General features: G+C 60.8%; 197 protein-coding genes, 3 pseudogenes and 1 riboswitch (2 of these 201 cut by a window edge). Of the genes and pseudogenes, 125 read left to right on the top strand and 75 right to left on the bottom strand.

Annotated elements, in window-relative coordinates:
- From P0Y58_17250 to P0Y58_17155, 20 genes are all read right to left on the bottom strand, one after another.
- Positions 1–2,756, bottom strand: partial view of a transporter substrate-binding domain-containing protein gene (locus tag P0Y58_17250; protein WEK28655.1) — the 5' portion only. It extends 514 nt beyond the left edge of the window; 2,756 of the gene's 3,270 nt are visible here — the first part of the coding sequence; its start codon is at positions 2,754–2,756; the stop codon falls past the left edge of the window.
- A 13-nt stretch (positions 2,757–2,769) separates the two neighbouring features.
- Positions 2,770–3,384, bottom strand: a complete 615-nt coding sequence (locus P0Y58_17245; GenBank protein WEK28654.1) for a response regulator transcription factor — start codon at positions 3,382–3,384, stop codon at positions 2,770–2,772.
- Positions 3,385–3,602: 218 nt separating this feature from the next.
- Positions 3,603–3,845, bottom strand: a complete 243-nt coding sequence (locus P0Y58_17240) for a DUF1272 domain-containing protein (GenBank protein ID WEK28653.1) — start codon at positions 3,843–3,845, stop codon at positions 3,603–3,605.
- A gap of 66 nt (positions 3,846–3,911) precedes the next feature.
- Entirely contained in the window at positions 3,912–4,664 is a 753-nt protein-coding gene (gene cobM, locus P0Y58_17235; protein ID WEK28652.1) for a precorrin-4 C(11)-methyltransferase, read from the bottom strand.
- A gap of 32 nt (positions 4,665–4,696) precedes the next feature.
- Complete coding sequence (locus P0Y58_17230; GenBank protein WEK28651.1) at positions 4,697–5,083, bottom strand: cobalamin biosynthesis protein; 387 nt, start codon at positions 5,081–5,083, stop codon at positions 4,697–4,699.
- On the bottom strand, positions 5,083–5,769 hold the full coding sequence (locus P0Y58_17225) for a CbtA family protein (GenBank protein WEK28650.1): 687 nt from the start codon (positions 5,767–5,769) through the stop codon (positions 5,083–5,085). Before P0Y58_17225 ends, P0Y58_17230 begins: the two co-directional genes overlap by 1 nt.
- A 9-nt stretch (positions 5,770–5,778) precedes the next feature.
- Positions 5,779–5,967: a CbtB-domain containing protein gene (locus P0Y58_17220; GenBank protein WEK28649.1), complete on the bottom strand. Its 189-nt coding sequence runs from the start codon at positions 5,965–5,967 to the stop codon at positions 5,779–5,781.
- A 95-nt stretch (positions 5,968–6,062) separates the two neighbouring features.
- Positions 6,063–6,285, bottom strand: a riboswitch (cobalamin riboswitch).
- 200 nt (positions 6,286–6,485) lie between these two features.
- Positions 6,486–8,960 carry a TonB-dependent receptor gene (locus tag P0Y58_17215; GenBank protein WEK28648.1) on the bottom strand — a complete coding sequence of 825 codons (2,475 nt, stop codon included), beginning with the start codon at positions 8,958–8,960 and terminating at the stop codon, positions 6,486–6,488.
- A 204-nt stretch (positions 8,961–9,164) separates the two neighbouring features.
- A complete protein-coding gene (locus P0Y58_17210) occupies positions 9,165–10,265 on the bottom strand; it encodes an LLM class flavin-dependent oxidoreductase (GenBank protein WEK28647.1) in 1,101 nt (366 codons plus the stop codon).
- Positions 10,266–10,291: 26 nt separating this feature from the next.
- Complete coding sequence (locus P0Y58_17205; GenBank protein WEK28646.1) at positions 10,292–11,626, bottom strand: LLM class flavin-dependent oxidoreductase; 1,335 nt, start codon at positions 11,624–11,626, stop codon at positions 10,292–10,294.
- A 364-nt stretch (positions 11,627–11,990) separates the two neighbouring features.
- A complete protein-coding gene (locus P0Y58_17200; protein WEK28645.1) occupies positions 11,991–12,752 on the bottom strand; it encodes an RHS repeat-associated core domain-containing protein in 762 nt (253 codons plus the stop codon).
- Between the two features lie 293 nt (positions 12,753–13,045).
- Positions 13,046–14,671 carry an ABC transporter ATP-binding protein gene (locus P0Y58_17195; GenBank protein WEK28644.1) on the bottom strand — a complete coding sequence of 542 codons (1,626 nt, stop codon included), beginning with the start codon at positions 14,669–14,671 and terminating at the stop codon, positions 13,046–13,048.
- Positions 14,668–15,558, bottom strand: a complete 891-nt coding sequence (locus P0Y58_17190) for an ABC transporter permease (protein ID WEK28643.1) — start codon at positions 15,556–15,558, stop codon at positions 14,668–14,670. The genes P0Y58_17195 and P0Y58_17190 overlap by 4 nt, the downstream gene beginning before the upstream one ends.
- Positions 15,559–15,560: 2 nt before the next feature.
- Positions 15,561–16,511: an ABC transporter permease gene (locus P0Y58_17185; protein WEK28642.1), complete on the bottom strand. Its 951-nt coding sequence runs from the start codon at positions 16,509–16,511 to the stop codon at positions 15,561–15,563.
- Positions 16,508–18,136, bottom strand: coding sequence for an ABC transporter substrate-binding protein (locus P0Y58_17180; protein ID WEK28641.1), 1,629 nt, complete (start codon positions 18,134–18,136; stop codon positions 16,508–16,510). Before P0Y58_17180 ends, P0Y58_17185 begins: the two co-directional genes overlap by 4 nt.
- Before the next feature lie 156 nt (positions 18,137–18,292).
- Positions 18,293–19,087 carry a class II aldolase/adducin family protein gene (locus tag P0Y58_17175; protein ID WEK28640.1) on the bottom strand — a complete coding sequence of 265 codons (795 nt, stop codon included), beginning with the start codon at positions 19,085–19,087 and terminating at the stop codon, positions 18,293–18,295.
- 23 nt (positions 19,088–19,110) lie between these two features.
- Entirely contained in the window at positions 19,111–20,055 is a 945-nt protein-coding gene (locus tag P0Y58_17170; protein ID WEK28639.1) for a D-isomer specific 2-hydroxyacid dehydrogenase family protein, read from the bottom strand.
- Positions 20,052–21,188, bottom strand: a complete 1,137-nt coding sequence (locus P0Y58_17165) for an acyl-CoA/acyl-ACP dehydrogenase (GenBank protein ID WEK28638.1) — start codon at positions 21,186–21,188, stop codon at positions 20,052–20,054. The genes P0Y58_17170 and P0Y58_17165 overlap by 4 nt, the downstream gene beginning before the upstream one ends.
- Positions 21,189–21,405: 217 nt before the next feature.
- Positions 21,406–22,296 (bottom strand): LysR family transcriptional regulator, encoded by an 891-nt coding sequence (locus tag P0Y58_17160; protein ID WEK28637.1) that lies wholly within the window; start codon positions 22,294–22,296, stop codon positions 21,406–21,408.
- Positions 22,297–22,380: 84 nt separating this feature from the next.
- Complete coding sequence (locus P0Y58_17155) at positions 22,381–23,427, bottom strand: LacI family DNA-binding transcriptional regulator (protein ID WEK28636.1); 1,047 nt, start codon at positions 23,425–23,427, stop codon at positions 22,381–22,383.
- A 260-nt stretch (positions 23,428–23,687) separates the two neighbouring features.
- Here P0Y58_17155 and P0Y58_17150 point away from each other — a divergent pair, with 260 nt between their 5' ends.
- From P0Y58_17150 to P0Y58_17135, 4 genes are all read left to right on the top strand, one after another.
- Entirely contained in the window at positions 23,688–25,904 is a 2,217-nt protein-coding gene (locus P0Y58_17150; GenBank protein ID WEK28635.1) for a TonB-dependent receptor, read from the top strand.
- A 183-nt stretch (positions 25,905–26,087) separates the two neighbouring features.
- Positions 26,088–27,422 carry an LLM class flavin-dependent oxidoreductase gene (locus P0Y58_17145; GenBank protein ID WEK28634.1) on the top strand — a complete coding sequence of 445 codons (1,335 nt, stop codon included), beginning with the start codon at positions 26,088–26,090 and terminating at the stop codon, positions 27,420–27,422.
- Positions 27,419–28,462 carry an L-glyceraldehyde 3-phosphate reductase gene (gene mgrA / locus P0Y58_17140; protein ID WEK28633.1) on the top strand — a complete coding sequence of 348 codons (1,044 nt, stop codon included), beginning with the start codon at positions 27,419–27,421 and terminating at the stop codon, positions 28,460–28,462. Before P0Y58_17145 ends, mgrA begins: the two co-directional genes overlap by 4 nt.
- Before the next feature lie 3 nt (positions 28,463–28,465).
- Entirely contained in the window at positions 28,466–29,392 is a 927-nt protein-coding gene (locus P0Y58_17135; GenBank protein ID WEK28632.1) for an aliphatic sulfonate ABC transporter substrate-binding protein, read from the top strand.
- Positions 29,393–29,557: 165 nt separating this feature from the next.
- On the opposite strand, the gene P0Y58_17130 is transcribed toward P0Y58_17135, so the two are convergent.
- Positions 29,558–30,037, bottom strand: a complete 480-nt coding sequence (locus P0Y58_17130; GenBank protein ID WEK28631.1) for a GNAT family N-acetyltransferase — start codon at positions 30,035–30,037, stop codon at positions 29,558–29,560.
- Between the two features lie 124 nt (positions 30,038–30,161).
- Here P0Y58_17130 and P0Y58_17125 point away from each other — a divergent pair, with 124 nt between their 5' ends.
- From P0Y58_17125 to P0Y58_17105, 5 genes are all read left to right on the top strand, one after another.
- Positions 30,162–30,791, top strand: a complete 630-nt coding sequence (locus tag P0Y58_17125; protein WEK28630.1) for a LysE family translocator — start codon at positions 30,162–30,164, stop codon at positions 30,789–30,791.
- A gap of 21 nt (positions 30,792–30,812) precedes the next feature.
- Positions 30,813–31,685 carry an alpha/beta hydrolase gene (locus P0Y58_17120; GenBank protein ID WEK28629.1) on the top strand — a complete coding sequence of 291 codons (873 nt, stop codon included), beginning with the start codon at positions 30,813–30,815 and terminating at the stop codon, positions 31,683–31,685.
- Positions 31,686–31,781: 96 nt separating this feature from the next.
- Positions 31,782–32,669, top strand: a complete 888-nt coding sequence (locus tag P0Y58_17115) for a pirin family protein (protein ID WEK28628.1) — start codon at positions 31,782–31,784, stop codon at positions 32,667–32,669.
- A gap of 73 nt (positions 32,670–32,742) precedes the next feature.
- Positions 32,743–33,672 (top strand): AlkA N-terminal domain-containing protein, encoded by a 930-nt coding sequence (locus P0Y58_17110; protein WEK28627.1) that lies wholly within the window; start codon positions 32,743–32,745, stop codon positions 33,670–33,672.
- Between the two features lie 186 nt (positions 33,673–33,858).
- Complete coding sequence (locus P0Y58_17105; GenBank protein ID WEK28626.1) at positions 33,859–34,119, top strand: DUF1652 domain-containing protein; 261 nt, start codon at positions 33,859–33,861, stop codon at positions 34,117–34,119.
- A gap of 72 nt (positions 34,120–34,191) precedes the next feature.
- On the opposite strand, the gene P0Y58_17100 is transcribed toward P0Y58_17105, so the two are convergent.
- The 6 genes from P0Y58_17100 to P0Y58_17075 all read right to left on the bottom strand — a co-directional run bounded on the left by P0Y58_17100 (position 34,192) and on the right by P0Y58_17075 (position 41,037).
- On the bottom strand, positions 34,192–34,479 hold the full coding sequence (locus tag P0Y58_17100) for a hypothetical protein (protein ID WEK28625.1): 288 nt from the start codon (positions 34,477–34,479) through the stop codon (positions 34,192–34,194).
- A 143-nt stretch (positions 34,480–34,622) separates the two neighbouring features.
- Positions 34,623–35,270 carry a DNA oxidative demethylase AlkB gene (gene alkB / locus P0Y58_17095; GenBank protein ID WEK28624.1) on the bottom strand — a complete coding sequence of 216 codons (648 nt, stop codon included), beginning with the start codon at positions 35,268–35,270 and terminating at the stop codon, positions 34,623–34,625.
- 223 nt (positions 35,271–35,493) lie between these two features.
- On the bottom strand, positions 35,494–36,939 hold the full coding sequence (locus tag P0Y58_17090; protein WEK28623.1) for a curlin: 1,446 nt from the start codon (positions 36,937–36,939) through the stop codon (positions 35,494–35,496).
- A gap of 16 nt (positions 36,940–36,955) precedes the next feature.
- Positions 36,956–37,429: a curlin gene (locus P0Y58_17085; GenBank protein ID WEK28622.1), complete on the bottom strand. Its 474-nt coding sequence runs from the start codon at positions 37,427–37,429 to the stop codon at positions 36,956–36,958.
- Between the two features lie 15 nt (positions 37,430–37,444).
- The gene (locus tag P0Y58_17080; protein WEK28621.1) at positions 37,445–39,676 is read right to left on the bottom strand and encodes an Ig-like domain-containing protein; all 2,232 of its coding nucleotides are present in this window, start codon (positions 39,674–39,676) and stop codon (positions 37,445–37,447) included.
- A 32-nt stretch (positions 39,677–39,708) separates the two neighbouring features.
- Positions 39,709–41,037 carry a hypothetical protein gene (locus P0Y58_17075; protein ID WEK28620.1) on the bottom strand — a complete coding sequence of 443 codons (1,329 nt, stop codon included), beginning with the start codon at positions 41,035–41,037 and terminating at the stop codon, positions 39,709–39,711.
- Between the two features lie 354 nt (positions 41,038–41,391).
- Between P0Y58_17075 and P0Y58_17070 the strand changes: the two genes are divergently transcribed.
- From P0Y58_17070 to P0Y58_17030, 9 genes are all read left to right on the top strand, one after another.
- Positions 41,392–41,919, top strand: coding sequence for a sigma-70 family RNA polymerase sigma factor (locus P0Y58_17070; protein ID WEK28619.1), 528 nt, complete (start codon positions 41,392–41,394; stop codon positions 41,917–41,919).
- Entirely contained in the window at positions 41,916–42,884 is a 969-nt protein-coding gene (locus P0Y58_17065) for a FecR domain-containing protein (protein ID WEK28618.1), read from the top strand. The genes P0Y58_17070 and P0Y58_17065 overlap by 4 nt, the downstream gene beginning before the upstream one ends.
- A gap of 95 nt (positions 42,885–42,979) precedes the next feature.
- Positions 42,980–45,391 carry a TonB-dependent siderophore receptor gene (locus P0Y58_17060; protein ID WEK28617.1) on the top strand — a complete coding sequence of 804 codons (2,412 nt, stop codon included), beginning with the start codon at positions 42,980–42,982 and terminating at the stop codon, positions 45,389–45,391.
- Positions 45,392–45,458: 67 nt separating this feature from the next.
- Positions 45,459–46,370: a LysR family transcriptional regulator gene (locus P0Y58_17055; protein WEK28616.1), complete on the top strand. Its 912-nt coding sequence runs from the start codon at positions 45,459–45,461 to the stop codon at positions 46,368–46,370.
- 98 nt (positions 46,371–46,468) lie between these two features.
- Entirely contained in the window at positions 46,469–47,398 is a 930-nt protein-coding gene (locus tag P0Y58_17050) for a hydroxymethylglutaryl-CoA lyase (protein ID WEK28615.1), read from the top strand.
- Between the two features lie 24 nt (positions 47,399–47,422).
- On the top strand, positions 47,423–48,613 hold the full coding sequence (locus tag P0Y58_17045; protein ID WEK28614.1) for a CaiB/BaiF CoA-transferase family protein: 1,191 nt from the start codon (positions 47,423–47,425) through the stop codon (positions 48,611–48,613).
- A gap of 11 nt (positions 48,614–48,624) precedes the next feature.
- Positions 48,625–49,101 carry a gamma carbonic anhydrase family protein gene (locus P0Y58_17040; GenBank protein ID WEK28613.1) on the top strand — a complete coding sequence of 159 codons (477 nt, stop codon included), beginning with the start codon at positions 48,625–48,627 and terminating at the stop codon, positions 49,099–49,101.
- Between the two features lie 114 nt (positions 49,102–49,215).
- The gene (locus P0Y58_17035; protein ID WEK28612.1) at positions 49,216–50,532 is read left to right on the top strand and encodes an MFS transporter; all 1,317 of its coding nucleotides are present in this window, start codon (positions 49,216–49,218) and stop codon (positions 50,530–50,532) included.
- A gap of 43 nt (positions 50,533–50,575) precedes the next feature.
- Entirely contained in the window at positions 50,576–51,856 is a 1,281-nt protein-coding gene (locus P0Y58_17030; protein WEK28611.1) for an OprD family porin, read from the top strand.
- Between the two features lie 24 nt (positions 51,857–51,880).
- On the opposite strand, the gene P0Y58_17025 is transcribed toward P0Y58_17030, so the two are convergent.
- Together P0Y58_17025 and P0Y58_17020 are read right to left on the bottom strand one after the other, a co-directional pair.
- Positions 51,881–52,699 carry a phosphatase PAP2 family protein gene (locus P0Y58_17025; protein ID WEK28610.1) on the bottom strand — a complete coding sequence of 273 codons (819 nt, stop codon included), beginning with the start codon at positions 52,697–52,699 and terminating at the stop codon, positions 51,881–51,883.
- A 2-nt stretch (positions 52,700–52,701) separates the two neighbouring features.
- Positions 52,702–53,391 (bottom strand): histidine phosphatase family protein, encoded by a 690-nt coding sequence (locus P0Y58_17020; protein ID WEK28609.1) that lies wholly within the window; start codon positions 53,389–53,391, stop codon positions 52,702–52,704.
- A 274-nt stretch (positions 53,392–53,665) separates the two neighbouring features.
- On the opposite strand from P0Y58_17020, the gene P0Y58_17015 reads away from it, so the two are divergent.
- From P0Y58_17015 to P0Y58_16980, 8 genes are all read left to right on the top strand, one after another.
- Complete coding sequence (locus P0Y58_17015; protein WEK28608.1) at positions 53,666–54,412, top strand: gluconate 2-dehydrogenase subunit 3 family protein; 747 nt, start codon at positions 53,666–53,668, stop codon at positions 54,410–54,412.
- A gap of 3 nt (positions 54,413–54,415) precedes the next feature.
- Positions 54,416–56,200 (top strand): GMC family oxidoreductase, encoded by a 1,785-nt coding sequence (locus P0Y58_17010; protein WEK28607.1) that lies wholly within the window; start codon positions 54,416–54,418, stop codon positions 56,198–56,200.
- Between the two features lie 12 nt (positions 56,201–56,212).
- Positions 56,213–57,460, top strand: a complete 1,248-nt coding sequence (locus tag P0Y58_17005) for a cytochrome c (protein ID WEK28606.1) — start codon at positions 56,213–56,215, stop codon at positions 57,458–57,460.
- A gap of 294 nt (positions 57,461–57,754) precedes the next feature.
- On the top strand, positions 57,755–58,774 hold the full coding sequence (gene ptxS / locus P0Y58_17000; protein WEK28605.1) for a transcriptional regulator PtxS: 1,020 nt from the start codon (positions 57,755–57,757) through the stop codon (positions 58,772–58,774).
- Positions 58,775–58,840: 66 nt separating this feature from the next.
- Positions 58,841–59,620 (top strand): AP endonuclease, encoded by a 780-nt coding sequence (locus tag P0Y58_16995; protein ID WEK28604.1) that lies wholly within the window; start codon positions 58,841–58,843, stop codon positions 59,618–59,620.
- Entirely contained in the window at positions 59,613–60,563 is a 951-nt protein-coding gene (locus P0Y58_16990; GenBank protein ID WEK28603.1) for a sugar kinase, read from the top strand. Before P0Y58_16995 ends, P0Y58_16990 begins: the two co-directional genes overlap by 8 nt.
- Positions 60,564–60,622: 59 nt before the next feature.
- On the top strand, positions 60,623–61,915 hold the full coding sequence (locus P0Y58_16985) for an MFS transporter (protein ID WEK28602.1): 1,293 nt from the start codon (positions 60,623–60,625) through the stop codon (positions 61,913–61,915).
- Between the two features lie 10 nt (positions 61,916–61,925).
- Positions 61,926–62,900: a D-glycerate dehydrogenase gene (locus P0Y58_16980; GenBank protein WEK28601.1), complete on the top strand. Its 975-nt coding sequence runs from the start codon at positions 61,926–61,928 to the stop codon at positions 62,898–62,900.
- A gap of 136 nt (positions 62,901–63,036) precedes the next feature.
- Here the strand turns inward: P0Y58_16980 and P0Y58_16975 are convergent, their stop codons facing one another.
- The 3 genes from P0Y58_16975 to bamA form a co-directional block, all read right to left on the bottom strand.
- Complete coding sequence (locus P0Y58_16975; protein ID WEK28600.1) at positions 63,037–64,002, bottom strand: endonuclease; 966 nt, start codon at positions 64,000–64,002, stop codon at positions 63,037–63,039.
- Positions 64,003–64,016: 14 nt separating this feature from the next.
- Positions 64,017–64,400 carry a hypothetical protein gene (locus tag P0Y58_16970; protein WEK28599.1) on the bottom strand — a complete coding sequence of 128 codons (384 nt, stop codon included), beginning with the start codon at positions 64,398–64,400 and terminating at the stop codon, positions 64,017–64,019.
- 124 nt (positions 64,401–64,524) lie between these two features.
- Complete coding sequence (gene bamA, locus P0Y58_16965) at positions 64,525–66,888, bottom strand: outer membrane protein assembly factor BamA (protein ID WEK28598.1); 2,364 nt, start codon at positions 66,886–66,888, stop codon at positions 64,525–64,527.
- Between the two features lie 199 nt (positions 66,889–67,087).
- Here bamA and P0Y58_16960 point away from each other — a divergent pair, with 199 nt between their 5' ends.
- Complete coding sequence (locus P0Y58_16960) at positions 67,088–67,780, top strand: response regulator transcription factor (protein WEK28597.1); 693 nt, start codon at positions 67,088–67,090, stop codon at positions 67,778–67,780.
- Positions 67,777–69,042 carry a HAMP domain-containing sensor histidine kinase gene (locus tag P0Y58_16955; protein WEK28596.1) on the top strand — a complete coding sequence of 422 codons (1,266 nt, stop codon included), beginning with the start codon at positions 67,777–67,779 and terminating at the stop codon, positions 69,040–69,042. Before P0Y58_16960 ends, P0Y58_16955 begins: the two co-directional genes overlap by 4 nt.
- Here the strand turns inward: P0Y58_16955 and P0Y58_16950 are convergent.
- The 3 genes from P0Y58_16950 to P0Y58_16940 all read right to left on the bottom strand — a co-directional run bounded on the left by P0Y58_16950 (position 69,035) and on the right by P0Y58_16940 (position 71,519).
- Positions 69,035–70,030 (bottom strand): aldo/keto reductase, encoded by a 996-nt coding sequence (locus tag P0Y58_16950; protein ID WEK28595.1) that lies wholly within the window; start codon positions 70,028–70,030, stop codon positions 69,035–69,037. The two genes, P0Y58_16955 and P0Y58_16950, sit on opposite strands and share 8 nt — an antisense overlap.
- Before the next feature lie 96 nt (positions 70,031–70,126).
- On the bottom strand, positions 70,127–70,978 hold the full coding sequence (locus tag P0Y58_16945; protein WEK28594.1) for a LysR family transcriptional regulator: 852 nt from the start codon (positions 70,976–70,978) through the stop codon (positions 70,127–70,129).
- Positions 70,979–71,051: 73 nt separating this feature from the next.
- The gene (locus tag P0Y58_16940) at positions 71,052–71,519 is read right to left on the bottom strand and encodes an Lrp/AsnC family transcriptional regulator (GenBank protein WEK28593.1); all 468 of its coding nucleotides are present in this window, start codon (positions 71,517–71,519) and stop codon (positions 71,052–71,054) included.
- A 166-nt stretch (positions 71,520–71,685) separates the two neighbouring features.
- Here P0Y58_16940 and P0Y58_16935 point away from each other — a divergent pair, with 166 nt between their 5' ends.
- The 4 genes from P0Y58_16935 (at position 71,686) to P0Y58_16920 (ending at position 77,101) form a co-directional block, all read left to right on the top strand.
- On the top strand, positions 71,686–72,936 hold the full coding sequence (locus tag P0Y58_16935; protein WEK28592.1) for a Zn-dependent hydrolase: 1,251 nt from the start codon (positions 71,686–71,688) through the stop codon (positions 72,934–72,936).
- Between the two features lie 78 nt (positions 72,937–73,014).
- The gene (locus tag P0Y58_16930; GenBank protein ID WEK28591.1) at positions 73,015–74,226 is read left to right on the top strand and encodes a diaminopropionate ammonia-lyase; all 1,212 of its coding nucleotides are present in this window, start codon (positions 73,015–73,017) and stop codon (positions 74,224–74,226) included.
- A gap of 77 nt (positions 74,227–74,303) precedes the next feature.
- Positions 74,304–75,938 (top strand): APC family permease, encoded by a 1,635-nt coding sequence (locus P0Y58_16925; GenBank protein ID WEK28590.1) that lies wholly within the window; start codon positions 74,304–74,306, stop codon positions 75,936–75,938.
- On the top strand, positions 75,935–77,101 hold the full coding sequence (locus P0Y58_16920; GenBank protein WEK28589.1) for a M20 family metallopeptidase: 1,167 nt from the start codon (positions 75,935–75,937) through the stop codon (positions 77,099–77,101). The genes P0Y58_16925 and P0Y58_16920 overlap by 4 nt, the downstream gene beginning before the upstream one ends.
- Before the next feature lie 168 nt (positions 77,102–77,269).
- On the opposite strand, the gene P0Y58_16915 is transcribed toward P0Y58_16920, so the two are convergent.
- A complete protein-coding gene (locus tag P0Y58_16915; GenBank protein WEK28588.1) occupies positions 77,270–78,454 on the bottom strand; it encodes an MFS transporter in 1,185 nt (394 codons plus the stop codon).
- Positions 78,455–78,559: 105 nt separating this feature from the next.
- The gene (locus P0Y58_16910; protein WEK28587.1) at positions 78,560–78,733 is read right to left on the bottom strand and encodes a hypothetical protein; all 174 of its coding nucleotides are present in this window, start codon (positions 78,731–78,733) and stop codon (positions 78,560–78,562) included.
- Positions 78,734–78,941: 208 nt separating this feature from the next.
- Here P0Y58_16910 and P0Y58_16905 point away from each other — a divergent pair, with 208 nt between their 5' ends.
- Positions 78,942–79,592 carry an alpha/beta hydrolase gene (locus P0Y58_16905; protein WEK28586.1) on the top strand — a complete coding sequence of 217 codons (651 nt, stop codon included), beginning with the start codon at positions 78,942–78,944 and terminating at the stop codon, positions 79,590–79,592.
- Between the two features lie 138 nt (positions 79,593–79,730).
- Here P0Y58_16905 and P0Y58_16900 read toward each other — a convergent pair whose 3' ends face one another.
- Positions 79,731–80,612, bottom strand: coding sequence for a LysR family transcriptional regulator (locus tag P0Y58_16900; protein ID WEK28585.1), 882 nt, complete (start codon positions 80,610–80,612; stop codon positions 79,731–79,733).
- A gap of 170 nt (positions 80,613–80,782) precedes the next feature.
- Here P0Y58_16900 and P0Y58_16895 point away from each other — a divergent pair, with 170 nt between their 5' ends.
- Positions 80,783–82,426 (top strand): acetolactate synthase large subunit, encoded by a 1,644-nt coding sequence (locus P0Y58_16895; GenBank protein WEK28584.1) that lies wholly within the window; start codon positions 80,783–80,785, stop codon positions 82,424–82,426.
- Positions 82,427–82,545: 119 nt separating this feature from the next.
- Here P0Y58_16895 and P0Y58_16890 read toward each other — a convergent pair whose 3' ends face one another.
- Complete coding sequence (locus tag P0Y58_16890) at positions 82,546–85,086, bottom strand: HWE histidine kinase domain-containing protein (protein WEK28583.1); 2,541 nt, start codon at positions 85,084–85,086, stop codon at positions 82,546–82,548.
- A gap of 95 nt (positions 85,087–85,181) precedes the next feature.
- The gene (locus P0Y58_16885; GenBank protein ID WEK28582.1) at positions 85,182–85,973 is read right to left on the bottom strand and encodes a helix-turn-helix transcriptional regulator; all 792 of its coding nucleotides are present in this window, start codon (positions 85,971–85,973) and stop codon (positions 85,182–85,184) included.
- Between the two features lie 193 nt (positions 85,974–86,166).
- Between P0Y58_16885 and P0Y58_16880 the strand changes: the two genes are divergently transcribed.
- From P0Y58_16880 to P0Y58_16865, 4 genes are all read left to right on the top strand, one after another.
- Positions 86,167–87,531 carry an APC family permease gene (locus P0Y58_16880; GenBank protein ID WEK28581.1) on the top strand — a complete coding sequence of 455 codons (1,365 nt, stop codon included), beginning with the start codon at positions 86,167–86,169 and terminating at the stop codon, positions 87,529–87,531.
- Between the two features lie 12 nt (positions 87,532–87,543).
- A complete protein-coding gene (locus tag P0Y58_16875) occupies positions 87,544–88,647 on the top strand; it encodes a P1 family peptidase (protein WEK28580.1) in 1,104 nt (367 codons plus the stop codon).
- 183 nt (positions 88,648–88,830) lie between these two features.
- Entirely contained in the window at positions 88,831–89,448 is a 618-nt protein-coding gene (locus tag P0Y58_16870; GenBank protein ID WEK28579.1) for a dTMP kinase, read from the top strand.
- 190 nt (positions 89,449–89,638) lie between these two features.
- Positions 89,639–90,016, top strand: coding sequence for a DUF4440 domain-containing protein (locus P0Y58_16865; GenBank protein ID WEK28578.1), 378 nt, complete (start codon positions 89,639–89,641; stop codon positions 90,014–90,016).
- Between the two features lie 55 nt (positions 90,017–90,071).
- On the opposite strand, the gene P0Y58_16860 is transcribed toward P0Y58_16865, so the two are convergent.
- Positions 90,072–90,326 (bottom strand): type B 50S ribosomal protein L31, encoded by a 255-nt coding sequence (locus P0Y58_16860; protein ID WEK28577.1) that lies wholly within the window; start codon positions 90,324–90,326, stop codon positions 90,072–90,074.
- Positions 90,327–90,439: 113 nt separating this feature from the next.
- Positions 90,440–90,880 (bottom strand): Lrp/AsnC family transcriptional regulator, encoded by a 441-nt coding sequence (locus P0Y58_16855; protein WEK28576.1) that lies wholly within the window; start codon positions 90,878–90,880, stop codon positions 90,440–90,442.
- A gap of 142 nt (positions 90,881–91,022) precedes the next feature.
- On the opposite strand from P0Y58_16855, the gene P0Y58_16850 reads away from it, so the two are divergent.
- A complete protein-coding gene (locus tag P0Y58_16850; protein WEK28575.1) occupies positions 91,023–94,070 on the top strand; it encodes an aminotransferase class III-fold pyridoxal phosphate-dependent enzyme in 3,048 nt (1,015 codons plus the stop codon).
- A 147-nt stretch (positions 94,071–94,217) separates the two neighbouring features.
- On the opposite strand, the gene P0Y58_16845 is transcribed toward P0Y58_16850, so the two are convergent.
- A complete protein-coding gene (locus P0Y58_16845) occupies positions 94,218–94,658 on the bottom strand; it encodes an Lrp/AsnC family transcriptional regulator (GenBank protein ID WEK28574.1) in 441 nt (146 codons plus the stop codon).
- Positions 94,659–94,945: 287 nt separating this feature from the next.
- On the opposite strand from P0Y58_16845, the gene P0Y58_16840 reads away from it, so the two are divergent.
- The 4 genes from P0Y58_16840 to P0Y58_16825 all read left to right on the top strand — a co-directional run bounded on the left by P0Y58_16840 (position 94,946) and on the right by P0Y58_16825 (position 97,877).
- Entirely contained in the window at positions 94,946–95,734 is a 789-nt protein-coding gene (locus tag P0Y58_16840) for an ABC transporter substrate-binding protein (protein WEK28573.1), read from the top strand.
- Between the two features lie 77 nt (positions 95,735–95,811).
- Positions 95,812–96,447: an amino acid ABC transporter permease gene (locus tag P0Y58_16835; protein WEK28572.1), complete on the top strand. Its 636-nt coding sequence runs from the start codon at positions 95,812–95,814 to the stop codon at positions 96,445–96,447.
- Between the two features lie 3 nt (positions 96,448–96,450).
- A complete protein-coding gene (locus P0Y58_16830) occupies positions 96,451–97,116 on the top strand; it encodes an amino acid ABC transporter permease (protein ID WEK28571.1) in 666 nt (221 codons plus the stop codon).
- Positions 97,113–97,877, top strand: a complete 765-nt coding sequence (locus tag P0Y58_16825; protein WEK28570.1) for an amino acid ABC transporter ATP-binding protein — start codon at positions 97,113–97,115, stop codon at positions 97,875–97,877. Before P0Y58_16830 ends, P0Y58_16825 begins: the two co-directional genes overlap by 4 nt.
- Before the next feature lie 72 nt (positions 97,878–97,949).
- Here the strand turns inward: P0Y58_16825 and P0Y58_16820 are convergent, their stop codons facing one another.
- The 8 genes from P0Y58_16820 to P0Y58_16785 all read right to left on the bottom strand — a co-directional run bounded on the left by P0Y58_16820 (position 97,950) and on the right by P0Y58_16785 (position 105,848).
- Positions 97,950–98,906, bottom strand: a complete 957-nt coding sequence (locus P0Y58_16820; protein ID WEK28569.1) for an FAD-binding protein — start codon at positions 98,904–98,906, stop codon at positions 97,950–97,952.
- Positions 98,907–99,656 (bottom strand): electron transfer flavoprotein subunit beta/FixA family protein, encoded by a 750-nt coding sequence (locus P0Y58_16815; GenBank protein ID WEK28568.1) that lies wholly within the window; start codon positions 99,654–99,656, stop codon positions 98,907–98,909.
- Positions 99,657–99,788: 132 nt separating this feature from the next.
- On the bottom strand, positions 99,789–101,114 hold the full coding sequence (locus tag P0Y58_16810; GenBank protein WEK28567.1) for an MFS transporter: 1,326 nt from the start codon (positions 101,112–101,114) through the stop codon (positions 99,789–99,791).
- Between the two features lie 67 nt (positions 101,115–101,181).
- Positions 101,182–102,213 carry a 4-hydroxy-2-oxovalerate aldolase gene (gene dmpG, locus P0Y58_16805; protein ID WEK28566.1) on the bottom strand — a complete coding sequence of 344 codons (1,032 nt, stop codon included), beginning with the start codon at positions 102,211–102,213 and terminating at the stop codon, positions 101,182–101,184.
- A 10-nt stretch (positions 102,214–102,223) separates the two neighbouring features.
- The gene (locus tag P0Y58_16800) at positions 102,224–103,153 is read right to left on the bottom strand and encodes an acetaldehyde dehydrogenase (acetylating) (GenBank protein WEK28565.1); all 930 of its coding nucleotides are present in this window, start codon (positions 103,151–103,153) and stop codon (positions 102,224–102,226) included.
- A gap of 38 nt (positions 103,154–103,191) precedes the next feature.
- The gene (locus tag P0Y58_16795) at positions 103,192–103,983 is read right to left on the bottom strand and encodes a fumarylacetoacetate hydrolase family protein (protein ID WEK28564.1); all 792 of its coding nucleotides are present in this window, start codon (positions 103,981–103,983) and stop codon (positions 103,192–103,194) included.
- Positions 103,984–104,051: 68 nt separating this feature from the next.
- Positions 104,052–104,825, bottom strand: coding sequence for a glucose 1-dehydrogenase (locus P0Y58_16790; protein ID WEK28563.1), 774 nt, complete (start codon positions 104,823–104,825; stop codon positions 104,052–104,054).
- Positions 104,826–104,867: 42 nt separating this feature from the next.
- Complete coding sequence (locus P0Y58_16785; protein ID WEK28562.1) at positions 104,868–105,848, bottom strand: flavin reductase; 981 nt, start codon at positions 105,846–105,848, stop codon at positions 104,868–104,870.
- 217 nt (positions 105,849–106,065) lie between these two features.
- Here P0Y58_16785 and P0Y58_16780 point away from each other — a divergent pair, with 217 nt between their 5' ends.
- The 7 genes from P0Y58_16780 (at position 106,066) to P0Y58_16750 (ending at position 116,654) form a co-directional block, all read left to right on the top strand.
- Complete coding sequence (locus P0Y58_16780) at positions 106,066–107,502, top strand: aldehyde dehydrogenase family protein (protein ID WEK28561.1); 1,437 nt, start codon at positions 106,066–106,068, stop codon at positions 107,500–107,502.
- Positions 107,503–107,564: 62 nt separating this feature from the next.
- Positions 107,565–109,160 (top strand): amidase family protein, encoded by a 1,596-nt coding sequence (locus P0Y58_16775; GenBank protein WEK28560.1) that lies wholly within the window; start codon positions 107,565–107,567, stop codon positions 109,158–109,160.
- A 132-nt stretch (positions 109,161–109,292) separates the two neighbouring features.
- Positions 109,293–110,480, top strand: coding sequence for an acyl-CoA dehydrogenase family protein (locus P0Y58_16770; GenBank protein WEK28559.1), 1,188 nt, complete (start codon positions 109,293–109,295; stop codon positions 110,478–110,480).
- A gap of 90 nt (positions 110,481–110,570) precedes the next feature.
- A complete protein-coding gene (locus P0Y58_16765) occupies positions 110,571–112,280 on the top strand; it encodes an FAD-dependent oxidoreductase (GenBank protein WEK28558.1) in 1,710 nt (569 codons plus the stop codon).
- A gap of 9 nt (positions 112,281–112,289) precedes the next feature.
- A complete protein-coding gene (locus P0Y58_16760) occupies positions 112,290–113,984 on the top strand; it encodes an FAD-binding protein (protein WEK28557.1) in 1,695 nt (564 codons plus the stop codon).
- A complete protein-coding gene (locus P0Y58_16755; protein WEK28556.1) occupies positions 113,981–115,009 on the top strand; it encodes a ferredoxin--NADP reductase in 1,029 nt (342 codons plus the stop codon). Before P0Y58_16760 ends, P0Y58_16755 begins: the two co-directional genes overlap by 4 nt.
- Positions 115,010–115,031: 22 nt before the next feature.
- Entirely contained in the window at positions 115,032–116,654 is a 1,623-nt protein-coding gene (locus P0Y58_16750) for a FadD3 family acyl-CoA ligase (GenBank protein WEK28555.1), read from the top strand.
- A gap of 234 nt (positions 116,655–116,888) precedes the next feature.
- Here the strand turns inward: P0Y58_16750 and P0Y58_16745 are convergent, their stop codons facing one another.
- Complete coding sequence (locus tag P0Y58_16745) at positions 116,889–117,674, bottom strand: enoyl-CoA hydratase (protein WEK28554.1); 786 nt, start codon at positions 117,672–117,674, stop codon at positions 116,889–116,891.
- Positions 117,675–117,823: 149 nt separating this feature from the next.
- On the opposite strand from P0Y58_16745, the gene P0Y58_16740 reads away from it, so the two are divergent.
- The 10 genes from P0Y58_16740 (at position 117,824) to P0Y58_16695 (ending at position 129,129) form a co-directional block, all read left to right on the top strand.
- Positions 117,824–118,609, top strand: a complete 786-nt coding sequence (locus P0Y58_16740; GenBank protein WEK28553.1) for an SDR family oxidoreductase — start codon at positions 117,824–117,826, stop codon at positions 118,607–118,609.
- Positions 118,610–118,665: 56 nt separating this feature from the next.
- The gene (locus P0Y58_16735) at positions 118,666–119,643 is read left to right on the top strand and encodes a bifunctional MaoC family dehydratase N-terminal/OB-fold nucleic acid binding domain-containing protein (GenBank protein ID WEK28552.1); all 978 of its coding nucleotides are present in this window, start codon (positions 118,666–118,668) and stop codon (positions 119,641–119,643) included.
- Between the two features lie 9 nt (positions 119,644–119,652).
- The gene (locus tag P0Y58_16730) at positions 119,653–120,786 is read left to right on the top strand and encodes an acyl-CoA/acyl-ACP dehydrogenase (protein WEK28551.1); all 1,134 of its coding nucleotides are present in this window, start codon (positions 119,653–119,655) and stop codon (positions 120,784–120,786) included.
- The gene (locus P0Y58_16725) at positions 120,758–121,177 is read left to right on the top strand and encodes a MaoC family dehydratase (GenBank protein ID WEK28550.1); all 420 of its coding nucleotides are present in this window, start codon (positions 120,758–120,760) and stop codon (positions 121,175–121,177) included. Before P0Y58_16730 ends, P0Y58_16725 begins: the two co-directional genes overlap by 29 nt.
- Before the next feature lie 19 nt (positions 121,178–121,196).
- The gene (locus P0Y58_16720; GenBank protein ID WEK28549.1) at positions 121,197–122,375 is read left to right on the top strand and encodes a lipid-transfer protein; all 1,179 of its coding nucleotides are present in this window, start codon (positions 121,197–121,199) and stop codon (positions 122,373–122,375) included.
- 10 nt (positions 122,376–122,385) lie between these two features.
- Positions 122,386–123,555, top strand: a complete 1,170-nt coding sequence (locus P0Y58_16715; protein WEK28548.1) for an acyl-CoA dehydrogenase family protein — start codon at positions 122,386–122,388, stop codon at positions 123,553–123,555.
- Positions 123,556–123,609: 54 nt separating this feature from the next.
- On the top strand, positions 123,610–124,797 hold the full coding sequence (locus P0Y58_16710) for an acyl-CoA dehydrogenase family protein (protein ID WEK28547.1): 1,188 nt from the start codon (positions 123,610–123,612) through the stop codon (positions 124,795–124,797).
- Positions 124,798–124,810: 13 nt separating this feature from the next.
- Positions 124,811–125,965, top strand: a complete 1,155-nt coding sequence (locus P0Y58_16705; GenBank protein WEK28546.1) for an acyl-CoA dehydrogenase family protein — start codon at positions 124,811–124,813, stop codon at positions 125,963–125,965.
- Positions 125,966–125,968: 3 nt separating this feature from the next.
- Entirely contained in the window at positions 125,969–127,657 is a 1,689-nt protein-coding gene (locus P0Y58_16700) for a class I adenylate-forming enzyme family protein (protein WEK28545.1), read from the top strand.
- 89 nt (positions 127,658–127,746) lie between these two features.
- Entirely contained in the window at positions 127,747–129,129 is a 1,383-nt protein-coding gene (locus P0Y58_16695) for a DUF1329 domain-containing protein (GenBank protein ID WEK28544.1), read from the top strand.
- A 47-nt stretch (positions 129,130–129,176) separates the two neighbouring features.
- On the opposite strand, the gene P0Y58_16690 is transcribed toward P0Y58_16695, so the two are convergent.
- From P0Y58_16690 to P0Y58_16680, 3 genes are all read right to left on the bottom strand, one after another.
- Complete coding sequence (locus P0Y58_16690; GenBank protein WEK28543.1) at positions 129,177–131,306, bottom strand: FAD-dependent oxidoreductase; 2,130 nt, start codon at positions 131,304–131,306, stop codon at positions 129,177–129,179.
- Positions 131,307–131,388: 82 nt separating this feature from the next.
- Positions 131,389–132,219, bottom strand: coding sequence for an alpha/beta hydrolase (locus tag P0Y58_16685; GenBank protein ID WEK28542.1), 831 nt, complete (start codon positions 132,217–132,219; stop codon positions 131,389–131,391).
- Positions 132,220–132,236: 17 nt separating this feature from the next.
- Complete coding sequence (locus P0Y58_16680) at positions 132,237–133,571, bottom strand: MFS transporter (protein WEK28541.1); 1,335 nt, start codon at positions 133,569–133,571, stop codon at positions 132,237–132,239.
- A gap of 226 nt (positions 133,572–133,797) precedes the next feature.
- On the opposite strand from P0Y58_16680, the gene P0Y58_16675 reads away from it, so the two are divergent.
- From P0Y58_16675 to P0Y58_16535, 29 genes are all read left to right on the top strand, one after another.
- The gene (locus P0Y58_16675) at positions 133,798–134,532 is read left to right on the top strand and encodes an SDR family oxidoreductase (GenBank protein ID WEK28540.1); all 735 of its coding nucleotides are present in this window, start codon (positions 133,798–133,800) and stop codon (positions 134,530–134,532) included.
- A 14-nt stretch (positions 134,533–134,546) separates the two neighbouring features.
- Positions 134,547–135,320: an SDR family NAD(P)-dependent oxidoreductase gene (locus P0Y58_16670; GenBank protein ID WEK28539.1), complete on the top strand. Its 774-nt coding sequence runs from the start codon at positions 134,547–134,549 to the stop codon at positions 135,318–135,320.
- 5 nt (positions 135,321–135,325) lie between these two features.
- Positions 135,326–135,955 (top strand): nuclear transport factor 2 family protein, encoded by a 630-nt coding sequence (locus P0Y58_16665; GenBank protein ID WEK28538.1) that lies wholly within the window; start codon positions 135,326–135,328, stop codon positions 135,953–135,955.
- Positions 135,956–135,964: 9 nt separating this feature from the next.
- A complete protein-coding gene (locus P0Y58_16660; GenBank protein ID WEK28537.1) occupies positions 135,965–137,038 on the top strand; it encodes an alkene reductase in 1,074 nt (357 codons plus the stop codon).
- 25 nt (positions 137,039–137,063) lie between these two features.
- Positions 137,064–138,929 carry a long-chain-acyl-CoA synthetase gene (locus P0Y58_16655; protein WEK28536.1) on the top strand — a complete coding sequence of 622 codons (1,866 nt, stop codon included), beginning with the start codon at positions 137,064–137,066 and terminating at the stop codon, positions 138,927–138,929.
- The gene (locus P0Y58_16650) at positions 138,922–140,010 is read left to right on the top strand and encodes an MBL fold metallo-hydrolase (protein ID WEK28535.1); all 1,089 of its coding nucleotides are present in this window, start codon (positions 138,922–138,924) and stop codon (positions 140,008–140,010) included. Before P0Y58_16655 ends, P0Y58_16650 begins: the two co-directional genes overlap by 8 nt.
- A gap of 71 nt (positions 140,011–140,081) precedes the next feature.
- On the top strand, positions 140,082–141,758 hold the full coding sequence (locus tag P0Y58_16645) for a DUF1302 family protein (protein WEK28534.1): 1,677 nt from the start codon (positions 140,082–140,084) through the stop codon (positions 141,756–141,758).
- Positions 141,759–141,897: 139 nt separating this feature from the next.
- Positions 141,898–143,109, top strand: coding sequence for a thiolase family protein (locus P0Y58_16640; GenBank protein WEK28533.1), 1,212 nt, complete (start codon positions 141,898–141,900; stop codon positions 143,107–143,109).
- Positions 143,110–143,114: 5 nt separating this feature from the next.
- Positions 143,115–144,062: an OB-fold domain-containing protein gene (locus P0Y58_16635; GenBank protein WEK28532.1), complete on the top strand. Its 948-nt coding sequence runs from the start codon at positions 143,115–143,117 to the stop codon at positions 144,060–144,062.
- A gap of 212 nt (positions 144,063–144,274) precedes the next feature.
- Positions 144,275–145,180, top strand: a complete 906-nt coding sequence (locus P0Y58_16630; protein ID WEK28531.1) for a VOC family protein — start codon at positions 144,275–144,277, stop codon at positions 145,178–145,180.
- Complete coding sequence (locus P0Y58_16625; GenBank protein ID WEK28530.1) at positions 145,177–146,052, top strand: acyl CoA--acetate/3-ketoacid CoA transferase subunit alpha; 876 nt, start codon at positions 145,177–145,179, stop codon at positions 146,050–146,052. The genes P0Y58_16630 and P0Y58_16625 overlap by 4 nt, the downstream gene beginning before the upstream one ends.
- 11 nt (positions 146,053–146,063) lie before the next feature.
- On the top strand, positions 146,064–146,861 hold the full coding sequence (locus tag P0Y58_16620) for a ketoacid CoA transferase (protein WEK28529.1): 798 nt from the start codon (positions 146,064–146,066) through the stop codon (positions 146,859–146,861).
- Between the two features lie 16 nt (positions 146,862–146,877).
- Complete coding sequence (locus tag P0Y58_16615) at positions 146,878–147,789, top strand: enoyl-CoA hydratase (GenBank protein WEK28528.1); 912 nt, start codon at positions 146,878–146,880, stop codon at positions 147,787–147,789.
- Positions 147,786–148,892: a nitronate monooxygenase gene (locus P0Y58_16610; protein WEK28527.1), complete on the top strand. Its 1,107-nt coding sequence runs from the start codon at positions 147,786–147,788 to the stop codon at positions 148,890–148,892. Before P0Y58_16615 ends, P0Y58_16610 begins: the two co-directional genes overlap by 4 nt.
- Positions 148,889–149,641, top strand: a complete 753-nt coding sequence (locus tag P0Y58_16605) for an enoyl-CoA hydratase family protein (protein WEK28526.1) — start codon at positions 148,889–148,891, stop codon at positions 149,639–149,641. Before P0Y58_16610 ends, P0Y58_16605 begins: the two co-directional genes overlap by 4 nt.
- Before the next feature lie 9 nt (positions 149,642–149,650).
- The gene (locus tag P0Y58_16600) at positions 149,651–150,811 is read left to right on the top strand and encodes an acyl-CoA dehydrogenase family protein (GenBank protein WEK28525.1); all 1,161 of its coding nucleotides are present in this window, start codon (positions 149,651–149,653) and stop codon (positions 150,809–150,811) included.
- A 9-nt stretch (positions 150,812–150,820) separates the two neighbouring features.
- Positions 150,821–151,879 carry an acyl-CoA/acyl-ACP dehydrogenase gene (locus tag P0Y58_16595; GenBank protein WEK28524.1) on the top strand — a complete coding sequence of 353 codons (1,059 nt, stop codon included), beginning with the start codon at positions 150,821–150,823 and terminating at the stop codon, positions 151,877–151,879.
- Between the two features lie 3 nt (positions 151,880–151,882).
- Positions 151,883–153,034 carry an acetyl-CoA C-acetyltransferase gene (locus P0Y58_16590; GenBank protein ID WEK28523.1) on the top strand — a complete coding sequence of 384 codons (1,152 nt, stop codon included), beginning with the start codon at positions 151,883–151,885 and terminating at the stop codon, positions 153,032–153,034.
- Positions 153,035–153,067: 33 nt separating this feature from the next.
- Complete coding sequence (locus tag P0Y58_16585; GenBank protein WEK28522.1) at positions 153,068–153,946, top strand: SDR family oxidoreductase; 879 nt, start codon at positions 153,068–153,070, stop codon at positions 153,944–153,946.
- 146 nt (positions 153,947–154,092) lie between these two features.
- Entirely contained in the window at positions 154,093–154,878 is a 786-nt protein-coding gene (locus P0Y58_16580; GenBank protein WEK28521.1) for an SDR family oxidoreductase, read from the top strand.
- 9 nt (positions 154,879–154,887) lie between these two features.
- Positions 154,888–155,358: a MaoC family dehydratase gene (locus tag P0Y58_16575; GenBank protein WEK28520.1), complete on the top strand. Its 471-nt coding sequence runs from the start codon at positions 154,888–154,890 to the stop codon at positions 155,356–155,358.
- Positions 155,359–155,366: 8 nt separating this feature from the next.
- The gene (locus P0Y58_16570) at positions 155,367–156,575 is read left to right on the top strand and encodes an acetyl-CoA C-acyltransferase (protein ID WEK28519.1); all 1,209 of its coding nucleotides are present in this window, start codon (positions 155,367–155,369) and stop codon (positions 156,573–156,575) included.
- A 158-nt stretch (positions 156,576–156,733) separates the two neighbouring features.
- Positions 156,734–157,777: a YCF48-related protein gene (locus P0Y58_16565; GenBank protein ID WEK28518.1), complete on the top strand. Its 1,044-nt coding sequence runs from the start codon at positions 156,734–156,736 to the stop codon at positions 157,775–157,777.
- Positions 157,764–160,154, top strand: a complete 2,391-nt coding sequence (locus P0Y58_16560) for an MMPL family transporter (protein ID WEK28517.1) — start codon at positions 157,764–157,766, stop codon at positions 160,152–160,154. The genes P0Y58_16565 and P0Y58_16560 overlap by 14 nt, the downstream gene beginning before the upstream one ends.
- Before the next feature lie 48 nt (positions 160,155–160,202).
- Positions 160,203–161,453 (top strand): helix-turn-helix transcriptional regulator, encoded by a 1,251-nt coding sequence (locus tag P0Y58_16555; GenBank protein WEK28516.1) that lies wholly within the window; start codon positions 160,203–160,205, stop codon positions 161,451–161,453.
- Between the two features lie 132 nt (positions 161,454–161,585).
- On the top strand, positions 161,586–162,350 hold the full coding sequence (locus P0Y58_16550; protein ID WEK28515.1) for an SDR family oxidoreductase: 765 nt from the start codon (positions 161,586–161,588) through the stop codon (positions 162,348–162,350).
- 23 nt (positions 162,351–162,373) lie between these two features.
- The gene (locus P0Y58_16545; GenBank protein WEK28514.1) at positions 162,374–163,207 is read left to right on the top strand and encodes an SDR family NAD(P)-dependent oxidoreductase; all 834 of its coding nucleotides are present in this window, start codon (positions 162,374–162,376) and stop codon (positions 163,205–163,207) included.
- Between the two features lie 122 nt (positions 163,208–163,329).
- Positions 163,330–164,367: a Rieske 2Fe-2S domain-containing protein gene (locus tag P0Y58_16540; GenBank protein ID WEK28513.1), complete on the top strand. Its 1,038-nt coding sequence runs from the start codon at positions 163,330–163,332 to the stop codon at positions 164,365–164,367.
- Between the two features lie 25 nt (positions 164,368–164,392).
- Positions 164,393–165,580, top strand: a complete 1,188-nt coding sequence (locus tag P0Y58_16535) for an MFS transporter (GenBank protein ID WEK28512.1) — start codon at positions 164,393–164,395, stop codon at positions 165,578–165,580.
- A gap of 110 nt (positions 165,581–165,690) precedes the next feature.
- Here P0Y58_16535 and P0Y58_16530 read toward each other — a convergent pair whose 3' ends face one another.
- Positions 165,691–166,089 carry a hypothetical protein gene (locus P0Y58_16530; GenBank protein WEK28511.1) on the bottom strand — a complete coding sequence of 133 codons (399 nt, stop codon included), beginning with the start codon at positions 166,087–166,089 and terminating at the stop codon, positions 165,691–165,693.
- A gap of 513 nt (positions 166,090–166,602) precedes the next feature.
- Between P0Y58_16530 and P0Y58_16525 the strand changes: the two genes are divergently transcribed.
- The 10 genes and pseudogenes from P0Y58_16525 (at position 166,603) to P0Y58_16480 (ending at position 179,353) form a co-directional block, all read left to right on the top strand.
- Positions 166,603–168,339, top strand: a complete 1,737-nt coding sequence (locus tag P0Y58_16525; GenBank protein WEK28510.1) for an FAD-dependent oxidoreductase — start codon at positions 166,603–166,605, stop codon at positions 168,337–168,339.
- A 68-nt stretch (positions 168,340–168,407) separates the two neighbouring features.
- The gene (locus tag P0Y58_16520; protein WEK28509.1) at positions 168,408–169,181 is read left to right on the top strand and encodes an SDR family oxidoreductase; all 774 of its coding nucleotides are present in this window, start codon (positions 168,408–168,410) and stop codon (positions 169,179–169,181) included.
- A 176-nt stretch (positions 169,182–169,357) separates the two neighbouring features.
- Positions 169,358–170,128, top strand: a complete 771-nt coding sequence (locus P0Y58_16515; protein ID WEK28508.1) for an IclR family transcriptional regulator — start codon at positions 169,358–169,360, stop codon at positions 170,126–170,128.
- Complete coding sequence (locus P0Y58_16510) at positions 170,125–170,916, top strand: IclR family transcriptional regulator C-terminal domain-containing protein (protein WEK28507.1); 792 nt, start codon at positions 170,125–170,127, stop codon at positions 170,914–170,916. Before P0Y58_16515 ends, P0Y58_16510 begins: the two co-directional genes overlap by 4 nt.
- Before the next feature lie 565 nt (positions 170,917–171,481).
- Positions 171,482–172,834 (top strand): MFS transporter, encoded by a 1,353-nt coding sequence (locus tag P0Y58_16505; GenBank protein WEK28506.1) that lies wholly within the window; start codon positions 171,482–171,484, stop codon positions 172,832–172,834.
- 75 nt (positions 172,835–172,909) lie between these two features.
- Positions 172,910–174,265, top strand: coding sequence for an OprD family porin (locus P0Y58_16500; protein WEK28505.1), 1,356 nt, complete (start codon positions 172,910–172,912; stop codon positions 174,263–174,265).
- Between the two features lie 443 nt (positions 174,266–174,708).
- Positions 174,709–176,007, top strand: a complete 1,299-nt coding sequence (gene hmgA / locus P0Y58_16495) for a homogentisate 1,2-dioxygenase (protein ID WEK28504.1) — start codon at positions 174,709–174,711, stop codon at positions 176,005–176,007.
- Positions 176,008–176,021: 14 nt separating this feature from the next.
- A complete protein-coding gene (gene fahA, locus P0Y58_16490) occupies positions 176,022–177,317 on the top strand; it encodes a fumarylacetoacetase (protein WEK28503.1) in 1,296 nt (431 codons plus the stop codon).
- Positions 177,317–177,798 (top strand): annotated as a pseudogene (locus P0Y58_16485) (glutathione S-transferase N-terminal domain-containing protein). The gene fahA and the pseudogene P0Y58_16485 overlap by 1 nt, the downstream one beginning before the upstream one ends.
- 598 nt (positions 177,799–178,396) lie before the next feature.
- Positions 178,397–179,353 (top strand): MBL fold metallo-hydrolase, encoded by a 957-nt coding sequence (locus tag P0Y58_16480; GenBank protein ID WEK28502.1) that lies wholly within the window; start codon positions 178,397–178,399, stop codon positions 179,351–179,353.
- Positions 179,354–179,611: 258 nt separating this feature from the next.
- Here P0Y58_16480 and P0Y58_16475 read toward each other — a convergent pair.
- The 3 genes and pseudogenes from P0Y58_16475 to P0Y58_16465 all read right to left on the bottom strand — a co-directional run bounded on the left by P0Y58_16475 (position 179,612) and on the right by P0Y58_16465 (position 182,706).
- A pseudogene (locus P0Y58_16475) lies at positions 179,612–179,704 on the bottom strand (IS5/IS1182 family transposase).
- Positions 179,705–180,467: 763 nt separating this feature from the next.
- Entirely contained in the window at positions 180,468–181,517 is a 1,050-nt protein-coding gene (locus P0Y58_16470; protein WEK28501.1) for an EthD domain-containing protein, read from the bottom strand.
- Positions 181,510–182,706, bottom strand: coding sequence for an MFS transporter (locus tag P0Y58_16465; protein WEK28500.1), 1,197 nt, complete (start codon positions 182,704–182,706; stop codon positions 181,510–181,512). The genes P0Y58_16470 and P0Y58_16465 overlap by 8 nt, the downstream gene beginning before the upstream one ends.
- 142 nt (positions 182,707–182,848) lie before the next feature.
- Here P0Y58_16465 and P0Y58_16460 point away from each other — a divergent pair, with 142 nt between their 5' ends.
- Positions 182,849–183,778: a LysR family transcriptional regulator gene (locus tag P0Y58_16460; GenBank protein WEK28499.1), complete on the top strand. Its 930-nt coding sequence runs from the start codon at positions 182,849–182,851 to the stop codon at positions 183,776–183,778.
- Here the strand turns inward: P0Y58_16460 and P0Y58_16455 are convergent, their stop codons facing one another.
- Positions 183,779–184,702 (bottom strand): LysR family transcriptional regulator, encoded by a 924-nt coding sequence (locus P0Y58_16455; protein WEK28498.1) that lies wholly within the window; start codon positions 184,700–184,702, stop codon positions 183,779–183,781.
- Between the two features lie 147 nt (positions 184,703–184,849).
- Between P0Y58_16455 and P0Y58_16450 the strand changes: the two genes are divergently transcribed.
- From P0Y58_16450 to P0Y58_16440, 3 genes are all read left to right on the top strand, one after another.
- The gene (locus P0Y58_16450) at positions 184,850–185,977 is read left to right on the top strand and encodes an alkene reductase (protein ID WEK28497.1); all 1,128 of its coding nucleotides are present in this window, start codon (positions 184,850–184,852) and stop codon (positions 185,975–185,977) included.
- 753 nt (positions 185,978–186,730) lie between these two features.
- Positions 186,731–188,098 carry an aromatic acid/H+ symport family MFS transporter gene (locus tag P0Y58_16445; GenBank protein WEK28496.1) on the top strand — a complete coding sequence of 456 codons (1,368 nt, stop codon included), beginning with the start codon at positions 186,731–186,733 and terminating at the stop codon, positions 188,096–188,098.
- A 233-nt stretch (positions 188,099–188,331) separates the two neighbouring features.
- Positions 188,332–189,678, top strand: coding sequence for an OprD family porin (locus P0Y58_16440; GenBank protein WEK28495.1), 1,347 nt, complete (start codon positions 188,332–188,334; stop codon positions 189,676–189,678).
- Positions 189,679–190,297: 619 nt separating this feature from the next.
- On the opposite strand, the gene P0Y58_16435 is transcribed toward P0Y58_16440, so the two are convergent.
- The 3 genes from P0Y58_16435 to P0Y58_16425 are packed head-to-tail and all read right to left on the bottom strand — an operon-like array spanning position 190,298 to position 194,801.
- Complete coding sequence (locus tag P0Y58_16435; protein ID WEK28494.1) at positions 190,298–192,670, bottom strand: AAA family ATPase; 2,373 nt, start codon at positions 192,668–192,670, stop codon at positions 190,298–190,300.
- Positions 192,667–193,371, bottom strand: coding sequence for a hypothetical protein (locus tag P0Y58_16430; protein WEK28493.1), 705 nt, complete (start codon positions 193,369–193,371; stop codon positions 192,667–192,669). Before P0Y58_16430 ends, P0Y58_16435 begins: the two co-directional genes overlap by 4 nt.
- The gene (locus P0Y58_16425) at positions 193,368–194,801 is read right to left on the bottom strand and encodes a hypothetical protein (protein ID WEK28492.1); all 1,434 of its coding nucleotides are present in this window, start codon (positions 194,799–194,801) and stop codon (positions 193,368–193,370) included. The genes P0Y58_16430 and P0Y58_16425 overlap by 4 nt, the downstream gene beginning before the upstream one ends.
- A gap of 330 nt (positions 194,802–195,131) precedes the next feature.
- On the opposite strand from P0Y58_16425, the pseudogene P0Y58_16420 reads away from it, so the two are divergent.
- Positions 195,132–195,287 (top strand): annotated as a pseudogene (locus tag P0Y58_16420) (transposase).
- A gap of 229 nt (positions 195,288–195,516) precedes the next feature.
- Here the strand turns inward: P0Y58_16420 and P0Y58_16415 are convergent.
- Together P0Y58_16415 and P0Y58_16410 are read right to left on the bottom strand one after the other, a co-directional pair.
- Entirely contained in the window at positions 195,517–195,798 is a 282-nt protein-coding gene (locus P0Y58_16415) for a HigA family addiction module antitoxin (protein WEK28491.1), read from the bottom strand.
- 359 nt (positions 195,799–196,157) lie between these two features.
- Positions 196,158–196,511 (bottom strand): hypothetical protein, encoded by a 354-nt coding sequence (locus P0Y58_16410; protein WEK28490.1) that lies wholly within the window; start codon positions 196,509–196,511, stop codon positions 196,158–196,160.
- Positions 196,512–196,633: 122 nt separating this feature from the next.
- On the opposite strand from P0Y58_16410, the gene P0Y58_16405 reads away from it, so the two are divergent.
- The 4 genes from P0Y58_16405 to P0Y58_16390 all read left to right on the top strand — a co-directional run bounded on the left by P0Y58_16405 (position 196,634) and on the right by P0Y58_16390 (position 205,159).
- Positions 196,634–198,187, top strand: a complete 1,554-nt coding sequence (locus tag P0Y58_16405) for a recombinase family protein (protein ID WEK28489.1) — start codon at positions 196,634–196,636, stop codon at positions 198,185–198,187.
- A complete protein-coding gene (locus P0Y58_16400; protein WEK28488.1) occupies positions 198,187–199,080 on the top strand; it encodes a plasmid partitioning protein RepB C-terminal domain-containing protein in 894 nt (297 codons plus the stop codon). The genes P0Y58_16405 and P0Y58_16400 overlap by 1 nt, the downstream gene beginning before the upstream one ends.
- On the top strand, positions 199,077–199,982 hold the full coding sequence (locus P0Y58_16395) for a plasmid partitioning protein RepB C-terminal domain-containing protein (GenBank protein WEK28487.1): 906 nt from the start codon (positions 199,077–199,079) through the stop codon (positions 199,980–199,982). The genes P0Y58_16400 and P0Y58_16395 overlap by 4 nt, the downstream gene beginning before the upstream one ends.
- 620 nt (positions 199,983–200,602) lie before the next feature.
- Positions 200,603–205,159 (top strand): ATP-binding protein, encoded by a 4,557-nt coding sequence (locus P0Y58_16390; GenBank protein WEK28486.1) that lies wholly within the window; start codon positions 200,603–200,605, stop codon positions 205,157–205,159.
- 365 nt (positions 205,160–205,524) lie between these two features.
- Here the strand turns inward: P0Y58_16390 and P0Y58_16385 are convergent, their stop codons facing one another.
- Positions 205,525–205,731, bottom strand: a complete 207-nt coding sequence (locus tag P0Y58_16385; GenBank protein WEK28485.1) for a hypothetical protein — start codon at positions 205,729–205,731, stop codon at positions 205,525–205,527.
- A gap of 87 nt (positions 205,732–205,818) precedes the next feature.
- Entirely contained in the window at positions 205,819–206,130 is a 312-nt protein-coding gene (locus P0Y58_16380; protein WEK28484.1) for a helix-turn-helix transcriptional regulator, read from the bottom strand.
- Positions 206,131–206,215: 85 nt separating this feature from the next.
- Here P0Y58_16380 and P0Y58_16375 point away from each other — a divergent pair, with 85 nt between their 5' ends.
- A complete protein-coding gene (locus P0Y58_16375; GenBank protein WEK28483.1) occupies positions 206,216–206,659 on the top strand; it encodes a hypothetical protein in 444 nt (147 codons plus the stop codon).
- Between the two features lie 103 nt (positions 206,660–206,762).
- On the opposite strand, the gene P0Y58_16370 is transcribed toward P0Y58_16375, so the two are convergent.
- From P0Y58_16370 to P0Y58_16355, 4 genes are all read right to left on the bottom strand, one after another.
- Positions 206,763–207,158, bottom strand: coding sequence for a hypothetical protein (locus P0Y58_16370; protein WEK28482.1), 396 nt, complete (start codon positions 207,156–207,158; stop codon positions 206,763–206,765).
- 2 nt (positions 207,159–207,160) lie between these two features.
- Positions 207,161–208,993 carry a hypothetical protein gene (locus P0Y58_16365; protein ID WEK28481.1) on the bottom strand — a complete coding sequence of 611 codons (1,833 nt, stop codon included), beginning with the start codon at positions 208,991–208,993 and terminating at the stop codon, positions 207,161–207,163.
- A 274-nt stretch (positions 208,994–209,267) separates the two neighbouring features.
- Positions 209,268–210,788, bottom strand: a complete 1,521-nt coding sequence (locus tag P0Y58_16360) for a tyrosine-type recombinase/integrase (GenBank protein WEK28480.1) — start codon at positions 210,786–210,788, stop codon at positions 209,268–209,270.
- A gap of 11 nt (positions 210,789–210,799) precedes the next feature.
- Positions 210,800–212,053 carry a site-specific integrase gene (locus tag P0Y58_16355; GenBank protein WEK28479.1) on the bottom strand — a complete coding sequence of 418 codons (1,254 nt, stop codon included), beginning with the start codon at positions 212,051–212,053 and terminating at the stop codon, positions 210,800–210,802.
- A 309-nt stretch (positions 212,054–212,362) separates the two neighbouring features.
- Here P0Y58_16355 and rfaD point away from each other — a divergent pair, with 309 nt between their 5' ends.
- A complete protein-coding gene (gene rfaD, locus P0Y58_16350) occupies positions 212,363–213,394 on the top strand; it encodes an ADP-glyceromanno-heptose 6-epimerase (GenBank protein WEK28478.1) in 1,032 nt (343 codons plus the stop codon).
- A 56-nt stretch (positions 213,395–213,450) separates the two neighbouring features.
- Here rfaD and P0Y58_16345 read toward each other — a convergent pair whose 3' ends face one another.
- The 4 genes from P0Y58_16345 to paaY all read right to left on the bottom strand — a co-directional run bounded on the left by P0Y58_16345 (position 213,451) and on the right by paaY (position 216,743).
- Positions 213,451–214,665: a type II toxin-antitoxin system HipA family toxin gene (locus P0Y58_16345; GenBank protein WEK28477.1), complete on the bottom strand. Its 1,215-nt coding sequence runs from the start codon at positions 214,663–214,665 to the stop codon at positions 213,451–213,453.
- Positions 214,665–215,009, bottom strand: coding sequence for a transcriptional regulator (locus P0Y58_16340; protein ID WEK28476.1), 345 nt, complete (start codon positions 215,007–215,009; stop codon positions 214,665–214,667). The genes P0Y58_16345 and P0Y58_16340 overlap by 1 nt, the downstream gene beginning before the upstream one ends.
- Positions 215,010–215,142: 133 nt before the next feature.
- The gene (paaX, locus tag P0Y58_16335; protein ID WEK28475.1) at positions 215,143–216,066 is read right to left on the bottom strand and encodes a phenylacetic acid degradation operon negative regulatory protein PaaX; all 924 of its coding nucleotides are present in this window, start codon (positions 216,064–216,066) and stop codon (positions 215,143–215,145) included.
- Between the two features lie 77 nt (positions 216,067–216,143).
- On the bottom strand, positions 216,144–216,743 hold the full coding sequence (paaY, locus tag P0Y58_16330) for a phenylacetic acid degradation protein PaaY (protein WEK28474.1): 600 nt from the start codon (positions 216,741–216,743) through the stop codon (positions 216,144–216,146).
- A 352-nt stretch (positions 216,744–217,095) separates the two neighbouring features.
- On the opposite strand from paaY, the gene P0Y58_16325 reads away from it, so the two are divergent.
- The 15 genes from P0Y58_16325 to paaZ form a co-directional block, all read left to right on the top strand.
- Positions 217,096–217,869, top strand: coding sequence for a 2,3-dehydroadipyl-CoA hydratase (locus tag P0Y58_16325; GenBank protein WEK28473.1), 774 nt, complete (start codon positions 217,096–217,098; stop codon positions 217,867–217,869).
- Between the two features lie 34 nt (positions 217,870–217,903).
- Entirely contained in the window at positions 217,904–218,695 is a 792-nt protein-coding gene (gene paaG, locus P0Y58_16320; GenBank protein WEK28472.1) for a 2-(1,2-epoxy-1,2-dihydrophenyl)acetyl-CoA isomerase PaaG, read from the top strand.
- A 2-nt stretch (positions 218,696–218,697) separates the two neighbouring features.
- A complete protein-coding gene (gene paaC, locus P0Y58_16315; GenBank protein ID WEK28471.1) occupies positions 218,698–220,215 on the top strand; it encodes a 3-hydroxyacyl-CoA dehydrogenase PaaC in 1,518 nt (505 codons plus the stop codon).
- On the top strand, positions 220,208–220,648 hold the full coding sequence (gene paaI, locus P0Y58_16310) for a hydroxyphenylacetyl-CoA thioesterase PaaI (protein ID WEK28470.1): 441 nt from the start codon (positions 220,208–220,210) through the stop codon (positions 220,646–220,648). Before paaC (P0Y58_16315) ends, paaI begins: the two co-directional genes overlap by 8 nt.
- Positions 220,641–221,861 (top strand): 3-oxoadipyl-CoA thiolase, encoded by a 1,221-nt coding sequence (gene pcaF / locus P0Y58_16305; GenBank protein WEK28469.1) that lies wholly within the window; start codon positions 220,641–220,643, stop codon positions 221,859–221,861. Before paaI ends, pcaF begins: the two co-directional genes overlap by 8 nt.
- A 121-nt stretch (positions 221,862–221,982) precedes the next feature.
- Complete coding sequence (paaF, locus tag P0Y58_16300) at positions 221,983–223,302, top strand: phenylacetate--CoA ligase (protein ID WEK28468.1); 1,320 nt, start codon at positions 221,983–221,985, stop codon at positions 223,300–223,302.
- A 216-nt stretch (positions 223,303–223,518) separates the two neighbouring features.
- Entirely contained in the window at positions 223,519–224,508 is a 990-nt protein-coding gene (gene paaA / locus P0Y58_16295; protein WEK28467.1) for a 1,2-phenylacetyl-CoA epoxidase subunit A, read from the top strand.
- 25 nt (positions 224,509–224,533) lie between these two features.
- Complete coding sequence (gene paaB / locus P0Y58_16290) at positions 224,534–224,815, top strand: 1,2-phenylacetyl-CoA epoxidase subunit B (protein ID WEK28466.1); 282 nt, start codon at positions 224,534–224,536, stop codon at positions 224,813–224,815.
- A gap of 8 nt (positions 224,816–224,823) precedes the next feature.
- Positions 224,824–225,582, top strand: coding sequence for a phenylacetate-CoA oxygenase subunit PaaC (gene paaC / locus P0Y58_16285; GenBank protein WEK28465.1), 759 nt, complete (start codon positions 224,824–224,826; stop codon positions 225,580–225,582).
- The gene (paaJ, locus tag P0Y58_16280; GenBank protein ID WEK28464.1) at positions 225,569–226,102 is read left to right on the top strand and encodes a phenylacetate-CoA oxygenase subunit PaaJ; all 534 of its coding nucleotides are present in this window, start codon (positions 225,569–225,571) and stop codon (positions 226,100–226,102) included. The genes paaC (P0Y58_16285) and paaJ overlap by 14 nt, the downstream gene beginning before the upstream one ends.
- A 15-nt stretch (positions 226,103–226,117) precedes the next feature.
- A complete protein-coding gene (paaK, locus tag P0Y58_16275) occupies positions 226,118–227,194 on the top strand; it encodes a phenylacetate-CoA oxygenase/reductase subunit PaaK (protein WEK28463.1) in 1,077 nt (358 codons plus the stop codon).
- A 171-nt stretch (positions 227,195–227,365) separates the two neighbouring features.
- Entirely contained in the window at positions 227,366–227,674 is a 309-nt protein-coding gene (locus P0Y58_16270; GenBank protein WEK28462.1) for a DUF485 domain-containing protein, read from the top strand.
- Positions 227,671–229,233, top strand: a complete 1,563-nt coding sequence (locus P0Y58_16265) for a cation acetate symporter (protein ID WEK28461.1) — start codon at positions 227,671–227,673, stop codon at positions 229,231–229,233. The genes P0Y58_16270 and P0Y58_16265 overlap by 4 nt, the downstream gene beginning before the upstream one ends.
- 39 nt (positions 229,234–229,272) lie before the next feature.
- Positions 229,273–230,505, top strand: a complete 1,233-nt coding sequence (locus tag P0Y58_16260; GenBank protein WEK33344.1) for an OprD family porin — start codon at positions 229,273–229,275, stop codon at positions 230,503–230,505.
- Between the two features lie 36 nt (positions 230,506–230,541).
- Positions 230,542–230,686 carry the 5' portion of a phenylacetic acid degradation bifunctional protein PaaZ gene (gene paaZ, locus P0Y58_16255; GenBank protein WEK28460.1) on the top strand. Its footprint extends 1,910 nt past the window's final position, so only the first 145 of its 2,055 coding nucleotides appear in the window; it begins with the start codon at positions 230,542–230,544; the stop codon falls past the right edge of the window.

Genomic DNA, 230,686 nt, shown 5'->3' with positions numbered 1-230,686 from the left:
CTGCGTTCGGTTTCAAGGCTGCGAATGCGACGGGTAAGTTCATGGCCATCCATGACGGGCATGCTGCAGTCGGTGATCACCAGGTCGAAACGCGCTGCCTGCCAGCGCTCCAGCGCAACCTGGCCGTTGTCTGCCAGGGTCACGTGATGACCCAGCGTGTGAAGTTGCCGCTCCAGCAACAGCAGGTTGGCAGGGTAGTCGTCGACCACAAGGATTTTCAACGGGCCACTGCTGCTTTCGGCTACCGGGGTGTGTTGCCGGGCAGGCTCCGGTGCCGGGCAGGCTGGCAGATGCAGGCTGACCAGCACTTTGGTGCCGACGCCCTCGACGCTTTGCAGGCTCAGGCTGCCGCCCATCAGCTCGGCAAAGGTGCGGCTGATGACCAACCCCAAGCCAGCTCCTTGACGTGTTCGCGGGCCGTCAGCCTGAACGAAGGCGTTGAACAGCCGCGCCTGGTCAGCGGGGCTGATGCCGATACCCGTGTCACGCACAGACAGTTCGATCGGCAGGCTACTGTGTTCATCGGCTGAAGGCATCAGCAGGCTGGCCTGCACCTCACCTCGGTCGGTGAACTTGATGGCGTTGCTGATCAGGTTGGACAGGATCTGCTTGAGCCTTAGCGGGTCTGCCAGCACCCAGACTGGCTCGTCTGGGAGGTCTGCGTGCAGGTGCAAGCCTTTGGCCCGAGCGTTGCCTTCAAACACCCGTACCGTAGCGCGTACCAGCTCGACAAGATTCGTGGGTACCGGTTGCAGGGTGATATGCCCGGATTCGATGCGGGAAATGTCGAGAATATCGCCAATCAGTTCAAGCAGGCCAATGGCCGAGTCATGGGCAGTCTGCAGGGTCTGGGCATCGCAACGGCCCTCGCGGCTGTCTTCCAGGGCCAGCTCCAGTAGGCCGATCACGGCATTCATCGGGGTGCGGATCTCATGGCTCATGGTCGCCAGGAAAGTGCTTTTGGTCTGGCTGGCCTGTTCGGCGTCGTCCTTGGCCTGGCGCAACTGTTCGAGCAGGCCGCGGCTCAAGGCCAGTTGCGCCTGTAGCGCGTGCTGGGCCTCGGTGCGCTGGTTGATCAGCTTGCGCAGGTAGCTGTTCCAGAACACCACGCCCGCCAGCAGCAGTGCCGACAAAATCAGTACCTGCAAGGCCAGGGTGCGGTAATCGCGCCAGGGGCTGTCGCTCACCAAAGTGCTGGTGCGCCAGCGATTGATCAGCTGGTCCAGCTCTTCGGGTGGAATGCTCAACAGCGCCTTGTCAAGGATGGCTTGCAGCTGCGGCTGGTCCGCAGCTACGGCGAAGGCGGCAATGGCCGGGTCGTCATCCAGCACGCTGGCGATGCGCAAGCGGCCTTTGAATACATGGCTGATGTAGTAGGCGGCATTGATGTGGCTGCCAAGGGCCACATCGGCAGCCCCACCCGCCACGGCTTCCATCAGCCCGAGCGGGTTGTCCACCTCGACCAGCCGTGCCTGCGGATAGCGTTGTTGCAGCAGCGCCCGCAGCGGCGAGCCGCGTACCAGGGCGATGCGCTGGCCGTCCAGTGCCTTGGTTTGTGCGGGATAGGTGCTGTCGCTGCGGGTAATCAATACACGTGGGCTGACCAGATAGGGGCGGGTATAACGCAATTGTTTCGAGCGATCGGCGCCGTAGCCCAAGGCGCCGATCATTTGTGCGTCACCGCGTGCCAGGCGCTCGACCATCGTCTGAGCCGAATCGCTTTCGACCGGCCGGAAGTGCAGCCCGGTGCGCAGCGAAATCTGTTTCAGCAGGTCAAGTGTGATGCCGGTTGGGCGGTGTTCGGCGTCGTTGAACGTCAATGGCGCGAGCGAGGTGTTGACCAATACGTCGATGCTGGGGTGGGCCGCGATCCAGGCTTCTTCTTCCTGGCTCAAGGCGGTGAGGTGGCGCTGCAGCAGCAGGCTGGTGTTGCCACTGCTCCAGCGGCGCAGGATATTCAGGCGTTCGCTTTCGCTGATGCGGGCCAGCGCCTGGTCGACCAGGCGATGCAAGCGTGGGTTGTCGCTGGCCAGGGCAAAGGCAAACGCGCCAGCAGGCACCTGGCAGAAGTGGTCGATTTTGAGGGTGCCCTGGTAACTCTTGCCAATCGTGAAATCGGTGCTGATGGCATCGCCCAGATAGGCATCGGCCTCGCCCAGATCGACCGCAGCCAGCCCGGCCAGGGTCGAGCGGTACAGGCTCAACTGCGCTTTGGGGTACAAGGTGCGTACGGCGCTCGCTGGCAGGTAGTGATCGACCATCGCCAGGCGCAGGCCGGCGAGGTCGGGTGTGTGCTTCAGGCTGTTACCCTCGCGGGTGACGATGACTGGCAGGTCGTCGGCATACGGGGTGGTCAGTTCAAGCTGGGCGTCTGCCGCTTCGAAGGCATTGGAGCTGCCCAGCAGGTCGATACTGCCCTCACGCAACGCGGCGATGGCCTCATGCCGGCTGTCGAACCGCCGCACCTCGACGCTTATGCCCAGCTGCTCGGCGATGATGCCTGCATAGTCTGCGCTAAGGCCTTCGTAGTCCTGTTGGCTGACGTTGATTTCGAACGGCGGATAGTCGGGGCGCGAAGCGCCCAGCACCAGGTGTTGGCGTCGCTGCAGCCATTGCCGGTCTTCGCTGGACAGGTGCAACGGGGCCGCGGCGCTGACCGAGCGGGCCAGCAGCTGGCGAGGTTCGCTGCTGGCCAGCAGTGTGGTTGGGCCGGCCAGGCCGATGACCAGAAACATGCACGCCAACAGGCGCTTCATGGCGGCCGACCGCTCAGTAGACGCTGTTGCGTTTGGCCAGGTCGACCATTTCGACCAGCGACTCGGTCTTGAGCTTTTCCATGATACGGCCGCGGTAGGTGCTGATGGTCTTGGCACTCAGGTTCATGCAGGTACCGATATTCTTGTTGTTTTCGCCGCGTGCCAGGCGGCGCAACACTTCCATTTCACGGTTCGACAGGCTGCTCAGGCGCACCGGTTCGCTCTCCAGCGAGTTGCTGTTGACCGACATTTGCGGAAAGGTCGAATAGCCCTTGACCAAGGCCTTGAGGGCAAAGAGCAGTGCCTCATGGTCTTCTTCCTTGGTGACGAAAGCGCCAATGCCGGCATCCAGGCAACGCCGCACATACAGGTCGGTGGCTTGGCCGGTCAGCACCATGATCTTGGGCACCTGCTCCAGGCATTGCAGGCGTTTGATCACCTCCATGCCGTCCAGGCCGGGCAGGCCGATGTCGAGCACTACCACGTCCGGGCGCAGTTCGCGGGCTACCTGCGCCACTTCGCTGCCGTTGCCAACCTCACCCACGACATGAAAGCGTTCGCGCTCGAGCAGTAGACGCAAAGACAGTCGGACAATGGGGTGGTCGTCGACGATCAGCACGGTTGTCATGTGGAAAACTCCTGTCGAGGTGTGGTCCGCTTCCTGGAACACTCAGGAATACGTCTGCAAGTGGGTTAATCGGAAGCGCTGCAAGATACGACCAATCCCGAGGTTTGGTAATGCCGAGTATAGAAGTGTTGATAATCCGCGCGCTTGTTGTCGAAAAATCCTACAAGCATGGGTAAAGGCATCACCCGGACAAGGGGGCGATGCCTGTTTGGGAAGCGTCAGGCGCAGGCAGCGTGCGCTTTGTTCACGCGTTGGCTGGAGGCGGGGTTATTGATCAATGCCTGGCCGACCCGCGTCGGCCGGGCCACCAGCTGGCCTGCGCAGTTCGGGCAGCGGCCCAGGAGGCGCGTGTCGGCACAGGGCCGGCAGAAGGTGCATTCGAAGGAGCAGATCAGCGCATCAGGGCTGTCGCCCGGCAGGTCGGTATCGCAGCACTCGCAGTTGGGGCGTAGTTCCAGCATGGGCGTGACTCCTGTTCGCAGGCGGGAACCCGGAGTCTGCTACGGGTGCAGCACTGCTGGCAATGCTCAGTCGCCAGGGCGGTACAGGTGGGCATGCCCGGCCCGGTACAAGGCCGACTCGGCGAATGGCGTATCCCCGAGCACATGGCCTACCAGGATCAGCGCCGTGCGGCGAAAGTCCTTTGCGGCAACGCGTTCGACAATATCGCCAAGGGTGCCGCGCACCCAGTCCTGGTCTGGCCAGGTGGCACGGTGGACCACCGCCACCGGGCAGTGCGCGCCATAGTGCGGCAGCAATTCTTCGACGATTCGCGAGAGGTGCTTGACCCCCAGGTGAATCGCCAGGGTGCTGCCATGGCGCGCCAGGTCGCTCAGTTGCTCGCCGGGCGGCATCGGCGAACTGTCGCCATAGCGGGTGAGGATTACCGTCTGCGCGACCTGCGGCAGGGTCAGCTCGCAGCCGAGCAGGGCAGCGCTGGCCGCCGTAGCGGTGACGCCAGGGATGATCTGGTAATCGATGCCAAGCGCCTGCAGGTGGCGGATCTGCTCACCGATGGCGCCGTACAGGCTGGGGTCTCCGCTGTGTACACGGGCCACGTCCTGGCCTTGTGCGTGCGCGCTGCGCATGGCAGCGATGATCTGTTCCAGGTGCAACTCGGCACTGTTGATCACGGTTTCGGCCTGGTGGCCTTCGAGCACGGCGGCCGGTACCAGTGAGCCGGCATAGATGATCACCGGGCACTGGCGGATCAGCCGTTGGCCCTTGACCGTGATCAGTTCCGGGTCGCCGGGGCCGGCACCGATGAAATACACCGTCATGGAAAGTCCTTGCAGGAGGGGGAGCGAAATGTTCAGCAGGCCAGGGCGAGGGTCGCCGGGCCCAATACCTGGCGCGCCAGCAGCAACCTTGCCGTGCCCAGTTGCTGGCTGGCCAGGGCCAGTGCTGTGCTCTCGGCCACACCCCAACAGCCGCTGCGGGCATGAGCTATGGCAGAGCGGTGGCTGAGCAGGGGCTCAAAGGCTTGCAGTTGGACGCTATGGTACAGCACCAGGGGCAACCCAAGGCGTTCAGCCAGTTGCAGCAAGCCGGCTTCGTCGGCTTTGAGGCTGATACTGGCAATGCCGCGCAGGTCGGCAAGCGCCAAGCCCTGGCGAGCCAGGGCTTGGTGCAGCAGGGTTTGCAGGGTATCCGCCGGGCAACCCCGGCGGCAGCCAAAGCCGGCGTAGAAAGCCGGCATCAGGCCTTGCTGGAGCGGCGGAACAGCCACGCACTGAGCAGACCCAAGGCTACCCAGAAGGCAGCGTTGGTCAGCCAGGAGGCCACTTTGAACTGGGTCTCCAGTGCTTCGGGGGCCAGGCTTTCATGTACTTCGGGCTGCGGAGCGCCGATCACATGGGGGATTACCAGCAGTACGGCGCCCAGTGCTTTCAGCACCCAGTGGCGGCCGAACACCAGCAAGGCAAGGCCAAGGGCAGTGGCGCTGGCCGTGCCGATCCACCATGCCTGGCGTTGCCCCAGGTCGGCGGCGGCAGTGCCGGGCAGCTCCGGCGGCAGCCCCAGCGTTGGCGCCAGGCAGAACACGGCGAAACCGGCCAGGCCCCACAGCACGCCGGTGCCGGCACCCTGCGGTGCGCGCAGGCTGTACAGGGCGGCGAGGATGAGGGCGAAGCCGACTGCGACTACCAGGTTGCCGCCGGTGGTGGACAGCACCCGCTGCCAGCCGTCTTCCGGCGACCAGGCTTCGGCGCTGTGTTCATGGGGGGCCACTTCGCCCCCATGTTCGTGCTGTGCGGCGGGGGCCGAGGATTCGTAGGTTTCCGCCTCAAGAATCAGAGGGGCGACCCAAAAACTTTGCAGCAGGGTCAGCAACAGGGCGGCAAGCAGCCCGCTGAAGCCCGCGGTACGGGCAATGCGCGTGATCATCAGGCGTACTCAGTGGCAGGGGAAGGCGGCGCTGTGGCGGGTGTCGTGGGCGGCGTTGTGCACGGCCTCGATGTGCGAGAAACCGGCGAAGTACACCAGGCACAGGCCCAGCAGGCTGGCGCCGACGGCGATGACGACGCGCTGGCTGAGGGTGACAGGTGTATCAAGGCTATGTTGCTTGGCGCTGGTGACGGGCATGACGCGTTCCTCTGCTTTTTGTGGCAACGGGCAAGCGCGGCAGCCCCGGACGTGATTGCCCAGGGGAATGCAACAGCGCCCGCCCACCGCGGGGTGTTTGTTCGTGAACGTCAGGCCGGTCTCCGGGCTTGCGAGGAAGAGCAGGGCTCCTTGAAAGCGTCACCTTCCCATGCCGGATACAAGGCACAGTGGTACAGACGCTTCACTCGCTTACCGTTGCGGGGGCAGCACCGGCATTGTCCGGCCCTGCTGGAGGGCCTGGATGCACCGGTTTCCCGTTTCACCCCCTGTGGGGGCACCTGAACGTGAGGCATAAGGAGAGCATGGGGCGGGCTTTGCGTCAATTGCCAAGTACCGAAGGCGCAACGCACACCTGTGGCTGCAACTGTCTTGTTCAAATTCTAAGAGTTTGCGCGATCCCTGTGGGAGCGGGCGTGCCCGCGAACACGGGCGAAGCCCGTGCCATGCACCCCACAGCCCGCTCCCAAAGAGGTCCCCGCTAAACCCAAAGGATGTTTTCAGAAGTCATAGGCCAGCTTGGTGTACCAATAGCCCCCGCCTGGGTGGAACGGCGGGTTACCGTACGCCGCCTGGTTGCCGTTGGCGTTGTACACGCCGTTTTTGTCAGGCCGCACATTGAAGATATTGGTGCCGCCCAGGCTCACGGTCAGGCTGTCGAACAGCAGGTACGACAGGTCCAGGTCGGTGATCCACTTGGCGCCGAAGGTGCGGTCCTGGGCCCGGTTTTGCTGCCAGGTCTCGACCTTGCCGTAGCGGGTGGTCTGCAAGGTGCCGGTGAAGTTGCCCAGCAACCATTGGCTGCCCAGTACCCATTTGGTTTTCGGCGAGGCTGCCACCAGGTCGCCTTCGCGGCCATGGCCCACCACGTCAATGCCGGCAGCCGCCAATGCTGCGGGCGTGCCACGGGTGCCGCGTACGGTGGTCTTGTTCCAGTTGAAGCCCAAGGTCCAGCGCACATCCCCCCAGGCTCCGAACTCGCTGGTGTGATCACCCACCAGGTCGAGGCCGCGGGTGCGGGTATCGAAGGCATTGGTGTAGTAGTTGATCCAGGTGGTGCGTGCCAGGCCCAGCGATTCGAGAATGTCGCCAATGGCACCGGCACCGTTCTGCCGGTCGTAGAGGTTTTCGGTCAACAGGATGCGGTCGTCGATGTCGATCAGGTAGGTGTCCAGAGTGACGCTGGTGCGGCGCGCCGGTTGCCAGGTCAGGCCAAGGCCGGCGTTGCGCGATTTCTCCGGGTCGAGCTTGTCGCCGCCGAATGCCAGCGCAGCGGCACTGCCGGGCGCCACCGTGCGGCGCAAGGCCGGCACCACATTGCCGTCGGCGTCCAGCGCGGTGCGGTTGTCGCTGACGGTGTAGCCGCTCTGGGTCAGAGACGGTGCGCGGAAACCGCTGCCCAAAGTGCCACGTACTGCCACGGTTTCGCTCAGTTCATAGCGTGAATTGAGCTTGAAGCTGGCGGTGTTGCCCGAGTCGTCGTCGTAGTGCTCGACGCGCGCGGCGGCGCCCAGGTACCAGCGCGGGGTCAGGTCCAGGCCGAGGTCGATGTAGGCGGCATAGTTGTTGCGCTTCACATCGGCCTCATCTTCCGGGCGGATGGTCAGCGCAGCCTGGGCGCCCACGGCGGTCTGGCCGTTGGCCAGGGCATAGAGCGGGTTGGGGCGCCCGTCGGCCAGGGTGGCCGGGTAGGTGTAGGGCCCGACGCTGTAGGCGATGGGGTCGCCGGCGAAGGTCTGGAAGCGCTCCCAGCGGTGCTCCAGGCCGGCCGAGACGCGGGTGGGTACCGCCACGCCGAACATGCCGTCGAAGGCGCGGGTGATGTCCAGGTTGTTTACCCACTGGTCGAACTGCAAGGTTGCCAGGTCATCGAACGAGGTTGGCGAGGCTGGGCCGTAGGTGGGGTTGATGGTCAGGTCGCTGGACTGCTGGTTCTTGTTGCGCCCGTAGGTGGTGGACAGGTCCCAGTCCCAGGCACCGGCGGCGCCTCGGGCACCGAGTAGCCACTGATAGTCGGTGTCCTTGATGTTGTTGAGCGGGAAGTATCCGTCGGGGAACAACTCCGGGATCGAGGCGTTACTGTTGGGCAGGCGGTAGTTGTTGAAGGCCTCGAGCTTGCGCTCGGCATAGGTGGCGAACGAATACAGCTTCAGGTCGTCGCTGATGGGTAGCTCGGCGTTGTAACCGAGGTTGAAGGCACGCAGGTCGGGGTCGCCGTTCTTCACCGCCCGGTGGTCCCAGGCGGCTTGGCGGTCGTCTTCGAAGTAGGCGCGGTAATCGGGAGCAGCCTTGTCGATCCAGTTGGCGGTGCCGCGCTTGCGTGCCTCGCCCGACAGGTGCAGGAAACCGCCGTCACCCAGGCTGAAACCTTGGTCGCCAGCCAGCTTGATGGTTTCGCCCTGGCCGCTGTACAACTGGCCGTAGCTGCTTTCGTAATGGCCGCCGCTGCTGGCGCTCTTGAGGATGATATTAATCACCCCGGCCACCGCATCCGAGCCGTACTGGGCGGCGGCGCTGTCTTTCAGGATTTCGATGTGTGATACCGCGCTGACCGGGATCATGTCGATATCAACGGCGTTGGCACCGCTGTTGTCGGTCGAGCCGCTGGCCGGCACGGCGCTGTTGTGGCGGCGCTTGCCATTGACCAGCACCAGGGTGTAGGCCGGGCCCAGGCTGCGGTTGCTCAGTGGCCGCACGCCAGACTGAAAGCCGGCGATGTTGGTGCCGAAGTTGAACGAGGGCAGCAGTTTGGAAATGGCCTCGGACAGCTCGGCGCGACCGGTGCGCAGCAGTTGCTCGCTGCTGATCACGTCGATTGGTGCCGGGCTGTCGGCGACGGTGCGCTGGTTGCCACGCAGGCCGGTGGAGATCACCGTGACGGTGTCCAGGCGTTGGTCTTCGGTGGTTGAAGCAGCATCGGCGAACGGGGTGAGCAGGCAGGCCAGGGGCAGGGCGAAAAGCGGTGTTCTAGACATCATGTCCTCGGAATACGGTGGAGCACGCAGGCGAATAGGCGCCAGGCCCCGATTGGGCTGGCGTGAGGGGTATGGGAAAGTGTTTTGCTGTGCCGGCCTCTTCGCGGGCTTGCCCGCTCCCACAGGTACGTCACAGGGCTTGATTGCAGTGATATCCCTGTGGGCGCTGGCGAGCCCGCGAAAAGACCCGTTCAGGCGACGGATTCAGGCCGTGCGCGCGGTGCGCCCAGCTTCTTGCTGTTGAACCAGCGCACGAATCCGCGGAATCAGGTCCTGCCCGTACTCCACAGCATCGCGCAGCTGGTCAAAGCCGCGGAACAGGAAGGTGGTCACCCCCAGTTCGTAATAGGCCAATGCGGCCTCGGCCACTTGGTCCGCAGTACCCACCAGCGAGGTGGAGTTACCTGCACCGCCACCTAGCGCCGCAATCTCGGTCCACAGCCGGGTGTCATGCACCTTGCGCTGGCTGGCCAGTTGCACCAGGCGTTCGGAGCCGGCGTTGCTCTTGCCGAAGTTTTTCTCGCGGCGGTTGCCCTGGCGGATGCCGATGCGTTCCTGGGCATCGGCCAGAATACGCTCGGCGCGGGCCCAGGCTTCGGCCTCGGTGCCGCCCAGGATCGGTCGCAACGACAGGCTGAAGCGGATGTGCTTCTCGCGCCCGTAGCGGGCGGCGGCCTTACGGACTTTGGCAATGCGCTCGCGTACCTGCTCCAGCGGTTCGCCCCACATCATGTAGACGTCAGCGTGCTTGGCGGCCACTTCGACTGCGGCGTCTGACGCGCCGGAAAAGTAGATTGGCAAATGCTGCACCGGTTTGACCAGTGTCAGGTTGTCTTCGATGCGGTAGTGAGTACCCTGGTGATCGAAGGGCTCCTGGCGGGTCCAGGTGTCACGCAGCACCTGCAGGTATTCGTCGGTGCGGGCATAGCGGGCATCCTTGTCGAGGAAGTCGCCATCGCGCTGCAGGTCGCCGCTGTCGCCGCCGGTGATGACGTTGATCGAGGCCCGGCCCCGGCTCAACTGGTCGAGGGTGGCGAACTGGCGGGCAGCGAAGGTTGGCGCCTGGAAGCCTGGGCGGTGTGCGACCAGCAGGCCGATCCGCTCGGTAAGCGCTGCCACGTAGCTGGCCAGGATCATCGAGTCTGGCGCACTGGTGTTGACCGCCAGCAAAGCCTTGTCGAAGCCGCCATATTCCTGGGCCTGGGAGAAGGCCTTGATAAAGTCGAGGTCGACCAGCGGGCCGCGCGGTGCCTGGGATTCGCTGCTTTCCTGCGGGCCGATGAGGCCGATGAATTCGAGGCTCATGAAACAAACTCCTTGTCTGGATGGGCTCAGGCAACCGCTGTCCGGTTGCGGCGCAGGGTGTTGCGGTTTTCTGGCACGCTGAGGCCGAAATTCTCGCGCAGGGTCGTACCGGTGTACTCACTGCGCACCAGGCCACGGCCTTGCAGCAGCGGCACCACGTGCTCGGTGAAGTACTGCAGGCCGTCCGGTAGCAACGAGTTGATGATGAAACCGTCGGCAGCACCGTTTTCGAACCAGTGCTGCAATGCATCGGCAACCTGCTCCGGGGTGCCGACGAAGTCTCTGCGCGGGCGCGAGAAGCGCAGTGCCAGTTCACGCAGGCTCAGCCCTTCATCACGGGCCAGTTGCTTGAGCTGGTCCGAGGTGCCCTTGTGGCTGTCGTTGCCCAGGGTGCCGAGATCGGGGAAGGGCGCATCCAGGTCATGCTGGCTGAAGTCGTAGTCGTTGAAAGGCCGGCCCAGGGCTACCAGGGCATCCTCGATGCTGACCAGGTCTACGGCCTGCTGGTAGCGTTGCTCGACCTCCTCGGAGTTGCGACCGACGATGGGGCGGATGCCGGGCAGGATGAACAGAGCGTTCGGCTCGCGACCATGGCGCACGGCACGCTGTTTGAGGTCCTGGTAATAGGCGTGGGCGTCGTCGAACGTTTCTGGGCTGACAAAGATGGCGTCAGCGTTCTGCGCAGCGAAGTTGCGACCGTCTTCGGACACCCCAGCCTGGAAGATCAGCGGCTGGCCCTGGGGCGAACGCTGGATGTTAAGGGGCCCCTTTACCTTGAAGTACTCACCCTGGTGGCCGAGGGTGTGCAGTTTGGCCGGGTCGAAGAATTGCCCGCTTTGCTTGTCGCGGGTAAATGCGTTGTCTTCCCACGAGTCCCACAGCCCCTTGACCACATTCACGTGCTCACGGGCAATGCGATAACGCACGGCATGCGGCGGGTGTTCAGCCTTGCCGAAGTTATCGGCAGTGCCGGAAAGCCAGGATGTCACCACGTTCCAGCCTGCGCGCCCGCCGCTGATCAGGTCCAGCGAGGCGAATTGGCGTGCTACCTGGAACGGCTCGGTGTAGCTGACCGTGACCGTGGCCACCAGCCCGATGTGGTCGGTTACCGCCGCCAGCGCCGAAAGAATGGTCAGCGGCTCGAAACGGTTGAGGTAGTGAGGGCTTGAGCGGGCGTGAATGTGCAGGCTGTCGGCGATGAAGGCGAAGTCGAACTTTGCCGCCTCGGCCAGCTTCGCCTGCTGTTTGTAGAAGCCGAAATTGACACTGGCATCGGCCAGCGCTTCAGGGTGGCGCCATTCGCCCCAGCCGTGACCGACGCCATGGATCATGGCGCCCAGGCGGATCTGTCGTTTGCTCATCGGAATACCTGTGGGTTGTGTTGCAAAAGGAATCGGGAAAGCCATGCCTCACCTGGCCCTGGGGGGTCGATGAAGCAGGGTTGTGGGAGAGAGAGGTGCATGCGCGCAAGGCTCCTGGCGTGGTCGAGGTGGACGGCCTCCGCCAGGAAATGGGGTCGGTCTGGAGTGACCTTAGCGGGTGTGGGGTGGGGTTGTGAAAGGCTTTGTGGTTCTATGCTAATTATGTTTTAAATGAATTTAGTGATGCATGCAGAATGCATAAAAATCATTTTATGTAATTTCCTGCGGTCTCGGGAGTGCCCGCGAAGCAGCCGCCACAGCCGCTTCACCTGACTTTGACCGCCAAGCCTACTGGTATGAGAGGTCAGCCATCCTCACGGACACGCCTGGCACTCTGGGGTGTAACGCGTGTGAAGTCATACGCCCGCGGAAAGAGTTCCAGGCCTCGAGAGCCCTCATGTAAAGGCTCTGGAAAAATCCCGGCGTAAGGCTCGGATAACAAGCCAAGCTGAGATTTCTTGGGGTTAAAGTCTTGGGTGATAAAAGCCCAGCCCAGGCCTTTCAGCGCCGAGACTTTAACGTTGTTGAGGTTTGAAAACTGCTGAGCAAAAGATGTTGCGCCTGGTTCAGGGTACTCACTCAAACAGGCAGCGAAGACGACTTCCTTATAATGTTTTACTTTGACGTTCTTCGCCTTTAGCCATTCATTGAATTCATTGGGGCTCAACGCTTTTCCGTCAATCTTGAGTGCGTTTTGTCTGCCGTGGGTGTATACGAATAATTTGGGTTTTGTGAAAAGTCTACTCGTTGACTTATAGATGCCGTAATCGCCTTCGAATGGAATTATTTTCTTAAGGCCAGTATGGAAATTGAACATCCTGCCTTGGACAGCGGTCGGGCCGGCCGGGGAGTGGCCATCAGGGTCAAACAGGTTAACCGGATCATTTCTCACGTAAGCGTAGGCATTGGTACCTCCGGCCCCGAAAGGACTCACGCTATCAGCGCTGTTGAATCTCATCAGTGTCGTTGAATACCAGCGGTAGCCGTGGCCCAGTGCGTACATGCCGCTTTGCCTTTCGAGGCGCTCTCCATTGAACCCGACCGGCTGTCCAGCAGGCAACTTCATGAGCCCGAATGCGTTGTGTATCAAGGGATGTCGAACTTGGGGGCTAATCATCGCAAGGGGTGTGAACATACTATTTGTCGCGAGTATCTGTACGCTGCCAAGAGGATGGAGCTTAACGGCTTGAGTATGCCCGCCTCGCCCGAAAAGCCGAGTTGTATTGTCTTCACATGCTAGTGTGTTCAGTGAGTTGGCTTGGTAAAAAAGTCTCATGCTCTACACCTCCTTCGTACTGTCCTGAAACCTTGAAGGGGAGCGAGCAAACCGGCAACTGGCAAAATTGCCAGTTGCCGCAGTTAGACGACGGCTACCGCCTCACGCCGACCTGGTATTGATTCAATTAACTCGCGTGTGTAACTGCTGTCGGGTCGCTCGAACACCTGCGCCACTGTCCCGCGCTCTACCACCTGCCCCTGGCGCAGCACCAGCACGTGGTCAGCCATGCTCGCTACCACCGCGAGATCATGCGACACCAGCACATAAGCCATGCCCAGCTCCCGTTGCAGTTCATCCAGCAGTGCCAGAATCTGGGCCTGCACCGACACATCCAGTGCACTGACCGGCTCGTCGAGCAGCAACAGTTCTGGCTGCAGCGCCAGCGCCCGGGCGATGGCCACTCGCTGGCGTTGGCCGCCAGACAGTTCGCGAGGCAGGCGGTCCAGATAGCTGAGCGGCAGGTGCACGCGCTCGATCAGTTCGCGTGCGCGCTGCTCCAACGCTGCACCTTTGAGAAGGCCAAACGACACCAGCGGCTCGACGATGCTGTCGAATACCGTGAAACGCGGGTCGAGGGCGGCAAACGGGTTTTGCTGCACCAGCTGCATGCGGCGGCGCAAGGGGCGGAACTGGCGCCAGCTGTGGCCAGTGACATCCTCTTGGTCGAAAAGCACACGGCCTTGGCTGGGCGCTTCCAGGCCCAGGGCAATGCGCAGTGCGGTGCTTTTGCCCGAACCGGATTCACCGACGATGGCCAGCGTTTGCCCCGGGTGAACCTGTAGGTCCAGGCCCTGTAACGCGACAAAGCGGTTGTCCTGGCCCTTCACTTTGGGCAACTCGAACGTTTTGCCAACACCCTGCAGGCTGAGGATCGGCTTTGCGTCCGGCGCCAGTTGCCGGGGCTGGCGACGGGCGCTGAATGCCGGCGCGGCATTGAGCAGGGCGCGGGTGTAGGGGTGCTGCGGTGCCTGCACGATCTGCGCAGGTGCGCCTTGTTCCACCAGTTCGCCCTGTTTCATCACCAGCAGGCGGTCGGCGCGGTCGGTCGCCATGCCCAGGTCGTGGGTAATGATCAGCAACGAGATGCCGCGCTCGGCCACCAGCCGCTGCAAGTGATCGAGGATCTTGCGTTGCACGGTCACATCCAGCGCGCTGGTGGGTTCGTCGGCGATGATCAGGCGCGGGTTGCCGGCCAGCGCGATGGCGATCAGCACCCGCTGGCGCATGCCGCCAGACAGTTCGTGCGGGTACTGGCGGGCGCGCAGGGCTGGGTTGTCCAGCCCAACCTGGGCAAGCAATTCCAGCACATCGGCATCGACGCTGCGTGAACGGCCGCTTTGGGCCAACACCAGTGCCTCACCGATCTGCTGGCCGATGCGCAGGGTGGGGTTGAGGCTGACCATGGGGTCTTGCGGCACCAGGCCGACGGTACGCCCACGCAGCTGGCGCATCTGGCGTTCGCTGGCGCGCGCCACATCCAACCCGTCTACCCACAGCTGGCCGCTGTCGACGCGTGCCGTGCCCGGTAGCAGGCCAAGCAGGGCATTGGCCAAGGTCGACTTGCCCGAGCCTGATTCGCCGACAATGGCCACGGTTTCGCCTTGGGCCAGGCTGAAGGCAAGGTGTTTGACGGCTTGCGTGGTATGGCCGGAGGTGTGATAGCTGATGCTGAGGTCGCGTACCACAAGCAATGGTTGATTGGTCATCGTGCGTGCTCCTCGAAGGTGCGGGCAAGGTGGTTGAGGCTGAACACCACGGCGACCACGAACAGGCCGGGCAGCAGCGACACCCAAGGTGCCGTGATCAGAAAGTGCCTGCCGTTGGCAATCAAGGTGCCCCATTCCGCCGCTGGTGGTGCTGCGCCAAAACCGAGAAAACTCAGGCCGGCAGTGGCCAGGATGGCGGCGCCGAAGTCCAGCGTGGCCAGCACGGCCACCGGCCCCCAGGCATTGGGCAACACATGCCGCAGCAAGGTGCGCCGCCAGCTGGCGCCACCCAGGCGTGCGGCTTCGACATAGGGCAGGGTCTTGACCCGCAGCACTTCGCCACGGGTGGTACGGGCGAAGCCTGGGATGATGCCGATGCCGACGGCGATCGCCACTGGCACCGTGCCAAAACCGATGGCGGTGACAATGGCCAGAGCCAGCAGCAGGCCGGGGAGGGCCAGCAGCACATCGACCAGGCGCATGAGGGTGGCATCCACACGCCCGCCGGCAAACCCGGCGAGTACCCCCAGGCTCAAGCCGCCTGTCAGGGCAATGCCAACTGCCAGCAATGCGGCTTGCACCGACAGGCTGGCGCCATATACCACGCGGGTATACAGGTCGCGGCCGAGTTCGTCGGTGCCGAACCAGTGGGCGGCGCCCGGTGCCCGTAGCTTGTCGGCGGGCGCGGTAGCGTAAGGGTCGAAGCTGGTCAGCCAGTGCGGCGCCAGTGCCGCCAGCAGGGCGAACAGCACCACCAGCAGCGCCAGGCTGAAGCCCGGGCGCGCCAACAAAGGCGCGAGTGCCTGGCCCAGGCGCTGCAGGTGTGAGCGGCGCTTCCAGGTGGCTGGCGGGACGGCGGCGCGCAGGGGATGAGTCTCGGCGGTCATGGTCAGGTCACCTTAGTGGCGTGGGTGATACGGGGGTCAAGGTACGGGTAGAGCAGGTCGACGATCAGGTTCACCAACACGAAAGCTGCCGCCGACACCGCGACAATCGCCAGCACCACCGGGATGTCCTGACGCAGCACCGCTTCCTGGGCCAACCGGCCGACGCCATTACGCGAGAAGATGGTCTCGACCAGTACCGCCCCGGACACCGTGTTGCCCACCTGTAAACCGATCAGCGTAAGAATCGGCAGGGCCGCATTGCGCAGGCCGTGCCGCGCCTGCACCTGTGCACGGCTCAGGCCCTTGGCGAACGCGGTGGCGATATAGGGCTCCTGCCATACGCTCTGGAAGCCACGCTGTAACACCTGTGCGTACACCGCAGCACTGGGGATGGCCAATGTCACCGCCGGCAGAACCAGGCTCGCAAAACCCTGGCTGCCGGTGGCCGGAAACCAGCCCAGGCCGAAGGCGAACACCTGGATCAGCAGCAGCCCCATCCAGAACACCGGTACCGAAAAGCCCAGTGACGGCAAGCGCGACAGGGCAACTTTCAGCGGTTGCCATTGCAGGTAGGCGGTGAGGTAGGCCAGGCCGATGCCGCCAAGCAACGACAGCACGATGGCCAGGCCGGCCAAGGCCAGGGTTTGTGGCAGGCGCTCGGCCAGCAGTGCAGTCACCGGCCGGTTCAGTGACAACGACTGGCCCAGGTCGCCGTGCACGGCCCGCCACAGCAGGTCGAAGTACTGCTCGAAAATGCCCTTGTCCAGCCCGTAGTAAGCGCGTGCCTTGGCCAGGTCTTCGGGTGACAGGCCATCGGCTTCCATGCCCGATGCACTGAGCATGATCGCCAGCGTGTCACCGGGTAGCAGGTAGAGGATGAAGTAGGTGATGGTATAGGCGCCCCATAGCACCAGCAGCGCCTGACCGATGCGGCCAATCAGGTAGCGGTTCATGGCTGCGCGACCTGGATGTCACTGAGGAAGGCAAAGCCTTCGGCTGTCCAGCGGAAGTCCTTGACCCGAGGTGCGGTGGCAGCTTGCCACACGCGCTCATATAGCGGGAACACCGAGGCTTCGTCTACCAGCAGGTCTTGCAGCTGGCCATAGGCCTGGGCGCGTTGTTCGTCGTGGGTGGCGGTAATGCCGTTGTCGAACAAGGTCTGCGCCTTGGCCAGGGTGTGCGGCTCGTACGTATTGGTGGCCAAGGTGGCACTGCTGGCGGCGCGCGGGTCGAGGATGGTTTGCAGGATGATCGGATCGGCGCGAGTCATGTAGGTAGAGGTGAGGTCGTAGTTGCCCGAGGCGTTGCCGGCCACCCATTCGGCACGGGTCAGCACGTTCAGCTTCAGGTCGATGCCGACCTTGCGCAGTTGGTCCTGCACCAGCACATCACCGGCGCTTTCGGCAGGGGTGAGGTTGTAGCGCAGTGTCAGGCGTTTGCCGTCCTTGTGCCGGTAGCCGTCATCGCCCTTGCTCCAGCCTGCACCGTCCAGCAGGCGCTCTGCGGCCTGTGGGTCGTAGGCCAGCTTGTCGGCCTGGGGCTTGAAGTACGGTGTGGTCACGTCATACACCCCGGTTACCACCGGGAAGTCGGCGCTGTAGACGGTGTGCGCATAGCTGGTGCGGTCGATGGCTTTCTGCAGGGCCAGGCGCACCTGGCGGTCGCCAAGCAGCCGGTCGTTGCGGGTGTTGGGGTAGAGGTTGAGCGCAGGGCCTGGCAACGAACGGCTCTGGATGCTCGCGCCCTTTGCCTGGAACAGCTTCAGGTCGACTTCGGAGAACGGGTTGCGCGGCCAGAGAATGTCGGCCTTGCCCTGCAGGAACAGACCGTTGCGCACGCTTTCTTCGGGAATGTAGCTGATTTCCACGCTGTCCAGGTGGGCGGCCCCGGGGTTCTTGACGTTGGCCGAGGCCCAGGCATAGTCCGCGCGCTTGACCAGGCGTGCGCCGACTTCCGGGGTGTAGTGTTCGAGGATGAACGGGCCGGTGCCGATGATTTTGCCAAGCGAGCGCTCCTGGGCACTAAGCGCATAAGAGGCCGGGGCGAGGATGGCCAGGTTGGTGGTGGACGTGGCCTGCAGGAAGCCTGCGTTGGGCTTCGACAACACCAGGCGCACGGTGAACGGGTCGACCACTTCAGCATGGTCGAAGCCGGCCAGGTAGGTTGCGCCGAACGTGGCGGGCAGCTGAGCAGCGAAGGCCTTGTTGCTGTCGAACGCGGTTTTCACGGCCTGGGCGTCGAAGCGCTCGCCGTTGCTGAAGGAGACGTCCTGACGCAGGTGGAAGGTGTAGCTGAGGGCGTCGTCGCTGACCTCCCAGCTGCTTGCCAGCCAAGGGATGATACGGCCGGTGGCCGGGTCCTGGTCGGTGAGCGATTCAGCGACGTTGCGCAGCAATACGCGATGCTCCAGCCAGTAGACCTGGAACGGGTCGACACTGACCAGCGTGGTGTTGTCGCCCCAGAAGGCGATGTTCAGGGTTTTGCTGGCGCTTTCCTCGCCGGAGGGGGAGCAGGCGGCTAGGGCCAGGGCCAGGCTGGCGCCGGCCAGCAGGTTTCTGGCCAGGTGGAATGGGGGCATTGGGTGTTCCTTCCGTAATAGTGATTTTGCCTGTGCTGGCCTCTTCGCGGGCACGCCCGCTCCCACAAGTACTGCGTAGTTTTCAAAACTTGCGGGTTACCTGTGGGAGCGGGCGTGCCCGCGAAGAGGCCAGTGCAGGCAGCGGCTAGTTGCCAGTCAGTTCTGGTAATCCAGCCCCTCCCGGTCCAGCTGACGGATCAGCGCATCCCAGTGCCGCTGAATACCTTCCCCCAATCCATCAGAAAACCGCTTGGACTGCTCATGCACCTTGGCAATTGCCGCCGGCGCAGCATGCAGCAACTGGTCATTGCCCCCGGCCTGCGCCGCCACCTGGATGTTGCAGGCACGCTCAAGCCCGTGAAGCTCACGGAAGGCATGCTCCACACTGACACCCCCGGTCAGCAGGCCATGGTTGCGCAAGATAAGGATATTGCTGTCACCCAGGTTGGCCACAAGCCGCTGCTGCTCGTCCAGGTCCAGGGCGACGCCTTCGTAGTCGTGGTACGCCACCCGGCTGTAGTACGCCAGGGCGTGTTGTGAGATCGGCAGCAGGCCGTCGCGCTGGGCCGACACTGCCGCGCCATCGCGGGTATGGGTGTGCAGCACGGCCTTGAGGTCGTGCCTGGCGCGGTGGATTGCGCTGTGAATCACATAGCCCGCCTGGTTGATGCCCAGGCCCAGCGGGTCGTCGATGATGGTGCCGTCCACGTCCACCTTGACCAGGTTGGACGCGGTGATTTCGTCGAACAGCAGGCCGAAGGCATTGATCAGGAAGTGCTCGTCAGGCCCCGGTACGCGCGCCGAAAAATGCGTGTAGATGTGGTCGGTCCAGCGCAACAGTGCGGCCAGGCGGTAGGCTGCGGCCAGTTTGACCCGCACCTCCCACTCTTCGGCGCTGACCCGTTGGCGCACGGTGTTTTCCTGGGCGGTGACGACAGACAGTGCAGTCATGGTGTTCTCCAATAGGTGTGGGTTCAGTAGCCGCGCTGGGTGTCGACCAGGTTGAGCAGCGGTGCCTGTTCGCGATAACGGGAAAAGTTGTCGAGGAATGCCTCCAGCAGCGCGGGGTAGCCGTCCTCGGAAATAGCCGAAGTGTGCGGCGACAGGAATACCCGTGGGTGGTGGTACAGCGGGTGGCCTGCCGGCAACGGTTCGGGCTCGGTGACATCGAGGCTGGCGCGGCCGATCAGCCCGTTGTTCAGGGCTTCGAGCAGTGCGCCCTGGTCCAGCAGCCCGCCACGGGCGATGTTGATCAGGTGCAACCCAGGCTTTGCCTGGGCCAGTATCTGGCGGTCGATCAGGCCACGGGTGGCGGGGGTGAGCGGGGCGGCGATGACCAGGTGATCGCTGCCGGCAAACAGCTGTTGCAAGTTGTCGACGCGCTTCACGCCCGGCACCTCGGCAATGGGCTGGCCTGGGCGGTTCAGCGCCAGTACCGGCATGCCCAGGGCGGTTGCCTTGCGTGCCAGGCTCTGGCCGATGCTGCCGAAACCGAAGATGCCCAAGGTGCGGCCACGCACCGGGGCCAGCGGGGTCAGGCGCCAGTCGGCGTCCTTGACCCACAGGCCCGGCAGTTGTTTGGCCGCAGCAAACACCAGGGCCAGGGCGAATTCGGCCACCTGCTCGGCATTGGCGCCGCGGCCACTGGTGACCGGCGGGCCCTGAAACACCCAGTCGGGGTAGAAGTCGATGCCCGAAGAAACCACCTGCACCCAGCGCAACGTCCACGGCCAGCCGGCTGGAGGGTTGTCTACACGGTTACCGCGCACATTGATCGGGCGCACGATGAACACATCAGCGGGTACGTCCAGCTGCAACTGGCCCGGGGCGATATCGATCACCTCGTGGTCGGGCAATTGATCGCGCAGGTATTGGTTGGCAGGTGCGTCCAGCTGGCTGGCGATGATCGAATGGCTCATGCCGCCACCTCCGCCAGTGCAGTGCGGCCGACATGGCCGAGCACCACGTCGTCCTGAGGGGTGTGGATGCGGCTGCACAGCACATCACGGTAGTGCCGCTCCAGCGGGTTGCGCCGCGACAGGCCAGGGTTGCCGGCAGCCTCGATGGCCAGTTCTACGGCCTGGATGGCGTTGCGGCTTACCAGGTGCTTGAGCTGCCCGGCATGGCGGGGATCGACCTGCCCGGTCACGGCCGCGTTCAGCAGGCTCTGGTTGGCGAACAGCAACGTGTCGATGCGGCCGACCACGTCCTGAAAACGCGGCAGGCTGGCCAGCGGTGCACCCAGGTTGGATGGCGCCCGCTGGTTCAGAAACTGCACCAGCCAGTCGCGCGCGGCCTGGGCCACACCGTCGTAAAGCGCTGGCAGCAACACAGCCATCCACAGCAGGCCGGTGCTGTCGAGCTCGGGGCGCGGTGCGCTGGCCGGGCTGACGCTGACGGCATGATCGAGCGGGATCAGCACCTCGTCGAATTGCACCTCATGGCTGCAGGTGGCGCGCATGCCGAGGTGATCCCAGTCTTCGACGATGTGGATGCCCGGGGTGTCCTTGTGCACCAGGAAGCCGCCCACCAGTGGGTCCTGGTCGTCGCTGCGGGCCCATACCAGGTACCAGGTCAGGCCATGGCTGCCGGTGGAGTAGATCTTGCGCCCGGACAACCGCCAACCTTCGGCAGTGCGCCGGGCGAGGGTGGCCGGCAGGCCGCCACGGGCGGGGGTGCCCAGTTCCGGTTCGACGCGAAACGCGTTGATCAGCGCGCCGTCGGCCACTGCGGTGCGGGCCACCTGCAGGCGCAGGTGCTCGGGCCAGCGGTCTTCGTCCTGCAGGCGGAAGTGCTGCAGGTATTGCATCACCAGGATCAGGGCGGTAGACGGGCAGCCTTTGCCGACAGCGGCGATTACCTGGCGCGCACTGGCCAGGTCGGCACCGCCGCCGCCCAAGGTGCGAGGCACGGTGAAACCTAGCAGGCCGTGGCGGTGCAACAGGCTGAAATTGTCGGCGGGGAACTGGCCGCTGCGGTCGTAGCGTTCGGCGTTGGCGGCCAAGGCCTGGGTAAGCTCGGCAAGCGCGCTGGCGGAAGGGGGGTGACTCATGGGTATTCATCCCTGGAACACGGTGGGTTTCTAAGACCGTATTCGTATGGATGATTGCTGTAAAAGTCTTTTTGGTTATATGCTAATTATTAATTGTGAGTATTACATTTATATTTATTTATGCGTACCAGTTATTTTGTCGCGATCGAATTACTAGGGCTGCTACGCAGCCCGATCGCGACGCAAGGCCGCTCCCACAGGGGATTGCGATTTCAGCTCACCCGCAGAGTTGCTGCCCGGCCACCCGGCCGAACAGCTCAACCGGATCCTGCAGGTTGCCCAGGTAGCGTGGGTGGAACAGCCACAAATCCACCTGCGGCTTGAAGTCCGTCACATTGACCACGTCCAGCGCATCGCGGTGACGGCTGTTCTGCAACAAGGGCTCGGGCACCAGCCCAAGCCCCTGCCCACTGGCCACCAGCCCCAGCTGCAGCTCGGTGCCAAAGGTCTCCAGGTTGATCGACAGCCTTAGCCCCTGTTCGCTCAACGCGCGCTGCAGCCCGGCGCGAAAGCCGCAACCATCGGGGTTGAGCACCCAGCCACGGGTGTAGCAGTCCTTGAGCTTGAGGCTGCGCTTGCCGGTACTGCCCTTGGCCGCCACCACCCGCAGCGGCATGCGCGCGATAGACTGGCTGGCGATGCCCTCGGGGAAGATCTTGCCGGGCGGGAACAGCGCCGCAGCGGCATCCAGCTCGCCGTTTTCCATGCGTGCGATCAGGCTGCTGCCCCAGCCACTGGTAACCTGGGTGCGCAGGTCGGGGTAGGTTTCACGAATTTGTGCCAAGGCATCGAGCAGCACCACATCGCCAAGGGTTTGCGGCACGCCCAGGCGCAGGGTGCCGGACGGTGCGCCGTCGTTGGCCACCAGTTCACGCAGCGAGTCGATCTCCCGCAAGATCGCCTTGCACTGCTCGTACACCCGCAGGCCCATGGGGGTCGGCTTCAGGGGCTTGGTGTTGCGGTCGAGCAGGGTGGCGCCCAGGTCTTCCTCGAAGTTCTGCACCCGGCGGGTGATGGCCGGCTGGGTCAGTTGCAAAGCCTCGGCGGCGAGGTTGGTCGACTGGCAACGGATGACGGCCACGAAGGCGTCCATGTCATCGATTTTCATATACGGCGCTCACATAGTGGGGCGGTGGGACATACCAGGGGAGAATAATCCCCAATGGCCGGATTGTCACAGCACCTGTGCACCTTAAGCGCTCTCGCGGTTAACCAACTCACACGCCAACAGGTTCAGCCGCTGCACCTCACCCTCACAGGCCACCACACCCAGGTGCTGTAGCACACGCAATGCAGCCAGTTCACCGATTTCCCGCGAGGGCGGGCGCAGGGTGGTCAGGCTGGGCAGCAGCATGTCGGCAAAGGGGTAGTCGCCAAAGCCGACGATCGCCATGTCTTCGGGCAGGCGCAAACCCGCGCGCTGGCCTGCCAGCAGGGCGCCGGCAGCCAGGTTGTCATTGGCGAAAATGATCGCCTCGGGCCTTGGGTTACGGCGGATCAACGCTTCCATGGCCTGCTTGCCGGCCTCGAACGGTGCGCAGTCAGCCGAGGGCACGAACACCCAAGGCTCCAGCCCGGCTTCATGCAGTGCCTCGACATAGCCATCGCGCCGCTCCAGCGCACTCAGGTCGCCGGCCGCGCTGTTTTGTACAAAAGCGATTCGCCGGTGGCCCTTCTCCAGCAAATAGCGGCAGGCTTGTGCGCCTACCTGGTGATGAAGGAAGCCCACCTGCAGGGGCGCCCGTTCAGGGCGGTAGTCCCAGATTTCCACCACGGGCACGTCTGCGTCTGCCAGCATCTTTTCTGTGGCAGGGCTGTGGAAATGGCTGGTCACCACCAACGCTGCCGGCGACCAGCCGAGAAAGGCCCGCACCGCGCTTTCTTCCTGCGCTTCGCTGAAGTAGCTGGAGGCCAGCAACAACTGGTAGCCATGGCGGCTGAGGGTGTCGCTGAACGCCTGGATAGTCTGGGCGAAAATCGGCCCGGAGATGTTCGGGATCACCATGCCGACTATGCGCCCACGGGCCGAGGCCAGCCCCCCGGCCACCAGGTTGGGCACATAGCCCAACGCCTGCACGGCGGCTTCGATACGCGCGCGCAATGGCGGCGAAACCTGGTCTGGCTGGTTGAAGTAGCGCGAGACGCTGATGGCTGAAACCTCAGCAGCCCGTGCCACTTCGGCGAGGGTGACACGGCCTGCGCCGCGACGCTTGCGGGGGGGATCCTTGGCCTGGCTCACCGGGCTGCCTCCTGGGGAAATGGCGCGATGGTAGCGCTAACGTCAAGGCGCTTGGCAAATAGCTTTATTGCATATAAGACTGACTTTTAAGTATTTGACGTGCTAAGCGAACCCCTCTGATACTTGCTCATGTTAGCGCTAACAAGCGCAGCTGTTGGCAAGCGCCTGCCACTCGCACGAGCGAGACCAGACAACCACAGCAATTCCGTGTTGGCCCCGCCAAAAGGGGCCTGGTCTGGTTTCCCGAGGCAGTGAGCACCATGCAGAAAAGCCGTACACCTTTCCCCGCTACGCAACGTCGGCCGCTGGCCGCAGCCATCCTGCTGGCCGCTTTTGGCCAAGCTGCCCAGGCAGCCGAGCCGGCCGAAGCAGGGGCTGCGCAAGCCACTGCATTGGGCGCGGTTACCGTGACGGCCACGCGCCGCGAAGCCACGCTGCAGGAAGTGCCGGTGGCAGTGTCGGTGATCGATGGCGAACAACTGGAGCGTGACAACCGCAACAACGTTGCCAGCATCGTCCAGCAGGTGCCGACGCTCAATTACCGTGCCGGCGCCTCGAACAAGGACACCTCGCTGTTCATCCGTGGCGTGGGCACCATTTCTACCTCACCCGGCGTCGAGCCAACCGTGGCGACAGTGGTCGATGGCGTGGTGTTCGGCCGCCCGGGCCAATCGACCCTCGACCTGCTCGACCTTGAGCGTATCGAGGTGCTGCGCGGCCCGCAGGGGACCTTGTTCGGCAAGAACGCCTCGGCGGGCGTCCTCAATGTGGTCAGCAAGACCATACCCGAGCAGACCCAAGGCTACGTGGACTATTCGCACTTTGGCGGTGGTGACGAGAACCGCCTGCGCTTTGGTATTGGCGGGCGCCTGAGCGAGCAGTTCAAGGGTTCGCTGAGCACCCTGTGGGGCGACTACGATGGCAACGTCGAAAACGTTGCCAATGGCCACGACGTCAATGGCTACGAACGCAAAGGCGCCCGCGGCAAGCTGGAGTTCGAGCCCGACGAAGACGTGCGCCTGACCCTGATCGCCGACTACATGAAGGGCGAAGACACCTTGCCCAGCGGCGTGATCACCAGCGCCAGTGCTGCATTCGCCAGCCAACTGCGCCCGGTGACGCCAAGCGCGCACAACCGTGATATCAACAGCGACTTCAAGACCCATGTCGAGGACGAGAACCAGGGGCTTTCAGCGCAACTGGACTGGCAGCTGGGCGACTACACCCTGACCTCGATCAGCGCCTGGCGTGGCTGGGACAACACCCAGTACCAAGACGGCGACCGCCGTGCCTTGCTGCCGGTGACGGCGTCCCATGACAAGGGCACGGTGGACTATGACCAGTACAGCCAGGAGTTTCGCCTGACGTCGCCCAAAGGGCAGTTCAACGAATATGTGCTTGGCGCCTTTTACATGCATGGCACGTCCAACGAAACCTACCAGCGGCTTTCGGTCAATGGCGGTGTGGCCAACAGTGGCCGTGCCGACTATTCCACCACCAACGACAGCGTGGCGTTGTTCGGTGAGAACACCTTCAACTTCACGGATGATTTGCGGGCCATTTTCGGCCTGCGCTGGACCCACGACGACCTGGAGTACGATCATCGTCGCACCTCCACCTCGGCCACCGCAGTGACCGGTATCCAGCCTTCGACCGCAAGTTCCGGCTCGGTGGACGAGGACGGCTGGAGCGGGCGCACCGGCATGCAATACGACTTCAATGACAACCTGACCGGCTACGTCACCTACTCGCGCGGCTACAAAGGGCCGGCCTACAACGTGTTCTTCAACATGCAGCCGCGCGACACCGGGGCACTCAAGCCGGAAACTTCGGATGCCTACGAAATTGGTTTGAAAAGCACGGCGCTGGACAACCGCCTGACCGCCAACCTGGCGGTATTCCACACCGACTACGACAACTACCAGGCCAACTTCTTCGACACCGTGGCCAACCAGGTGGTGACCCGCCTGGTCAACGCCGGCAAGGTCAAGACCCAGGGTGTCGAGCTGGATGCCAGCTTCCAGGCCACCTCGCGGCTGAAGCTGTCGACAGCCGTGGCCTACACCAAGGCCCGTGTCGATCACTTCAACTGCCCGGCGGGTGCGGCGGCCAACTGCAATATCGATGGCGGCCGCCTGCCGTTCACGCCGGACTGGAAGACCTACCTGCGGGCGGATTACGTGATCCCGCTGGACAATGGCCTGGATGTGGAACTGAGCAGCGATTACAGCTGGCAGGACGCCGTACAGTTCAGCCTCGACCAGAACCCGGACACCGTGCAGGGCGCATATGGCATCTGGAACGCCAGCATCGCCTTGGCCGACTACAACGACGGCTGGCGCGTCGCCCTGCTGGGCAAGAACCTGGGCGACAAATCGTATGCGCAGATGCTGGCCAGTGGCGGCGACTACATCTACCGCTCGGTACCGCGCGATGACGGGCGTTACTTCGGCGTGCAGTTGCGCAAGGATTTCTGACGCGGCGCCGCTTTTTGGACTGGGAGCGGGCGCGCCCGCGAAACAGGCAACGCAGTGGATGGCACCGGCTTTGCCGGTGTTCGCGGGCTCGCCCGCTCCCACAGAGATTGTGCGAGCTTGAAGATTTTGAATAAGACAGTTGCTCCCACAGGGATCGCGGTCTTTTCAGACAAGGAGAACAACATGCCCCGCCAAATGAACCTGGGCGCCTTCCTCATGGCCACCGGTCACCACGTGGCCGCCTGGCGCCACCCGGACGTACCGGCCGACCCACTGGATTTCGCCACCTACAAGCGCACCGCGCAAATTGCTGAAGCGGCGTGCTTCGATGCCTTGTTCGTCGCCGACAGCGTTGCTGCGCCCAGCGACCCGTTGGCCAGCCACAGTGCCCGCTCGGTGTACTTCGAGCCACTGACCCTGTTGTCGGCGCTGAGCGCGATCACCGAACGCATCGGCCTGATCGCCACCGCCACCACCAGTTACAACGAGCCGTACCATGTGGCACGCAAGTTCGCCTCGCTGGATCACTTGTCTGCAGGGCGCGCCGGCTGGAACCTGGTCACCTCCGACGCTGCCGCTGAGGCTGGCAACTTCGGCCGCGAGGCCCACATCCCGCATGCCGAGCGCTATGCCCGCGCCCGCGAATTCCAGCAGGTGGTAGAGGGGCTGTGGGACAGCTGGGCCGATGACGCGTTCGTGCGCGACAAGGCCAGCGGCCTGTTCCATCACCCGCAGGCTGTGCGTGCGCTCGGTCATGTGGGCGAGCACTTTCGCGTCAAAGGCCCGCTCAACGTCGCCCGGTCCCCACAGGGCCGACCGGTGCTGGTGCAGGCCGGCTCGTCGGAAGCCGGCCGCGAGCTGGCCGCCCAAAGCGCCGAAGTGGTGTTCACCGCTCAGCCGAGTCTGGCCCGCGCACAGGCGTTTTACGCCGACCTCAAGGGCCGCCTGGCCCGCCATGGGCGGGATGACCAATCGCTGAAGATCATGCCCGGTGTGTTCGTGGTGGTGGGGCAGAGCCAGGCACAGGCCGAAGACAAGTACGAACAGTTTCAGGCGCTGGTTGACCCGCGGGTCGGTGTCGGCTTGCTCGGGCGCATGCTCGGCAACTTCGACCTGTCTGGCTACCCGCTGGACGGTCCGCTGCCAGAGCTGCCGCCCACCGAGGATGGCCAGCGCAGCCGCCAGCAACTGCTGACGGAGCTTGCCGGCAACGAACAGCTGACCCTGGCCCAGCTTGGCCGGCGCATCGCCGGTGGGCGAGGGCACTACAGCCTGGTCGGCACCCCAGCGCAGATCGCCGATGAGCTGCAAGCCTGGTTCGAAGGCGGCGCCGCCGATGGTTTCAACGTGCTGGTGCCGCACCTGCCCCTGGGCCTGGAAGACTTCGCACTGCACGTAGTGCCCGAGTTGCAGCGCCGCGGCTTGTTCCGACGTCAGTACACGGGCCACACCCTGCGTGAGCACCTGGGCCTGCAGCGCCCAGCCAATCCTTACTTTGCCGAACGAGGCCAACCATGAGCTACACCGCCAACCCCGAGCGCTATGCGCGCATGCCTTACCGTCGTGTCGGTCGCAGCGGCCTGGTGCTGCCGGCCCTGTCCCTGGGCCTGTGGCACAACTTTGGCGATGCCACACCGATCAGCACCCAGCGGGCTCTGCTGCACACGGCGTTTGATGCCGGTATCAACCATTTCGACCTGGCCAACAACTACGGCCCGCCCTACGGCAGTGCCGAGACCAACTTCGGGCGGCTGCTGCGCGAGGACCTGCGCAGCTACCGCGACGAGCTGATCATTTCCAGCAAGGCCGGCTGGGACATGTGGCCGGGGCCGTACGGGCAGGGCGGCAGTTCGCGCAAATACCTGATCTCCAGCCTTGACCAGAGCCTGGCGCGGCTGGGCCTGGATTACGTCGACATCTTCTATTCGCACCGCTTCGATGCCGACACCCCGCTGGAAGAAACGGCCATCGCACTGGCCGATATCGTGCGCCAGGGCAAGGCGCTGTACATTGGCATCTCGTCGTACTCGGCCGGAAAGACCGCTGAAATTGCGGGGTTGCTTGCAGAGCTGAAGGTACCGCTATTGATCCACCAGCCCTCGTACAACCTGTTCAACCGCTGGATCGAACAGGACCTGCTCGACACCACCGATACCTTGGGTGCCGGGGTCATTGTGTTCACTGCGCTGGCCCAAGGCTTGCTCAGCGACAAGTACCTGAATGGCATCCCGGCCGACGCCCGGGTGAACCGCGCGGGTGGCGGCTCGCTGCTACCCCAGCATTTGTCGGACGCCAACATCGCCCGAGCACGCGCCCTGAATGAAATTGCCCGTCAGCGTGGCCAGAGCCTGGCCCAACTGGCCCTGGCGTGGACACTGCGCGACCCGCGGGTGAGCTCTGCGCTGATCGGGGCCAGCCGGCCCGAGCAGATCACAGAAAACGTGGCCGCGCTCGACAACCTGGCATTCAGCGCCGAAGAACTGGCCGCCATCGACCAGTACGCCGTGGAAGGCGGGATCAACTTGTGGGAAAAACCCTCGACCGACTGGAAGGAGTGACCCATGCGCGTGCTACGCCTTGCCATGCTGCTGTTGCTGGCCCTGGCCGGCGCGGCCCCGGCCGCAGACCCGGCTACCTTGCGTATTGGCTACCAGAAGGGCTCGATCAGCCTGGTGCTGGCCAAGCAGCATCGGCTGCTGGAGCAACGTTTTGCCAACACTCGCGTGCAATGGATCGAGTTCCCCGCTGGTCCGCAGATGCTCGAAGCGTTGAACATCGGCAGCCTCGACATTGGCTCGACCGGTGACATCCCACCGATCTTCGCCCAGGCCGCCGGTGCCGAGCTGCTGTACATCGGTGCCGAGCCTCCCAAGCCCCAGGCCGAAGTGATCCTGGTGCCCAAAGACAGCCCGATCAAAGCCGTGGGTGAACTCAAGGGCAAGCGCATTGCCCTGCAGAAGGGCTCCAGCGCGCACAACCTGCTGTTGCGTGCGTTGGCCAAGGCCGGGCTGAGCATTCGCGATGTTCAGCCGGTGTACCTGGCACCTGCCGATGCCCGGGCGGCGTTCGAGCGGGGCAGCGTGGATGCCTGGGCAATCTGGGACCCGTTCTACTCTGCCATCGACCTGGAGGGCAAGGCTCGTTTGCTGGCGGACGGCCAGGGGCTGGGTCTGATCGGGCCATTCATGCTCGGCGCGCGTCAGTATGTGAAGGCTAATGGTGCATTTGTCGGGCAGTTGCTGGACGAAATCAGCCGGGCCGAGGCGCTGACCCGTAGTGACGAAGCCGGCAGCATTCAACTGCTGGCGCAGTTCATGGGGTTGCCGGAGGAGGTGGTGCGGCGCAGTTTCAGCCATCGGCCTGCGTCACCCGTGATGCCGGTGAGTGACGAGATCGTGGCGGCGCAGCAGCGCACCGCCGAGCTGTTCTTCGAGAACAAGGTACTACCCAAACGGGTCGACATCGCTGGGGCGGTGTGGCGGCGGTAACTTACTTTTCTGCCTGGCATCGGCCCCTGTAGGAGCGGCCTTGTGTCGCGATCGGGCTGCGAAGCAGCCCTGGCAATCTGTGCATCTGCGCTGACATCCGGGGCTGCTTCGCAGCCCGATCGCGACACAAGGCCGCTCCTACAAATGACCGCGTGAACCGAGCGATCACCCGCGGGCGAATGCCGCCAGCTTCTCGCCATCCAGCCGGTAGCGCACCCACTCGTCCTGCGCCTCGGCCCCCAGCTTCTGATAGAAGCCGATCGCCGGCTCGTTCCAGTCCAGTACGCTCCACTCCAGGCGCCCGCAATTGTTCGCTACCGCCTCGCGGGCAATGTGCTGAAGCAGTTGCCGCCCGGCGCCATCGCCGCGTTGTTCGGGCGTCACGTACAAGTCTTCCAGGTAAATGCCATTGCGCCCGAGCCAAGTCGAGTAGCTATAGAAATAAACGGCAAAACCAATCGCCCGACCCTCGCGCTCACAGATCAGGCTGCGCACCGTGCTGCCCTCGTCGAACAGGCTCTTCTCGATATCGCCCAAGGTGGCTACCACCTCGTGGCGGGCGCGCTCGTATTCGGCCAGTTCGGTGATGAAGGCCAGTATCTGCTCGGCATCGGGGCGAACGGCAGGGCGAATGGTGAGGCTCATGGTCACGGCTTCCTTGATCCGGGTTAGCGGTACAGTTATGTGTATCTGAATAATTTAATATAACTGTATCGGTCGCGGGAGAGTGCGACTCCGTTAGTGTGACAGCACCCATAAAGAAAGTGGAATGCCCGCCATGCTTGCCTCTGCCGACCTGCTGACCGCCTTTGTGCTGTTTGCCTTTGTCTCTTCCATCACCCCCGGTCCCAACAACACCATGTTGCTGGCCTCGGGGGTGAACTTTGGCGTGCGCCGCTCAATCCCCCACGCCCTAGGTATCAGCGTCGGCTTCATGGTCATGGTGCTGGCCGTCGGCCTGGGCCTGGGTGAGGTGTTCAAGGCCTGGCCGCCGCTGTACACGGTGCTGCGCTATACCGGCGCCGCCTACCTGCTGTACCTGGCGTGGAAAATCGCCACGTCCGGGCCGGTTGGCACGGCCTCTTCCGGCGCTCGCAAACCGCTGGGTTTCTGGGGCGCAGCGGCGTTCCAGTGGGTCAACCCCAAGGCGTGGGTGATGGCGGTGGGTGCGATTACCACCTACACGCCGGCGCAAGGCTATGTGACCAACGTGATCGTCATCGCCGCCTTGTTCGCCCTGGTCAACTTGCCCAGCGTCGGTGTTTGGGTAATGTTTGGCAGCGCACTGCGCAACCTGTTGCAGAACCCGCGCTGGCTGATGCTGTTCAATGTCCTGATGGCCTTGTTGCTGGTGATTTCACTCTACCCGCTGCTGTTTGTAGAATCGGCGTTTTCCTAGCCCCGCGAGCACATCAAGCCGATGCAGTTGATCCCCTGGTCCCACGAATGCCCCGAAGGTTTCACCCTGCGTGGCTGGCGAACCCCGGCCAGTGGCAAGCCGTTGCTGCATTTTTTGCACGGCAACGGCTTCTGTTGCCTGGCCTACCAGCCGTTGCTGATGCGGCTGGGCGAACAATTCGACCTGTGGCTGTGCGACGTTCAGGGGCATGGTGACAGTGACCATGGCGGGGCCTTTCGGGGCTGGAACCGTACTGCCGAGCTGGCAGTGGAAGCTTTCCAGGCCGGGCGGGGCGCTTACGGCGATGTGCCGCGTTTTGCCGTGGGGCACAGTTTTGGCGGCGTGCTGACGGGCCTGATCCTGTCTGGTGAACCTCAGCTCTTCGAGCGCGCCGTGTTACTTGACCCCGTGTTGTTCAGCCGCCGTATGCTCGGTGTAATGGGTGCCGCAGCACTGGTTGGTCTGCATCAGCGGCATGCGCTGGCCCGCAAGGCCGCCAGCCGCCGCAGCCACTGGCCTGATCGCGAGACGGCGCTGGCCTCGCTACAAGGGCGGGGCATCTTCAGGGGCTGGACCGATGCGGCGCTGCTGGCCTACGTGGAACACGCGATTGGCGATTGCGGTGACGCAGTGGTGCTCAAGTGCCGACCCAGCCGGGAGGTGGAAATCTTCAGTTCATTCCCCAAACGCATGTGGGCGCGCCTTGCTGCCATCAGCACGCCGACACGAATTGTGTATGGCGAGCACACTTATCCCTTCGTGCCACATTCGGTCAAACGGCTCGCCACGCTTAACCGGCATGTGAGCGCCCGGCAAGTTGCCGGTGGCCACTGTTTCATGCAGGAAGACCCCGTCATGGCGGCTGAGCAAGTGCTTGCTTTCTTGCAGGGCTGACTGTTCCATAGGTGGAACGATGTATGCCATATCAGCCGCCTACCGCCAGATTGGTATCATTGATAAGGTTATCCCAGCCAAGAGAGGAGCCTTCTCATGAAAAATATTCTGGGTATCCACCGCAGCCCGCACGCCCATTGGGTAGGTGATGGCTTTCCGGTGCGCAGCCTGTTCACCTACGACAACCTGGCCAGCCGGATCAGCCCGTTCCTGCTGCTGGACTACGCCGGCCCCCACGATTTCGCCCCGACCACTGCGCGGCGCGGCGTTGGCCAGCACCCGCACCGTGGCTTCGAGACCGTGACCATTGTTTACCAGGGTGAACTGGAGCACCGTGACTCTACGGGCGCCGGCGGCTTGATCGGGCCGGGTGATGTGCAGTGGATGACCGCCGCCAACGGCATCATCCATGAAGAGTTCCATTCCCCAGGCTTTGCCCGCAGCGGCGGTACGCTGGAAATGGTCCAGCTGTGGGTCAACCTGCCGGCGCGTGACAAGCGTGCTGCGGCCGGTTACCAGACGCTGGTGGCCAGCGACATTCCGGTGGTAGCGCTGGACAGTGACGCAGGCAGTGTGCGGGTGATTGCCGGTGACTACTCCGGGCACCAAGGGCCTGCGCGGACCTTTACCGCCATGGATGTCTGGGACCTGCGGCTGAATGCTGGCGCTGTTCTGCAACTGCCGGTGGCTGCCGGGCGCAACGCGGCACTGGTGGTGTTGCGCGGTACAGTGCGAATCAACGGCGAACGTGAAACCGGCCCGTCCAGCCTGGTGTTGTTTGACCGGGCGGGTGAGGACGTGGCTGTCGAGGCACTGGAAAGTGCCAGCGTGCTGCTACTCAGTGGCGAGCCAATCGATGAGCCGATTGTCGGCTATGGCCCGTTCGTGATGAACAGCCAGGCGGAGATTGCCGAGTCGTTCGACGATTTCCATGCCGGGCGGTTTGGGCAGATGCAGGATGAGCGGGAAGGCGCGGCGCACTGAGCCGTAGCGGGTATTCCTTGGGGGCTGCTTGGAGCATGGATTGGCCCCCAGGATTTTCTGGCATCATCAAGCTATGCCCAAGCTCACTCTCCAGCACGCCGTGCGCCGATCATTGCCCACTTCCGGGCACAACACCCTGTGGCTTCGCTACCGTGCCCCCTATCACTGGCCCTCGACCCTGGGCTTTCTCGCCGCCCGCTGTATTCCCGGCATTGAAACTTACCGCGACGGCACCTACAGCCGCACCCTGAACATCGCTGGCCACCATGCTGTCCTGCACGCTACTCCGTTACCCAACCAGCATTTGCGGGTCTGCCTTGAAGGCGTACCTGTACCCGCGCTGCCCGGCTTGATCGCCAGGCTGAGGCGGGTCTTCGACCTCGACGCCGACCTTGCACGCATCAGCGCCGAACTGTCTCGCGACCCCTTGATGGCAAAACTGCTCAAAGAACGCCCAGGCCTGCGCGTGCCGCAAGGCTGGGACGCCTGCGAGCAAGCCATGCGTACCGTGCTGGGCCAGCAAATCAGCGTGGCCGGCGCCATGACCCTGGCGGGCCGGCTGGTGCAACGTCACGGTGCAGCGCTGCGTCTGCCGGTAATGGGCCTGAGCCATGTGTTCCCGGCTTTGCCAGCATTGACGGGCGCACGATTCGAAGATATGGGCATGCCGCGAGCGCGTGCCACTACCCTCGGCACCCTGGCCAACGCCTTGCTGGCCGAACCCGGGTTGCTGCGTCGCGGCCAACCGCTGGATGAGCTACTGCGCAATCTGTGCCGGCTAAAAGGTATCGGCCCGTGGAGTGCGCATTACCTGGCGCTACGGCAGGCCGGCGCTTCTGATGCCTTGCCGTTGGGCGACGTAGCCCTGATCAAGGCGTTGCGGTTGCTTGAAGGCGATGATGCGCAACTGCCCGAACGGGCGCTGGCCTGGCGCCCGTGGCGGGCCTATGCGGCACAGCACTTGTGGGCATCGTTGGGGCCGGCGGGGACCACTCGTCGTTAAGTCGGACGTTGCAATCGAACATGTGGCCCACAGACGAAATCTTCCACTAAGGTGCTAAAGGATTCCCCGCATCATCATTGCCCCGGCGCATGGACGCCTGCCCAGGCATGCGCAATATCAATTGGCGCCCCGCCCGATAAAGGCGTACTTCCACATAACAGGCCATCGCACAGAGAGGGTCGTACCATGTCGTTGATAGGAGTTTCGATGCTGGAGATGCGGCAGATGATCGAGCAGGCCTGCTTGCCCGATCGCTGTGAAGTCAGCTGCCTGGATGGCGCCAACCTGACCATCCGCCTGGGTCAGGGTCAGAGTCTCGACGAGGGCGTGACCCTGAGCAGGGTCCCGCTGCAAAGCCTTAACAGCTGCCGTGATCTGGTCCACCTGGTGGGGCAGCTGCACGCGCTGCGTGACAGCCCCCCGGCGCCACTCAAGGCCATTGCCTGAGTCTGCCAACGTGCCCTGGCCAGTTTGAGCTGGCCGGGTGTACGTGTTTTCGGCCAGGCTGCTTTCCTCGGCTTATTGCAGCTCCAGCAACAAGTTCAAGCCACCATCCCCGCACCTTCCTTGGTCACGTACCACACCGCGGTAGCTGCGCCCGTCCCAGACGAACGCCACACTGTGGGCCCGGTCAACCTTGTCGGGCAGTGGCGGGCAGATATGCAAGCGAAGCGCAGGCCGGCCTTGCAGGTTGAGAGCCGCGAGCTGGCACTGGCACTCCACACTTTGTGCTACCGGGCCGAAAAAGGTATCGCGCACGTAATCCAGTTGCAGCGAGGCATTTGGCGCACGACCGGGCATTTTCATGTGTCTGCGGCACTGTTGCGAAGAGGCAGGGGGCACAGGGTATAGGGCATGGCAGGCTCCAGGGCGTGAGGATGCGGCTTATCGTTTGAAGCTTGCCAGAGCAAGATGTTCAACGTGTTTCATGCACGTTCATCTTGTTTGTGTCAGCCACCCGCCTTGCGCAAGGTCAGGTTGATTCGCCGTTCGCCCATGCGCGCATGCATGCCGGGTTTGATGGGCAGTACACCGTGAAAGCGCAAGCGGTCCTCACCACCCCAGACCAACACATCACCGTGGCTCAGCGCAATGCGACGGGCCTTGTCGGCACGTTGCAGGCCGCCAAACAGGAACACCGCTGGCAGGCCCAGCGAAACCGACACAATCGGCTGGCCGAAGTCCTGCTCGTCACGGTCCTGGTGCAGGCTCAGGCGTGTGCCGGGCAGGTAATGGTTGACCAGGCAGGCATCCGGTAAGAACCCCTCGAAACCGGCCAGGGCTGCAGCGCGGGCGGCGAGGGCGAGCAGAACCGGGGGCAGGGCGGGCCAAGGCTTGCCGCTAAGCGGATCGCTGGGGCTGTAACGGTAACCCTGTTCGTCACTTACCCAACCCAGCGTGCCGCAGTTGGTCAGGCCTACTGCCATGCGCAGGCCGCCCGGGGTGTGCATGTGCCGAAAGGGCGCAGCGCGCAGCACCGGGCGCAAGGCATCGAGCAGCGCTTCGGTTTCGGCCAGGGCAAAGCCGGGCAGCAGCACGGTGTGGCTGGCCAGGCGTTGCGGCTGAGGGCCGAACAGGTCGAGGTCCGACTGGATCATGGGGTGAGGATCGGGTTGGGGGAAGGCCATTGTAATGCGCTTGGCAGGTCAGGCCTATTCGCGGGTGAACCCGCTCCCACTCGAATCCTGGAGCTTTCAGACCTGTGGTTATCCTGGTGGAGCGGGTTTACCGCGAAATGGCCGGGAGAAAAACACAAGGGTGCAGGAAAAAAAGGAACCGCGGCACCAGGGAGAGGAGCACCGCGGTTCAAGGGGGAGCTGTTTACTTCTGGGTCACAGTGGCCATGTTCGCGCTGCCCAGCTGGGTGATGGTGGCGGTTTGCGCGATACCGCTCTGGTCGACGAACGCCTTGTTGCCCTGACCCCCCTGGGTCACGTAGGCGACGTTGATGTTGTCAGTCTGTTTGATGGTGGCTTCGTTGCCGCTACCGTATAGCTGGTTGGTGTAGCTCTGGTTGCTGTAGCCCGACTGGTCCAGGGTGATGGAGTTGCCGGTGCCCTGGCTGTTGCCGTAGGCGTAGTTGTCGGTACCGCGCTGGTCGGCGATCAGGATGTTGTCGGTGCCGTTCTGCTCGAAGTACAGCTCGTTGTTGACGTCGTCCTGCTTGGTCTGCATCTGGTTGCCTTTACCCGTCTGGGTCAGCGTGGCCACCTGGTCAGCGCCTTTCTGGGTCAGGTTGACGCCGTTGCCATTACCGGTCTGGTTGATGGTGGCGTTCTGGTTGGTGCCGAACTGGCCGCCCATCTTGGCGCCTTTCCAGTTGCTGGCGGTGATGCTGTTGCCATTGCCCTTGGTGTTGATGGTCAGGTTGAGGTTTTCACCATTCTGATAGGTGAAAAACAGGTTGTTGTTGCCGGTCTGGGTAATGGTGGCGGTTGCGTTGTTGGTCTCGAACTGGTCCGACCAACTGGCGTTGGCGTTGCCTTTCTGGGCCAGGCTGACCTTGTTGCCGGCACCGAAGCTCTGGTCGATATAGCCTTCGTTCGCTTGGCCGGTCTGCATCACTGAGGCCTGGCTGCCGATCTGGGTGTCCTGCCACACCTCGACCGAGTTGCCGCCACCGTACTGGCCAATGCCTATGGTGCCGCCGGTGCCGTCACGCTGATCGCCGTAGGCCCAGTTGTCGTGGCCATCCTGGTAGACCTGGATGTCGCCATCGACCTGGTTCAAGTGCTCGGCGGCGGCGTAGTTGTCCTGGCCGGCCTGGTTGACAGTACTGCGGTTGTTGGTGCCACCGAAGGTCTGCTCGATGAAGGCCTCGTTGCGCTGGCCGGATTGCCAGGTGGTAGCTTTGCTGCCTTCCTGGGTGTCCTGCCATACGGTGGATTTGTTGCCGACACCTTGCTGGGTTTGCAGCGCTTCATTGTTCAGCCCTACCGACTGGCTGGCGAAGGCATCGTTGAAGCTGCCCCCAGCTTGCTGGGTGATCTGGCTGCCGTTCTCGAACAATTGCTCGGCGTAGCCGGCGTTGTACTGGCCGGTGGCGCTCTGCTGGATATCGCTGGTGCTTTCGGTTTGTACCGCCAGGTGGTTATGGCCCTTGCCGGTCTGGTTCTGGGTGGCCGAGGCGAAGGACGCGGCGGTCTGGCTGACTTCGGCGATGTTTTCCTTGCCGTCCTGGGTCTGGGACGAGGTGCTGTCAGCGGCCATGGCTTGACCTGCGAGGGCCAGGACGATAGCGGCACTTAAAGGAGCGAGCTTGTACATGGTGGAACCTCCAGGTCTATCGGTATTGGGTGATCTGAACATGCTGGCCATTGCCGGCTTGGGTTACGGAGCTGCTAAGGCCCGAACCGGACTGCACGATGCTGGCGCTGTTGTCGTTGCCGATCTGTTCGATGGCTGCGCTGTTGCTGCTGCCGCTCTGACGGATCGTCGCGCTGTTGCCATTTCCCTGTTGGCTGATGCTGGCCATCAGGTCACTACCTTCTTGCAGGATGTACGCCTCCTGCGCGCCACCGGCCTGGACTATGCGGCCCAGCAGGGCCTGGCCGTTCTGGTCGAGGGCGGCGCGGTTGCCCGACCCTTGCTGCTCGATCACCGCGGCCTGGCCGGCGCCGACCGGCAGCAGGCGGATGATCACCGGCTCGCCGAGGTCGTTGCCGGGCGCTAGGTCGGCATTGTCCATCAGGTCGTCGGCCCAACTGGCCTGGCCCGCGAGGGCCAGGCAGAGCAGCAGTGGATACAGGCGCTTCATGGTGTTACCCCGCCTTTACTGCACAACCACGTTGACGGTGCGGGTAGTACCCGGGCTGGTGGTAATGGTCGCCGTCGGCGCGGCGGTCGGGATTACCGTGGTGCTGTTGCTGACTGCCAGGCGCCAGCGGCCGTTCACCGGTACCGTGGCGGTGCCCAGGGTCTGCACGCCGGTGGTGGTGGTGACCCGCACGGTGACGACGTTGCCGGTAGTCACCGACGAAGTGCCGCTGATGTCCCAGTTGTAACGGTTGTTGGAGCGTGCCGTGACCGTGGCGGCGGTGACCGCGAAGGTTTCGGCGGCTGGGCGTGGCGACACGTTGACGGTGACGGTGCCGGCATTGGACAGCGCCCCCAGCGAGTCACGTATCTGGTAGGTGAAGGTGGTGGTGAAGGCTGCCGTCACCGTGGCCGGTGGGGTGTAGGTCACCGTGGTACCGTCGGTGCTGACGGTGCCGCGGCCGGCAGTCGGTTGGGTAAGGGCAGCAACGGTCAACGGCAGGTTGCCTTCCGGATCGGTGTCGTTGGCCAGCACGTTGATGGTCAGTGGCACGCCGAGTGTAGCGACGGTTTCCGGGTTGGCGGTCGGTGCCTGGTTAGGCGCGACGTTGATGGTCACCGTGGCCGGTGTCGACTTCAGGCCTTTGGAGTCCACCGCCCGGTAACTGAAGGTGGCCACCAGCGGTTGCGTGGCCCCCGCTGGCGGGGTGTAAGTGACCGAAGTGGTGCCGTTGAGCACCACGCCGCCAAGGCCGGTACCCGGTTGGGTCAGGTCACTGATGGTCAGCGGCACGTTGCCGTCCGGGTCGCTGTCGTTTTGCAGCAGGTTGAGGGTGATCGGCACCCCAACGCTGGTGCTGCCGACATCGGACTGGGCCAGCGGCGGCTGGTTGGCCGCCTCGACGGGAGCGTTGCCCACCACCAGGACCGGTTCCACGTCGCTACCGCCATGGGCAGACTTGATCGTGACGGTGGCCGGTGGTTGCGCCACGTCGTTGACCGTGATGCTTTGCAACGTGCCCGACTTCGACAGGCGGCCGTAACCTTGGGCGAGCATGTCGGGGATAGCCACCTCGTCACTGGACCTGGCCTCGATCAGCAGGCGCTTGTTGGCCCAGTCATAACGTGCGGTGCTGACCTTGACCACGTCGGTCAGCTTGCTCGAAAGCGCGGTCGGCTGAGTGCCGCCGGCCGTGTTGCTGGCCGTTACCACTACCACTGCAGGTGGTGCTGTCTGGCCAAGCTGTTGGTGGAAGAACAGGCCGTTGTTGTCTGCCGTCAGGGTGAACTGGCAGGGCGAAGGGGGCGTTCCGATCAGTGCCAGGCCGTTGCGCATGCACAGGCTGGCCTCTTTCGGCGCCTTGGCGAACACTTCCACACGGGTACCGCTGCCGTTACGCGAGTAGGTGGCGCGCTCCAGGGTGACCGCGGTTTGTGCGCGCTGGTCCAGCACCTTGCCCGAAACGGTGAACAGCGCAGTCTCGATGCGCCCGGGCGGGCCATCGATGCGGATGAAGTTGGTGTTGAACGGGCTGCCGACTACGGCTTCCAGGCGGTTCGGGTCACCAATGAAGGTTTCGCTGGCGCCGGTGTCCGGGTTGACTTCCACATAAGGCCCACCAACTCCACGCAACCATGGCCCGAGCGCGCCGTTGAGCGCCCCCGTGAAGTTACCCGGTGCGCCGATGCCGATGTCGCGGGTGATGTTGATCGCCCTCCGGCCGGGCGTGGTGACGTTGACCGTCTCGACGCCGAAAGGGTGGGTGATGGTGTAGACACCTGCACGCGGGACCGACACACGAAGCCGGATGCGGGCGAAGCTTTGCTGGTCGCCATCCACCGGGTTTTCGGCGGCAAAGGCCGCTTCCAGACCTGCGACGTAGGCATCCAGTTCATAGCCACTGTTGCCGACAGCAGGGATGGTGGCCTCCGCCAGGAACCAGAACATTTCTGGCGGCCAGTTGTCTGGGAACACCAGCGGCAGGGCGTCGTCGTAGATGCCGGGCTCCGGCAGCAGGGTGCACATGTAGGACGGTGCGGCCGGAGTACCGGGCACCCGGGTACTGGTGGCACGTGACTGGCACAGCTCCAGGGACTGGTTGAGGCTGTCCTTGTACCACATCGGGTAGCCACCCGTGGCGAAGGTGTACGGCCCGGGGTCGACGTCAGACAACGCGGCAAAGGCGGCGCTGGTAACGGTGAGGGAAAAACCGGCGGCGAACAGCGCACGGCGCGACCAAGTGTTCATGCGGCCTCCTTGAAGGCTGAGCCTTTGTCTGTTCATGGCACCAGCACCACGTCTTCGGTGTCGCTACCGCCATTGGCACTGGTGACCTGCACCTTGGCCGGCGGTATGGGCGACAAGGTCATGCTCAACGTCTTCACGGCGCCGGTGCCGCCAAGGTTGCCGATCAACGTGCCGTTGCCGGTATGTGCGGTGAGCACGGGCGGGGTGGTTTCGTCACTGGTGCTGGCCACCAGGGTCAGCTCGCCGGTGGACAGGCGGTACTGGGCCTGAGTGATGGTGACCAGGTCAGTCAGTGGCAGGTTGCGCGTGGACAGGCTGCTGGTCGGGATCGCCACGCTGTTGTCGGCGGTCAGTGTCACGATGGTACCGGCCGCGGGGTTGAGCGCAGACTGGGCGTACCAGGCGCCAATGCCGTTGGCCTCGGTCAGGCTCAGGTTGGGCGTCTGGCTGGTCAGGGTGACACTGGCAGGTGGCGGCGGGGCCATGACGAAGATGTCTTGCTGGGCCCGTAGGTTGCCGTTCTCGGTGTGCCGTGAGTAGGTGCTGCGCTGGGGCATCAGCGGAGTAGGCAGGGCGACTGTCGAGAGCTTGCCCGAGATCGAGAACAGCTCGGTGCGCAAATCAATACCGCCAGGGCCTTCGATGCGCACGAAGTTGGTATTGAACGGGCTGCCGGTTACCCGTTCTTCAAGGTTCGGGTCGCCGACAAAGCGCTCGCTGCCTTCGGTGTAGGGGCCGTTGACACTGCGCAGGAACGGCCCGACATCGCCCTTGAGTGCGCCGGTGAAATCGCCCGCTCCGGCGATGCCGATGTCGCGGGTCATGTTGATCGCCCGGCGCCCGGCGGCAGGTACATCGAACACTTCGACGCCGTAGGGGTGGGTGACTACATAGGTGCCGGCGGTGGGCACATCGACCCGGATGCGGACCCGGGCGAAGCTGACCTGGTCGCCCTCGACCGGTTCTTCGGCGGCGAATGCCGCTTCGATCGCCGTACCGTAGCTGAGGTTGATGCCACGGGCGGCGTCGACGATGGCGGCGTCGGCAGTGAACCAGAACGCTTCGTCAGGGAAGTTGGTGGGGAAGACGATGGGTTGGGTGTCGTCGAACACACCGGGAGTGGGCAGCAGCGTGCACATGTAAGACGGTGCGCCGGGCGCGCCGGAAACCCTGGAGCTGACCGCCTTGGTCAGGCACAGGTCGAGGGTACGACCGTGACTGTCCTGATACCAGGCAGGGAAGCCGCCGTTGGCGGGGACGTAGGCGCCTGGATCGACAGCATTCAAGGCAGCCTGCGCCGGGAGTTGGAGCATACCGGCAAAAATCGCCACTGCCAGCGGGTGGGGTATCGGTCGGTGCATGAGTCAATTCCTCCTGCAAACGGGCCCATGGACTTGGGGCGTCTGGGAGGAGATTGGCAATAGCTGTGCCAAAATCTGAAAATGGTCTTGCAGGCCTTGTACGGCAAGGGGTCCAGTAATTCAAAGCGGCAATTCAAGGACGCTTACTGGTGGGCGCCGTTCCCCAGGATTGGGGAATGGGGCAGGGAGCGCCGACCCAATCACGAAGGTCCTTGGGCCGCGAAAGGGGCGCACGGCCCTCTCTCGCTAATCCCGAATTTGGCAGTTGTGCCATTGCCCTGATGCCCCTAACATTGATAACAATTCTTATTTGATGTTGTGTCATAGCTACCCGCAATGGAGTGCACGGCCCCAATGTCCCCACCATCCCCACCATCTGACATCGGCAGCCTCTACCAGCTGCACCACGGTTGGATCCGCAACTTGTTTCGTCACAAATTGGGCAACGCGCACGATGCCGCCGAACTGGCGCACGATGTGTTCCTGCGCTTGCTCAGCAAACCGCGCAGCTTTGCCAGTGATGCGGATGCCAAAGCCTTCCTGGGGGCGATGTCACGCAATATGTGCGTGGATTTTTGGCGCCGACGCCGGGTTGAACAAGCCTGGCTGGAAGTGTTGGCCGAACGCCCCGAGGCGTTCCACCCGAGCGAGGAGCATCGGGCCCTGATGCTGGAAGCTTTGGTGCAGGTGCAGACCATGCTCGAACGGTTGCCGGCAGCGGTGGCCGAGGCGTTCGTGCTGGCCCAGTTGCATGGCTTGGGTTACCGCGCCATTGCCGAACAATTGGGGGTCAGCGAGCGCACCGTGACCAGCTATATGGCCAAAGCCATGTTCCACTGCGCTGTACTTGAGGCCGAACTGGCCGGGCTGCAGTTGCTGTGAGCGCCCAGGCCCTGGACCACGGCCTGCTGCAGCAGGCCGCCGATTGGTATGCGCGTTTGGCGGGGCAGCCCGGTGACCTGGCGTTGCAGCAGGCCTGGGAACACTGGCTGGCTGCCGCCGAGGCGCATCGCCAGGCCTGGGCTTTCGTCGAGCAAGTCAGCGAACGCTTTGCACCTTTGCAGCCACAGGCCGCCAGCGCCAGCCATGCCCTGGGCCAGTTACGCCGTGGTGGTCAATCGCGCCGGGCGGTGCTGCGCGGCCTGTCGACCGTCGCTGGCGTCAGCGTGCTTGGCTGGCTGGGTTGGCAAGGTGGCGCGCATCAGGCCTGGCTGGCCTGGCAGGCTGACTACCGCACTGGGGTTGGCCGGATAGAGGAACGCGAGCTTGCCGATGGCACGCGCCTGTGGCTGAACAGCGCCAGTGCTGTCGACGTACGTTTCGATGCCCGGCACCGTTCGCTGTATCTGTACCGCGGCGAGGTGCTGATCAGCACTGCTGAGGATGCGCGCCCGCTGCAGGTACATACCCGCGACGGCCGCCTGCAGCCGCTGGGCACGCGCTTCAGCGTGTTGCAGGGCGATGACCGCACGCAGTTGACGGTGTTTGCTGGCGAAGTACTGGGACGTTGTGCCGCGTCCGGCTTGCAGCAGCGCGTTGCCGCAGGCCGGGCAGTCAGTTTCGACAGCCAACGCTTCACCTCCCAGCACGAGGCACCGGCGATGCGCGAAAGCTGGCGCGACGGTGTGCTGCTGGCGCGTGATACAGACCTGCGCAGCCTGGTGGCCGAACTGGCCCGCTACCGTACTGGCTACCTGGGCGTGGCGCCAGAGCTGGCCGATCTGCGCATCATGGGGGCTTACCCACTGCAAGACACTGACCAGGCCCTGGAAATGCTGGCGCGCACGCTGCCGGTTCGCATTGAGCGGCGGCTGCCCTGGTGGGTAAGCGTCGAGCCTGCCGACTGATTCCCGAAAAAGTTTCCCAGGCAGCTTCCGGATTTTCGCGGTCATTCGATTACTCCCGGAACCTACTGCCCAGTGATCTTTTCAAGGACCTCTCGATGTCGCCCGTACACCGTCTTCATCCCCTTGCCCTGGCCTTGGCGCTCAGCGTTGCTGTCACGTGCGCAGCCCAAGCCGGCCAGGCGGCCCAGGCCCAGGTTTTCGACCTGGCCGCCGGCCCTCTGGATACACGCCTGACTGAGTTCGCGGCGCAATCCGGGCTGTACCTTAGCACCGAGCCACACCTGCTAAGTGGCAAGCGCAGCCAGCCGCTTCAAGGGCGCTTCTCGGCCGAACAGGCTTTGCAGATAATGATTGCCGGCAGCGGCCTGCAGGCCGTGCCCTTGGGTAATGGCCGCTTTCTGTTGCAGCCTGCGCCCGCAGCGGGCGCTGTAGAGCTGGGTGCAACCACTATCGGCGCCAGCTTGGCAGAACCGACCACCGAGGCCAGCGGCTCCTACACCACGCCAGTGGCGACGATCGGCAAGGGCGTCAAGCGTATCAAGGACATCCCGCAGGCCATCAGCGTGGTTACCCGCCAGCGGATGGACGAGCAGAACATCAGCAGCGTGACTGATGCCCTGGCCAATTCACCCGGTATTACTGTGGTGCCCTCATTCACCGGCAGCCAGTTTTATTCCCGTGGTTTCTTCATCAACAGTTTCCAGTATGACGGCGTGCCGCTGGAGCGTCAGTTGTACGCACGCGGTTCCAGTTTCACAGGGCAGACCGCAATCCTCGACCGCGTCGAGGTCTTGCGCGGCCCGCAAGGCCTGCTGGAAGGCGGTGGCGACCCCTCGGGGGCGGTGAACCTGGTGCGCAAGCGCCCGACCGCCGACGCGCAAACCCACCTGAGCGCCAAAGCCGGCTCCTGGGATCATTACGCCCTGCAGGTCGACACCAGCGCGCCGCTGGATGCGCAAGGGCGCCTGCGTGGCCGGCTGGTCATGGACTACGACACCACCCAGTCATTCGTCGATTACGTGCAAAGCGACAACCAGACGCTGTATGCCGCCCTGGACTACGACCTTTCCGACAGTACACTGCTTGGCCTGGGCTACAGCCATGAGCGGGTCGATGCTACGCCTTACATGATGGGCATTCCCAACTATAGCAACGGCAGCATGCCGCACATGGGGCGCTCCACCTACCTGGGCACGCGCTGGGACAACTGGGACAAGACTCAGGACACCTACTACCTCGACCTGACCCAACGCCTGAACAATGACTGGACGCTGAAGGGCAGCCTGGTGAACATCCGCGAGTTCAATGACTTCAAGTACCTGCAGCGGCGCGGCCGTATGGGGCCAGGCTACACGTTGGCCGGTGATGCGTATGCATTCGACTACTTTTCCGAGCACTGGGGTGGCGACTTGAACGCCAATGGTGATGTGCAGCTGTTTGGCCGACGCCTTGGCCTGACGGTGGGTGGCAACTACTCGCGGCTCAAGAGCAACGACGTCTGGGGCGCTCGCTATAACTACGTTACGCCCATCAACATTTTCGATTACACCCCCAGTGCGGTGGAACCCACCGACGATTCGATCTATGCCGCCAACCAGTGGCTCGATGGCTATACCTCCACCCAGAAGGGCCTGTATGGCGTTGCCGACTACCAGCTGACAGACCGCTTGCAGCTGATTTTGGGCGCGCGGGTTTCCACCTTCCGCACGGTATTCGATTCCGACGGACCGTGGGGCGTCAGCCGCAGCACTGCACAAAAGCATGGCAAGCTCACGCCATATGCGGGGCTGGTGTATGCACTGGATGAACAGTGGAATGCTTATGCCAGCTATACCGAGATCTTCAAACCTCAAACCCAGCGCACGGCTGAGGGCACTTTGCTTGAGGCGCGTACTGGGCACAGCTACGAGATCGGGCTGAAAGGCGAACTGGCCGATGGCCGGGTCAACACCACGCTGGCGGTGTACCGCATGGAGCAGGACAACATCCCGTTGCCGGACGCCAGTGTCAGCTCGGACGTAGCTGCGTTGTGCGGGGGTACCTGCTACCGCCCGGCGGGCACAGTGCGCAGCCAGGGCCTGGAGGCCGAGATCAGCGGAGAGGTGCTAACAGGCTTGCAATTGTCTGCCGCCTACACCCTCAACCTGCTCAAGTACCTGGACGAAGAGCCTGCCGTGGCCGGCAACATCACGGGCAATACCGAAACGCCCAAGCATATATTCCGTGCCTGGGCCAATTACCGGTTGCCTGCCGCCTGGCGCCAGGTCAGCGTGGGTGCAGGGGTGAACGCCCAGAGTCATGCTGCGGGTTACGGGTATTACGGGCGAGAGCAGGGCGGGTATGCGGTTTGGGATGCGCGATTGGGGTATGACGTGGATGAGCATTTGAGCGTGGCGATCAACGTCAACAACCTGTTCGACCGGCGTTATTACAGGGCCATCGACTACGACCACAACTTCTTTGGGGACCCACGTAATGTGTTGCTGAGCGTCGATTACCGTTTGTGATGGTTTTGGGGCAAGTAGAGGCGCGGCCCTGATACAGTCACATCGTTATCCCCAGCCGAGCCAAGCAATGCAGCCACTCGACCACCTGTCCCTGAACCTGTTCATCGTCGTCTGCGAAGAAGGCACCATCGCCCGCGCCGGTGAGCGCGCGTTCATGGCGCCCTCCGCCGTCAGCAAACGCATCTCGGACATCGAGGCGCGCTTTGGCACCGCCTTGCTCAAGCGCAGCAAGCGCGGTGTGGCGCCCACCCCGGCAGGGCTTGCCCTGCTGCGCCATGCGCGGGAAATGACCCGCGCCATGGAACGCCTGGACAGCGAGCTGAGCGAATACGCCGAAGGCGCCCGTGGCCATGTGCGGGTATTGGCCAATGTCTCGTCCATCATGGAGTTCCTGCCTGAGGAACTGTCGGCATTCATGCTGGAAAACCCGCTGATCCGGGCCGACATCGAAGAACGTTTTAGCCCTGATGTCGTGCGTGGCGTGGCAGAGGGCAATGCAGACCTGGGGATTTGCCGCAAATCGATGGCGGTGGGTGACCTGGAGTTCGTACCGTACCGACAGGATCACCTGGCCGTGGTCGTTGGTGCTGATCACCCGTTAGCCGGCCGCAGCCAGATTGCCTTCGAGGAAACCCTGGGTTACGACCACCTTGGCCTCTCGGCCTTCGCCACGTTGAACGCGTTCATGCGTAAAAGCGCCGAACAGGCGGGCAAGGAACTGCGCTTTCGCTCGTATGTGTCGTCGTTCGACGCGGCATATCGCCTGGTGCAGTTTGGCCTGGGCCTGGCAGTGTTCCCGCAAGAGGCCGTGGCCCGTTATGCGGCACTGTTCGACCTGCGGGTGATTCCGCTGACCGATGACTGGGCGTTGGGCGAATTCGTCATCTGCATGCGCGACCGGCACGCGTTGTCGCTGTCGGCGCGGCGCCTGCTCGACCATCTTCTGTTGCGCGCACCGGCCTGGCAAGCTACCGGCTGATCCATCGTGGCTGACGATGGATCAGCCCGTGAAACACGTCTTTTCTGCCCGTCATCCAGCTCATAGTCTGGCGCAACGCTTCAGACAGAGAGACCGTGATGACAACAATAACAATCAACGAAGTCGGTATGCGCGATGGTCTGCAGAGCCTGCAGACGATCATGCCGACGGCCGCCAAGCGCCGTTGGATCGATGTGGCCTACGCCGCCGGCGTGCGCCACATGGAAGTTGCCTCGTTCGTGCCGGCGCGCCTGTTGCCGCAAATGGCCGATGCCCGCGAAGTGGTGGCCCATGCCCTCACATATCCAGGCCTGCACGTGACCGTGCTGGCGCCGAACCTGCGCGGTGCCAGGGACGCACTGGAGTCTGGCGCCCATCGCATCGTCGCGCCGGTATCGGTCAGCATGGCGCACAGCCTGGCCAACGTGCGCCGCACGCCGCTGGAAATGGTCGAGGAAATGGGGCGCATGTGCCAACTGCGCACGGAAATGGGCCTGCATCAGGTGCAGGTCATGGCCGGCATGTCGGTCGCCTTTGGCTGCACCCGCCAGGGTGACGTGCCGCTGGCCGACCTTTGCGCACTCACCCGACAAGTGATCGAAGCCGGCTGCGACCTGGTCTCGCTGGGCGACACTACCGGCTACGCCAACCCCGGCCAGGTGGCAACGGTGCTCCAGGCCGTGCGGGCGATTGCCGGCGAGCGGCTGAAAGCCGCGCACTTCCATGACACCCGCGGCCTGGCACTGGCCAACAGCCTGGTGGCCGTGCAGCAGGGTATCCGCGAACTGGATGCCTCGTTGGCTGGCCTGGGCGGCTGCCCGTTTGCTCCGGGCGCCTCCGGTAATACGGTCAGCGAGGATCTGGTGTTCATGCTGCAAAGCATGGGCTATGACACCGGCATCGACCTGCCTGCCCTGATCGAGTCGCGCGAGGTGCTCAGCGAAGCGCTACCCGGCGAACCACTTTATGGCTGCATTGCCCGCGCCGGATTGCCACTGAACTTTGCCAACGCTGCCCGCCAGGCCTGACTCGCCCGAATGAGGAACACCACGATGTCCAGACTTCCCTTGGACGGCATCCGTGTCGTCGAGATTTCGCACATGGTCATGGGGCCGACCTGCGGCATGATCCTCGGCGACCTTGGCGCTGAAGTGATCAAGATCGAACCCGTGCGCGGCGACGGCACGCGTCGGCTGCTCGGCGCAGGGGCGGGCTTCTTCCGCACCTTCAACCGCAACAAGCAATGCATTGCCGTAGATGTCGAAACACCTGAGGGCCGCGAGGCCGTGCTGCAACTGATCGATACCGCCGACGTGTTCATCGAGAACTTCAAGCCTGGGCGGATGCTCAAGCTGGGCCTGGACTACGCCGCGCTGCGCCAGCGCAACCCACGGCTCATCTACGCCTCGCACAAGGGCTTTCTCAGCGGGCCTTACGACAACCGCCTGGCGCTGGACGAGGTGGTGCAGATGATGGCCGGCCTGGCCTACATGACCGGGCCAGTAGGCCGCCCGTTGCGCGCGGGCAGCTCGGTGAACGACATCATGGGCGGCATGTTCGGCGCCATCGGCGTGCTGGCGGCGCTCAACGAGCGCCACACCACCGGCAATGGCCGCGAAGTGCAAAGCGCTCTGTACGAGAACTGCGTGCTGCTGGCCGCCCAGCACATGCAGCAATACGTGGTCACCGGCGAGGCCGCAGCGCCGATGCCCAACCGCATCAGTGCCTGGTCCATCTACGATGTGTTCACCTTCGCCGGTGGTGAGCTGATGTTCGTTGCCGCCACCGGTGAAGGCCAATGGCGCGCGCTGTGCCAACTGCTGGGGCAGACCGCCTTGCTCGATGACCCGACACTGGCCAGTAACAACGACCGTGTGTTGCAACGGCCACGGCTGCTGGCGCACCTGGCCGATGTGTTCGCGCCGCTGGACGCCGGGCAGCTGGCGCTGCAACTGGAGGCCAACGGCATTCCCTTTGCTCCGATCCGCCGCCCGGAAGAATTGTTTGACGACCCGCACCTGCAGCAGAGTGGCGGCATGGCCGACCTGCAACTTGAAGATGGCAGCCACACACCGATGCCGTTGCTGCCGCTGTCACTGGACGGCCAACGCCTGCAGCCACGCCGGGCAATCGCACGGATTGGCCAGCACACACGGCAGGTCATGCGTGAGCTGGGTTACAGCGATGCACACATTGCCGAGCTGTGCGCGGCGGGTGTACTGAAAACCGATGACGTGGCTTGAGGGGGTCTGGAATGGCGATCTACCAATACGACACCCTTGCACCCAACCTGCACCCCGAAACGTTCGTTGCCGAGGAGGCCACCGTGATCGGCGACGTAACGCTGGAACAAGGCGTCAGCGTATGGCCGCAGGCCGTGCTACGGGGCGACAACGCACCGATCCGCATCGGTCAGCACAGCAACGTGCAGGAAGGCGCAGTGCTGCATGCTGACCCTGGCTTTGCGCTGACCGTGGGACAGGGGGTGACCATCGGCCACCAGGCCATGCTGCACGGCTGCACCATCGGTGATGGCGCGTTGATCGGCATCCAGGCGGTGGTGCTCAATGGCGCGGTCATCGGCAACAACTGCCTGGTCGGGGCTGGCGCCATCGTCACCGAAGGCAAAGTGTTCCCCGACAACTCATTGATCCTGGGTGCGCCCGCCAAGGTGGTGCGCGAGCTCACGGCCGAGGGCATCGCCAGCATGCAGCGCAACACCGCCGAATAGGTCGCAAAAGGCCAGAGCTTCAAGGAAAAACTGATCCGCATTCGCTGAAACCCTGCAAGCTGCGCCCAGCGAGGCGCCGCTGCTCTCCAATAATTACAAGAATGGAGATCCACCATGGTTGCCATGACAGGCGAACTGGCGCGTGAGCGCAACGACAGTCACATCGACGAGCTGCTGCTATACCGGCGCGTGGCCTGGCGCATCATGCCGCTGGCCATCATCTGCTTCCTGTTCTCGTACTTCGACCGCATCAACATCAGCTTCGCCAAGGCGCAAATGCAGCAGGAGCTGGGCCTGAGCGATGCCGCCTACGGCCTGGCCGCGAGCATGTTCTTCGTGGGGTATGTGCTGTTCGAAGTACCCAGTAGCCTGGGCTTGAAGCGCTATGGCGCACCGGCGTGGATTTGCCGGATCATGGTGTCGTGGGGCCTGGCGACGGCGGCGCTGGTGTTTGCCTATACCCAGTACACCCTGTATTTCCTGCGCTTCCTGATCGGCGTGATGGAGGCCGGTTTCGGCCCGGCGATCCTGTTCTACCTGGCATGCTGGTTCCCCCGCAAGCACCTGGCGAAGATGAATGGCCTGTGGTTTCTGGCGGTGCCGCTGGCCGGTGCGGTAGGGGGGCCGGCAGCAGGCGTTTTGCTGGGGACCATGGACGGTGTGCTGGGCCTGGCTGGTTGGCACTGGTTGTTCCTGATGTCCGGCCTGCCTTGCGTAGTGCTGGGCGTGCTGGTGCTGTGGAAGCTGGACCGCGACATCGAGGCTGCGAAGTGGTTGAGCCGTGAGGAGAAGGATCTGCTGGCGGAAAACCTGGCGCAGGACAAACGCACCGCAAAACCGATCCTTGGCTCGATCTGGCGGGTGTTGCTGACCCGCGAAGTGGCAATCATGGCGTTCATCTACTACGTGATAAAGACCGCGTCCTATGGCCTTAACTTCTGGATGCCGCACCTGATCAAGTCATCGGGCGTGCAGGACATGCTTTGGGTCGGTGTGCTGTCGGCACTGCCTTACGCGGTGGCCTGCATTGGCATGGTGCTGCTGACCCGTCGCTCAGACCGTACCGGTGAGCGCAAGCGCTACCTGGTGTACTGTCTGCTTGCGGCGGCTGTCGGCTACCTGCTGGCGTGCCTGTATTCCGATTCGTCGCTGGCGATGATGGCCGCGCTAGTGCTGGCCACTGCAGGCACTTTCATCGCCATCCCGATCTTCTGGACCATTCCGCAGTCGACCTTCTCCGGCCTGGCAATTGCCACAGGCACTGCTGCGATCAACTCGGTCGGGCAGTTAAGCGGCATCGTCGCACCGGTGATGGTGGGCAAGATCAATGACCTCACCGGCAGCAACTCCATGGGCATGCTGTCCATCGCCCCACTGATCCTGGTCGCCTGCCTGGTGGTGATGCGCTACGTGCGCAACCCCAGAAGCTGATTGGCGCTGAGTCTTCGAACAACAACAATAACAAGGCACACCCATGATCATTATTTCCCGGCGAGCATCGCTGATGCTCGGGGCGCTTTGCTGCGCCTGTCAAAACGCGCAGGCCGGCTTTATCGATGATGCCAGCGGCAGCCTGGAACTGCGCAATTTCTACTTCGACCGCGACTTTCACGGTGACAGCGCCACGCAATCGCGGCGCGGTGAATGGGCCCAGGGCTTCATGCTGCGCCTGCAGTCGGGCTACACCGACGGTGTGGTCGGCTTTGGCCTGGACGCAGCCGGCATGCTTGGGCTCAAGCTGGATTCCTCGCCCGACCGCAGCGGCACCGGCCTGCTGCCACGTGGCAGCGACAAACGAGCCGCAGATGACTACTCCAAAGCCGTCGCTACTTTCAAAGTCAGGCTGGCGCAGAGCGAGTTGAAAGCCGGTGGCCTGAGCCCGCAACTGCCGTTGCTGGCGTCCAACAACAGCCGCTTGTTCCCCCAGTGGTTCAACGGTGCGCAGCTGGTGAGCAAGGACCTGGACCATTTCACGCTCACCCTGCTGCAGGTTGATGCCACCAAATTGCGTGACTCCACCGACTATGAGGACCTGACCGCCATGGCGCAGCAAGGGGCCTACTCGGCGACGATAACCAGCGACCGGCTTTATTACGGCGGTGTCGATTACCAGCCGCTGAGCAACCTGACCCTCAGCCTTCACACCAGCACGCTCGAGGACCTGTTCCGGCGTGATTTTGCCGGGTTCAAGTTCAAGACCCCCCTGGGGCCCGGGGATGTGTTTACCGAGTGGCGCTGGTTCAACGCACGCGAGCAGGGCCGGGCATTGCTGGGCAACCTCGATAACCAGGCCCTCAGTACCAACTTCGGGTACAGCGTTCAGGGCCACACGTTCAGTGGTGGCTATCAGAAAGTGCGTGGCGACACTGCATATGCCTACGTGGGTGGCACCGATACCTATCTGTTCAGCGAACAGCAGGTCAGCACCTTTGCCCTGGCCAACGAACGGGCGTGGATGCTGCGTTACGACTACAACTTTGCCGCGGTGGGTATCCCTGGGCTCACGTTCAATGTGCGGTATGTGAAGGGCGATCAGGTGGAACCACATCGCATCGCCAGCTCCAAGGGCAGGGCGCTGGCGGCTGGCGACGGAGAAGGGCGGGAATGGGAGCGGACCACGGATATTACCTACGTGGTGCAGTCGGGGACGCTGAGGAATGTGTCGCTACGCTGGCGCAATGCGAGCATGCGCTCGAATTTTGCCGATGCAGCGGATGAGAACCGGGTGATTGTGGGGTACACATTCGAGTTTTGAAGCTGTCAATCCCCTGCGCAGGAGCTACACAAAGTCTGGAACCCGCGTATTACTTGCTGTCTGGCTGCTCTCAGGCGCCTGCAACGCAGTACGCCCATAGAAGAACAATGCCGTTACCCAGGTTGTAAGCCACACAAAAATACCGGCCCAGAACGTATGGGACATGTAGTGCCAGCCCTGTAGCACGCGGGTAGTACCGTACACGAACCCGATCAGCAGAATGGCCACCAGCAACTTGCGCGCATGCGCCCAGCGGTGGCGCAGGGCTACGAAATAAAGCGCGAGCAAAGTAAACCCGCTGGAGGCATGGCCACCGGGCCAGCAGCGGCCATCGCCGGCCTTGCTCCACAGCGAGAAGTTTTCGAACCATTCGACCCGGGCCTGCGAGCCGCCATACAACGTGGTCTCCACAGGGCAATACACGCTGGTGTGGCTTTTCAGGTAGTGAATTACGGTCGTGCTCAGCGCGAACGCCACCACCACGAACAGCAGGTCCCGGCGGTGTTGGGTGGTAAAGCGCAGCACCGGTGCGATACGGGCCATTTCCAGTACCCGTGTCAGGCCCGCTTGAGGGCGGTTGGCCAGCCGCGGCCAGATGAACGACAGCAGGCTGCCGATGACTGCCAGCTCACCGGTCCAGTCCGGCAGGATGCGAGGCCATTTGTGGGTGGCTTTCTCGAACCACTGGTTGTGCAGCAGCGGGAACTGGCCGGTGGCCGGGTCGAGCAGCAGGTTGCTGATCCAGCGATCGAGTTCTGTGAGGTCGAATGCAATAAACACGATGGCAGCCAGCAACAGCGGCAGCAGCAGGTTGTTGCGGTAGAAGGTGGTGCGAGAGGGCATGTTCAGAGTTCCTTGGCATCAACGAGTTTGCGCCATTCACTGGCCGCTATCTGGCCCAGCAGCTTTGCCTTGCCGTCGCTGCCCTGAGTGATGAACAGGGCGCTGGCGTAGCTGTTCGATGTCGCGCTGGCAGGCACTTCGAGCGCCTGTTCCAGCCGTTCCATGCAGCCGCTGTGGCTGACCAGCACGAGGTTGTGGCCGTTGCGCTTGAGGGCAAGGGCGTGTTCGGCAAAGTGCCTGTCACACTGATTAAGCCAGTCTTGCGTGGCAATGGTTTTGCCAAACATGGCTTGTGCGGTCTGCCGCGTGCGCACCTCCGGGCTCGCCCACACATCGGCTGCGCCCAGGCCCAGATGTTGCAGGCCGTGGCCTACATCGGCGGCAACATGGCTGCCCGCGACCGTGATACCGCTGGGGTCTCCCAGGCAAGCACCGCTGGAGCGGTCACAGCGTTCGGCATGGCGCAGTACCACAACCACCGAGCCTTTGGCCCAGGCGGCCTCAAGGCCACTCTGTTGCAGGTGATGGGGGTTACCCAGGTTGGGAATGGCCATGCGTGTATGCGCCCAGGCTGCCGCTACGCCCAGAGTGAACAGCAGGCACAAGACTGCAATGAGCGCCGAGCCCCAAGGCAGCCGGTCTACTTGTGCAAGCCGTGAGGCGGATGATTTGTCGAAAACGCCTTGCAGCATATTTGCCACTCCAGTCAGCTTGCTCCATCAGCGAGCGTCGGCACTGTAGGTAGCGGGATGTCGCTAGAGAGTGAGGCAGATGTGAAAAAAGCCTTGGCCCGACAGCAGTGCAGAACTGAGCCAGCAGCGGAACGTCGAATATGAAACCGGTTTCAAAACATTTCTGAACGCGCTAGATTATTCGGCTGTCTTCTTGATGGCCTATCAAGATCACCTCCCAAAGAAAATCAGATGGCGCTTATCAAGGCCGCCGTACAGCCGATGAGGATTCGCAATGCCTGAGCATGCCCCAGACAACCCGCGCAGGGATTTTCTGCGCAAGACCTTGACCTTGATCCCCGTGGTTACCGTGGCCAGCACTGGGCTTGGCGTGGGCGCCAGCCAGTTGCTTGCGGCCCCGCAACCGCATCACCAACCGAAGGTACCGGCCACGCCACCTGCGGGCGACTATCAACCGACGTTCTTCAGCGCCGAAGAGTGGGCGTTTGTGCAAGCGGCGGTGTCGCGCATCATTCCGGCCGATGAGCTCGGCCCCGGCGCACTCGAAGCCGGCGCCGCGGAATTCATCGACCGCCAGATGAACACCCCCTACGCGACTGGCGCGCAGTGGTACATGCAAGGCCCGTTCAACGCCGATGCCGCGCCCGAACTGGGCTACCAGCTGCAGCTCAGCCCGCAACAAATCTACCGCCTGGGCATCGCTGCCGTGGACGGCTGGTGCAAAGCCAACGGCGGGCAGGTTTTTGCTGCGCAAGATAGCGCTACCCGAGACCGTATTCTCAGCAAAGTCGAGGCAGGAGAGCTGATTTTCGACACCGTGCCGGCCAAGGTGTTTTTCAGCCTGCTGGTGCAGAACACCCGTGAAGGGTTCTTCTGCGACCCGATTCATGGCGGCAACAAAGGCATGGTCGGCTGGACCCAGATCGGCTTCCCCGGCGCCCGCGCCGATTTCATGGACTGGGTCGAGCGCAACGAGCCTTACCCGTTTCCGGCGGTATCGATCCGCGGCGAGAGGGCCTGAGGCATGGCGACTGTGTTGAACAAAGTGGATGCGGTAATCGTCGGCTTCGGCTGGGCTGGCGCGATCATGGCCAAGGAACTGACCGAGGCCGGGCTGCACGTGGTGGCCCTGGAGCGGGGGCCGATGCAGGACACCTACCCGGAAGGCAGCTACCCGCAAGTGATCGATGAGCTGACCTACAGCGTGCGCAAGAAGCTGTTCGTCGATGTATCGAAAGAAACCGTCACGGTACGCCACAGCGTGAACGACGTGGCACTGCCCAATCGCCAGCTCGGCGCCTTCCTGCCAGGCAAGGGCGTGGGCGGCGCGGGCCTGCACTGGTCGGGCGTGCACTTTCGGGTCGACCCGGTCGAGTTGCGCTTGCGCAGCCACTATGAGGAGCGCTACGGGCGCAAGTTCATCCCTGAAGGCATGACCATCCAGGACTTCGGCGTCAGCTACGAAGAGCTGGAACCGTATTTCGACTTTGCCGAAAAGGTCTTTGGCACCTCAGGCCAGGCCTGGACCGTCAACGGCCAGGTGGTCGGTGAAGGGAAGGGCGGCAACCCCTATGCGCCGGACCGTTCCAATCCGTTCCCACTGCCCGCGCAAAAGAACGTGGTGTCGGCCAGGTTGTTCGAAAAAGCCGCCACCAGCCTGGGCTACAAGCCCTACAACCTGCCATCGGCAAACACCTCCGGGCCTTACACCAACCCCTACGGGGCGCAGATGGGGCCGTGCAACTTCTGTGGTTTTTGCAGCGGTTACGTGTGCTACATGTACTCCAAGGCCTCGCCCAACGTGAACATTCTGCCGGCGCTGCGCCAAGTGCCCAACTTCGAGTTGCGGCCCAATGCGCACGTGCTGCGGGTGAACCTGGACGACACCAAGCGCAAGGCCACCGGGGTGACCTACATCGATGCCCAGGGGCGCGAGGTGGAACAGCCGGCGGAGCTGGTGATCCTGGCGGCGTTCCAGTTCAACAACGTGCGCCTGATGCTGCTTTCCGGCATCGGCAAGCCTTACGACCCGGTGAAGAACGAAGGTGTGGTCGGGCGTAATTTCGCCTACCAGAACATGGGCACGGTCAAGGCGTTCTTCAACAAAGACACCTACACCAACAACTTCATCGGCGCGGGTGGCAACGGCATCGCCATCGACGATTTCAATGCCGACAACTTCGACCATGGCCCGCACGGCTTTGTCGGTGGCTCACCGATGTGGGTGAACCAGGCCGGCAGCCGGCCCATTGCCGGCACCTCCAACCCGCCGGGCACACCGGCCTGGGGCAGTGCCTGGAAGAAGGCCACGGCCGACTACTACACCCACCAGGTGTCGATGGACGCCCACGGCGCCCACCAGTCCTACCGTGCCAATTACCTGGATCTGGACCCCACCTACCGCGACGCCTACGGCCAGCCGCTGTTGCGCATGACCTTCGACTGGCAGGAAAACGACATCAGGATGAACCAGTTCATGGTCGGCAAGCTGAGCAAGATCGCTCAAGCGATGAACCCCAAGGCCATTGCCGTGCTGGGCAAGCAGGTCAAGGATCACTTCAACACCGCCAGTTACCAGACCACCCACCTGAACGGCGGTGCGATCATGGGCACCGACCCGAAAACCAGTGCGCTGAACCGCTACCTGCAAAGCTGGGACGTACATAACGTGTTTGTCCCTGGGGCTTCGGCGTTCCCGCAGGGGCTGGGTTACAACCCGACCGGGCTGCTGGCTGCGCTGACCTACTGGTCGGCCCGCGCCATTCGCGAGCAGTACCTGAAAAACCCCGGCCCGCTGGTCCAGGCCTGAGGAGCGATGAGCATGAAGACAATGTTTATCGCAACCCTGCTGCTGGGTGCCAGCGCTGCCGCACACGCCGTAGCCAATGACGATGCCCTGGTGCGCCAGGGCGAATACCTGGCCCGCGCCGGAGACTGCGTGGCCTGCCATACCGCCAAGGGCGGCAAGCCGTTTGCCGGCGGCCTGCCGATGGAAACGCCAATCGGCACAGTGTACTCCACCAACATCACCCCGGCGGCCAGCGGCATTGGCCAGTACAGCTTCGCAGACTTCGACCAGGCTGTGCGCAAAGGCATTGCCAAGGACGGCAGTACGCTATACCCGGCCATGCCATACCCGTCGTATGCGCGGGTCAGCGAGCCGGATATGCAGGCGCTGTACGCCTACTTCATGAAGGGCGTGGAGCCGGTCGAGCAGCCGAACAAGGCCACCGACATTCCCTGGCCACTGAGCATGCGTTGGCCGTTGGCAATCTGGCGGGGCATGTTTGCGCCAGAGGCCAAGCCCTGGCAGGCATCGGCAGCGGCCGACCCAGTGGTGAACCGCGGTGCGTACCTGGTCGAAGGCCTTGGGCATTGTGGCGCGTGCCATACACCACGTGCCCTGACCATGCAGGAAAAGGCGCTCAGCCCTGCAGATGGCGAGCAGTTCCTGGCCGGCAGCGCCCCGCTGGAAGGCTGGATCGCGAAAAACCTGCGTGGCGATCACAAGGACGGGCTGGGCAGCTGGAGCGAAGCGCAGCTGGTGCAGTTTCTGAAGACTGGCCGAAGCGATCGCAGCGCGGTGTTCGGCGGCATGAGCGATGTGGTCGAGCACAGCATGCAGCACATGACCGATGCCGACCTGACCGCGATCGCCCGTTACCTGAAGACCCTGCCGCCGAGTAACCCGAACGACCAGCCGCACGTCTACGACAAGCAGGTGGCGGATGCGCTGTGGAAGGGCGACGACAGCAAGCCTGGGGCAGCGGTGTATATCGACAATTGCGCAGCTTGCCACCGTACCGACGGCCAGGGCTACACCCGTGTGTTCCCGGCGCTGGCCGGTAACCCGGTGGTGCAGACGACGGATGCTACGTCGCTGATCCATGTGGTACTCGCGGGTGGCACGGTACCGGCCACGCATACGGCACCGTCGAACTTCACCATGCCGGCGTTCGGCTGGCGGCTGAGTGACCAGGAAGTTGCCGAGGTGGTGAACTTTATCCGTACCAGCTGGGGTAACCAGAGCAGCGAAGTCTCTGCCAGTGATGTGAAGTCGCTGCGCTAGGTAATCCCGGTAACTTGCTCTCATCCATCTGCAATAGGCAGTAACTCTGTGGGAGCGGGCGCGCCCGCGAACACCGGCGCAGCCGGTGCCAGCCACCGCGTTGGATTCTTCGCGGGCGCGCCCGCTCCCACAGGTTAAGTTCCAGCTATAAGGATCAGTAATTTAGGAGCTATTATTCGAGTAATACCTGAGAAATACCAATTGGCTCTGACCAACGGCATGTTGACGGGCAAGCATAATTTTGCTGTATTGAAACCGGTTTCATCGCTATCACAATAATCATAAGGACAGCCCATGACCGACGCGCCTGCCCACACCCGCGAACGGGTCACCATCAGCGAAGTAGCGCGTGTCGCTGGCGTTTCCAAAGCCACCGTCTCCCGTTACATCGGTGGCGATCGGCAATTGCTGGCCGAAGCTACGGCCAAGCGCCTGGCAGAGGTCATCGAACACCTCGGTTACCGTCCCAACCAGATGGCCCGCGGCCTCAAGCGCGGCCAGACGCGGCTGATCGGCATGCTGGTGGCCGACATCCTCAACCCCTATTCAGTGGCCGTGATGCATGGCGTGGAAACCGCCTGCCGCCAGCACGGCTACAGCCTGGTGGTGTGCAACACCAACCGCGACGACGAACAGGAGCGTCACCACCTGGAGGCCTTGCAGAGCTACAACGTTGAAGGGTTGATCGTGAACACCCTCGGCCATCACCCCGGCGAACTGCTCAATCTGCAGCGTGACATCCCCATGGTGCTGGTCGACCGCCAATTGCCCGAACTGAATGTCGACCTGGTCGGCCTGGACAATGCCGACGCGGTCGAGCAGGCCCTCGACCACCTGCAGCTACAGGGCTACCGCGATATCCTGGCGGTCAGCGAACCTCTCGATGGCACCAGCTCGCGGCTGGAGCGGGTGCAGGCCTTTGGCGCGTCGGTCAGCCGCCGGCCCGGTATGCGCCAGCAGGTACTGGAAACCAGCGCCGGGCTGCAGGGCCAACTGGCGACATTTCTTGCCAGCCGCGGCCATGGCCCACAAGCCATCTTCACCTTCAACGGCGTTGCCACCCTGGCGGTGACCCGGGCCCTGCACGAGGCAGGGTGCAACCTGTTTACCGATGTCGGGCTGATCGCCCTCGACGACCTCGACTGGTACCCCTTGGTCGGCAAAGGCATCACTGCACTGGCCCAACCCACCGAGCGTATCGGTGTGGCGGCATTCGAAAGCCTGCTCGGTCGCCTGCGCGGTGACAGCGGGGAAGCTCGACGCATCGACTTCAAGGCCAACCTGATCATCCGCGGCTCAACCCAACCCCAGTAAGCAACGGCAGGCGTGTGCCTGCTGCTGTCGACTAAAAATGAAACCGGTTTCATAAGGACAATAACAATGCATCCGAACCCCGTTTCCATCAGCCTCTCAAGCTACGGCGCCGACTTTGTGCGGCAACGTGGCCAGGAGCAGTTCCTGGACATGCTGGCAGCCGCTGGCGTCAGCCGAGTGGAATTGCGCGAAGAATTGTTCGCCAGTGCGCCGGACGCGGCTGCACTCGGTGCGGTTATTGCTGCTCTGCATCTGGAATGCCTGTACTCGACCCCCCTTGAACTGTGGACCACGCAAGGCGTGCCCGACCCGCTACTGGTACAGAAGCTGGAAATCGCCCGGGCGCTTGGCGCGGTGGCGCTGAAGGTTTCCCTGGGGCACTTCGACGAGCACTGCGATGTGGCGGCCTTGGCGGCGCTGCTGCCTGCGCATGGGCCGCTGCTGCTGGTGGAAAACGATCAGACTGCACAAGGTGGCAGGATCGAACCGCTGCTGCAGTTCTTCCAGCGTGCCGACCTGTTTGGCCTGCGCCTGGGCATGACCTTCGACATCGGCAACTGGCAATGGCAAGGCGAGCCTGCGCGGCAAGCTGCACGGCAACTGGGCCGTTGGGTGCGCTATGTGCATTGCAAGGCAGTGCAGCGCCGGGCCGACGGCCGCCTGGTTGCGATACCGCCCCAAGCGGCGGACCTCCAGGATTGGGCAGCGCTGATGACCGAGTTCCCGCCCGGCGTGGTGCGTGCCGTTGAATACCCGTTGGTTGGCCAAGACCTGCTGGCGCTGACCCGTACCCAGGTGCTTAGCCTTGCGGCATTGGGAGCAGGAGAGGAGGTGGCCCATGCATGAGCATGACGTGCTGTGCTTCGGCGAGACCATGGCCATGTTCGTGGCCGAGCAAACCGGCGATCTGGCCAGTGTCGGCCAATTCGGCAAACGCATCGCCGGCGCGGACAGCAACGTAGCCATCGGCCTGGCGCGGCTGGGTTTCAAGGTGCGTTGGCTAAGCCGGGTAGGTGACGATTCGTTGGGCCGTTTCGTGCTCGACACCCTGCGTCGCGAAGGCCTGGATTGCTCCGCTGTCGAAGTGGATTGCAAATCCCCTACCGGCTTTCAGTTAAAGGCCCGCTGCGATGACGGCAGCGACCCCGCTGTAGAGTACTTCCGCCGTGGTTCGGCAGCCAGCCGGATGTCGCCAACGCTGATCCACCCAGGCTTGCTGCAGGCCCGTCACCTGCACGCCACGGGCATACCGCCAGCACTGTCCGACGGCTGCCGGGCGCTGTCGCATGAACTGATCGACGCCATGCGTGCTGCGGGGCGCAGTATCTCGTTCGACCCCAACCTGCGCCCCTCGCTCTGGCCTGACCAAAACAGCATGGTGCGCGAGATCAATGCCTTGGCGGCCAAAGCCGACTGGGTTCTACCTGGCCTGGAGGAGGGGCGGTTGCTGACCGGCCAGCACACCCCGGCAGACATCGCCGCGTTCTATCTCGACCAAGGGGTGGAACTGGTGGTGATCAAACTGGGCGATGCCGGCGCCTACTTCCGCAGCGCCAAAGGCGAAGGGCAGGTAGCACCTGTGCCGGTCAGCCGAGTGGTGGACACCGTCGGTGCGGGTGATGCCTTTGCCGTTGGCGTGCTTAGCGCGTTGCTGGAGGGCCGTGCGGTGGTCGATGCAGTGGCGCGCGGCAACTGGTGCGGCAGCCGCGCCGTGCAGTCGCGTGGCGACATGGAAGGGTTACCAATGCGTCATGAACTGGAGGCCTACGACCTGCGCAGAAGCGCGTAAGCCAGCCAGTACCGAATCACCTGTTGCAACAAAAACAACAAGCTCAGGAGAAACAAACCATGCAAAGCCAAAGCCTTGCACCTCGTCGTTGGTGGTACATCATCCCGATCGTGTTCTTCACCTACAGCCTGGCCTACCTGGACCGCGCCAATTACGGCTTCGCCGCTGCCTCCGGCATGGCCGAAGACCTGCACATCACCCCCGTGCTGTCTTCGCTGTTGGGCGCGTTGTTCTTTCTCGGTTACTTCTTCTTCCAGGTGCCCGGCGCCATCTACGCCGAAAAGCGCAGCGTGAAGAAGCTGATCTTCGTCAGCCTGATCCTCTGGGGTGGCCTTGCCACGCTCACAGGCATGGTCAGCAACGTCTACATGCTGATCGGCATCCGCTTTCTGCTCGGGGTGGTCGAGGCTGCGGTAATGCCGGCCATGCTGGTGTACCTGTGCCATTGGTTCACCCGTGCCGAGCGCTCCCGCGCCAATACCTTCCTGATGCTCGGCAACCCGGTAACGATCCTGTGGATGTCGGTGGTGTCGGGGTACCTGATCAAGCATTACGACTGGCGCTGGATGTTCATCATCGAAGGCCTGCCTGCCGTAATCTGGGCGTTCTTCTGGTGGCGCCTGGTGGATGATCGCCCGGCTCAGGTGAAGTGGCTGAGTGATCAGGAAAAGGCCGCGCTGGCGCAGGCACTGGCGGCAGAGCAACAGGGCATCAAGCCCGTGAAGAACTACCGTGAGGCGTTCCGCTCGCCGCAGGTGATCATCCTGGCACTGCAGTACTTCTGCTGGAGTATTGGCGTATACGGTTTCGTGCTGTGGCTGCCGTCGATTCTCAAGCAGGCAGCGAATGTCGATATCGTGCAGGCCGGCTGGCTGGCCTCGGTGCCCTACCTGGCGGCGGTGCTGGCCATGGTGGGCGTGTCGTGGGCGTCCGACCGCCTGCAAAAACGCAAACGCTTCGTCTGGCCACCGCTGCTGATCGCCGCCGTAGCGTTCTATGGCTCGTATGCCTTGGGCACTGAACACTTCTGGCTTTCGTATGCACTGCTGGTGGTCGCCGGCGCCTGCATGTACGCACCGTATGGCCCGTTCTTCGCGATCGTGCCCGAAATCCTGCCGGCCAACGTTGCCGGTGGTGCCATGGCGCTGATCAACAGCATGGGCGCGCTGGGCTCTTTTGGCGGCTCATGGCTGGTGGGCTACCTCAACGGCGCTACGGGCGGGCCCGGCGCCTCTTACCTGTTCATGTGCGGCGCGCTGCTGACCGCAGTGGCGCTTACCGCCGCGCTCAATCCATCCCAGACGTCTGGCCGGGCAAAGCGTGATAGCTCGCGGCTGGCCATGAACCCTTAGGAAATGTGCAATGAAGAAGCGAATCGTTTTGTACAAACGCTTGTCCGACGACTTGATGGCGCGACTGCAAGATCGTGTTGAGGTGACTTGGGTGGATATCAGCCAGCCCGACGGCCTGGCCCGCTTGCGCGATGCGTTGCCGGGGGCACATGGGTTGCTGGGGGCCAGCCTGCGCCTGGATGCCAGCCTGCTTGACCTGGCGCCACAGCTGGAAGTGGTGTCGAGTGTTTCGGTGGGCGTGGACAACTACGATATTGCCGAACTCAGCCGGCGTGGCGTGATGCTGACCAACACACCCGACGTGCTGACCGAAACCACCGCAGACACCGGCTTTGCCTTGATCCTTGCGACCGCCAGGCGGGTGGTGGAGTTGGCGAACTGGGTGCGTGACGGGCATTGGCAGGCCAACCTGGGACCTGCGCATTTTGGCACTGATGTGCACGGCAAGACGCTGGGCATCGTCGGCATGGGCCGCATCGGCGAGGCCTTGGCCCGGCGCGCGGCAGCCGGCTTTGGCATGCGCGTGCTGTATCACAGCCAGCGTGCCAAGCCCGAGGTGGAGGCGCGCTATGGCGCACGCCAATGCAGCCTGGACGCACTGCTGCAGCAAGCGGACTTCGTCTGCCTGACCGTGCCGCTGAGTGCCCGCACGGAAGGCCTGATCAGTGCACGGGAACTGGCGTTGATGAAGCCTGAGGCGATTCTGGTGAACATCTCACGCGGGCGCGTGGTGGATGAGTGCGCGTTGATCGAGGCGCTGCAGGCCAAGCGTATACGCGGGGCGGGGCTGGATGTGTTCGTGCAGGAGCCGTTGTCGGTAGACTCGCCGTTGTTGCAGCTCGATAACGTAGTCGCAACCCCGCATATCGGTTCCGCTACCGAAGAGACCCGCCAGGCCATGGCGCGTTGCGCGGTAGATAACCTGCTCAGCGCGCTGGCCGGTGAGCGGCCGGCGAATTTGGTGAATGAGGTGTGCAGGACGTGAGAACAAGGGGCCGCTATGCGGCCCATCGCCGGCAAGCCAGCTCCCACAGGGTTTCACAGGCCTGAGCCTTGCGCAGTCCCTGTGGGAGCTGGCTTGCCGGCGATGGGCTGCACAGCAGCCCCCGCACAACGCAGGTTTAGCGGCAGTTACCGGCCTTGCGATAGCCAGCTGCCTGCGCTTCACCTTCGGTAGCAAAGGTCACCTGGTTTTTTGCTGCAACCTGGTTGTAGCCGGGGCACCCAGCAGACAGGTGGTAGACATGGCTGTTGCGGTTACCCAGCACGGCCCCGACCGACTCGGCTCTGGCCAGGCTAGGCTTGGCCTCTGCCTTGGCGGCTTTCACCGGCAGCGCTTGCACGGCGCCACTGCCAACCGGCTTGTAGTCGGCCGTCCATTTGCGCTCCCCGCTCACGAACGGGTTGGCATGCCCCATGATGGCGGCAATGCGCCGGTCGCGCTCTTTCTCCCAGGCCGACACCGGGTGCTGTTTGTCCCAGGCCATCAGCAGCTGTTGCTGCTGGCGCGACATGCTCAGTTGGTAACGGTCGAACATGTAGAACGTGGTGCGGGCCACCAGGCCTTTCACTTCATCACGCGGCTCGGCGGCGCGCTGGACGAAATCCACCTTGGTGGTGCACTGGCCATACTCGCCGGCATTGCCAGCAACCATGCCGTAGTTGAAGTTGCTGCGGTCGCCGTTGACTTCGCCCACGGCCGGGTAGAGGTTGAACAGGTCGGCTTCCATGGCGCGGAACACCGGGTCGTTGTCCACGCAGTGCTCGCGGCCACCGTTCTTCCAGCACTGGCGCTGGTTGCCGAAGGTGTAGGCGGGCACGATGTGCTCCCACTCGGTGCGTTCGGCGCGGTTCTGCTGCTTGCGCGTCTGGTAGCCGCACGAGGCTGCATCGACGCGCCCGCCGGACTTGCCCACCCAGGTCCATTTGCAGCCGCAGTACAGGTCGCCCACTGCACTGTTGGCCTGGTCGAGATATACCTTCTGCTTGGCCACCACCTTGGCCTCGGTGAAGGTTGCCGGCGGGCTGGCCAAGGCAGGTAAGGTAAAGGAAAACACTAAGGTTAGGGCGTAAAGCAGTGATTTCATGGGGAAAACATATTTCAGATTGGGGCGCGCATTGTAATGCTTTCCCCGGGGCTGGCCACCTCGCTGAGCCATACCAGTGGTCGGCCCGGATCGTCGCCGGCCATACGGCTGAAGGTGGCTGAGTCGAGCATGTCCCTGACCTGGGCGCCCATGCGCAGCAGGCGCTCGATGAAGCCGGCGCCGACGTCGCCGTAGTCCTCAAGCGAAACACCGCTCTGGTTGTGCTGGATCGCCAGGTGGTAATGGCTGACTCCAACCCCGCTGCCACTGCCGCCCAGTACCACGGTGAAGCGTGGGCCTAGCAGGTTGGCCAAGCGTTGCTGGACCAGGTCGAGCAGTGCGACCGGTACTTCATCGTGCCGCAGTGTGGTGGGGAAGCAAGGGGTAAAAGGAGGCATGGAAGTGTCCTGCTGGGCGTGTTCTGGTGTTGGCCAGCTTAGGCAAGGTGGCTGTCAACTTGGGTTAAGCGGGGGTAAAAGAGGGTAATGCCCAAAGCAAGCCCTCCTACCCATACGACAGGGCTCAGAACGTCTGCCCCAGCGAGAACTGGAAGATCTGGGTCTCGGCGTTATCCGGTTTTTTCAGCGGCGCCGCCAGGCTGAAACTCAACGGCCCCATCGGGCTGTACCAGGTCACGCCAACCCCCAGCGACACGGCCATCTGCGCCAGGTCGACGCTGCCACAGCCCTGGGTGGTCGACAGGTAACAGGTGTCGGCATATACGTTGCCGGCATCGACGAACACCGAGCTGCGCAGCTGGCTCTGGTCCTTCACGAACGGCAACGGGAAGATGTACTCGGCGCCGCCGGTTACCAGAATGTTGCCCCCCAGCACATCGGTGTCGCGGTCGGAATAGTAAGCCTGGCCCGCACTGGCATAGGTACCTGTGGCGGGAGTGTTGCGGGGGCCGAGGGTACCGTCCTTGAACCCGCGCACCGAGCCCTGGCCACCTGCGGTGTAGCTTTCATAGAACGGGAGGCCGTCGGTGGAGCCATAGCCGTTGCCGTAGCCCAGGCTGGTGTGCAGGCGCAGCGAGGTGTTGGTGGTGACCGGCAGGAAAGTCTGGCCGTTGTAATCCAGCTTGTAGAACGACAGGTCGCTGCCAGGGGTGGTGGCCATCAGCGTCAGGCTCTGGGAGTGGCCACGGGTGGCCAGCACGCCTTTGTTGAGGGTCGACTCCGACCAGCCAACCGACGCCTTGAGGTTGTTGAAGCTCTTGCCTTCGCGGGTAATGAAGTCGTAGATCTCGTCGGCGCTGTAGGTGCCGGGTGAAATGTCGTCGTGCTGCAGGGTCAAACCGTAAGTCAGGCGCGAGGTTTCGTTGATCGGGTAGCCAAAGCTGACCCCGGCACCGTAGCTGTTGATCGCGTAGTACGAAACGCCATCGTCGTAGTAGTCGCTGTAGTCGGTGCTGTTGTAGAACAGGTTGTAGCCCAGGCTAACGCCGTCGGCCGTGAAGTAGGGGTCCACGAAGCCGAAGTTGTACTTGGTCTGGTATTCGCTGCGGGTCAGGCCGACGGACACCTTGTTACCGGTACCGAGGAAGTTGCTCTGGCTGATCGAACCGCCAAGGATCAGGCCGGCGCTCTGGGCGAAACCGACGCTGGCGGTGATCGAGCCGGAGGCTTGCTCTTCGACGCTGTAGTTGACGTCAACCTGGTCGTCAGTGCCTGGCACTGGCGGAGTCTCGACGTTGACTTCCTTGAAGAAGCCCAGGCGCTCCAGACGGGTCTTGGACTGGTCGATCAGGTAGGTCGACGCCCAGCCGCCTTCCATCTGGCGCATTTCGCGGCGCAGCACTTCGTCTTCGGTCTTGGTGTTGCCGCGGTAGTTGATGCGGTTGACGTAGGCACGCTTGCCCGGGTCGACCACAAACATGATGTCGACCGTGTGGTCCTGGTCGTTCGGCTGTGGCACGCCGTTGACGTTGGCGAAGGTGTAGCCTTCGTTACCCAGGCGGCGGGTGATCAGCTCGGACGTGGTGGTCATCACCTTGCGCGAGAACACCTGGCCCGACTGCACCAGCAGCAGCGACTTGACCTGGTCTTCCGGCACTTTCAGGTCACCGGACAGCTTCACGTCGCGAACGGTGTACTTTTCGCCTTCGTTGATGTTGACGGTGATGTAAACGTGTTTCTTGTCTGGCGTGATGGACACCTGAGTGGAAGCGATGTCCATGTTGATGTAGCCGCGGTCCAGGTAGTAGGAGCGCAGGCGTTCCAGGTCACCGGACAGTTTTTCGCGGGCGTACTTGTCGTCGTTCTTGAAGAACGACAGCCAGTTGGTGGTCTTCAGCTCGAACAGCTGGCCCAGGGTGTCATCATCGAACACGTTGTTGCCAACGATGTTGATGTGCTGGATGGCAGCCACGGTGCCTTCGTTGATCTTGATCTTCAGCGCCACACGGTTGCGCGGCTGCGGCACCACTTCGGCGTCGACCTCGGCCGAGTAGCGGCCCTGGGCCACGTACTGGCGCTGCAGCTCGTTACGCACACCTTCGAGGGTGGCACGCTGGAAGATCTCGCCTTCGGCCAGGCCCGATTGTTTCAGGCCTTTCATCAGGTCTTCGGTGCTGATCGCCTTGTTGCCTTCGATCTCGATGCTCGACACCGACGGGCGCTCGACCACGTTGATGATCAGCACATTGCCATCGCGGTTCAACTGGATGTCCTGGAAGAACCCGGTCTTGAACAGGGAACGGGTCGAGTCCACCAGGCGACGGTCATCGGCCTGATCGCCGACGTTCAGCGGCAAGGCACCGAAGACACTGCCGGCGGAAACCCGCTGCAGGCCGTTGACGCGGATGTCGGCGATCCTGAAGGGGGAGGCCTGGGCCAGCGTGGCTTTCAGCAACAGGATGGAGAGCAACAGGCGCGGGTAGTTCATCGGGGGTTCCAGACAAGCGGATTCGGAGGGGAGAGCGAGTGCGGGCAACCCGCTGGCAGCGGGCGATGAGGATACGGGCGGGCTGTGTACGGCGCGGTTAGCCGAGGGTAAAGATGTGTAAAGTCCGACCGGCCGGCGGTGACAGTGCCGGCCAGCGGGGCGATCATTACCACCCCTGCAATTGCGATATCTGGCCCCGATGATTCCTGTGCTGCTGGTCGACGACGACCGCGAACTGACTGAAATGCTCTCTTTGTACCTGGCGCGCGAAGGCTTCAAGGCCACCGCCGTGGATACCGGCGAAGAGGGCGAGACCCAGGCGTTGTCCGGTCACTTCCAGGTGGTGGTGCTGGACGTGATGCTGCCGGGCATCTCTGGCATCGAGGTGTTGCGCCGTGTGCGCGCGCGCAGCCAGGTGCCGGTGCTGCTGCTGACCGCCCGTGGCGACAATATCGACCGTATTGCCGGCCTTGAGCTGGGGGCCGATGACTATGTGCCCAAGCCCAGCTCCCCCGGCGAACTGGTCGCACGCCTGCGGGCGATACTTCGCCGGGTGCAGCCGCAACAGACGGGCGAGGCCGGTGCGCCCGAACACGTGCGCACGGGTGCATTGAAAATGTGGCCGGGCCGGCGTGAGGCGCACTGGGGCGAAGCCACGCTGGAGCTGACCGGCTCGGAGTTCAGCCTGCTCGAAGCATTGGCCCGCCAAGCTGGCCAGTTGGTCAGCAAGCAGGACCTGTCTCTCAATGCCTTGGGCCGGCCGTTAACCCGTTATGACCGGCGCATCGACGTGCACGTCAGCAGCATCCGGCAAAAGCTCGGCCCGCGTGCCGACGGCAGTAGCTGGATCCAGAGCGTGCGTGGCATGGGCTACATGCTGATTGTCGAATGATGCGCCGGCGCCTGTTCTGGAAGCTGTTTCTGGCGTTCTGGCTGGCCAATTGCCTGACCTTTCTGGTAGGTGCCGGCGCCTTCATGCTCAATGACTGGCGCGGCGATACCCCGGCGCTGCGGTCACTGCTGGCCACTGAACTGCAGATACTGCAGCGTTACGGCGAACAGGCAGGCCGGCAGTTGCTGGCCGTTTCACCGCAGCCGCCGGATGTACAAGTGGGCCTTTACAACAGCCAGGGCCAGTTGCTGGCGGGCAGGGCGGTGCCAGAAGCGCGTTTCGAGCAGGCGTTGAGCGACCGCGACGGTCGCCCGCTGGTGCTGCGTGCCTCGGTGGCCACGGTGTTTGGCGAGCCGCCGCGCCCGCGTGGTATGGGCCCGCTGTTTACCGGCACGCTGATGAGTGCATTGTTTGCCTTCCTGTGCAGCCTGTACCTGACTCGCCCGTTGGCCTGGCTGCGCGAAGCCATGGGCCAGGTGGCCCAGGGCCGGTTCGATGTGCGGGTGAAACCCAGGCTGGGCAAGCGCCGCGACGAGATCGTCGAGCTGGCAGAGGACTGCGACCGCATGGCCGGCCAGCTCAAAGCCCTGGTGCAGGCGCAGCAGAACCTGCTGCATGATATTTCCCATGAACTGCGCTCACCGCTGACCCGCATGCATGCTGCCATCGGCTTGATGCGTCAGCAGCCGGACCGGCTCGACATGCTGGAGCGGGTCGAGCGCGAGTCGCGGCGCATGGATGACCTGATCGAGCAGTTGCTGACCCTGGCTCGCGCCCAGGCGCGGCAGGGCGACGGCGACTTTACCAGTGTCGATGTGGTAGAGCTGCTGGCGCAGATCGTTGAAGACGCCCGTTTCGAGGCAGGCATGAAGCAGTGCCAGGTGTCTTTGCAAGCCCATGGCGCGTTTCTCATCCATGGGCATGAAGAACTGCTGTATCGGGCGCTCGAAAACATCATCCGCAATGCCGTGCGTTACACCGCAGCAGGCACTGAAGTGCTGGTGGAGGCCGCGCTGGCACCGGGTGGGCAGTGGTTTCAGGTCAGTGTATGCGACCACGGGCCGGGCGTAGAACCGGCGCGGCTCAAAAGCATCTTCGACCCGTTCGACCGGGGCAGCGACAGCAGCGATGATGGCTTTGGCCTGGGCCTGGCGATCGCCCAGCGGGCCATCGCCCTGCATGGCGGCAGCATCACTGCTCTGACCGCAGCCAGCGGTGGGCTGCGGGTACTTATCGAGCTGCCACAATCCAGGCCTACTTGAAGCCGGTCACCGCGTGCGGAACATAGGGCGCCTGCAAGCGCGCCACTTCATCTGCGCTCAACTGCAATGCCAGCGCGGCAAGTGCATCGTCGAGGTGCGCAGGTTTCGAGGCACCTACGATGGGCGCTGAAACACCAGGTTTGGCCAATACCCAAGCCAACGCCACCTGCGCCATTGGCACGCCCCGTTCGCCGGCGATCTGCTCGACCACATCGATCACCCGGCCGTCTTCCACCTCAGTGTTCTCATAGAACGACTGGCCGGATACATCGCTACGCGTGCGTTCTGTCTGCTGGCCATGCGGCCGGGTCAGGCGCCCGCGGGCCATCGGGCTCCAGGGCATCAGGCCGACGCCCTGGTCCAGGCACAGGGGGATCATCTCGCGCTCTTCCTCGCGGTATATGAGGTTGAGGTAGTTCTGCATCGACACGAAACGGCTCCAACCATTACTGGCCGCCACCTGCTGCGCCTTGGCGAACTGCCAGGCGTACATCGACGAGGCGCCGATGTAGCGCGCCTTTCCGGCCTTGACCACGTCATGCAGGGCTTCCATGGTCTCCTCGATGGGCGTGTGGTAGTCCCAGCGGTGGGTCTGGTAAAGGTCGACGTAGTCGGTACCCAGGCGGCTTAGGCTGGCGTCGATGCTGGCCATGATCGCCTTGCGTGAAAGGCCTTGTTCATTGGGCCGGGTGGTGCCTTGCCACATATTGGCGGGGAAGAACACCTTGGTGGCGATCACGGTTTCTTCGCGACGGGTGTATTCCTTCAGCAGTTTGCCGACGATGATTTCCGAAGTGCCGGCAGAGTAGCTGTTGGCTGTGTCGAAGAAGTTTATGCCTTGCTCGACTGCATGCCGAATGATGGGCCGGCTGGCCGCTTCGCCCAGGGTCCAGGGGTGAGTGCCAGCGTCGGGCTCGCCGAATGTCATGCAGCCCAGACACAACCTGGAAATGTCCAGCCCGGTGCTGCCTAGCTTCACGTATTGCATCGTCGTCTCCTGAAAGGCCGTTAGTGATGGAGTTAGCCTAACGCTGGCGGGCTTGCGCGAAAATTCCGTATTGATGCAAATGCAATCCGCAAAAATTCACAAGCGTAGCAGTGGCCGAACCTGTTGTTGGAGGAAGTCGGTAACCGCTTTGATCCGCGGGGTGGCGCGCACATCCTCATGCATTGCCAGCCAGATTTCGATGCTCATGGTCTGCTCGGCGCTGCCGGCTTCCTTCAGGCCGTGCTCTTGCGCCATGAACGCGGGCAGGCAGGCGATACCAATGCCGCCGGCACAGGCTTGAGCCTGGATGCGCAGGTCATTGCTGTGCAGCGCGAAGGGCTGCTGGCCGGCCTGGCGGTTCAGCCATTGTTGTTGTGGCGAACTGGACTGGGATTCGTCGTAGCCGATGTAGCGCCGGGCCGCCGCGCTGGCCAGGTAGCTGGCCGAGGCGTACAGCCGGTAGTCCAGGTGCCCTAGCAGGCTGACCACCAAGGTCGGCTCTGTGGGCCTGTCCAGGGCGATGCTGATGTCGGCTTCGCGCCGGGCCAAAGAGGCCTTCGACTTGCTGCCGACCAGCTTCAGGCGTAACTGCGGATAGCGCTGGTACAGTTCGCCCAGGCGCCGGGCGACGATGCTGCCCAGCAGTGCCGGTGGTGCCGACAACACCACTTCGCCTTCTACCGACTGCTGGCCGGCGTTGGCGAAATGCTCCAGGGCGAAGGAGGACAAGGCCATTTGCTCGGCCAGTTCGGCGACCCGTCGACCTTCGTCGGTGAGGTCGTAGGCGCGGGGGCGGCGATCTACCAGTTTGAGCTTGAGCGATGATTCGAGCGAAGCAATGCGCCGGGCCACGGTGGCGTGATCGACGCCAAGGGCCTTGGCAGCGGCGGACAGCGAGCCGGCCGAGGTAAAGGCGGAAAAGTGGCGCAGGTCTTCCCAATCGAACATGGATGGCTCGGCAGTGGTGGGTGCAGTAAAGGGGTAGGGTAGCGCTTTCTGCTACTGGGGGCGCAACGGGGCCTTAAGTCGTGAGGGTTGGCACGAACATACCGGTCTTCACATTGCTCATCGACACCAGCGTCTTGAAGCGTTTGACGTTGTTGTTCTCGAAGAACAGCTCGCGGGTCAGTTGGGTGTACTGCTCCATGTGCCGCACCAGCATGATGAGGACGAAATCGCATTCCCCGGCCACGTAGTAGCACTGCTGCACCTGCGGGCAGGCAAGGAAGCTGCGTTTCATTTCGTCCAGCAGGTCCAGCCGCTCGTTCTCCACTTCGACCTCGGTGATCACGGTCAGCGTGTAACCCAGCTGCTCGGCGTTCACCTGCGCCACGGTGCCGCGGATGACGCCGTCGGCAGTCATCTTCTTCAGCCGCCTGTTGACAGCCGCCGAGGACAGGTTGACCTGCGCCCCCAGGTCCAGTTGGGAAGTGCCTGCGTCGCGCTGCACGGCATCGAGCAGGGCCAGGTCGAAGTGATCGAGGGGCATGAACGGGTCTCCGTCGTTGAACAGCACAAAATGCCGTAAATGCGTAATAAAAGTGCATGCAAAGGCCTAAAATCAAGTTTTTAGTACGCTGCAAGCGAATAAAATTCTCCCATGAATGTATACACCGGTGCATCGCGATGACGTTGCACCCAGGGAGAAACGGTTGATGAATGCAAGCACCCCATTGCAACTGAACGGCGCTTTGCTGCTGCAGCAAATTCATGCGCTCGGGCAAACAGGTGCCGACGCCACACACGGCGGGCGCACCCGGATCGCGCTGAGCGACGCCGAGAAGGCCGGGCGCGACCTGCTGGTGGGCTGGATGCGCGCGCTTGATCTTGACGTGCAGGTCGACCGTATCGGCAACATTTTCGGCACTTTGCGTGCACCAGATGACAGCGGTGACCAACGCCCACTGATGATGGGCTCTCACATCGATACCGTGACCAATGCCGGCGCGCTGGATGGTTGCTACGGCGTGCTGGCCGGGCTGGCGGTGGTCCGCGCCTACCGTGATGCCGGGCGCTTGCCCGAGCGTTCGATCACCGTTGGCGCCTTCACCAACGAGGAGGGCGTGCGCTACCAGCCCGACATGATGGGCTCGTTGGTGTACGCCGGTGGCCTGGCGCTGCAGCAGGCCCTGGATACCCTCGGCACTGACGGCACGCGGCTAGGCGACGAACTGGCGCGCATCGGCTATGCCGGCACGCTGGAACCAGGGGCCATCGTGCCACACGAGTACCTTGAGCTGCATATCGAGCAGGGGCCGATCCTTGAAGCCGAGAACACCCTGATTGGCGTGGTCGAGAACCTGCAGGGTATTTCCTGGCAGCAGGTGGAGGTGAAGGGCCATGCCAATCATGCCGGCACCACACCGACGCACCTACGCCATGACGCCGGCTTCGTCGCCAGTGCCATCGTCGCCGAGCTGCGCGCCATGGCCGTGGATTCCGGCACGACCTTGGCCACGGTTGGCTGCATGCAGTTCGAGCCAAATGTGATCAATGTCATCCCGCGCAAAGCGACGTTCACCGTCGACCTGCGCGACCCCGACGAAACCCGCCTGGCCGACGCGGAAAACCGACTGAGTCAATACCTGGCGGCGCTCGCCGAGCGCGAAGGGGTCAGCATCAGCACAGAGCGCCTGGTGCGCTTCGAACCGGTGATCTTCGATGCCGGCCTGGCCGATGCCATCGACGCCTCGGCGCGGCGTTTTGGTTTCAGTCACCGGCGCATGACCTCTGGCGCCGGCCACGATGCGCAAATGATCGCTCGCATTGCCCCGGCTGCAATGATCTTTGTACCCAGCCAGGGTGGCATCAGCCACAACCCGCGTGAGCACACCGACGACGAGCAACTGATCCAGGGCGCGCAGGTGCTGCTGGACGTGGTAAGCCGCCGCCTGGCCCAAGCCTGATTCCCACTGTAATACCCGCCCGCTGCAGCCTGGCTGCAGCGGCGTGGGCTTCCTGTTGCCTGTAGAAAGGAGTACTGCATGTTTGTTTCCAACCCCAAGGCTGGCCGCCAGCCGTATCCGCAAGCGCTGCAAGCGGTGATGAGTATTGCCAAGGCCGAGGAAAGCCGCCAATGGCTGGCCGTATGGCCCCGCCTCAACAAGGGTGCTACGCCGCTTTACACCTTGCCCGACATGGCCGCAGAACTGGGTGTTGCCCGGTTGTCGGTCAAGGACGAATCGGTGCGCTCGGAGCTGGGCAGCTTCAAGGCCTTGGGTGCGCCAATTGCCTTGGTTCGCCTGATCCTGCGCACCTTTCCCCAGCAGCAACTCGACCCGCGTGGCTTGCTGGAAGGCCGTTATGCCGACCTGCTGGCCCACTTCACCGTGGTCAGTGCCACTGACGGTAACCACGGCAAGGGCCTGGCGGCTGCCGCGCAGAGCATTGGCTGCCGCTGCGTGATTGTGCTGCACGCCAACGTCAGCATCGAGCGCGAGCAGGCGATTGCCGCCTATGGCGCCAAGATCGTGCGCATTGCCGGCAACTACGACGAATCGGTGGAGCACGCCGCAGCGCTGGCGGACAGCAATGGCTGGACGGTGGTCTCGGACACTTCCTATGAAGGCTACGAAGTGATCCCGCGTGACGTGATGCAGGGCTACGGCACCATCGCTGCGGAAATCATCGAAGCCACAGCTGGGCAGGCGCCGTTCACCCATGTGTTCCTGCAGGGCGGGGTAGGTGGCCTGGCAGCGGGCATCGTCAGCTACCTGTGGGAGCACTGTGGTGAACAGCGCCCAATGTTCGTCATGGTCGAACCCGAACAGGCAGACTGCCTGTACCAGAGTGCCTTGCTCGGCCGGCCAGCCAGGGCGACCGGCTCGGTAGACTCGGTAATGGCCGGCCTGGCCTGTGGCGAGACCTCGCCACTGGCCTGGCGCTTCCTGGAGCCAAGCGTTGATTACTTCATGACCATCAGTGACGACCAGGCGGTTGCCGCCATGCGCCGCCTGGCGGCCGGCAGCGCTCGCGATATTCCGCTGGTAGCCGGTGAGTCCAGCGTCGCCGGCCTGGCCGGGCTTATCCAGCTGCTCAAGGGCGCGGGTGCAGCCGCTGACCTGGGGCTCGACGGCACTGCGCGCATTCTTTTCATCAGCACTGAAGGTGCCACCGCCCCAGGTGTTTATGCCGACCTGCTGGGCGAGTCCGCAGCCTCGGTGCTGGCCCGACAGCAAGCCTGGGCACTGGCCTGATCCACTCCAAGGGCCGGTAAACCCGGCCCTGCATCAGCTCCCCACAGCTCCCCACAAGAAAAAAAAGCGGAGATTGCATGAACGAACTCAAACGTGACATCAGCCCCTGGTCGCTGATGCTGACCGGCCTCGGCTCCATCATCGGCTCGGGCTGGCTCTTCGGTGCCTGGCATGCATCTGCCATCGCGGGGCCTGCGGCAATTCTGGCCTGGGTCATCGGTGCAGTGGTGGTTCTGGCGATAGCCCTGACCTATGCGGAAATGGGCGCGATGTTCCCTGAATCGGGTGGCATGGTCCGCTATGCCCGCTACTCACACGGCTCGCTGGTGGGCTTTCTGGCGGCCTGGGCCAACTGGATTTCCATTGTTTCGGTGATCCCTATCGAAGCGATCGCCTCGATCCAGTACATGGCCTCCTGGTCATTCCCTTGGGCGCAGGCGCTGGTGCATCAGGGTGAGTTGACCCACAGCGGGCTGCTGGCCAGCGCGGGCCTTGTGCTGGTGTACTTCGGCCTGAACTACTGGGGCGTGAAACTGTTCGTCAAGACCAATACGGCGATCACGGTATTCAAGCTGGTGGTGCCTGCGCTGACCGCTGTGGCGTTGATCTCGACCCAGTTCAACACCGAGAACTTCGGTGATGGAACGCTTGCCAGCTTTGCGCCCTATGGCTGGTCGGCGGTGTTCACGGCGGTGGCTGCCAGCGGCATCGTGTTCAGCTATAACGGCTTCCAGAGCCCAGTCAGCCTCGCGGGTGAGGCACGCAACCCCGGGCGGAGCATTCCATTCGCACTGGTCGGCTCAGTGCTGATTGCGCTGGTGATCTACGTGACATTGCAAGTGGCCTTTATTGGCGCGCTGAGCCCAGCGAGCATCGCCGAAGGCTGGCACAAGCTGAACTTCGATTCACCGTTGGCGCAACTGGCGTTGGCGCTCAACCTGAACTGGCTGGCCATGCTGCTTTACCTGGATGCCTTCGTCAGCCCCTCGGGTACCGGTTCGATCTACACCGCCACCACCGCGCGCATGATCTATGCGATGGAGAAGAACAACACCCTGCCGAAAATGTTCGGCAACCTGCACCCACTGTATGGCGTGCCGCGCCAGGCGATGTGGCTGAACCTGGCGGTGAGCTTTATCTTCCTGTTCTTTTTCCGCGGCTGGGGCGTGCTGGCGGCGGTGATTTCGGTGGCCGTGGTGATCTCGTTCCTGACCGGGCCGATCAGCCTGATGTCGCTGCGCGTCACCGCGCCGGAAATCCAACGCCCACTGCGCCTGAAGGGCATGGGCATCATTGCGCCGTTCGCCTTCATCTGCGCCTCGCTGGTGCTGTACTGGGCGCGTTGGCCGCTGACCGGCCAGGTAATCTTCCTGGTGATCGGTGCCTTGCCTCTCTACTTCTACTACCAGGCCAAAGCCGGCTGGTCAGGCTTTGCCCGCGAGCTGCGCGCTGCGGCCTGGCTGATCGGTTATCTACCCGCGATGGCGTTGGTGTCCTGGCTGGGCAGTGCGGCCTTCGGTGGTATCGGTTTGCTGCCGGAAGGCATCGACATGGCCGTGGTGGCCGTGGTGGCCTTTGCGTTTTACCGCCTGGGGGTGCGTAGCGGCTACCGCACCCCGTACCTGAGCGAACGCGTCAACTGCCCGGGTCAAGCGCCTGCATTTGAGGCGCAGCCTTCTGATCAACGCCCGTCTCAGGAACTGAAAGCATGAACAATGACACTACCTTCGAGCAACGCCTCATGCAGTGGCGGCATGCCTTTCACCGTCACCCGGAAACCGGTTTCGAAGAGTTCGACACCGCCGAGCAGGTCGCGCAGATCTTGACCGGCTTCGGTCTGCAGGTACACCGCGGTATCGGTGGCACCGGGCTGGTCGCCAGCCTTAGCGTCGGCGACGGCCCAGGGGTGATCGGCCTGCGCGCCGACATGGATGCCCTGCACATTACCGAGCAGGCGCAGGGCCGGGCGCATGCGTCGTGCAACCACGGCAAGATGCACGCTTGTGGTCATGACGGGCACATGGCAATGGTGCTGGGCGCTGCGGACCTGCTGTGCCGCGAGCGCAACTTCAACGGCACCGTACGTTTCGTGTTCCAACCGGCCGAAGAGCATGGGTGTGGGGCCAAGGCGATGATGGCCGACGGGCTGTTCGAACGCTTTCCGGTCGATGCTCTGTACGGCGCGCACAACATGCCGGGCATGCCGGCTGGCCATATCGCCACTCGGGTCGGTGGGATCATGGCCAGCGAAGACAACTTCGTCATCCACATCCAGGGCAAGGGCACCCATGCCGCTCGGCCACACATGGGCATTGACCCACTGGTGATCGGCGCTGAGATCGTACTGGCCTTGCAGACCATCGTCGCGCGCAACGTCGACCCGAGCCTGTCGGCGGTGGTTTCCTGCACCGAGTTCATCACGGATGGCATCCGCAACGCGATACCAACCCATGTCACCATCAAGGGCGACACCCGCAGCTACAGCCCCGAGGTGCAACGGTTACTGGAGCGGCGCATGCGTGAGATCAGTGAGGGTATCTGCCAGATGCACGGTGCAAGCTGCCGGTTCGAGTACAGCCACGAGTTTGCGCCGACGGTGAACTGGGCGGCAAATACTGAAATCGCAGTGGCGGCAGCGCGTAACGTGGTGGGGGCGCAGGCGGTGAATGCCGAGGTGATGCCGATGATGATTTCCGAAGATTTTGGCGCCTTCCTGCAGCAGGTGCCGGGCAATTTCGTGTTTATTGGCAACGGTGCGGAGGGGGAGAATGGGGCTACGCCGCTGCATAACGCTGCGTATGATTTCAACGATACGATTTTGGCGACCGGGGCGCGTTATTTTGCCGAGGTGGTGCGGGTCAGCCTGCCGCGTTGAAGTTTGATTAAGGGGCCGCTTTGCGGCCCATCGCAGGCAAGCCAGCTCCCACAGGGAACGTGTAAACCTTGAGCTTCATACAGCACCTGTGGGAGCTGGCTTGCCTGCGATGGGCTGCGCAGCAGCCCCAATGGCTGCCACTTAGGTTTAACTGGCTGGCATTTTCCCTCAATGCCCGCCTTTCATCCTCCGCGCCACCAGATAGATGCCCAAGCCAACCAGCGCCGTCGCCGCACCGATATACCCGGTGCTGGTCCAACCCATGCCGGCAGTAATCGCCATGCCACCCAGCCAAGGCCCTAACGCATTGGCCAGGTTGAACGCCGCATGGTTCGACGCAGCCGCCAGGCTCGGCGCTTCGTGGGCAATGTCCATCAGGCGGATCTGCAGCGGCGCTGCCAGGGCAATCATGGTCCCCACCAGGCCGATGCCCAACAGCAGGCTCCACAGCGCCTGGGCAGCGAAGGTGAAGAACAGCAGTACGGCGATCGACCACACCAGCACCAGTCCCACGGCCCGGAACTGCAGGCGGTCGAACAATTTGCCGCCGGCGATGTTGCCGACGATTCCGCCCACCCCGAACGCCGCCAGGCCAAACGGAATCCACTGGGGCGAAACCTGGGTCACCTGCAGCATGGTCGGCGCCAGGTAGCTGAATACCGTGAACATGCCGGCAAAGCCGATCGAGGCGATGGCCAGTGCCATCCACACCTGCGGGAGGGTGAAGGCTTGCAGTTCCTTACGTGGGTCGCTGCGCACTTCGTCGTGGCGCTGGGGCACGAAACGCCACACAAGGGCGATGGTGCAGACAGCGATCGCGCCCACCAGCACGAACGCCGACCGCCAGCCAAAGTACTGGCCCAGGTAGGTCGCCACCGGGTTGCCGAGCAACATGGCCAAGGTCAGGCCCATCATCACCCGGGCAACCGCACCCGCCCGCTGGTCTTTGGCCACCATGCTTGATGCCACCACTGCGGCAATGCCGAAGTAGGCGCCATGAGGCAGGCCGCTGATGAAACGGAACGCGACCAGGCCGCTGAACGAGGGTGCGAAGGCGGTCGCCAGGTTGCCAAGGGCGTACAGCGCCATCAATAGCAACAGCATGTGCTTGCGCAGCAGCCGGGCACCCAGAATCGCCAGCGTCGGGGCGCCCACCATCACCCCCAGTGCGTAGGCGCTGATGGCATGGCCCACCTGAGGCTCACTCAATTGCAGGTTGCTGGCGATGTCGGGCATCAGGCCCATGATGGCGAACTCGCCGGTGCCGATGGCAAAGCTGCCCAGCGCCATGGCGGCTTCCATCTTCGCGACGGTGCTTTTACTGGGGAGAGGGGGGTGTTCCTGGACTGACATCTGGATCCTTATTGAAACATGCTGAAACGTTCAAGGCGGGATCATAGTCAATCTTTGACTGCAACGTCGAGGAAGCAGGCCGGCTTCCTCGCACGACTGGCGGGGTCAGGCGGTTTCTGCAGCCGGGTTCGCGAAGGCCTCAGGAGCGGCCTGAAGGCGGGCCTGCAACTGGTCCACGTAGGCTTGGGCGTGGTGGATGTCGGTGAACGATACGGGGTGCCCATCGATGATCACCTTACAGCCTGCATCCTGCTCATTGCGCTCGATTACGATCTTCATGCCTGCTCCTTGATGTTGTTCTGGCGCGGGCGAGGTTAGCTTAATTAGCTGCCTAATGAAAATGAAATAACCGCTCTAGATAGCAGTTTTCAGACTTTTTTAAACCCCGGGAATGCCGCCTGAGCGGGCCTTAACGACGGTATTTCATGGCAGCCGGCATGCCTGCTCTTTTAGACTGCCGTGCACATTCGAACCAAGGACAATTGCGATGTCGGATACCTTGCGCAACCCGCTACTCCTGGATGGGCCGGTTGGCCAGATCGAAGTGCTGATCGACTACCCGGTCGGTCCACCCAAGGGGCTGGTGCTGGTCGGCCATCCGCAACCGCTGTTGGGCGGTAGCCCGCGTCATATCGTGCCGCTCACCCTGGCACGGCAGCTGTGTGCAGCGGGTTGGTTGGTGGTACGGCCGAGTTTTCGTGGGGTAGGGCAGACACAAGGTGCGCACGACGAAGGCATCGGCGAAGCGCAAGACTGCATTGCGGTCTTCCGTCACTTCAGCCAGCAATTGCCTGAGCTGCCGCTAGCCCTGGTCGGGTTCTCCTTCGGTGCTTACGTGTTCGCCAGGGTCGCTTGTGCGCTGGAAGGTCAACTGCGGGCGGTGGCGTTGTTGGGGTTGCCGGTAGGTGATGTGCCAGGCGGGCGTTATTACGAGCCATTGCCGGTGCCTGCGGATTGCCTGCTGCTGCATGGCGAACAGGATGAAATGGCGCCGCTTTCCAACCTGTTGCAATGGGCTGGCCCACAGCAACGGGGGGTGTCGGTGTACACAGGTGCCAACCACTTTTTCAAAGGCTGCCTGGGGCGGGCGGCTGAGCAGGTGATCGCCCATCTGGCATTGAAAACCGCGCTCCCATAGGCACTGGCGCGTCGGTCTGGCACCGGCTTTGCCGGTGTTCGCGGCTAAAGCCGCTCCCACAGGGACTGCGGGTGCCCAACGTTTACGCTGTACCTGTGGGAGCGGCTTTAGCCGCGAAAGGGCCGGATCAGGCTGGCATCAACGCTCCAGGTAATGCGTCTGCGCGGCAAAGTCGATAAACCGTTTGCTGGCCAAAGACAGGTACTCCCCCGACCGCCAGCACAGGCGGAAGCTCATCTGCTGCGCAGGCCGGAAGGGCACGCCAACGATGCCCGGTGTACGCTGCTGAACCGAGCGCAGCAGGGTGGCCACACCCATGTTGTCCAGCGCCGCCTGCACCACCAGCGAAACGAAGTTGCTCTGCAGTGCCACTTGGTAGGTGATGCCGTGTTCGGCAAAGAACGCGTCCAGCAGGTGGCGTTGCACGAAGGTTCTATCAAACACCACCATATCCGTGTTGCGCAGGTCTTCTGCGGTGAGGAAGGCTTTGCCGGCATAAGGGTGGTCGGGGTGCATGCACGCCAGCATCTCGTCACTGCCCAGCAGGATTGATTCCTTGTCGGGCGGCACTCGCCTGGACTCCAGCAGTGCGAGGTCGATTTCCCGCTGTTCCAGGCGATGGCCAATGTCTTCGGCACTGCCTTCGAACACGGTCATGGCGATGCCTGGATAGAGTCGGCGGAAGGCATTCATCAACCCTGGCACATAGTGCAGGCCAAACATGGGCGGGATGCCAAGGCGCACTTCGCCGCGTTTCAGATCGGCCATGTCCCGCAGTTCTTGCCGGGCAACATCCATCTCGCGCAGCGCCGAAGCAATACGCGGCAAAAACTGCTCGCCCTCGGCTGTGAGGATGACTTTGCGGGTGGTGCGGTTGAACAGCGTTACGCCAAGTTCTTCTTCCAGCCGGGTTACCGCCATGCTCAGCGCTGGCTGGGCGATGTGCAAATGCTGCGCTGCCTTGGTAAAGCTGCCTTGTCGCACGATCTCGACGCAGCAGCGCAATGCCTTGAGGTTCATTGAGGCGATCTACCACTCATAACAAACTGTGATGCCAAGCATCATAACAATATATTTATTATTATTAACCAGAGGGCCTACGATGCGCGCCACTGAGACATCCTGCAACATCTCAGTCACGCAGCGTAATAAAGCTGCAATCCCACAAAGATTTTGAGGTAGTACCCCAAATGGCCAAGGCCGCCGATGTCGTTGTGCAATGCCTGGAAAACGAAGGTGTCGAGTATGTGTTCGGCATTCCTGGTGAGGAAAACCTCGACCTGCTCGAATCCCTGCGCAAGTCGAAGATCAAGCTGGTACTGACCCGTCACGAGCAGTCTGCAGGTTTCATGGCTGCCACCTACGGCCGCCTGACCGGCAAGACCGGCGTGAGCCTGTCGACCCTCGGCCCTGGCGCCACCAACCTGGTCACCGCCAGCGCCTACGCATACCTGGGCGGCATGCCGATGATGATGATCACCGGGCAGAAGCCGATCAAGAAGTCCAAGCAGGGCCGCTTCCAGATCATCGACGTGTGCGGCATGATGGCCCCCATCACCAAGTACACCCACCAGTTTGCCTCGGCCGACAACATCCCGGCGCGCATGCGCGAAGCCTTCCGCCTGGCAGAAGAAGAAAAGCCGGGCGCTGTGCACCTGGAGCTGCCTGAGGACATCGCGGCCGAGCAAACCGACGCGCTGCCGATTCCACGCAGCCTGCACCGCCGCCCATTGGCCGAGCATGTGGCCATCGAAGCCGCCTTGGAAAAACTGCAGAAGGCCCGCAGCCCGATCCTGGTGATCGGCGCCGGCGCCAACCGCAAGATGACCGCCAAGGTCCTCAAGCAACTGATCGACAAGACCGGTATCCCGTTCATCACCACCCAGATGGGTAAAGGTGTGGTCGACGAGCGCCACCCGCGCTTCCTGGGTAACGCCGCGCTGTCCTCTGGTGACTTCGTACACCGCGCCATCGAAGCCGCCGACCTGATCATCAACATCGGCCACGACGTGATCGAGAAGCCGCCGTTCTTCATGGTCCGTGGCGGTACCGAAGTCATCCACATCAGCTTCCGCTCCGCCGAAGTCGATGCTGTGTACTTCCCGCAGGTGGAAGTGATCGGCGACATCGCCAACGCCGTGTGGCAGATCGGCGAAGCGCTGAACGACACCGCGCACTGGGACTTCACCCGCCTGATGGCGATCCGTGAAGCCAACGAAGCGCAGATCGCCGAAGGCGGCGACGACAACCGCTTCCCGGTCTACCCGCAGCGTCTGGTTGCCGACATCCGTCGCGTACTGCCGTCCGAAGGCATCGTCGCCCTGGACAACGGCATCTACAAGATCTGGTTTGCCCGTAACTACAAGGCGCACAAGCCGAACACCGTGCTGCTGGACAACGCCCTGGCGACCATGGGCGCCGGCCTGCCGTCGGCCATGGCCGCGCACCTGGTGCACCCGGACCGCCCGGTAATTTCGGTATGCGGTGACGGCGGCTTCATGATGAACAGCCAGGAGCTGGAAACGGCAGTGCGTCTGGGTATGCACATCACCGTGGTGATCCTGCGTGATGACGGCTACGGCATGATCCGCTGGAAGCAGGCCAACATGGGCTTCACCGATTTCGGCCTGGACTACGGCAACCCGGACTTCGTCAAGTACGCCGAAGCCTACGGTGCCAACGGTCACCGCGTTGAAAGCGCCGAAGGCCTGCTGCCGCTGCTGGAACACTGCATCAACACCCCGGGCGTGCACGTGATCGACTGCCCGGTCGATTACAGCGAGAACGACCGCATCCTCAACAGCGAGCTGCGTGAGCGCGCGCTGGCGGTGTAAGCCCCAAGTACAGCGCCAGCCCCACGGCTGGCGCTGCCTTCCTGCAAGCGCGGCTCAAGCCGCGAACACCGGCAAGGCCGGTGCCATCCTCCCTGCACTCGCAATCTCCGTCATTTTTCTCAACGACCTAACAGGCCCTGCAGGCTAGCCAGGATGCTATTGGCGTCATACGGCTTGCGTGCCACGGGCACACCCTTCAAGTGCTCGGGAATGCTGATGCCGTCGCCATAGCCGGTGGCGAACAGGAATGGAACCTGACGACGTACCAGTTCATCGGCGACAGAAATGGATGTGCCGGTTCCCAGGTTCACGTCCAGTATCGCGGCATCCGGTGTGCGTCTGGCGAGCAGTTGCATTGCCTCATCTTCGGAATTGGCAGTGATCACGTCCTTGATCTGAGCATCGTTGAGAATTTGCTCCAGGCCGACGGCAATGACCAGTTGGTCTTCAAGGATCAGCACACACAACCCCGTACGTGATGCGAAGGTATCGCCTACCCGGGCCATGGCCGAGGCCGGGATGGCGGGTTCGAACGTTTCAGCGACGGTCAGGTGCTGGGCAGGGATCCTGAACAAGCCTTGCAGGCCTTCGGGGTAATATTCCACCGTGCTGGTGCCGCCCAGGTCGAACGGGATGCTGCGGTCGATCAGTACCGAGCCGAAGCCAGTGCGGCTTGGCGGGCGTACCGTTGGCCCGCCACTTTCACGCCAGCTGATGGCACAAGCGTTGGCGGCGTCGATAACCCAGCTCACTGAAAGCTTGCCGCCGGGTCGCGACAGCGCACCATACTTGGCCGCGTTGGTAGCCAGCTCGTGCAGCACCAGGGCCATGACCGAGTAGGCGCGCGCGTCAAGGATGACGTTCGGCCCCTGCAACTCGATCCCGCCGGTAGCCGTGCGGTACGGTGAAAGTTCGGCCTCCAGCAGCTTCGCCAGGCGCCCGCCACCATCACCGCGCACCACTTGGTCGTGGGCCAGTGACAAGGCCTGGATCCGTCCTTTCAGGGTTGCCACATAGTCGTGAAGGGTCAGGCTCTCAGAGGTCGGATGGGCAACCAGCGCACCAATCAGCGACAGAATGTTCTTGACCCTGTGATTGAGTTCTTCGTTAAGGATGCGCTGGCGCACTTCAGCCTTCGAGCGCTCGCTGGCAAGCAGCTCGCTGTTGTGCAGCACCACTTCGACGATGGCGGTGCGGATCGCATCGCCAAACTGGCGATCCTGTTCGGTCCAGGGCAGCGACTGCTGGTGAACGGTTTCTTTCCAGATGGAAAAACTTTTGCGTGGTGTGAGGCGATCACCCAGCGCGCCGCTGTCGTAGGTTTTGTTCGGGTCCCCGGCCCAGTCGAGCGTCTCGATGACCTCCTTGCGGAAGAAGATCAGGTAATCCCTGGGCTGCTGCGACATCGGGATGATCAGTACGCCAGACACGTCGGTGAAGTACGCCTGGGCCGAAGGGTGCACCGTCGACAGGCGATTGGAGGCCCAGGTACGGCCTTCGGTGACCATGTCCGCCAGCCGCAACAGGTCGGGTACGGCAGCTTTGGGTAGCACCAGTCCGGCTGATGCCCAGCGGCCTTGCAGCGACATGCCGATGCCATCGCACGGGATCAGCGACATAAGCCGCGGCAGGCGTGAGTGAAAGAACCCATCGATGTCTGCTGCCTTGTTGGCATCGCGCACAATGTTGTCCAGTGCTTTGTGAACCCGCACGGCGGCTTCGAGCTTTTGCCGGCTGCGCAGGGTCTCGATATGCAAGGAGAAGAACTCGCCGAACATTTCGGCGGCTACCCGCTGCCCCATGGCCAGTGTTCGTGGCGCGTAGTGGTGGCAGGCGATCAGCCCCCACAGCTCGCCGTTGACGATGACCGATATTGACATCGAAGCGCCCACGCCCATATTGCACAGGTACTCGCAATGGACCGGCGACACGCTGCGCAGGTGCGCGTAGGACAGGTCGAGCGGTTCGCCTGACGGGTCGAGGACGGGGTCGATGGCGACTGTTTTGAACTGGGCGTCGGAAATCACCCGGATCGGGTTGCGCAGATAAAGGGCCCGAGCCTGCTGCGGGATGTCGGAGGCGGGGAAGTACTGGCCCATGAAGCTCTCGAGATCGCCGCGCTTGGCTTCAGCGACCACTTTGCCGGCACCGTCAGCGCCCAACTGGTAAATCATCACCCGGTCGTAGCCCAGTACGGCCCGGACAAAGCGGGCAGCGTCGCGGAACAATTTGCTGGTCTGGTCGATTTCGCGCAGCTGGGCAATCAGGGTGCGGGCCAGCTCGATGGGCTCGGCAATGCTGGCACCGGCCGGTTCGAACTCCAGGATTGACGTGCCTTTGAACAGGTGGGCGGCGACATCGAAGGCCTGGCCACTGGGCAGCACCACGTTGAAGCTGAGTGCAGGGCGCGAGGCGTCGCGGGTACGGGCCAAAGCGTTGCGCAGGGTGTGGGCTACCTCGTCTCCTAGCAACGCGTGCAGCTTCTGGCCGTTGATGTCACCTGCAAGGCCCAGCAAATACGGGGCGTTGACCGAATGGCGCAGGACCACGGTCGCCGATGCATCACAGGCAAGCAGGCAGCCGTGGGGCTGGATGCTGCCAGGGATCTGTATGGGTTCGCGGTCGCAGTTGGTCAGGTTTACTTGTGGGTCGGAGGTCATTGGCCCGTGCCTGTGGGTGAAGGGTAGGCCGCCAGCAAGGCCGCCATGGTCAGCCTAGCAGGCATTCCCCGCCTTGGTCACCAAGGCGCGCAGGCTCAAGTTGATGGGAGCTCCCCCCGTTCATCCGCGAAGCCCAGCTCCCGGATGAACATCGAAAACAGTTCAGGGTGAGACGAGATATTCAGTTTTGCGTACAGGTGGCGCCGGTGCACCTTGACGGTCTCGGGCGAGATTCCCAGCCGTTGCGCCATCGCCTTCGACGAGTAGCCGCGCAGAATCAGCCGGGCGATTTCCAGCTCTCGCTCCGATAACAGGCCTTGGGCAAACCTGGCCAGCGCATCGCCAACCGGTGGCTGTACGGGCACCGAGACGCCGGTATGCGCCCAGTGTTGCTGAAGCAAGGCCAGCACCCAGGCACTGACCAGGTTGAGCTTGCCCAGCTCTGCTGCATCGAAAGCGCGGCGCATGCCCAGCGACAGCGACAACACCCCATCGGGTAACTGCAACAGGAACTGGACTTCGTCCATCAGCACATGGTTCTGGAAGTAGTTCTGGTAATAGTCCGTTTGCCAGAAATGATCCGGGGCTACCTCTTCGAGGTGGTAGCAACCACTGGCCAGGCCTTCGCGCGCCGCCTGGTAGAAGGGGTCAAGCAGATACAACCCGTCGAGATAAAGCTCACCGGCTACGGGGGCTGGCGCCGCGTCGTATTCCTCCAGCACTTGTGGTGCGCCCTGGGGTGGGAAGTGCATCGCCAGCGCGTTATCGAACGGCACCCAATGCCTCAGTACCAGGATCAGCTGGCGCCAGAAGCGCGGGCCGCCGATGTGCTCTATCGCCTTGGCCAGCGCGGCGTGACCGGCAACTTCATGAAAGAGAACGTCCACGGCAGCATCCTTGAGGGCAGTAGGGCATTGGCGCCCGATTTGCTCCAGCTGTCAACGGGGGTAACCCTTAGGGGGAATTGTTCCGCCGGGCTCTGCCGAATAGATTTCATCCCCATCAAGCGGGCCGCCGGGCTCGCCACGTTTCGCTTCCGGGTTCTGCCTCTGACACTAACAACAACGTGAGGATGAACAAATGACGTCCTGTAGTGCACCCGCTTCCAAACTCAAACCGACACTGAGTGTCGCTGACGTCGTGGCCATCACCGTATCCTCGGTGACCCCCGCCAGCTCGGTCTTCGTCATCGCGCCTTTCGCCATCGCCCAGGCAGGTACCGGGGTAATCTGGGCCTTCATGCTGGGGGGCGTGTTGGCGTTGATGTTTGCGCTTTGCTATGCCGAACTGGGCCGCGCGCACAGTGCTGCCGGGGGTGAATATGTGTTTGCCAAACGGGTATTTGGCGGCATGGCCGGTTACGCCACCTTTCTTACCGTGCTGGCGATGTTGGTGTTCATTCCACCGGTGCTGGCAACCGGGGCTGCCACCTACTTGAATGCGGCCTTGCGCACCCAGCTTGATGGGCAGACGGTGGCCTTGCTGATTGTCGCCCTGGGTTATCTGCTGGGTATCCTGAATATCAAGCTGAACGCGTGGGTGACCGGCATCTGCCTGTTGCTTGAAGTGGCGGCGTTGATGGTGATTGTGGTGCTGGGCTTTGGCAATGCCCAGCAACCCCTCGGCAGCCTCGTCAGCCCGCTGGTACTGGATAACGGAATACTGCATGCCGCGCCGTGGGCGCTGGTGATTGGTGCGGTCGGCACTGCGTTGTTTTCCTTCAACGGATTTGGCGGCGCAGTGTTGCTGGCAGAAGACATGAAGTGCGGGGGGCGCGGCGTCCACAGGGCCGTGCTGTGGTCACTGGTGCTGGTGGTGGCCATTGAAGTGATCCCCATGCTGGCACTGCTGATTGGTGCACCGTCGCTGGAAGCGATGCTGGCCAGCCCGGATCCGATTGGCTACCTGCTGGCGGCGCATGGCAACGAAACGCTGTCGCGATTGGTGAGCGGCGGGATCTTCCTGTCGGTGTTCAATGCCATCATCGCCCTGGTGATCCAGAGTGGCCGGGTGATCTACAGCAGCGGGCGGGACGCGTTGTGGATGCCGACCCTGAACCGCGCCTTTACCCGGATTCACCCCAAGTGGGAATCGCCCTGGCTGGCCACGCTGTTCCTCGCCGTGCCGTCTGCGGCCCTGACCTTCAGTTCCAACCTGGGGGAGCTGACCTCGTTCACCGTACTGCTCATCCTCTGCGTGTACCTGGTGGTCGGCTTGTGCGCACTGTTCAGTCGGGTACTGCGCCGTGACCGGGAGCATCCGTACCGCATGCCGCTGTGGCCGCTGCCGGCACTGGCGGCGGTGACCGGTGCGGGGTACCTGTTGACGGCCCTGTTGAGTGAGGCCTCCGCCCGGGACATTTTGATCATTCTTGGCATTCTGCTTACCTCGGTGTTGCTGTACGGCACCTATGGCAAGTTGAGCCCGGCCTTCCAGAAACTTTGAGCGAGAGACAAGATGCGAGCACGCGATTTCGGGATCACGCTGGGCCTTGGTCGGCCTGGCCCCCACAACGCCATTACCGATGTTCCAGGTGTACGCGTTGGCCACGCCACCCTGAACAAGACCCATAACGGCAAACCCGTACGCACCGGGGTGAGCGTCATCGAGCCCCGCGAAGGCCCGGCGCGCTATGAGCCGTGCTTTGCCGGCTGCCATGTGCTCAACGGCAATGGCGACGCCACAGGCCTGGAGTGGATTCGTGAGGCGGGCCTGCTGACTACCGCCATTGCCACGACCAACACGCACAGTGTCGGTGTAGTGCGCGATGCGCTGATCGCCCATGAGCATGCGACCTTGGCAGACCACGCGACCTACTGGTGCATGCCAGTGGTCATGGAGACCTACGACGGTGTGCTGAACGACATCTGGGGCCAGCATGTAAATGCCGACCTGGTTCAGCAAGCGCTGGGGGCTGCCCGCAGCGGGCCCGTAGCAGAGGGGGCGGTTGGCGGTGGTACCGGTATGATCTGCCATGAGTTCAAAGGCGGCGTCGGGACTGCATCGCGGGTGCTGCCGGCCGGGGAGGGCGGCTGGACGGTGGGCGCTTTTGTCCAGGCCAACCATGGGCAGCGCCGTGACCTTCGGGTGGATGGTTACCCGGTGGGCCGGGTGTTGCTTGATCTGCCTTCGCCATTTGACCAGCAGGACACCCCCGGCATGGGTTCCATCGTGGTGGTACTGGCCACCGATGCGCCGTTGCTGCCGCATCAGTGCCAGCGCCTGGCACAACGTGCGGCGCTGGGTATTGCCCGCACGGGGGGCGGTACCGATGACTCCAGTGGCGATATCTTTCTGGCGTTCTCTACGGGCAATACCGGGCTGGCGCCTGCCGATTACAACCGCCGCGACCTGCCGGTGACAGCGCAAGTGGCAATGGTCAACAACGATCATATCTCGCCGCTGTTCGCGGCGGCGGCAGAGGCGGTGGAGGAGGCCATTGTGAATGCAATCCTGGCTGGGCGCACGATGCTGGCGAAAGATGGACGCGAGGTGCCTGGTCTGGAGGGCGAGCGCTTGCTGACAGCACTCAGGCAAACGGGGTGGCAGGGCAATACTTGAATCAAAACGGCCCCTCGCTCAGTGTGGGTCATTGCCTTTGCATCACTACAAAAGAAAAGGCCATCAAGGCGGTAGGTGCCGCCTCTCGCCAAAGGAGTACAGATGTGCTCCTTTCGAGAAGCGCTTGAACGCGGGGTGGGATCAGTGCTCTCATCCTGCGTCTGTGCTTATTGGTATTGAACGATGAACCGCCCGCTGTTTGTTTCCATTGATGGTCCCAAGGGCACCGGCAAGACCACATTGCTGGAGGCTGTGACACAGGCCCTGAGGCTGGACGGGCACAAGGTCGTCCGCCTTTGCGAGAGAAACAACGACCCCTACCGCGGCGAAACCATGGTACTGGTCAACAGGCTCGCCAGAAGCCCGTGCCAGGAACTGGAATATCAGGTTTGCGAGCGCTTTGCAGATAGCCGTGCCTGGATTTCCCAAAAGGTGCTGCCCAGGCAGCCCGCTGACAGCATCATCCTGATTGATCGCTGGTATCCCTCTGACGCGGCGTTTCGCCGTAGCGTGCCGTTTGCGCAGATCCTGCAGCTGAACCTTGAGCGCGGCGTGCAAGTACCAGATTTGCATGTTGGTGTTGTCACCGCCCCTGAAACCTCATGGGCAAGGGCCGCGGCGCGCAATCGTGGGCTGGGCAGTACGGTGATCCACAACCTGGATGAGCAGGTTGCCTGCACCGAAGCGTTCGAGCGGGCGGTTGCCGAGCATGCATGGCTGCTGTGCCGAAATGAAGGCCCACTCGACCAGGCAACCCGGCAGATAGTTGGCGAAATACAGGCGGTACTGCGCCACGCGTAAGTTCAGCCAGCAGTTCGATCGCGCTGTTCGCGCAGGCTTTCCTGGGTGGACCATCGCTCAGTCAACTGGTCTATGAAAACGCGGATTGCAGCAGGTACATACATGCTGTTGCGGTACAACGCATGAATGGGTTGCCGTGCACAATAGGCCTGGCTTTGGATTCGCTCACCCATTCAACGAAAGGAACACCATGAACCGGTATCTGAAAGAAGTCATTGATCTGCATGAGTTGATCGAGGCGCTGTTCGCGAATGGGGAGGGCGCTGTTGCAGCCATGGTGGAGCGGTTTCACAGCGACTTCACGATGGTCACACCTGGCGGCGCCCAAGTAGGCCTTCGCGAAATCTCGTCGCTGTTTACGCAACGCGCTGGCGCTCAACCAGGCTTGAGCATCGAGGTCTTTGGGCTGGAAACCATCGCGCAATGGCCAGAGGGGGCAGTGGTTCAGTATTGCGAGACGCACCACTTGCCCGGTCAACAGGCGAAGACGCGGATCTCGACCGCAGTGTTCAGCGTTGAAGGAGGGCGCCCCTTGTGGCGCCACCTGCAGGAAACCTGGGCCGCCTGAAGCCGCGCGCGGGGCGTTGAAAAGGCCGCTTCCATGTACTGAAAGCGGCCGCTTCCTACTTGGCGGTAAAGCCTGCAAACCGTTTGTTGAAGCCAGCAACCCGGCCTTCGGCCTTGGTTTTACGCTCCTGGCCTGTGTAGACCGGGTGCGAGGCACTGGATACGTCGAGCGTGACATACGGGTAGCTGACACCATCGGTGTGCACGTGGGTCTTGTCGGTATCGATGGTCGAACCGATCAGCCAGGACGCGTTGGCAGCCACATCGTGAAACAGGACGGGGCGGTAGTCGGGGTGGATGCCGGGTTTCATGTGGAACTCCTCAGTAAATGTTATACCATAACAATTTACTCGAAGTTGCGATTGATTTGCAACAAGGGCTAGCGCATGTCCCGGTCTACATTTTTTTTGCGAAGGCTAGAGTGTCAGGCGCCTTGGCGGTCGATGTCACGGCGCAGGACCACCGAGGTGGTGATGTCGTCCACCGACTCATGCCGTGCCACGTTGTCGCGCACCTGGTTGAGGTCGTCGATCGTGCGTGTTTCGACCTCGACGACAAGATCGAGCTGGCCACTCACCGAAGACACCCGCCGCACGCGGGCGTCGGTAGCCAGTTGGTCGAGCAGCCCCATGGCGGGTGTGCGCTGCAACGTCACCAGCAAGATCGCACGTATGACATTGGCGTCTATCTCGCCGATGTCAGCCCGATAACCACGAATGATCCCGCTGCGTTCCAGGTTGACTACGCGCTCGGTCGTGGCACTTCTGGAAAGGCCTATCCGGGCTGCCAATGCTTTCAGGGCAATACGCGCGTCCTTTGAAAGTACCTCAAGAATCTCACGATCTTTTGCGTCCAGCTCACGCATTGCGCCACCTGATTAGCCCACCGTCTTTATGCCGGCCGGAACCGGCATTATGCTTGTCGATCCCGACTGTATGCAGGGTGTCCGTTTCGGCGGTGCATGACAAGCTATTGAAAAACTATTTGCTCGCTCGGAACGTGATGATATGACAGACCTTTCCCACCCAGCACCTCGGTTTTCGGCAAGCGATGCCGAAGGCCTCGCAAAAGAATTTTTCAATGTCACCGGCACCGCAACGCCCCTGGACGGCGAGCGTGATCGCAACTACCGGTTGAACACCGGTGTTGATGCAGGCTGGATTCTGAAAATCGTCAACGCCAGCGAGCCCAGGGTAGAGAGCGAGTTTCAAACCGCGCTGCTTGGGCACCTGGCCGTTCACGGCGCGCACTTGGGCGTGCCTCACCTGCGGGCCAGTGTGGCGGGCGACTTCTTGCCGTGTGTGGCCAGTGCCGCAGGTGAACAGCATGCTGTGCGCCTGGTCAGCTGGTTGCCCGGTACGCCGCTCGCCGAGGCCAAACGCTCATTCCAGCTGATGAGGCACTTTGGCCAGGCACTGGGTGAACTTGACTGCGCCCTGCAAGGGTTCATGCACCCGGGTGCCGTGCGGGACCTGGACTGGGACTTGCGCCATGCAGCGCGTTCCCGCTCGCGGCTGCACTGCATCAAAAGCCCCGGGCGCCGGGCGATTGTCGAGCGTTTCATCGCCCAGTTCGAGGAGACTGTACAACCCAGGCTGGCCTCACTCCGGGCTCAGGTGATTCACAACGACGCCAACGACTGGAACATTCTGGTCGACGTCGACACCACCAGCAAGGTGACCGGTTTCATCGACTTTGGCGATGCAGTGCACACTGTGCTGATTGCCGAGGTGGCCATTGCCAGCGCTTACGCCATTCTCGACATGGACGACCCGATCGGGGCTGCAGCTGCGCTGGTGGCCGGTTTCCATGAGAAGTACCCGTTGCAAGCGCAAGAGCTTGATGTGTTGTTCAACCTGATCGCCATGCGCCTGGTCATCAGCGTCACGTTCTCCGCTTCCCGCCATGATCAGACCGACGACAACCCCTACCTGGCGATCAGTGAAGCGCCTGCCTGGCGCCTGCTGGAGCAGCTTGACTCGATGAACCCACGGCTGGCCACAGGCATCCTGCGCAAGGCCTGTGGTTTTGACGCCATCGAAGGCGCTGGCCAGGTCCGCCGCTGGATCGCGGACAACCACAAATCCTTCGCCGACCTGGTGCGCCCGTCGGCCGCCATTCTGAACAAGGTGATTGCCCCGTTTGGTGACGCCACCCACGAGATGACCATCGCATCCGCTGAGCAGCGCCCTGCGGATGCAACCCGCTGGTGGGATGAATTCTCAGCTGCTCACCAGGTGCCGCTGGCCATCGGGCCATGGGGCGAGTTGCGCACCATCTACACCGACAGCGCTTTCGAGTCCCGCTTCATCAAAGGCCAACGCCGCACACTGCATGTCGGTGTCGACCTGGTAATGCCCGCGGGTACACCGCTGTATGCGCCGGTTGCCGGTACCGTCAGAAGCGTTGAAGTTGAACCCGACCCGCTGGGGTATGGCGGCCTGGTGATGATCGAGCACACACCGCCAGGTTGCCCGCCATTCCTGACCTTGTGGGGGCACATGGCCCATGAGGCGCTCAGCCGCTTGAAAGCTGGTGACAAGCTTGAAGCTGGCGATCTGGTCGGTTACATGGGCGCCGACCATGAAAACGGCGGCTGGATTCCTCACCTGCATCTGCAGATGACCACCGACACCCAGTTGAGCGCGAACGAGGTCATTGGCGTTGGTGAGCCAGAGTACCGCGAGGTGTGGGCTGACCTGTTCCCTGATGCTTCGGCCCTGGCCGGTATCCCACCAGAAACCTACAGCCAGCAGGGGATGACCAAGGCCCGGATCATTGCCAGGCGCAAGGAACTGCTGCTACCAAACCTGTCGATTTCGTACACCGACCCGATCAAGTTCGTGCGCGGTGATGGCGTATGGCTGATCGACAACTTTGGGCGCGCCTACCTGGACTGCTTCAACAACGTTTGCCACCTGGGCCATAGCCACCCCGACGTGATCGAGGCCCTGACGCACCAGGCTGCGCTGCTCAATACCAACACCCGCTACCTGCACGACAACATCGTGGAATACGCCGAGCGCCTGACCGGTACGTTGCCAGAGGGCCTTTGCGTAGCATCCTTTGGCTGTTCGGGCAGTGAAGCCAACAGCCTGATGCTGCGCATGGCGCGCAACTACACAGGCAGTGACCAGGCGATCGTGCTGGACTGGGCCTACCACGGCACCACGCAAGAGCTGATCGACCTCAGCCCTTACAAGTACAAGCGCAAGGCCGGCAAGGGCAGGGCAGCACACGTTTACGAGGCTGTGGTCCCGGACAGCTACCACGCTCCCGAGCACTGGCCAGTGGAGGAGCACGGCAAGCGCTTTGCCGAGTCGGTAGCGGAGCAGCTGGATGCCATGCGCAAGGCCGGCAAAGGCCCCGGGTTCTTCCTCGCCGAGTCGATCCCCAGCGTAGCGGGGCAGGTGTTCCTGCCGGACAACTACCTGAAGGAGGTCTACGCCATGGTCCGTGCCGCAGGCGGGCTTTGCCTGGCCGATGAGGTACAGGTCGGGTTTGGCCGCGTCGGTAGCCACTGGTGGGCATTCGAGACACAAGGCGTGGTGCCGGATGCCGTCAGCATGGGCAAACCGATTGGCAACGGCCACCCCATGTCGGCCGTGGTGACCACGCGCGAGGTTGCCGATGCTTTCAACAACGGTATGGAGTACTTCAACACCTTTGCCGGCAACCCGGTGTCATGCGCGGTGGGCTTGGCGGTACTCAATGCAATCGAACGCGACCAGTTGAAAGAGAACGCCTTGAACGTCGGCAATTACCTGTTGGAAGGTTTCCGTAAGCTTCAGCAGCAGTTCGACGTGATTGGTGATGTGCGCGGGTTGGGGCTTTTCCTCGGCATCGTCCTGGTCACAGACCGCAAGTCGAAGGCGCCGGCCACGGCCCTGGCCAGGAAAGTGGCTGATGGCGCCAGGGAGCGCGGAGTGCTGATCGGTACCGAAGGCCCGCATGACAACGTGCTGAAAATGCGCCCCTCGATGATTTTCAGCCGGGCCAACGCCGACTTCCTCCTCGAGGTGCTGAAAGACAGCTTTACCGCAGCACTGAATTAATACGGCAGAGCGAACAGGGCTGCTGCGCAGCCCATCGCCGGCAAGCCAGCTCCCACAGGAATTGCGCAATCTTCGATATTTGCGCTGTACCTGTGGGAGCTGGCTTGCCGGCGATGGGGCGCAACGCGGCCCTTGATTCCGCCAGCTTCAGGTCTTCTGCCTGTCTATGTCCCGCCGCAAAACAACTGCCGTGGTGATGTCGTCTACAGAGTCATGGCACGCCACGGCGTCTCTTACACGGTTCAAGTCATCAATCGTCCGTGCTTCAACCTCAACCACCAGGTCGAGCTGCCCGCTGACCGATGAAACCCGCTTGACCTGGGCGTTCTGTGCCAGCAGGTCCAACAGCCCAAGCGCTGGCGTACGCTTCAGCGACACCAGGATGATTGCCCGAATTACATTGGCATCGATTTCACCAATGTCTGCGCGATATCCGCGAATGACTCCGCTACGTTCCAGTTGTAATACCCGTTCGCTGGTGGCACTGCGCGACAGGCCTATTCTTGCCGCCAGCGCCTTGAGTGCCACACGTGCTTCCTTGGAAAGTATTTCGAGGATTTCCCGATCTTTGACGTCTAATTCGCGCAACGCTGACACTCCCGCCTGATCACCGGTAAATGACCGGCCGCCCCGTTACAGTGCAGGAGGCAAACCAGCCGCATACTTGCTTGTTTTTAGTGCATTGCCAGACACTACTCCAGTTATTCCAAGGCTCGAAGTAGCGCCGGCATAGTGCCGGTCGGTTCCGGCAATGTGCCAGCCGAACACGCACATTGCAGGGTGATTTCAAGGTGTCCGTGTGCAAAGCTTTCAGTGAAGGTAGGGCCCTCAGCGCCCAGGACAATAAGAAATAGAAACTTCCAAGGAGTGCCTCGATGCTGGCAAGAAAAACCAGAATGCTACTGGCTTCCACCGCGGTGGCGGCGGCTGCGTTGTTTTCTCACGGCATGACGCAGGCCGATGACTTGCAGGCCGTTCAACAGTCAAAAGTGCTGCGTGTGGCAATGAGCGGCCAGTACTCTCCTTTCAGCTTTGCCAATGAGAGGAATGAAATTGTCGGCTTCGACGCCTCTATTGGTGAAGCACTCGCCCAGCGCCTGGGTGTGAATATAAAGATTATTACTACACCCTTTGACGGCATTATCGCCGGGCTGTTGGCCAAAAAGTATGACGCTGTCATCGCCTCGATGACCATTACCCCCGAGCGGCTTAAAGCCGTTGACTTCGTAGGCCCTTATTACCATGCAGGGCGTACCATCGGCGTCAAGGAAGACTCGCCCATCAAGGGGCTTGATGACCTCAAGGATGTAACTGTTGGCGTAACGCTGGGCGATTCGCATGACAAATGGGCGCGTGCGCGCGGCAACCTTAAAGTGCGCACCTACAAAGGCTTGCCAGAAATGTTGGTGGACCTGGAGGCGGGGCGTATTGATGCCGTGGTGATGGACAGCATTCCAGTCATGGTTGCGGTGAAGGAGACCGGGCAGAAAGTGCGGATCATCAGTTTGCCAGACGAGCAGGGTGGTCGCGAAGGCCTGGGCATCGCCATCCGCAGAAACAACCCCGAACTCAAGGCCCAGTTGCAGAAGGCGCTGGACGAAATTCTGGCCGATGGCACCTATAAGGAAATCTCCATGAAATGGGTGGGTAGCGACATTCGCTGATGCACACCTGAAGTGGCCTGGCCGAAAGGTCGGGCCAGGTTGGCTGAAATTTGTGAGTGGTTTTTATGGACCTGTCATTGATCCAACGCACCTACCCGTTTTTCATGGACGCCGCATGGGTAACTGTGCAGATCTCGTTGCTTTCTCTTTTACTGGGTTTATGCCTGGCAATCGTTCTGGTGGCGTTCAGGCTATCGCCATTCATTATCTTGCGGTGGGCAGCCAAAATCTACGTCAGCGTATTTCGCGGCACACCCTGCCTGGTGCAGTTGTTCATCATCTACTTTGGTGGGCCACAAATAGGCATTGAGCTGGAGCCGTTTGCTGCTGCGGTAATCGGTTTGGGCATGAATATCGCGGCGTATATGTCGGAGTCCATTCGAGGCGCTATCAATAACGTTGACCCTGGCCAGGAGGAGGGCGCGCGTTCTATTGGCTTCAGCCGCAGGCAGACGCTGTTATTCATCATCATTCCCCAGGCAATGAAGCTGATGATCAGACCGCTTGGCGTGAATGCCATCGGATTGATCAAAGGTTCAGCCCTGGTATCGGCCATTTCGGTGGTTGAACTGACTTACACCGCGCAGCGCTTCATCAGTTCAACCTACAAACCGTTCGAGATATTCATGGTGTCGGCGTTGCTTTATATCGTCATGGTCTACGCAGTCAAGTACCTGGTGGAAGTACTGGACCGGCGATACGCAACCAAGTGAGGAGTGTCAGTGGAAGGATTAAACCTGAGTGTCATCACCCCCTACTATGAAATGCTGGCAACCGGCCTTTGGTGGACGGTGGTCATGTTTCTCTGTTCCAGTGTCATCAGCCTGGCCGTGGGCGTGCTGTTTGCCCTGATCGACCTGTATGCGCCGAAAATCATGGCACTGCCTGTGCGCTTCGTGACCTGGTTGTTGATGGGCACGCCATTGCTGCTGCAACTGTATTTGATCTATTACGGGCTGGTGCAGGTAGGTATCGATATTCCGGCGCTGGCTGCGGGGATTATCGGGCTAAGCCTGCATTTTGCGGTGTACAACGCCGACGTGATCAAGTCCGGAATCGAGGCGGTCGACCCTGGCCAGATAGAGGGCGCGCGCTCGATCGGCCTGAGTAAGGCCATGACCCAGCGCTACATCATTGTGCCGCAGGCTCTGAGAAAAACCATTGCGCCGCTGGGCAACAACCTCATTGTGTTGCTGAAGGACACTTCACTGGTATCGATCATCGGCATTGCCGAACTCGTCTACAGCGCCCAGTTGGCTGTCAGTGAAACGTATAGCCCATTTGAATTCTATATCGCCGTCGCAGTGATCTACTACGTAGTCAACCTGGTGCTTGAGGCTGGGTTAAACCGTATTGAAGCTAAGGTCGAGATGTCACGATGAATAACAACGCTATGGTAGAAGTGAAGGGCGCTCGCAAGGCCTATGGCACACTTGAGGTGCTCAAGGGCATCGATCTGTCGGTTTCGCGTGGGCAGATCTTCGCCATCATCGGCCCGAGTGGCTCTGGCAAAAGCACATTGCTGCGCTCGATCAATCATCTCGAAGTGCTCAATGGCGGTGAAATCTGGCTGGATGGTGACCAGGTCAACCGCCCCTTGAAAGGCCGCGCTTTCGAGCACCATATCAACCAGGTGCGCCAGCAAATGGGGATGGTGTTTCAACACTTCAATCTGTTCCCGCACCTCACCGTCTGTGAAAACATCGCGATAGGGCCTGTGAAGCTCAAGGGCTATTCAAAAAATGCGGCCAGGGAGCTAGCCCTGGAGTACCTGCAGAAGGTTGGGCTGGAGAACAAGGTCGACGAATATCCGTCGCGCTTGTCTGGCGGGCAGAAGCAGCGCGTTGCCATTGCCCGGGCGTTGGCCATGCAACCCAAGGTCATGTTGTTCGATGAGGCAACCTCGGCGCTTGACCCAGAGCTTGTGGAAGAAGTGAACCTGGTAATGAAGCAGCTAGCGGCCGAGCACATGACCATGTTGATCGTCACCCATGAGATGCGCTTCGCCGGCGAGGTGGCTGACCAGATTGTGTTCATGGATGGCGGGGTTGTTGTGGAGCAAGGGGCACCGGGGGAAATCCTGAAGCACCCGGTGCAGGATCGTACCCGGGCTTTTTTGAAGAAGCATTTGCATGACCGCTAGTGTGCACATGTTCCATAAATAGCCCGGTCCTTTGTAAGAGCACCGGGCTATTTCAACAACGAAGCAGAGGGCTCAGACCAGCTTTTCCAGCTCCGGAACCGCTTCGAGCAGGTCGGCAACCAGGCCGTAGTCGGCCACCTGGAAGATCGGCGCTTCTTCGTCCTTGTTGATCGCAACGATCACTTTGGAGTCTTTCATGCCGGCCAGGTGCTGGATCGCGCCGGAGATACCGACGGCGATGTACAGCTGCGGCGCAACGATCTTGCCGGTCTGGCCGACCTGCATGTCGTTCGGCACAAAGCCTGCGTCGACTGCAGCACGCGAGGCACCGACGGCAGCGCCGAGCTTGTCGGCCAGGCTGTACAGGTGCTTGAAGTTGTCACCGTTGCCCATGCCACGGCCGCCGGAAACGACGATCTTGGCAGCGGTCAGCTCAGGGCGGTCGGACTTGGCCAACTTTTCACCAACAAAGGCCGAAATGCCAGCGTTGTGCGCAACGCCAACCGTTTCAACAACGGCCGAACCACCTTCAGCAGCCACAGGGTCGAAGCCGGTGGTACGCACGGTGATGACCTTGACCGAAGCGCTCGATTGCACGATGGCAATGGCGTTACCGGCATAGATCGGGCGCTTGAAGGTGTCGGCGGACTCGACCGAGATGATCTCGGAGATCTGATCCACGTCCAGCAACGCGGCAACCCGCGGCAGGATGTTCTTGCCGTTGGTGGTGGCCGGGGCCAACACGTGGCTGTAACCGTTGGCCCCGCCTTGTCCAACAAGAGCAACGATCAGCGGTGCGACGTTCTCCGGCAACGCGTGAGCGTAGGTGGCGTTATCGGCAACCAGCACCTTGGCCACACCCGCGATCTTGGCAGCGGCTTCAGCAACGCCACCAACGTTCTGGCCTGCGACCAGCACGTGTACCTCACCACCAATTTTGGCGGCTGCAGCGACAGTGTTCAGGGTGGCCGGCGCTACGGCACCGTTTTCAGGACCTTGTAGAAGGTCAGCGACAACCAGGATAGTCATTCAGATTACCTTCGCTTCGTTCTTCAGCTTCTCGACCAGTTCGGCCACCGATTTGACCTTGATGCCCGCGCTGCGGGAGGCGGGGGCTTCAACCTTCAGGGTCTTGTTGGTGGAGGCGAGGGAAACGCCCAGCGCATCTGGAGTAACGGTTTCCAGTGGCTTTTTCTTGGCCTTCATGATGTTCGGCAGCGACGCATAGCGTGGCTCGTTCAGGCGCAGGTCGGTGGTGACGATGGCTGGCAGGTTCAGCGATACGGTCTGCAGGCCGCCATCGATTTCACGGGTGACGTTCAGCTTGTCGCCAGCGACTTCGACCTTGGAGGCGAAGGTGCCCTGTGCGTAGCCGGTCAGCGCGGCCAGCATCTGGCCGGTCTGGTTGTTGTCGCTGTCGATGGCCTGCTTGCCAAGGATGACCAGCTGCGGCTGCTCCTTGTCGACAACGGCCTTCAGCGCCTTGGCCACCGCCAGGGAGTTCAGCTCGTCTGAGGCTTCTACCAGGATCGCGCGGTCAGCCCCCAGAGCAAGGGCGGTACGCAGTTGCTCCTGGGCAGTGGTGGGGCCGACAGAGACGACGACGATTTCGCTCGCAATGCCTGCCTCTTTCAAGCGCACGGCTGCTTCCACGGCGATTTCGCAGAAGGGGTTCATGGACATCTTGACGTTAGCAAGGTCGACGCCGGAGTTGTCCGCTTTGACGCGAACCTTGACGTTGTAGTCGACCACTCGTTTGACGCTTACCAGTATCCTCATAAGCTCTCCAGTCATTGATAGTGCGAACGCGGCGCGGTGGGTGTCTGACAATGACGGTAACGTAGGGCGTGTGCGGGTGGATCGTCCGTTTCAACTAGTTGATCGGCGTTCCCTGGCGACAGTGCGCAGGATTCAGGCATAGGCGGAAAGCTGCGAGGGGGCGGTCAGGTGCTGATAGGTACGCCAGAGCAGAACGATCGGTATGACGATGGTAAGACTGACCAGCAGCAGGGCGTAGCGCAGCGACTCGTCCGCCAGCACCGGCATCAGTGCATCGCTCAGTAGCCCGGTGGCCAACGGGCCGATACCGACCCCGCACAAGGTCGAAATGATCGTCTGCAGGGCGACGGCAGTCGCACGGCGGTGGGCGGGCACCAACTGGGTCAACAACGAGAAGCACGGGCCGACCCACCACACCGAGAAAAAGCTGCCCAGCGCACACCAGAGCATCGCGCTGGGTACCGGAACCACACCCGCATACAGCAGGATGTCACGCGGCCACAGCAGGTAGATGATCAACGCGCAATTGCCGAGCACATGGCCGATGAGCGGAATGCCGATTTGCCACTGCTGGCTCCTGATCACCAGGCGGTCAGTCAGCCAACCACTGAGCAGGGCCCCTAACCCGGCAAAGGTGCCGCCGACCAGGCCGGCCAGGAGGCCGGCGTAGTGCAGCGGCAGGTCATGCGAGCGCACCAGAAAGCTGGCATTCCACATGGCGAAGGCGTAGGCGCTGAAGGTGGTGATACCGCACGCCAGCACCAGGCAACGGTAGGCCGGTTGCGCCATGAGTGCACGTGCGCTGCCCAGCAGGCTTTGAATGGCCGGTGCAGCCTGGCTGGCGTGGCCATGGGGGAGGTCGAAGCGCCCGCGTACCGGGTCGCGCATCACAAAGGCAAACACCGTGCTGATCAGCAGGGAGGGCAGGGCGACGGCAAAAAAAGCGCTGCGCCAGCCATACTGGTCGACCACCCAGGCGCCGGCACTGAGGGCGATGATGGTGGAAAACGTCGGCGCGGCGGTGTAGCAACTGATGGCGAAAGAACGCCGGTGCGGTGGGTAGATATCGGCGATGATCGACATCGAAGTCGAGGTGCTCGGCGACTCGAATACCGCCACCGCCATGCGCGCGATCACCAGCATCGCAAAGCTGGTGGACAGGCCGCAGGCCACGGTGGCCAGCGCCCACAACAGGCAGGTGATGGCCAGCAGGCGTGTGCGTGGCAGGCGGTCGGCCAGGCGCCCGGCAGGCAGGCCCAGCAGCACATAGACGGCAGCGAAGGCCAGGCCAGAGACCAGGCCCATGGCGGTGTCGCTGGCACCGAACTCTTGTTTGAGCGGTTCGATCATCACGGCAATGATCTGCCGCCCGACAAAGTTATCGGCGTACATCATCGCGAGCACAAACAGCAGACCATGGCTGCGCCAGCCGATGGGTTGAGGATGCAAACTGCTCATGGATGACTCCCGGTCAAACCGCAGAGGAGGACAATGGCCCAGGCTGTGCCTGGGCCCCGTGAAGCGGTCAGGCGCTGGCTTGGCGTTGCCTGGCCAGGGTCATCGCGGTGTCTTCGATCATGTCTTCCTGCCCGCCGACCATGCCGCGCCGGCCCATCTCGACAAGAATTTCCCGCGCCGGGACGCCGTACTTTTTCTCGGCACGCTTGGCAAACAGCAGGAACGAGCCGTAGACACCTGCATAGCCCATGGTCAGGGCATCGCGGTCGCTACGGATCGGAAAGTCCATGATCGGCACCACCAGGTCTTCGGCAACATCCTGGATACCAAAGACACTCACGCCAGTTTCAATGCCCATGCGGTCGCAGACGGCCACCAGCACTTCCATGGGGGTATTGCCGGCACCCGCGCCCAAGCCTGCGCACGCGGCATCGATACGGGTGGCGCCAGCGGCAATGGCCGCAATCGAGTTGGACACGCCCATCGACAGGTTGTGATGGCCGTGGAAGCCGATTTCAGTTTCAGGCTTGAGCGCTGCACGCAGCGCTGCGACCCGCGCGCTGACGTCATGGGGCAGCAGGTAGCCGGCCGAATCGGTGATGTAGATGCAATTGGCACCGTAGCTTTCCATCAGCTTGCCCTGGGTGACCAGGCCTTGCGGGCTGTTCATATGGGCCATCATCAGGAACCCGACGGCGTCCATGCCCAGCTTGCGGGCCGCGCCAAGGTGCTGTTCGGACACGTCTGCTTCCGTGCAGTGGGTGGCAACCCGAATGGTGTTGACGCCCAGATCAAAGGCCATCTGCAGGTGATCGACCGTGCCGATGCCCGGTAGTAACAGTGCCGAGACCTTGGCTTTTTTCATCAGCGGGATGACCGCCGACAAATACGCCTCGTCGCTGTGCGCCGGGAAACCATAGTTCAGCGAACTGCCCCCCAGGCCATCGCCATGGGTCACCTCGATCAACGGGACACCGGCGGCGTCCAGGCCACAGGCAATGTCTTTCATCTGCTGAAGGGTGATCTGGTGGCGTTTGGGGTGCATGCCGTCACGCAGGCACATGTCGTGGACGGTGATGGATTTGCCGTGAAGGTCCATGGCGCGCTCCTTAGGCGATGGCGGGTTGTGGGGTGCTGGCACGCAGGGTCAGGTCGCCTTTGAGCATTGCTTCGGCAAACATCTCGGCGGTGCGCGCGGCGGCGGCGGTCATGATGTCGAGGTTGCCGGCATATTTGGGCAGGTAGTCGCCCAGGCCTTCGACTTCCATGAAAATCGACACCCGGTTGCCGTCGAACACCGGGCCGTTGACCAGCTTGTAGCCGGGCACATAGCGCTGGACTTGCTTGATCATGTCGGCAATCGCGGCGGTGATGGCCGCCTGGTCAGGCTCGGTTTCGGTCAGGCAGTGCACGGTGTCGCGCATGATCAGCGGGGGCTCGGCGGGGTTGACGATGATGATCGCCTTGCCCTGTTTCGCGCCGCCAACCTGTTCCACGGCCGCCGCGGTGGTGCGGGTGAATTCGTCGATGTTCTTGCGCGTGCCCGGGCCGACCGATTTCGACGCCGCCGTGGCGATGATCTCGGCATAGTCCACTGGCTGCACGCTGGACACCGCGGCCACCAACGGGATGGTGGCCTGACCGCCACAGGTCACCATGTTGACGTTCATCGCGCCCAGGCCAAGGTTGTGCTTGAGGTTGACCGGTGGCACGCAATAGGGGCCGATGGCCGCCGGCGTCAGGTCGATCATCAACACACCCAGGGCATTGAGCTTGCGGCTGTTCTCGGCATGCACATACGCGGAGGTGGCATCGAAGGCGATCTGGATGCCGTCTTCCACTACATGCGGCAGCAGGCCGTCGACGCCCTCGCTGGTGGTTTTCAGGCCCAGCGCGGCGGCGCGGGCCAGGCCTTCGGAGGTGGCGTCGATACCCACCATCCAGACGGGCTCCAGTACTTCACTGCGCTTTAGCTTGTACAGCAGGTCGGTGCCGATGTTGCCGGGCCCGATGAGGGCGCATTTGATCTTTTTACTCATGGCATTGTTCTCGATCGGAAGAAGGAGCGGCCGCAGGTTCAGGGCACGAAGTGCAGGTGCATCTCGCCCATGCCGCTCAGCGACAGGCTGACGAAGTCACCCGGGACGACCGGTACCAGCGGCGCGAGGGCGCCGGACAGGATGATTTCGCCCTTGCGAAACGGGATCCCCAGTCGACCCAGGGTGTTGGCCAGCCAGGCCACGGCGGCGCAGGGATGGCCTTGCACCGCCGAGCCCAGGCCGCTGCCCACCGGCAGACCATTCTTGAACAGGTGCAACTGGACCTTGGCCAGGTCAAGTTCACGCGGATTGACGCGCTGTCGGCCAAGGGCGAAAACACCGCATGAAGCGTTGTCGGCAACGGTGTCCTGAATGCGGATCTGCCAGTTCTCGATACGCGAGTCGACAATCTCGAAGCACGGCATCACCCATTCACTGGCCGCCAGCACATCGTCGGCACTGATGTCGGTACCTTGCAGGTCTTCGCCCAGTACAAAGGCAATCTCGCCTTCGGCTCGTGGCTGTACCAAGTGGTGGGCAGCAAAGCTGACGTCGCTGCCATCGGCGACCTGCATGCGGTTGGTCAGAAAACCAAAATCGGGCTGATGCACATCGAGCATTTCTTGCACGGCGCGGCTGGTAACCCCGATTTTCTTGCCGATCACTTGCTCGCCCAGCGCTTCGCGACGCGCCAGAAACCGCAGGGAAATCCGGTACGCATCGTCAAGGCTGATGGCCGGGTAACGCTGGGTCAGCGGGGGCAGGCTCTGGCGTGCGTTCAGGGCGTGGAACAGCTCGTCGCCCAGTGTTTCAATCAGTTGCGCATCCATAGGGAGGTCGCTCTGTGGCAAGTGGATAACAGGCCGGGCCACCTGCAGGCACGCCCGGCAACAAGGCCTCAGCCCGGCCAGACACTGGAATCGGCGCCGCCATCGACATCGATTATCTTGCCGGTGACCCACGCCGAAGCAGGGCTTGCCAGGTACAGGGCAGCAGCGGCGATGTCCTCTGGTTGACCCAGGCATTTGAGCGGGGTGTTGCACTCCATCGTCTTGCGCATGGCCTCGGGCATGACCCCGGCCAGCGCGTCGGTCAGGATTGGCCCCGGCGACACCGCATTGACCCGGATTTGCGGCGCGAACTCTTGTGCCAGCAGGCGCGTCAGGTGAGTCAGCGCAGCCTTGGCAGTACCGTAGGCGCTGAAATGGCGCTGGGCGTAACGGGCGGCGACCGAGGTGATGTTGATGATGTTGCCGCCCCCGGCGTCGCGCATCAGGGGTACGCACAGCTGTGAAAGGGCGTAGGCGGCGCTGACGTTGAAGCTCAACACCTGCTCGAAGTCTTGCGGGCTCATCTTCAGCGGGTCGTTGGGGCCCCCGCCACCAGCATTGTTGACCAGATGGGTGATGCGCCCCAGCTGTTGCGCGGCGTTGGCGACCAGGGCACTGCGCTGTTCGCTGTCGGTGACATCGCAGCTCAAGGCCAGGGCGCGCCGCCCTCGGCTGCGCACCTCTTCGGCGACGGCCTCGACATCTGCCAGCGAACGGGCGCTGCAGACCACATCAGCGCCGGCATCGGCGTAGGCCAGGGCAATGGCACGACCGATGCCACGGCCGCTGCCGGTGACAATGGCGACACTGCCAGTGAGGTTGAAGCGTTGCAGAATGCTCATGGCTGTCCTTGTTGTTCTAATGGTTGAGGGAAGTCACAGCGCTCAACGCGGCGCCCACAGGTCTGGCAAGCCCGGATCGGAAGTGGCGATAAGGCGCTTGAGCAACACCTTGAGCGCCTGGCTGTCACCGGCGCCAAGACGGGCAGAAATGTCTTCCTCGACAGCTTTGGCCAGGGCCACCTCCTGCAGCGAAGCCTCCCGCCCGTCGGCTGTCAGCACATAGCGGACCTGGTCGTTATCAAGTTCACGGGCGACCAGGTTCTGGCGTTCGAGAAAGCGCATGCTTGTGGCACTCACCACATGACCGGTGTAGCCGACGTAGGCGTTGATCTCTTCCAGGGTCATGTTGTCCCGTATGCACAGGGTGGAGAGGATGAAGAACGCGTGTTCATCGAGCTGCTGGTTCTTCAGCAGGCGGCGCAGTGCGAACAGCATCTGGTAGTGCGAACGGCCGAGCAGGTAGCCGAGCAAATCTTCGGTGTAACTGCATTCGGGCGGTGGCGGGGTAGTGGCCAGGCGCAGCTCGTTGCGCGGCTTGCGCATTGCCAGGGCGTACTGCCCACTCTGGAAGGCCAGCGGGGCACGGTCGCTATGGTCGAAGGCGAGCACTTCGCCGACGAAGATGACATGGTCGCCACCTTCGTACTGGAAGGCCGTTCGGCACTGGAAGCGCGCCGTACAGTCTTGCAGCAACGGTGCCTCGCTGATGCCGCTGTCGAGCTGGATTTCGGAAAACTTGTCTTCACCCTGGCGGGCAAAGCGTCCAGACAGGGATTCCTGTTCGGTCGACAAAACGTGCACGTTCCAGTGGCGACCACCGCTGAACATCGGCAGACTGCGGGCATTCTTGGACAGACTCCAGAGCACCAGCGGTGGGTTGAGCGAGACCGAGTTGAAGCTGTTGGCGGTGATGCCAACCGGCGAGCCATCTTCAGCCTGGGTCGTGATGATGGTCACTCCCGTGGTAAAGGTGCCGAGTGCGGCGCGAAACGCTTGAGGGTCGAAACAGGCGGGCGTTGCCATGATGGGCCTCATGGAATGAATGTGCGTGCTGGCAGTATTCCCAGCGCCACGGGGCTTTACATCGTCTCAACGGACTAACGTTTTTGGCCTGATCGTCCACTTGGACGAGGCGGGCTCCGGGGTCTGGGGCTAGTTTGCGGGGCAGGACGTCGTGCAACGACGGCCATGGTGGGCACAGAGGCGACATGCTGGCCCTTGTTCAGTTGAGGAGGCACCAATGAGTTGTGCAAATTCTTCCGTCGACACGCTGTCGGCCTTGCTGCGTGAACAAAAGGCCGCGTTCAACGCTCAAGGGGCCGTCACTGCCGTGGAGCGCCGTGCGCGGATCCAGCGGGTGATCGACATGCTGGTGGCGCACCACGAAGCGCTGGCCGAGGCGATGGATGCCGACTTTGGTGGCCGCCCCCAGGGTTTCTCGTTGATGAACGATGTGCTGGGTTCGCTCGGCTCGCTCAAGCACGCGCGCGACCACCTCGAAGGATGGATGCAGGATGAGCCGCGGCCCGTATTCAGCCCCTACGATCAGCTGGGCGCCGAGGCCTGGGTGATGTATCAGCCCAAGGGTACGGTGGGCATTCTGGGCACCTGGAACGCCCCGCTGTATACCTTGCTCAGCCCCCTGGGTTCGGCGCTGGCGGCGGGTAACCGGGCGATTCTCAAACCTTCGGAGGTGGTGCCACGCACTGCTGCGCTGGTAGCCAAGCTGTTTGCCGAGCGGTTCGATCCGCTCGAAGTGGCTGTCGTCACCGGTGGTGCCGACCTGGCCCAGGCCTTTACCGGGCAGCCGTTCGACCACCTGGTGTTTACCGGCAGTACCGCGGTGGCCAAGTCCGTGATGCGCAATGCGGCCGAGCACCTGGTGCCTTTGACGCTGGAACTGGGTGGGAAGTCGCCGGTCATCGTCGCGCGCAGTGCCGACCTGGGTACTGCCGCCTTTCGTATTGCGCTTTCCAAGACCACCAACAGTGGCCAGGTGTGCATCAACCCGGACCTGGTCTACGTACCACGCGAGCAGCTGGAAAGCTTTCTTGAGGCCTTTGCCAGCGCTTACCGCCAGTTCATCCCTGAGGTGAGCGACAACCCGGACGTGGTCGCGGTGGTCAATGCCCAGCACCTGTCCCGTGTTGAGACGCTGGTTCAGCAGGCGTCGCAAGCCGGTGCCCGGGTAGTAAGCCTGCCCTACGCGCAAGCGGCTGATGAGCAGAACCGCCGTCGACCGTTGCAACTGGTGATCGACCCGCCCCATGGCAGCCTGATCCTGCATGAAGAAATATTCGGCCCGGCAATGGTGGTGCTGCCCTTTGATGACGTTGACCAGGTCATTGCCGAGATCAACGGCCGCCCGCGGCCCTTGGCCCTTTACTACTTCGGCAACGACCCCGAGGAGCAGCGCCACGTGCTGGAGCACACCCTGTCGGGCGGGGTCACCCTCAACGACGTGATGATGCATGCCGCCTTGCATGATGCCCCGTTCGGCGGTGTCGGCGGGTCAGGGATGGGGCACTATCACGGTCGCGAAGGCTTTATCGAATTCAGCCACCTGCGCACCGTACTCAAGGCGCCCGAGCATGACCCGCGCGGTGAATGGGGCCTGCTGCCGCCGTACAGCGAACACTTCCTGGCCGCGATGAAAGCGCAGATCACCCCGGACTGAGCGGGGAAACCGGCGCGCGCTGAGCGAGTCGAACAGACACAATAAAAAACGGAATTCTGCACATGGAAAAAAACGCATTGCCACTGGCCGACACACTTGCTGCGGCGGGTGCCGACGCCGCTGACGGATGGCCGCGACGCCAGGTGCTCAAAGCCGGCGCGGTGGCGCTGGGCGTCGGGTTGTTGGGGCGCTTTGCCGATGCCCGGGCCGCTGGCGGCTTGTCGGCCAGCGACTACCTGGGGCTGGATGCCTGGGCCATGGCCAAGGGCTTGCAGGCCGGCCACTTCAGTGCCGAAGAGTTGCTCGGCGCAGCTTTTGCCCGTTGTGACCTGGTCAACCCGAAGATCAACGCAGTCAACATGCGCCATGACGATTATGCCCGCGCGTTGCTGGTGGCCAGGCAGAAGGCCGGCACCCTGACCCAGGGCTCGCTCGCGGGCGTGCCCATCCTGCTCAAGGACCTCAACACCTACTTGCAGGGCACGACCACCAGCAACGGCAGCCGGCTGTTCAAGGATGCACCACCGTCGAGCGTTACCAGCACCTTGATCCGCCGTTATGAAACCGCCGGGGCAGTGCCTTTCGGTAAAGCCACCAGCCCGGAGTTCGGCCTGACCACCACCACCGAGTCGCTGGCATGGGGGCAAACCCGCAACCCCTGGAATCTGGCGTTGAGCGCGGGTGGCTCGTCCGGTGGTTCTGCCGCGGCGGTGGCCGCTGGTATCGTCCCGGTCGCCCATGCCACCGATGGTGGCGGCTCAATCCGGATCCCGGCGTCCTACTGCGGGCTGGTCGGCCTCAAGCCGACGCGCTACCGCACGCCAAGCGGGCCGGCGCGCCTTGAAGGCTCGTTTGGTGCCAGTGTCGCCAACACGGTGTCGCACAGCGTGCGCGATACCGCGTTGTTTCTCGATGCTGGCCAGGGGCACGAACCCGGTAGCCCGTATTGGAGCCTGCCGCTGGTACGCCCCTACGTCGAGGAGCTGGGCCGTGATCCCGGCCGTTTGCGGGTCGCGCTGGTGCGCGAATCGCTGACCGGGGCGCCGCTGGACCCGGCAATTGCCAAGGTTCTGGAAGACACTGTCAAGCAACTGCTGGGCCTCGGCCACGAGGTGGATGAACTGCGCTTGCCGATTCAGGCCCAGCAGCTGTTCGGCGCCCACGGCGTGGCCATCGGCAACTCGTTGCTGGTCACGGTCAACGACCGGGAGAAAGCCCTGGGCCGCGCGTTGGGGCCGCAGGACCTGGAAATCATCACCTTTGGTGTGCTGGAGCGTGCAGCGAAGGCCACGGGTGAGGGCGTAGTACGCGCCCGGCACGCGTTCGAAGACATCAGCATGGCCATGGAACAGCAGTTCGAGCGTTTTGATGTGATCCTGTCCCCGGTCACCGCCAGCCTGACGCCGGCCCTGGGCGAGCTCTCGCTCAACCAGCCCTACGAAAGTTACGCCCGCAAGGCCATGGGCAGTGCCGCGTTCACCGTGCTGGCCAACGTCAGCGGCCAGCCGGCCATTTCCTTGCCGCTGGGCATGAGCGACAGTGGCCTGCCGGTGGGCATGATGTTCACCGCCCGCCTTGGCGGTGAAGACGTGCTGCTGCGCCTGGCCTCGCAGCTGGAACAGGACCGCCCGTGGGCCGCCAGGCGCGCCGCGATCTGAGCCTGAAAAGGCGCCAGGGACGGCGCCGTACCACGTTTCTCTAGTCCGCTTTGACGATGAATATTCGCCTGCTGCATTCGATCATCCACCAAGACTCGCGCAACCGCGCAACGAGATTGGGAGAACGAACGGATGGACAGCATGCGAGAGAAAACGCAGGATGAAATCGAACTGCTGGAACGCGCCCGGCGCCTGGTACCCGCCCTCAAAAGCCGCACCGCGCGCGCTGACCGCGAGTTCCGGGTACCTGACGAAACGATTTTCGAATTGCAACAGGCAGGCTTGTTGCGTGCCCTGCAACCACGTGCGTTTGGTGGTTACGAAGTCGATCCGCGGACTTTTTTCGAAATCCAGATGATCCTCGCCGAAGGCTGCATGTCCACGGCGTGGATTTATGGCGTGATGGGCGTACACCCCTGGCAACTGGCGCGTTACCCGATCGAGGCCCAGCGCGATGTATGGGGCCAGGACCATACCACCCTGATCTCGTCCACCTACATGCCCGTGGCCAAGGTAACCGTGGTTGAAGGCGGCTATCGCATCAGCGGTCGTTGGGGCTTTTCCAGCGGTAGCGAGCACTGCCAATGGTGCTTCCTCGGCGGTGTGCTGCCCGCCGATGGCGACCTGGCAGCGGAGCACGGCACCTTTCTGATCCCGCGCAGCGACTACCGTATCGAGCACAACTGGGACGTGCTGGGCCTGCGCGGCACCGGCAGCCACGACATTGTCGTCGAAGATGCCTTCGTGCCGGCACACCGCGTGCAACGCACCAACAACTGCACGCTTGAAGCCACGCCCGGACGCCTGGTCAACACCAACCCGATCTATGCCATTCCTTTCGCCCAGGTGTTCACGCGCGCGGTGTCCTCATCGGCCATCGGTGCCTTGCAAGGGGCGATCAACGAATTTCGCGCCAATGCCGCGGCGCACATCGGCAAGCACGGCATGAAAACCGCCGACGACCCGGTGGCGCAAACCACCGTAGCGGAGGCGACAATCATTGTCGACAGCCTGCGACTGGTGCTGGAGCGCAACTACGCGCACCTGATGACGCTGGCCGAAGCGGGCGAGTACCCGGACGTGGAAACCCGCCTGCTGTACCGCTACCAATCGTCCTACGTCACCAATATCTGCGCCGAGAAGGTCAACGAACTGCTGCGCTGCATGGCCGCTTCCGGGCTGTACAACACCAACCCGGTGGCGCGCCTGTTCCGCGACCTGCACCAGGCGCGCGGGCATATCGCCAACAACTACATGGCCTTCAGCCGCAGCCTTGGCGCCGTGCAACTGGGCCTGCCCAACCCTGATCCCTACGTATGAGCCGTGCCCGGGCCTGGCTGCAGGCCCGGGCCTGCGCACCCCTGGCCGGCACGCCGGGATATTTCCGATCACAGCCAAGGCACAACAACAATGACAGCTAACGCTCAGCCTGTTTCACACTACGACGTGATCGTCGTCGGCTCCGGTGCCGGTGCGATGACCTCGGCGCTGTTTGCTGCCGAACAGGGTCTATCGGTACTGGTTGTCGAGAAAAGCGACAAGTTCGGCGGTACATCGGCGATCTCCGGCGGCGGCATCTGGATCCCCAATAACCACTACTTCGCCGCCAAAGGTGGCCGCGACAGTGTCGATCTGGCCCTGCAGTACCTCAAAGCTGCCACCGGTGAGCATGGCGATGACCAGCGCTTGCGTGCCTATGTCAAACACGCGCCGCAGATGATCCGTGCCCTGGTGGACAACAGCCATGTGCGTTACGCCGTGGCGGCAAAGTACCCGGACTACTATCCGCAACTGCCAGGCTCGCTGGCCGGTGGTCGCACCCTCGACCCGGAACTGTTCGATACCAGCCTCCTGGGTAATGAGCTGGCCAACCTGCGCACGCCGTCACCTTCGACGCTGCTGATGGGGCGCATTGCCTGGACCGCGCGGCACGCGCACAAGGCCATGTCACGCTCGTTTGGCTGGCGCCTGCTGATTCTCGGCTTGATGCTGCGCTACAAGCTCGACTTCAAATGGCGCCGCAAGAGCCGGCGCGACCGCCGCGCCGCCTTGGGCAGTGCGCTGGTCGCCTCGTTGCGCCGCTCGCTGATGGACCGAAACATTCCACTGTGGTTGAACACCGACTTCCAGAACCTGATCACCGACAATGGGCGGGTCATTGGCATGCAGGTTTGTCGTGACGGGCAGACGCTGCAGCTGCATGCCCGCCATGCGGTGATCTTCGGCTCCGGGGGCTTTGAGCAGAACCAGGCTTTGCGCGAGCGCTATTTACCGCAGCCGACCCTGCGTGACTGGAGCGCCACGCCGCCGGGCAACAACACCGGTGCGGCGTTGCAAGCCGGTCTCGAACTGGGCGCGGCGACCGCTCTGATGGACTGGGCCTGGTGGGCGCCGACCATTAGCGTGCCCGGCGAAGAGAAACCGCGTGGAGTATTTGCCGAACGGGCGTTCCCGGGTGCCATCGTGGTCAACAGCCTGGGCCGGCGCTTTGTCAATGAGGCGGCGCCATACCTGGAATTTGTCGACGCCATGTACCGCGACAACCAGCACACCGGTGGCAAATCGATCCCGTGCTGGGTGATCTTCGACGGCCATTTCCGCTTCAACTATGCCATGGGGCCGTTGATGCCGGCCCAGGTCATGCCCGACAGCCGACTGCGCAAGGAATGGCTCAATACTTTGTACTTCAAGGCTGACAGCCCGGCTGCGCTGGCGGCGCAGATCGGCGTAGACCGCGCAGGGCTCGAGCAGACCGTGCAGAAAATGAACGCCTACGCCCGCAGCGGCGTCGATGCCGACTTCGGCCGTGGCGGCAACGTGTTCGACCGTTACTACGGCGACAGCAACGTGAAACCCAACCCATGCCTGGCGCCCCTGAGCAAAGGGCCGTACTACGCGATGCGCCTGGACGCTGGCGATATCGGTACCAAAGGTGGCCTCTTGACCAACGAACACGCGCAGGTGGTGAGCCAGGACGGCGAGGTCATTCCCGGCCTGTATGCCATTGGCAACTGCTCGGCGTCGGTCATGGGCACCAGTTATCCCGGCGCGGGCGGGACCTTGGGCCCGGCCATGACGTTCGGCTATATCGCGGCCCATCACATTGCTGCCAATCGTTGAGGAGTTGTTATGCCAGCCGCTGTCAAATCGACGTGTACCGATATCCAGCCGGCATTGCAGGTGCCCGATGCCGACGCCCTGCACTGGGATGACCACTGTGATGTACTGGTGATCGGCTGGGGGGCGGCCGGCGCCTGCGCTGCCCTTGAGGCCCGCGCCCAGGGCGCGGACGTGCTGGTCGCCGACCGTTTCACCGGCGGCGGTGCCAGTGCCAAGAGCGGTGGCGTGGTCTACGCCGGCGGTGGCACCCGCCAGCAGCAGGCCGCTGGTTTCAGCGACACGCCCGCGGCGATGTTCGCCTACCTCAAGCACGAAACCCAGGGTGTGGTCGCCGATGCAACATTGCAGCGTTTTTGCCAGGACAGTGCCGCCAACCTGGCCTGGCTGGAGGGCCATGGCGTGCCCTATGCCCACAGCATGCCGCCCGGCGGTAAAACCTCGTATCCAGCCGATGGCCAGTTTCTCTATTACTCCGGCAATGAGCTGGTACCGTCGCACCGTAGCGATTTACCCCCGGCGCCGCGTGGCCATCGCACGGTAGGCAAGGGTCAATGTGGCGCGGTGCTGTATGCGCACCTCAAGGCGGCTTGCCTGCGCAACGGCGTGCGGCCGCAACTTCAGTCCGCTGCCCGGCGCCTGGTAAGCGACCAGACCGGCAGGGTAGTCGGCGTAGAGTTGTGGTGCCTGCCAGCCGGTAGTGCCCAGGCGCGGTTGCATGCCAAATGGGCGGCGCGTGCCGAACGCCTGCAAAACTTTGCCCCACGCTACTGCGACACCTTGCGCAAACGCGTGCGCCAGCTGGAAATCGACTTTGCCCGGCCGCGGCTGGTACGCGCCCGGCGAGGGGTGGTGCTGAGCACCGGTGGCTTCATCTTCAACCGCGAGATGGTCAGCGAGCATGCGCCTAAGTTTCGCCGCAACTTCAAAGTCGGCGCGACCGGCTGTGATGGCAGTGGCCTGCGCCTGGGCGTGAGTGTCGGTGGGGTCAGCGATCGCTTGCAGCGGGTGTCGGCCTGGCGCTTCATCAACCCCCCGTTTTGCTGGCCCAAGGGCATTGTGGTCAACACCCTCGGCCAGCGCTTCGTCAACGAAGAGGTCTACGGCGCCACCCTGGGTCAGCCGCTGTGTGAAGAGCAGGGCGGCAAGGCCTGGCTGGTGCTGGACGCACGCCTGCGCAAGCAGTCGATCAGGCAAGCGCTGTTCGACGGTTACTGGTGGTTCCAGAGTTTGCCGGCGTTGCTGCTGATGCTGCGTGGTGTGCGCAAGGGCCAGAGCATCGAGCAGCTGGCACAGGTTACCGGCATGCGTGCCGATGTATTGCGCAACTCACTGCACGCCTACAACACGGCCGCCCGGGGGGACGCCGAGGATGCCTTCGGCAAGTCGCAAGGCAGCCGTCAGGTACTCGATCAGGGCCCGTACTATGCCTGTGACATTTCCGTCAGCAACCCCCTGTTCCCCCTCGGGGGGTTGACCCTGGGCGGCCTCAAGGTCGATGAAGACAGCGGTGCGGTGCTGGGCGCTCAAGGCCTGCCGATCCCTGGCTTGTACGCGGCCGGGCGTACCGCCATCGGCATTCCTTGCCATTTGTACGTCAGCGGCCTGTCGCTGGCCGATTGTGTGTTTTCCGGGCGACGTGCCGGGCGGTCGCTGACGGCGACCAGGGCAGACGCCGAAATCGAACCCAGCGAGCAATTGATATGAGCCTGGATTACCTGTCAGTACGTGTGAGCCGCGTGATTGAAGAGACCGCCGACAGCCGCTCTCTGGAATTCGAGCTGCCAGAAACGCTCACCGAGCGCTTTGTTTATCGACCTGGGCAGTTCCTGACCCTGCGTGTGCCTCACCAGGGGGGGTGGTTGCCGCGTTGCTATTCACTGTCGAGCACGCCACTGCTTGATGAGCCATTGCGGGTCACGATCAAACGGGTGCGCGACGGGCGCGCCTCGAACTGGCTCTGTGACGCCGTGCAGGCGGGCGATACCTTGCAGGTGCTGGCGCCTGCCGGGGTGTTTGTGCCCCGCCAGCTGGACACAGACCTGCTGCTGTTTGGCGGCGGCAGTGGCATAACCCCGGTGCTGTCCATCCTGCGCTCGGCGTTGTTGGCGGGTACGGGGCGCATTCTGCTGATCTACGCCAACCGCGACGAAGCGTCGGTGATATTCCGTGACGCGCTCAAGGCCCTGGCCAGCGCGCACCCGCATCGGCTGCAAGTGATCCACTGGCTCGACTCGGTGCAGGGCATTGCGTCGGTAGGCCAGTTGGCCGAACTGGCACGCCCGTTCGTCAGTGCCGAGGCGTTCATCTGCGGCCCCGGACCGTTCATGGATGCCGCGGTCGCTGCCTTGCAGGCGTTAGGCATGCCGAGTGCGCAGGTACATGTCGAGCGCTTTGTCTCGCTGCCCGAAGAGGGCGAAGTCGTAGTACCGGCAGCTGTCGATACCCGCCGCCCGAGCAGCCAGCTTTCGGTACGCCTGGACGGTGAAGAGTTCGAAGTGCCCTGCGCCGAAGGCGAAACCCTGCTCAACGCCATGCGCCGGGCCGGCCTGAGCCCGCCAAGTTCTTGTCTTGTCGGCTCCTGTGCGACCTGCATGTGCACGGTCGAAAGTGGTCAGGTGCAGATGCTGCGCAACGATGCCCTTGATCAACACGAAATTGACCAGGGCTGGACGCTGGCTTGCCAGTCCCTGGCCCGCAGCGAGCACCTGCGGGTGCTCTTTCCCGAATAACCCGATTGCCGAGTTTGTCACTATGACTGCATGTTCAGCATTACCGGGCAGCGTACATGCCTGGAACCTGTTGCCTTTGTCGATTCCCGCCTTGTTATTCGCCAGTGCCGAACGCTTTGCCGGGCGGGCAGCGATCGAGGAAGACGGCATTGCCACCGATTACCGGGATTTGCCTGGGTTGGCACTGGGTGTCTGCCGCAGCCTGATGGCACTGGGGATCAAGGCGGGCGACCGCGTGGCGATCTGGGCACCGAATTGCCGTGACTGGGTGGTCGCCGCCCTGGGGGTGCATTGTGCGGGTGCTGTACTGGTGCCGATCAATACCCGCATGAAAGGCGCCGAGGCGGCCGATATCCTGGCGCGTAGCCAGTCGCGCGTGCTGTTGATGCAAGGGGTATTTCTGGGGGTAGACTACCCGGCCATGCTGGCGCCGCTGCGTCCGGCCAGCCTGGAACAGCTGGTGGTGTTTGGCACACGGCAGCCGGCGTTGGCCGGCGACCTGGATTGGTCCGGCTTTCTCGCCAAGGGCGAGTCTGTGAGTGAGCTGCAAGCCCGCCAACGTGCGGTGGCCGTGGGTCCGCGAGACTTGTCCGACTTGCTGTTTACCTCCGGCACCACCGGCAAGCCCAAGGGTGTAATGAGTGCCCACGGGCAGAACCTGCGGGCCTACAACGAGTATGTACGGGTCATTGGCCTGCAGCCGGGTGACCGTTACCTGATCATCAACCCGTTTTTTCATGCCTTTGGCTACAAGGCCGGTTGGCTGACCTGCCTGCTGGCTGGCGCGACTATCCTGCCGCATGCGGTGTTCGATGCCGAAGCTGTGTTTCAGCGCATTGCCGCCGAGCGCATCAGCGTGTTGCCAGGGCCACCGACGCTGTACTTGTCGATGCTGGCTCATCCGCGCCTGGCCGAAACCGATCTGTCGAGCTTGCGCATCGCTGTGACCGGTTCATCGACGATCCCGCCGGTGCTGATCGAGCGCATGCGCCGGGAGCTCGGAGTCGACGTGGTGACCACCGCCTATGGGCTGACGGAGTGTGGCGGCCTGGCGACCATCTGCAACCCGGATGACCCCGCCGACATCGTTGCCGGCACCAGTGGCCGGGCCATCGAGGGCACTGAAGTGTGCATCCGTTCGGCGGATAACCAATCGGTCTCCACGGGCGAGTCAGGGGAAATCTGCCTGCGCGGTTTTCATGTGATGCGGGGGTATTTCAATGACCCGCAAGCGACGGCGCAGGCCATCGATGCCGAGGGTTGGCTGCACACTGGCGATATCGGCAACCTGGATGAGCATGGCAACCTGCAGATTACCGACCGGCTCAAGGATATGTTCATCGTCGGTGGCTTCAACTGCTACCCGGCAGAGATCGAGGCTGGTTTGATCGAGCATCCGGCCATCGCGCAGGTGGCGGTGATCGGGGTTGCGGATGAGCGCATGGGGGAGGTGGGGTGTGCCTGCGTGGTAGTGCGTGCTGGCCAGCAGCTGGATGAGCCGTCGCTGATCGCCTGGGCCAGAGCGCGCATGGCCAACTACAAAGTGCCACGACAGGTCCGGTTTTTCGAAGCGCTGCCGGTGAATGCCTCGAACAAGGTGGTCAAGGGTGAGCTGCGTGAAGCGGTTCTGCAGGCCCCGCGCTAAATTTTGCACAGAATGTTTGGTCATCCATCGTCAAGGGAGCAACTGTCTAGCTCAGAAACTAAAAACTTGCATGATCACTGTGGGAGCGGGCTTGTCCCGCGAACACGGGCGAAGCCCGTGCCATCCAGCGCGGTGCCTGCTTCGCGGGGCAAGCCCGCTCCCACAGAGATCGCGGTGTCCCTCCGCAGGGCTGGGCGCAGGGCCCCTGGTGCGCTTGTTCGGGCTGGGCCGGCCTCAGTGCCCTTCGAACCGGGCAGGCCGCTTTTCAATAAACGCCTGCATGCCTTCTTTCTGATCGCGTGAAGCAAACAGCAGCGCATTGGCTTTGCGCTCCAGCGCCAAACCCGCCTCCAGCGGCGCGTCCATCCCCGCAAGAATCACCTCTTTGATCTGCTCGGCAGCCAACGGCGGCATTGCTGCAACCACCTGGGCCAATTTCAAGCCGTGATCGAGCACCTGGTCATCGGCCACAACTTCACTGACCAGCCCTGAAATCCAGGCCTCCTCAGCCGTTATCGGCTGACCGGTCAGCGCCATCCGCATCGCCTTGGCCTTGCCTACCGCTCGCACCAAGCGCTGGGTGCCGCCAATCCCGGGCATGATTCCGATCCGGATCTCCGGCTGGCAGAAGCGTGCACTCTGCCCGGCAACAATGATATCGGCGAGCATCGCCAGCTCGCAGCCACCGCCATACGCGTAACCGCACACCGCCGCGATCACTGGCTTGGGGCAGTGCTGGATCGACGCCCAGACCCGCTCGGTATGGCGCTGATAGATATCAATCGGGCCCACCCCGGCCAGGCTGTTGATATCGCCCCCTGCGGCAAACACCTTGTCGCCGCCGGTCAGCAGAATGCAGCGCACATCAGGGTTGCTCCCCAGCTCACTGAAGTAGCGAGACAGCAGTGCCTGCAACTCCAGGCTCAGGGCATTGGTGGCGTGCGGGCGGTTGAGCCGCACCAGGGCGACACCTGGCGCCGGGTATTCCAGCAGCACCGGCGCGGTAAGTGAATCGGACATGATCGACCTCTGGCAGTAGGCACCGCAGAGCGGGCGCCATTGCGCGGATTGTTGCCAGCGTGGCGCCGCGCTTCATCGTCCGTTCAGACGACGTGGCCGAGCGGTTTTGTCCCTAGAGTGGCCCTCAACACAAGCATGAGGAGCGTGCCATGAGTGGTCACTCGGGGCTGGATTACAACGGCAAGGTGGTATTGGTCACCGGTGGAACCAAGGGCATTGGCGCCGGCATTGCCCGCAGCTTTCTGGCCGCAGGGGCCAAGGTGGTCGTGTGTGGGCGCAACCTGCCCGAGCAATTGCCGAGCGTGGCGCAGGCGCAGGCGGACTTCATTGCCGCCGATGTGCGCGACCAGGCTTCCTTGCAAGCCCTGTTCGACAACATCCGCCTCGCTTACGGGCGCCTTGATGTGCTGATCAACAACGCCGGCGGCAGCCCCTCGGCCGAAGCCGCCAGCGCCTCGCCGCGTTTTCATGAGGGGATCATCCGCCTCAACCTGATTGCGCCGCTCAATGTCGCCCAGCAAGCCAACCTGATGATGCAGGCCCAGGCCGACGGCGGTTGCATCGTGTTTATTGGCAGCATCAGCGGCCTGCGCGCCTCGCCGGGCACGGCAGCGTACGGCGCAGCCAAGGCCGGCGTGCTGGCCCTGGTGCAGTCGCTGGCAGCGGAGTGGGCGCCCAAGGTGCGGGTGGTGGCGGTAAGCCCGGGCCTGGTACGCACCGAGCTTGCCCACCTGCACTATGGCGACGAGCAAGGCATCGCTGCGGTCAGCGCCGGTATCCCGGCCGGGCGCATGGCGGCACCCGAGGACATCGGCAACGCCTGCCTCTATATCGCTTCACCGCTCGCCACCTACGCCAGCGGTTGCAACCTGTTGCTGCATGGCGGTGGTGAACGCCCGGCTTATCTCGGTGCGGCGCAGGCTGCCCCGCACTGATCGACCCACGTCGGCGTTGCGTTGCGGGCGCCGCTTTGAACACGCAGGAGACGAACTTGGCTGATCCAGAATTGCTATCCAAAGTGCGCGCCCTGGTAGGGCGCGAGTACGGTCGCGTGAACGCCTGGGACGACGTCAACGCGCCCATGATTCGCCAGTGGTGCGAAGTCATAGGCCTTGAAAACCCGCTCTACACCGACCCCGTGGCAGCTGCAAACAGCTGCAATGACGGCATCATCGCGCCGCCACCCATGCTGCAGATCTGGTGCATGGAAGGCTTTCACATCAATAACTACGCACCCGGCTCGACCCGCGAAAACCCTTATGAAGTGCTCGGCCTGATCGAAAGCTACGGCTATCCGTCGGTGGTGGCGGTGAATTCTGAACTGACCTTCGAGCGCAACCTGCGCCTGGGCGAAAAGCTGTACTACACCACGCGCCTGGACTCGGTCGGCGAGGAAAAAACCACCGGCCTTGGCACCGGATTTTTTGTCACCCTGGTCATGAGTTACTTCTCGCAGCAGGCCACGGGCGACGAAAAAGTCGGCGAGCTGTTGTTCCGGGTATTCAAGTTCCGCCCGGCCAACGTGCACAAGGTCCAGGCGCCGCCCCAGCCCGTGGCCGAACCGTTACAGGCCAAGCGTCCGGCGCCGGGTGTCAGCGACGACACGCGGTTTTTCTGGGACGGCTGCAAGGAAGGCAAGCTGTTGATCCAGCGCTGTACGCAGTGCAGCACCTTGCGCCATCCGCCAGCACCGGTGTGCATCGAGTGCCATTGCTTCGACTGGGACACCCGGCAGGTCAGCGGCAAGGGCCGGTTGTACTCCTTCGTGGTGATGCACTACCCACAAGTGGCACCGTTCGATCACCCCAACCCGATCGGCCTGATCGAACTGGACGAAGGCGTGCGCCTGATCGCCGGCCTGGTTGGCGTCAAACCTGAAGACATCAGCATCGGCCAGCGTGTGGAGGTCGAGTTCCAGACCTTCGACGACGACCTGGCGCTGCCGATGTTCCGTCCTGCGGCAGAGTAAGGAGGCACCATGGATTTTGAACTCAGCGAAGACCAGCGTGCCATTGCCGAAATGGCCGGCAGCCTGATGAGCGACTACTGCACCGACGAGCGCCTGCGTGACTGGGACCTCAGCGGGCAGGCCTATATGCAAGACCTGTGGCACAGCTGCGTACAAACCGGCCTGCATGCCCTGGCCATTCCCGAGGTGGCCGGTGGCAGCGGGCTGGGCATGACCGAGCTGGTGCAGATCCTCGATGCCCAGGGCGGCGCCCTGGCGCAAGTGCCGTTGTGGCGTCACCAATTGGCCGCGACCACCCTCGCCGAGTTCGGCGACAAGTCGCTGGCGCCGTGGGTGGAACAGGCTGTTGCAGGCACAGGCTTGCTGACCTTGAGCCTCGATGGCCTGAACACGGTGCGCGGCATCGAGCTTGAGGCCAGCGCAGAAGAGGGCGGATGGCGCCTCGACGGCCGGGTTGCGGCGCTGGCCCTGGCCGAGCAGTCGGTGGCAGCGCTGGTGTTGGCCCGGGTGATGGGGCAACCACGGCTGGTCCTGGTGGACCTGCGTCAGTCAGGCATCAGCCATGTAGCGGGGGTCATGACCCACGGCGAAGGCTTTGCCGACCTGAGCTTGCGCGGCGTCACCCTGAGCAATCAGCAGGTGCTGCCTGCTGCCGCCCTGGACTGGCTTGCACCGCGTGCGATTGCCTCTCTGGCGGCCTTGCAGCTGGGCGTCAGCGCCGAGCAGGTGCACCGCACCGTGGCCTATGTCAGTGAGCGTCAGCAGTTCGGCCGCTGCATTGGCAGCTTCCAGGCCGTGCAAATGAGCATGGCCGACACCCATGTGCACCTGGAGGTGTTGCGCAGTGCCCTGTGGCAATTGTGCTACCGCCTCGACGCCGGTCTGCCGGCCCCTTCGCAAGCTTTGGCCACCGCGTACCTGGCGTGCGAAGCCGGGCACCGCATCGGCCACACCGCACAGCATGTGCATGGCGGCATCGGCGTCGACCTGACGTATCCGATCCATCGCTTTCTCTACTGGAGCCGCGCCCTGAGCAGCGCATTGGGCGGGTCGTCGATGATCCTGGAGCGTCTCGGCGACTGGTTGAGCGATAACACTACCTTGGGATGGAAATATGACCTCGATGAACACCAAGCGCTTTGAAGACGTGCGCCCCGGCGAGCAACTGCCCGAGCTGACGATACCGATCACGGTCGGCCTGATTGCCGGTGGGGCGATAGCCACACGCGACTACTTTCCCGGCCACCATGACCTGGACGCGGCGCGCGAGCTGGGTTCGCCCCATATCTTCATGAACATCCTGACCACCAACGGCCTGGTGCAACGCTTCATCGAACAGTGGAGCGGCCCGCAGGTGCAGTTCCGTTCGCTGAAAATCAAACTGGGTGCGCCGAACTACCCCGGCGACAGCATGACCTTCAGCGGCGAAGTGACCCATCAGGATGCCGCTACGCGCAGCCTGGAAGTGACCCTCAAGGGCAAAAACTCCATGGGCAATCACGTGACCGGCACGGTCGCGCTGGTTCTGCCTTGATTCGCGGGAGACAACACAGATGACCAATTCGTCGATTTCCGGGCGCGCCGCCATTGCAGGGCTGGGCGCGACCGAGTTTTCCAAGAACTCCGGGCGCACCGAACTGCGCCTGGCCATGGAAGCGACACTGGCGGCGCTCAAGGACGCCGGAATTGACCCCAGCGAAGTCGAAGGTTTCAGTTCCTATTCGGTCGATAAGGTCCCGGAGTACGAAATTGCCCGCCTGCTGGGTTGCAAGGACGTCAAGTTCTTCTCCCAGGTACCCCACGGTGGTGGCGCCGCCTGCGGGCCGGTGATGCACGCGGCAATGGCGGTGGCCACCGGGGTGGCTAAAGTAGTGGTGGTCTATCGGGCGATGAACGAACGCTCCTGGTACCGTTTCGGCACCGGCAGCTACGGCTTTGCCTCGACGCCGACCTTCGAGAACGTCAATTACGGCTGGTACATGCCCCACGGTTTTCACACCCCGGCGGCCTGGGTCGGCATGTTTGCCCAGCGCTACATGCACACCTACGGTGCTACCTCCGAGGACTTCGGCCGGGTGGCGGTGGCAGTGCGCGATTTTGCCGCCACCAACCCCCAGGCATTTTTCTACGGCAAGCCGATCACCCTTGAAGAACACCAGGCCTCGCGCTGGATCTGCGAGCCGTTGCACCTGCTCGACTGCTGCCAGGAGTCCGATGGCGCGGTGGCGATGGTGATCACCTCGGCCGAGCGGGCCAGAGACCTCAGGCAAAAGCCGGTCATCATCAAGGCCGGCTCGCAGGGCATCAGCGCCGGGCAACAGGTGATGACCTCCTACTACCGCGACGACATCACCGGGTTGCCGGAAATGGGTGTGGTCGCCAAAGAGCTGTACAGCCAGTCGGGCCTGGGCCCGGACGCGTTGCAAACCGCCGTGATCTACGACCACTTCACGCCCTTCGTACTGCCGCAACTGGAAGAGTTCGGCTTTGCCCGGCGCGGTGAGGCCAAGGAATTCATCCGTGCCGGGCACCATGCCCGTGGCGGCAAACTGCCAATCAACACCCACGGCGGGCAACTGGGCGAAGCCTACATCCACGGCATGAACGGCATCGCCGAAGCCGTGCGCCAGGTTCGGGGTACGGCGGCCAACCAGGTGGACAGTGTCGAAAACGTGTTGGTGACCGCCGGAACCGGCGTGCCTACCAGCGGCCTGATTCTCGGCGCGGTATAAGGAGCGTCCCATGTTCGTCGATCTCACCCCCGAACAGCATGCCCTGAGGCTCAAGGTCCGGGACTATTTCCAGAACCTGATGACCCCCGAACTGCGCGAGCAGATGCGTGGCACCGAAGGTGGCGAGCTGTTTCGCCGCACCATTGCCCAGATCGGCCGTGACGGCTGGCTGGCGGTTGGCTGGCCGAAGGCCTATGGCGGCCAGGGTTACGCGGCCACCGAGCAATTGATCTTCTTCGAAGAAGCCAACATCGCCGGCGCACCGCTGCCGTTCGTGACCATCAGCACCGTGGGCCCGGCCCTGATGGCCCACGGCTCGGCGCTGCAAAAAGACAAATTCCTGCCCGGCATTGCCGCCGGCGAGATCAACTTTGCCATTGGCTATTCCGAAGCCAGTGCCGGCAGCGACCTGGCCGTGCTGAAAACCACCGCGCGCCAGGACGCCGACGGCTTTCTGGTCAACGGCAGCAAATTGTGGACCTCGGGCGCCGACTCGGCCGACTACATCTGGCTGGCGGCCCGTACCGACCCCGAACAGGCGCGGCACAAGGGCATCTCGATCCTGATTCTCGATACCCAGGCCGAAGGCTTCTCCAGTACGCTGATCCCGACCTCCGGAAACCCCACGGCCGCCACGTATTACGATAACGTGCGGGTGCCCGGGGAGATGCTGGTGGGCGAACTGCACGGTGGCTGGAAACTCATCACCGCACAGCTCAACCACGAGCGCCTGGGCCTGGGTGCCTGGTCGGACAAAGTCGTCAGCCTGTTCAGCCGGGTTTACCTGTGGGCACGGTGTGCCGATGAGCAGGGCAAACGTGCTACCGACCATGCCTGGGTGCGGCGCGATCTGGCCGAGTGTTATGCCCGGCTCGAAGCCATGCGTCTGATCAACTTCCGTATTGCCGCCGACCTTGAGCGTGACCGCGTCGACGTCGCGCTGGCCTCGACGACCAAGGTCTACGGCTCGGAATCGGCGATCGAGATCCTGCGCAAGCTGTCGGCCATCGTCGGTGCCAGCGGCCTGACGCGGGCAGGTTCTGCGGCGGCGTATCTGCTCGGCGAGCTGGAGTATGAAGTGCGCGCCTCGGTGAACCTGACCTTCGGCGGCGGTACCAATGAAATCCAGCGAGAGTTGATCGCCCAGTTCGGCCTGGGCATGCCGCGCACGCAACGCTGATTCACCGTTGTACCCTTGAAGCGAATAACAATAACGTCCCTTTCAGGTGAAAGAATGAGCGCAATCGAGCAATTCAGGCAAGCGACGCGCCAATGGCTGGAAGCCAATTGCCCGCCATCGCTGCGCACGGCCACCCCCGACGGCGAAATCGTCTGGGGTGGCCGTCAGGTAGACTTTCCCAACGAAGACGCCCGTCTCTGGTTCGAGCGTATGCGTGACAAGGGCTGGTTCTGCCCGCAATGGCCGAGCGAATATGGCGGTGGCGGGTTGAGCACCGAGCACAACGCGGTGCTGGAAAGCGAGCTGCGCCGGCTCAAATGTCGACCGGCGCAGATCAACCTGGGCATCTGGATGCTCGGCCCGGTGCTGCTTGAGTTCGGTAGCGAAGCGCAGAAACAGGCGCTGCTGCCGCCGATGTGTCGTGGCGAAGTGCGCTGGTGCCAGGGCTTCTCCGAGCCCAATGCCGGTTCCGACCTTGCCAGCCTGAAGACCTCGGCGGTGGCCGATGGCGATGACTTCGTGATCAACGGCACCAAAATCTGGACCTCCTACGGCGACAAGTCCGACTGGATGTACGCGCTGGTGCGCACTGATCCCAAAGCACCCAAGCATCAGGGGATCAGCCTGATCGTGCTGGACATGAAAAGCCCCGGGGTGACCGTCGCGCCGATTGACTTGATCAGCGGCAAGTCGGCTTTTTGCCAGGTGTTCTTCGATAACGTGCGTGTGCCGCAAAGCCAGCTGATCGGGCCGCTCAACGGTGGCTGGAACCTGGGCAAGAGCCTGCTGCAGCACGAGCGCAAGGCCATGTCCAAGTTCGGCGAGTTCAGCCTGCCCACGCACTTTCACCTGCTGCCGTTGATCGAACGCTACCTGCCCGACAGCCACGCGCCTGCCGATCAGGCCCTGCGGGCTCGCGCCCAGGCCTGCGCAATGAATGAACATGCCTACAACCTGACCGTGCAGCGCATGGGCGAGGAGGCCAGGGCTGGCCTGGATACCAGCGCAATCATGGCGATCATGAAGCTGGTGCACACCGAGCAGGAACGCGACAAGTTCGAGATTCTCCTCGATGCCCTTGGCTACCGCGCGCTGGGCCTTGAAGGCGAGCCGTTCAGCAGCCAGGAACTGGCGATTACCCGTGGCTGGCTCAACAGCTATGCCCTGACCATTTCCGGCGGTTCGTCGGAGGTGCAGTTGAATGTCATCGCCAAGCGGGTCTTGAACCTGCCCAGCGCTTGAGGGGAGTTTGAAAATGAGTCTGGTGTATAGCGAAGAGCAACGCCTGTTGGCCGACAGCGCCCGCGACTTTCTGGCGGCGCGTAGCCCGGTAGCGGCGCAGCGGCGCCTGCGCGACGCGGCAAGTGCGCCTGGGTATGACCCGCAACTGTGGCAAGAAGCAGTGGGCCTGGGCTGGAGCGGCATTCCATTTCCCGAGGCGTTGGGCGGGCTTGAATTCGGCTGCATGGGCCTGGGGCCGGTTTTTGAGGCCATGGGCAGAAACCTTTCGGCCTCCCCCTTGTTGTCCAGCGTGGTGCTCGGTGGCTCGCTGATCCATCTGGCGGGCAGCGCTGCGCAACAGGACCAGTGGCTGACGGCGGTGATCAGTGGCGAGCGGCGCCTGGCGCTGGCACTGGATGAAAAGCCGCGTCATGCCCCCGAGCACACGGCACTGACCGCGACGGCCGAGTCTGGTGGTTATCGTCTGGATGGCGAGAAGTTCTTCGTCATCGATGGCCTGGGCGCCGATGCGTACCTGGTAGCGGCGCGCACCCGTGGCCGTGCAGGTGAAACGCAGGGCATCAGTGTATTCCTGATACCGGCGAACACGCCGGGCGTGCAGGTCAGCGCATTGACCCTGATCGACTCGCGCAATTGCGCGCGGCTGCGCTTGAGTGCCGTGTACGTGGGCAGCGACGCCTTGCTCGGTACGCTCGGCGCGGCGTGGCCGGTGCTGGACGAGGCCCTGGACCGGGGGCGTGCGTGCCTGGCTGCCGAAATGCTCGGCGCCGCCGAGCAACTGTTCGCCATGACCCTGGATTACCTGAAGACCCGCGTGCAGTTCGACGTGCCCATCGGTTCGTTCCAGGCCCTGCAGCATCGGGCTGCGCGCTTGCATGTGGAGTTGCAGCTGGCCCGCAGCGCTGTAATGGCGGCATTGGCCGCGCTCGACGACAGCGCATTGAGCGCGGCCGAGCGCGGCCGGCGGGTGAGCCTGGGCAAATGGAAAGCCGGTGAGGTGGCCGCCCAGGTCAGCAACGAGGCGGTACAGATGCACGGTGGCATCGGTGTCACCGATGAGCTGGACGTCGGCCTTTACCTCAAGCGGATTCGCGTGGCCCAGGCGTGCCTGGGTGACAGTGACTTCCAGTGTGCGCGTTACGCCGCTTTCGCGTCTTTGGAGAACTAGAACATGAAGCTGGAACAGTGGCGCAATGCCTGGCAGCAGTTGATCGGCCCGGGTTCGCCGTTCGAGGTGGTGTCTTCGCCCGACGACGGCCTGCGGTATTTTCGCCGTGCACCGGCGAACTTGCTCGAAGCCATCGATGCAGGCCGTGCACACGGCGAGCGAGAGTTTCTGGTGTGGGAGCAGCAGCGGCTGACGTTTGCCGGGTTTTTCGATCAGGTCGACCGCCTGGCTGCGCAACTGGCGCAGCGCTTCGGGGTAAAGCAGGGGGACCGGGTGGCCATTGCCATGCGCAATCAGCCTGCCTGGCTGGTGGCCTTTGTTGCGGTCCAGCGCTGTGGCGCGGTGTGCGTGCCGTTGAACAGCTGGGGCCTGCGTGACGAACTGTTCCATGGCCTGCAAGACAGCGGTGCGCAGGTGCTGGTCTGTGACGAGCAACGCCTGCAATTGCTGACGAGCGACCTGCTGGCACAGCGACTGGTCAGCATTGTGGTTGGCATGCCGGCGGGGCAAGCATTATCGGCCAACTGCCAGCGTTTCGAGGCGCTGATCCAGGGGCCGCTGCTGGCGTTGCCGGCCATCGAGATCAATCCGGCTGACCCGGCGCTGATCCTCTATACCTCAGGCACCACCAGCCGGGCCAAGGGCGTGCTGTCCAGCCATCGGGCCATTTGCCAGGCACTGGCGGCACTGGAGTTCCAGTCGGCGTTCTGCGCCGTGAGTTCGCCCGAGCGGATCCAGGCGGTGATCGCCAGTGGCCTGGCACCGACCAACCTGATGGCGGTGCCGCTGTTCCATGTCAGTGGCCTGCATGCGCAGTTTTTGCTGGGGCTGCGCAGCGGCCGGCGGTTGTTGCTGATGTACAAATGGGACGTGGACAAAGCCTTCGACCTGATTCGAGATGAGCGCTGTACCCAGTTCAATGGCGCACCGGTAATGATGCAGCAATTGCTTGGCTCGCCGCGGTTTGCCAGCACCGACAGCGACAGCCTGTACGGCCTCGGCCTGGGCGGGGCGGTGGCCTCCAGTCGGCTGCTGGCGCATATCAGCAAGCGCAAGCCCCATGCAATTGGTGGCAGTGGCTATGGCTTGACCGAAAGCAACGGCATCGGTGCCGCAGTGGGCGGCGATCAGTTCGTCTACAAACCCGACTCGGTGGGCTGGCCGCTGCCGATCGTGGATGTATGCATTGGGCCGGACCCGTATTCACCGCTACCGGCGGGGCGCAGCGGTTTGATCTGGCTACGTTCGCCGACCCTGATGAACGCTTACTGGCGGCTGCCTGAAGCCAGTGCCGAGACCTTGCGCGACGGTTGGCTGGACACCGGTGATATTGGCCACCTGGACGAGGAGGGCTTCCTGTACATCACCGACCGCGCCAAGGACCTGATCAACCGTGCGGGTGAGAAGATATCCGCCAGTGAAGTGGAATCGTGTATCTGCGAAATGCCCGGGGTGACCGAGGCGGCCGCCTTTGCCCTGGCCGATGAGGAACTGGGCGAGCGCCTGGTCCTGGTGTTGCGCAGCGAGCTGCAGCCAGCGCCGACCCAGGACCAGGTGTGTGCCTTTATCGGCCAGCGCCTGGCGGCCTACAAGGTACCGGCCGAGGTACACCTGCAACGTGATCCGCTGCCGCGCAATGCGTCTGGCAAGGTGGTCAAGGCGCAACTCAAGGAATTATTGGTCGGTGCCTGACTGATTAGTCTTTCCGGACGATGTACTCCCCAGCAGATCAGGAACAATGGAGGTACCCCAGTAGTCCTGGTCTGCGAAGGAGCCAACCGATGAAAATAACAACAAAAGGCGTGATGTTCGTAGCTGCAGTGGCCGCCAATGTCGGCCTGCAAGGCAACGCACTTGCGCAAGTGTCGCCTGAAGAGGCTGCCAAGCTCGGTAAGGAGCTGACCTGTGTCGGTGCCGAGAAAGCCGGTAATGCCGAGGGCACCATCCCGCCTTACACCGGCAAATACCTGGGCGAAGTGCCGGGCTGGAACCATGTGAAGTTTTCTGGCGATCAACCGGTCGACCCTTACGCCAACGAAAAGCCCATCCTGGTGATCACCGCGCAGAACATGGGCCAGTACGAAAGCCATTTGACCGAAGGCCAGAAGGCCTTGCTCAAGCGCTATCCCACCACCTACAAAATGAACATCTACCCAGGCCATCGGGACTTCCGTTACCCGGACTATGTCTGCGAGCGGGCGATGAAGAACGCCCTGAGCGCCAAGCTGGTCGACGACGGCATGGGCATCGAGGGGATTGGCCAGGTACCGTTCCCTATTCCGAAAAACGGCATGGAGCTGCTGTGGAACCACCAGCTGCCGGCACGGGCCTACACCGAAGAAAAGGTCAGCGACCTGGCTTCGGTGTTGCCAAACGGCAGCATCGGTTGGGGCCGCGCCCATGCACGCAACCTCTCGCAGGCCAACTCACCGACCGTCGAGCCAAAAACCGAAAGCCAGATACAGGCCATGAGCTGGAACACCACCTTGAAGCCGGTGCGTGACAACGGTGTGGTGAGTATTTCCCAAGAGCCCTACAACTTCCTCGCCAACCCACGCCAGGCCTGGAGCTACAGCCCGTCCACCCGGCGCGTGCGACAACTGCCTGGCTACGGTTACGATCAACCGATGATCGGCACCAATGGCACCATGACGGTTGACGAAGACCGCCTTTACAACGGCTCGCCCGAGCGCTTCAACTGGACGCTGATCGGCAAACGCGAAGTCTATGTGCCGGCCAACGCCTTCAAACCCAATACCGGTGACATCAAGTACGCCGACATGCTTACCCCCAACCACCCCAACCCCGACTACATGCGCTACGAGCTGCGCCGCGTATGGGTGCTTGAGGCCAAGTTGAAAGAGGGTTACCGCCATGTCTACGGCAAGCGTGTGCTGTTTATCGACGAAGACACCTGGAACGCGGTGGTTTCGGACAACTATGACAGCCGTGGTGCGCTGTGGAAGCACGCGATGATCAACTACTACTACCACCCGGACATGAGCGCCTGGCAGGCCGGTTCGCAGTTCTTCATGGACCTGAACTCGGGCCAGTACACCGGCTACGCCATGACCAACGAATCGAAGAAAGGGCCGATTCTCAACGAAGCCAAATTCACCCCGGACATGTACACCGCCGATGCGGCGAGGGCGATGGGGCGGTAACGGCGAAGCCAAAAAAACCCAGGTAAGCACCTGGGTTTTTTTTTGCCTCAGGCTTCTCGCCCAGCGCGATTGCCTGCGGCGATGGCGCCTTCGATATACCCCAGGCTCTGGCAGTCACCAATGCTGACCACCTTCAGTCCGGCGCTGCTCAGTGCATCGCTCAGGCGGGTATCAGGCGTCGCACCACTGGCCAGCACCACCGAATCACCACGCACCTCGGCAGCTTCACCTTCGGCTGTCTGATAGCGCACGCGGTTACCGTCGATGGCGGTAACGCTCACCCCGGTCAGCAGCTGCCCACCGTGCACCCGGATGCCATGCAGCACCCGCCAACGCCGCACAATCGCCAGTTCCCGGCCCAGGTGGCCACTGCTTTCCAGCACGCAAACCTGGCGCCCACGCGCAATCAGGAACTCCGCCAGTTCCAGCCCCACCAGCCCACCGCCGACAATGATCACGCGCTTGCCCAAGGGCATCCACACCCGTGACAGCTTTTGCATGGCTTCGGTGCTGTCGGTGACGCCGATCAGGTTGCCGGCCTTCATCAGGGTGCGTTGCGTCAGTGACAGCTTGCGCCGGGCAATCTCTTCGGCGCGGTCGCCGGTCATCAGCCGGCGCAGTTCATCACCGCTCCATACATGATCCTGCTCGGCGCCGGGGATGTCCGGCGCGGCGCGCTGTGCGCCGGTGGCAACAATCACCTGATCGACGCCCAGGTCGCGCAGCAGGGCTGCATCTACAGTACTGCCCATGCGTACATCGATGGGCAGTTGCCGCACCTGGTACAGCAGATTGTCGAGCAGGCGACCGTTCTCGGGGTAGGCGAGGGCCGCAAAGAACAAGGTACCGCCCAGGCGGTCACTGCGCTCAAGCAGCGTCACGCGATGGCCACGCAAGGCCGCCACGCGTGCGGCTTCCAGGCCCGCCGGGCCACCGCCGACCACCGCAACATGTTGCGCGGCTGCCACTGGCGTGATGATGCGCTCGCTTTCATGGCCGGTTTGCGGGTTGACCGCGCATTTGACCCGTTGGTTGATGAAGATCTGGCTGACGCACACATAACAGTAAATGCACGGTCGAACGGCCTGCAGCTGCCCGGCCTGCAGTTTGTTCGGCAATTGTGGGTCGGCAAGCAACTTGCGGCCCATGGCAATGAAATCGCACTGGCCGGCAGCAATCGCTGCGTCGCCGGTTTCAGGCTCGATACGCCCGACGGCAATCACCGGAATGCTCACGCACTGCTTGATGGCCGCTGTCCATTCGAGAAAGGCCGCCGGCTTTTGCACCAGCGGCGCTTCGGTAAAGGCCACGCCGCTACTGGTCATGGCATAGGCCGAGACACTGACCGCATCGGCGCCCGCGCTTTGCGCCAGGCGGGCAATCGCCTTGGCATCGTCGAGGGTGATGCCACCGGGGGTGAGCAGCTCTTCGGCATCGAGCCGCAGCCAGACGCCAAAGCCGGCGCCAACCCGCGCGCGGATGGCGGCCAGCACCTCAAGTAGCAAGCGCGCACGGTTTTCCAGTGCGCCACCGTAGGCATCTTCACGGCGGTTGTAATACGGCGATAGAAAGCCGGCGATGATGTAGTTGTGCGCGGCATGGATTTCCACGCCATCGAACCCGGCGCGCTGCGCACGCCCGGCGGCGGCGGCGAACCATTCGACCATCTGTGCGATGTCGTTGTGGTCCATCACCCGCATCTCGATCCCGCCTTTGCGACCGCGAACGGCACTGACAAAGGAGGCGAGCTCTTCCGGGGTCAAGGCCTGCATCATGTCGGAGTTACTGGCCGGGGGCAGCGACGGTACCCACAGCGGCCGGCCCGCAGCCATGTCCCGTATGGCGTTCTTACCGGCGTGCTGCAACTGCATGGCGATCTTTGCGCCGTGCCTGTGCACGCGTTCAGCCAGTTGGGCAAGGCCCGGGATGAATTCATCAGAAGAGACGCCGACCTGGTAAGGCTCGGCGGTACCGGCGGGGAAGGCGACGGCGCACACACCCATGATCAACAGCCCGGCACCGCCTTCGGCACGTGCTTCGTAGTAGGCCTGGATACGTTCGCCGCACTGCCCGTCGGCTTCGGCGAAGTTGGAGCCCATGGGCGCCATGATGATGCGATTACGCAGTTGAAGGGGGCCGATGCGGCCAGGCTCAAGCAAGTGGGAGAGTTTTGTCATTGTTATGTCAGCCCTTGGTAGAAGCCAGTCGATACGACAGCGGCCAGGTTGCTGCTGTCGCAAGGTACGTTGCGTACGGCGACTAGGCTTGGCGCAGGAACTCGAGGCAGGAACGGTTGAACAACTCACGGTGCTCCACCTGAACCCAGTGTCCACAGCGATTGAGCAGAATAAAGCGGGCGTCAGGGGCGTTGTCGAGCACTTTCATTGCGCCACCAACCGGGTTGAAGTTGTCGTTGGTGCCCCAGAACCCCAGAATCGGGACGCGCAGCTCTTCAAGGCGCTCGGTCATGTTCGGCACCATCATGGTCGAGAACAGGCAGTGCGGCTGATATCGGGCCACGGCAACGCGTTCGGCCAGCAGGCTGTCGGGCAGTTGCGAGGAATCGAACAGCTGCAGGCTCATGATCTGGCGCATTTTGTCGATGTCGAGCGGGCCTGCGTTGAACAGCTCGACCATGCGCTGAATGCCGATCTTCTTGAAATAGGTTTCGCGCTCCTCGACACCGCCCGGGGCCATCAGGATCAGCTTGTCGAGCAATTGCGGTTCGGCCAACCCCAGGCCAATGGCGATGGCGCCCCCCAGCGAGTTGCCGAGCAGGGTGCAGCGCTGCACTTCAAGGGCCTTGAGCAAGCCGGACACGGCGTTGACGAAGAATTCCAGGTTGTACTGGACGTTGTCGGGTTTGTCCGAGCGGCCGAAGCCAGGCAGGTCGATCACCAGGTTACGAAAGCCGGCCGCGACGAAGTCGGGGTAGTTGCCCTTGAAGTTGCTGTAGCCACTGGCGCCCGGGCCACTGCCATGCAACCACACCACGACGGGGCCGCTGCCTTCGTCGAGGTAATGCAGGCGCAGGCCGTTGTCGAGGGTGACGAAGTGGCCGATAGGCAACGGTAGGTCTTGTTCTGACATCTTCGAATCTCCATTGATCAGGCAGTTACGGCATTTTCAGGTGTGGCAGTCGGTGCAGCCGAGCGCTGCAGTTGAGCGCGGTAGCGGGGCAGGGCCATGCCCAGGAATACGGTGGAGAGCATCAGCATCGAAATGGAGGTGGCCAGGGCGTAACGCAGCGCTTCTGTGCCGAGGGACGGGGCAAACAGGTCGCTGAGGACACCGATCAACAGCGGGCCGACGCCGACACCCAACAGGGTCATGGCCATGACGAAGATTGAAGTGGCCTGGGCCAGGCGCGCAGCCGGGAACAGATGCGTGACGGCACCCAGGCATGGGGTTGCCCACCAGGTACCAAAGAAGGCAAAGCCTGCATAGAACAGGAACGCGGCCGGTACCGGGGTGCTGCCCAGATGGAACAGAATGCCGGTTGGCCAGAGGAAGTACGCCAAGCCGAACGGGATACTGACCAGGGTGGCAAGCAGCGGTACGCCGATCTGCCAGCCCGCATCACGGCGGGCCATGCGGTCGGAAATGATGCCGCAGGCCAGGGTGCCGAAGGTGGCGCCGCTGCCGCCTACCACACCGACCAGAAAGCCCGCATCCTGCAGGTTCAAGCCGTGGGAGCGGATCAGGAAACTCGGGCTCCAGGTGCCGATCGCATAGCCGGCGATAGCGCTGGACGCGCCGGTCAGCACCAGCCACAGGAACGAGGGGGTTTCCATCAGCTTGGCCACCGTCTTCGCCCAGCCTTCCTGAATCACTTGGACCTTGGTCTGCATTTCGCTGGCAATTGCCGGCGCCCGAACAGTGAGCCACAGCAACAGCCCCAGCAGGATGCCCGGTACGCCAATGATCAGGAACGCCGAGCGCCAGCCGTAATGCTGGGCGATCCAGCCACCGAAGCCGAGGCCGAATATGGCGCCGAAGCTTGAGCCGAGCATCAGGATGGACAGGGCAGTGGAGCGGTTTTTTGCCGGGTAAAGCTGCGAAATCATCGCCACCGAAGGCGCCGTGCCGCCGGCTTCACCGACCGCTACGCCGATCCGCGCCAGTACCAGCAGCCAGAAACTGGTGGCCAGGCCGCAGGCCATGGTCATCACACTCCAGGCAATGCAGCAGGCGGCAATCACCGGCTTCGGCCCGATACGGTCGGAAAGCCGGCCCAAGGGGAAGCCGAAGAGGGTATAGAACACCGCGAAGGTCACCCCCGAGAGCAGGCCGATGCCCGTGTCGGAAATGCCGAACTCCGCCTTGACCGGCTCGATCAGGATCGCCATCAACTGCCGGTCGATGTAGTTGAAGATGTAAATCACGGCCAGCACGAACAGTGCGTAGTGGCTACGCCAGGTAACGGGGTTGGAAGAGTTCACGACGGGTGCTCCCGGTTTTGTTCTAGTGAGCAGGAGCGTGGCGCCGATCATGCTCGGGCACATCGTCCATTCAGACCACTTGCTTGCGGCATATGGGCAAGCACAGCTGCGTAGTCTTATCGGACGATGTTGCGGTTTTGTACAGGGTTAATGATTCGTCCCGTGCTCGATCATCCAGCGTGTAGTGCAGGTGATCGGGGAAGCCAAGGCTTGCGGGAGATCAACGATGAAGTTAGCGAACAAAGTGGCCCTGATCACGGGCGCCGGGCAAGGCATGGGGCGGGCAATTGCCCAGCGCTTTGCCGAGGCCGGCGCACGGGTGGTGGCGGCCGACATCAACCTGCAGGCTGCCGAGCAGACGATCGAAGGCCTCGGTGAGCACGCCATGGCGCTGGCGTGCAACGTCGCCGACGGCGACTCGGTGGCGGCGGCCATGCACAAGCTGGAAGCCCGTTTCGGCGCCCTCGACATCCTGGTCAACAACGCCGGTGTCGGCTCGGTCGACGCCTTTGTCGACACCCCGGACGCGCATTGGCAGCGGGTCATTGGGGTGAACCTCACGGGCACGTTCCTGTGCAGTCGTGAAGCGGTGCGGCTGATGCAAAAGCACGCCATCCAGGGCGTGGTGATCAATATCTCCAGCACCGCCGCGATGACCGGCGAAGGCCCAAGCCATTATTGCGCGGCCAAAGCCGGGGTCATGGGGCTTACCCGCAGCATGGCGCGCGAGCTCGCCGCCAGTGGCATCCGCGTCAACACCCTGGTGCCCGGCCCGACCAACACCCCGATGATGGCCGACATCCCCGATGAGTGGGTGCAGGGCATGCTCAAGGCAATCCCCCTGGGCCGTATGGGCGAGGTCGACGAGATCGCCCGCGCCGCGGTGTTTCTGGCCAGTTCCGACGCCAGTTTCATCACCGGTCAGAACCTCGCCGTCAACGGCGGCATGGCCTTCATTTGAACCGGGAGCAGGCAATGAGCAGACGACTGCAGGGCAAGATCGCATTTATTACCGGTGCCAGCTCCGGGATTGGTGCTGCCACCGCGCAACGCTTTGCCCAGGAGGGCGCCACCGTGGTGCTTTGCGGGCGTAATCAGGCGCCATTGGAAGCCGTGGCCAGCGCCATCCGCGAAGCCGGTGGCAAGGCCCATTGGCAAGTCGCCGATGTCAGCGACGAGCAGGCCTTTGTCGGGGCAATCGAAGCCGCGGCGCAACAGCATGGCCGCCTGGACATCCTGGTCAACAACGCCATGGCTTACACCTGGGGTGCCATCGACAGCACCAGCACCGATGACTGGCACGCCAACTTCAGCACCACCGTAGACGGCACGTTCTGGGGCACACGCACGGCCATGGCGCTGATGAAAGCCCAGGGCGGCGGCGCCATCGTCAACATTGCCTCGATCTGCGGGTTGTTCGGTACGCCCTGGATGGCCGGCTACTCGGCCGCCAAGGCCGCGGTGATCAACTTCAGCCGCGCCGCAGCCAGCGAAGGGGCGGCCAACAGGATTCGCTGCAACGTGGTGGTCCCGGGCGTCATCGAAACCCCGGCAACCGCAGGCATGCTGGCCGACGCCAAGGCCCGTGGCAATACCGAGAAACTGATCCCGCTGCGCCGTATCGGCCAGGCGCAGGAGGTGGCCAACGCGATTCTGTTTCTGGCCAGCGACGAGGCGTCCTATATCACCGGTGCGTGTGTGCCGGTGGACGGTGGGCGCAGCTCGGAACTCTACACGGTGCTGGAGTGATGAGCATGGAACCGAACACGTTGTTGGCACGTATCGACCGGCTTGAGTCGATTGAGGAAATCCGTCAACTGGCGGCCAAGTACTCGCTGTCGCTGGACATGCGCGACCTCGATGCCCACGTCAATCTGTTTGCCGAAGACATCCGCGTTGGCCGCGAAAAGACCGGCCGCGCGCACCTGAAAGCATGGGTCGATGCCACCTTGCGCGACCAGTTCAGCGGCACCTCGCATCACCTGGGCCAGCACATCATCGAACTGCTTGACGCCGACAATGCCGTTGGCGTGGTGTATTCCAAGAACGAGCATGAGACCGGCCCCGAGTGGGTGACCATGCAAATGCTCTATTGGGATGACTACCAGCGCATCGATGGCCGTTGGTACTTCCGTCGCCGCCTGCCGTGCTACTGGTACGCCAGCGACCTCAACAAGCCGCCGATCGGCGAGCGAAAAATGCGCTGGCCAGGGCGTGAACCCTATGCCGGCAGCTTCCACGACCTGTTCCCGTCCTGGGCCGAGTTCTGGGCCCGGCGCCCGGACAAGGACCAACTGCCCGACGTCGCCCCGGCCGCGCCCCTGGAACACTTTCTAGCCACCCTGCGACGCGGTGCTGTGGCACCGAAGATTCGTGTGCGCTGAGGAATCACGATGAGCATCTTGTTTGAACCCCTGCGTCTGGGCGAGCTGGAACTGGGCAACCGCATTGTCATGGCGCCGATGACCCGTAGCCGCGCCAGCGCACAGGCGGTGCCGACGGCTGAAATGCTCGACTACTACCGCCAGCGTGCCAGTGCCGGGCTGATCATTGCCGAGGGCACCGCGCCGTCGGCAGATGGGCTGGGCTATTGCCGCACGCCGGCCATCTATGACCGCGCGCAGATCGAGGGCTGGCGCCAGATCACCCGCGCGGTGAGTAATGCCGGCGGGCGCATGGTGTTGCAGTTGATGCACGTGGGCCGCGCCGCCAATTGGCAGAACAAACCGGCCGGGGCACGGACCGTCGCCCCATCGGCGATCCGTGCCCGCACCCAGGTGTTCTGCGACGGGGCTGGCCTGGTCGATACCGATGAGCCTCAGGCATTGAGCCTAGAGGACATCGACAACGTGATCGAGCAATACCGGCGCGCAGCCCTGAACGCCCGCGAAGCCGGCTTCGAAGGGGTCGAGTTGCATTGCACCAGTGGTTACCTGCCGATGCAGTTCATGGCGTCCGGCAGCAACCAGCGCAGTGATGGCTATGGCGGCGCGGTAGCCAACCGCGTGCGGTTTCCGGCCCAGGTGCTGACCGCGATGGCGGCGGCGATCGGCCCGGGGCGTGTGGGTTTTCGCCTATGCCCGGGTAACCCTTACAACGACATCAGCGACGCTGACCCGGCCGCCACTGCACAAGCTTTGTGCGAGCAGGTCGAGCCGCTTGGCCTGGCGTACCTGCACATCATGCGCTCGCCGCTGGCCGCACTGGATGCCTTCGCATTGGCCCGCAGCCATAGCCGCGGCGGGTTGATCCTCAATGACGGCTTCGACGGGCCTTCGGCTGCAGCGGCAATTGAAGCTGGGCAGGGCGAGGCGGTGTCGTTTGCCCGCCACTTCATCGGCAACCCGGACCTGGTCCAGCGCCTGCGCGCCGGCCTGCCCCTGGCCGGCTTCGACCGCAAGACGCTCTATACGAAAGGCTCGCCTGGCTATTCGGACTATCCGACCCACGCCCAGGCGACTGCATGAACAGCCGGTTTTATCGGAGGTAGGGATGAACAATTTCAATAACAACGCAAGCCTGCTGCCCAGTGTTGATCGCGGGGTTGTGCCTCGCGAGCACACCCAGGCCATCCTTGATCGCCGGGCCGAAGCCGCCGCGCGGATCAAACCTGCGGATCGCTATACCCTGGCTGATCGCCTCGAAGAACAGGCGCAACGCCACGGCGAGCGGCCTTTCGTCATTTACGGCGATCAACGTTTGAGCTACGCCCAGGTAAACGCTCGGGCTGACCAGCTGGCCCACGTTTTCTATGCCCGTGGCCTGCGCCCCGGCGATGTCTGCGCGCTGGCCATGGAGAACCGGCCGGCGTTTTTCTGCTGCTGGTTCGGCCTGGTCAAGCTCGGTGTAGTGGTGGGCTTCGTCAATACCCAGGTCAGTGGCCGGCCGCTGGTGCACGCGCTGGAGGCCATCGAGGCCAAGGCAATGCTGGTCGGCGAGGAAGTGCTGGGCAACGTGCTCGCCACCGAAGGCCTGCCGCCGCTGCCGCTGTGGCTGGTCGAAGATGCCGAGCAAGCGTGGGCCGGGCCGATGCCTGCACAGGTCGACACCGGCCTGGCTGAAGCATTGGCCAATGCCCCGATCACGCCATTCCCGCGTGACCTGCGTGCCGACCTGCGCGCCGAGTCGCCGAGCCTGCTGATTTTTACCTCGGGTACCACCGGCTTGCCGAAAGCGGCGCGTTACAGCCACATGCGCTGGATGTCGACGGGCGACATCATGGAAGTCACCCTGCAGACCACGCCCAGTGACGTGTTTTATTGCTGCCTGCCGCTGTACCACGGCGCAGCGGCCACTTCAGTGACGTCGACCGCGCTGAAAACCGGCGCGGCGATCGTGGTGCGGCGCAAGTTCAGTGTCCGCGAATTCTGGAAAGACGTGCGTGAGCACCAGATCAGCGTGTTCCAGTACATCGGCGAGATCTGCCGCTACCTGCTCAACCAGCCCGAGGCGGCCGGCGAACGCGAGCATGGCCTGCGCTGTATGCTCGGCGCCGGGTTGACGCGTGAAACCTGGCAGAACTGGGTGCAGCGTTTCGGGCCTATACAGGTGTTCGAGGGCTGGGGCTCCACCGAGTCCAATACCAATGTGGTCAACGTCGACAACTACCTGGGCGCCTGCGGGCGCATACCGTTCTGGGACAAGAGCAACCTGCGCCTGGTGCGCTATGACGTTGAAACCGACAGCCACCCGCGGGACGAGCAGGGCTTTTACCAGCTCTGCGAAGTGGGTGAAGTGGGTGAAGCCCTGGGTTTTATCATCGACCACCCGCAGATCGGTGGCGGTCGCTTCGAGGGTTACACCTCGGCCGAAGCAACCGACAGCAAGATTCGTCGCAATGTCTTGCGCCACGGTGATGCCTATTGGAGTTCGGGTGACCTGCTGCGTTTTGACGAAGACGGCTACCTGTACTTCATCGACCGCATCGGCGACACCTTCCGCTGGAAAAGCGAGAACGTCTCGACCCTGGAGGTGGCGGCTGCACTGGGCGATCTTGCCGGGCTTGAGCTGATCAACATTTACGGCGTGCAGGTGCCTGGGCAAGAGGGCCGCGCCGGCATGGCGGCGGTACTGATGCAGCCAGGGCAGCCCTTTGACCCGGCAGCGTTCTATGCGCTGACCGAGGCGCGTTTGCCACGCTATGCGGCGCCGGTGTTCGTGCGGGTGTCGGCGGCGGCCGACCTGACCAGCACCTTCAAATTGCGCAAGGTCGACCTGCAGCGCCAGGGTTATACGCCCACGGCGTTCAGCGACCCGCTGTTCATCCGTGACGAAAGCAGCCGCAGCTATGTGCCGTACAGCACCCAGGTGCTGGGGCGCATGGGCCTGGCCGCTTTTGCGGGTGACGTCAGTGAGTAGCCTGGATGCCCAGGGGCACGAATGGCGCTCGGGCCTGCGCTTCCCCTGGCCGCAGCCACCGGCCAATGGCGAGGTTCAACAGGTCGCCGAAGGGCTTTTGTGGCTGCGCATGCCGCTGCCGTTCGGGCTTGACCACATCAACCTGTACCTGCTGCGCCACGGCGAGGGTTGGGTGGCGGTCGATACCGGGCTCAACAACACCCAGACCCGCGACATATGGGAAGCACTGTTTGCCACGGTGTTGGGTGGTTTGCCGCTGGTGGCGGTGATCTGCACGCACTTTCATTCGGACCACGTCGGGGTGCTCGGCTGGTTGACCGAGCGCTTCCGCTGCCCGGTGTTCATGACCGTCAGTGAATATCAGGCCATGCATCAGCTCGGCGCGCCGGGCAATACCGGCACGAGCTGGGCGTTTTACCAGCATTACCAGCGCGCAGGTTTCAACCAGGAGCAGACCGCCGCGTTGTTCCCGCTGCTGGGCTCCGCGCACTTTCGGCCAGAGGTGCCGACCAGCTTCCGGCGCCTGAGTGAAGGCACCCGACTGGTGATTGGCGGGCGCCGTTGGCAGGTCCTGATCGGCCGCGGCCATTCGCCGGAACATGCCTGCCTGTACTGCGCCGAGGACGGCCTGTTGATTTCCGGTGACCAGGTGCTGCCGCGCATCACTTCCAGTGTCTGCGTGCAGGTCACCGAGCCGGATGCCGACCCGCTGCGCGACTGGCTGGACTCGGTCGAGCGCTTGCGGGAGGTGCCCGACAGCGTGCTAGTGCTGCCGGCACATGAACGGCCGTTTTACAACCTGCATTTACGCCTTGATCAACTGCGCGCGCACCACCAGGGGCACTTGCAACAGCTGTTGGCGGCCTGCACCGCGCCGCGCAGTGCCGTGGAGCTGATGGCCGAGCTGTTTCCGAAGGTAAAAGGGCGCTTCGACGAATTGATGGCGATTGGCGAGACCCTGGCGCATGTCAATTACCTGATTGCGCAGGGGCAACTGGTGCGTGAAGAAACAGCCGGCGTGTTCCGTTACGGGCACACGCCCGAGGGTGTCAACGTTCAGTCGGTGCTAGGGCAGCTCTGAGCGAGCTGAGGGTAACGAGTGGTGTTCTTGCACTTTTGCGCGACCGTCAGGTCGTTAATCGGAGAGGCAGTGTGACTAATAAAAACAACAAATATGGTGCTGGCCCGGCTGTATCGGGTTTCGAATTATCGGGTCTGGTGGTGGCAATCGCACTGGTGTCCACACCCGCATGGTCCGGTGAAACCATCGAGTTCGACAACGGCACGACGATCGACTGGACGGTGACCACCAGCTACGGCCTGGGGGTTCGCCTGTCGAACCCTTCAAGCAAGCTGTTGACAGCCAACGCCGATGATGGCGACCGCAACTTCGACAAGGGCAGCCTGGTGACCAACCGCATTGGTGCCCTGGCCGAGATGATCGTGCGCAAGGACAACTACGGCGGGGTGTTGCGCGCCAGTACCTTCTACGATGATGTCTACCATCGGTCCAACGACAACGACTCACCGGGCACGGTCAACAAGGCCGGCGATCACAACGAGTTCACCAGCGACACCAAGTATTACAGCGGCGGGCGCAGCAAGTTCCTCGATGCCTATGTGTTCAGCGGCTGGCGCTTTGACAATGGCTCGATGCTCGACGTCAAGGCCGGGCGCCATATCGAGTCATGGGGTGAAAGCTTGTTCTACCCCGGCGTCAGCGGCGTGCAGAACCCGTCCGATGCGGTCAAGGCCGCGCAGCCAGGGGTCGAGGTCAAGGAAGTGCTGTTGCCGGTCGGGCAGGTGTCGGCGTCGTATCGGTTGAACCCGCAGTGGACCTTGGGTGCTTACGTGCAATACGAATGGATGGGCACGGAACTGCCGCCGGTGGGCAGCTACCTGTCCACCAGTGATGTGGTCGGGCCCGGGCGAGAATTTCTCATCGGCGCCAATGGTTCGCGGATCAACTACCAGGGCACCGATGAACCGCGTGACAGCGGTCAATGGGGGGCACAGGTACGCTTTCGACCCGTGCCCGCCCTGGAACTGTCACTGTTTCATGTCAATTATCATGACAAGAACCCTGCCACTGCCCTGGTGGGTTACCGGGCCGTCCCGGCCGGGCCAGGCGTGTTCTTCGGAACGCCGGATGGCTACCGCATTACCTACTTTGAAGACATCAAGCTGACCGGGATCAGTGCCTCGACCAAAATCGGCGAGACCCAGATCGGTGGCGAGTGGTCGTATCGCGACGGTGCTCCGGTGATGGTCAACACCGGCCTTGGCCCAACGCCTGCGCGCGGCAAGGGCCAGCAAATGCAGCTGTCGGCAATCCGCATTCTGGGTGACCGGCCTTGGGCGAGCCAGACCTCGCTCACCGCCGAGATCGTCCATGTGCGAGTCGACAGTGTTGATGAAGCCTCGGCGGCGCCTAACCTGCTGGGCCTGGGCAACAGCCTGATCCCGTCCATGCGCCCGCTGGTGCAACCGTCTGACGACTACACCTACAAGACCTCGACGGGCTGGCGCAGCAAGACGGCCAGTGCCTACACCCTGGGTGCGTCCTTCAGCTACCCGGGCGTGTTCGAAGGCTGGGACCTCGAAGTGCCGGTGAACTTTTCCAACGTGTTCAGTGGTGCCACGCCGATGGCCGGGACCATTTCCGGGTTGCAAGGTGACCGCCGGTTGAGCATGGGCGCCACGTTCAAGTACCTGGGCAACCTGGAAGTCGCCCTGCGGGTCACTGGCTACCTGGGCGATGCTGACCCGGTCAAGCGCCTGCTGGCAGACCGCGACTACGGTACATTCTCGGTCAAGTACAGCTTCTGACTGGCGCGCCGGCGCCAGGGTTGGGTCAACCCTGGCGCCGGCTGCTGACCTAGTCAAAATGGACGATCACGCGCCACGGCACCTGTGGCATGGTCGCAAGACAAAAACCTCAAGCACACAGCCTTCGAGTGGGGGATACATGGGTCTTAAAGGTCATGCGGCGATTGTCGGCGCCGCGCAATACAAACCCGAGAAGTACGCCACAGCGCCGCGAATGTTCCATCTTGAGCAAGTGGCCGACCTGGCAGCTCAGGCGCTGCGCGACGCAGGCTTACGTGCCGAAGACCTGGATGGTCTGGTGATCAATGGCCCGCACTTCCACGAAGCGTCGGTGTTCGTGCCGGCCATGGCCGCCGAATACCTGGGTTTGTCTGTAAATTTCGCCGAAGTGGTCGACCTGGGTGGGTGTACCGCCGTGGGCATGGTCTGGCGCGCGGCCGCGGCGATCGAACTGGGCCTGTGCCAGGCGGTGCTGTGTGTGATGCCGGCGCGGCTGGCGCCGATGGGCCCCGACGAAGATCCCGGGGCAATGGCCCGCGCCATGCGTTACGGCGGTCACAGTACTGCGTTTGGCGCGCCGGAGGCGGAGTTCGATCTGCCATACGGCCACATGGGCCAGAACACCGGCTACGCCATGATCGCCCAGCGTTATGCCGCGCAGTACGGTTATGACCCGGTGGCCATGGCCAAGATTGCCGTTGATCAGCGCACCAATGCCTTGGCCAACCCCCAGGCGATGTTCCATGGCCAGCCGTTGACGATCGAGCAGGTGCTGGCGAGCAAGCGCGTGGCTGACCCTTTGCACGTACTGGAGATTGTCATGCCGGTGGCCGGTGGCGCGGCCTTGATCATTGCCTCCAAGGAAGTGGCCGCACGTGCACGCAAGCGCCCGGCATTCATCACAGGCTTCGGTGAGCACCTGGCGTTCAAGTCGCCTTCGTATGCCCGGGACATGCTCAACACCCCGATTGGGCCTGCTTCGCGCCGTGCCTTCGAGATGGCCAGGCTCAAACCGGGCGATGTCGATGCGGCGCAGATCTATGACTGTTACACGATTACCGCATTGCTGACCCTGGAGGACGCCGGCTTCTGTGCCAAGGGTGAGGGCATGCAGTTTGTTCGCGAGCATGACCTGACCTGGCGCGGCGATTTCCCGATGAACACCCACGGTGGCCAGCTGAGCTTCGGCCAGGCCGGCGCTGCCGGGGGCATGTCACAGGTGATCGAGGCTGTCACGCAGATCAGCGGTGAGGCGGGTGAGCGCCAGCTTGAACGCTGCGACGCTGTCTACGTCTCGGGTACCGGTGGCGTGATGAGTGAACAGGCCGCGTTGATTCTTCAGGGAGCATGACCCGCATGTCGAACAATAAACCAATGCCGGTGCCGACTGACATTTCTGCGCCGTTCTGGGAAGGCCTGAAGGCACAGCGCCTGCTGATACAACAGTGCAACGCCTGCGAACACTGGGTGTTCTACCCGCGCAGGCACTGCCCGCAGTGCCTGGCACATGACCTGAGCTGGCGAGAAGTCAGCGGTGGCGCCAGCCTGTACAGCTTCACCGTGGCACGCATTGCCACATTGCCGGATTTTGCCGACGAGATGCCGCAAAAACTGGCCGTTATCGAGCTGGACGAGGGCGTGCGAATAAACACCACCCTGGTGGGGCTGGAAGAGGATCAGATCCGTATCGGTATGCGGCTCAAACCGGTTTTCGCCGAAGTTGACGCCAAGGGCACGCGGTTACTGCGCTTTACCGGCCCGGACCAGGACAGCACGGCGCTGCAGCGTTACAACGGTGCGCCTGCGGCGCAAACCAAGGAGCAGGGTGAAGCAGCAGCTGTACGCCTGATCGCCATGGATGATGACGTGGCGCTGCAGAGCCTGGTCAGCGAAACCTTCAGCGCCTGGAGCAACGAGATTGTCATCGATCAAGCCCTGATCGATGCCTTCGCCGCGCTGTCGGGTGATGACTACTGGATTCACACCGATCCGCAGCGTGCGCGCAAGGACAGCCCATTTGGCGGCACCATTGCCCACGGCGCGCTGGTGCAGGTGTTGCAGTCCCGGCTGAAGCTGGCGCTGGGCTATGAAATCACCGGCTTCAGCACCATGGTCAACTACGGCTCCGACCGCCTGCGCTTCCCGGCGCCGGTGCCGGCCGGCTCGCGGGTTCATGCGCGTGCCAGGGTCAAGCAGGTGGCGCGGGTCAAGCGCGGCACCCAGTTGACCCTGGAGGTGAATACCCACGTCGTCGGCAGTGATCGCCCCTCGGTCATCAACGACCTGGTGATCCTGTACATGTAACCCCTCTTTGGGATGGCACCGGCTTTGCCGGTGATCGCGGCTAAAGCCGCTCCTACAGGTTGTGCGTGCCCTGTAGGAGCGGCTTTAGCCGCGAAACAGGCGACGCGGTATCCCCCGATAGATCAACTGCTTAGTCTCAACGGACGATGAGCACCAGGCCCGCCCTCAGCACAATGAAGACCAACAAAGGTCCAGTCATTGAGGAGCAGGGCATGATGGATATTCGGGGGCTGAGCTACTTCGTCGCTCAAATCGAAAACCTCAGTCAGTGGCAACGTTATGCCGAAGACGTGCTGGGCATGATGGTGGTGCCCGCGCCCGGTGGCGGACTGTACGTGAAGATGGACGAGCGGCCGTTCCGTATGCTGATCGTCGAAGGCGCCGAGGCGGGCTACCTGGCCTCTGGCTGGGAGCTGGCCAGCGAGCGCGCTTTCAACGCCGCCTTGCAGGCCTTGGAGCAGAACGGTGTGCGCTGGCAAGCAGGCACTGCCGCCGAGACCGAGCAGCGTGGCGTGCAGGCACTGGTCAGTGTGCTGGACCCCTCCGGCAACCGCCACGAGCTGAGCTGGGGGCATCGTTCCGACTGCCTGCCCTTCGTCTCGCCGCAAGGCGTGCCGGGCTTTGTCACCGGCGACATGGGCCTGGGTCACACCGTGCTGCCGGCCCCGGACTTTGACGCGACCCTGGCCTTCGTCAAAAACGTGCTGGGCTTCGAGCTGTCGGACATCTTCAACTTTCGCCCCGACCCGGCAGCGCCGCCGATCCGCATTCACTTCCTGCATTGCCGCAACAGCCGCCACCACTCGCTGGCGCTGGCGGAGTTCGCGGTGCCTTCAGGCTGCGTGCACGTGATGGTGGAAGTGGGCTCGATGACCGAAGTGGGCCGTGCCCATGACCGGCGCCTGGCCCACCAGGTGCCGCTGTCGGCCACCCTCGGCCAGCACCTCAATGACCAGATGACCTCGTTTTACATGAAGACCCCGTCCGGCTTCGACCTGGAGTACGGCTACGGCGGCCTGCAAGTGGACTGGGCTGAGCATTCGGCCTTCGAATTTACCCGGGTAAGCCTGTGGGGGCATGACTTTTCCGTCGGCCAACAGCAAGGAGATGTGCAATGAACAAGCAAATGACGGCAGCCGATGCCGTGGCGCACCTGCGCGATGGCATGACCATCGGCTTCGGCGGCTGGGGGCCACGGCGCAAACCGATGGCGGTTGTCCGCGAGATTCTGCGTTCTCCCGTCAAGGACCTGACCGTGGTCGCCTACGGCGGCCCTGAGGTGGGCATGCTGTGCGCGGCGGGCAAGGTCAAAAAGCTGGTATTCGGCTTCGCCACCCTCGACGCGATTCCGCTGGAGCCCTATTTCCGAAAAGCCCGCGAAGCCGGTGGGCTGGAATTGCTTGAGGTGGATGAGGGCATGTTCCAGTGGGGCCTGCGCGCAGCGGCCATGCGTTTGCCGTTTTTGCCGACCCGCTGCGGCCTGGCTACCGATGTCACGCGGCTGAACCCTGAGCTTAAAACCATTCAGTCGCCGTATGACGACGGCGAAGTACTGCTGGCCATGCCCGCCCTCAACCTTGATGTGGCGTTTGTCCACGTCAACGTCGCTGACCGCCTGGGCAACACCCTGGTGACCGGCCCGGACCCGTATTTCGACCACCTGTTCGCCCGCGCTGCCCAGCAGTGCTTTGTGTCTTGCGAGCAATTGCACGAACGACTGGAACTGACCACCGAGCAGGCGCGCTGCAACACCTTCGAACGTTACCTGGTCAGCGGCGTGATCCATGCACCGTTCGGCGCCCACCCCACCGCCTGCCAGCCCGAGTATGGCTGGGACCTGGGCCACCTCAAACGCTATGCCGCCAGTGCCGGTGAAGAGGGCGGCTGGCAAGCCTATGTGGCGCAGTACGTGGCGGCCGGTGAGCAGGCTTATCAAGTGCAGAACGGCGGTACCGAACGCATGGGCTCCCTGGCCCTGCCAGTGTTCTGAGGAGGATGAAAATGTCGACTACCTGTGAATTTACCCTCGCGGAACTGATGATCGTCGCGGCCAGCGAAGCCTGGCGTGACAACGGCGAGCTGATCGCCTCGGGCCTGGGCGTGATCCCGCGTCTGGGCGCCAGCCTGGCCAAGCTCAGCCACAGTCCGCAACTGCTGATGACCGACAGCGAGGCCTACCTGGTCGAAGAGCCTATCCCGCTGGGGCCGCGTGGTGATCATGTGCCGAAATATTCCGGTTCGCTGAACTTCGAACGGGTGTTCGAGTGCGTCTGGGGAGGCCGCCGTCACGCCATGATCGGCCCGACGCAGATCGACCGCTGGGGCCAGAGCAACCTCTCCTGCGTGGGCGATTACCACAAGCCCAAGGCCGCAATGCTGGGTGTGCGCGGCTTGCCCGGCAACAGCATCAACCACATCAACTCGTTCTTTGTGCCCAGCCATAACACCCGCGTGTTTGTCAGCGGCGAGGTGGACATGGTCTCCGGCGTCGGTTTCAAGGCCGACCGCTGGCCACAAGGGGTACGCCGCGACCTGATGGACATCCGCCTGATCGTCACCGACTTGTGCGTGATGGATTTCGACGGCCCGGACCGCGCGGTTCAGGTGCGCAGCTTGCACCCGGGGGTGAGCTTCGAGCAGGTGCAGGAAAACACCGGTTTCCCGTTGCTCAAGTCAGCGTCGCTGAAAGAAACCGTACACCCGACGCCTGAGCAACTGGCCCTGATCCGTCGGCTCGACCCCCATGATCTGCGCAGTTCGGCGATCAAGGGCAACCCGGCTGGCATTCGCGTGGCGTAAGGCGAGGGACATGAGCATGAACAGCCCTGACAGTGAATTCGTCGAGCGAGCAGACCATTCGGTGTACGAAACACAGGAACCGGTGTTGTACAGCGTGGCAGAGGGTATCGCCACGCTCACCATGAACCGGCCAGCCTTCAACAATGCGCAGAACTCGCAGATGACCTATGCGCTGGATGCGGCGCTGCGCCAGGCCGTCAACGATGACGCGGTCAAGGTCATTGTGCTGCGCGGGGCCGGCAAGCATTTTTCGGCCGGCCATGACATTGGCACGCCCGGGCGCGATATCAACAAACCGTTCGAGCGCGCGCACCTGTGGTGGGACCACACCAACAAGCCGGGTGGCGAGCAGCTGTATGCCCGCGAGCAAGAGGTGTACCTGGGCATGTGCCGGCGCTGGCGCGAACTGCCCAAGCCGACCATTGCCATGGTCCAGGGTGCGTGTGTGGCCGGTGGGCTGATGCTGGCCTGGGTCTGCGACCTGATCGTGGCCAGCGACGATGCGTTTTTCCAGGACCCTGTAGTACGCATGGGCATTCCGGGGGTGGAGTACTTCGCTCACCCGTATGAGCTGAACCCACGTATCGCCAAGGAGTTTCTGTTCACCGGCGACCGCATGAGCGCCGAACGCGCCTACCAGATGGGCATGGTCAATCGGGTACTGCCACGCGAGCAACTGGAGCAGGGCACCTATGCGCTGGCGGCCGGAATCGCTCGGCAGCCGCGAATGGGCCTGGCGCTGACCAAACAGGCCATCAACCACGTCGAGGATCTGCAGGGCAAGCGTACTGCGATGGACGCTGCCTTTGCGTGGCATCACTTCGCCCATGCCCACAACGAGCTGCTGTCGGGTGACAAGCTGGGCGGCTTCGATGCCAAGGCCATGGCCCAGGCCAACAAGGCTGCCGCCAGTGGAGAGCAGGCATGAGCCGCTGGTTGTGTACGCCACTGACCGAAGCCTTGGGCTGCCGCTACCCGATCGTGCAGACCGCCATGGGATGGGTTGCAGACGCCAACCTGGTCATTGCCACAACCCGCGCCGGTGGGTTCGGTTTTCTGGCCGGGGCAACGATTGCGGCCGATGCCCTGGAAGGCGAGATCAACAAGGTCATCGCCGCCACCGGTGGCAGTAATTTCGGCCTGAACTTCCACATGTTCCAGGAGAACGCGGCGCAATGCGTTGACCTGGCGATTCGCTACCGCCTGCGTGCAGTCAGTTATGGACGTGGTCCGGACAAACAGACCATCGCCCGTTTCAAGGCCGCCGGGGTGCTGTGCATCCCGACGGTAGGTGCGCTCAAGCACGCATTGAAGGCGGTAGAGCTGGGCGCGGACATGATCACCATCCAGGGCGGTGAGGGCGGCGGGCATACCGGTGGTGTGCCCAGTTCGATCCTCTTGCCCCAGGTGCTCGCGGCGGTATCGGTGCCCGTAATCGCCGCAGGCGGTTACTCCACCGGCAGAGGCCTTGCCGGCGCGCTGGCAGCCGGCGCCGTGGGTATTGCCATGGGCACGCGCTTTTTGATGACCCAGGACTCGCCAACGCCGTCGAGGACCTTGGTGCATTACCTGGAGGTCAACGACCCGCAACGGGTGCGGGTGACCACTGCAGTGGATGGCATGCGCCACCGCATGATCGAGAACCCGTTCATCAACCGCCTGGAGCAGGCCGGATCTTTCGGGCGCCTGAGCATAGCGTTGCGCAGCGCCTGGCAATGGAAGCAGCAAACCGGAATGAGCCTGAGCCATCTGTTCGGTGTCCTGCGCCAGGCACTCAAGGAAGACCCCGGCGCGCTGTCGCAAACGGTAATGGCTGCCAACCAGCCGGTACTGCTGCAGCGTTCGATGATCGACGGTGTTCCGGACGAGGGCATTCTGCCCAGCGGCCAGGTGGCCGCCGCCATTGACGAACTCAAGAGTTGCCAGCAAGTGATCGAAGAAATTGCCCAGGAAGCCGAGCGCTGCCTGGAAGCCCTATTGGCTCGCCACGGCGAACATCAGCCAGCCGAGCGTTGGAGAACACCCTCATGAGTCAAGCATTTACCACACAGATCGAGGCGGGCATCGCCGAGCTGGTGCTGGCCAAACCGCCGGTCAATGCCCTGGGCAGTCAGGAGTGGATGGACCTGGCCCATCAGGTCGAAGCACTGGGCGCCAACCCCGATGTCCGGGTGATCGTCATCCGTGCCGAAGGGCGCGGTTTCTGCGCCGGTGTCGACATCAAGGAACTGGACGCCCACCCCGAGCGCATCGTCGCGGTCAACGCCGGTAACTATGCGGCGTTCAAGGCGGTGCATCGCAACCCGGTGCCGGTCATCGTCGCCGTGCACGGCTTCGTCCTCGGCGGCGGCGTCGGCATTACCGGCGCTGCCGACATTGTGGTGGCCTCCGAGTGCGCCACCTTTGCCTTGCCAGAAGTAGACCGTGGGGCCATGGGCGGCGGCGCGCACCTGCAGCGTTTGTTCCCGGTGCAGAAGGTTCGTTATCTGTTCTTCACCGGCGACAAGATCGGCGCCGCCGAGGCCGCGCAGTACGGCTTCATCGAGCGCGTGGTGCCCAAAGAGCAGCTGCGCGAAACGGCACTGGAGATCGCCGGCAAAATCGCCGCCAAGAGCCCGGTGATGATCCGTATCGCCAAGGAAGCCCTCAACGGCATCGAGGACGGCAACCTGGAAGACAAATACCGCTGGGAGCAGGGCCTCACCCTGCAGGCCTACACCAGTCCGGATTCTGCACAAACCCGCCGCGCCTTCGTCGAAAAACGCGACGCCAAGTTCTGAGAGGGTGCCATGGAACTCGCTTATACCCCCAAGCAAAAGGCCTTCCGTGCGGAAGTGCGTGAATGGCTGGCGGCCAATCAGCCGGCTACGCCCCTGGCCAACTACGACACCCGTGAAGGCTTCGAGCAGCACCGGGCCTGGGAGGCGAAGCTGTTCGAGCAGCGCCTGTCGATGGTCATGTGGCCCAAAGCCTACGGCGGGCGCGGTTGCGACCTGATCGAGTGGCTGATTTTCGAGGAGGAGTACTACGGCGCCGACGCGCCGATGCGCATCAACCAGAACGGTCAGCTGCTGCTCGGCCCGACGTTGATGGAGTTCGGTACCGAGGCGCAGAAACAGCGCTTCCTGCCGCGCATGGCCTCCAGTGTCGACATGTGGGCCCAGGGCTGGTCCGAGCCCAACGCCGGCTCCGACATGGCCGCGATCACCAGCAAGGCCATCCGCGATGGCGATCACTATGTGCTCAACGGGCAGAAAACCTGGTCCAGCCGCGCACTGTTTGCCGACTGGCTGTTTGGCCTGTTCCGCAGCGACCCGGCCTCGACCCGGCACAACGGCCTGTCGTTCGTGATGGTACCGCTGGATGCCCCAGGCGTGACCATTCGGCCGATCAAGGCGCTGAATGGCAAGAACACCTTCGCCGAAGTGTTTTTCGACGATGTGCGCGTGCCGGTTGAAAACTGCATTGGCGCCGAAGGCCAGGGCTGGCATGTGGCGATGGCCACCGCGGGCTTTGAGCGCGGGTTGTTGTTGCGTTCACCGGCACGTTTCCAGGCCACGGCGCGCAAGTTGGTACAGCTGTACAACGCCAACCGCCAGAGTGCCGACCGCGACCCCAGCATCCGCGATGCGGTTGTCGAGGCCTGGCTGGGCGCTGAAGGCTATGCGCTGTCGTCCTATCACACCGTCGGGCGTTTGAGCCGTGGCGCGCAGATTGGCGCCGAGTCGAGCATCAACAAGATCATCTGGTCGGAGCTCGACCTGAAGATGCACGAAACCGCCATGCGCATCCTTGGCGCGCGCGGCGAGCTGTTGAGCAGCGCTGCGCAAGCGGTCGAAGGCGGTTGGCTTGATGGCTTCCTGTTCGCTCAGGCCGGGCCGATCTACGCCGGCACCAACGAAATCCAGCGCAACATCATCGCCGAGCGCATGCTCGGCTTGCCGAAATAGGAGCCGGCCATGGACTTTACCTTTACCGATGATCAGCTCACGTTTCGCGAAGCCATCAGCCGTTTCCTCATGACCGAGGCGGCGCCCGAGATGCTGCGTGAGATCTGGGAAACCGATACAGGCCGCTCCACTGACTTGCGCAACAAGATTGCCGGACAGGGTCTGACGGCATTGTCGGTGCCCGAGCAGTTCGGCGGCCTGGGCATGGACGATGTGGCCTGGACGCTGATGACCCAGGAGCTGGGTTACTACGCCATCCCGGACTCGCTGGCCGACACGGCTTATGTGGTTACCGGGCTGCTGAATGGCCTGCCCGACGACAACCCGGTCAAAGCCCGCCTGTTGCCGCGCATAGCCGAAGGCAGCGTGCGCCTGGCAATCGGCCACCCGATCAACCCGCTGGTGCCCGATGCACCGCTGGCCGAGTGGCTGATCCTTGCCCACGGCGATGAAGTGCATGCGGTGCCGCGCGCGCAGGTCGACGTCCAGGCCAACGCCAGTATCGATGCCTCCAGGCGCCTGGGGTTGGTGAGCTGGCAGCCAACGCCTGACACCCTGCTGGTCGGCGGCGAACAGGGGCGGGCCTTGTGGGCCGAGACCCTGAACCGCGGCGCCTTGTCGGTGGCCGGCCAGTTGCTCGGGCTGGCCCAGCGGATCCTGGACCTGTCGGTGGACTACGTGGCCCAGCGCAAGCAGTTCGGCAAGCCGATCGGCAGCTTCCAGGCGGTCAAGCATCACCTGGCCGATGTTGCCTGCAAGATCGAGTTCGCCAAACCTGTGCTGTACCGCGCGGCCTATGCCCTGGCCCAGGGTGATCGCCGTGCCGACGTCTATGTTTCGCAGGCCAGGCTGGCCTGTTGCGACGCCAGCTGGCTGGCGGCACGCCAGGGTATCCAGGTGCACGGGGCGATGGGTTACACCTGGGAAGTCGACCTGCAGATGTTCATGAAGCGCGTGTGGTCGCTGGACCCGTCCTGGGGCGACCGTGCCACCCATAAAACCCGCGTCGCCGCCTATGTGCTCAGCGATGAAGCCCGGCTTGGGCCGGGCGCCACCTTCGAGGACTGAGCCATGCCCCAAGCGTATATCGTCGATGCCCTGCGCAGCCCCACGGGCAAGCGCAAAGGCAGCCTGGCCCATGTGCATGCCATTGACCTGGGTGCGCATGTGTTGAACGCGCTGGTCGAGCGCAATGCCATTCCAGCCCACGCGTATGACGACGTGATTTTCGGCTGTGTCGACGCCATCGGCTCGCAAGCGGGCGACATTGCCCGCACCAGCTGGCTGGCTGCCGGCTTGCCGCTGAACGTACCGGGCACCACGGTCGACCGGCAGTGTGGTTCGTCGCAACAGGCGCTGCATTTTGCTGCCCAGGCGGTGATGAGTGGCATGCAGGAGGTGGTGGCTGTGGGTGGCGTGCAGACCATGACCCAGATCCCGATCTCGTCGGCGATGCTCGCTGGCCAACCGCTGGGCTTCAGTGACCCGTTTTCCGGCAGCAAAGGCTGGCAGGCGCGCTTTGGTCAGCAGCCGGTCAATCAGTTTTACGCCGCCCAGCGCATCGCCGATCACTGGCAGATCAGCCGCGAAGACATGGAGGTGTTTGCCCTGGAAAGCCATCGCCGTGCCCTGGCGGCCGCGGATGCCGGCTATTTCGCCAGCGAGATCGTTGCCTGCGAGGGCCTGACCTTTGATGAGACGCCACGGGTCAGCAGCCTGGAGAAAATGGCCAGCCTGGAGCCTGTGAGCGCTGAGTACCCGTCGATCACAGCCGCCGTATCGAGCCAGACGTGCGATGCGTCTGCGGCGTTGCTAGTGGTCTCAGAGGCGGCGCTCAAGCGCTACAACCTGACCCCCAGGGCGCGTATTCATCACCTGTCAGTGCTCGGCGACGACCCGATCTGGCATCTCACTGCACCGATTGCGGCCACCCGTGCAGCGCTCAGGAAGGCCGGCCTGCGCATGGCCGATATCGACCTGGTGGAAATCAACGAAGCCTTTGCCTCGGTGGTCATGGCCTGGGCCAAGGAGCTCGATTACGACCCGGCTCGCACCAACGTCAATGGCGGCGCCATCGCCCTTGGCCACCCGCTGGGCGCTACCGGTGCGCGCTTGATGACCACCTTGCTGCATTCGCTTGAGCGCACCGGCGGGCGTTATGGCCTGCAAACCATGTGCGAAGGCGGCGGCCAGGCCAACGTCAGCATTATCGAACGGCTTTGAAGCCGGCCACACTCAACAACAGGAAAACACCCTATGGGAATCTGTGCAGGTCGTACCGCGATCATCACCGGTGCCGGTGGCGGGCTGGGCCGCGCCTATGCGCTGGCATTTGCCGCTGAAGGCGCCAATGTGGTGGTCAATGACATTCGTCGCGAGGCCGCCGAGGCGGTGGTCGACGAGATTTGCTCGAATGGCGGCCAGGCAATCGCCAATGACGGCGACATCACCAGCCTGAGCAGCGCTCAAGGCATCGTCGATGCTGCACTGACAGCGTTCGGCGAAGTGCATGTGCTGGTCAACAACGCCGGGGTGCTGCGTGATCGCATGTTCATCAGCCTGACGGAAGAGGACTGGGACATGGTCATGCGCGTGCACCTCAAGGGGCATTACTGCCTGGCCAACATCCTTGGCCGGCGCTGGCGCGATCAGGCCAAAGCCGGTACGCCGGTGGCGGCGCGCATTATCAACACCAGTTCCGGCGCCGGCTTGCAGGGCTCGATCGGGCAATCCAACTATGCGGCGGCCAAAGGCGGTATCGCTTCGTTGACCCTGGTGCAGGCGGCGGAACTGGCCCGCTATGGCGTCACCGCCAATGCCCTGGCCCCGGCGGCGCGCACGGCGATGACCGAAAGCGCAATGCCGGACATGGTCAAGAAACCCGAAGACGACAGCTTCGACGCCTGGGCGGCAGAGAACGTCGCACCTTTGGTGGTGTGGCTGGGCAGCGAGGCCTCCGGGCATGTCAGCGGCCAGCTGTTCGAGAGCCAGGGTGGCCGGATCTCCCTGGGTGATGGCTGGCGTACCGGCGTCACCCGCGACAAAGGTGCGCGCTGGCAGGTCGCTGAAGTAGGGGCTGCGGTCGATGCGATCCTCAACGAAGCACCCAAGGCGCAAAAGGTCTGGGGCACCTGAGCGCAGCTTGATGCACAGGCGTCGGTGTTGCCGGCGCCTGCCTCTGATTCCCTCGCGACAACCGACCCCGTCCGTTTTGACGATGTGCCTGCCCCCAGCGGCCTTTATACCTGTCGACAACCTGTTTTCTGTCAGAGGTATACCACGTGAAACAAGCCCCTCCTTATGTGCCAGGCCACCAGTTGCTGGCTGGCAAATCCGTGCTCATCACTGCCGCTGCCGGCGCTGGCATCGGCTATGCCGCGGCCAGACGCTGCGCTGAAGAAGGCTGCCGCGCCCTGATGATTTCCGATGTTCATCCCCGGCGCCTGGAACAGGCGGTTGAACAGCTCAAGGCCGACACCGGCTTGCAGGCCGTGTACGGCCAACTGTGCAACGTCACCGTCGAGACCGAGGTGCAAGCCCTGGTCGCCGCCGCCGAACAGGCCCTTGGCGGCGTCGATGTGCTGATCAACAACGCAGGCCTTGGTGGCTCCAGGCGCGTTACCGAGATGAGCGATGAGGAGTGGCTGCGGGTGATCGACGTGACCCTCACCGGCACCTTCCGCATGACCCGCGCGATGCTGCCGCACATGGAACGCCGCGGTAGCGGCGCGATCGTCAACAACGCTTCGGTGCTTGGCTGGCGTGCGCAGAAAGAGCAGGCGCACTACGCCGCCGCCAAGGCCGGGGTCATGGCGCTGACCCGCTGCAGTGCGCTGGAAGCCGCCGAAAGCGGGGTGCGCATCAACGCCGTGTCGCCGTCTATTGCCTTGCACGAATTTCTCAAGAAGGCCAGCAGCGAAGAACTGCTGGCCAGACTGGCCGACCGCGAAGCCTTTGGCCGCGCCGCTGAAGTCTGGGAAGTCGCCAACGTCATGATCTTCCTGGCCAGCGATTACGCCTCCTACATGGTCGGCGAAGTGCTGTCGGTCAGTTCACAACAGGCTTGAGGGCACCCCATGAGCACCCGATTCAGTAGCGCCGAGCAAATGCTCAAGGCCCAGGGACTGGACCTGGGCGTCACCGACTGGCTGCAGCTGACCCAGGCACGGGTCAATCTGTTTGCCGAAGCCACGGGCGATCAGCAGTGGATACATGTCGACCCCGAGCGCGCCGCCAATGGCCCGTTCGGAGCGTGCATCGCCCATGGCTACCTGACCCTGGCCCTGGCCAACCTGTTCATGCCACAGCTGATGAGCATCGACAACATGGCCATGGGGGTGAACTACGGCACTGACCGCGTGCGTTTCCCGGCCGTGGTGAAAGTCGGTGCGCGGGTACGTGGCCGAGGCCAGGTCATCAGCGCCGAGCTGATCGGCAGCGCGGTACAGCTGGTGGTGCGCATCAGCGTCGAGATCGAGGGCGCCGAACGCCCTGGCTGCGTGGTCGACACCATCAGCCGTTACACCTTCAACCCCATCACCGAGTGAGCCTGTTCATGGACAAGCAAGACGTTGTAATCGTAGCGACTGCCCGTACCGCGCTGAGCAAATCCTTTCGCGGCGCTTTCAACGACACCGAAGCCCCGGTGCTTGGCGGCCATGTGGTGCGCGCGGTGGTCGAACGTGCCGGTATCGAGCCTGGCGCGGTGGATGACGTGATCATGGGGGCGGCAGTACAGCAGGGCACCCAGGGCTACAACATTGGCAGGCTGTGCGCCTACACCGGCGGTTTGCCCGACAGTGTGCCAGGCATGGCCCTGGACCGTATGTGCGCCTCCGGCCTGATCAGTATCGGCATGGCGGCGAAGAACATTCTGGCCGGTGAAATGAGCATTGCCATCGGCGGGGGGGTCGAGTCGCTCTCGCTGACCCAGAACAAGCACAAGAACACCTATCGCAACCAGTCAGAGGCGGTGCTGGCGTGCATGCCAAGCGCCTATATCCCGATGATCGAAACCGCCGAGATCGTTGCCCGGCGCTATGGTATCAGCCGCGCGGCCCAGGACGAGTACTCGCTGCAAAGCCAGCAGCGCACGGCGGCCGCCCAGCGCGACGGCCTGTTCGACGAAGAAATCGTATCGCTGCCAGTGCGCAAGCTGCGCTTTGACAAGGAGGGCCAGCCCGATGGCCATGAGCAGGTGGTGGCCGATCGCGACGAGTGCAACCGTCCTTCGACCCGTTTCGAAGACCTGGCGGCGCTCAAGCCCGTGTGGAAGAACGGCCAATGGGTGGAGCAGGGCGAGTTCATTACCGCCGGCAACGCCTCGCAGTTCTCTGATGGCGCCTCGGCCAGCCTGCTGATGAGCCGCGTCGAGGCAGCCCGACGCGGCCTGAAACCGCTGGGGACGTACCGTGGCATCGCCGTGGCCGGCTGCGCGCCGGAAGAGATGGGCATCGGCCCGGTGCTGGCGGTGCCCAAACTGCTCAACCGCTTCGGTTTGAACGTGGCCGACATCGGGCTGTGGGAAATCAACGAAGCCTTTGCCTGCCAGGTCCTGCATTGCCGCGATGCCCTGGGCATTCCCCCGGAGCGCCTGAACGTCAACGGCGGCGCTATTTCGATTGGTCACCCGTTTGGCATGTCGGGTGCGCGCATGGTCGGGCATGGCTTGCTGGAAGGGCGCCGTCGCGGCGTGCGCTACGTGGTCGTGGCCATGTGCATTGGGGGTGGAATGGGCGCGGCGGGTCTGTTCGAGCTGGACTGACCCGCACTTTCGTCGATCGGCGCCGGGGTAGGCCATTTGGACGATGTCCCGCAGGCCGAGCAGACGGACTATCTACACACCTCAGTCAACAACGGTTGCAAACACCGCGCCCCGGTGGCGCGGTGATTCACGACTACAAAAACAAGAGGGTGGACCGTATGTCTATTGTTGAGCGCCTGGATGTCGCTGCACGCAGTCGCCCATGCGCCAAGCTGATTGCCTATTTCGTGTGCATTACGGTCGCCGCAATCGTTGCGCTGGCATTTACCCCACGCGGTGCGCTGAACATCGCCCAGACCACGCTGAATACCGAACGCATGCAGATAAACGGCCTGCTCAATCTGGGCACGCGGCAGGTGGCGGTGGGTGAGCGCGGCACCATCCTCACCAGCGATGACCGCGGTCGCACCTGGCAACAAGCCACGGTCGAGCCGCAACGCCAGATTTCCCTGACGGCTGTGACCGCGTTAACCCCCAGGCAATTGGTTGCCGTTGGCCAGGACAGCCTGATTCTTCGCTCCAATGACGCTGGCAGCAGCTGGCAAGAGGTTCATTTCGACCCCGATGCAGGCGAGCCGTTGCTGGGGGCCTGGGCAGCCGGTGGCGATCAGGTTGCCGTGTTCGGTAGCTATGGCAAGTTTTATCAGTCCGACGATGCCGGACGTAGCTGGCGCGCGCTGGCGCTGGAGGTCGACCGCGCCCATCTCAATGCAATGGACGGCGGCAGCGATGGCCGGCGCATGCTGGTGGGCGAGCAGGGCCTGGTGCTGCGCAGCGCCGATAACGGCAAGCACTGGCAACAGCTGTCGGCGTTCTACAACGGCTCATTGTTTGGCGTGGTGCGCCTGAGTGCCCAGCGTTGGGTGACCTACGGCATGCGCGGCCACGTGTTTGTCACCGACAACTTCGGTGAGCAGTGGCAGGCGATCAAGGTCGGCAATACCCAGCCGCTTTATGGTCATGTAACGCTACCGGACCACCGCGGCGTACTGATTGTCGGCGGCGGCAGCTCGATGGTGCGCCTGGACGCAGAAGGCCGCCTGATCGGCACCACCCGGCAACCGGGGTTGGGCACCTTGACCTCAGCCATTGTGGTGGGCACCGATCAGCTGCTGGTAGCCGGTGAACGGGGCGTTTTCCAGGGGAATGGCAACAGCGTTGCCGCGCTGGGCAAAGGAGAGCAAATTCATGAAGTACGCTAAAGCCCGGTCCGCGCGCATGGTCGAGCGTTGCGCCGACCTGCTGTTGGCACGACGCAAACTGCTGTTGACGGTATTCCTGCTGCTGACCCTGGGCCTTGGCTACAGCGCCACCCACACCCAGCTCGACCCGGGTTTCAACAAGCAGATCCCGGTGCGACATGAGTACATGCTCAACTTCCTCGATTTCAGTCAGTACTTCACCGGCGCCAACCGCTTTCTGGTCAGTGTCAGATGGAAGGGCGAGGGCGATATCTACAACCCAGCGTTTCTCGACACGCTGCGCAAGGTGACTGACGATGTGTTCTTTATCAACGGGGTCAGCCGCGCCAGCGTTACATCCCTGTTCACCGCCAACGTGCGTTACATCGAAATCACCGAAGAAGGCTTTTTTGGTGACGTGGTGGTACCGCCGCGCTTCACGGCCAGCGCCGAAGACCTGGCTCAGGTGCGCAGCAACGCCGCGCGCTCCGGGCAGGTTGGGCGGCTGGTGGCCAATGACCTGAAGTCGGCGATGGTCCGTGCAGATTTGCAGGACGTGGACCCGCAATCAGGCAAATCGGTCAGTTACGTTGAAGTCGCCAAGCGCCTGGAAGCCATTCGCGCCAAATACAGCAGCGATCAGATCGAGATCAACATCGTCGGTTTCGCCAAGCTGGTGGGTGATGTGGTCGAGGGGCTGATGACCGTGATCGGCTTTTTTGTCGTCGCCTTCCTGATCACCGGCCTGTTGCTGTGGCTCTATTCACGCTCGTTGCGCCTGACGGTAGTGGCGCTGTTGGTTGCTTTGCTGCCAGTGGTCTGGCTGTTGGGCTTGTTGCCGCTGATGGGCCTGGGGATCGACCCGATGTCGATACTGGTGCCGTTCCTGATATTTTCCATCGGTGTTTCGCACGCTGTGCAGATGACCAACGCCTGGAAACAGGAAGTGCTGGCCGGCAAGGACTCGCTGCAGGCGGCGCGCCTGGCCTTTTGCAAGATCTTCATTCCAGGCTCCCTGGCATTGCTGATGAATGCCCTGGGCTTTGCCGTGATCATGCTGATCGACATCCCGATCGTGCATGAACTGGGGGTGACGGCCTGCATCGGCGTGATGCTGATGATCATCACCAACAAGCTGATGTTGCCGATCATCATTTCCTACCTGCGCCTGGAACGTAGTGTGCTGAGCAAGGAGCGGGTCCAGCAGCAGGGCAGGCACCCGCTGTGGTGGCGCTTGTCGGCGCTGGCCGAACCACGCCCGGCCCTGGTGGTGCTGGTGCTCGGCGTGATGCTGCTGAGTGTGGCGGTGTTCAAGGCCCGCCAGCTGGAGGTCGGTGACATCGGTGCGGGTGCGCCGGAGCTGCGCGCCGAGTCGCGCTATAACCAGGACAACACGAAAATTGTCAGCAGTTATTCCATCGGCCTCGATGTGCTGGCGGTGTTCGTCCGGGCCCAGGGCCTGGAGGAGGCCTGCCTGTCACCGTCGGTGATGCGTGCGGTGGAGGCCTTCGACTTCCAGATGCGCAGCGTCACTGGCGTGCAGTCGGTGCAGTCGGTGGCCGGCTTTGGCAAGACGGTGATTGCCGGCAACAACGAAGGCAACCCACGCTGGGCGGCGATACCGGGGTCGGCTCGCGGGTTGAGCCAAGGCGCCCGTGCCTATATGCCCGAGGACGGTCTGGTGACCGATGGCTGCCAGCAGATGCAGATTCTGGTGTTTCTCACCGACCACGATGGCGCCACGGTGTCGCATGTGGTCCAGGAAGCCAAGCGCATCATTGCCCAGGTCCAGGTGCCGGAAATCAGGTTCTTCCTTGGCGGTGGCAACGTCGGGGTAATGGCGGCATCCAACGACGCGGTCAAGCGCGCCGAGGTGCTGATGCTGGTGGCGTTGTTTGGTTCGGTGCTGTTGTTCTGCTGGTTGACCTTCAAGTCGTTGCGCGCGGTGTTGTGCATCCTGGTGCCGTTGGCCATCGTGGCGGTCCTGTGCAATGCACTGATGGCCATGCTTGGCATCGGGCTGAAAGTGGCGACCCTGCCGGTGATGGCGCTTGGGGTCGGCGTGGGGGTTGACTACGGCATCTACCTGTACGAGCGGATTCAGCACGAAATGGCCGAGGGCGCCGACCTGCGCCTGGCGTTCTACCAGGCCATGTGCCAACGCGGAACAGCGGCCGTTTTCACTGCGCTGACCATGTCGATCGGGGTGTGCACCTGGGCCTTTGCACCGCTCAAATTCCAGGCCGATATGGGGGTATTGCTATCGTTCATGTTTCTGGTCAATGTGCTCGGGGCAATTTTCCTGCTCCCGGCTTTGGCCGCCTGGTTCAACCTCGGCAAACCCCTGGTTGCGGTCAAGGCGGACCGTGCAGTGCGCGCGCACGTGTTTGAATCATAACAATAACAGCGGGCACGGCCTGGGCTGTGCCCCGCGAGGAGACGGGCGATGGGAAATTCCACCTTGGGGTTTGAAGCGCTGGCAGAAATGGGTATGGAGCTGGCTGAATACGACACGCTCATCGGCGAGTTCTATGACGGCTCGCTGAACCACAAGTTGATGGCCAAGACCCTGCGCCACGTACGCAGCCTGTACCAGGCCAATTATGTCACCTTGATCTTGAGAGTGCCTGAGCAGCCGGACCTGGGCCTGATGATTGTGGTCGGTGATATCGAAGGCGAGGGGGAGGTGAGCTACTGGGCCTACCCGCAAGCCGTCACCCCCTTCAGCAACCCGCCGATGGACCAGGTGTTCACCGTCGATGACCTGATGACCGAAGCCGAGTGGGCCAATTCGGTGTACTACAAGACTTACGGTACCGTGCACGACACCTACCACATCATGGGGGCCGACGTTTCCACCCCCGACGGCGGCAAGCTGCGCTTTCGCATTACCCGGCCGAAAGCCGCGCCGAAATTCACCGCCTCCGAGCGCACCCTGTGTGAAATGATCCTGCCGCATTTGCGCCGTGCGATGCACGTGCACAACCTGCTTGACCGCAGCGAGTCGATCAGCGAGCTGTATGCCCAGGCCATCAGCCGTTTGTCAGTGGCCACCATCGTGCTTGACCAGAATGGCAGCGTGCTGCGCCTCAACCCGGTGGCCAGCGAGCTGCTGGAACAGGCCGATGGCCTGAAACTGGTGGGTGGCCGCCTTGAGGCCACCTATCCCAGCGACAACCGCGAACTGCAGCGCCTGGTGCGCAATGCCTTTGCGCGCGACGCCAGTAGCGAACAGGTCAGCACCGCCGCCGAAGCGATGTCGGTGGCCAGGCCATCGGGGCAGGTCAACCTGGGGGTGGTGATCGAAGCCATTCCTACCCAGGACTGGGCCGAGGGCAAGAGTAAACCTGCGGTCGTGGTCTACATCCGCGACGCGGTGGGCCGCTCCATGGCTAGCGAAACGGTGACCAAGCAACTGTTCAACCTGACGCGGGCCGAAACCGCGCTGGCCATGGAGCTGGCTAACGGCCTGTCGCTTGAAGAGGCCGCCGAAGTATTGAATGTGCGCCGCAACACCGCACGGGCGCATTTGCGCTCGATCTTTTCGAAGACCGGTGTGCGCCGCCAGACGGAGTTGGTGCGCATCATTCTCAACAGTGTGGTTGCCTTGGGAAAGCCCAAACTGGCAGCGTTGCCAAGCGAAAAACCGGAAAAGCCGGTATTGAAGCTGGCCACCGCGGCGCGCAATAGCGCCTGACCTTCGCCCTGATCACCCAAACGCCCCGGCCCTGCTTGCAAGGCCGGGGCGTTTTAGTCCGTGCGGACGATGTTGTCGGGTTTACACGGCACCAATACTAGGCAACACCGTCATTCAACAAGGAGCAACGTTATGCCAGTTACAGCGGTCAGCGGGTCTGCGTCCGGTATCGGCGCGGCAGTCTGCCAGGCGCTACGCGCTGCCGGGCACCGCATCATCGGCATCGACCGGGCAAATGCCGAGGTGATTGCCGACCTGTCCAGCGCAACCGGGCGCCAAGCTGCCATCAGTGCGGTGCTTGAGCACAGCGGCGGGGTGCTCGACGGCCTGGTGTGCTGCGCCGGGGTTGGCTCCAGCGCGGTGTCCGATACCATCGTGTCGGTCAACTACTTTGGTGTCTGTGAGCTGCTTGACGGCCTGGCCGATGCCTTGGCCAAGGGCGAGCAACCCGCCGCGGTGGTGATCGGTTCGATCGCCGCCACCCACGTCAACCCCGATCAGCAACCGATGATCGCGGCCATGCTCGCCGGCAACGAAGCGCTGGCGCTGGAACACGCCAATGCCTTGGGGCAGTCCCATGTGGCGTATGCCAGTTCCAAATACGCAGTAACCTGCAATGCCCGTAGCAAGGCGGTTGCCTGGGCCAGACAAGGTATACGCCTTAATGTGGTGGCGCCTGGGGCAGTCGAGACGCCGTTGCACCAGGCGTCGCTGAACGATCCCCGCTTTGCCAAGGCGGTCCGTGAGTTTGTCGCACCGCTGGGGCGCGCCGGCAACCCTGAGGAGATCGCCCAGGTGGTGGCATTCTTGCAGTCGGCTCACGCCAGCTTCGTCCACGGCACTGTGATGTTTGTCGATGGTGGTATGGATGCCATGGTTCGTCCGGCACGTTTCTAGCCCTTGTCCACGTGAGAACAACCATGACCAAGGTGGCATTCATTACCGGGGCAAGTCGCGGTATCGGGCGCGAGACAGCATTGGCCTTTGCCCGGGCCGGGTTCGATGTGGCAATCAGTGCTCGCACTGTGGAGGAGGGCGACAGCACCACGCATCGGCTGCGCGATGCTCAGGGCGTGCCCCTGGCGGGCAGCCTGAACAGCACGGCAGCCGCTATCCGCGCCATGGGGCGCAAGGCTTTGGTAGTGCCTATGGACCTGCTGGACAGCGCCTCGGTATTGGCCGCCGGCCAGGCAGTATTGGCGGCGTTCGGGCGCATCGATGTGCTGGTCAACAACGCCATCTATCAGGGCCGCGACCTCAACAGCGCCTTCATGTCGCTGCAGCCGCAGACCATGGAGCGGGTGTTCCAGGGCTATGTGCTGGCGCCGCTGTTGCTGACCCAGGCCGTGCTGCCCGGCATGCTCGAACGGGGCGCCGGGGTGGTGATCAACGTCACCTCCGGCGCTGGTGAAGGCGACCCGCCGGTGGCCGCCGCTGACGGAGGCTGGGGCTATGCCTACGGTGCGGGCAAGGCGGCGGTCTCCAGGGTTTCGGGCGTGCTTGTCGCCGAGCTGGGCGAGCAGGGCATCTGCGCTTTTACGCTCAACCCGGGGGTGGTCACCACCGACGCGCTGAAGGCTACGATCGGCGAAAACGGCTTGCTGGCCTTGCGCATTGGCACAGCGCCCCCCCAAGTGCCGGCAGAGGTGATGGTGTGGCTGGCCGTCAACGATCAGGCAGTGCGCTTCCAGCGGCGCACCATCGCCGCGCAGGCGTTTGCGCTAGAGCACGGCATCGTCGCCGACTGGCGATGAACACGGGCTGAAGAAGTACTCGTGGTGCTCACCTAGTCCATGCGGAGGATGAGCACCGGCGCCTGCTCGGTGAAGATTGACCGGGCAAGTTACCGGGGATTTCCACACGAGGAACAATAACAATGACCAAGCTCGCAGCAATCAATGTCGAAACTGCTCTGGCCCCTCGCTTTGGCCGAGGCTGGCACTGCCTGGGGGAAGCGGCCGACTACCGTGATGGCCAACTGCACACCCTGAACATCTTCGGCACGCGTTTGCTGGCATTTGCCACATCCAGCGGCCAGATCAGCGTCATTGATGCACATTGCCCGCATATGGGCGCAGACCTCTCGCGCGGCACCCTGGAAAATGACCGGGTGGTATGCCCCTTTCATCACTGGCAGTACGACGCCAGCGGCAAGTGCGTGGAGATCCCGTACTGCAAGCGTATCCCGCCGAAAGCCAAGACCCGCAGTTGGCTGACCTGTGAAGAAAACAACCTGCTGTTTGTCTGGAACAATCCGGAAGGCAAGGCGCCGGCTGACGGCGTGGTGATTCCTCATCTGCCGGAACAGGACAGTGACGAATGGCTGCACGACTGGCACATGGACAAGCTGACTATCGAGACCAACCCACGCGAACTGGTCGATAACCTGGCAGATGCCCAACACTTCGGGCCGGTTCATGGCACGCCAACCAAGTATTTTGCCAACGTCTTCGAAGGCCACATTGCCCAGCAGATTTTCCATGGTGACTCCGAGCGCCTGGGCGGGGACCTGGTGGCCGAGTCAGCCTACTACGGGCCGGCCACGCACTTCACCCGGATGCGCGCGGTGTTCGAGGGCATGGAGATCCACTCGATCCTGCTCAACTGTCATGTGCCGATCACGGCCAACAGTTTTGAGCTGCGTTTTGGCTGCATGGTGAAGAAAGTGCCGGGTTGGAGCGAAGAACAGAATCGGGAAATGGCCAAGGACTACGTGATGCGAAACCGCGAATCCTTTTACCAGGACGTGGATATCTGGGCGCACAAGATTCGGGTGAACAACCCGGTTTTGGCCGAAGGCGATGGTCCGGTCTATCAACTGCGCGAATGGTACGAGCAGTTTTTCATGGACGAAACCAACGTGCCGAGCGCCATGGCCGAGCGCCGCGAAATCATTACCGTCGGCCAGCGCTGAAAACCACCCGGGGCAGGAGAGAGCAATGAACCTGAATGGCCGTAAAACACTGGCGATCATGCTGGCCGCCAGCTTCGCTTCGACGATTGGCGGCTTGCCGTTCAATACCTTGCCTATCCTGCTCGGGTCGATGGTCGACAGCCTGGGCTTTACAGTGGAACAGATCGGCCTGCTGGGGTCGGTGTGTTTTGCCGGCTACCTGCTCGGAACGCTGTTGGCAGTGGTGCTGATCGACCGCCTGAACTGGCGCTGGCTGACCCTGGGTTGTGCGCTTGGCGCTGCTGCAGCATATGGGATGTCATCCTGGCTGCCGGCCACGGCCCAGTTGCCGCTGTGGGCGGTGATCGGCTTTTTTGCTGCGCTGATGACCTGTCTGGGCATGCGCATCATGGGTGAAATGGTCAACAAGGAACGCGCCCTGGGGATGCGCCTGGGCATTGAACTGGGGGTGGTGGCCGCTGTGCTGTTCGCCTTGCCATCGCTGGTGATTGCCTATTTTCACTACACCGGCGCGGCTTTGATGCTGGCTGCGATCATCCTGCTGTTGAGCCTCAGCGCGCTGGCATTGCCCCGGCGCCAGGACTTCGTTCACGAAGCGCAGCAGGCACACACCGGCTCGTTGCTCTCGCGCTTCAGGTTTCCACCGGCGGCCTATGCGGCACTGGCGTTTTTCTTCCTGTTCGGCGCCGGGCAGATTGGCCTCTGGGCCTTCCTTGAGCGCTTGGGCCATGGTCTGGCGTTGCAGCCAGCGGAACTGGGCATCGTCTTCGCCGTGCTGAAACTGCTGGGCGGCGCAGCGGCGCTGGCGTTGGCCGTGGTGGGTGACCGCCTGGGCGTGCGCATCCCCCATGTCATCGTTCTCGCGGTGCTGGGTACCGGGCTCTTGCTACTGGGTAACGCCGAAGGCTTCCTGATGTATGCCACCGGCGCCTGGATCTGGGAAGTGGGCTTCACCTGGGGCTGCGTCTATCAGACCGCAGCAATTGCCCGCCTGGACCGCAGTGGTCGCTCGATCATGCTGATACCAGGAGCGTTTGCCCTGAGCTCCATGGCAGGTCCGGCCCTGGCCGGGCAACTGGTCGGTGAGGGCTTCGGCATGCTGCTGTGGTTGGCAGCTGGCTGTGCGCTGATCCCGGTGCTGGCCTTTACCTGGCTGCTGGCGCAACGGTTGCAGAGCGAGGGCACTGGCTGCGCAGTGAGTGTTCAGGTTTGATGGCTGGCACGCTGTAAGGAGAAGAGGCCGGACGATGCTGCAGATGTAGCCGCGCGGAGAAATACCGAGGTGGAGTTGCGGGAGGTTGACCGCACGCTGGAAGCCAGGACTCAACAAGCCGTGCGCGAACGGGAAGCGACACCTAGGTGGAGTCGATAAATTCGAAAAAGCAGCGGATGAGGCCCGGGAACGCCAGCCACCTTCAGTGCGGGGAAGACCACACATGCGGCGTAGGGCTCACTGTATTGAGTCGTTAGTCCTTGAACGTCGAACACTGTTTGACCTGGCGGGAACCCCAGGTTTTGAGCGTGCTCAAGGCTATGAAGTACCCCCTCCTGTTCCCCATTAGCCTCAGCGACTTCAATGACCTTCTGCCGGAGCGTGTCCACATCGCCGTCAGCCACTTCGGTGAAAAACTGCTGCCTGCGATGCCTTGCGTAGCCAAATCCTGCGGCATTTGCAGAGCCAATCCGGTTCAACGCAATGCATGCAACAGTAACAAGCTCCATCCCTTTCCTCCTTCGGTTTGCCGGCGCAGCACTTACACATAGATCAGAAAGGAAAGACACGCCAGGATTGCTCAATTGCCTGCTGGCACCCTAGCCGCCAATCCAGAAATTCCGCACACGCTTGCCTCAAATCGCCCGCCTTGCAAAGCAACCGCAGTGAACTTAACCGCGGCAGGATTTTGGTTACTCAATTTCCCCGCCCGCAGTAGCAGGATCTCCTTCGTGCAGCTGGATAAGCCTCGTTCCAGCATTGGAACACGATGCGTCATGTCCCAATTTTTGTGAGTTAAAAATCCACGATGGCTCTCGTCGTGGGTGGGCTTGCGTGCCCGAGATCACCGTTCTAGAGCGGCTTGTCACCTGACCGACCTACCTACAGGGCAAGCGGCAACCGAAATTACCATATGACAAACCGTTTACACATAGGATAACTGGATGTTAATTTTTGCTCACCTGCTAGGTGGCGCCCCTGTCGGGCGTCGTTACCGGTAGTCCACGGTTTGGAGAACCAGCATGAAAAAACAAGAAATTTATGAATGCGATGTCTTGGTGGTTGGATCAGGAGCTTCGGGCATGTCTGCCGCCATTACGGCCAAGCATCATGGTTTGAACGTAGTGATGGTCGAAAAGGGTTCGACCTTTGGCGGTACTTCTGCTCGGTCTGGTGGATGGTTATGGATTCCGTGCACCTCGCTTGCCCAAGCATGGGGGCATAGCGACTCTCACGATGCGGTGAAGACATACCTGAAGCACGAAGGAGGGAATTCCTACAACGAAGAACGCGTGGACGCTTTCCTGCGGCATGGAAGCCCGGCGGTAGATTTCTTCCTCAAAAACACTGCTGTCCGATTCGATATGCCATTGGTGTTCCCGGACTACCATGCTGAAGCGCCTGGCGCCATGCAGGGCGGCCGTTCGATGGTTGCAAGACCGTTCGATGCTCGGGAGCTTGGTAAGCGCATGGAGCAACTGGAGCCACCGCTTCCTGAACAGACGGTTCTAGGGATGATGATCGGCTCAGGCCCAGACATTAAGCACTTCATGCGTGCAACCAGGTCGTTGGAGTCAGCGATTTACGCTACGAAGCGACTCTCCAAGCACATTTGGCAGACCATTAAATACGGCCGTGGGATGACGCTCACTAACGGGAATGCTCTGATTGGTCGGTTGGCCAAGTCAGCGTTTGATATGGACATACCAATTTGGCTGCGATCCCCAGTTACTGAGCTGATTATCGAAGGCGGCGCGGTTGTAGGGGCTCGAGTGCGGAGAAATGGTGAGGAGGTAGTCGTTCGGGCGGCGAGGGGGGTCGTATTGGCTGCCGGGGGATTCCCTCATGACATCGAGCGCCGCAAAGCTCTCTATTCGCACACTAAAACCGGCAACGAACATTGGACGCCTACCCCTAAAACCAACACCGGCGATAGCCTGAAAATGGTCGAAAAAATGGGAGGCAAGCTCAACACGAATCTCCCTAATCCTGCGGCATGGACACCAGTGTCCCTGACCACGCGTAAGGATGGCACTCAGGGTGTCATGCCGCACTTCATTGATCGTGCAAAGCCTGGTGTTATCGCGGTTACTCGGAGCGGTAAACGATTCACCAATGAAGCCGACTCGTATCACGACTATGTCCAAGCCATGATCAAGGCCTGCAGCCAGGAGCCCGAAGTATGCTCCTGGCTCATTTGTGACCACTACACGCTTCGACGTTATGGATTGGGGTGTGTAGCCCCATTCCCACTGCCAATAGGCAGGCACCTGAAAACGGGCTACCTGATCAAGGGCAAAACACTGGGTGTGCTGGCGAAAGCAGCAGGGATTAACGAGCAGCAGCTGGTAGAAACCGTCACCCAATTCAATGTCTCCGCGTCAGCGGGCCATGACCTTGAGTTCGGCAAAGGCTCAAAGGCGTACAACCGCTATCAAGGAGATGCCTACCGTGCGCCAAACCCTTGCGTCGCACCTATCGAGCGCGGGCCTTTCTATGCAGTGAAGATCGTCCCAGGAGACATTGGTACCTACGCCGGCATCGCAGTGGATCGCAACTGTCAGGTACTCGGAGCGGATGACCGGCCGATCCAAGGGCTATTCGCTGTGGGTAATGACTCCGCAAGCATCATGGGAGGCAACTATCCGGGAGCGGGTATCACCTTGGGCCCTGCGCTGACCTTTGGTTACGCCGTAGGGATTCACTTAAGCAATGCTGCACAAGTGGAAGAAGCCAGCTTGGTGAGAAAAACCGGTTGATACGGGCGGCATTGAATCGAGTCGTACTCCACCCGCAATGAACTATCTAATAACAACAAAGGTTTACCATGAAAGAATTGAGTGAAACTCGCCTGTCTGCTGCCGGAAAGCTGGTCTTGATCACTGGCGCTGCTCAAGGAAATGGCAAGGCTGTCGCGCACGGACTCGCCGAGCAAGGCGCCAAAGTCATCATTGTCGACATTGATACCGAAGGCGCTACGAAAACAGCTGAAGCGATCTGCGGCGCAGGCAATCAGGCCTGGGGCTTTGGGCTGGACGTTAGTGACCAGGAGGCTTGTGAGCGTCTGGCCGCAGTGATTGTGAGTGAGATCGGTGACATCGATGTGCTGATCAATAACGCTGGGATCTTGAAGCGGGTAGTATTTGAATCACCTGCTGTTACGCAGGCTTTAGCTGACACGCTGGCGGTGAACGTGACGGGGCCTTTCAATGTCACGAAGGCTTTTCTTCCTTCCCTGAAGAAAACCAAAGGCAACGTGATCAATGTCGCGTCGATTCAGTCCTTCGTCGCAGCCACTACGTCGCCTACCTATGCGATTTCAAAGGGCGCAGTGGCTCAGATGACACGAACCCTGGCAGCGGAACTGGCGGAATTTGAAATCCGGGTAAATGCGGTTGCGCCTGGCATGTTCGCTACCGCCATGTCTGCAAGTACACGTGGAAACGAAAACGCCCTCAGCACCTTCTTGCAGCATGTTCCGATGAGACGTGCAGCTGATCCCGATGAGCTCGTTGGGCCTATTACGTTCCTTGCTTCCGCCGCGGCTAGCTATGTTACAGGTGTCATTCTGCCTGTAGATGGGGGCTACCTCGTCCATTGATCTCGGCATTTTCCCTGCAGAGAAGCCTTGAGGAACGGCACAATGTAGCTGTGACTGTTGATTGCGGTAGACGGTTGGAGGCGATACAGTGCCGCTTTTAACGCATTGACCAGTTATCGCATGCAGAACAGAGCAGGTATTCAGGAAGGGACACTGCTTGCTGGTGGAGACATTCGATGAAGTCGTCTCAGCGGGGTGTGCAAAGCGTTGAGATGGCGGGGCTTATCCTGCGCACGATTGTGGAGCAGTCCCGTCCTCTCAGTCTCAAGGAAATCGCAGACCTTGTCGAAACCCCTCCGTCACAGGTCTATACCTACCTCGTTAGCTTGACGCGTGTAGGTCTTCTCAAGCGCAATGACTACACCCAAGCGTTCGAGCCGGGGCAGCTTTCGTTCCGGCTCGGCGTTTCGGCTCTTTATCGACTTCCGAAAGTCAGCGAAGCAATTCCAATCGTCAATGAGATTGGACGCCGCCTGGAAGTCAACGTATTCGTGGCTGTCTGGAGTCGACACGGCCCTATCGTAGTGCACTATGCGGAACACGGGACGGTGCTGAGTATCGGCTTCCGTCTTGGTACGGTTCTTTCTTTAACCAGGACTGCGACAGGCCGACTGTTCGCTGCCTACCAGCCTCATGAACTGTCGGCGTCTGTAATCGAAAATCAGACGTTCACCAGAGACAGCCTCGAGACATTCCAGTCCGAAGAGTTCAAAGAAGTCTTGGATGAAATTCGGAGTGCCGGGAGATCTGTAGCACAAGGCTACCCAACCCCTTCAGTATCCACGATATCCATTCCCGTCTTTAACGAGGCAGGGTGTCTCTTGCTCACAATGACAGCATTTTCCGCAGCCGCCAGCTTCGATTTGGCACGGATTGCTGAGGTAACCAATGAGATGCGCGCGGCATCTGAGCGTCTCATTAATGGATATGCGGAAGGCAAGCCATGAGCGAGCATGACGAGAAAAGCCCTCGCGGCATCCAGTCTGTTGAGGTGGCGGCTGAGCTGTTAGAGGCGTTAACGCTTCTCCAAAAACCGGTATCTTTGAAGGAATTTGCCTCAGCTGTAGGCATGAGTTCTGCGCGTGCCTTTCCCTATTTGGTCAGTTTGGTACGCTCCGGCCTGGTGTTCAAAGATGAAGAGACAGGTCTCTATGAGCCTGGTTTGGTCGCACGTGATCTAGGAGTGCTGGGCTTGCACTTTCTCAGTCCCACCCATGAGGCGGAGCCGGTCGTCAAAGAGCTCGCTGCAGCCACGGGTCACGCAGTTGTACTCAGCGTTTGGGGATCTCTTGGCCCAACTGTGGTACGAATGGAAGAGGCGCGCTTCAGTCTTTACTCTGAAATCCGGCTTGGCTCGGTGATGTCGCTGACAAATTCTTCGATCGGTCGTACATTCTCGGCCTGGCTGCCCCAATCGGCCTTGCAGAAAAACCTGTTGCTTGAAGAAATCCGTGATGCGGGCTCTAGTACCGCGCGCCTCGATCTCCCTAGCTACCTTGAGCAACTCTCCTTGATTCGCGAACGCGGCGTGGACGTCCAACGAGATCGCCCGATGCCAGGGTTGAGCTCGCTGAGCGCACCCGTGTTCGGGCTAAACGGAGAAATCGTGTTTACCCTTACTGTGTTTGACGACACGAATGCCATGAATCTATCGGTGGATGGCGACACTTCGCTTACGCTTCAGAGAAGTACTCAGAAGCTTTCCAGGCAATTGGGTCATTACTCGATCCCTTGAGCTTCAGCCTCTGCGAGCGTACTTGGACATCCAAGCCTTCGCCCTTTTCCAGGTAGCCCGGCGCTAGGCATGCTCAGCCCTAAACTGGGGCTGAGCGACGTTTGTTAGCAGCGAAACAATATTCTTGAGCGATTCGGATCTGAATCCGCAGCATTGCTATGAAAAGTGCAACGCTTTTGCAGCGTTGTTTTGCTCTGCGCTTGTCCAAAACCACGCCAAAACAGACCGTCTTAGGCCAATTTAGTCGATTGGCCTAGCTTCACGCTGGAAGACGTAAGTCGCCCCACTGGACTGTCAGCCCGTCTATCTCAAGAGCTTTGGGGAGCGTCCTCCAGCCTTTCTGAAGGGCCAGGAAAGGAAGTGAGCCAAGGCGATTAGGGCCGCGGGAATGCGCCTGAGTGGGCATCGGATCTATGTAATTTGCAATTGACAATATGGTTTGCTATTGGCAAATTCAGTCCCACGGTTCCGGCTTACGCCGGATTCGGCACAGCGGAGGCACCACTCCGGCAGGATGCCCCGAGACGCCTTCAACGGTCGTTGAGATAAAAATAAGAGAGTCACGATGATGAATACGCAATCTATAGGCACGCCTGTGGGTCAGGGAGTGTCGGCATCCGGCGAGGCGCTGCTTTTTCGGAAGGTTTTACGGCGGTTGCTGCCATTTTTGTTCCTCGCCTACTTCTTTTCATTTCTGGATCGAGTAAACATAGGCTATGCCAAGCTACAGATGCAGCCGCTTTTGGGTTTCACCGATTCCCAGTACGGACTGGCCGCCGGGATATTCTTCCTGGGATACGCTTTCTTTGAAATTCCAAGCAATCTGCTAATGGAGAAAACCGGCGCGAGAGCCACGCTGACCCGAATCATGGTGCTATGGGGTATCACCTCAGCGTTGACTATGTTTGTATCCACCTCACTGCACCTCTACATCCTGAGATTCTTCTTGGGTGTATTTGAGGCAGGGTTCTTTCCAGGTGTCATTCTCTATCTCAGCTATTGGTTCCCCAGCTATATGCGTGGACGGGTGACATCCCTTTTACTGTTAGCGACACTGGCAGCACCTATCGTCGGCGGGCCGATTTCTGGTCTCATCATGCAACACATGGAAGGCATTTACGGTTGGGCAGGTTGGCAGTGGATGTTTTTGCTTGAAGCTCTTCCCATCATTTTTATTGGGGTATGCTGCTTCTTCTATCTTAGTGATAAGCCGTCCCACGCCAGCTGGCTGACTGCAGAAGAAAAAGCCACTCATCAAGAAATCATGGTTCGTGATAACGCAGCTAATGTGAGCGCCGGTGGACATGGTAAAGAAGCGATTTTCTCGGCGCTGACAGATGCTCGAGTCTATCTTTTGGCATTCCTGGCATTTAGTGCATATTGTGGCTCATATGCATTCAACTTTTGGCTTCCTACCATGATTCAGCAGATGGGCATAAAAGATGTATCAACCATCGCGCTGTATGCTGTAGTTCCTTTCTCGATGGCGGCTCTAGGGATGCTGATGATAGGGCGGAGTTCTGATCTGAGGCGGGAGCGTCGCTGGCACTATGCTTTGAGTATGATTTTCGCGGCGGTGATGTTGGCAGTAGCCAGTATTTGGCAGCACTCCCTCATTGTTTCACTGCTGCTACTGGGCTTGGCAGGTTTTGGTTTCAGCGGCGGTGTCACTGTAGCATGGGCGTTGCCTGCTACGTACCTGAAAGGAAGAGCGGCTGCGGCAGGTATCGCGATGGTCAGTTCACTGGCAACGCTCAGCGGCTTTGTTGCCCCCTGGCTAATTGGTGTTGCACGTGACTTGACCGGTAGCAGTAGTGCAGGCCTCGTCAGCATTAGCGGCATGATGCTGCTTTCAGCGCTTGCCATGATTTTCATCATCCCAAGTCGAGCAACATACGTCGCACCTAACCCGAACTGAGAACATCCATGTCAGCCACCTCGCTCGGTGGTGATGGCGTTCGTCGTGTGTATTATAAAAACAAGAAGACTAATCATGGCAAAATTTAACAACGGTCTTGTGCCACTGATGGCCATGGCAATTGCAATGGCACATACGCTGCTCGCAACAGCAGCTGAAAGTAATGGATTGATAGCTGACAGTCATCTGGATGTACTGGCAAGAAATTTCTATTTCAACCGAGATCTTCGCAACGGCTTATCTAATAATTTGGGGCGAAATGCTTTCAAGTCGGCCGATGAACGTAACGGTTATCGTGAAGAGTGGGCTCAGGGTTTTATTACAAACTTTGTGTCAGGTTTCACTCTTGGTCTGGTGGGGGTTGGAGTTGATGGTCATTTACTTGCGGCCTTCAAACTAGACAGCGGAGGAGGGCGAGCGGGCTTGAATCTTCTCAACGTTAACAGCGAGGGCCATCCTAGTGACAGCTACGCTGAGGTCGGAGGATCAGTCAAAGTCCGCGCATCTAAAAGCGTGCTTCGCTACGGGTCACAGATGCCGGCCACGCCAGTTTTTGCGGTGAGCACTGTCAGGTTGCTTCCGGCGACTGCAACTGGGTGGTCGTTAAATGTGAACGAATTAGACAATTTAAACATTGATGCTGGCCGTTTTACGTCCATTAGTGGCGTAGATTCAACCAATAGTGATGATGACCTGACTACGGACTATGCGGTAGGAATTCATTCTAAACGAATTGACTATCTGGGGTTGAACTATAAAGAAGGTGATTTTTCTGCCAGCATTTACGGATCGGAGCTTCTAGATGTATGGCGTCAATATTACTTCGGTGGAAAATATAAAGTCACTGTCTCTCCTGGCCGGTCTGTGTCTTTCAACTTTAACTCTTATAGGACAACCAGCTACGGCGCAGAAAATGGTGGCGAGATTAATAACTTTGCTTGGTCACTGATGTCAGGTTATAGCCAAGCGGGGCACACCTTGAGCGTAGGTTACCAAGCCTTGTATGGCGACGAGCCACTTGACTGGGTAGGCTTCGGAACCATGGGAGGAAATGTACTGATGGGTAACGCGGTTCAGTATGCGACCTTTACTGAAGCCAACGAAAAATCTTGGCAGATCCGCTACGACCTTGATCTGGCGGCTTACGGGGTACCTGGGTTGGCGTTCATGACGCGCTATGTCCGTGGAGATGAAATGGACAACAATGGGAGTACCAACAGCCGATACACGGCCAGGCACATCTACGATGATGACAAGGACAATAAACACTGGGAGCGCGATATCGAGATCAAATATGTCATTCAAAGCGGGCCCGCAAAAGACCTGTCGCTGCGGTTACGGCAAGCGACTCATCGCGCCACCACGGGTTACCGATACCTTGACGTAGATGAATATCGATTCATTGTTGAGATGCCTTTCAACGTGTTTTGAGCAGGCCTTTGGAATAGTCTCCCTCCGGCGACCCTCCGTACCTCACTTTGAGTCATTTGCACCCAGCAAGCGATTGCGCTCGGTGGGACGATAGGTCGGCGCAACGCTGACCATCTACATACGCAATCAGCGATCGCCAGCCGATGATACTGGCGAATCGCATCCAGCCTCCTTATCGCCCCATACACCTTCCGAGCGCATACCTCTATGCCCATCGCTGACAGCCTTGGGGAGTTAGGACTGAGCCCTGTCCTGCCCCAAGCCTAGGCCTGAACGGGTGTTCCCCCATCCTGAGCCCTTTAAATGCTGAGAAAGATCCAACTGCATAGGACTGTCGGACGAGATCTTGCCTGCGACGCTTGACCGCACCCCATTACGTAATTACGATATGCGTAATCGGATTACGAAAAATAAAGCACGCACACAGCGACGCAGGAGGAACGATGAGCACCAACGACAACGGCATCGGGTACCAGTCAGGATTCGGCAACCAATTTTCCAGTGAGGCAATCGCGGGCACCCTGCCGATTGGCCAGAACTCCCCCCAGCGGGTAGCTCATGGTCTCTATGCGGAGCTGTTCTCTGGCACTGCCTTCACAATGCCTCGCCATGAAAGCCGTCGTACTTGGATGTATCGAATTCGTCCATCTGCGTCCCACCCCACTTTCAAAGCGATTCCTTCACCGATCCCAGAGGGCGCATTGGCACCAGCCAACCCCAACCGGATGCGGTGGGATGCACTTGAAGTGCCGGCAGAGCCTACTGATTTTGTGGACGGCCTCCGCGCAATGGTTGCGAACTCTAGCTTGGATCATCCCAGTGGAATCACAATCTTCCATTACGTAGCAAATCGCTCGATGGAGAGGGCGTTCTACAACGCCGACGGCGAACTTTTGATCGTGCCTCAGTTGGGTAAGCTTTTGCTCGTGACTGAGTTGGGTCGTATTGAGCTGCAGCCGCTGGAGATTGCTGTCATCCCTCGTGGGATGAAATTCAAGGTTGAGCTGCTCGGCTCGGCTGCCCGCGGCTATATCGCCGAGAACCATGGTGCTCCGTTGCGACTTCCCGACCTAGGGCCAATCGGCAGCAACGGCCTGGCCAATCCTCGCGACTTCCTCACTCCAAATGCTTGGTTTGAGTCCGAGCAATCGCCAACTCAACTGGTGCAAAAATTTCAAGGCAGCTTCTGGGAAGCTGAATTGGATCACTCGCCGTTCGACGTGGTCGCTTGGCATGGCAACAACGTCCCGTACAAATACGATCTGCGACACTTCAACACCATCGGTTCCATAAGCTTCGACCATCCAGATCCGTCTATTTTCACCGTGTTGACTTCGCCCACAAGCGTTGCTGGACTCGCCAACCTTGACTTCGTGATTTTCCCTCCACGCTGGCTTGTGGCCGAGAACACCTTCCGTCCGCCATGGTTCCACCGCAACCTGATGAACGAGTACATGGGGTTGATCGAGGGTGAGTACGACGCCAAAGCTGACGGCTTCACCCCCGGCGGATCATCCTTGCATAGCTGCATGAGCGCTCACGGCCCAGACGCCAAAACCTCCGAACGCGCAATGGCAGCCAACCTGGAACCTGAGAAGCTTGATGGCACCATGGCCTTCATGTTTGAGACACACCAGGTACTCCGTCCTACGAAGTTTGCGCTGGCCAGCCCCGCGCTGCAGGGCAATTACGACGCATGCTGGGAAGGCATCGCTGGAAAATTTGAAAGCACAAATTCCTAATTGAGAAAGTAGTGATGAATAGCTGGGTAACTTCGGCCAACGGCCATCCTGATTTTTCGCTGGCTAACCTGCCATTCGGTGTTTTCAGCGTTCAAGGTGGCGAGCGCCGCACTGGCGTTGCTATTGGCGACTTCATCTATGACCTTAAAGTCGCACTCGAAGCTGGCCTGCTGACCGGCGCAGCTGAGGCGGCGGCGGAGGCGGCGGTAGGCGGATCACTCAACAGTTTCTTCGCCCTGCCACGCCATGACCGCAAGGCTTTGCGTGAGCGTCTGATTGAACTGCTCTGCGAGAACGGGCCTGAGGTCGAGACTCAGCGCAAATTCGGTGATCGATTGCTGATCGAGGCTTCTCGCTGCAATCTCCATGTACCTGCTCGCATCCAGGACTACACAGACTTTTACGTTGGCATCCATCACGCCGAAAACGTGGGCAAGCTCTTCCGGCCGGACAATCCGCTGCTGCCCAACTACAAGTATGTGCCGATCGGTTACCACGGCCGTGCATCAACCATCGTCCCTTCCGGCCAGCCTTTTGTACGCCCCTCAGGGCAAATCAAGCTTCCTGATAGTGATGTTCCAATCCATGCGCCTTCCCGTCGCCTGGATTACGAGCTCGAACTGGGTCTTTGGATTGGCCGTCCTAACGGGCTAGGCGAGCCGATCGACATCCGCGACGCACGCGAACATATTGCTGGATTCTGCCTGTTGAATGACTGGTCGGCCCGCGATATCCAGGCTTGGGAATACCAGCCGCTCGGCCCATTCCTTTCCAAGAGTTTCGCGTCGACCATTTCGCCATGGGTTGTGACTGCCGAAGCACTGGAACCTTTCCGCATTGCCCAGCCTGCTCGGCCATCAGGTGATCCAGCTCCGCTTCCTTATCTGCTGGATGAAGAAGATCAGAGCAATGGTGCCTTTGATATCCGTCTCGAAGTTCTCCTTCTCACCGCAAGCATGCGGGAGGAGGGGGCTGCACCATACCCGCTCAGCGTGAGCACTACGCTTAACATGTACTGGACGTTCGCGCAGATGGTGGCTCATCACACTGTGAATGGCTGCCAGCTTAACCCGGGTGACCTGTTTGGTACCGGCACGCTGTCTGGGCCCACCACTGATTCGATGGGTTCTCTCCTAGAGATGACGCAAGGCGGTAAGCATCCTATAACGCTGCCAAACGGTGAAAGCCGTACGTTCCTCGAGGACGGTGACGAGATCATTTTGAGAGCTCGCTGCACTCAAGATGGCGTTGGGTCGATCGGCTTCGGTGAGTGCCGCGCGGTGGTGCTCCCTGCCCGGGAGATCCGGTGATGATCCTTTACTCCTATTACCGGTCGACGTCTTCGTACCGGGGTAAGGATTGCTCTGGAATTGAAGGGGCTGTCGTATGAAGTTTGCCCCATCAATCTGATCAAGGACGGCGGAGAACACCACTGCGCTAGCTATCTGGAGATCAACCCCCAAGGCCGCGTGCCTGCCTTGGTGGATGAGTCGGTTCGGGTTATTCAATCACCGACGATTATCGAATACCTGGAAGAGGCATATCCAGGACTGGATCTACAGTGGTTTCCAGGCAGTGGAGGCCCTGATTGGCGAAAGCGGTTGGGCACTCGGCGACATGCCTGGTCTCGCTGACGCGTACCTTTTGCCGCAAATTTATGCGGCTCGTCGATTCGGCCTGAATCTGAATGTGTTCCCTCGAATTTCTCGGGTTGAAGCGCTGGCCGCGGAGCATCCGGGCTTCCACGGCGCACATCCTGCGAACCAGATAGACGCGCCACCTCCAACGTAAAAAGATCAATTCTTACGTGGCCTCACAAAAATAATCGGATTGCCATGATGAATAACTAAATTGAAGCCTTCCGTGCGGCTTTGGATCAACGACCGTTTTCTCGGTACCAAACTCGTACGCTTGTTTTACTGATATTGCTGCTCGTGTGCGATGGTTATGATGCCCAGCTCCTAGGCTCCGCGTCTCAGATGCGGTGGGGATTTTTTCGTTTACAGCAGAACAAAAACATTCGCTGCAAAACCGTCATTGTGTGTCTACAGTGTCTAGTACATGCTCGCTTGCCTAGCCTCCTAACGATCTAACTAAAAGGTTTAGATCTACAGGCTTTGAGGGGGGCAGCTATTAAAGACAATCGCTCACCTAAATCAGCTGCTGAATGCTTTTTTCAGCCGTTCGGGTGGCCATAGACGACTCTGAGTCAACACTCTTGCGAAGGCTACTGTATATATAAACTGTCTCTAGCGGATTAGGATGAACTCAGGACAGTCGCTCAAACCTATCGTCAGCTGGGCGCTTAGTTGGCCTGAATAAGGCGCCTAGCACTAAATGACATTGAAGCGGCCGATATGTTCTACATCTAATTCTAAGGAGAATATCCATGGCCAAAGCCTTTGCCTCTTCGACCGACACCGTTGAAAAAATCGAAACGCTGGAAGTTGTCGCCGATGGTGTTTATGCCTTGACTGCTGAAGGTGACCCAAACGTAGGCGCCATCGAAGGTGAAGATTTCCTGGTTTGTTTCGACGCACGCGCTACTCCGGCTTCGGCTTACAGTTGGCTCAAGCAGCTTCGCGAACACACCGACAAGCCCGTAAAGTACCTGATCCTGAGCCACTATCACGCCGTACGTGTGCTGGGCGCCAGTGCCTTCGAAGCTGAGAACATTTTGGCCAGCACTGCTACCGCGAAATTGATCCAGGAGCGCGGTCAGGAGGACTGGGATAGCGAGTACGGTCGTATGCCGCGCTTGTTCAAAAACCCAGAAGAAATCCCAGGGCTGACGATTCCGAACATTGTCAGCGACGATTACACCATCGAGCTGGGCGGTGATCGCGGCACCCTGGAAATTAAATTCCTGGGCCGTGGCCACACTGCAGGTGACCTGGTCGCTTGGCACAGCAAGAGCAAGACTCTCTTCGCCGGCGACCTTGTTGAAGCAGAAGCTGCACTGTACACCGGTGATGCCTTCCACTTCGACTGGGCGGGTAAGACCTTGGATGGCGTCAAAGCCTTCCGCGCCGAGAATGTTGTCGGTGGTCGAGGCGCCGTCGCCAAAGGCCTCGAAGCTTCGGATGCCGCCATCGAACAAACCCGCTCGTTCATCAACGGGATGCTGGAACACGTTGGCAACGCTCATCGTAACGGTGGCACCGTCAAGGACGCGTTCGAAGCAACTCACAAGGCCCTTGAACCGCAATATGGCCAATGGCCAATCTTCGAGCACTGCCTCCCGTTCGACGTTCAGCGGGTCTGGGACGAGTACGAAGGCGTTGAGTGGCCACGCGTGTGGACTGCTGAGCGCGATCGCGAGGTGTGGGCTCTGCTGCAGGGCTAAGGCTTATGCCTAGTTTTCCAACTCCTTTGTTTTGGGACAGCTTGAAGTTTTGACGGCTATGAACATCGTGTTTCGTCCCCACAGAGCGGCCTAGGCCGCTCTGTTTTTTGTGCAGTCAACAAAACAACATTCGCTGTGACCGCAGTGATAGCTTCGTGTCTCCCCAGCGATAACTCCTCAGACGGCTTTCATCCAACTCTCCAGCCTCTCTTCAAGATCTTCGTGCAAGCCACTCGCACTAACATATTCGCGGTGCGACATCAAGCGGAGCGAACTGACGGGTTCTGGTCGAGATTGATCGCAGTAGCGGCGTAGCGCTTCGGCGCCATAGCCCTTGTCGGCAAGCAGCCACTACAGGCTCGGTCGTGAGGCTCTGTATGTAGGGTTGGCGGCGCTGAGCAGTGTTGATATCTACCGAAGTGGCGGTGGAGCGCTTGTGGCGGTGCGCGATGCCATTGAGGAAACATGCTTCTTAGCAGTGTGGGGCAATGAGGGAGCAACTGTCATTAAGGTCGAGCCTGCCCCTCGGTAGTTGACCGTTGTCACACAGATTGGATCGGTTTTGCCTATCTTCCGGTCTTCGACGGGACTCGTTTTCGGAGCCTACCTGCACCACCTTGATTTCCAGCATTGGCTCGACAAAAACACAGTCCAGCACAAATCAACAGATGTATTGCGCAGGGAAGATGTCGAGGCGCAACTCGCCGGAGTGCGCGACCAGCGTATGTGTTCAATCCGCGGGCTGTTTATGCCTGGAATCAATGCTCTATCGGCACCGGTCTTCGACGCGTTCGGTAACATCAAAGGTGTGCTAACAGTGGTAGGTTCGGTATCAAGCTCTCCTGCTGAGCTGGAAAGCCCTCAAGCCCAATTACTGGATCAAACTGCCAGGCAATTGAGTGCAGCGCTCGGGCATCGTGAGGAGTAGAAGCGATCGTGGCGGAGTGGAAGCAGGCGCAGAGTCCGTGTGCAGGCTGGGTGAGCAGTGCGAATCGTGCCTGTCCTGCATCCCAGATGCCACGCTCTCGACCTGATGCCACAAATGCGTGGTAAGTGAACCAGATCGAGAGCATGAACTCGATGAGTGAAGGCCGGCGCCTTCACTGTATGGTAATCAGAGCGAATCGAACACGTTGAAGGGAGTCGATTGCTCTTCAACCGCAGTTGTCTTCTCGAAGATGATCCGATTGACGATTGTCATGCTGACTGACGTCCACCATTCACCAGCACTGGTGTCGATCATCAAAGCCTCGTCGTTGGCGATTGCTTGATAGTCTTCGCTACGGAGGAAGTCCTCCAGGTCGTTCAGGCTTGCGAAGTTGAGCAAACTGATCCCGTCGAACTTGCTCGCTTCAGGGTGGTAGAAAGCCCCGCCGGGTTCTGTGGGGCCGATGCTATGCAGCTGAACATAGCGTCGCACCAGTCCCCCGGTGTGCTGCATGAAGGTCGGAGCATGTTCATGCAACCACCAGTGTTGGAATTGAGCGCGGCTGGTTCCGGCCCTCCGAACGTGCAGCTTTACCAAAGTGATCGGCTCGTTGTCGGAGGTACTTGGTAAAACGATGTACTGCTTCGCGGGGATTGGCGCAATGTTGCGGAACATCGCGTGGTCTTCAGGGGCGATCTTGTTTCGCACCCGCTCATTTCCGAACACAACGCCCATATCTTCCAGTCGAGCAAAGTGTAGGTACGCCACTCCGTCCCACGATGGCCGGTGATACCGCGGCACATGACCAACGATCGTAGACCACAGTTTTCCGTGTTCATCTACTGGGAACTGATAGGGAGGCGCATTGAAGCTGGTAGGGCCCGGGGCGAATCGGTGAAGCTGGTCGTACCGCAGCAGACGCTCAAGAGACTTGTCATCCGATTCTTCAACGTGCACGAAGCGTGGGCCGTGAACCTTGCGCCAGTATTCACCCCAGTGCTCGAAGCTGAGATTCGGGTTGCCCTCTAGCGCGTTTTTAGAAGGATCGGCTGCAGGATCCTCGATGACGTTGCCATCATTATCAAGGCCGAAGCCTTGCGCGCGGCTGCGCTCATTCAGCGGCGTGTTATCTGACCGGGAAAGGAGTGAGAACAATACAGTCAACGGTGCCCGCTCGGCCAACTTGGGCTCGATGTATGGAGTGCGTAGCAGGCGATCGTGTGTGGTGTTAGGCATAACGCTGTTCCCGTTTCGGTACAGGGTGAAGATAGGTGACGGCCAGAGCGGCAATCCCTGAGACTGCAGCAAAGATGAACATGCCTCGGGCGCCGAAATTTGTGAATGCGAGTGTGCCGATAGCCGCGCCTACGGCCATACCAGCCATGGCTCCAGCCATCATAAGTCCGTTCAAGCGGCTGCGGGCATGGGGGTCAAGGCTGTTGATGATGCTTTGATGTGATACCAATCCAGCTTGTACCCCCAGGTCGAACAGCACCGCACCAACGGCTAACAAGGCAAGGCTGGGCGGAAGAGCTGCCATGGCTACGAAGGAGACGATTACCAGGATGCATCCTGCTCTGATAGCGATCAGTGGCCCACGTCGATCAGCCAAGCGACCGAACAGGGGCGCCGCTAGAGCGCCAGCTGCGCCGGCAATACCGAACGAACCTGCAACACCAGCCCCCAAGTGAAATGGTTCTGCAGCAAGTACGAGGGCAAGGCAAGACCAGAAAGCACCCAAGGTAGCAGCCAGCAGACCTTGGACAATCATCGCCAATTTCAAAGCCCGGTGTTCTACCCAAAGCGTCCACAGACTCGCGAGCAATTTTGTGTAGGGCGTGCGCAGTGCGGGCGGGGTTGGAGCCAGCGTCAGGAATGTGATCAGGATAACCACCAACATCAGCCCGGCTGCCAGGAATTGCATCTCGCGCCAGCCAAAGCTGTCCGCTACAAAACCACCAAGGGTACGGGAAAGCAGGATGCCAGTGAGTAGTCCGGTGGTAACCATGCCCACAGCGTGGCCGCGAGACTTTTCTGGTGCGACATGGGCGGCAACGGGAATGAAATCTTGGCCTACGCTGCCAAGCAGGCCCACGACCATACAGGACACTAGCAGGATGTTCAGGCTTGGGGCGGTGGCGGTAGCAATGAGCGCTAGCACCAGGATCAAGGATTTGATGATGATCAGCTTGCGCCTCGTGATCACATCTCCGAGGGGGGCCAAAAGAAGCATGCCCAGTGCGTAGCTGATCTGGGTAAGGGTGGGAACCCAGCCGATCTGCTCAACAGTGGCGCCCAGATCGGACTTCACCAGTTGGAGGCTAGGCTGGAGATAGTAGACGTTCGCCACACCAAGACCTGAGCAGACGGCGAGCAGGAACAGCTCAACGTTCAAGGGCAGCTTTGAGGGGGTCACAGCGTTCATGTTGCTTCGTATCTCGTGTTACGACGGCTCCCAGACGGAGGGAACCTTGTTGTGCATATGCTATTGACGAATTTGTTCGAGATATACCATGCTGTGATCGCAATAGAGTTGACTATTGGTCGTCAATCGGATGTTTAGGTAAATGAACACAACAGATCCCTTCCGTGGCATCTCCATTTTTCTCGAAGTAGTCGATGCCGGGAGCTTTACAGATGCAGCCGAACGCCTTGATATGAGTAAGTCGGGGGTTGCTAAAAGCATCTCGCGACTGGAGACCACGCTTGGAACGCGGCTCTTTCATCGCACCACTCGCAGCCTGACCCTGACAGACGAAGGCACACGTTTTAGTGAAGGCTGTCGTCGATCGCTCAATGAGCTCAAGCAGGCCCAGACACAGTTGCTCGCTCAGCAGCAGGAGCTGAGTGGGCGTCTTCGCATCACACTTCCTATGGTGTTAGGCAAGCGGTGGGTGCTGCCCGAGTTGCTGGAAATCGCCAAACAGCATCCTGCGCTTGAGCTGGACATCAACCTCACGGACAGGCTTGTAGATCTCGTGGAGGAGGGTGTCGACCTAGCGATCCGCATCGGGCCGTTGCATGACAGCGCCACGCTGATAGCGAAACCGCTGGGCGTTCAGCGTGCGGTGCTATGCGCCGCACCCGAATACCTTGAGAAGAATGGGTATCCATCATCGTTGGAAGATCTTCACTCCCACGCCTGCATCACATTCGGTAGTGGTGGCCAGGCCAGGTCGTGGTATTTCCTGGATGAGAATGGACACAGCCACTCGATGGCTATCCGAGGTCGTGTAGGCCTTAACGATAGCGGCGCGATTCTGGTGGCCACTCTTGCAGGATTCGGCATCGCTTTAATTGCGGACTGGCTGGTTAATGAGCATCTCGCTGCCGGAAGACTTGCGGTTGTGTTGCCTAATGTCAAAACCGTCGGTTTCCCAATTCACGCCGTCTGGCAACGGAATCAGTTGCTCTCTCCAAAGGTTCGCCATGTGGTTGACCTGTTGGCGGACCGGTTCGTCCCGGAACAGCCTTGGGAGGTTCAAGGCAGAAACTGATCAAATGCGATCCCAGTAAGGCGGGGAGCCGATCTGCTCAATCAAGAAGGTCGAGACGTCCCGAACTTTCCGTGATCGAAGCTTGTTTTCCGGCGAGAGCAGCTGAACCTGCATTTCCTCGGCTGATGCGGAAACGTCCCAATCGCTGAGCAATCTGATGAGGTGTCCGTCTCTGAAGCTTCCCTGGTTGAATAACCAGCTTGGGAAAAGGACGATACCTTGGCCCGCCATGGCTGCTGCTACTAGCACTTCCGCATTGTTGCTTCTGAGAGGGCCGCTCACCGCGAGGGAGTTGAATTTTTGATCTTCTGGGCGCTTGAAGAACCACCGTTGCGCGCCCTGTTCGCCTTTGTAGAGGAGGCAACTGTGTTGAGGCAGATCCTCAGGCGTGCGTGGCATGTCGTGGGCAGCCAAATAGTCTGGACTAGCAGCCAGGACATACCGCTGACCGCTGACGACCCGACCTATCAGCCCTGAGTCGACGACCCTGCCCACGCGGACGGTGACGTCTGCACCCTCCTGAATGGGGTCGATCATAGCGTCCGTGAGCGTCAGCTCTACTGTCAGATCGGGATATTTAGCTTGCATGCTGGCGAGCAGCGGGGCGACATGCAGTCGTCCTAGCGCTACGGGCGCATTGATCCTGATCAGCCCCTTGATTCCCACATCCCCCTGAACCATTTCCTCCGCAGCAGCGTCCAGCAGGCCTATGGCTTCTTGGACTTGTAGGTAGAACCTTTCTCCCTCCTCGGTCAGTTTCACGGCCCGGGTGCTGCGGTAAAAAAGCTGACGACCTAGTTCTTTCTCCAAAGCTGCAATGAATCTCGAGACCGACGAAGCGGGCACTTCATAGTGGCGGGCTGTCGCGAGGAAGCTGCCGGTCGTGGCCACCATCAGGAAGTAGCGTAGAGCTTTGATCTGCATGGCTGCCTATCTTGTTCAATGAGAAGCTTGGCGATTGCATTAATCGCAATTTAATTTTGCCAATTATAGCTATTGTTGCAGTAATGCTGGGTGCCTACGATTGGATATCGATGTGCGTTATGCACCCGCTTCTTGGAGTCTTTACTCATGACTGACCTCTTCAAACCGTTCGACCTTGCAGGGCTTAGGTTACGCAACCGCGTTGTCATGGCTCCGATGACACGCTCCCGAGCCACCAATGATGTGGCCGATGAGTTGACGGCTCTGTACTACACACAGCGAGCAACTGCGGGCCTAATCATCAGTGAGGGCACGTCGATTTCCAATGAAGGGCGCGGTTACCTCTTCAACCCCGCCATCCATACCGCAGAGCAGATCGCCGGCTGGAAATTGGTTACGGATTCGGTGCATTCCGTGGGTGGACGCATATTCGCCCAGCTGTGGCACGTAGGACGTATCTCTCACCCTTCCATCCAAGACGGAGGCGGGCTACCGGTGAGTCCTAGCTCATTGCAAGCGAAGGGGGCGACGGCGTACGGGTACAACGAACGAGGTGAGCCAGACCAGGTAACGCCTCCAGCACCGCGTTCTCTAACAACTGCTGAGGTGGAGCGAACCGTTCTTGATTTCGCGCAAGCGGCGGCAAATGCTATGGAGGCCGGTTTTGATGGAGTGGAGATTCACGGTGCCAATGGCTACCTGCATGAGCAGTTCCTGAACCCAAAGGTGAATGATCGCGCCGATAAATACTCAGCTGATCAGATGGACAACAGGTTGCGCTTCACGCTTGAGGTGATCGATGCAGTGGTGGCCCGGATCGGCGCCAACCGGGTGGGTATCAGAATCTCGCCGTACGGGCAGCTGTTCGACATGCCCCTGTATGACGAGATCGATGCAACCTACGTCGCGCTAGCTCGGGAGATCGCAAGACGCAAGCTCGCTTACGTACATGTCATGAACCAGGACAGCTTTGAACGCATTGATCGAGGTGTCCAAGGAGAGGCAGTTGGCGGATTCTTTACCCTGTTGAAACAGATTAAAGCCGAGCTGCAGGACACTGCACTGATCTTAGCTGGCGGCCTAAACCGGGCGCTGGCGGAAGAACTGCAATCAGAGGGACAGATCGACTTGGCTGCCTTTGGACACACCTTCATCAGCAATCCCGACCTGGTCGCTCGACTCGAACACGGATGGCCACTGACTCCAGCTGACAGAGAAACGTTCTACGGTGGTGATGCGAAGGGCTACGTCGATTACCCAGTCTATCAACCGTAATCCTGGAAATTTGCTCCACGCCTAGCGGGAAAAGAATTTACAAAGATTTTGAGGAAGGACGGCGATAGATGTGGGATCTGCCGAAAGCCTCTGGAGCATAACTGTCAGACTTTCGGGGGCTGCACCGCTGGCGGCAAGACGACCTTGACCTCCGAGTGCTGCCATCACTTACTGCACACCATGATGGTATCCGGGGTGTATCAAAATACCGATGCTATCCGCAGTGTCCTCAAACAGATGCCGCAAGGGCAGGGCGCCGCCACTGACGTCATTGCGGCGGCTGAGCGCATGCGCTCAGGCGTCAATTGACGACTGCCAGTCAACTTACTTGCGATAGAAGCCCTATATATTTAATTAATCGTGCTCATTAGTATCTAATCGTCACCAAGGCGATGAGCATCCTATCGGCGTTGCGAGAGGGGGCTCGAGCTTGTATTCACGGTATAAGGAGGAGTTTGCCACTCACTAATCCCGGTAGGGAGCGCCTGCGGATTCGGAGCGGTTCGGCAATAGATGGGTCTTAGGCAAGGAGCCCAATATGGCTCATGGTTTTCAATGCCAGCTGATGTATACAGCTCTGCGACCCAGTCTCGGTCTGAGTACTGCGTTCTCGAGGAAATCTATGGATTGAGCAACAGGCGACCAAGCGCCCTGCATTTCAGTGTGCTGCCTACGATGCCGGCTAATACCCAACTGTCGTAAAAATAACGACGAATTCTAACGTGGCCTCACAAAAATAATCGGAATGCCATGATGAATAACCAAATTGAAGCCTTTCGTGCTGCTTTAGATCAACGATCGCTTTCGCGATATCAGATACAAACCCTCGTGCTTTTGGTATTATTGCTTATCTGTGATGGATACGACGCTCAGCTCTTGGGCTTTGTCGTCCCGACCCTCGCGCAAGAATGGGAAACACCAAAAGCAGCATTCGGAATTGTATTTACTTGCAACTTACTAGGACTTACAGTCGGCTCGCTATTGCTAACCCCTTTAGCAGATCGTTTTGGCATTAGGAAAACATTACTCAGCTGTGTACTCCTGTTCTCCGGGCTAACGCTTCTATCCGCGTGGGCTGACGACATCTACACTCTTGCAGCCATCCGTTTCCTTTGCGGAATAGGAATGGGTGGAGCCATGCCAAGCGCTATGGCCTTGATGGCGGACTACTCGCCTCCCAGAATGAAGACGTTCTTTGTGACAATGGCTGCCGCAGGCTTTGCATTTGGCGGAGCTGTGGGGGGCTTTATCGCTGCAAGCATCATGCAGGTCTACGGTTGGCACAGCATCTTTATTGTTGGTGGTGTCGCTCCGTTGCTTCTGATGCCTCTGCTTTATCTGTGGCTGCCTGAGTCCTTGTCCAGGTTGTTCCGCACTAAACACATGGCAGCTGCACTGGCGAACATGCTGGATAAATATTTGCCACAATGGACTCCGCCAGCTCCTATTTCAGAGAACGGCAAACCACAAAAAGTCGCAATCGTTGATCTGTTCCGTTATGGCTACTTGAAACCCACGATTTTTATCTGGGGTTCCTGCATTGCTAGCTTCACTGTTCTTTACTTTACCGTCAGCTGGTTGCCGACTTTACTGAGAGATACAGGATTCTCATCCAGCGCCGCAAGCCTTACCACATCTGCCTTCCTGGCATCAGGCACTCTCGGAGCTGTGACGCTTTCATACCTGGCAGATAAGGTTAAGAGTAAAGTTTGGTTAGTGGGCAAAGTCATGGTGGTCTGCGGCATAGCTACAGCTTGCGTGGGCCTGGAGCATGGAAACGCTACTCTCACTGTTCTTGCCGTAATGGTGGCCGGGTTCTGCCTGATTGGCGGATCGCTCACGTTGAATGGTGTTATCAGTAACTTCTATCCACCACACATTCGTGCTACCGGAGTGGGTTGGGCGCTGGGCGTGGGTCGGTTGGGCGCTATCGCAGGTCCTCTCGTCGGAGCGACGCTGATAGCCATCCACATTCCCTTCGTAGGCATCATGTTCCTTGCGGCAATTCCCGCAGTTCTTTCGGGTATTTTCGCTATTAATATTGCACACCCGAATGCAGTGCCATCAGATAATTCTGAGAAAGCTTTAGGCTATCAAGTGCCTAAGACCTCAAAGAACTAGCTGACACATCATCAGTGACGGCTTGAGTCGACGTTCGGAAGGCCCGCAGCCGCTATCAGCGCTGCGGGCATGCTGCAGTATGGAAGGAGCTAGCGGCTCCTGTTGCGGGTTATTCGATACTGACTGGAATTTTTTGCTAGCAGTCACTACAAGGATCGCTCTGCCTCCTAGTAATTAACTCTCGCCAAACACCTTGCTCTCCTTACTACAAAAACAATAGCCGGAAGAAAAAGATGACCGCCAATAAAGTAACTTGTGTTGCATTGCTTTCCGTCCTTTTTTGTGATGCCCAGGCTGACGAAAGCCATTCACCATCATTTATTGATGATAGCAAACTGACCATAACGTCTCGTAACTTTTACTTCAATCGAGACTTTCGTCACGGCATGAGCAATGGTGGAGGAACCAATGCCTCCAAGAGCGTAGTGGATCGCAGCGGCTACGCTGAAGAGTGGGCGCAGGGTTTCATGGCCAATTTTTCGTCTGGGTTTACACCTGGCACTGCCGGCTTAGGTTTCGATGCGTATAGTTTCTTGGGCATTAAACTCGACAGTGGTGGCGGCAGAGCGGGAGTTCGCCTGACACAGCTTGACAGTGATGGCGAGCCACGAGATTACTTCAGCAAGTCAGGCGGCGCGTTGAAATTGCGGTACGGCGGCGGGCTGTTGCAATACGGCAACCTATTCCCAATCGTACCTGTATTGTCGGTGAACACAGTGAGGCTTTTTCCGAGCTCTGCCACTGGTGGCATGCTCGGATGGGACATCAATAAATTGCATCTCGATGCAGCGCATTTTAGTGGCCAAGGTGGTGTGGATTCGTCGAACAATGACGACGACTTCACGACTGACTACGGCTTACCAATTGCGATCAAGTCCGTTAGCTATGTTGGAGCAAAATACAGTTTTGGAAACGCATTAAAGGCATCCATCTATGCGTCTGAGGCAAAGGACACATGGAAGCAGTACTACGCCAATGGTAATTACACCCATGCCATTGATGCTGGTCAGTCCATTACTTTTGACGCAAACATATATCGCACAGTTGATACGGGCAAAAAGCTCGCAAGCGTGATTGATAACACTACCTATTCCCTGTCGATGGCCTATAAGTATAAAGCCCACACGTTCACGTTGGCATATCAGAAAGTTGACAGCGATGAGCCTATGGATTGGCTCGGTTTTGGTACGGCGCCAGGTGTAATTTCACTCGCAAATGCGATTCAGTTTTCGACCTTTACTGAGCCAAACGAGCGATCTTTCCAGCTTCGCTATGACATCGACATGGCAGCTTTTGGAGTGCCAGGGCTTTCATTCATGACGCGTTATGCGAGAGGGGATGATGTCAGCAATCATAGGAGCGACAACACGTTCTATGCACGTCGGTATGTGTATCCTGAAGGGGATGACGCTCGCCATTGGGAACGTGATATTGAGGCTCGGTATGTCGTGCAATCTGGCCCAGCCAAACACTTGTCCATTCGGGTAAGGCAGGCAACTCATCGTGGATCGACCGGCTACCGATATGCCGATAACAACGAAGTTCGCGTGATCGTAGATTACCCTATATCTATCTTTTGAAGGAGGTGGCAGGGATGCCGCTCATGCTATGACTCAAAGCCGCGGGCATAACTGCAATCTATGAGCACTTCGAGAATGATCCTCTATGCGGTCTCGGGCGATTCTCTCAACGTTGATATCTGAAATGGATCCTAAGGATTGAGATTCAGACATGCAGCTAAGGACTTGAGAGCAGAAGGGTTCGGTGATAGCTGGCAACGATGACGGCGATTGTTGAAAAGGTCTAGCGATCAGTTCTCGGTCAGCATACTCAATTTAACAAGTGGGCGATGTCAGATGTTCATAAGCGGCTCATGAGCCTGAATTACTGGCTAACCGCTCTAGAAATTAACGCGCCTGTTCATCGATTGATGTTCATAGACCTAGTTTTTTCCGCCGTCCTTACCCTCGTGGCCCCAATCTCTGACGGTCCCAGTCCAGTTGCTTCGTCCACGCAACCTATACGAACATCGCTGACAGCAATAGATTGCAGCGGTGCGGCCCTCCGGTTGACGTACCACTTTTGCCTGTCAGCCTGTCCCCGACGGTAGATCTCTAACAACACAGAGATTGTTTGTAGGGGACACAGGAAAAGCGGTACAAGGGCATCGGCAATCTAAGGACGACTAGCGAGCTTTAACTAGGAGTCCGTGCTGTATTTGAACCTATTGCTTGGTACATATTCTCTGCGCTGCATTAGGTTCACGATTTTGACGCTCTCGCTATGCTTGATGTATTTATATGTGAAGTATCTTGCCACTTTATCTTCATGAGTGGAGAGCACGATTTGCTTGTCTTGGAAGTCGTTGCGTAATAGCTCGACCAATGAAGACATGTTGATGTCATCCATCGTCTGGACTGGGTCATCGATTAAGATGGTTCCGAATTTTTTTGAATAAACACGGTGCAATGCTAACGTCAATGCGATTACAACAGCAGAAATTTGCCCTGAGCTCATTGTATTCAGAATGTCGTGGTCGCTCTTCCAATCCGAGACTAGTCGCACATTTTTTAGCTCATCCTCACCTGTTGGATCTTTAATGAATATGCCATGGCCTATTCCAGCTTGGTGGCTTTGGAGGATTTTTCCTGAGTAAATATAGAAGGGGATTTCAATATCTGTAATGAGATCCTTTCTATATTTTCTGATCTGAGATCTGACAATAGTAATGAGGTCTCCAGTGTCGGAGAGTGCTCGTTCAAGAAGCGAGTCATTTTTTTGAAGCTTTTGCAGCTCAACAGCATGCGCTCTCATGTCGTTGCCGTACTGCTCTTTTATGTAAGTTTCTTTCTGGGTGAGGAGATCTATCGGGTAGGTTGTTAGCCTTTCAGCGGTTTTGTTGAAATAATCTTTGAAGATACGGTCTAGAGTTGATGATGTATGGAGTTCGTAAAAGTTATCTGGTGCCGGTCCGATTAGCGATCTTATTCTTTCGCACAGTACATCTGTCGCTTCGGCTATGTATCTATCGCGCGCCGCGACCGGAAAGTCCTCAGCGAGGAGGTCTTGATGCTCAATCTTCTCGGTTATCAACCATTGCCGTATATTTTCTAAGCGATCTTTAGATGCAAATGCCTCTGCAAGTTTGTTCAGGTCAGTCTGGCTAGGTTCTACATTTATTTCTAAGTAGAGCTCGCAGGCGTTGAGCAAATGTGCTAGATAGTTCTTGGAGAAATTTTCCCGAGCAGATACGGTTGCTTTATCTTTATCTGAAAGCTCACTACGGAGTAAGTCGCCATGTTTTTCGACAGCTGCTTTCAATGCGTCGTGAGTGTTGTGGTCGTGGCCACAGAAGAAACATGAAGTTTCGGTAGGGGTGACGTCTAAAGCGGGAGACAGTTTGGAGTGGTGTTTCAGGATTTCGGTGTAGACTGAACTTACGCCCTTGTTTTTCGAAATTAAGGTGTTAAGTAATGTCAAGGCATCACGGAACTCAGATCTACCAGGCAGCTTGAGCGCAGTGTAGAGATTTTCTAAGCGGGAATTTTTAAGTATGTCGCTAATGTCTTCCTGTTGAAGGATATCATATGAATTCTTAACTTCCTGGTAAGTCTTGCTGTAGTCTTGATAGCCATGGTAGTTCAGGTGTGTGTTAGCATAGCCTACGTAAAGCTCAAGCAGGTTGCGTTGGTGCAATGCTGACTGATAATGGCGATTTCTTAAGTAGAAGTCACTGTGGCTTACTAGCCATTTTATAGCTTCAATTTCGGCGAGAGATGCGCTCAGTCTTTGTTCGGTCAGTTCGACTATTGTTTCAAAATCCCAATAAGGGGAGGTGTTGTTCTCGGACAGCCAAGGGAACGCATACTGATGTGACTCTGTCGGCTCAGTTGTGATTGCCAACTCGGGATCGAGATGGTATAAGCGCTGAAGTTCAGAGATTCGATTAGTTATTGACTTTTTAGCGACGTTGATTTTCCTTTGTGCGTTGGTAAGTTTTTCTAGGTTTTCGTCCGCTTCACGCGTGTCTCCAAAAAGCTGCGCAAGCTCAGTTGCACGCTGAGTTTCATTGTTTGTTTTTAAGAATCTTGACGTTTCTTCTTGCTGCACATAATGGAATAGCAAAAAGTCTCTGGCAAAATTTTTGCTGTCAAAAAATTGTTCAAGAACATCTTTTTTTGCCGGCTCGGCACTGCCATCGATGATCTCATTGAGCTCCCACAGTTCTGCGAATCTCGCTATTCGCTTCGAGGGGCCGGTAATATTGCTTTTGAGTTTTCTTTGAAAAATTCTTGTGTTGGAGTTTTCGTCTTTGAACTCTAACAATATTTCAACCGAAGAGGCATTTCTATGTGCTACAACGATGTCTGCAGGGTTTTGGCGGTTATCCAGGGTGATGAGTCTGCTGATATTTCCAGTTAGCGCTAACTCGACGGCATCGAATACCGAAGTTTTACCATATCCATTCGGCCCATCCAGCAGGATCAGCTTGTTCCCTTCGAAGCCAATAGAGTAAGGTTCGCCGCCGAAAATTTTAAAGTTTACCAACGTAATTTTGGTCAAGAATATCATAGTTCGACACTCCAGATTTTCATCACCTCATCTAATATATTCTCATCATTCCATTCGGTTTCTATGGAAGTGATTCCTTTGTAGACTGAATTAAGTTCAGGTGTGAGGTTATTTTCAATGTCTAATGCAAGATTGCTAAGCTTTTGCTCTTGAGGAGTATAGATTAGGAAGGGTAGTTTGAGGGTGGTCTTAAGAACTATCGAATACAGGCCCTTTGTGGAGCTTTGCTTGAATTCGAGGAAATTTTTTCCCCCATTAGCATTCAAGATGTTATTGATGACATCGTTAGTTATCTCTTCAATTCCGTTGCTTGAAAGATAGGTCTGCAAGGCTAGCAATTCACCCGTGGAGTAGGTTAGGACATTTTTCTTGAAGTTGTAGGGATCTTCTTCCAAAGAAAATATTGTTTCTTTACTGATTTTTATCGCTTCATGGCACACAATCATCGTGCAGTTCTTTTCAAAGAAGCGTTCGGTTTTGCCTGAGTTTCGAATTTTTTCAAAAATAGTTTGAGCTTTTTCTTCCAAAAGCAGCATGGCCACTTCATTGCCTTGCTCTTCGGCTAGGAGCGAGACGAAGTATTCTTGCTTGCTCTCGTCACTGGCTTTAAAAAGCGTGATCATAAAACCCGGCTCATCGAGATCGAGGTCAATCCGTTGATAGCCATTGTTAGAAATGATGTTGTTTATCAGGTTTATCATTTGGCTAGCTTAATCTTGGCTTTATTAAGTGGGATAACGCTAATGCTTTTGAATGTCTCTGTTCGTTTCAAGCGTTGATCAGCATCGATCTCTATTGGCGCTTCGGTATTTTTTTCAGCATTCGGGTAGAAAATGTGATCTGTTTCTCCGCAATGAATCAAGTTTTCAATTTCGTATAAGAGTTCGGGCAAGCAAGGGTTCGAGTGCATCTGCTTTGAGGTTAAATCAAACCGCCCATTGTTTGTAATAGTGGTGGGAAGAAAGTTTTGGAATGGGGGTGTGCTGGAACGATAGGTGAACTGATAGCGTGCGGCGTTTGGTGCAGAGCTAGCGATGTCTACAGAGTGTAGAATCTTGAGCAGGTAAAGACGTATGCCCTCATCGTTATAAGTGAAAGCGTTACTTGTGTTACTTGCATCGTCCAGGAGTAAATGGGGTGAAAAGCTTCGATAATGCTCCCAGAGCTCACGAGGATGGAATGCAAGCAAAATAGCGCAAGCAGCCTGAAGATTACAAGGTTGATCATTGCCTGCGTCAGGATAATCTACTTCGTCACTCATGTATTGATCAATTTGATATGAGAATCGTTCCTTGAATTTGTATGTCAGATAGTCCTTGCTGATGTCTTCCAAGTCGGTCTCTAGTACGAGCCTCAGCGCATCAATGCTTATCGAAAGTTTATTTTCTTCGGCTTTTTTTTTGTGGCGATCGATAATATGCCTGTCGATCATGCCGAGGTAATGGTGAAAGGCCTTGTCAAGATGATCGTCGGTAACGATTTTTTTGCGAGCTTGAAAGGCAAGACTGATTTGATTTTTTATTTTTTTGTTGATGTCGTCTAGGTCACAGTATTTTTTCTTATCGTCATACTCGTAGCTCGCAACCCTGCTCAGGGCATCATTTTTTTCGCTAAGAATCTCCTCTAAAACGGCGTACAGTTCATCCGCCGACTTAGTTGGAAATGCATAACGTAAAATCGCTGAGATTTTTGTTATTTGCTTTGAGTCTGAAGCCGCTTTCCCTATCGTCGTAGCGACTTTGTCAGCGCTATCTTGGTACTCATTACAAATGAAGATTAGGTCGTTTTTTATAGAGTCGATCAAAGAAGTGAAGTTGGGTCTGTTGTTGATGACCTTCCAAGTGTGGACGAAGCCAGAGACGGTTGGCTGTTTGTAGAGTTCAAGAGTAATTTCGATTAGCGCATTTGAGTATTTCTCGAAGGTACTCTTGTTGTAAGCCTTGACTTGATGAATTGAGATCGACTCATCATTTCTCTTGATTTCAAAGTCTTCTGTTGATTCAAGCATAAGGCTATATGCTGAGAGATCTGTCTCGGGAGTTTCTTTGTTTATCAGGACTAAGGCATAATAAAGCGCCACTTTTCCCTGGTAGTTGAAACCACTCCAAGAGGGTGATGCATCGAAAGCCATTAACAAAATCTCCGGCACCAATGTCTGAATGAGTGCGCGGGTGGAGCTATCGAATGCTTGTGCCTCAGCGCCTCCCTACGCGAAACCCAATACTAGGCTAACTGGGTAGCATAATGCCATCTTTCGTGAGGCGATTTTGAGGTGTAGCACTACTACGCCTAGCCTGTCACCAAGCGTATCGAGAAAAGCAACGCGTACAATGTTGACTCCTGTGGGGAAGAGGTAGCGCAAGCCTATGAATCGCCCCTGGTTTCCTAAGTTCTGTATGTCGAGGTCTAATGAAACCGGACACCCATTTAGGCGAGAATGCTCGCCATAGAGAGGTGTCTGATGACCAAGCAACGTCGTACATTTATCCCAGAATTCAAGCGCGAAGCTGCCAGCCTGGTGCTCGACCAGGGCTATGGCCATATCGATGCCGCCCGTTCACTTGGGCTGGTGGAATCGGCCCTGCGTCGATGTGTCAACCAGCTCCGACCCCGCAACGCGGATCGGTGCTATCTGTGCATCACTTCTTTTCCCGAATCGGGTGCCCTGGTTTTTATTGAGCGTTAAAGACTACATTCGCCGGCAGAGCAGCACTCCGTGAAAGGACTGAGCAGCAACCGCTGCTCAGTCCCTGCCAGCTGCTGATGCGTACCGATCAGGATTCTGTGGGAGTCCTTGAGCGGTGTTTGGGTTTGGAGAAGAGCTAATCAGTGAAAGTGCTGGGAATTCACGGAACCAAGCGTTTGATGACTGGCAGCGTACGATGTTGTGCATGCCAAAGATCATAAGCCATTTGCATGGCTAGCCAATTGCGGGCTATACCGAGACCGGCTAGCTCTAAGCGAACTGCCAAATCTGCATCAAGTGGCGCACGAGACTTTAGTATTTCTATCAAAATGTGCACTGGGTAGCCAAGGTGTGTGGCTAGATCAGCACCACTGATGCCTAGCGCAGGAAGGGAGTCCTCAGTGAGCAGCGCTCCAGGATGTGAGGGGTTGTGCATACTCATGGTCGCTCCTGTCGGTTCACATGCTGCATTTATACGCTCGCGGGAGGCAAGGGGGATCCAGTCAGAGATAGACCGAATGGGCCTGGTCACTATCATCGTCCACTAAGAGGTGTGAATTCTACCTCAGATGAAACACAGAGCCGAAAGCCAACTTTCGTGAGTGACTTCGTTTGACCCAAAGCTGCCTGGGGAGAGCGGCAGCAATCGGCTAACTGCGAACATTCAGCTGAAAAGCAGTCCCGCCACCAGCCTTTTAGCCTTGGGCATCCCACACTCTTCAAATGTAGAATCTGAATAGCTTGTATGGCTTGGAATCATCTGGATTCAGGCTAGAGGCCGAGAGACTGCGTAAAGGGCTGTCAGTGAGCGCTGCCAGGCCCCAGGCAAGCCTCGATCATCTCTGCGACATCAAGCAAGCGCTCGCGCAAAGCGGGAAGCCAGACCACTGCCACGGACGAGTTCCGCTGTGCCAATTCAAGCACTGCCTGAAGCGCATGGTCTGAATGCCGCATTAATTGAACCAAATGAAGGCCGCTGGGACCATGGCTGCCCGCCAGCCAGTGCTTAGCGGTGCGTTCACTGGCATCGGTCCAATGGCGCAGCGTCTTGATTGCTCGATGTGACGTGCCTAATTCGGTGCTTAGGGCAGCGGCTACGGCGCTGGCGTAGATTTCTGCATTGATTGGAAATGGATTGCCCATTTTCGCGATCATTTTTCTGTGTCTCCTCTATATATTCGTGTGAAGGGCATCTGACGAAGGCCGGTAGGCATGGTGCGGTCTACGGCTTGGTATGGGTGTACACCCCAAGCCGCTGAGGGAGCATCGATCAATAAATGACACGAGCACATCTATCCCTGGCAGAGGGCTGCAATAGAGCCGCTGCCTACGTCCGTATGTCGACGGAACATCAGCAGTACTCCACTGAGAACCAGCTGGATGCCATTCGCGCTTATGCGGCAGCGCATGAGCTGGAGATCGTCCGGGTGTACACGGATGCGGGGAAAAGTGGCTTAAGCCTGGATGGTCGGGAAGCTCTTAAGCAACTACTTCGAGACGTTGACGCGGTTCAGTCCGAGTTCTCTGTAGTTTTGGTCTATGACGTGAGTCGCTGGGGGCGCTTTCAGGACCCTGATGTGAGTGCCAGCTACGAAGTTCGATGTCGGCAGGCGGGTGTCAGGGTCGAATATTGCGCCGAACAGTTCGTTAACGATGGCTCACCTGTATCTAGCATCATCAAGAGTGTTAAACGCATGATGGCTGGTGAGTACAGCCGAGAGCTGTCCGTCAAGGTGTTTGCGGGGCAGTCGCGCTTGATCGAGCTGGGCTACCGACAAGGTGGCCCGGCTGGATATGGATTGCGTCGTCAACTTATCGATCAGACAGGGCAGCCTAAAGCAATCTTGGATCGGGGAGAGTACAAAAGCCTTCAGACGGATCGGGTGATTCTCACGCCTGGTCCGGATTCCGAACAACAGATCGTTCAGGACATTTACCAGGCATTTGTCAGGGAAGGTCGAACCGAAGCTGAAATTGCAACACGTCTGAATCGGCGTGGACTCCTTACAGACTTCCAGCGACCGTGGACACGGGGCGTAGTGCATCAGGTCCTGATCAACGAAAAATACATCGGTAACAACGTCTGGAATCGCACTTCTGGTAAGCTGAAACAGCCCCGTACACCTAATCCGGTTGATCAGTTGGTACGGTCCGATGGTGCCTTTTCCTCAGTGGTCGAACACGCATTGTTTCTCGCGGCGCAGGCCATCATCCGTGCGCGGTCACGGCACTGGACTGATGAGCAGATGCTGGCCACGCTAAAGCAACTATTTGCGGAGCGAGGTTGCCTGTCTGGGTTGATCATTGATGAGCAAGAGGATTGCCCCTCCAGCAGTTGTTATCGCCAGCGCTTTGGTAGTTTGCTACGCAGCTACAGCTTGATTGGCTATTCCCCCGCACGGGACTACAGCTTTCTGGAGGCCAATCGCCGGCTGCGGGAGCTGTATCCGCACATTTTGGTCGACACGCAGGAGCGCATTCGTCTTGTTGGCGGTCGCATCTCAGTCGATCCCCAGACCCAACTGGTTTGGGTTAATGAAGAGTTCTCGATCTCGGTGGTGCTTTGCCGCTGTCAATGCTCAGAGTCGGTGCGCAGACGTTGGCAGCTGCGCTTCGACTTCGGTTTAATGCCTGACCTAACTGTCGCTGTGCGCATGCTCCCCGGTGAGCAGGAAGTGCTTGATTACTACCTTTTTCCCATGATCGATTTGGCAGCACCTCACCTGCGTCTGGGAGATACTAATCCGCGCGAACTGGAATTGTACCGGTTTGACAGCTTGGACATCTTAACGGCCCTGAGTCGACGTATTTCCTTGGGGAGCGCTGCGTAATGGCCACATCGGGAGAGCATCTTGCACTTCATGTGGCGCAGGCGGCGCCTATTGCACAGATCTCACTCGCGGATATTCGTGTCCTCAACCCGCGAAGTCGCAATCAACAAGTGTTTGCACGCTTGGTGGAAAACATTGCGAGTCTGGGGTTGAAACGGCCGATCACGGTGACCCGTAATGGTTCGACTTTTGACCTGATCTGTGGGCAAGGGCGCTTCGAAGCCTTCAAGGTCCTGGGGGAGTCGGCTATTCCGGCGGTCGTGGTGACGGCGGCTGAGACAGACCGATATCTTATTAGCTTGGTAGAGAACCTGGCGCGACGCAAGCACTCGAACCGTGACTTGCTGATTGCGATCCACGTACTGCACGAACGTGGTTACTCCCTCAGGCAAATTGCGCAGAAAACCTGCTTAGACCGTGCATATGTTGGCGGCATTCTGATCTTGCTGCGGCAAGGAGAGGAACGTTTGATTGCTGCCGTCGAAAAGGGCTGGCTACCGATTAAAGTCGCGATCCATGTTGCACGGTCTGACGATGCCCAGGTCCAGGCCGCAATGGTCGAGGCCTATGAAAGTGGGCTGTTGAAAGGAGACGAACTCATCAAGGTGCGCCGTCTGATCGACCGTCGACGGGTTCTAGGGAAAGATTATGGTAAGCATCAGGGAGGCGAGCGCATGACCACTCCCCGCCAATTGCTGACCGCGTATCAGACTGAGGTTCGCCGTCAGCGCCTAATGGTGAAGAAGGCGGACATCAGTGAGCAACGATTGCTCTTCGTCGTGACCGCATTGCGTAGGCTATTAGCCGATGAATTTTTCCGGTCAATGTTACACAGCGAAGGTATTGATGATATGCCGCAGGTATTGTCCGAGCGTATTCAGGGGGATGCATGACTGTCATCAAGCGTGCCTTTGAGCCTGATCTGATTACAGTCCGCCTACCGCTGATTTTGCCCTCACGCCAAGTCACCCACGATATGCTGACCTCCGTAAAATATGCGGCGATTTTAGCTTCCATCCGCGAGCTGGGGGTAGTCGAACCGCTCGCAGTACATCCCGAGCCGGTTCAGGGGAAGGGAGAGGAGCCCCGTTATCTGCTGCTGGATGGTCATTTACGACTGGCCGCGCTCGTACAGCTGGGAGCAAAAGACGCGTTGTGCCTGTTGGCGACAGATGACGAAGGATTTACCTACAACCGGCAGATCAACCGACTTACCCCAATTCAAGAGCACAAGATGATTCTGGAGGCCATTCGCAAAGGAACGACAGCCGAGCGGATTGCCGAAGTCTTGAGCGTCAACGTTGGACGCATCCGCGAGCGCCAGCATTTGCTGCGGGGAATTGCGCCGGAAGTCGCTGAGATGCTGAAAACGCGAATGGTCAGTCAGGCGGTCTTTCGCGTGCTGCGCAAGATGAAGCCGATGCGCCAGATAGAATTAGTCGAGATGATGATTTCGGCCAACTGTTTTACTGGCCGCTACGCCGAAATGGTATTGGCCGCTACGCGTCCTGAACAGCTGCTTGAGGCAAAGAAAGTCAGTGAGGGCGTGACTGTTGAAGACATTGCACGCATGGAGCGGGAGATGGAAAAGCTCTACCACGATTATCGGTTGGTCGAGGACACCCTCGGCGAAACCATGCTGGTACTCGTGGTAGCCAAGGGCTATGTGTCACGCATACTGCGCAATCAGACTATCGCAGCTTACCTAGAGCGCTTCGAGCCTGATCTGGTGCGGGAGCTGGTGGGGGTTGTGGAGGCGGTCACCGCAGATGCCCGTAGTCTAGAGCGTGAATAAAACCTACCTGCTGTGCTGAGTGGGAGGTCATCATTCGTTTTTGGGACAGATCGTCAGTGCTATGTTGGCGAGGGCATGGGCTCTGGCTGAAATCGCGGCTTCGTCCCACATCCGACTCGTCGCTGTTGGCTGCCACGCAGCCTCGCTTCTATCTTTCCGCGGCCAGTGGGACGTTCCAACTGCGCGGCAAAATATGGTCTATATCAAGCGCTGATAGGTCTGATGCTTCTCGCCCTTCGCTTTGAACGGATAGCCGTAAACCGCCCTCGGGTTCCGTTAGCAGCGAACAGGTTTTTGCGGTATCCAGCCGGTCAGGATACAACGGTGCGCTGACGCAGGCGTTATGGAAGTCAGCGATCACCGTCATCGGTAGTCGAACGTAATGAAGGATTGCGCTGGGTCGAAGGCAGCGTTCGTGACTAGCAGCTCTTGCCGATTGCGCCCTTCGCCGAGGTCGGCAATCGGCCAGAAGCCGCCGTTCAGTGGTGTCTACGAAACTAGAGGCTATTCATCTTCCATTTATCGTCAAATCATTTCAGCGCATACTCGCCGCTGAGCACCTAGCCCTAATGGGAACAGTGCCCTGTCGATGAAAAATCCGGATCTCAGATGGAAACCCAATGGACTATTCAAAAATCATCGGAAAAGACGACGGGCAAAGATTGTCTTTCGAGGAGCTTGTCTGCCAACTTGCCAGGCGCGACCGCCCCGAGAGCGCCATAGAGTTCAGGCGGATCGAAGGCTCGGGAGGCGACGGCGGGATCGAGAGCTATTGGGTTCTTCAGGACGGTTCTGAGGTCGGTTATCAGGCCAAGTATTATCTTAGATCACGGGATGTCGATTGGAGCAAAATCGACGAGTCGGTAAAGCAGGCTTTGAAATCTCACCCTGAGCTGAAACAGTATGTGATTGCCATTCCCTGTGACCTTACTGATCGCAGCGGGGCGCAGGGCGCAGGGAAAAAAGGGTGGGAGCACTGGAATACGCACAAGCTTGCCTGGGAGGCGCTTTGTGCCCAAAGCAGTATCCCCACGGTTGAGTTCGTGGCCTGGACGGCGTCTGACCTGACAGACAAATTGTTACACCCTACAGCTGAGGGCCTACGAAAGTTTTGGTTTGGCGAGTTGGAGATGTCTGGGCAATGGTTTCGCAAGAATGTAGAACTCGCCGTAGAGTCACTCGATGAGCGATATCACCCGGAAGACCACGTAGAGGTTGGAATCGAGAGCCTCTTTAAAGTGCTCCTTCGCGATGAGGAAGTCACCACCGAACTCACCTCTGCTTTTTCCGCCGTAGCCAAAGCAGCCAAGCTCAGCAATTTCGTAAAAGATGACTCCGACGCCGGGCTCATCGCTGGTATCCAGCGTGTCGAGCAGGAAGCGTCCAAGGCTTCAGCATTCGGCAGCCGATTTAGCTCCGACTCTTGGGAGCCTTGGCCCATTCTCGATTGCGTTGCAGCCTTGTCAGACGCCTCTCATAGCGTCCACGAATTGAAGGGCTGGGCTTGGCAAAATATGCCAAAGTCTGAATCCAGAAGGGATTACTCCTCTTCGGACATGAACTACCTGAACCACAAGCTGGACGAGCTTTCAAATGCTCTCTACGGCTTGAGTTCAAAGCTGGAGGGGAAATTTTATTCCGCTGAGCAAAACCGTTTTGCCCTTTTGACAGGGAAGGCTGGCACAGGCAAATCGCACACACTCGGTACCGTTGCTCAAAAAGCGATTTCAGATGGGCACCCGGTGGTTTTTATTTTGGGGCAGCAATTAGGCTCTCTGGGTTTTTGGAGGCAAGCGACAGAAACACTCGGGCTGGGGACTGTTGAGCCAGAGGTATTCTTGCAGGCCATGAGTTCTGCCGCTGAGGCCGCTCAAAAGCGCGGACTCATTCTGATCGATGCAATCAACGAAGGTGCCGGTGCGCAACTATGGAGGAATGAACTTCCCGCTCTGATCGCCCGAGTCAACGCTTACGAGAACCTCGCTCTTGTCGTCACCTGTCGTACTGAGTACACGCCGTATGTAGTTCCGACAAAAGTGATGGAGACGACAGTTGCCTTCTCCATTCGTGGCTTCGTGACGAATGTAGAGCAGTCGATGGCCGCGAAGGTCTACCTGCACAAGAGAGGCATTTCCCAGCCTGATACGCCTTGGCTTTCCGCTGAATTTGTCAATCCGCTGTTTCTTCGCAGCGCGTGCGTTGCCCTTGCCCGAGACGGTTGTAAGCAATTCCCCAGAGGCCTGCATGGCACGAAGCAGGTTTTTGCATTTTACATCCGTAGTGTCGCGCGAAATCTAGGTGTCGGAAGAGACGGCAGCGAAGATCTGCTCGCTCCTACTACAGCGGCAATCTCGGCCATCGCCAGGTTGATGGCCACAGACAGGCGCGATTACGTGCTTTTGGCCGATGCTGTGCGAATTTCGACGGAGGTGTTTTCGAGTTTTCCTTCCCCACCTTCCATAACCTGGTTTGACGTCCTGCAGAAGAACGGAATTTTTCGACTCGACCCACCACCGCGCCAGCTTGAACTTGATCCATTTGCTCCGGTCGAGGATATCGTGAGATTCAGTTTCCAGCGACTCCAAGACCACCTCATGGCGGATGCGCTGCTCAAGGGTGTGAAGGATCTAGGGCTCGAACTGGAGAAAGGAGTTTTGAGCTTCATTCTTGACGGCGACAGATTCAAATGGGAGTGGGCTGGTCTCGCTGAAGCTTTGTCTATCCAAGTGCCTGAGCGTTTCGGCTCAGAGCTTTTGGATGTGCTTCCGAGGGATATTGATATCTGGATCAACGACGACTCGGTCAGAGGCGCCTTCCTAGAGAGCTTGCGTTGGCGTAGCTCAAACGCTTTCACTGAGCGCACTTGGCGATATTATCAGGCTATCTTGGATGTCGATGATAACCAACTCTACGTGCTGATCGAACTCTGTGCCAACGTTGATCACCCTTGGAACGCTGAACTACTCCACGACATTCTGATTACTAAAACGATGCCAGAGCGTGATGCGTCCTGGACGGTGAAAATCAACGACTTCGATATGGCGGATGGCAGCACGATCCGCCGCCTCCTAGACTGGTGTTTGACCAGTCAGACCGAGAAAACGGATCGGCACGTACAGCTTCTGTGCGGGCTTGCGGTCACGTGGCTGACGGCGTCATCGCATAGAGAAATCAGAGACAAGGCTACCAAGGCGCTATCCGCATTGCTGCTTTCGAAGGTCAAGCTCTACGGTGAACTGTGCGAGAGGTTCGCTGGCCTTGATGATCTCTACGTGATGGAACGGTTGCACGGGGCTGCTTATGGCGCATGTTGTATCGACCCATCTCCAATACGGTTGGAGCAGTATGCCCCGGTAGCTTACCGGATGGTTTTCTCTGAGCAGTGCGTTCCGCTATCGATTATGCTGAGGGACTATGCATCGGGGATTGTTGAGCTGGCTGCCCACCATCGTTGCCTGCCTACCAAGGTCGATCTCAGTGCCTGTAGGCCACCTTATAAATCTCAGCCTGTTCAATTTACTGTTTCACAAGCTCTTCTCGGTGATGTCGCCACAAAAGCTGGAGGTGACGAAATCAAGCGTTCTTGCACTGGCGAAATAAGTGAGTTCGCTGATGAGATCAAGCATCGTGTCAGCTCATTTTCGAGCGTTGCTTTGACTTCTCCAATGCCCTACACACAATCCGAGATGAACGAGCGATTCGATATAGAGGTAATTGCCCCTTACCCAGACAGGCAAGAAATCGTCGATGCGATCAGTGCTCTCCAATTTAATCCGTTCCGATTCTTGCTCCGCCCAGTCGAGGCACTCGAGAAGCTTGAGGAACTTGAGGAACTTGAGGAACTTGAGGAACTTGAGGAGCCCGATGCGCTTGAGGACTGCGAGGCACTCGAGGCGCATGACCACTCCGAGGAGCTTCAGCAGCTAGAGAAGAAGCTTGTAGATCTACTGAATGTTGACGAAAAAAGAAGATTTACCGACGAGTTCAGATGGTGCATCGCCCGCTCGGAAAAATATCCGCGCACGTTGGAAGGTGTCGACATGGCGGCGGCCAAACGGTGGGTCGCAAAGCGCGCCTATGACTTCGGATGGACAGACGAACTCTTCCCATCGGATAGCTCTCACCGTCACAGCTATTCCCGCGACAGGCCACTCTTTGAGCGGATTGGTGCCAAATATGAGTGGCTTGCGCTCGATGAACTCCTTTGCCGGCTAGCCGATAGTAATTGGCTTTCCGAAGCGCGCGTGGATGGAACACGTGATTACCGTTCATCCATCGATCTAGGTTTCCATCGAGACATCGACCCTACTGTTCTTCAAGGGCTGTCCGATGCGAGTGCTGATTTTGTAGATATCTCACCAATTGCTCTCGAGGAAGTATCAGAAGACTGCCTCCAGGAATGGCCGTTCAAGCTTGACCCTAGCCTTGGGATGCCAAGTCTTGTAGGTCGAACCGACGAGGAAGGTGAAAAGTGGCTAGTCCTTTACGAGCATCGCTCCGTGGCGAATCGTTACGATGATGGAGAGAGCCGAGAGCACGGGCTACGACTGAAAGAATGGCGTTTCCTCATGCCTGTCGTTGTCAGGAAAAGAGATCACAAACAGCTGATTCGCTTTCTGAGCACTCAGCGTTCTCTAGATGTTTCGAGGTGGTCGGGACGCAGTTGCACGGACGACGGCTATCTGCTTGAGGCCCCATGGCGCTTTACCTGGGATCAATTAATGTGGACACCTGCCTACTTTCATAACCAAGGTGAGCTCGAGGTGGCATTTCCCTGCCATAAATATCATTGGGAGTCCCATTTGGATGCCTCCCTTCCGGACGGAGCCTCTGCACATTTACCAGCCCCTTGGTTGGCAAATCAGCTTTCCATTACCCCTATGCACTTCGATCCGCGTGTCTATGTGAATGCGCTAGGGAAGCCCCAATTCATCAGCAGCATGGGCCCTGACGATGGTTCACACGCCTACATACGGCAGGACATATTTGAGCGGCTGTTGAAAGATAACGATTTGGCGTGCGTGTGGACGTTTGTAGCGGAGCGAGGCGTGTGGCCAGGCGGAGGAAATTCTCATGCCGCATGGAGACGGTCTGAAGGTGTAGTTTGGTTCGAACGAGGGAAGCCAAAAATGGAGTCATGGAAGGAAGATAGCGGTAATGGTGCAGAAGGTGGCTGAGCGCGGATTATGTCGTTAGCGGCGCTGCATCAACGAAGGAGGGGGGCGGCGAACCTAGTTTGTGATCCATGAGAGGTTCAGCCTCCACTCATTTCTTCAGCTTTTGGATCTGCCGCGCATCGCGCGAATATTCGCATGCAAAATCGGCAGGCGTTCGCATAGTTAGTCACTGGGGGCTTCGGCCTTTGCCGTGCTTTACCCAGTATGCGGACGGCTCCAACTAGGCGTTCAGAACTGACTCTATAATCGACTGGCCGTTAGCAGCCCTCATGATCGGCTGCATTTGGCCGACTTTTGCTGGTGGCGAACGTCCGCTATGGGTCGAAGGCGGCCATTCTCAGGACACAGCTCCGAGTAACTGCCGCTCAATGAGTTGGTCTGCTGCCCTTACCGAAAGCCTTCATCTGGTAGTCGGTTATCGCCTGGTAAAGAGACTCCGCAATCAGACGCAACCTTTCCACTTCAGTTACTGGCGCGCCTGCGTCCCGAGCCTCGTGGTAGCGGCGCATTGCCTCAACTGCCTCGGCGTACGCCGGGTGATCGGGAGGCAAGATTTCGGGCGGTTTGGGCATAAGTGGTCCGACGTTAGTGATTCGACTCTGGCAGGCTGCCGGTTTTCGACAGCTGTGAGTCTACCATCGCGTGACAAAGGGAGTCTGTCAGGAGTTTGAGACGCTCCCATCAGCTTCTTGTCTCATATCGCTTGGCAGTTCCGTTCGTATTTGGGAAAACAGACGGTCAAGGGTGTTCGAATTCTCTCGGAGAAGATAACAGCCCACGAGAATGGTCAGTGGATGTACGTCCAGTACAGATGCTAGCTCGTCCACCTTGTCGATGGTGGGGCTCTTCAGACCGCGCTCAAGCGAGCTGAGGTAGGTACGGCTACTGACGTCAGAAAAGTCCTCCTGCGAAAGCTTCCTAACCGAACGCAGCTGCTTCAGAGCCGCACCAAACGCCTGTTTCAGTTCCATATTGCCGATCTCGCAAAAGGAACGATGAAGCCTTTACGCGCCCTATAGGGCTACAATCTATAGTGTTCATATTTGAGGCGGCGCCATGTTCATCACTCATAAACAAGCAGAGCTGGCCCTCGGTGAGCTTCTCGGGGACGGATCCACCCAGTGCTGGCAGTACGTTGAACAGACCACACATTGCCCCTGGTTTTATGTCAAAGTTGCCTTCCAGCAGGACAACGAAGCATTCACCAGCATGCTTATGCTGCCTAGCATTTCATCACTTGAGCAGGTGATTAGTGAACAAACGGCCGGCCTCCGGCTGCTGGATGTGCAGCTGGTTTCTCCAGGCTATCTGAACGGCAGTGATGGGTGGATGATGGAGAAACTGTTGGAGTTACGCGAAACGGTTGATGACATCCGTGAGGAAGCGGTCTACGTGTACAGCTTGGAGGGAGGAAAAATCTACACTGAAGGCTTGGGCTCGGCCGAAGCTGATACAAAAAGTGTCCGGATCATTTTTTCGCACTCACCGGCATCGCGGTAACTGGCTACTCTGCGCGATCAGACGCCGAATGGCTTTCTGACTCACGAGGAGTAAGGCGACCTCGGTTGCCTGCGACGGAGGCTATCTTTGAAAATTTTTGAAATTACAGCTTTCGAAATGGAGTCAAAATGCTCTCGACATCGACTCCCTTAACCAAGCAGTTCTGCGCAATTGTCGTCAGTGCTTCATAGAGCTGATCAAGCTGCTTTCTCAAATCGCAATTTTCCTCTTGCAAATGCGCGACACGCTCTTCGAGGCTTCTTCGGCGTCGGGTACCGTCTGGATCTCTTCCACTCTCCTTGAGTTGAGCGATACGCGCGGACTCAATACGACGGCCTCTGTCGCCCACTAGAGTACCTCGGCTCGTGAGGCCTAATCGGCGCAGCACTTCAGGGCGAGAAATAGGCGCAAGCTCCAACCCCTCGCTAATCATCTGAGCGAGGAGGGCGTCGATCGCCTCGTCCAAACTGCTGCCTCTCAAGGTGTATCGTTGCGCCATCGTTACCTCTCATCATCCGAAACCGAACTGCGCCGTCTGCCTGTGTCTACAACGACCATTGGACGCCCATTTGGAAACACCTGTTGTACACCTACCCCTGTACCGCGCGCCAAGACGGACTTTAGTCTGTTGAGTTTATCTTCCTGGTCCGATAGCCATACATCGCTGCCAGCCTCTCCGGTGCCCGCATCTCTCATGATGGCAATCGCGGTCATTAGACGCTCGGCTTGCCTCTCAAGGTTCCTCCGCTCCATGGGGGTTCCCATCAGATGGAGATGGGAGCAGCCATTCCAGCATTGAAGATGCTTAGGGCAGGGGGCCTGAGAGAAATCATGTATGCAACCGCCGAAAGGTGTCACGTGCAGTGCCGTGGCATGTATGGTGAGGAAAGCTTCTGCCGTAATTGGGCCTTTCTCTTTGAGTAGTGAGTGATAGCTGTCGGTGAGTGCGCCCTGAATGTCACCCTTCCTAATCCCTGAATGAAGAAAATCGATGCGCTCCTGATAGCTGTTGAACGCTAGAAAACCATGATGGGACTCCATATCCTCTTCTATACTGGTGTGCTGATAAAACCTGTTCTGCTCTAGCCGTTTTCTCCCCAAGGCCAGGGCTTGCTGAACATCGCTCATGCCAGCGAGATGATAGATCGTATTTCGCCAATGACGGGGCTGGTGGCTCGTCAGACGAATTGGAGATCCATCCACTTCTACCAATGATCGCCGGGCAAATATAGATGGGGATCGAGGATCTGCACCAAGTGCTCGGTTTATATCTGTTAGTGTTACCCGTCTTGGAATGGCGCGAAATACATTGTTCTCTCGACCGTTAAAACGAAATTGTCCATCGAAGGCAATGCCCAATACTTCGCTGGTTTTGAGCACTATGCGCAACTGGCCCTGAACATTTTCTGTCAGTGCTGCATGGCCGGAGAGCTTCGGGGCCATCAAATGCTCAATTTCACCTGCAACATATCGCCTTCCTACTTTCCGCCGGTTACGATAATCAAATTCTTCTTCGATAGGGTGAATGCCGTTTCGGGATAAATACAGATAGAGGTGTTTGCCGTATTCTCTTTCGTTACTAAATCCTAGCCACTCCATTACTTGAGCATCAGTAATCAGTTGTTGAGGCGGATAAGACCAGATTCGACCTGGATTGTCTTCTTGCCACTTAGCGATTGCCCGCTGCTCCGCAGTTAACACTTTCAGTCGCTCAACTGCGCGCCTGGCCATGTGAACATCGCTTTCAGCAAGCCAGTGAACGCGTGATTGAAATTGTTTTTCGGCAAAGTAGCGAATACCGAATTCAATGATGGGACTACCATGGGCATCCATCACCGTCTCACCCAGCGATCCTTTTATCGAGCGTTGCACCCAGCAGTCGTATGGGATTACTGAAATTTCATTCCCGCGCTGACCTGTCACGATCAACAAATCAATAACTCGCAGTAGAATTTCCTCTCCTTCACTTAGAGGGTTATTTGAGCATAGGGCATAGGCTTCCATTGCCTCACGCGAGGGCAAGCGCTCATCAGATTTTCGCTTTTTTACCGCTCGATCCGTATCGTGCAACGATATATAGTCGTGGCGGCGCCTCTCTGGCCTTGCGTCATGCTCAAAGTGGATGGCGATCTCAGTTAGCTGTAGTTTATCAATTGTATCAGCTATCACTTGAAGGTGAGAGGTCGCGTCGTAAAGGTTTTTGTAGCCACTTTCTCGGAGAAATTCTACGACGCGTTCGAAATCACCTCGCGTTAAGTGCGTGGGGTCGGATGCGTCGCGTTCAAACAAAGGATTGTAGAGGCGTCGGACCGCAATATTGTATGCAGCCACCATCGAGAACCTCAAATTCCGAGTTCGTTGTAAATACACAATTATTGCTTTGCTAAAACTTTGGAAAGTGAAGGGGAGTGGCCCCTTAGGTGGGGCAGGATATCCCACCCTATCTAGGGACTGTCGATGCGTTTCGAAGGTAAGAGCATGTTGCTTATCCCTTTGTGGTAACCAGCATTCAACGCCCCAAACCGGTACCTCCCACGGGCTCGAAACTGGTAATGACTGAAAAAACGCTTGTTCCTGGTTTATGAAGCGTTCGAGACTCTGCCTTGCCCTAGACGTCGTCATCGTTGGCATCCTCCATATGCTGCCGGCAGCGCTCGATCGTAGCGCTTACTGCCAGAATGGTGGTCTGGTGCTGGGCGAGAGGCCGGTTGTGAATGAGGTCTCCGGCTTGTTCTGCCATATCTATGAACCGTTGCGCTTCTCGTTGCAGTGCCTCTTTTACCTGCTCATGGCGGCCGTCAGCAAAGGGGTGAAATTTCTTGCAGGTGTAGCAGGCGTAGACAGGATTGTAGGGGCAGTGAGTATGCACGGGGAGGGCACATGCACCGATGTTCCCGATGTACTGCGTGTCTATTACGCCACGGATCACTCTTTCGGTAGATGTATCGCGGCGTTGTATGACTTCCCCCGTCAAGAAACTGCGCATAATGCGTTGATAGACGGGACTCTTGCCGAGTGCTTTCTCTTTGATCCGGGCAATGTTGGGGGTTGCGGTTACATACGCACGCGCCGCAACCGTACTGTTGTGCCCTAGCAGTTCGGCAATCATATCTGCCGGAGTTCCCTGGTCTGCCAAGCCTTGCCCAAGGTGATGACGCAGCAACATGGTTACCTGCTTCGGCCTGTCTATCCCAGCTTCACGTAGCTCGTGTTTGAGGCATGTCCCAATCTCAGTTACAGACATGCGACTTCCATCAGAGCCCACAAACATTGCCTCGCAGTTTTCACCAAAGAGGTGCCTTATTCCAGAAACGTGCTGGGAAATCTTATCCCCCAGTTTGGTCGTTATTTTGCGTGGTCGTCGCTCAGGTCTGCGCTGCCTGAACTTTTTGGCCATGGGTAGCCACAGCGTATAGTAGACACTATGATTACAATCCTCGATGACTTCAAAGTCTGCGATATCTAGCGAATGAAACTGAATTGCGCGTGGTGCGAGTTCAAATCCTAAGTGAAGTAACACATTAATCTGGGTGTTTTCCCATGAGCTAGGCGTAGCTTCTTGCTCAATGCGTTTGAGTAGTTGAGCCTCCTCAGATATTTCCAGGCAAGACTGTGAGAGGTAGATTCGATCATATGGGGCAACTCTGCTTGATTTGATCTCCTTGATTATCAGGTAGGTATTTAAGTCAAAACCTTCAATGCCTCTACCAACTGCCCAGCGATAGAATATGCGGAAACCTACAAGATCGTGTCTTGACTTTCTCAAACTTTCTATGGTGGTGATTAGGAGTGACTTACCCCAAGGGAGGCCACTTGCCAGATCTGTCTTAGATAACTTATGAAAGAGATTTGCAAACATTTGCGCCGTTCTCGGGGCATATTTCTCAAGTGCGTAAGCCATAAAACTTTTGCAAATTTCCATGAGGTCAGAACTAAATTTTAGCGCCACCCAATCGACTTTCATTGCAAGGCCACCGTCATACCACGTCCAAACGCTCAATCGAGTATCTACGTACTTTGGCTGGTCATTCGTGCGAGTTCGAATGGCAACCTGATCCGGTCCCTCGAATACGTAAGCGGGTAAAGAGGAGGAGGGTGACGTGTCTTCTTGATCGACTAATTTGGTCACGATGAGCCTCCTTAATTGTCAAGCCGGCTCCAGGCTGCCGAGGTGCGCTGGGCGTTATGGCGGCTGGCCGACTCGGCTAGATAGCGACTGGCATAACGGCGTGGCATAGCCGACGTATCAGACCAACCGCAGATTCGTCGCAGCTCGTCCGAGGCGCGTTCGAGATCATGCCCACGTTGTTCGACCAGGTAAGCCAAAAAACGGTCGGCGAAGGTGTGGCGGAAGTCATGAGCGGAAAGTGTAGGCAACAAGCCGGGATGAGCCAGTTCAATGGTCAGAAACAGCCGGTCGAGGACGTTAGACAATGCGCGGATCGACAGCGGGCGGCCTCGGTCGGAGATGAACAGATAGCGGTACAGCAATTTCATCGGTTTACCGTTACGGAGTGGACGTCGCTCGCTCTGAATGTAGCGTTCGTAAACTTCATACAACTGTGTGGAGATACCGACAGTCCGCCCGTGTGTTTTCAGTGCAGGCTCTTCAGCGCGCGGGTCGCCCGGGTCATGTTCGCGGTCATTGATGCTCACGTAAGCATGCTGAGAACCCTGATTGATATCGGTGGTATAGAGCTTTAGAAGCTCCCCGCGACGGATACCCGTCTCCAGCAGCAATTCAATCATTAGCCAATTGCGCAACTGCATTCGTTCCGGAAAAGGATTCTTCGCAGCGCCAGGGACAATCAGTGTCCGTATGGTCTGGAGTTGCGTGTCTGTAAGGCTGCGGTAACGAGCGCGGTCTGGCCGAACATTGGTGATATGGCTCTCAAAGCGCCGCTCAATGATGTCAGCGACATCTGCAAATGCTACCTCGATGTTTGCCAGGGTGGTTGAGCTCTGACGGGCGCGCGGGATGTATCGGCAGACACACCAGGACAGGTATTGCTTCAAGAGCCGCAGGTACTGGTCACGAGTACGCGGATCGATCTGCGGAAAAGAATCCATTTTAGCTATCCCGATTCGAGCGACCAGATTATCGGCCTGGCGGCCGCTTTGGAGCCAGATTGCGTAACCATCCAGTAGTGCCAGAATCGCTTCAAAGTGACCGTCCAAGATGGCCTCATCGGCATCGAGCTTTCGACTTTCGGCATAGCTGTAGAAAGCCTGGATCGCACGAAGATGCGCTGCGGCAGTGTTGTAGGCACGATGCCTGAGCTTGAGCTGGACGTAGATGAATGGAACGAGGATGGGCAACGGTGCCACCAAGCCATCCTGCACCAGCAGAGGCACGCGCTGACCAGACGAGAAACGACACTGAATCAGTTTCATTGGCAGCCACCCCGTGGAAATGCGCACCATGAACAGTAGGACATGGCCCTTTAAGAGAGTGGACGTAGGCAGCAGATTTGTCGAATCAGCGAGTTACGGGGCTCGTGAACAATCTCAACATGATCTGTCGTTTAACATAATATGCATTATCCGAACATTCGTATTTCAGCAGTGCGCCGTGGCTGGCCAGATGTCGAGCTGCTCAAGGGCGTCACTCATCAGGACCGGCACATTCATTGATCCAGGTTAAAGCTGGCTCGCGTTGCCTTGATTAAAATGCGGGCTCCGCACCCTAACGGGGAATCTGACATGACCATCATCGTAACCGGCGCTGCAGGGTTTATCGGTAGCAATCTCGTTCAGGCGCTCAACCAGCGCAACGAAACGCAGATCATAGCCGTCGACGACCTGACCGATGGCGACAAATTCCGCAACCTGGCCGTCAGTGAGATTGCCGACTACCTGGACAAGGACGACTTTCTCGATCGCTTTGCTCGTGGTGAATTTGGCAAGGTGCGCGCTGTGCTGCACCAAGGTGCATGTTCAAGCACCGTCGAAGGTGACGGTCGTTTCATGATGGATAACAACTACCGGTTCAGTCGAGAATTGCTGGCGTCTGCTCAGCGCCAACGGATCCCGCTGTTGTATGCGTCATCAGCAGCTGTATACGGCGCAGGCCAGGATTTTCGCGAACAACGTGAGTGCGAGCATCCGCTAAATGTTTATGGCTATTCCAAGTTCCTGTTCGATCAACAAGTACGCCGGCAACTGACGACAGCGCACAGCCAGATCGTCGGTTTGCGCTATTTCAACGTCTACGGGCCCCATGAACAGCACAAAGGTGCCATGGCGTCAGTGGCCCTGCACTGCTTCAACCAGTACCAGGCCCGAGGAAAAGTCAGCCTGTTTGGCAGCTATGGGGACTATCCCAGTGGTGGACATCTGCGGGATTTTGTCTCTGTCGATGATGTGGTCAAGGTCAATATGTTCTTCCTTGAGCGCCCACATTTAAGCGGTATCTTCAATGTTGGTAGCGGCCGCGCCCAGCCATTCAATGACGTTGCATTGGCTGTGATCAATCGGCTGCGCGAGCAACAAGACCATCCCCCGTTGTCACTTGAGATGGCCTTGCTTGAGGGGATACTGGAGTACGGCGAATTTCCTGATCATTTGCGTGGCAAATACCAGTGTTACACCTGCGCCGACCTGGAGCGCTTGCGCGCTGCTGGTTACAAGGCACCTACATTGACAGTCCAGCAAGGCGTAGCCCGCTACTGCGACTGGTTGCAGGGTATCCAAAGCCCGCCGCCTGCTCCATTCAAGCAGACGGCGGCAGCTTGATTGCAGATAACTACACTAAATAGTCATTTAGCGTAGTTATCAAAGTATGCGTTTATCTAGCTCAGCATACGCACAGAACTTGCCGCATCACAGGCCATATCCAGGTCAGTACCCGACAGCGCCTTCGCGTAATGATCTTTCAACTCGTGCTCCCAGCTAGCCACCTGTTCAAGCAAGTGTTCGGCGTGATCCCGTTCCAGTGCAAAATGTGCATGGTGGCTGAGCAGATTGCTTCGGCTCACCTGGCTGCCCTCTCGACCAACCGCCATAGCCAAGGCCTTTGCGGGCCCCTCATCTAGCATGGGCAATACGTCGTACATCGGTGAAAGGCGCCACGCCCCACCAACCCATATAATTGCATGGTTACGCGGATGATCGTCGGAGTTGCCTACCAAGGCGTTGTAACACATGCGCCTGAATAGCTCCTGCAGGTCGCTTTGCGGCACGCCGCGCCGACGCATCTCGTCTGCCACGGCGGCATAGCGCCAATCCCTGTGGTGCGGGCCATTCCACTCCGAATCAAGCAAGGTCAGTGCGCTGAGCATTGGTATGCGCCGGGCGCCTTCGGCAATAGGCGTACGGTCAAAGCGTTCGATCAGTAATGTGGAAGGATTTTCGGCATGCAGTGCGGTGCGCGCCACGTTGATGCCCTTCCCTGCCGCAAATGTCATGCAGGCATACTCGATCGTCGGCAAGTCGTAGTGGTCAAACCGATCACGCGGCTTGGCCAGAATCAACATCCCATTGTCCTGGAGGGTACGTTTCGGTCGTGCGCCACCCAAAGCGGAGCGTTGCTGGCGTACATTCAGCGCGGCAGTCGATTCGCTGTCGATTTGCCCGTCATACACTGCTTCGCAAGCGGCAACGAATTTTGCCAGCCCTTTCAGGCTTGGTACGGCACCTTCACCAATGCCTTCAGCAGGGGTTGTGGCAGTGCCGGCCATCAGGTTGCCGATGCGGTCGTTGTTTGGTGACTTGAGCAGAAAGTCGATCGTGCCCAGGTCTTGGCTGTACGCCCGGTGTAGCAACCTCTCACCCCAACCGTCGGGCATGGCGTCGTTGATGAAGCCAGGTACCCCGCGGTTTTTGGAAATGCCTGTATAGGCTTCGGCACGCAGGGGGTAGTTGATCGGGTCAGGTACCCAGCCGCCACGTGCCACCTGATCCGGGGCATACAGGAATTCACCCAGCTTGCCTTTCAGCGTAAGCCGGCCAAGGGTCAGGACCTCGCCCGTTTCCGGGTGCTCCATATAGATGTAGGCGCGGGACATCAGAACTCCTCAGGCTTGGGTTTAGCCAACCGCACGCGCCTGGATGCGATACCTTGAAGCACATCGTCGTTCTGAGTGAACAGTGTGACCTGTGAGCTTTTTTCGAGGCCCTCCAGCGATGAGAACACCGTATCGCTGATACCCAACCGCCACAGCACCAGCATGAATGACCGCAGGTCTACCAGCTCGGAACCGCTTTCGATCTTGCGCAGCGTGTGCGCAGAAACGTCGATGGCTGCCTTTATGTCGGCCTGGCGCAGGCCTAGTGCAAGGCGACGCGCCTTCACCAATAGCCCTATCTTACTGAGCGTGTCGGCACATGCGACGGGAAAATAGCCCGACATAATGTTCACCATTATTAACATTAAAATACTTAAGGTTAACCATAGCACATATTAAGTCATGGGTTTTTCAGGTTGGCACTTATAGAGGTAAGCCTTATCAAGGATAAGGCGCTCCCATGTCAGCTTGAGTGAGTCAGGCCAACCCACCAAAACGCTTGTAAAAACTCTCGTTCACGTCCGGCAATGGCCCGTCTGCCGTCTCCAGCGCTGCGTTCAGCCATTCCTCTGCCTTGGCAAACACAAGGCGATACAGGTTGCGGCACAACTGTCGCGCAGCCCGCCCCTCCCAATCCCCTGGCAGCAGCTCGTCTGGCAGTTGCGGATCACGCAACAGCAGGCGGCGGTACTCGTGAATCAACAGCGTACGGGCCAGAAAGCAATCCTGGGCATCGAGCAGCTGCTGCTCTTTCAAGCTCTGCCACAGCGGCCTGAACAGCTGGATGAACTCACTGTACTGTTGCCCCAGCTCCTCGATACGCCAGCTTTCGCGCACCTGGGCACGCATGGCCTTGGACGCGAGCACTTCCTGGGTATGGGTTTCGAATACGATACTGTCGTCGCTGGCTTCCAGGTCTCGCAAGGTTGCGGCCAGATCAGCGCGGTCTGCGCGTGGGCAGCCAAGCAGGTTCGGCGCCATGATGCCAAACCCCTGCCATTCCAGCTCCTCGCGCAAGGCCTTGCGCTTGCCGGCCTCAAGTTGCGACAGCAACACCAGCGTCCAGGCGCCGTCCCAGGCTGGTTGGCTGGGGCTGTAGACCCGCTTGAAGGCTTTTTCGAAGCGACGCCGACCCGTGCCTGTGAGGCTGTAGTAACTACGCCGGCCGACTTTTTCAGCGGTGAGCCAACCCTCTTTGGTGAGGCGAAAAATCGAGGTGCGGATCAGCCGTTCATTGATACCTATCGGCTCCAGCAGGTTGATCAGGCTACCCAGCCAGACGGTCCCGCCGTGGGGCTCGATGGCATCGCCGTACAAGGTGATGATCAGGGAGCTGGCGCGGATCGGCGTCTGCTCCTGAAAGCGAGTGATCAGGTTGTTCAGTGGGGCAAGATTGCTCATGGGCGAACTGTGCGCGGATAAAGCACCGACTATACCTGTGCGGCGGGCCGCCTGACCATTGCGTGACGCTACCAGGCTCATGCTGTTGCCTGCCCTTTAGGCCTGACGCCGGTGTCTTCCATGCGCGGCCGGCCTGGTTCGGCTTCGGTCAGTGGCGGGCATTCGACCATGGTGTTCATGCAGCGCTGCGCCAGGTGCTGGTACTCCGCCGTGCCGCGCTGTTTCCAGTCCAACTCCTGTTGGCTCAGGGGTCGTTTAACCTGGGCCGGCGACCCCATCACCAGGCTTTGCGCTTCACACCCGAAGCCGGCTTTGACAAACGCGGTCGCCGCGACGATGCAGCGTGATGCGATATGGGCACCATCCATCACCACCGCATTCATGCCAATCAAGGCGTCCTCCCCCACTCGGCAGCCGTGCAGCACCGCGCCATGACCGACGTGTCCGTTGCGCTCTACGACCGTGTCACCACCCGGAAAGCCGTGCATTACACAGGTGTCCTGCAGGTTGGCGCCCTCCTCCAGCACGATCCGGCCGAAATCGCCCCTCAGTGATGCCAGGGGGCCAATGTAGCAACGAGGGCCAACGATGACATCGCCGATCAGTACTGCGCTTGGGTGCACGTAGGCTGTCGGGTGAACCACGGGCGTCAGGCCGTCCAGTCGATAGCAAGGCATGGAAGCTCCAGAAATGATTTGAAATGTTGCCTTTCCTTGTATCACAAAAATTATGACGATCAAACGCCGCAATCGTGTATCGCTTTTCGTCCTGCAGAATAAACCCACAAAAAACGCTAATTTTCGTGAAAATGCTAATTAAAATACGGATATCAGTAATGACTGACAGCATTGCGGATCTTCCGATCCATGCGCAAAGAGATACTGCATATCGCTATCCGTATTGCATTCGCGTATCACATGATGCATATACTGACCTCACCTGGTCGTGATCCAGCATCACCACCCTGCAAACAATTCCAAGAAATGCCGGCCCCACGATGTGCCGTGCGTGCAGCCAGAGGAACACGACATGCCGCGATATCTCGATGTGCGGGCGCCGGAAAACGGCGTTCAGCTCATAACCCTGCAACGGCCCGAGGCACTGAACGCCCTGTGCACCGAGTTACTGGCAGAGCTGGCCACTGCGCTGGATGCAGCCGCACAGAATGACCAGACGGGCGCTGTGGTGGTGACCGGCAGCCGCAAGGCATTCGCCGCAGGCGCTGACATTGGTGAGATGGCCGAGCGCGACCTGGTTGGCATCCTCAATGACCCTCGGGTAGCTCACTGGCAACGTATCGCCGCCTTTTCCAAGCCACTGATTGCTGCAGTCAACGGCTATGCCCTGGGTGGTGGCTGCGAGCTGGTGATGTGCGCCGACATCGTTATCGCCGGTACCGACGCCCGCTTCGGCCAGCCGGAGATCAACCTCGGCATCATCCCCGGCGCCGGCGGCACCCAGCGCCTGTTGCGTGCCGTCGGTAAGCCGCTGGCCATGCAGATGGTGCTGACCGGTGAAGCGATCACCGCCAACCACGCCCAGCAAGCCGGCTTGGTCAGCGAAGTTACCCAGCCCGAATTCACCGTAGAACGCGCGCTGCAGGTCGCCCGCAGCATCGCTGCCAAGGCGCCGCTGGCCGTGCGCCTGGCCAAGGAGGCGCTACTGAAGGCAGGTGATACCGACCTGGCCAGCGGTCTGCGCTTTGAGCGCCATGCATTCACCCTGCTGGCGGGCACGGCCGACCGTGACGAAGGTATTCGCGCCTTCCAGGAAAAGCGCCAGGCCCGCTTCCAAGGCCGCTGATCATCTACCCCTCGACCGACGGAGCGAGTCTGTCATGACTTTCCAGCACATCCTGTTTTCCATCGAGGACGGCGTCGCCCTCCTTTCTTTGAACCGCCCCGAGCAACTGAACAGCTTCAACACCGCCATGCACCTGGAAGTGCGCGAAGCACTCAAGCAGGTTCGCCAGAGCACTGATGCGCGGGTGCTGCTGCTGACGGCTGAAGGCCGCGGCTTCTGCGCCGGCCAGGACCTGTCCGACCGCAACGTTGCCCCAGGCGCCGAAATGCCTGACCTGGGCGAGTCGATCGACAAATTCTACAACCCCTTGGTGCGCACCTTGCGCGACCTGCCGCTGCCGGTGATCTGTGCGGTAAACGGTGTGGCCGCTGGCGCCGGTGCCAACATCCCGCTCGCCTGCGACGTGGTGCTGGCCGCCCGCTCGGCCAGCTTCATCCAGGCGTTTTGCAGGATCGGCCTGGTGCCGGATTCTGGCGGTACCTGGCTGTTGCCGCGCCTGGTCGGCATGGCGCGGGCAAAAGCCCTGGCCATGTTGGGCGAGCGCCTTGGCGCCGAGCAGGCTCAGCAATGGGGGCTGATCCATAGTGTGGTGGACGATGCTGCACTGCGTGACGAAGCCCTTACCCTCGCGCGTCAACTGGCCACCCAGCCCACCTATGGCCTGGCGCTGATCAAGCGCGGGCTCAATGCCAGCTTCGACAACGGCTTCGATGAACAGCTGGAACTCGAGCGCGACCTGCAGCGCCTGGCCGGGCGCAGCGAGGACTACCGTGAAGGCGTGAGCGCTTTCATGAACAAGCGCGCTCCTGCATTCAAGGGGTGCTGAACATGGGCGCACTCGCAAGCAATGTGCAAGTGGCGGTAATTGGCGCCGGCGCCATGGGGGCTGGCATCGCCCAGGTCGCGGCCCAGGCCGGTCACCCGGTGAAACTCTACGACAACCGCCCCGGGGCTGCCGCCCAGGCAGTGGCCGGTATTGACCGGCAGCTCGCCCGGCTCGTGGAAAAAGGGAAATTACAGGCCGTCGAGCGCGAAATGATCAGCCTCCGGTTGAGCCCGGTCGATACGCTCGACGCATTGGCTGATGCCGGCCTGGTGATCGAAGCCATCGTCGAGAACCTGCAGGTCAAGCAGGCGCTGTTCAGTCAGCTTGAAGCCCTGTGCGCGGCTGATTGCGTTATCGCCAGCAACACTTCGTCGCTCTCGATCACCAGCCTTGCTACCGGCCTTGCACGCCCGCAGCAAGTGGTCGGCATGCACTTCTTCAACCCGGCGCCGTTGATGGCGCTGGTCGAGGTGGTGTCGGGCCTGGCAACCGAACCTGCCGTGGCCGCCTGTATCTACGACACTGCCCGGGCCTGGGGCAAGCAGCCTGTACACACACGTTCGACACCCGGCTTTATCGTCAACCGAGTCGCGCGACCTTTCTATGCCGAAAGCCTGCGCCTGCTACAGGAAGGCGCAGCCGATTGTGCCAGCCTTGATGCACTGCTCCGTGATGCGGGTGGTTTCCGCATGGGCGCATTCGAGCTTACCGACCTGATCGGCCATGACGTCAACTACGCGGTGACTTGCTCGGTGTTCGATGCCTTCTATGGGGATTTCCGCTTTCAGCCGTCACTGGTTCAAAAGGAGCTGGTGGATGCCGGCCGCCTCGGCCGCAAGACGGGCCAAGGCTTCTATAGCTACGCCGACGGCGCGCAGCGCCCAGCGCCGGCTGAGCTGCACAGCCCTGCCAGCGCCGAAACCTGCGTTATCGAGGGGCACCTGGGTGTGCTGCAGCCACTGGTTGAGCGCCTGCGCCATAGCGGCATTGCCGTCACCCTGCGCGCCGGCAGCGGCGTGATCCTGGTCGGTGATGCCACCCTGGCATTGTCTGATGGACGCCTCGCCAGCCAGCGCGCACGTGAAGATGGCCTGCGCAACCTGGTGCTGCTCGATCTCGCGCTGAACTACAGCACTGCCTCGCGCATTGCCATCAGTTGGTCGGCCGACACCACCGAAAGCGCTCGCGACCAGGCGGTGGCCTTATTGCAGCGAGCCGGCTTCAAGGTCACTGCGGTCGCTGACCTGCCCGGATTGGTGGTGCTGCGTACTGTGGCAATGCTGGCCAACGAGGCCGCCGATGCCGTGCTACAGGGTGTCGGCAGCGCCGCTGACATCGACCTGGCCATGCGCGCCGGTGTCAATTATCCCTGCGGCCCGTTGGCCTGGGCTGCGCATATCGGTATTGCCCACACCCTGCGCGTGCTCGACAACCTGCAGCGCAGTTACGGCGAAAGCCGCTACCGCCCTTCTCTACTGCTGCGCCGCTGTGACGCCAAAGGAGGCACCCTGCATGACTGAACTCGAACTGGCACAAGCCTGTGCCGACGCCATGTATGCCCGCGACCCGGCCACCCAGGGTCTGGGCATCAGCCTGCTGGATGCCGGACCCGGCCGGGCAAGCCTGCGCATGCCGGTACGCGCCGACATGATCCAGGGCCACGGCACCTGCCATGGGGGCTTCCTGTTCGCACTGGCGGATTCGGCATTTGCCTTCGCCTGTAACAGCTACGACCAGGCCACCGTGGCGCTGGGCTGCAGCATTGACTACCTGGCCCCGGCCTTGCGCGATGACGTACTCACCGCCCACGCCAGCGAAGTAAGCCGCAAAGGCCGCACCGGCCTCTATGACGTGCGCATCGACAACCAGCGCGGTGAGTTGGTGGCGATGTTCCATGGCAAATCCTACAAAGTGCGCGGCACCGTGCTGGCGCAGGAGACGCAAGATGACTGAACCGACCCTCGCCGATGCATTGATCATCGACGCCGTGCGCACCCCCATTGGCCGCTATGCCGGGGCGTTGAGCAGCGTGCGTGCCGATGACCTGGCAGCCATCCCGCTCAAGGCGTTGATCCAGCGCCACCCCGAACTGGACTGGAAGGCCGTGGATGACGTCATTCTCGGCTGTGCCAACCAGGCCGGTGAAGACAACCGCAACGTGGCACACATGGCCAGCCTGCTGGCCGGGCTGCCACTTGAAGTGCCGGGGACCACGATCAACCGGCTGTGCGGCTCCGGCCTGGATGCCATCGGCAACGCGGCCCGCGCCCTGCGCTGCGGTGAAGCCGGGCTGATGCTGGCCGGCGGCGTGGAATCGATGTCGCGTGCGCCGTTTGTCATGGGTAAGTCGGAGCAGGCCTTTGGTCGCGCGGCCGAGCTTTTCGACACCACAATCGGCTGGCGTTTCGTCAACCCGCTGATGAAGGCCGCCTATGGCACCGATTCGATGCCGGAAACCGCCGAGAATGTGGCTGAACAGTTTGGCATTTCCCGTGCTGACCAGGATGCTTTTGCCCTGCGCAGCCAGCACAAGGCTGCGGCAGCTCAGGCCCGCGGCCGCCTGGCAGGGGAAATCGTGCCGGTCGAGATCCCGCAGCGCAAAGGCCCTGCCAAAGTGGTCGAGCACGACGAGCATCCGCGCAGCGATACCACGCTGGAACAACTGGCCCGCCTCGGCACGCCGTTCCGTGAAGGTGGCAGCGTCACCGCCGGCAATGCCTCCGGCGTCAACGACGGCGCCTGCGCCCTGCTGCTGGCAAGCCCCGCCGCTGCCCGCCGCCACGGCCTGAAGGCCCGTGGCCGTATCGTCGGCATGGCCGTGGCCGGGGTTGAGCCGCGGTTGATGGGGATCGGTCCGGTGCCGGCAACCCGAAAGGTACTTGAGCTCACGGGATTGTCACTGGCCGACCTCGACGTGATCGAGCTCAACGAGGCCTTCGCCGCCCAAGGCCTGGCAGTACTGCGCGAGCTGGGCCTGGCCGACGACGACCCCCGGGTCAACCGCAACGGCGGCGCCATCGCCCTCGGTCATCCGCTGGGCATGAGCGGCGCACGCCTGGTGACCACCGCACTGCACGAACTGGAGGAAACGGCCGGCCGCTATGCCCTGTGCACCATGTGCATCGGTGTTGGCCAGGGCATCGCCATGGTCATCGAACGCCTCTGAGCAGATCAGACCATCCGCTTGTTACCGAACCGAACGCAGCCGTATATGCTGCGCTCATGACACTCACCGCGCGGCCTGCAACTGCCGGCGCGCGGCGTACAAGAACAATTCGAGTGAAGCCATGAACATGTACCATGATGCCGACCGTGCCTTGTTGGACCCGATGGAAACTGCCAGCGTCGACGCCCTGCGCCAGCACCAGCTGGAGCGCCTGCGCTGGAGCCTGAAGCACGCCTACGACAACGTGCCGCTGTACCGCAAGCGCTTTGCCGAGTGCGGCGCCCACCCCGATGACCTCAATTGCCTGGAAGACCTGGCAAAGTTCCCCTTCACCGGCAAGAGCGACCTGCGCGACAACTACCCCTACGGCATGTTCGCCGTGCCCCAGGAAGAGGTGGTGCGCCTGCATGCCTCCAGTGGTACCACGGGCAAGCCGACGGTGGTCGGCTATACGCAGAACGACATCGACACTTGGGCCAATGTTGTCGCACGCTCGATTCGCGCTGCTGGCGGGCGCAAAGGCGACAAGGTGCATGTTTCTTACGGCTACGGGCTTTTCACTGGCGGCCTTGGCGCGCATTACGGTGCCGAACGCCTGGGCTGCACGGTCATACCGATGTCCGGCGGCCAGACCGAGAAGCAGGTGCAGCTGATTCGTGACTTCCAGCCTGACATCATCATGGTCACACCGTCGTACATGCTCAACCTGGCCGATGAGATCGAACGCCAGGGCATCGACCCGCATGGCCTCAAGCTGCGCCTGGGCATTTTCGGTGCCGAGCCATGGACCGATGAACTGCGCCGCTCGATCGAGCAGCGCCTGGGCATCAATGCCCTCGACATCTACGGCCTCTCGGAAATCATGGGCCCCGGGGTGGCAATGGAGTGCATCGAGACCAAGGACGGCCCGACCATCTGGGAAGACCACTTCTACCCCGAGATCATCGACCCGGCCACTGGCGAGGTATTGCCCGACGGCCAACTGGGCGAGCTGGTGTTTACCTCGTTAAGCAAGGAAGCGCTGCCAATGGTGCGCTACCGCACCCGCGACCTCACCCGCCTGCTGCCCGGCACCGCCAGGCCCATGCGGCGCATTGGCAAGATCACCGGGCGCAGCGACGACATGCTGATCATTCGTGGGGTCAACGTGTTCCCGACCCAGATCGAGGAACAGGTGTTAAAAATAAAACAGCTATCAGAAATGTATGAGATTCATCTGTATCGCAATGGCAACCTGGACAGCGTCGAGGTGCATGTGGAATTGCGCGCAGAGTGCCAGCACCTGGATGAAGGCCAGCGCAAGCTGGTGGTCGGAGAACTGAGCAAGCAGATCAAGACCTATATCGGCATCAGCACCCAGGTGCACCTGCAGCCCTGTGGCACGCTCAAGCGCTCCGAGGGCAAAGCTTGCCACGTGTTCGATAAACGGTTGGCCAGCTGATTCATTCAGCTGCCTTTTCGGCCCCGGCACTGTCCGGGGCTTTTTTTTGCGTGTGTTTTACCCATTCTGAGAGGTGCGCGATCCGTGTGGGAGCGGGTTTGGCCGCGAAGAGGTCCGAAAGCGATACACAAATCTTATTCGATACATATAAAACTGTTTGACGTTATGTTTTGTATCGCTTACAAATGACTCATGCCTCAGCAGGAGTCGCAGCACATGTACGCACAGCTAGTGGAAACCGGAGTCAAGCGCGTCAAGTCGCTGGAAGAAATGTCCCCCGAGGAACGCAACTTCCAGGAAAAGATCGACGCCGAAATCAAGATCGAAGCCAAGAACTGGATGCCCGAGGCCTACCGCCAGACCCTGATCCGGCAGATCTCCCAGCACGCACACTCGGAAATCGTCGGCATGCTGCCCGAAGGCAACTGGGTCACCCGCGCCCCTAGCCTCAAGCGCAAGCTGCAGCTGATGGCCAAGATCCAGGACGAAGCCGGCCACGGCTTGTACCTGTACAGCGCCATGGAAACCCTGGGCGCCGACCGCGACGAAGAAATCGGCAAGCTGCACAGCGGCAAAGCCAAGTATTCGAGCATCTTCAACTACCCCACCCTCAGCTGGGCCGACATGGGTGCAGTGGGCTGGCTGGTTGATGGCGCCGCAATCGTCAATCAGGTGGTGCTGCAGCGCACCTCCTATGGCCCTTACTCCCGCGCGATGGTCCGTATCTGCAAGGAAGAGAGCTTCCACCAGCGCCAGGGCTACGAAATCCTCCTGACCATGATGCGTCACGGCACCCAGGCCCAGCGCGACATGGTCCAGGACGCAATCAATCGCCTGTGGTGGCCATCGCTGATGATGTTCGGCCCCAGCGACGAACACTCCCCAAACAGCGCCCAGTCCATGGCCTGGAAGATCAAGCGCCAGACCAACGACGAACTGCGCCAGCGCTTCATCGACCAGACCGTGCCGCAGCTCGAACTGCTCGGCTGCAGCGCCCCCGACCCTGAGCTGAAGTGGAACGCCGAGCGCGGCCACTACGACTTCGGCGAAATCCAGTGGGACGAGTTCTACGAAGTGATCAAGGGCAACGGCCCGTGCAACCAGGAACGTGTCGCCACCCGCCGCAAGGCTATCGAGGACGGCGCCTGGGTACGCGAGGCCGCCGTGGCCTACGCGCGCAAGCAACAGAACAAGAACGCCGCCTGAGCGGCGATTGATGCGGAGATCGAAAATGTCTGTCTGGACCCTCTACGAAGTGTTCGTGCGCAGCAAGCACGGCCTTAACCACAAGCATGTCGGCAGCGTGCATGCCGCCGACGCCGCCATGGCCATCGAGAATGCCCGCGAGCTGTACACCCGCCGCAGCGAGGGCGTCAGCCTGTGGGTGGTGCCTTCGGCGCTGATCACCGCCTCTTCCCCTGACGAGAAAGACCCGCTGTTCGCCCCTTCGGACGACAAGGTCTACCGCCATGCCAGCTTCTACGAGCTGCCCGATGAAGTCGGACACATGTGAGGTTGACCATGCACAACGAAGCCCTTATCCCTTATCTGTTGTTGCTTGGTGACAGTGCGCTGGTTCAAGGCCAGCGCCTGTGCGAATGGTGTGGCCACGCCCCGGCCATCGAAGAAGAACTGGCCTTGATGAACGTTGGCCTTGACCTGGTCGGCCAGGCGCGCAACTGGCTGGAATACGCAGCCGAGCTGATTGACGACGGCCGCGACGCCGATGCCCTGGCCTTCCGCCGCGACGAGCGGGCTTACCGCAACCTGCTGCTGGTCGAGCAACCCAACGGCGATTTCGCCGTGACCATGACCAAGCAGTTCCTTTACGACGCCTGGTACTTCGCCGTGCTGAAGGGCCTGGCCGAGTCCAGCGATGAGCGTATCGCCGGTATCGCCGCCAAGGCACTCAAGGAAGTCACCTACCACCTGCGCCGCTCCAGCGAGTGGGTGCAGCGCCTGGGCGGCGGTACGGAAGAAAGCCGCCAACGCATGCTCGCCGCTGTTCCGGCATTGTGGCGCTTCACCGTCGAACTGACCGTCGCCAGCGACAACGAAGTGCGATTGGCCGAGGTGGGTATCGCTGCTGACCCGGCCGCCGTGGCTGCTGCCTGGCTCCAACAGGTGAGCGAGACCTTCGTTTCGGTCGACCTGCCGCTGCCCAAGGCTGCCAGCCACTTCTACCTGGACAGTCGCAAAGGCCTGCACACCGAGCACCTGGGCCTGCTGCTGGCCGAGATGCAGTTCCTGCCAAGAGCTTATCCCGATGCAACCTGGTGAGCTGATTGCCGGCGACCGTGGTGCGCGGGCGCCACGCGGCGGCGACCTGGCCCGGGCCTGGGAGGTTCTGGCCCAGGTCATGGACCCGGAAGTGCCTGTGGTCAGCGTGGTCGACCTGGGGATCGTCCGTGACCTCGACTGGCGCGCCGGCCATCTGCACCTGGTGGTCACGCCGACCTACTCCGGCTGCCCGGCGACCGAGGTGATCGAGGGCGATATCCGCCAGGCGCTGGAACAGGCGGGTTTCCCCGCACCGGACCTTGAGCGCCGCTTGACCCCGGCCTGGAGCACCGACTGGATCAGCGAGCTGGGCCGCGAGCGCCTGCGCATCTACGGCATCGCCCCGCCGCAAGGCAGCGCCAGCAAGCGCAGCCTGTTCGGTGACGCGCCCCAGGTGTGCTGCCCGCAGTGCGGCAGCGCCCATACCGAATTGCTCAGCCAGTTCGGTTCCACCGCTTGCAAGGCGCTGTACCGCTGCCGTGAGTGCCTGGAACCGTTCGACTATTTCAAATGCATTTGAGCCGTGGAGAACACCATGAGCCAGTTTCACAGCCTGACCATCAAGCAAGTGCGCAACGAAACCCGTGATGCGGTTTCGATCGCGTTCGACGTGCCTGAGCACCTGCAGGCGCAGTTCCGCTTCACCCAGGGCCAGTACCTGGTCATGCGTACGCAACTGGACAACGAAGAGGTCCGCCGCTCCTACTCCATCTGCAGCGCCGTGCAGGACGGAGAGCTACGTGTGGCCGTCAAACGCGTGCCCGGCGGGCGTTTCTCGGCGTTTGCCAATGATGTGCTCAAAGCCGGCCAGCAGCTGGAGGTGATGCCGCCATCCGGTAGCTTCTACGTGCCGCTGGACCCTGCCCGCCAGGGCAATTACCTGGGCGTGGCCGCCGGCAGCGGCATTACCCCGATCCTGTCGATCATTGCCACCACCCTGGACAGTGAACCGCGCAGCCGCTTCACCTTGCTGTACGGCAACCGTTCCAGCTCTGGTGCGTTGTTCCGCAACAAGCTGGAAGACCTGAAAAACCGCTACCTCGACCGCCTTAACCTGATTTTCGTGTTCAGCCGCGAGCAGCAGGACGTCGACCTGTACAACGGTCGCATCGATGCCGACAAGTGCGGCCAGTTGTTCTCGCGCTGGCTGGACGTTTCGGGCCTGGACGCGGCATTCATCTGCGGCCCCCAGGCGATGACCGAAACCGTGCGTGACAGCCTGCAGGCCAATGGCCTGGGCAAAGAGCGCATTCATTTCGAGCTGTTCGCCGCCGCCGGCAACGAAACCCGCCGCGAAGCCCGTGAGGCGGCACGCCAGGTGGATGCGGCGCTCAGCCACATTACCGTGATCAGCGACGGCCGTGCCCTCACCTTCGATTTGCCACGCAACACCCAGAACGTGCTGGACGCCGGCAATGCCATCGGCGCCGAGCTGCCCTACTCGTGCAAGGCCGGCGTGTGCTCGACCTGCAAGTGCCGGGTAATCGAGGGCGAAGTGGAAATGGACAGCAACCATGCCCTGGAAGACTACGAAGTGGCAGCTGGCTATGTGCTGTCGTGCCAGACCTACCCGGTGAGCGACAAGGTGGTGCTCGACTTCGACCAGCTCTGACACCGCGTCGCCTGCTTCGCGGGCGCGCCCGCTCCCACAGATAGAGCGTCGCGACCAGCCTTTATGGGGTCCCTGTGGGAGCGGGTTTACCCGCGAAGAGGCCATCAGCTGCACTGCAACACCCCGCGTGACCTCACAAAAAACAATTACAACACCAAGAGATCGCAACCCATGACACCCGAACGCATAGAAAGCATCGCCAACCACCCCGACTTCCAGCACCTGGTGCGGCGTAAACGCCGCCTCAACGGCAGCCTGACCCTGGCCATGCTGGTGATCTACTACGGCTTCGTCCTGCTGGTGGCGTTCTCTCCCAGCACCCTTGGCCAGTCCCTCAGCGGCGGCGTCACTACCGTCGGCATGCTGGTCGGTGTGCTGATGGTGCTGGTGTCTTTTGCCCTGACCGGCATCTACGTGCACCGCGCCAACAATGTGCTGGACCCGCTCAATGAAAAGGTCAAGCAGGAGTGCGCACAATGAACTGGACCGCCATCTCGATGTTCATGGTGTTCGTCTGTTTCACCCTGCTGGTCACGCGCTGGGCTGCCCTGCGCACCCGCTCTGCCAGCGACTTCTACACCGCAGGCGGCGGGCTGACCGGCATGCAGAACGGCCTGGCGATCGCTGGCGACATGATCAGCGCCGCCTCCTTCCTGGGCATTTCCGCGATGATGTTCATGAACGGCTATGACGGCCTGCTGTATGCCCTGGGCGTGCTGGCCGGCTGGCCGATCATTCTGTTCCTGATCGCCGAGCGCCTGCGCAACCTGGGCAAGTACACATTTGCCGACGTGGTCAGCTACCGCCTGGCGCAAACACCGGTGCGCCTGACTTCGGCGTTCGGCACCTTGGTCGTGGCATTGATGTACCTGGTGGCGCAGATGGTCGGCGCCGGCAAGCTGATCGAACTGTTGTTCGGTATCAGCTACTTGTACGCAGTGATGCTGGTCGGCGTGCTGATGGTTGCCTACGTCACCTTCGGCGGCATGCTCGCCACCACCTGGGTGCAGATCATCAAGGCGGTGATGCTGCTGTCGGGCACCAGTTTCATGGCCTTCATGGTGCTCAAGCATTTCGGCTTCAGCACCGAGGCCATGTTTGCCAGCGCTGTGGCCGTGCATGCCAAGGGCCAGGCGATCATGGCCCCGGGCGGCTTACTGTCCAACCCGGTAGATGCCATTTCTCTCGGCTTGGGCATGATGTTCGGCACCGCTGGCCTGCCGCATATCCTGATGCGCTTCTTCACGGTCAGTGACGCCAAGGAAGCACGCAAGAGCGTGTTCTACGCCACCGGCTTCATCGGTTACTTCTACCTGCTACTGATCATTGTCGGCTTTGGCGCCATCGTCATGGTCGGCACCGAGCCGTCCTACCGCGACGCGACCGGTGCAATCATTGGTGGCGGCAACATGATCGCCGTGCACCTGGCCCAGGCAGTTGGTGGCAACCTGTTCCTTGGCTTCATCTCTGCCGTGGCCTTCGCCACCATCCTGGCCGTGGTCGCCGGCCTGGCGCTGTCGGGTGCATCGGCGGTATCCCACGACCTGTATGCCTGCGTCATCCGCCAAGGCAAAGCCACGGAGCAGGAGGAAATGCGCGTATCGCGTATCGCCACCCTGCTGATCGGCCTGCTGGCGGTCATGCTCGGCCTGATGTTCGAGTCGCAGAACATTGCCTTCCTCTCCGGCCTGGTGCTGGCCGTGGCGGCCTCCGTCAACTTCCCGGTGCTGCTGCTCTCGATGTTCTGGAAAGGCCTGACCACACGCGGCGCGGTGTGCGGCAGCATGGCCGGCCTGGCCTCGGCGGTGTTGCTGGTGGTCCTGGGCCCGGCCGTGTGGGTCAACGTGCTGCATCACGAAACAGCGCTGTTCCCGTACAGCAACCCGGCGTTGTTCTCCATGAGCCTGGCATTCCTGAGTGCCTGGGTGTTCTCGGTGACCGACAGTTCCGAACGTGCCAGTGAAGAGCGTGGCCGCTACCTGGCCCAGTTCATCCGCTCCATGACCGGTATCGGTGCCGCCGGCGCCAGCAAGCACTGACCTCAAGGAAGAACAACCATGTCGGGTAAAACAACAACAATGAACCGCACGCACTTCATGTCAGCTGCCTGTCTGGCCACCCTCGCTTTGCCATTGCCAGCGCTGGCCGACTTCATCGGCGACAGCCACGCGCGCCTGGAGCTGCGCAACCACTACATCAATCGCGACTTCCGTCAAAGCAATGCCCCCCAGGCAAAGGCGGAGGAATGGGGTCAGGGCTTTACCGCCAAGCTGGAATCGGGCTTCACCGAGGGCCCGGTCGGTTTCGGTGTCGACGCCATGGGGCAGCTGGGCATCAAGCTCGACTCCAGCCGCGACCGCCGCAACACCGGGCTACTGCCCTTCGGCCCAAACAGCCACGAACCCGTCGACGACTACAGCGAGCTGGGCCTCACCGGCAAGGTACGCGTCTCCAAGAGCACCCTGCGCCTGGGCACGCTGCAACCGATCTTGCCGGTGGTGGTATACAACGACACCCGCCTGCTGGCGTCCACCTTCCAGGGCGGCCTGCTGACCAGCCAGGACCTTGAAGGCCTTACCTTCAACGCCGGCCGCCTGACCAAGGCGAACCTGCGCGATTCCTCGGGGCGCGACGATATTGGCTATGGCGCTGCCAGCAGCGACCACCTGGACTTTGGCGGTGGCAGCTACGCCATCACCCCGCAAACCAGCGTCAGCTACTACTACGCCAAGCTCGAAGACATCTACCGCCAGCAGTTTTTCGGCCTGATCGACACCCGCCCGCTGGCCGAAGGCATAAGCCTGCGCAGCGATCTGCGTTACTTCGACAGCCGTAACGATGGCGCCGAGCGCGCCGGCAACATCGACAACCGCAACTTCAACGCCATGTTCACCCTGGGCGTGCGGGCCCACAAGTTCACGGCCACCTGGCAGCAAATGTCGGGCGACAGTGCCTTCCCGTTCGTCAACGGCGGCGACCCGTTCACCGTCAACCTGGTGACCTACAACACCTTCACCCGCGCCGGGCTGGACTCCTGGCAAGTGCGCTACGACTACGACTTTGTTGCGATGGGCATCCCCGGCCTGAGCTTCATGACGCGCTACACCGACGGCCGCCACGCCGAAACCGCCACGGTCAGCAATGGCCGCGAACGTGAGCGCGACACCGACATCACCTACGTCATCCAGAGCGGTCCGTTCAAGGACGTCAGCCTGCGCTGGCGCAACGTCACCTTCCGTTCCGGCAATGGCCTGACCAACGCTGTGGACGAAAACCGCCTGATCATCGGCTACACCCTGGCGCTGTGGTAACAGCGCCCCCTACATTTGAACAGCATGGAGAACAGCATGTCTGCCGCCCCTACTCTGCAAAGCTTCATCGCCGGCCGCTGGCTTGGCCAGCACGGCGCCCAGGCCCTGCGCAGCGCCCTTGACGGCCACGTAATCGCGTACAGCCACGAGGAACGCCCGGACTTCGCCGAAGCCGTGGACT

This window comes from Candidatus Pseudomonas phytovorans, assembly GCA_029202525.1.
Lineage (GTDB): Bacteria > Pseudomonadota > Gammaproteobacteria > Pseudomonadales > Pseudomonadaceae > Aquipseudomonas > Aquipseudomonas phytovorans.
Note: the sequence above shows the minus strand (reverse complement) of the source record. Positions and strands in the feature narration are given on the sequence as shown.

Coding starts and splice junctions, on each gene's coding strand:
- paaB (WEK28466.1), top strand. CDS start 224,534: ATGTCTGTCTGGACCCTCTACGAAGTGTTCGTGCGCAGCAAGCACGGC.
- P0Y58_16760 (WEK28557.1), top strand. CDS start 112,290: ATGCCAGCCGCTGTCAAATCGACGTGTACCGATATCCAGCCGGCATTG.
- P0Y58_16380 (WEK28484.1), bottom strand. CDS start 206,130: ATGGAACTGAAACAGGCGTTTGGTGCGGCTCTGAAGCAGCTGCGTTCG.
- P0Y58_16270 (WEK28462.1), top strand. CDS start 227,366: ATGACACCCGAACGCATAGAAAGCATCGCCAACCACCCCGACTTCCAG.
- P0Y58_17085 (WEK28622.1), bottom strand. CDS start 37,429: ATGAAGCGCCTGTATCCACTGCTGCTCTGCCTGGCCCTCGCGGGCCAG.
- P0Y58_16370 (WEK28482.1), bottom strand. CDS start 207,158: ATGGCGCAACGATACACCTTGAGAGGCAGCAGTTTGGACGAGGCGATC.
- P0Y58_16700 (WEK28545.1), top strand. CDS start 125,969: ATGAAGCTGGAACAGTGGCGCAATGCCTGGCAGCAGTTGATCGGCCCG.
- P0Y58_16535 (WEK28512.1), top strand. CDS start 164,393: ATGAACCTGAATGGCCGTAAAACACTGGCGATCATGCTGGCCGCCAGC.
- P0Y58_16660 (WEK28537.1), top strand. CDS start 135,965: ATGAGCATCTTGTTTGAACCCCTGCGTCTGGGCGAGCTGGAACTGGGC.
- paaY (WEK28474.1), bottom strand. CDS start 216,743: ATGCCTTGCTATCGACTGGACGGCCTGACGCCCGTGGTTCACCCGACA.
- P0Y58_16740 (WEK28553.1), top strand. CDS start 117,824: ATGAGTGGTCACTCGGGGCTGGATTACAACGGCAAGGTGGTATTGGTC.
- P0Y58_16540 (WEK28513.1), top strand. CDS start 163,330: ATGACCAAGCTCGCAGCAATCAATGTCGAAACTGCTCTGGCCCCTCGC.
- P0Y58_16690 (WEK28543.1), bottom strand. CDS start 131,306: ATGACAAAACTCTCCCACTTGCTTGAGCCTGGCCGCATCGGCCCCCTT.
- dmpG (WEK28566.1), bottom strand. CDS start 102,213: ATGGACCTTCACGGCAAATCCATCACCGTCCACGACATGTGCCTGCGT.
- P0Y58_17160 (WEK28637.1), bottom strand. CDS start 22,296: ATGAAAATCGATGACATGGACGCCTTCGTGGCCGTCATCCGTTGCCAG.
- paaK (WEK28463.1), top strand. CDS start 226,118: ATGAGCCAGTTTCACAGCCTGACCATCAAGCAAGTGCGCAACGAAACC.
- P0Y58_17225 (WEK28650.1), bottom strand. CDS start 5,769: ATGATCACGCGCATTGCCCGTACCGCGGGCTTCAGCGGGCTGCTTGCC.
- P0Y58_16710 (WEK28547.1), top strand. CDS start 123,610: ATGAGCGCAATCGAGCAATTCAGGCAAGCGACGCGCCAATGGCTGGAA.
- P0Y58_16410 (WEK28490.1), bottom strand. CDS start 196,511: ATGATCGCGAAAATGGGCAATCCATTTCCAATCAATGCAGAAATCTAC.
- P0Y58_17050 (WEK28615.1), top strand. CDS start 46,469: ATGACAACAATAACAATCAACGAAGTCGGTATGCGCGATGGTCTGCAG.
- P0Y58_17105 (WEK28626.1), top strand. CDS start 33,859: ATGTCGTTGATAGGAGTTTCGATGCTGGAGATGCGGCAGATGATCGAG.
- P0Y58_16825 (WEK28570.1), top strand. CDS start 97,113: ATGAATAACAACGCTATGGTAGAAGTGAAGGGCGCTCGCAAGGCCTAT.
- P0Y58_16555 (WEK28516.1), top strand. CDS start 160,203: ATGGGAAATTCCACCTTGGGGTTTGAAGCGCTGGCAGAAATGGGTATG.
- P0Y58_16855 (WEK28576.1), bottom strand. CDS start 90,880: ATGCGTGAGCTGGACGCAAAAGATCGTGAGATTCTTGAGGTACTTTCA.
- P0Y58_16465 (WEK28500.1), bottom strand. CDS start 182,706: ATGAACGCTGTGACCCCCTCAAAGCTGCCCTTGAACGTTGAGCTGTTC.
- P0Y58_17015 (WEK28608.1), top strand. CDS start 53,666: ATGCCTGAGCATGCCCCAGACAACCCGCGCAGGGATTTTCTGCGCAAG.
- P0Y58_17215 (WEK28648.1), bottom strand. CDS start 8,960: ATGTCTAGAACACCGCTTTTCGCCCTGCCCCTGGCCTGCCTGCTCACC.
- P0Y58_16515 (WEK28508.1), top strand. CDS start 169,358: ATGAAGTCGTCTCAGCGGGGTGTGCAAAGCGTTGAGATGGCGGGGCTT.
- P0Y58_17220 (WEK28649.1), bottom strand. CDS start 5,967: ATGCCCGTCACCAGCGCCAAGCAACATAGCCTTGATACACCTGTCACC.
- paaG (WEK28472.1), top strand. CDS start 217,904: ATGACTTTCCAGCACATCCTGTTTTCCATCGAGGACGGCGTCGCCCTC.
- P0Y58_17040 (WEK28613.1), top strand. CDS start 48,625: ATGGCGATCTACCAATACGACACCCTTGCACCCAACCTGCACCCCGAA.
- paaA (WEK28467.1), top strand. CDS start 223,519: ATGTACGCACAGCTAGTGGAAACCGGAGTCAAGCGCGTCAAGTCGCTG.
- P0Y58_16365 (WEK28481.1), bottom strand. CDS start 208,993: ATGGTGGCTGCATACAATATTGCGGTCCGACGCCTCTACAATCCTTTG.
- P0Y58_16870 (WEK28579.1), top strand. CDS start 88,831: ATGAACCGCCCGCTGTTTGTTTCCATTGATGGTCCCAAGGGCACCGGC.
- P0Y58_17170 (WEK28639.1), bottom strand. CDS start 20,055: ATGAGCCATTCGATCATCGCCAGCCAGCTGGACGCACCTGCCAACCAA.
- P0Y58_16715 (WEK28548.1), top strand. CDS start 122,386: ATGTTCGTCGATCTCACCCCCGAACAGCATGCCCTGAGGCTCAAGGTC.
- P0Y58_16985 (WEK28602.1), top strand. CDS start 60,623: ATGCAAAGCCAAAGCCTTGCACCTCGTCGTTGGTGGTACATCATCCCG.
- P0Y58_16345 (WEK28477.1), bottom strand. CDS start 214,665: ATGTCCCGCGCCTACATCTATATGGAGCACCCGGAAACGGGCGAGGTC.
- P0Y58_17200 (WEK28645.1), bottom strand. CDS start 12,752: ATGAAGTTGCCTGCTGGACAGCCGGTCGGGTTCAATGGAGAGCGCCTC.
- P0Y58_16325 (WEK28473.1), top strand. CDS start 217,096: ATGCCGCGATATCTCGATGTGCGGGCGCCGGAAAACGGCGTTCAGCTC.
- P0Y58_17070 (WEK28619.1), top strand. CDS start 41,392: ATGTCCCCACCATCCCCACCATCTGACATCGGCAGCCTCTACCAGCTG.
- P0Y58_16990 (WEK28603.1), top strand. CDS start 59,613: ATGCATGAGCATGACGTGCTGTGCTTCGGCGAGACCATGGCCATGTTC.
- P0Y58_16450 (WEK28497.1), top strand. CDS start 184,850: ATGACTGACCTCTTCAAACCGTTCGACCTTGCAGGGCTTAGGTTACGC.
- P0Y58_16675 (WEK28540.1), top strand. CDS start 133,798: ATGAAGTTAGCGAACAAAGTGGCCCTGATCACGGGCGCCGGGCAAGGC.
- paaX (WEK28475.1), bottom strand. CDS start 216,066: ATGAGCAATCTTGCCCCACTGAACAACCTGATCACTCGCTTTCAGGAG.
- P0Y58_16400 (WEK28488.1), top strand. CDS start 198,187: ATGGCCACATCGGGAGAGCATCTTGCACTTCATGTGGCGCAGGCGGCG.
- P0Y58_17025 (WEK28610.1), bottom strand. CDS start 52,699: ATGCCCTCTCGCACCACCTTCTACCGCAACAACCTGCTGCTGCCGCTG.
- P0Y58_17080 (WEK28621.1), bottom strand. CDS start 39,676: ATGAACACTTGGTCGCGCCGTGCGCTGTTCGCCGCCGGTTTTTCCCTC.
- P0Y58_16405 (WEK28489.1), top strand. CDS start 196,634: ATGACACGAGCACATCTATCCCTGGCAGAGGGCTGCAATAGAGCCGCT.
- P0Y58_16945 (WEK28594.1), bottom strand. CDS start 70,978: ATGTTCGATTGGGAAGACCTGCGCCACTTTTCCGCCTTTACCTCGGCC.
- P0Y58_16955 (WEK28596.1), top strand. CDS start 67,777: ATGATGCGCCGGCGCCTGTTCTGGAAGCTGTTTCTGGCGTTCTGGCTG.
- P0Y58_16510 (WEK28507.1), top strand. CDS start 170,125: ATGAGCGAGCATGACGAGAAAAGCCCTCGCGGCATCCAGTCTGTTGAG.
- P0Y58_16390 (WEK28486.1), top strand. CDS start 200,603: ATGGACTATTCAAAAATCATCGGAAAAGACGACGGGCAAAGATTGTCT.
- P0Y58_16625 (WEK28530.1), top strand. CDS start 145,177: ATGAACAAGCAAATGACGGCAGCCGATGCCGTGGCGCACCTGCGCGAT.
- P0Y58_16755 (WEK28556.1), top strand. CDS start 113,981: ATGAGCCTGGATTACCTGTCAGTACGTGTGAGCCGCGTGATTGAAGAG.
- P0Y58_16840 (WEK28573.1), top strand. CDS start 94,946: ATGCTGGCAAGAAAAACCAGAATGCTACTGGCTTCCACCGCGGTGGCG.
- P0Y58_16570 (WEK28519.1), top strand. CDS start 155,367: ATGGACAAGCAAGACGTTGTAATCGTAGCGACTGCCCGTACCGCGCTG.
- P0Y58_17055 (WEK28616.1), top strand. CDS start 45,459: ATGCAGCCACTCGACCACCTGTCCCTGAACCTGTTCATCGTCGTCTGC.
- P0Y58_16880 (WEK28581.1), top strand. CDS start 86,167: ATGACGTCCTGTAGTGCACCCGCTTCCAAACTCAAACCGACACTGAGT.
- paaC (WEK28471.1), top strand. CDS start 218,698: ATGGGCGCACTCGCAAGCAATGTGCAAGTGGCGGTAATTGGCGCCGGC.
- P0Y58_17245 (WEK28654.1), bottom strand. CDS start 3,384: ATGACAACCGTGCTGATCGTCGACGACCACCCCATTGTCCGACTGTCT.
- paaC (WEK28465.1), top strand. CDS start 224,824: ATGCACAACGAAGCCCTTATCCCTTATCTGTTGTTGCTTGGTGACAGT.
- P0Y58_16720 (WEK28549.1), top strand. CDS start 121,197: ATGACCAATTCGTCGATTTCCGGGCGCGCCGCCATTGCAGGGCTGGGC.
- P0Y58_17120 (WEK28629.1), top strand. CDS start 30,813: ATGCAGTTGATCCCCTGGTCCCACGAATGCCCCGAAGGTTTCACCCTG.
- P0Y58_17125 (WEK28630.1), top strand. CDS start 30,162: ATGCCCGCCATGCTTGCCTCTGCCGACCTGCTGACCGCCTTTGTGCTG.
- P0Y58_16670 (WEK28539.1), top strand. CDS start 134,547: ATGAGCAGACGACTGCAGGGCAAGATCGCATTTATTACCGGTGCCAGC.
- P0Y58_17195 (WEK28644.1), bottom strand. CDS start 14,671: ATGACCAATCAACCATTGCTTGTGGTACGCGACCTCAGCATCAGCTAT.
- P0Y58_16600 (WEK28525.1), top strand. CDS start 149,651: ATGGAACTCGCTTATACCCCCAAGCAAAAGGCCTTCCGTGCGGAAGTG.
- ptxS (WEK28605.1), top strand. CDS start 57,755: ATGACCGACGCGCCTGCCCACACCCGCGAACGGGTCACCATCAGCGAA.
- P0Y58_16340 (WEK28476.1), bottom strand. CDS start 215,009: ATGTCGGGCTATTTTCCCGTCGCATGTGCCGACACGCTCAGTAAGATA.
- cobM (WEK28652.1), bottom strand. CDS start 4,664: ATGACGGTGTATTTCATCGGTGCCGGCCCCGGCGACCCGGAACTGATC.
- P0Y58_16560 (WEK28517.1), top strand. CDS start 157,764: ATGAAGTACGCTAAAGCCCGGTCCGCGCGCATGGTCGAGCGTTGCGCC.
- rfaD (WEK28478.1), top strand. CDS start 212,363: ATGACCATCATCGTAACCGGCGCTGCAGGGTTTATCGGTAGCAATCTC.
- hmgA (WEK28504.1), top strand. CDS start 174,709: ATGAGCACCAACGACAACGGCATCGGGTACCAGTCAGGATTCGGCAAC.
- paaI (WEK28470.1), top strand. CDS start 220,208: ATGACTGAACTCGAACTGGCACAAGCCTGTGCCGACGCCATGTATGCC.
- P0Y58_17045 (WEK28614.1), top strand. CDS start 47,423: ATGTCCAGACTTCCCTTGGACGGCATCCGTGTCGTCGAGATTTCGCAC.
- P0Y58_16610 (WEK28527.1), top strand. CDS start 147,786: ATGAGCCGCTGGTTGTGTACGCCACTGACCGAAGCCTTGGGCTGCCGC.
- P0Y58_16590 (WEK28523.1), top strand. CDS start 151,883: ATGCCCCAAGCGTATATCGTCGATGCCCTGCGCAGCCCCACGGGCAAG.
- P0Y58_16950 (WEK28595.1), bottom strand. CDS start 70,030: ATGCAATACGTGAAGCTAGGCAGCACCGGGCTGGACATTTCCAGGTTG.
- P0Y58_16960 (WEK28597.1), top strand. CDS start 67,088: ATGATTCCTGTGCTGCTGGTCGACGACGACCGCGAACTGACTGAAATG.
- P0Y58_17020 (WEK28609.1), bottom strand. CDS start 53,391: ATGCTGCAAGGCGTTTTCGACAAATCATCCGCCTCACGGCTTGCACAA.
- P0Y58_17165 (WEK28638.1), bottom strand. CDS start 21,188: ATGAGTCACCCCCCTTCCGCCAGCGCGCTTGCCGAGCTTACCCAGGCC.
- P0Y58_16605 (WEK28526.1), top strand. CDS start 148,889: ATGAGTCAAGCATTTACCACACAGATCGAGGCGGGCATCGCCGAGCTG.
- P0Y58_16550 (WEK28515.1), top strand. CDS start 161,586: ATGCCAGTTACAGCGGTCAGCGGGTCTGCGTCCGGTATCGGCGCGGCA.
- P0Y58_17210 (WEK28647.1), bottom strand. CDS start 10,265: ATGAGCCTCGAATTCATCGGCCTCATCGGCCCGCAGGAAAGCAGCGAA.
- P0Y58_16980 (WEK28601.1), top strand. CDS start 61,926: ATGAAGAAGCGAATCGTTTTGTACAAACGCTTGTCCGACGACTTGATG.
- P0Y58_16445 (WEK28496.1), top strand. CDS start 186,731: ATGAATAACCAAATTGAAGCCTTTCGTGCTGCTTTAGATCAACGATCG.
- P0Y58_17005 (WEK28606.1), top strand. CDS start 56,213: ATGAAGACAATGTTTATCGCAACCCTGCTGCTGGGTGCCAGCGCTGCC.
- paaF (WEK28468.1), top strand. CDS start 221,983: ATGAACATGTACCATGATGCCGACCGTGCCTTGTTGGACCCGATGGAA.
- P0Y58_16575 (WEK28520.1), top strand. CDS start 154,888: ATGAGCACCCGATTCAGTAGCGCCGAGCAAATGCTCAAGGCCCAGGGA.
- P0Y58_16440 (WEK28495.1), top strand. CDS start 188,332: ATGACCGCCAATAAAGTAACTTGTGTTGCATTGCTTTCCGTCCTTTTT.
- P0Y58_16425 (WEK28492.1), bottom strand. CDS start 194,801: ATGGCTTTCGATGCATCACCCTCTTGGAGTGGTTTCAACTACCAGGGA.
- P0Y58_16925 (WEK28590.1), top strand. CDS start 74,304: ATGAACGAACTCAAACGTGACATCAGCCCCTGGTCGCTGATGCTGACC.
- P0Y58_16765 (WEK28558.1), top strand. CDS start 110,571: ATGACAGCTAACGCTCAGCCTGTTTCACACTACGACGTGATCGTCGTC.
- P0Y58_16775 (WEK28560.1), top strand. CDS start 107,565: ATGGAAAAAAACGCATTGCCACTGGCCGACACACTTGCTGCGGCGGGT.
- P0Y58_16635 (WEK28532.1), top strand. CDS start 143,115: ATGTCGAACAATAAACCAATGCCGGTGCCGACTGACATTTCTGCGCCG.
- P0Y58_16850 (WEK28575.1), top strand. CDS start 91,023: ATGACAGACCTTTCCCACCCAGCACCTCGGTTTTCGGCAAGCGATGCC.
- P0Y58_16545 (WEK28514.1), top strand. CDS start 162,374: ATGACCAAGGTGGCATTCATTACCGGGGCAAGTCGCGGTATCGGGCGC.
- P0Y58_16815 (WEK28568.1), bottom strand. CDS start 99,656: ATGAGGATACTGGTAAGCGTCAAACGAGTGGTCGACTACAACGTCAAG.
- P0Y58_16375 (WEK28483.1), top strand. CDS start 206,216: ATGTTCATCACTCATAAACAAGCAGAGCTGGCCCTCGGTGAGCTTCTC.
- P0Y58_17190 (WEK28643.1), bottom strand. CDS start 15,558: ATGACCGCCGAGACTCATCCCCTGCGCGCCGCCGTCCCGCCAGCCACC.
- P0Y58_16435 (WEK28494.1), bottom strand. CDS start 192,670: ATGATATTCTTGACCAAAATTACGTTGGTAAACTTTAAAATTTTCGGC.
- P0Y58_16920 (WEK28589.1), top strand. CDS start 75,935: ATGAACAATGACACTACCTTCGAGCAACGCCTCATGCAGTGGCGGCAT.
- P0Y58_16860 (WEK28577.1), bottom strand. CDS start 90,326: ATGAAACCCGGCATCCACCCCGACTACCGCCCCGTCCTGTTTCACGAT.
- P0Y58_16865 (WEK28578.1), top strand. CDS start 89,639: ATGAACCGGTATCTGAAAGAAGTCATTGATCTGCATGAGTTGATCGAG.
- P0Y58_16565 (WEK28518.1), top strand. CDS start 156,734: ATGTCTATTGTTGAGCGCCTGGATGTCGCTGCACGCAGTCGCCCATGC.
- P0Y58_16780 (WEK28561.1), top strand. CDS start 106,066: ATGAGTTGTGCAAATTCTTCCGTCGACACGCTGTCGGCCTTGCTGCGT.
- P0Y58_16430 (WEK28493.1), bottom strand. CDS start 193,371: ATGATAAACCTGATAAACAACATCATTTCTAACAATGGCTATCAACGG.
- bamA (WEK28598.1), bottom strand. CDS start 66,888: ATGAACTACCCGCGCCTGTTGCTCTCCATCCTGTTGCTGAAAGCCACG.
- P0Y58_17205 (WEK28646.1), bottom strand. CDS start 11,626: ATGAGCAAACGACAGATCCGCCTGGGCGCCATGATCCATGGCGTCGGT.
- P0Y58_16930 (WEK28591.1), top strand. CDS start 73,015: ATGTTTGTTTCCAACCCCAAGGCTGGCCGCCAGCCGTATCCGCAAGCG.
- P0Y58_17060 (WEK28617.1), top strand. CDS start 42,980: ATGTCGCCCGTACACCGTCTTCATCCCCTTGCCCTGGCCTTGGCGCTC.
- P0Y58_17115 (WEK28628.1), top strand. CDS start 31,782: ATGAAAAATATTCTGGGTATCCACCGCAGCCCGCACGCCCATTGGGTA.
- P0Y58_16730 (WEK28551.1), top strand. CDS start 119,653: ATGGATTTTGAACTCAGCGAAGACCAGCGTGCCATTGCCGAAATGGCC.
- P0Y58_17100 (WEK28625.1), bottom strand. CDS start 34,479: ATGAAAATGCCCGGTCGTGCGCCAAATGCCTCGCTGCAACTGGATTAC.
- P0Y58_17075 (WEK28620.1), bottom strand. CDS start 41,037: ATGCACCGACCGATACCCCACCCGCTGGCAGTGGCGATTTTTGCCGGT.
- P0Y58_16260 (WEK33344.1), top strand. CDS start 229,273: ATGAACCGCACGCACTTCATGTCAGCTGCCTGTCTGGCCACCCTCGCT.
- P0Y58_16725 (WEK28550.1), top strand. CDS start 120,758: ATGACCTCGATGAACACCAAGCGCTTTGAAGACGTGCGCCCCGGCGAG.
- P0Y58_16415 (WEK28491.1), bottom strand. CDS start 195,798: ATGAGTATGCACAACCCCTCACATCCTGGAGCGCTGCTCACTGAGGAC.
- P0Y58_16665 (WEK28538.1), top strand. CDS start 135,326: ATGGAACCGAACACGTTGTTGGCACGTATCGACCGGCTTGAGTCGATT.
- P0Y58_17180 (WEK28641.1), bottom strand. CDS start 18,136: ATGCCCCCATTCCACCTGGCCAGAAACCTGCTGGCCGGCGCCAGCCTG.
- P0Y58_16685 (WEK28542.1), bottom strand. CDS start 132,219: ATGTCAGAACAAGACCTACCGTTGCCTATCGGCCACTTCGTCACCCTC.
- P0Y58_16460 (WEK28499.1), top strand. CDS start 182,849: ATGAACACAACAGATCCCTTCCGTGGCATCTCCATTTTTCTCGAAGTA.
- P0Y58_16935 (WEK28592.1), top strand. CDS start 71,686: ATGAATGCAAGCACCCCATTGCAACTGAACGGCGCTTTGCTGCTGCAG.
- P0Y58_16900 (WEK28585.1), bottom strand. CDS start 80,612: ATGAACCTCAAGGCATTGCGCTGCTGCGTCGAGATCGTGCGACAAGGC.
- P0Y58_16750 (WEK28555.1), top strand. CDS start 115,032: ATGACTGCATGTTCAGCATTACCGGGCAGCGTACATGCCTGGAACCTG.
- P0Y58_16385 (WEK28485.1), bottom strand. CDS start 205,731: ATGCCCAAACCGCCCGAAATCTTGCCTCCCGATCACCCGGCGTACGCC.
- P0Y58_16785 (WEK28562.1), bottom strand. CDS start 105,848: ATGGCAACGCCCGCCTGTTTCGACCCTCAAGCGTTTCGCGCCGCACTC.
- P0Y58_16530 (WEK28511.1), bottom strand. CDS start 166,089: ATGGAGCTTGTTACTGTTGCATGCATTGCGTTGAACCGGATTGGCTCT.
- P0Y58_16505 (WEK28506.1), top strand. CDS start 171,482: ATGATGAATACGCAATCTATAGGCACGCCTGTGGGTCAGGGAGTGTCG.
- P0Y58_16480 (WEK28502.1), top strand. CDS start 178,397: ATGGCCAAAGCCTTTGCCTCTTCGACCGACACCGTTGAAAAAATCGAA.
- P0Y58_16395 (WEK28487.1), top strand. CDS start 199,077: ATGACTGTCATCAAGCGTGCCTTTGAGCCTGATCTGATTACAGTCCGC.
- P0Y58_16640 (WEK28533.1), top strand. CDS start 141,898: ATGGGTCTTAAAGGTCATGCGGCGATTGTCGGCGCCGCGCAATACAAA.
- P0Y58_16355 (WEK28479.1), bottom strand. CDS start 212,053: ATGAAACTGATTCAGTGTCGTTTCTCGTCTGGTCAGCGCGTGCCTCTG.
- P0Y58_16520 (WEK28509.1), top strand. CDS start 168,408: ATGAAAGAATTGAGTGAAACTCGCCTGTCTGCTGCCGGAAAGCTGGTC.
- P0Y58_16810 (WEK28567.1), bottom strand. CDS start 101,114: ATGAGCAGTTTGCATCCTCAACCCATCGGCTGGCGCAGCCATGGTCTG.
- P0Y58_17090 (WEK28623.1), bottom strand. CDS start 36,939: ATGTACAAGCTCGCTCCTTTAAGTGCCGCTATCGTCCTGGCCCTCGCA.
- P0Y58_17145 (WEK28634.1), top strand. CDS start 26,088: ATGCCCCGCCAAATGAACCTGGGCGCCTTCCTCATGGCCACCGGTCAC.
- pcaF (WEK28469.1), top strand. CDS start 220,641: ATGACTGAACCGACCCTCGCCGATGCATTGATCATCGACGCCGTGCGC.
- P0Y58_17230 (WEK28651.1), bottom strand. CDS start 5,083: ATGCCGGCTTTCTACGCCGGCTTTGGCTGCCGCCGGGGTTGCCCGGCG.
- P0Y58_16705 (WEK28546.1), top strand. CDS start 124,811: ATGAGTCTGGTGTATAGCGAAGAGCAACGCCTGTTGGCCGACAGCGCC.
- P0Y58_16620 (WEK28529.1), top strand. CDS start 146,064: ATGTCGACTACCTGTGAATTTACCCTCGCGGAACTGATGATCGTCGCG.
- P0Y58_16905 (WEK28586.1), top strand. CDS start 78,942: ATGTCGGATACCTTGCGCAACCCGCTACTCCTGGATGGGCCGGTTGGC.
- alkB (WEK28624.1), bottom strand. CDS start 35,270: ATGATCCAGTCGGACCTCGACCTGTTCGGCCCTCAGCCGCAACGCCTG.
- P0Y58_16695 (WEK28544.1), top strand. CDS start 127,747: ATGAAAATAACAACAAAAGGCGTGATGTTCGTAGCTGCAGTGGCCGCC.
- P0Y58_16595 (WEK28524.1), top strand. CDS start 150,821: ATGGACTTTACCTTTACCGATGATCAGCTCACGTTTCGCGAAGCCATC.
- P0Y58_16770 (WEK28559.1), top strand. CDS start 109,293: ATGGACAGCATGCGAGAGAAAACGCAGGATGAAATCGAACTGCTGGAA.
- P0Y58_17130 (WEK28631.1), bottom strand. CDS start 30,037: ATGAGCCTCACCATTCGCCCTGCCGTTCGCCCCGATGCCGAGCAGATA.
- P0Y58_16910 (WEK28587.1), bottom strand. CDS start 78,733: ATGAAGATCGTAATCGAGCGCAATGAGCAGGATGCAGGCTGTAAGGTG.
- P0Y58_16455 (WEK28498.1), bottom strand. CDS start 184,702: ATGCAGATCAAAGCTCTACGCTACTTCCTGATGGTGGCCACGACCGGC.
- P0Y58_16970 (WEK28599.1), bottom strand. CDS start 64,400: ATGCCTCCTTTTACCCCTTGCTTCCCCACCACACTGCGGCACGATGAA.
- P0Y58_17035 (WEK28612.1), top strand. CDS start 49,216: ATGGTTGCCATGACAGGCGAACTGGCGCGTGAGCGCAACGACAGTCAC.
- P0Y58_17185 (WEK28642.1), bottom strand. CDS start 16,511: ATGAACCGCTACCTGATTGGCCGCATCGGTCAGGCGCTGCTGGTGCTA.
- P0Y58_16615 (WEK28528.1), top strand. CDS start 146,878: ATGAACAGCCCTGACAGTGAATTCGTCGAGCGAGCAGACCATTCGGTG.
- P0Y58_16585 (WEK28522.1), top strand. CDS start 153,068: ATGGGAATCTGTGCAGGTCGTACCGCGATCATCACCGGTGCCGGTGGC.
- P0Y58_16940 (WEK28593.1), bottom strand. CDS start 71,519: ATGCCCCTCGATCACTTCGACCTGGCCCTGCTCGATGCCGTGCAGCGC.
- P0Y58_16795 (WEK28564.1), bottom strand. CDS start 103,983: ATGGATGCGCAACTGATTGAAACACTGGGCGACGAGCTGTTCCACGCC.
- P0Y58_16265 (WEK28461.1), top strand. CDS start 227,671: ATGAACTGGACCGCCATCTCGATGTTCATGGTGTTCGTCTGTTTCACC.
- P0Y58_16820 (WEK28569.1), bottom strand. CDS start 98,906: ATGACTATCCTGGTTGTCGCTGACCTTCTACAAGGTCCTGAAAACGGT.
- P0Y58_17110 (WEK28627.1), top strand. CDS start 32,743: ATGCCCAAGCTCACTCTCCAGCACGCCGTGCGCCGATCATTGCCCACT.
- P0Y58_16790 (WEK28563.1), bottom strand. CDS start 104,825: ATGAGCATTCTGCAACGCTTCAACCTCACTGGCAGTGTCGCCATTGTC.
- P0Y58_16975 (WEK28600.1), bottom strand. CDS start 64,002: ATGAAATCACTGCTTTACGCCCTAACCTTAGTGTTTTCCTTTACCTTA.
- P0Y58_17135 (WEK28632.1), top strand. CDS start 28,466: ATGCGCGTGCTACGCCTTGCCATGCTGCTGTTGCTGGCCCTGGCCGGC.
- P0Y58_16655 (WEK28536.1), top strand. CDS start 137,064: ATGAACAATTTCAATAACAACGCAAGCCTGCTGCCCAGTGTTGATCGC.
- mgrA (WEK28633.1), top strand. CDS start 27,419: ATGAGCTACACCGCCAACCCCGAGCGCTATGCGCGCATGCCTTACCGT.
- P0Y58_16875 (WEK28580.1), top strand. CDS start 87,544: ATGCGAGCACGCGATTTCGGGATCACGCTGGGCCTTGGTCGGCCTGGC.
- P0Y58_16630 (WEK28531.1), top strand. CDS start 144,275: ATGATGGATATTCGGGGGCTGAGCTACTTCGTCGCTCAAATCGAAAAC.
- P0Y58_16800 (WEK28565.1), bottom strand. CDS start 103,153: ATGAGTAAAAAGATCAAATGCGCCCTCATCGGGCCCGGCAACATCGGC.
- P0Y58_16525 (WEK28510.1), top strand. CDS start 166,603: ATGAAAAAACAAGAAATTTATGAATGCGATGTCTTGGTGGTTGGATCA.
- paaJ (WEK28464.1), top strand. CDS start 225,569: ATGCAACCTGGTGAGCTGATTGCCGGCGACCGTGGTGCGCGGGCGCCA.
- P0Y58_16500 (WEK28505.1), top strand. CDS start 172,910: ATGGCAAAATTTAACAACGGTCTTGTGCCACTGATGGCCATGGCAATT.
- P0Y58_16890 (WEK28583.1), bottom strand. CDS start 85,086: ATGACCTCCGACCCACAAGTAAACCTGACCAACTGCGACCGCGAACCC.
- P0Y58_17010 (WEK28607.1), top strand. CDS start 54,416: ATGGCGACTGTGTTGAACAAAGTGGATGCGGTAATCGTCGGCTTCGGC.
- P0Y58_17240 (WEK28653.1), bottom strand. CDS start 3,845: ATGCTGGAACTACGCCCCAACTGCGAGTGCTGCGATACCGACCTGCCG.
- P0Y58_17150 (WEK28635.1), top strand. CDS start 23,688: ATGCAGAAAAGCCGTACACCTTTCCCCGCTACGCAACGTCGGCCGCTG.
- fahA (WEK28503.1), top strand. CDS start 176,022: ATGAATAGCTGGGTAACTTCGGCCAACGGCCATCCTGATTTTTCGCTG.
- P0Y58_17030 (WEK28611.1), top strand. CDS start 50,576: ATGATCATTATTTCCCGGCGAGCATCGCTGATGCTCGGGGCGCTTTGC.
- P0Y58_16995 (WEK28604.1), top strand. CDS start 58,841: ATGCATCCGAACCCCGTTTCCATCAGCCTCTCAAGCTACGGCGCCGAC.
- P0Y58_16470 (WEK28501.1), bottom strand. CDS start 181,517: ATGCCTAACACCACACACGATCGCCTGCTACGCACTCCATACATCGAG.
- P0Y58_16745 (WEK28554.1), bottom strand. CDS start 117,674: ATGTCCGATTCACTTACCGCGCCGGTGCTGCTGGAATACCCGGCGCCA.
- P0Y58_17175 (WEK28640.1), bottom strand. CDS start 19,087: ATGACTGCACTGTCTGTCGTCACCGCCCAGGAAAACACCGTGCGCCAA.
- P0Y58_16915 (WEK28588.1), bottom strand. CDS start 78,454: ATGTCAGTCCAGGAACACCCCCCTCTCCCCAGTAAAAGCACCGTCGCG.
- P0Y58_16895 (WEK28584.1), top strand. CDS start 80,783: ATGGCCAAGGCCGCCGATGTCGTTGTGCAATGCCTGGAAAACGAAGGT.